Origin of the sequence: Xanthomonas sp. NCPPB 4467 (genome assembly GCF_041475665.2) — a bacterium.
Lineage (GTDB): Bacteria > Pseudomonadota > Gammaproteobacteria > Xanthomonadales > Xanthomonadaceae > Xanthomonas > Xanthomonas dyei.
This window is the reverse complement of sequence record NZ_CM191260.1, coordinates 516,523-747,208: the sequence shown is the minus strand read 5'-3', so window position 1 is coordinate 747,208 and position 230,686 is coordinate 516,523. Positions and strand designations below refer to the sequence as shown.

Genomic DNA, 230,686 nt, shown 5'->3' with positions numbered 1-230,686 from the left:
ACGGCGCTGTGCCGTGGCGTGCGATGCGGCCGCCTTCACTCAAAACGTAAACACATACTCCGCTGCCACTTCGCGGCCGATCGGGTTGAACAAGGTGGTGTTGTAGAACCCGTAGCCGTAGAAGCGCTCCTTGTTTTCGTAGCCCACTTCGTTGAACACGTTGTTGACGTAGAAATTGACCTTGGCGTGGTCGGTGATCTTGTAGCCGGTACTGAGGTTCCAGTAGATCGCCGGGCCCACGCGGCCGAAGTAACGCTTGCTGCTCTCGCCCAGATGCACGTTGGCGGTGTCGGTGACCAGGCATTGGTCCGATGCACTGGGTTGGTAGCCATCGTCGAAGCGCGCGCAGGTGCCCCAGTTGACCGCACGCATCGAGCCGAGCCGGCGGAAGTACACCGTCCAGTCCCAGGCGCCGCCGTTGTCCCAATGCACGCTGCCGCGCACCCGGCTGCGCACCCGTTCGTCGCGGCGGTTTTCGTCGCTGTCGGTGCGGTAGATCTGTTCGCGATAGGCGATCAGGGTGTTGTAATCCAGCGACAGCTGGAAGTTGCCCCAGCCCGCGGTGGCAAGGCGATATTTCAGCGATGCATCGATGCCGGAGGTTTCCATCTGCGCCAGGTTGATCGGGCCGCGCTCGATGCTGGCGATGGTGCCGTCGGCATTGCGCACCACCCGCGAGGTGATGGTGTCGCAATAGCCCGCACCGCCGGGATTGTTCCAGGCGCCGCCGCTGACGGTGGTGCCGGTGCGGCAGCCGGCTTCGGCCGACAGGATCTCGTCGCGGTCCAGATCCTTGATCATTTCCTCCAGCTGGATGCGGTAGTAATCCACGCTCAGCGACACCCCTTGCGCGATGTCCCACACCACGCCACCGGTGAACGAGCGGCCGGTTTCCGAGCGTAGATCCGGGGTGCCGCGCCGATTCACATCCACGGTGTAGTAGATATCGTTGTTTTCGTCGTTGCAGCCGCCGGTGAGGTAGGCGCCAGAGGAAATGCAGCGGTATTGATCGATCACGGTCTGGTTGGTGGAGCTGGGTTCGCCCAGCACGTAGTGCATGTCCGGCGCGCGGAAGCTGGTGGCCAGCGTGCTACGCAACAACAGGCTCTCGACCGGGCGCCATTCCAGCCCCGCACTCCAGGTGGTATCGCTTTGCGTGCCGACATCGGTGGCGATGGCGGCCGACGACCGGTAACTGCCATAGCGGTCGTAGCGACCGGCCACATTCGCGCTCAACGTGGACAGCAACGGGATCTGGAATTCCAGGCCGGCCGAGCTGCGCACGCGTTCGCCGCCGCCGCTATCGACCACATCCACCGGGTAGCACGCGTTGGCGCACGGGTCCGGCGACAGTTGATAGCCCTGCTTGGCCACTTCGGCCACGGTGGCGAAGCGGATCGGCCCGGCCCAGCCCTGCACCAGATCGCCGCTGAGGCTGAAACTGGCCTGATTCACCCAGGAATACGCAGCGTTGTGCGATTTGGCGACCAGGTCGTCGTACTGGTCCGACGACAGCGGTGCGTACAGGCGCGCTTCGTTGATTGCATAGATGGGCGAGCCATCGGCCGCGGTGCCGGTGGGGCTGCCCAGAAAGTACTCGGTGGCACGCGCGGTATCCACGGTGCGGATGTATTCGTCCACGGTGTAGCGCGAGCGGCCCACGCTCAACTCCCAATCGAAGCGGTCGGCCCAGACCCCGCGCAGGCCGGCGCTGAGATCCCACGACTGTTCCTTGTTGTAGTTGGCCAGCCGGTCCCAGCCGCCGGCTTCGCGCCGGGTGAGCTGACGGATCAGGTTCAACGAGCGCCCGGTGGCCGCGTCCTGGAATGGGCCCAGATACGCGTAGGGCGGGTCGTAGGTCCAGCGCCCGATGCTGCGGTTGGCCGACAGCGTGGCCCAGGCCTCGGTGGCCTCGCCGAACTTCCAGGTGCCGTAGAGATACGCCGAATAATCTTCGCTGCCGGTGACCAGGCCCCAGTCGCCGTAATCGCGCGCCACGCCGCAATAGTTGCCGGCATTGGTGAGCGCGCCGCTGTTCTGGTCGTAGCTCAGCCGCTGCGCATCGACGAACTCGCCGCCGAAGCGCGCGCAGGTGCCCGCAGGCGGGGCGAGACGCTGGTTGGTGTTGGCATCGACCAGGCTCAGGCCAGTGAATGGATTGAAGCCGTACAGGCGGTTCTGGCCGGTCCAGTTGGAATAGGACATGTCGTCCGAGTCGTCCATTTCGGGGCGATCGCGGCCGCTCAAGGGGTCGCGCCGCGTGGCCTGCAGGGCGTAGGTCACGCTCCAGTTTTCGCCGGTGCGCCCGCCCGCCCACGACACATCGAAACTGTCGCGCCCGCCTTCGGTGGCGGTGCCGCCACGCAGGCGCACCTGGTCGCCCTGGTAGTCGCGCTTGAGGATCACGTTGACCACGCCGGCCACCGCATCCGAGCCATAGATCGCCGAGGCGCCGCCGGTGAGGATCTCGATGCGCTCCACCGCCGCGGACGGGATATTGCTGTAGTTGGAAAAGTTGCTTTCGCCGCCGTAAGGCAGCGGGTAATCGGCGACGCGGTGGCCGTTGACCAGCAGCAGGGTGCGCCCCGGCCCCAGGTCGCGCAGATTGATCGGAGAGGCGTTGGGCGTGTGCGAGCCCCATTGCGTATCGGCTTCTACCGAGCCCTGCTGATTCATGCTGTTGAGCACGTCGTAGACGGTGGCGAAGCCTTCCTGCTGGATCTGCTGCGCGGAGATGGTGACCACCGGCTGCGCGCCTTCGACCTGCGCGCGCTTGATGCGCGAGCCGGTGACGCTGACCGCATCCAGGGTGGACGTGGCGCGCGGTGTGTCCGGCTCGGTTTGCTGGGCCATGAGCGGCGGCGCAGCGGCGGCCGTCAGTGCAAGGGACACGGAAATCGACAAGGCAAGACGGTGACTGCGGCAGTTCATAAGATCCCCGGGAGAAGCCGGACGCGGCCGGCGTGGCAGTGCGCTGCAACGACGTCTGCCAGCGATGCATGCACCGCCGCCCCTTGTCCGATGGCCCCCCGACCACGCGGCGCAAACGCCTGCCCAGCGACGCTAGAGCTGCGATGACATCGGTGTCAAGACCAGCCAAAATAATGTGATGCGCATCGTCATTTTGGCGACTTGGGCCGTCGTCGCGGCAGTTAACAAGGCGCGAGCGCACTCGACCGTGCGCTAGGGAACCTCTGAACAACTCGTGGCGTTGCGAGCGAACTCGGGATTTCGCCTGATCGCGGCGGTCGCTCATGCTGGAAATCAATGGATTGCGAGTGACGGAGACTGCCCCAGGTACTGATCGGAAGCTGGCGAAAGAGTTGTTCAGAGGTTCCCTAGTAGCAACATGCCGCGCGATCCTAAGTTGCCGTGGCCTTGTTCCAACGGTTCTTCCTTAAGTGCAGCATTTCGCATCGCGCTGCACAGGCCGGCATTCTTTTTTCGGATGATTCATGCGCGCCATAGATGGCGAGCTGACCATTTCCCCATCAAGGAAACCACCATGGAGATCAAGAAGCCGCCAGTTGCAGGACCCTTTTCTCTCGCTCCATCGCAAGACCTCCATACGGACTCCACACCCGTCGCAGACGGTGCCTCCCCCGCATCGCCGGTGCAGGCGCCGGTGAACCCCAACTTGTCGGCGCTCACTCCGCGCAGCCGTTCGAGCGCGTCCACCTCCAGCTCCATGCGCAGCTCTTCGCCGACTGGATCGCACGCCCCTGAAATGCAGCCGCATTCACCGGAACGCACCTCCGGCACATCCACTGCTGCAACACTGGCCGGACGCGCAAACGCTGCTTTGGCAAGCGGCGTTCGGCACGCCTCTGCTGCGGTATCTAGGGCCGCGTCTAATCTCTGGTCGCTCTCCGACCTGCGTACGATGCTGCAGATGCATGCGGGCGATCCGGCATTTCTGGCAGTTCTGAAAGGGGAGGATCCGGAACAACTGACGCCGCATACCTTGTCGTCCTGTCGCCAGCAAATCCAGGACCTCGGCGAACTCATCAACACTGCACAAGGGCTGAGTCCACATCAGCGCAAGCAGTTGCTGAGCGATATCAAGTCGGTGCAGAACGCATTGCAGCCGCTTGATCACGCCATGCCGGTCTCCTCGAGGGTGTTCAAATCGATCGCCAACCTGATCAATTTTTGGCCGATCGTGGTCCCTAGCCCCCTAATGGGCAAACAAGCAAAAACCTTCGCCTTCACGATGTCCACTGCCACCAAGGGTGTGCTGGCGATGTCGGCCTCGGCGTTGCGTCCCAGCGCCGACGGCCTGCCGTTTCCGTTCGCCGGCGGTCAACTAGGCCGCGACGCGAACGAAATGCATCTCTACAATGTACTGATAAATACGCTATTCCTCACCACCGAACTTCCGAAGAAATTCGGCAATCCAACGTTGCGCAAGGAAGCAGAAGCGGTCAGCCAAAACATAGGCTACGCCGCAGGCCTTTCGGTGAGCTTCACGGCGATAATGCTCACACCGTTCCTGTGGAGCAGTCTTAACAAACTCGGCAACAAGATGCTGGACAAAACGGCACGCCTGGGTGCGGCCGCAGCCGAGGCGGCGGGCCTGAACAACCAGGCGCAACAACTGCGTGCTCGCCTGACGCCTGCCAGCATCAATGACGCGCTGCGCGCTCAGCTGGAGGACATCCGGGGCCAACTGGACGCCTCCTGCGATTCCTTTCAGCAGGCGCGCTGCATCTTCGTCGGTCAGGACGGAGGGCGGGAACTCACCAGAACGGTGAATGCACAATGCACGCATCTGCTAGAAACGCTGGACACGTGCAGCAAACGGCTCGCCAGCGTGCTGCAGCTCGATGGCCACCAGCAGAGTGTGCCACGCGAAATGCGCAACCAAGATGTCGCCTCCAAGGTAGCATTGACGATATTGGCCACTGCGGTGACGGGCTCGACCATCTACCTGGTCCAACCGGATCGGTTAGGCACGATCAATCTGCTCAGCGACACATGCATCGTGACAGCGGTGATGGCGCAATCGACGTTGAACAAGCAGGCCACCCGGCAGGACGCGATGGACCGCTTCAAGGCCATGTGCGGCGGCAGTATGGTCATCGCTCTTGCACTGGGCGCAGAGAAATTGTCCAAGACGCTCACTGACAAGAGCCTGATCGAGTCCTCGCCCAACGCACAGTTCTATGCCGGTGCCATCATGTCGCTGATGGCGGTGACGATGCCGGGCCCGATCGCACGTGGCGCGGAGTTGGCGATGAACGTGGCTGGAAGCAGCCTGATGCGTCTATTCACCGGCCCCGACGGAACCGAGCTTGCGACACGGATGCCTTCCTCTTTTGAGGAAATGCAGGAGCAGATTCAGGCCACCGCCGAATATGTGGAAGGCCTCGACCCAGAGGATCTCGAAAGATACGCAGACATAGTCGGCGAGACCGTTGCGCAGGCGATTGACGCAGCCGCCACCCAAGCACATCCGCAGGTGCCTCGAAGAGGTGTGACCATCACCGAGATAGACGAAACTCCTGCCGCAGCGACGCATTAGCAGTCCTCGGTCGGTCAGCGACGCTGGCCGAGCGCGCTCCGATTAATTAAGTGCATCCAGGTTGCAGTCGATCCGTACCGCAGGCACGCAAGACGGCGTTGCAACGCAACATTTCACATCCGCAGCATGGGCCGACGGCGTGCATCCGGATCATGGTTCGCGCACCACGCGCTGTCTGCTCGCCCCTACATCGAGGACACCACGCTATGGAGATCAGAAACACCCCCGTCACCACACCGTCTTCCTCCGCCCCAGCCTCCGACCATCCCCCCAACGACGCAAACGACCCGGCAGCGCGCCCGTCCGCATCACCGGCAACCACCCCCATCGATCCAGCGCTGACTGCGCTGGCTCCGCTACAACGCACCAACACGCCGTCCCGCACCAGGCAGTCAGCGGCGCCCACCGACGCACCATCGCTGCGCGCGCGCGCGCAGTCGGCGCTGACCAGAGGCGCGCAGCAAGTGTCGGCAACGGCATCCAGCGCTGCGTCCAATCTCTGGTCGCTGGTAGACCTACGCAGCATGCTGCAGATACATGCCGACGATCCGGCCTTCTTGCGCGTGGTACGCAGCCTGGGTTCGGAGAGCGGCGGGCCCGCCAGCCTGGAGATGTGCCGCCAGTCCGTCTCGGAATTGCGCGACGTCGTGGCCGACCGCGAAAATGGACTGGAGAATCGTCTCCGACAGCAGTTACTCGGCGATATCAAGGCCGTGGAAGACGCGTTGCACCCGCTGGAACACGGCACACCTGCGCTCGGGCGCACGCTGAAGTCGCTGGCCAACCTGGTCAATCTGTGGCCATTGGCCGTACCGAGCCCGCTGCTCGGCAATCAGGCCAAGACCTTTGCCTACTCCATTGCCGCAGCGACCCGCGGTGTAATGACGCTGTCGGCATCGGCACTGCGGCCAACCGCCGATGGCTTGCCGTTTCCACTGATGGGAGGCCAGTTAGGGCGCGACGCCAACGAGATGCACCTGTACTCCATCCTGCTCAATGGCATGTTTCTCGGCACGGAACTGCCCAAGAAGTTCGGCAATCCGTCCACCCGGCATCAGGCCGAAGCGGTGGAAAATAACCTGGGATTTGCCGCAGCCGCATCGGCCGCCTGTGCCGCGCTGGTGCTCACGCCGTTCTTCTGGCACAGCATCAATGCGCTCGGCAATCGGCTGTATCAACGGGCCTCGCACATGGGGGCGAACCTGGCGCAACGCGCAGGCTTGCCAGCACACGCCGAGCGGATGCGTACCGCCCTGACCCCCGGCCAGATCACCACGCAGCTGCGTACGCAGCTCGACGAGATCGGCCAGGCGATACTGTCCGGCAGAGACGCATTCCAACAGGCGCGCCGCGATTTCAGTGGCGAGGAAGACGGCGGCGAACTCACCCGCACGCTCAATGCGCAGTGCACGCACCTGCTGGAAACGCTGGATCGATGCAGCAAGCGATTGAGTGCGGCACTGCATGCCGATCAGGACCAACCGGCAGCGATTCCCCGCCAGATCGACAATCACGATTTCTCGTCCAAACTGACCTTGGCACTGCTGGGCGGGGGCGTGACCGGGCTGACCGTCTATCTGATCCAACCGGACCGGATCGGCACGGTCGACCTCATCGCCGACTCGATCGTGGTGACGACGGCGATGTTGCAGTCGACGTTCAATGCGAACGCCAATCGCCAGGATGCGATGGAGCGTTTCAAGGCCATGTGTTCCAGCAGCATGGTCATGGCACTGGCGCTTGGCGCGGAGAAGCTATCCAAGACCTTCGCCGACAAGAGCTTGATCGAAGCATCGTCCGCATCGCCGTATTACGCCGGCGCCATCATGTCGTTGATGGCGGTGACCATGCCAGGCCCGATGGCACGCGGCTCGGAATTGGCGATGAACTGGGGTGGACGCCAGATCACGCGGGGACGCCAGCAGATCATGCGGATGTTCAAGGGGCCAGACGGCACGCCACTGGCCACCGGTCTTCCCGGCACGCAGCAGGAGCTGCAGGAAAGGACGCGCAGTACCTTGGCGTATTTCCTGAGTCTGAAGCAGGAGGATCAGCAGGCCTATGGGCAACTGGTCGCAGAGGCCGCGCTGCAGGCAGTTCAGGACGCCGGCGCCACAGCGCCGACCCGGCCAAGCAGCGTCGTCATCACCGAGATCGAGGAGGGCAGCGAGGGTGCCGAACCGCCGGTTGCGCCGACAACGGCCGACGGCACTGCCGGGCCGTCGACAATCCAGACCGCCACTACCGGCGTCAAAGGCGGGGTGGACGGCGCCACCGAGAGCGAGATCGACGACCACGCCGGTGGTTCCGCCACCCCCACGTCAACCGAGCACACGGTGGCGCCGGAGGCTGGGACCGACCCTCACGCCAGTGCCAGCAGTTCGTCTCCTGTGCACTGACCAGGCAAGATCGGCACGCGCCACCCATGCCACACCGCTGCTGCGATAACGCAAGAACCCCGCCTCACGGCGGGGTTCTTGTTCAAACGGGCAACCGATGGGACTGGATCAGAAATCCATGCAGCCGATGCTACCCATGCCAGCGCCGGCCGGCATTGCCAACTCGTCCTTCTTCGGCCTTAACCACGCGCCGTGCCATCTTCGATGGACGGAGTCACCCCACAGCTCTCACGCGCCACCACCAGAAGGCCTGACGGTGCGAGCGCCCACGTTCAACGACATAGACGTCCCCGGATCGGCTGCGTTGTCCGCCAAGCGAACGCTGTAGGTGCCTTCCGAAATCGCCCACCGACGCGCTGCGCTGTCGAACCTGGCGAAGAATCTTGGATCGATCGCAAGCTCCAACGTTTTGCTCTCGCCCGGCGCAAGCGCGACGCGCGCGAAGGCACCAAGCCGTTTTGGAAATTTAATCGCGCCCTCGCCCGCCACATACACCTGCGCCACATACGCTCCGGCACGGTCGCCGCAATTGCTGACAACAAAGCGAGCGACGAACCTGCCACCTTCGTCACTCACGTGAAAGTCATGGGTTTCAAAGCGCGTATACGACAACCCGTATCCGAACGGGAACAGCGGTGTTAGCGAGCGCGCGTCGAACCAGCGATACCCTACGTCCGCGCCCTCGACGTTGTAATCCATGCAGAAGATCTCGCCCTTGATCGGCTCCCCCGGATTGGACGTCGTGGTCGACGGATCTCGCTGCTCAGGATGCGGCAACTGTTCGACGCTCTGTGGGAACGTGATGGGCAGGCGCCCGGACGGGTTGACGCGGCCAAACAAGATGCCAGCGATGGCGTCTGCGCCGCCCAGGCCAGGATAGAACGCTGCGACCACGCCAACGACGTCGTCCAACCAGGGCATCGTGACCGGGCCACCTGAGATCAGCACGACCACGGTGTTTGCGTTGGCCTTGGCCACGGCAGTGATCAATGCATCCTGACCATCGGGCAAGGAGAGACCTTGGGCATCTTGACCTTCCGAACGCCATTCTTCGGCAACGACGATGACCGCATCGGCACCATGCGCCGCTGCGACGGCTGCGGCCGCGTCGTTCGCGCTCACATAAGCGACCTGCGCCGCGCAGGCTTCGGCCCTGATGGCGTTCAAGACCGAGCTGGGATGGTAGACCTTCTCCATCATCGTGCCCATGAACTCGAAGCCCGGCTTGGTCACGCTGCCGATCGGAGTGACGGCAGACGAGCCGCCCCCTGCCACGACGCCGATGTCCGCCTGCGTGCCGATGACGACGATGCGGTTAGCGCCCCTCGAAAGCGGCAGGACATCGGCCTGGTTCTTGAGCAATACGATGCCTTGCTCGGCAGACCGCTGCGCCAACAGGCGATGCGCGGCGTAGTCGATCGCGGCGCCTGGCTTGGGCGGATTATCGATAACGCCGACGGCAAACAGGCTACGCAGCTGACGATGCACCATGTCGTCGATACGCGATTGGGGGACCAAGCCCTTGCTGACGGCGGTTCGCAGCGGTTCGGCGAAATAAGGCTCAGGGTCCAGGTTCGCTCCGGATTGAACGTCCAGCCCGGCAAGTGCGGCCTTCTCCACCGAGTGTGTCGCCCCCCAGTCGGACATCACCCAACCCGGATAGCCCCATTCCCCCTTCAATACGGTGTTAATGAGGTAGGTATTTTCGCTGGCCCACTCTCCGTTGACCAGGTTGTAGCCGGGCATCACGGCGCCCGGTTCGCCAATCTCAATCGCGATTTTGAATGCGAGCAGATCCGACTCGTGGAGCGCCTGATCGGCGATGTGCGAGTTCACCACCACGCGCCCGGTTTCTTGCGGGTTGAGCGCAAAGTGTTTGACAGTCGAAACCACGCCTTGCGACTGAATACCAGCAACGGAGTTGCCAGCGATCACACCAGTGAGCAGCGGGTCTTCGGAGACATATTCGAAGTTGCGTCCACCACGTGGCTCACGTACCAGATTCGCCCCGCCCGCCAACTGCACATTGAACCCTTTGGCCCTGGCTTCCTGCCCAACCATCGCGCCCGTTTCGCGCGCCATGATTGGATTAAAGGTCGCCCCCAGCAACAACGACGACGGCAGCGCTGTGGCGTTGTCGCCAGGACGCACATTGGCCAGATTGCCTACACCCAGGCTTGCATCGGTTTGCTGTTGCGCAGGAATGCCCAAACGCGGCACTGCCGGGTAGTAGGCCGCTGATCCGAGCGCACCTTCCGGCTTGTCACTGCCTGCAATCGGAATTGCCATTGGCCCGGACAACCATGCAAATTTCTCGTCCTCGGTCATCGCCTGAACCACCAGCCACGCACGCACCTCTGCTGGCAGGCTTGCATCAGACCAAGGGAATTGCTGCGCGTCCGCAGCAGCCGATCGAGCATGGCCCTCACCGACAATGCGAGCGTTGTCCGTGTCTTTCGGCGTATCGCTGCGAGATGGGCTGTGCAAGACAGAACTCCTGAAAAGTTTCTGGAAAGATAAATGTTTGAAAGTGTCGAGGCGATGAAGCGCTGCGCTCGAATGGGTGCGTCGCGCGAGCAGCGGATCGCTTGTCACCGAGGCGAAGCTTTCGTGCTTGGCATTCAATGAAAGATCGATGACTCAGACATCGCATAACAGCGGATGGTGAAGATGATTGGCCACTCAGCGTCACGCCGGCTTGCCAGCAACCTCCTATCCAACGCCGCTGTGCGACCGGCTTTTTCGCCGATAGTAGTGTGTTCAAACAGCAGCATCAGTCGGTTGCAAGCCTGCCGCTTCTGTGAGGTCATCCCGACAGCGTCAGCTCGAGGTCTTTTCGAGCTGCGCATTCAAGAATCGCACTGAGCTTGCAAGTGCTTGGCGAGCCTCGGGAAGTGCGTTTGCAAAAAAGTGCCACGCATGGAACATGCCCGGCCAGACTTCAAGATCGACGCGGACACGGTTGTCGCCCAGATGCGTCGCCAGGCGCATCGCGTCGCTCAACATCAACTCGTTCTCGCCGATCTGAATCTGGATCGGTGGCAGGCCAGTGACATCGGCAAACACAGGAGATGCCATCGGATGATTCGGCAATGCATCGCCCAAGAAAGTGCGAGCCAAGAAGCGCAATCCCGCTCCGGTATTCAGCGGATCGAGTCCTTCGCGATTGGCGACCGATGCCCCGGTGTGCTCCAGATTTGCCCAAGGCGAAATCGCAGTGCCGGCTGCAGGAAGAGGCAAGCCTGCGTTGCGCGCTGCCACCATGACGGAAACCACCATCGCGCCACCAGCCGATTCGCCGGCGAACACGATTTTTTGCGCTGGGATGCCTAACGCAAGAAGTCCCTTGTAGGCCGCTAGCGTGTCGTCAATCGGCGTAGGAAAAGGATACTCGGGAGCAAGCCTGTAATCGGGAATGTAGACCCGTGCACCCAGCATCTGCGCGTAATTGCCGCCTATTCCGTGATATCCATCGGGCGCACCGACGATATAGGCCCCGCCGTGAATATAAAACAGGACGGCATCGGTGTTCTGCGTTGCCGGAGTCACCCGCGTGGCGGGCACGCCGTTCAGATCGATCTTCTCGAAACTCACGTCCGCTGGCGGCAGCTGCTTGGCCAGCATGGCGACGTAGCTGTCGCGAATGTCTTTCATCGTGAGTGTTTTATTTTCCCCGGTCACTACCGGGGCAAGCTCTGCCAGGCTCTGAGCCCACGCTTTGACGCTTGCCTTGACGTTCTTGTTCACAGAAGTTGCCTCAGTGGATCATTGGTTCTTGAAAACCGGTATGCCAAGATTAGGCGCACGATTGGGGAATGTGGTTCCCCACTGATCCGGTGATCAATCCCTAGAGGCCTCGATGGAACTCACGAACATCAACGACATTGTCGCGTTCGTTACGGTCGTTGACAGCGGCAATTACACGCTGGCCGCCAAACGTCTGGGGTTGACGCGCTCGGCCGTTGGCAAGCGCGTCGTTCGTCTGGAGGAAAGACTGGGGATGCGTCTGTTGAACCGGACGACCAGGAGCTTGAGCCTGACGGATGATGGGCACGTTCTGTATGCGAGAAGCGCTCTGATCCTTGAGGATCTGAAGGAAACAGAGACCGCGATGGCGCTGCGTTCGGAAGCTCCCTATGGCCGCCTCGCCATCAGTGTTCCTGTGACACTGGGAGTGAGGTATGTGCTTCCGCTAGTGGAGCAGTTCATCGACACCTGGCCAAACGTCGGCGCAGTTGTGCAGTATTCCGATCGCTTTGTGGATCTGATTGAAGATGGTATCGACATTGCAGTGCGCACCGGACCTGCACGCGAGGACTCTCGCATCTTCAGTCGAACCGTCACGCACCAACGCATGGTGGCGTGTGCATCGCCCAGTTACCTAGCGAAGCACAACGCGCCACAAACTCCATCCGACCTGGCTCAGCATCATTGCTGTTTCTTTCTAGACGAAGGACGCCCAAGACCATGGACGTTTCGAACTGAAAAAGGCGATGCATCCTTTTCGACTGCAAGCAGACTTGTCATGGACAGTGGGGAAGCCTTGCAACATGCAGCCTGCGCCGGGGTAGGCATTGCCCAACTTCCCGACTATCTCATCCGCGATGACCTCGCATTGGGAACATTGGTGAGGATCTTGGAAACATTCGAGCCCGCTCCGGAGCCCATCCGTGTCGTCTATCCGAGCAAGCGTCACCTGTCGCCCAAGATCCGTCGGTTTATCGACCTACTGAGCGACGCATGGAGCGCTGATCCACCGGGCGGAAACAGTCAGTGAGCGGCTGACCACGGCTCCTGCGCCTGGCGGTAGGTGCGCTGCTGAGAGCGCATCGTCATGCAAGCGCAATGACCGTCGCGGTGCACGCAAAAAAAGAGCCCCGCATCGCTGCGGGGCTCCTTCTGACTGCGGTGTTGCGTGTCGGCGTGAGCCGGCTGGATCAGAAATCCATGCCGCCCATGCCGCCCATGCCACCGCCGCCGGGCATTGCCGGCTCGTCCTTCTTCGGCGTATCGGCCACCATGGCTTCGGTGGTGATCATCAGGCCGGCGATCGAGGCTGCGTTCTGCAGCGCCGAACGGGTGACCTTGGTCGGGTCCAGGATGCCGAATTCGACCATGTCGCCGAACTCGCCGTTGGCGGCGTTGTAGCCGTAGTTGCCGGTACCTTCCTTGACCTTGTTCAGGATCACGGACGGCTCTTCGCCGGCATTGGCCACGATCTCGCGCAGCGGTGCTTCCATGGCGCGCAGGGCGATCTGGATACCGTGGGTCTGGTCTTCGTTGGCACCGGTCAGGTTACCGACGGCCACCAGCGCACGCACCAGGGCCACACCGCCGCCCGGGACCACGCCTTCTTCGACGGCTGCACGGGTAGCGTGCAGGGCGTCTTCGACGCGCGCCTTCTTTTCCTTCATTTCGATTTCGGTCGATGCGCCGACCTTGATCACTGCAACGCCACCGGCCAGCTTGGCCACGCGTTCCTGCAGCTTCTCACGGTCGTAATCGGACGAGGTGTCTTCGATCTGGGTCTTGATCTGGCCGACGCGCGACTCGATCGCGGCCGAATCGCCAGCGCCGTCGATGATGATGGTGTTCTCCTTGGAGACCTGCACCTTCTTCGCACGGCCCAGGTCCTTGATCGTGGCCTTCTCCAGCGCCAGACCCACTTCCTCGGAGATCACGGTACCGCCGGTCAGCACGGCCATGTCTTCCAGCATCGCCTTGCGACGGTCGCCGAAGCCCGGTGCCTTGACGGCCACGACCTTGACGATGCCGCGGATGGTGTTGACCACCAGGGTCGCCAGCGCTTCGCCTTCGACTTCTTCAGCGACGATCAGCAACGGCTTGCCGGCCTTGGCCACGCCTTCCAGCACGGGCAGCAGGTCGCGGACGTTGGAGATCTTCTTGTCGTGCAGCAGGATGAACGGGTCGTCCAGATCGGCCGACTGGCTCTGCTGGTTGTTGATGAAGTACGGGGAGAGGTAGCCGCGATCGAACTGCATGCCCTCGACCACGTCCAGCTCGTTTTCCAGGCCCGAGCCTTCTTCAACCGTGATCACGCCTTCCTTGCCGACCTTCTTCATCGCTTCGGCAATGATGTTGCCGATCGATTCGTCCGAGTTGGCCGAGATGGTGCCGACCTGGGCAATTGCCTTGTCGTCGGTGGTGGGCTTGGACAGGTTCTTCAGCTCGACGACCGCAGCCTTGACGGCCTGGTCGATACCGCGCTTGAGATCCATCGGGTTCATGCCGGCAGCCACGGCCTTGACGCCTTCGCGGATCAGGGCCTGAGCCAGCACGGTGGCGGTGGTGGTGCCGTCGCCCGCGTTGTCGTTGGTGCGCGAGGCGACTTCCTTCACCATCTGCGCGCCCATGTTCTCGAACTTGTCGGCCAGTTCGATTTCCTTGGCGACGGAGACGCCGTCCTTGGTGATGGTCGGGGCGCCGAAGCTCTTCTCGAGCACGACGTTGCGGCCCTTCGGGCCCAGGGTCGCCTTGACGGCATTGGCAAGAACGTTGACGCCACGCACCATGCGGTTGCGTGCATCTTCACCGAAACGAATGTCTTTAGCAGCCATTTGTATGTAACTCCGGAAATAGGAAATAGGGAATGGGGAATCGGTAGATCAACAGCGTGAATCGGGGCGGGGTGGGATGGCGAAGGGCGTTAGCCGCTTTGCCAATTCCCGATTCCCAACTCCCGATTCCCGGCGCATAGCGCCTGATCAGCCGATGACCGCCAGGATGTCGTCTTCGCGCAGCACCTTGTACTCGACGCCTTCGGACTTGTAGCTGCTGCCGGCGTACTGGCCGTAGATGACCTTGTCGCCGACCTTGACCACCGGCGCGCGCAGGCTGCCGTTGTCCAGGGGCTTGCCGGCGCCGATGGCGACGACTTCACCCTTGGTGGACTTTTCCTTGGCGGAGTCCGGGATCACGATGCCGCCGGCAGAAACTTCGTCGGCTTCGATCGGCTTGACTACAACGCGGTCGTGAAGCGGCTTGATGCTCATAGATAAGACCCTCTTAAGTGATTGATTGGTCTGGAAATTATCGGCGATGTTAGCACTCGTATGTGACGACTGCCAGCATAGCGCGCGGAAAAAACCCGACAGAGCGGGTGCGGGCCAGAGATTGTGCTGGGCGAGCGGGTTTCAAGGGCCGGGCGCAAAATTTTTTCGTCGGCCGGTCTCGTTCGGAGGCCGGGCAGCGACAACAAAACGCAGCGAACCGTCATCGGGTGGAGTGGGTGTGCGCAGAAAGCCGGACGCCGCGCGCGGTTGCCGTCGCTCGCTTCAGGCAACCGCCCACTTACCGCTTCGAAGTTCGAAAGTAGCCGCCCGCCCGGCCATGCGGGCCGTGTGCCAGCCGCTCTAAAAATGGAACCAGGTTCCATCGTTTGTCATGCGCAGGCTCTACAGTCCGGACAGCATTCCCCGATCACAAGGAGCTGTCGATGAGGTTGCCGTTCCGTCGTCTTCCACTGGCCTGCGCCATTGTCCTGGCCGTCCCCACCGCCCACGCCGCGGTGTTCATCAACGAACTGCATTACGACGACGCGGGCGCCTCCGGCGACACCGGCGAAGGCGTGGAAGTGGTGGCCACCGCCGGCGAATCGCTGAGCGGCTACCGGATCTATCTGTACAACGGCAGTGCGCCCAGCGCAGCGGTGAGCTACGCCAACACGGCGGTACCGGCCGGCAGCCTGGTCAGCTGCGGCAGCCAGGTGCGCATTGCCACCGTCAGCTACGCCAGCAACGGCGTGCAGAACGGGCCCAACGACGGCGTGGCATTGGTGGACCCCAGCGGCCAGCTGGTGCAGTTCCTCAGCTACGAAGGCGCCATCACCGGTAGCGGCGGCCCGGCAGCCGGCGTTACCAGCCAGAACCTGCCGGTCAGCGAGAGCAACAGCAGCGCAGTCGGCAGTTCGCTGCAACTCACCGGCACTGGCAGTGCGGCAGCCAACTTCAGCTGGGCGGGTTCGGCGGCGCAGACCTTCGGCGCCTGCAACCGCGGCCAGACCTTCAACGGCAGCGGCGGCGGTGGCGGCACCACTGGCGCACCGACGATCACCAGCACCACGCCGACCCAGGGCGCGAGCGGCTTCCCGGCGGCCGGCGATCTGGCGGTGGGCTTCAGCGAGGCGGTGACGCTCAGCAGCGGCGCCTTTGCGCTCAGTTGCGCCAGTTCCGGCACGGTGGCCTTGAGCTACCCGACCAGCGGCACCCGCTTCACCCTGTCCACCAACACAGCACTGGTCGGCGGCGAGCGCTGCACCCTGGCGATCACCGCCAGCGCCATCCGCGATGCCAGCGGGCTGAGCCCGGCGGCCAATCAGTCGATCGCCTTCACGGTGGCGACGGCCGGCGGCGGCGGCACCGGCTACTACTCGCGGGTCAACACCACCAGCCCCAGCCAGCTGCGCTGCTCGCTCAATGCCACCATTCGCGGCCACACGGTCTACCCCTACAGCGGGACCGGCACCAGCACCTGGACCATCCTGGAGATGGCCGACGAGGACCCCAACAACAGCGGCCGCATCCTGGACGCCTACCGCAACCGCAGCTACGCCAAGGTCAGCGACCGGGCCGGCACCGGCAGCGGCCTGACCTACAACCGCGAGCACACCTGGCCCAACTCGCTGGGTTTCGGCAGCGCCACCGGCGACCGCGGCCTGCCGTACGCGCCCTACACCGATACCCACATGCTGTATCTGACCGACACCACCTTCAACGCCGACCGTGGCAACAAGCCCTACGCCACCTGCACCAGCAGCTGCGGCGAGCGGGTGACCGAGGTCAACGACGGCAGTGGCGGCGGCAGCGGGCGCTATCCGGGCAATTCCAACTGGGTACGCACGCCCGACGGCAACGGCGGTACCTTCGAGGTGTGGGGCCGGCGCAAGGGCGACATGGCACGCGCAGTGATGTACATGGCGATCCGCTACGAAGGCGGCCTTGATGCGGCCACCGGCCAGTCCGAACCGGATCTGGAGCTCACCGACGACCGCAGCCGGATCGTGCAGACCTCGTCTTCGCCCGCCTACATGGGCCTGCTGTCCACGCTGCTGGCCTGGCACCAGGCCGACCCGCCGGACGATGCCGAACGTGCGCGCAACCAGGTGGTCTTCAGCTTCCAGGGCAACCGCAATCCGTTCGTCGACCATCCCGAATGGGCCACCGCCGGCCTGTTCAATTCGGCCAAGCCGGCCAGCTGCCAGCTGGCCAACTGAGAGCCATCGGGCCGGCGTGCGGTGGGTGCGGGACGCCAATGGCGGCGATAGCCGACCGGTGGCATGTCGCCAATCGCATTGCGGGGTGCCGCACTGCGTTGCGGGGTGGCAGATGGTGCGTGCGGCGGGAATACCGGCGTCGGCACCAGGCGGTCATGCACCCGCAAGCCCGACCCATCGCCATGCCGGGCGGGGGAAACGGGTCCCGCCGGCAGCGCCAATCCAGCGAAGTTGACGCCCTGTTGCGGAACGCGCAGTCGATCCCCCGCAGGTCAGGGGATTACACTGCCGGGTCGAATGAACGCCTCTTCCCTCCATTTGTTGTTCAGCACCTGCCCGGATGCCGACAGCGCCGACCGCATCGCGCATGCCTTGCTCGACGAACGGCTGGCCGCCTGCGTCACCCAGCTGCCCGGCGCGCAATCGCTGTATCGCTGGAACGGGGAGATCGCGCGCAGCACCGAGGTGCAGTTGCTGATCAAGACCTGGGAAGACCGCCTGCCCGACGCCATCGCGCGGCTGCGGGCGCTGCATCCGTATGAACTGCCGGAGGCGGTCGCTGTCCAAGCCAGCGCCGGGTTGCCGGCATATCTCGATTGGGTCCGGGCCGACACCCGCAAGGAATCCTGACGTCCATGAAGTTTTTGTCCCGCTGGATCGCCCGCTGCGCACTGTTGTCCGCCCCGGTCATCGCCGCCTCGCTCGCACTGGTGGCACCGGCCGCGCAGGCGGTCAGCGAGGCCGACCTGCTGCCGGTGGACCAGGCCTTCGTGCTCAGTGCCCAGGCCGAGGGCCGCGACAGCATCGGCCTGACCTGGAAGATCGCGCCGGGCTATTACCTGTACCGGCACCGCATCAGCGTCAAATCCGGGCAGGGCTTTTCTGCCGGCGACCTGGCGCTGCCGGAGGGCGAGAGCAAGCACGACGAGTTCTTCGGCCAGGTGCAGACCTACCGCAAGCAACTGCAGGCCACCCTGGCCGGCAAGGCCGATCCGGCGCTGCAAACCGCGGTATTGCAGGTGCAATACCAGGGCTGCGCCGACGCCGGGGTGTGCTACCCGCCACAGCGGCGCGAGATCCGCGTGGCCCTGCCCGGCGCGCAAGCGGCTGGTGCAGCTACGCCCACGCCCACGCCGCAACGCGAGAATCTGGGCGCACTGGTGCCACGCACCGCGCCCGGCCCGCGCCTGTTCGGGGCGCCCGGCCAGACCGCCGGCGTGGATGCGCTGCCGCTGCCGGCCGAGCAGGCCTTTACCTTCGAAGCCATCGTCGGCGACGGCAACAGCCTGCTGCTGCGCTTCACTCCGGCACCCGGCTATTACCTCTACCGCGACCGCACCTCGCTGGCGGTGGAAGGCAGCGGCGGCGTGCGCACCGGGCTGCCGCGCTGGCCGCAGGGCAAGACCCATCGCGATGAACATTTCGGCGATGTGGTGGTGTATTTCGACCAGGCCGAAGTCACCTTGCCGTTGCTGCGCGAGCATCCCGACCCGGCGCGCGTGACCCTGGTGGCCACCTTCCAGGGCTGCCAGACCGATGGCATCTGCTACCCGCCGATGACCCGCCGCGTGACGCTGGACCTGCCGGCCGGCACGGTATCGCCGCAGAACCAGGCGCAAGCCGCCCCGCTGATGATCTCGCCGCTGGCCGCCGGGCAGGCGCCGCCCGAGGCACCTGCAACGGCACCGGACAGCACAACGCAGCCCGCCCCGACGGCGGCAGCCGACAACTCGCAGCGCACCCAGCCGCCGCACACCGACAAGGGCCTGCTGGCGATGCTGGCGCTGGCGCTGCTCGGCGGGCTGGTGCTGAACCTGATGCCGTGCGTGCTGCCGATCCTGTCGCTGAAGGTGCTGGGCCTGGCGCATAGCGGCGAGAGCCGCAGCCACGCGCGCAGCCATGCCATCTGGTATTCGCTGGGCGTGCTGGTGTCCTTCGCCGCCATCGGCGGGCTGGTGATCGCCCTGCGTGCGGCCGGCCAGGCGGCCGGTTGGGGCTTCCAGCTGCAGCAGCCGTGGTTTGTGGCGGCGCTGGCGTATCTGATGTTTGCGGTGGGCCTGAGCCTGTCGGGCGTGTTCACGCTGGGCAGCAATCTGGGCGGCATCGGCCAGTCGCTGGCCGCGCGTAATGGCCCGTTGGGCGACTTTTTCACCGGCGTGCTGGCCTGCGTGGTCGCCAGCCCCTGTATCGCCCCGTTCATGGGCACCGCGCTGGCCTATGCCTTCACTGCGCCTGCGCCGCTGGCGATGCTGGTGTTTCTGGCGCTGGGCCTGGGCCTGGCGCTGCCGTTCCTGCTGATCGGCTTCATCCCGTCGCTGGCGCGGCGCCTGCCCACGCCCGGCGCGTGGATGGAAACGCTCAAGCAGGTGCTGGCGTTCCCGATGTATCTCACCGCGATCTGGCTGCTGTGGGTGTTGGGCAAGCAACGCGGTGTGGATGCGTTGGCGCTGATGTTGGTCGGCGCCACCCTGCTGGCGTTGGGCCTGTGGTGTTTCGAGCGCAGCCGCTGGAACAGCAACCGCACGGGCATGCGCCTGGCCGCAGTGATGCTGGTGCTGGCCATCGTGCCGGTGGTGGGCGTCACCCGCCTGCGCCTGCCGGCCGCCACCGCCGCCAGCGAAGGGGCGGTCGCATTTTCGCCGCAACTGCTGGATCGCCTGCGCGCCGACAACCGCGTGGTGTTCGTCAACATGACCGCCGACTGGTGCGTGACCTGCAAGGCCAACGAAAAGAACGTGCTGGGCGGCGCCGAATTCCGCGACGCGCTGCGCCGCGTCGATGCGGTCTACATGAAGGGCGACTGGACCAATGTCGACCCAGCCATCAGCACCTTCCTCGACCAGCACCAGGCGGTCGGCGTGCCGCTCTACGTGGTCTACGGCCCCGGCGCCCCGCCGGCGATCCTGCCCACGGTGCTGACCAATGCGATCACCGAGGATGCGTTGTTGCGCGCGGCGCGGTGAGTCGCGTTTCGAGAAGCGGGCAAGGATGTGGTGGTCTACGAAAGCATCCAGGGCGGCACACCAATCCCGGCAACGACTCCCAGGCTGCGCAGAGCGCTGCACTGACATAGGCTGAGAGGCCATTACGGAGCGCAAGCAGATCCGGCGACCGACGGCGAGCATCCGCTTGCCGTTGGTGGTCCCGCAGACATGCCAGCAGCGACCAGCGGCCTTGCTGGCGGTGGGACTTTCGACACCCCACCCAGCCCACTGCCGCAGCATGCCGCCCTGACGATCGACCATCGCGGGAGGCAGCGCGCGCAGACCCGAACCACGAATTGCTGCCGCCGGCACAGAACCCTGACGCGCGGCCATGGAGGATGCAGGCATGCAGACCGGCAGAGCTGCAGTCTTGGCCACATCGTCCAATTGCCGCACACCAGCGCGTCGCGCCTGAATACCTGACGATGCGCAGCGACTGCACACAGGGCAGGCGGCAGATCTTCGAACCGGACCTGTTCGGCCCGGATGCCCGCCAGCACTCGCACTGGCCGCAACCACCGGGCACTTTCAATCAATCGTTTAAAACACGCATAACTTCTGCTATCTGGACAGCATCGCCCACATCGCGCAGACTTCTGGCCTTTCCGCTCTGCTGGATCTCATGGCCCACCTGCTGCTGCTGCATGGCCCCAACCTCAACCTGCTCGGTACCCGCGAGCCGGAGGTCTACGGGCGCACCACGCTGGCGCAGATCGATGCGGCCCTGGTGGACCGCGCGCAGGCGGCCGGACACACGTTGGCCTGCCTGCAGTCCAACGCCGAGCATGTGCTGGTGGAGCGGATTCACGCCGCCCGCGAGGACGGCACCGCCTACATCCTGATCAACCCGGCCGCCTTCACCCACACCTCGGTGGCGCTGCGCGACGCGCTGCTTGGCGTGGGCCTGCCGTTCGTGGAGATCCATCTGTCCAATCCGCATGCGCGCGAGCCGTTTCGCCACCACAGCTATCTCAGCGACAAGGCCGACGGCGTGATCTGCGGCTTCGGCGCAGACAGCTACCGGCTGGCGCTGGAAGCAGCGATCGCGCGCCTGGAGCGCGACGTATGACACCTGCAGCAACGACCACGGCGCCCACGCCGACGGTCTGACTCCATTCCGCCGGCACCCCGCCGACACTCTCCACCGATTCACCTCAAGAGGCCCTTATGGATCTCCGCAAAATCAAGAAACTGATCGACCTGCTCGAAGAATCCAATCTCGCCGAAATCGAGATCAAGGAAGGCGAAGAAAGCGTGCGTCTGGCGCGTGTGCCCAAGGGCACCCAGGTGGTGAGCGCGCCGATGCAGCAGTACGCACCGGCCCCCGCCGCGCCGCCGCAAGCGGCCTCCATGCCGATGCAATCGCCCACCGAAGCCTCCACCGGCGGCGCAAAGCAGGTTGCCGCGTTGCCGGAAGGCCATGTGCTGCGCGCGCCGATGGTCGGCACGTTCTACACCTCGCCCTCCCCCGACAAACCGGCCTTCGTCACCGTGGGCCAGGCGGTCAAGGCCGGCGACACCCTGGCGATCATCGAGGCGATGAAGATGTTCAACCCGATCGAAGCCGACGTCTCCGGCACCATCGTCGCCATCCTCGGCGAAACCGGTCAGCCGGTGGAATTCGATCAGCCGCTGTTTGTGATTGGCTGAGCGGCCGGGAATCGGGAGTGGAGAATCGGGAATCGGCAAAGCGGCCTCACGAACGTCTTGAGGCGTGGCGCGATTCCATGGAGCTTGTCGAAATGATCCATCGGTTCACCGAGTTCTTTCCCGAGCAGGAACGCTACGGCCTGATAGCGCAATTGCGCCGTGCGGCCGTCAGCGTTCCGTCGAATATCGCCGAAGGTGCGGCGAGACGCTCCACCCCCGATTACGCGCGGTTTCTCTCGATTGCGCGCGGCTCGCTCTCCGAACTGGATACACAGGTCCAGATCGCCGGACGACTGGGCTATAGCAACATCGAAGACGAAGACATCGTCAGCCAGCAGGTCGACCAGGTCTTCGCCAAGCTCACCGCATTGATGAATGCCTTACGCAGACGTGGAGCCGCACCATGATGCCCGCATCTACCCATTCCCCATTCCCGACTCCCTATTCCCATGCTAGATAAAGTCGTCATTGCCAACCGAGGCGAAATCGCGCTGCGCATCCTGCGCGCGTGCCATACGCTCGGCATCCGCACGGTCGCGGTGCATTCCACGGTCGACCGCAACCTCAAGCACGTGGCCATGGCCGATGAGTCGGTGTGCATCGGCCCGGCCGCGTCCAGCGACAGTTACCTCAATATCCCGGCGTTGATCGCTGCGGCCGAGGTCACCGATGCGCAGGCCATCCATCCCGGCTACGGCTTCCTGTCGGAAAACGCCGATTTTGCCGAGCGCGTAGAAGAATCCGGTTTCATCTTCATCGGCCCCAGGGCCGACACCATTCGCCTGATGGGCGACAAGGTGGAAGCGATCCGTGCGATGAAGGCCGCCGGCGTGCCGTGCGTGCCTGGCTCGGGCGGCCCGCTGGGCGATGACATCGTGGCCAACACCAAGGTGGCGCGCGAGATCGGCTACCCGGTGATCATCAAAGCTGCCGGTGGCGGCGGTGGGCGCGGCATGCGCGTGGTGCATTCGGAAGCGGCGTTGAAGGCGGCGATCGAAACCACCAAGTCCGAAGCCAAGGCCGCTTTCAGCAACGATCAGGTCTACATGGAGAAGTTCCTGGAAAATCCGCGTCACGTGGAAATCCAGGTGCTCGCCGATGGCCAGGGCGGTGCGATCCATCTGGGCGAACGCGATTGTTCGATGCAGCGCCGCCATCAAAAAGTGGTGGAAGAAGCGCCGGCACCGGGCATCACCGAAGAACTGCGCGCTGAAATCGGCAAGGTCTGCGTGGATGCCTGCATCCGCATCGGTTATCGCGGCGCGGGCACCTTCGAATTCCTGTTCGAAGGTGGGCGTTTCTACTTCATCGAAATGAACACCCGTATCCAGGTGGAGCACCCGGTCACCGAGCGCATCACCGGTATCGATCTGGTGTGCGAGCAGCTGCGCATCGCCGCCGGCCACAAGCTCAGCATCAAGCAGAGCGACATCGTGCTGCGCGGGCATGCGATCGAGTGCCGCATCAATGCCGAAGACCCGGAAACCTTCATGCCCAACCCGGGCCTGATCACCGCCTTCCATCCGCCAGGTGGCCCGGGTGTGCGCGTGGATACGCACATCTATGCCGGCTACAAGGTGCCGCCGAACTACGACTCGATGATCGGCAAGTTGATCGTGCACGGGCCCGACCGCGAAACCGCGATCGCGCGCATGCGCGTGGCGCTGAGCGAGATGGTGGTGGACGGCATCAAGACCAACATCCCGTTGCAGCAGCGCATCATGCGCGACAAGGGCTTCCAGGCCGGTGGGCAGAACATCCACTACCTGGAAAAACGCCTGGCCGAGCGCAAGAACAAGTCGATTGCGCTGACCTGATCGCAAGCGTCATCGATGGCAATAAAAAAGCCCGGGAAACCGGGCTTTTTTGCTATGTCTGCACGATCGCTGCATTAGCGGTGTTGCGACAGTGCTGTGTAGACCAAGACGTGATTGGAAGCGTGTGTGGCATGCGCTGCCTGCAAGCGGAGCTGTTTGGCGTTGGCATGCCACGCAAACGCACGGGCATCGGCAGAGTCAGCGTCGTGGAAAACCGATCATCCCCAGCGATGCGCGCGGTGCCGCCACGATAACGCAGCGATCGAACCACCGTGCTGTCGGCAACACCATTCAACGCGGCGGCGCAGGCGCCTGCTGGCTGCCCGGCACCGGCACGATGCCGCTGGACGATGACGGATCCACCACCATCATGGTTTCGGTAGAGCCATCCGGCCAGACCACTTGAAACGTCGAGCCCGCCGACAAGGTGGAGAACGGCATCGCGCTGCTGGCGCGATATACCGCGGCCACCTGGCTGGCGCCATGCCGTCGCTGCTGCTCGTCGGCACCGACCGTGGTCGATTTGATCGACAGCGACTGGTAGCGGTGATCGGCGGTATCGATCATCACGATGCCCACCGCCGCGGCCGAATACGCCACGAACAATGCCACCCAGAACCAGAACTTGGCGCCATGCGCCAACCGACGGTAATTCATGACTGCGCTCCCGGATCGGACACCAATCGATCGACCATCTCATCCACGCTGTCTGCTCCCTGCCGCGATACCGCGGCGTCGAATACGAACGACACAAAATCCTGCGCGCCCTCGCGCGAGCAGATGCCCGCATTGGCGCAATAACTGGTGACCAACGTGCTATCGGCACTGCAGTCCAGGCCCAGGCGGCATGCGGCCACCTGCCAGGCGAGTTCGGCGAACTGATCGCCGGCCACATACCCTTGCAGACTGTCATCGCCGATGGCACGCGCACCCATCGCCGGCGCCAGGGCCAGATAGGCCTCCGGGTCGCGCGAGGCCAGCACACGGCGCACCAGCGCGCGCTTGTAGGTGGGCGTTGCCTGCAACGGTTCGCCCAGGGCCAGCAACGCGGCTTCGGCGGCCAGGCTACCGCCGCGCGCCGCGCTCAGCCGCTGCTGCGCAACCAGGCGCGGACCCAGCCCATCGCCGGGGGCAAAGCCGACGCAGCGCTGCGCCACCCGGTCGCGCGCGGCATGCATCGCCGCCACGCCCGGGGTCTGGTGCGCGGCGATCCACTCGCTATCGGCGGCGTAACCGGCCGGGCTGGACGCATACGGCGCGCAGTAATCGTAGACGCGGCTCAACCGCCAGCCGGCCTGCGCATCGCCGGCACGCACCTGTTGCTGCAACTGCTGTGCGTAGCGATACAGATCCCGCTGCGCATCCACCGCATCGCGATACGGCAGCTGCAGCGCGTTGCCGCGTTCGGAAGAGGCGTGGCGCACTGGCGTTGCAACAGCCACGCGCGCGGAAGTGGCGCTGACGGCAGGCACGGCAGTGGCGAGCGCCGTCGGTTGCGCGCGCAGCTGCCACCAGGCTCCCGCCGCGAGCGCGACGGGAGCGAGCAACAGCCAGAGATGGCGGGCACGGACAAGCGGCATGACGGCGGCAACCCAGCTGCGGAAGACGCCCGCAGCGACGGCGCGGAGTCTAGCACCCGGCTGTGCAGGCAGCGGCTGGCGAGCGAGCGCGGCCGGTGCGTGCGGTACCGACAGGCAATGCCAGCAGTGATGGCGAGCGCGACCGATAAAAACGACTACGGGACCACCAAACGGGCGCGACCAGTGCTGGTGCGGCAGGCACAACGCGTACACGCCGGTGTCTGCGCGGCGCCCAGATCCGCCTGTCAGCCGCTCGCTGCGCTTCTTGGCGCTCTTCGTGCAATGCGCCTGTTGCGTGCGCGCTGCGGATGTCTGGCCGCATCGCGATTCTGGTCCTGGTCCTGGTCCTGGTCCTGGTCCTGGTCGTGGTGGGTGTGCGTGTGCGTGTGCAGCGTACGTATTGCATGTGGACACGTCGCGATGGCGCCGCACTCGCGGGTTTCTACCTGACAAACCGAATGCGTGGCAGCCGGTGCGCGAGCGCGCTCAGTGCGATGTGTCTGCTGCTCGCGCTGAGTGCATCTGGTCGCATCGCGATCCGGATGCCGCATCCAGCACGCGTCTCGCCTGTGGATACATCACGATACCGGCGCGCTCGCGGGTTTCTACCTGATACATGGACCGCCACCTTCCACCAAACCGTGCGCCCCGCCTGGGGCACCGTGTCAGCCCGCCGGCACGAATCGTCTACGATGCACGCCTTGACGATTGCCGACTGCCACGATGCCGTTCCTTGAACTGACCCTGCCCTGCTCCGATACCACCCAGCCCCGCTTCCAGACCGCGCTGGAGGAGGTCGGCGCACTGGCGGTGACCCTGCTCGATGCCGATGCCGATACCAGCAACGAGCGCGCCATCCTGGAGCCCGGCGTGGGCGAGATGCCGCTCTGGAATGCGCTGGTGCTCACCGCGCTGTTCGATGGCGAGAGCGACGCGCTGGAGGTGCTTGCGGCGCTGGACGCGTTCGACCCGGAGCTGGACTGGAGCCAGGTGGCGCTGCGCATGGTCGAGGACAGCGACTGGGAACGTGCCTGGATGGATCTGTTCAAGCCGATGCAGTTCGGTGCGCGCACCTTCATCGTGCCGTGGAATCACGACCTGCCCGAGGAGGCCAACATGCCGGAGGCCGCCGTGGTGCGGCTGGATCCGGGCCTGGCGTTCGGGTCGGGCACGCACCAGACCACCGCGCTGTGCCTGCGCTGGCTGGACAGCCTGGCCGGCAGCGGCGAGCTGCAAGGCCGCAGCGTGCTCGACTTCGGCTGCGGTTCGGGCATTTTGGCGGTCGCCGCGCTGAAACTGGGCGCGGCCAGCGCCGTCGGGGTGGACCACGACCCGCAGGCGCTGTTGGCAACGGCCGACAATGCCGAGCGCAATGCCGTGGCCACGCAGCTGGCGGTGTATCTACCGCAGGACGAACCGGTGCAGAGCTACCCGGTGGTGGTCGCGAACATCCTTGCCTCGGCGCTGGATGCGCTGGCCGACACCCTGGCCGCGCGCGTGGCGCCGGGCGGCCGCATTGCCCTGTCGGGCATCCTGCACGGCCAGGAAGACGACCTACTGCAGCGCTACGCGCCCTGGTTCGATCAACTGCGTTGCGAACGCGACGAAGACTGGATGCGCATCGAGGGCGTTCGCCGCAGCTGATCGTGGTTTGCTCACCGCTGCGGGCGACCGGCGCGGATCTGCGCAGTGGTCACCGCATCGGCCACGCTGATCGCACGCAGGCGGGTCACCGCCTGCCAGCCGGCACGCTGTAACGCCGCATTACGCCAGCGCCCGGCCTGCCGGGCCGCACCCACGCGCAACCCCAACTCGGCCAGCAACAGCGCCATCCAGGCGCCCGCCGACCACGTGTGCGCGCCGGCCAACGCCACGCCTGCGGCAACACCAGCGAGCGTCGCCCCCACCCCCAGCAACGGCCAGTGCCGATAACGCAACGCCCAGACCCGCGGCGCCAGCGCGGCCGACCAGTGCACGCCTTCGACGATGGCGACCCAGTCCTGCTCGCGTCGCCAGACCTGATAGCAGGGCGCTCCGCGAAACCGCGCGACCGCCGGATCCAGCGGCGAATGGGCGGGCCACGGCGCGCGCGGCGGCGGTGTGTGGCCACGATGGCCAGGTTTTGGAGTGACAGGCTCGACCATGAACATCCTCCTTGAGTTCGCTGCGATCACATCCTCGACGTCGTTGCGACAGTATCGCAAACATATGCCGATATGAAAGACATACGAACTATCTCCAAGCGCTGCTAGGGCTATATCTCCCGGCCCTGCCTGCCTCCCATCCGGTGCCGTGTGAGCAAGCTGTACGAACGAGTACGCGAAGCCCGCAGCTTCACCAAGCTGACCCAGGAAGCTCTGGCCGGCGAGTTGGGCGTTACCCGCAGCGCGGTGGCGCAGTGGGAAATGGCCGAAGGCACCGCCCCGTCGGTGGAGAACCTGATCGGCCTGGCCAAGCGCAGCGGCATGGCGTTCGAATACCTGGCCACCGGCCGTGGCGAGCGCGTGTTCGGCCCGCCGGTGTCGGCCATTGCCGAGGAACCGGCCCAGTACCGCCGCCTGGACGACCAGCAACGCGTACTGCTGGCCCGCTTCGACACCCTGGCACCGCGTCAGCGCAGCGGGTTGCTGGATCTGTTGCTGGCCGAGGGCAAGACGCGGCGCAGGCGGTGAGGCTGGGAATCGGGAGTGGGGAATCGGGAATCGCAACAGCGGGTTTGCTGCGCTGTGACGTGAGCTGCGGTGGTGTTGGCGCTTCGCTTGGGCGTACGGCCACTTCCGTGGATCTAGTCCTCGGTAACGTCGCCGCATCGTTGCCAAGGCGCTGCGCCAGTGAGTACGCGTCGCACTTCCCCGTCCGGACATTCGCCCATCGCTGCGCACGTGGTTGAATAGCGGTCTTCCCGCTGCACGCCTGCCGATGTCAGAGACTCCGCCACCGCGCCGCCCCCTTGCCACCTTTCTGCGGGCCACGCCGCCTGCACCGACGTTGATTCAAGCGCCGGTGCTGCCGGCTACCGCGCCTGCAGAGCCGGTAGTGCCGATGCCCGCGGCTGAAACGCCAGCTGCGCCCGTGCTGCACCCGGTGCCGGCGCCGTCTGCGCCCGAGGTCGCTGCACCGAGCGCGCCGGTCGTGGTCGCACCGCACGCCGCGCTGCCGCAGACGACGCCACTGACCAGCGAACATGGCAGAGCTGCTGCAGACGACGCAGAGCTGCAGGAAACCGCGCCCGATGAACGCGAGGCGCCGCAGCTGCCGGTGGAGCGGCAGGCGGCAGACGAGGCGTCATACGCGTCCGCTGCCAACACCGCATCAGACATCGAACGCGACGCCGCAGACCGGCAGGACAGTGAGGCGCTCGATACCGGCGGCAACGCCACGTCCGCTACCGACATCGCAGCCCACGCGCAGCGCCACACCGCCGCCAGCGAGGCGCGCGCCCACGCCGCGCAATTGCATCCCTTGCCCGTGCCCGCGGTGGCAGCGCCTGCCTTCGCGCGCCGCGGGCTCAGCCGCCCGCGGCTGCGCGCCAGCGGGCGGCAGTGGGCGCTGTTGTTCGGGCTGGCCGGGTTGCTGGGTCTGCAGATCGTCATCGCCGACCGTGCGCATCTGGCCGGCGACGCACGCTGGCGGCCGCTGGTGGCCAGCGCCTGTGCGGTGGTGCGCTGCACGCTGCCGGCGTGGCGCGAACCGGCCGCGCTGACCCTGCTCAATCGCGATGTGCGCCCGCTGCCGGGCGTGTCCGGCGTGCTGCAGATCCAGGCCAGCTTCCGCAACGATGCGCCCTGGGCGCAGGCCTGGCCCTGGTTGCAGCTGTCGCTGTCCGATGCCGATGGGCGGGTGATCGGCACCCGGGTGCTGTCGCCGCAGGAGTATCTGGGCCAGGCGCCAGCCGAGCACGACACGCTGGCGCCGGGTCAGGCCGTGCAGGTGGCGTTTCGGGTACGCGAACCGGCTGCCAGTACCGCTGCCTTCAGTTTCGACTTCCGCTAAGCGGACACAACCTCGTCCGATAGCCACGTGGGCGTGGCGAGCGGTGAGGTCACGCGCTAGACTCACTCCCCCTCGCCGGCCCGCGCCCCGGCCTCGTGACACTGGGAACTTTCTTTGAACGCAGCCCCCTCTCGTCCTGACACCAGTCGTGGCGCCCCGAAGTCGCCGCTGCGCGAACACGTGGCCCAGTCCGTTCGCCGTTACCTACGCGATCTGGACGGCAGCGACGCGGACGATGTGTACGAAATCGTGCTGCGCGAAATGGAGATCCCGTTGTTCGTCGAAGTGCTCAATCACTGCGAAGGCAACCAGAGCCGCGCCGCGGCGATGCTGGGCATCCACCGGGCTACCTTGCGCAAGAAGCTGAAAGAGTACGGGCTGACGTAGATCGGCAATCGGGATTGGGGAATCGCAAGAACGGTGCAGCGTCGCTGACCTGCGACATGAGCCATGTCTTTGGGCAGCGTTATGCCCAGCCGTAGCGGATCAGATGGAAGAACACCGGTGCGGCAAAGCACACCGAGTCCAGCCGATCCAGCACGCCGCCGTGGCCTTCGATCATGTGGCCCCAGTCCTTGATGCCGCGATCGCGTTTGATCGCCGACATCACCAGGCCGCCAAAGAACCCCATCAGATTGGCCACCAGCGCCAGCGCGAACGCGTGCCACGGCGCGAACGGGGTGATCCACCACAGCGCCATGCCGAGCAGGCTGGCCGACAGCACGCCGCCAATGAAGCCTTCCACCGTTTTGGACGGCGACAATTTCGGCGCGATCAGATGGCGGCCGGCCAACTTGCCCCAGACGTACTGCAACACGTCCGACGACTGCACCACGATCACCAGGAACGCGATCAACAACAGATTGCGCCCGGCATATCCGGGGATTTCCAGATTCAGCAATGCGGGCACGTGCGAGATACAGAACACGCTGATCATCAAGCCCCACTGCACCTTGGCAGTGCGTTCCAGATAGCGCGTGGTATCGCCGCCGATGGTGGCCAGGATCGGCAACACCAAGAATGCGTAGACCGGAATCAGCAGCGTGTACATGCCGTACCAGCCGGTCCACACCAGCCCGTATTGCCACGGCAGCACGATGTAGAACGCGGCCAACAACGCGTAGTAATCGCCGCGCCGCGTCGGTGTCAGGGTGATGAACTCGCGCAGCGCGAACAACGACACCAGTGCGAACAAGCCGATGACACCGGCGCGCCCGAACACGAACGCGATGCCGACCACCCCCGCCATGACCCACCACGCACGGATCCGCGCCACCAGGTTGTCCAGCACCGCGCTCGGGCGTTCGCGCGCACGCCAACGCAGCGTTTCGGAAATCAGCGTGGCGATGATCAGCACCAGTGCGATACCGCTGAATAACCACAGCGTCTGCTGATGCATCGAGGACTGCTGCAACTGCCCGCTGAAGGCATACGGATTCATGCGCGCGCCTCCAGTTGGTCCGGCGACAACGCCAGCAGCGCCGCGCGTGCGCGCGCCAGGAACGCGTCCTTGTCTTCATCGGCATCCAGCCGCAACGGTGCGCCAAACGTGGTGGTGCACAACAACGGCAGCGGCAACCACTTGCCCTTGGGCATCACGCGTTTGAGGTTGTCGATCCACACCGGCACGAACTCCAGTTCCGGGCGTTGCCGCGCCAGGTGATACAGCCCGCTCTTGAACGGCAGCAGGCCTTCGTCCGGGTTACGCGTGCCTTCGGGAAACAGGATCAGCGAATCGCCGGCATCCACCGCGTCGCACAGGCATTGGATCGGGTCGCGGGTGCGTTGCGCCGGGTTGCGTTCGACCAGCACGCCATTGAACACCGCATGGATCAGATAGCGCCGCAACGCGGTGCGTTGCCAGTAATCGGCCGCGGCCACCGGGCGCACTTCGTGGCGCAGGCTGGCCGGCAACGAGGACCAGATCAGCACGAAATCGCCATGGCTGGCGTGGTTGCCGTAATACACGCGGCGCTCATTGGACGGTGCACAGCCGCGCCACAAGGCGCGCGCGCCGGTCAAGGTACGGATGGCGCCGCTGCAGGCGCGCGCGATCAAACGGGCAATCATGTCCACTCCAATGTGCGCACGATCATGCGCAGCCGCAGCACCACCGTCAGCACCGCACCGGCGATCAACACCGCCAGCGCGCCGATCAACACCCAGGCCGCGCTGCGCGGCTGGCCCATCCACTGCAGCGGCATCGCCAGCACGGTCATCAGCGACAACCAGTGCATGCGCTGCACGCGCGCCATCGGCCCCTGCCGTGGCTCGGCGGTGCCACAGGCCAGGCCGAGCATGCGCACGTAGGCGGTGGCCACACAGCACACTGCCGCCGCCCAGCCCAGTTGCGCGGCCCACGGCACGCTGGCCTGCAAGCCGTAGCCCAGCCCGACGCAGACCAGCACATCCGACAGCCGGTCCGGCGCATCGTTGTAGACCTCGCCGGCGCGCGACACCAGCCGCGCCTGTCGCGCCAGCACGCCATCCAGGCGGTTGCACCACAGCCGCCCCTGCAGGCCGAGCAAGGCCAGCAGCAGGGGGGCGGCGCCTTCGCGCGCCGGTGCGCTCAAGGCGATGTAGAACATCACCGCGGCCAGCGCGGCGAAGGCGATGCCGGCCCACGACACGCCATTGGGTGTGGCGCCGCGTCCGCGCAAGGCGCGTGCCCAGCGCTGGCGTCGTTGCAACAGGGTCTGCTTGCGTTGCATCAGTCGCCTCCTCCACCGCAACCACCACATCCACCGCCACCGTCTCCCCCACTATCGCCGCCACCGCCGCAACTGCTGCCGCTGCTGTCGGTGGTGCTGGTCGTTGGCGCGCGCAGCGTGTGGTAGCTCACCCAGGGCGTGCCAACCAAGGCGACGGTGCCGTACAACGCCACCGCTTCGCCGGGGTCGTTGCCAGTGCGCGCCGCATCGGGCCGGACTTTCGACCTGCGCTCGCGCAGGCGAGCGTCGCCGGCCCCGCTGCGGCGCACCGGCACCAGTAAAAACCCCAGCAGCACCATGCTGACCAGCACCATCAACGCCAGCAGATAGCCCACCGGATACCCCCCTTGCAGCCCGATCACCAGCTTGCACGCGCCCAGGGTCCACAGTGCGGCCACCGGCACGGCGCTTATCCCGCGCACCAGCAGCGCCATACGCCGATCCAGCAGCAAGCCCTTGTCGATCAGCCGCTGCTGCACCGGTGCGGCCAGCGTGCGTAGCGTCTGCCATGCCAGCACCGGATCCTCTCCATCGCGCACGCACTGCAGTGCCGGTTGCAGCGCCGCCGGCACTGCAACGGTGGGGTCGCAATGCAGCCACTTGCGCGCCTGCGCATCTTCATCGCGCTGCAGATGCACCGCATCGCAGGCCAGCAAGCGGGCAAACAGCAGATCGGCCACACGCCCGGCGCCACCGCTCAGGCAGGCCAGTTCCATCGTATCGACCGCGTGCACCGGCGAGGTGCGTCCGATGCTGCGCAACTGGCGGCGCAACCACGCCGAAGCCGACCAGGCCAGGCCGATGCCCACCACAAACACCGCCAGAAAACTGCTGCCGCGCCAGTGCAGCGGCGAGGCAGCCTCCCCGTTGCCGGCAACCACGCCAATCACCAGCGTCGCCACGGCCCACACCAGCAGCGTGCCGAGGCCGGCACCGCGCCGCGCGCGCATCGGCTCGCCGCGCAGGGCGCGCAAGCTGGCTTCGGCATCGTGCTGCTGCGCCGGCGTGGCTGCAGGCTGCGGCGGTGGCCAGACCTGCGTCGGCGGCGCGCCGAAGTGCGTGCTGTACCGCTCCAGGGTCTGCCAATACTGCGTCTGGAAACGCGCAGCGTCATCGCTGTCGCCACGTCCGGGCTGATGATGCAGCGTGGTCTGCAACACCTGCGGGCAGAACTGCTGCCAGTACTCGCGGGTGTCGGTGAGATGGGTGTGCCAGACCTGATCGACCAAGGGGCTGGGCGTGACATCGTGGGTGTCGCTGCAGGCCAGAAAACAGAACCGTCGGTATTCGTCCACCGCCAGCTGCGCCTGCGCCACGCTGCAGTGGGCCTGCTTGGCGACACGCCGCACGAACGCCGGCAACGCATCGGCATCGCTGCCGAAACGATACGCCTGCAAGCGCTGCCACAGCGCCAACTGCGCCGCGGTGGCCTGCATCGGTTCGGGCTGACCGGAGGCGTGCGCGTTGCTCATCCGAACACCCGCAGTGCCAGTGCTGCGACCATCCACAGCAACTGCGCCGCCACGCTCACCAGTTGCCAGCGCAGCAAGCGGCGCATGCCGCTCCAGCGCGCCGACCAATCGCGGGTGGGCGGCAGCGTCGCGCGCAGGCCGATGGCATGCAGGGCCGTGTCGAGTTGTTGCGCAGCCTGTGTCTCGTCGTTGCCGCGTGCGATCTGCGCGATCACGGCTTCCAGCAGGTCGACATCCAGGCCGACGCGGAATGCCCAATAGCGTTGCATCAGCCCGGCCGCTGCACTGAGCGCAAAGCTCAGTTGTATCGATGGCGGCGCTTCGGCAACACCCAGCAAGGCAATCGCGGCGGCCAGCAGCAGCAACGAGAACCGGTCCAGTGCCGCGCCCTGGCGCAACACCGCGCGCATGGCTGCCAAGGTCATCGGGGAGGTATTCATTGGAGGCTCCGCATGGCCACGCCGTCGTTCTCTAGCTGACCCGTGCACGCCGCCACAATGGCAGCGCGATGCTGTGCGCCCAGCACGATCGAAGCGCGCGCGGTACGCAGTTGCGCGATGGCCGCGTCCACATCGTTACTGCGGCCACTGCGCACCAACCAGGTCGCAACGCTGGCGGCGCTGCGCGAGTAGCCCAGTGCGCAGCACACCAGCAGCGGGCCATGCACGCGCGCGGCCTCGATCGCGTCGGCGGCGGCGCGTAGCTGCGCGGGCGTGGGCGCCACCAGATCCAGCATCGGCAGCGTGCGGTCGTGCGCACACGCTGCGTACAAGGACAACTCCGCACTGACGTCCACCACTACGGCGAATGCAGCGCGCTGGCCGGGCAGCGGAATGCGGCCCAGCCACACGCCATCGCAGACCACGCGCGGCAGCGGGTCGCGGCGCGTCCATCGCCGCGAGTTGCACCAGGCCGCCAGCAGATACGGCGCATACAACCAACGCGCGGCCAGGCTCAAGCCACCATCGGCGCGTTTCTGAAAGCCGAGCGCACCAAGCAGTGCATAGTTCAGCGCGACTAGGCCCAGCGACAGGCTCACCCACAGCATCCACAACCCGACGCCGCCGATGTACACCGCCGCCACGGCGCTGGCGACTGCACCGACCAGGTACAACGCGGCCAAACGCCAACGCCGCGGATCGCGCGCCAGGTGCGCCTGCGCAAACGGTGCGGCGATCCGCTCCGGCCACAGCCACACGCACAGCCAACCCGCGGCAAGGCCGGTGGGAATATCCAGAAAATGGTGTTGATAGGTGGTCAACACCGACACGCCGATCAAGCCGAACCAACCGTGCAACAGCCAGCGCCACACACCGGACAGATGCTGCGCGTAACGCACCCACAGCACCACCAGCAACACGATGTGCAGCGACGGCGCCTGATTGAACGGCTTATCGAAGCCCAGCAGCACGGCGAACAACCAGCCGAACACACCGTCCGTGTCCGGGCGCACGAAGCTATACCGCAACGGCCACAGCACAAAACAGGCCACGCACAGCACTTGCGCGCTGAGCAAACGCAGCGCATGCGTATCCAGTTCGCGGCGGGTCCGGCAGACGAAGAACGAGGCGGCGTAGAACAGATCGATCGTCCAATACGGCACGATGGTCCACGGCCAGAACGGCATACCGTGTTCCCAGCCGAACACCACCGACGGCACCTGTACCGCACGCCCGGCCAGCGTATTGGCCAGGCCATAACTGAGGAAGAAAAACGGCCCCAGGAGCGCCAACCACAGCGCGGCACGACCGCTCGGACGCGCGCCGTGCGTCATGCGTCGATCCGCTGCGCCATCGATACGGTGAAGATGCCGAATGCATCGATCCGCTGCGCCACCTTGCGAAAGCCTGCCGCCTCCACCAGCGCATCCATCTCCTGCTGGCTGCGTCGGCGCATCACCCAGGCCACGCCATCGCGGTGACTGGTGAGCGCGCGCGCGATGAATTCCAGCTGCGGATGCCACGGCTGGCCGGTGTAGAGCAGATAGCCGCCTGGCAGCACCGCAGCGGCCAGGCCGGCCAGCGAGCGCGCCACCTGGTCGTTGTCGGCAAACAGTTCGTACAACCCCGACACCACCGCCAGGGTGGGCGCCGGCTGCACCGCGGCCAAGGCGGCCGGGTCGAACGCATCGCCTTGTTCGAAGCGGGCAATGTCGCCGGCGCCGAGCGTGCCAATCAGCGCACCGCCCTGGGTGATGTTGAGCGGGCTGAAATCGCGCAGCACGATGGCATCGGCACGTTGCGTACCGCTGCCCAGTGCTTCCAGCACGTAACGGCCATGGCCCGCGGCCACATCGAGCACGCGCACCGGCAGGCCGGCCTGGCGCAAGCGGCCTGCCGCATCGCGCAGCAGTTCGCCCAGATGCGCGCCACGGATGCGGATGCCACGCCAGCCGATCGCATCGAGATAATTGCGGTCGATCATGCGCCCCAGCGGGCCACGTCCACGCGCCTGGTTACGGTAGATGTAATCCAGCGTGCTACCGGAATCGAAGCCGGTCTGCAGGCCCAAGGCAATGCCCTCGGACAACGTGCCGCCCAGACGCAACCCGGCACGCACGCCGCGCCAGCGCAGGTCCTGCAGGCTGTTGCGTTGCGGCGGCCAGGCCAGCCGTTCGGCTTCTTCGAAGCTGGGTCCGGCGCGATGCGCATCGCGCAAGTCCGCACGCACTGGCGGCTGTGCGAAACGCGCTTCGATAAAGCTGCGAATGGGCGCGATGGCCAGCGCGCGGTCGCGCTCGCCCAGGGTGTCGTGGAAGAAACCGGGCAGCCAATGCCGCTGCTTGATCGGCGAGCGCAGGTTCTCGTAAAACCGATCCTGCGGGCCGCGATGCACCACAAAGTCCGAGCCGGACACCAGCAGTTGCGTCGGCACGGTGATCGCCTGCGCATCGGCCACCACACGGTCGGCTGCTGCATACAGACCCAGCAGCACGCGCACCGAGATCGGACGGGTGATCAGCGGGTCGGTGCGGTAGCTTTCCACGCGTTGCGCATCGTGGGTGAGCCACTGCGGCTTGACGTAGCTGTTGACGAAGAAATTGCCGCGCAACGCATGCATCAGCGCCAGCCCGGCCCGTGCGAACGGCACGTACAACTTGACCTTGAACGCCGGCGAGGCCAGCACCAACGCGCGCAGCGGCGGGGCGTAATCGTGCACCCAGGTGGCCGCAACCACCGCGCCCACGCTCTGCGCGATCACCGCGATGTCCTGCACCGCGATGCCGTGCGTGGTGCCCAGATGCGCGATGAAGCTGTCCAGATCGCGCACCAGTGCATCGAAGCCCGTTGCATCGCCGCGCACGCCCGGCGAGCGGCCATTGCCGCGCGCGTCCCAGGCAAAGAATTGCGCATCGGGCAGATTCAATTCTTCGGCCAGATGCATCACCCGGCCGGAGTGCTCATGCCCGCGATGCAGCAGCACCACCGCCTTGGGTGCAGCACCTGCCAGCTGCGCCGGCCAGTGCCGATAAAACAGCTGCGCACCGTCGAAACTGGCGAATTCGCGCTCTACGACATCACGCATCGGATCATCCTGAAATCAGTGAGAAAAAGTGAAGGCCGTGCAGCGCCAATGAGACGCGGCAGCGCACGGCGCGTCGCGATGTCGGTCAGCGCGCCGCTGCCTCGGCCAGCCCGGCGCGCACCCGCCGCCACACCGTGGCACTGCAGGCAAGACTCAAGGCAATGGCGACCCAGGTGACGCCGCGCGCGCCCAGCAGCCCGCAGGCCAGGCCGACCCCCACCACGCCGATCACGAAGGCGCGGTCGCTCTTGCCCATCGGCCCGTCGTAACGGCGACTGGCACCGACCATCAGCCCGAGCACGCCGGTGTATTCGGTCAGCGCAGCCAGCAGCGCAAAGATCCATAGCCAGTGCGCGCCCACGCCGGGCACGCCGAGCAGACTCAAGTACAGCGCCGCATCGGCCACCACATCGCACAGCTCGTTGAGGTAGGCGCCCAGGCGCGACTGCTGGCCGAACTCGCGCGCCAACATGCCATCCACTGCATTGAGCGCCATGCGCAGCAGCATCCACAGCGGCAGCAACAGATACAGCAGCGGCCAGCTGGCGCCGGCGCGGTAGACCACCGCGGCCACCATCACCGACACCGCTGCGGCGATGAGCGTCACCTGGTTGGCGCTGATGCCGCGGCGGTACAGCGCGCCGACCATGGGCCGCAGCAGGTCCTGGAAGCGTCCTTTCAGAGCATAGATCGAGGCCATACCAGTGGTTGAGTCCATTCGAGCGCTGGCGCAGCCTACAATATCGGCTGCCCCGCAACGACTGTTCCCTCACTCATGGCCTCCGATTTCCTGCCCGTGCGCCGGGCCCTGCTCTCCGTTTCCGACAAGACCGGCCTGGTCGACCTGGCCCGCGCGCTGGTGGCGCGCAAGGTCGAGCTGCTGTCCACCGGCGGCACCGCCAAGGCGATCCGCGACGCCGGCCTGCCGGTCAAGGACGTCGCCGACCTGACCGGTTTCCCGGAAATGATGGACGGCCGCGTCAAGACCCTGCATCCGCTGGTGCATGGCGGCCTGCTCGGCCGCGCCGGCATCGATGAGGCGGTGATGGCCGAACACGGCATCGCGCCGATCGATCTACTGGTGCTCAACCTGTATCCGTTCGAGTCGGTCACCGCCAAGGCCGATTGCACACTGGCCGACGCGGTGGAAAACATCGACATCGGCGGGCCGGCGATGCTGCGCAGCGCAGCCAAGAATTTCGCCCGCGTGGCGGTGGCCTCCGACCCGGCGCAATACGCCGAGCTGCTCGCCGAGCTGGAGGCCAACGACGGCCAGCTGTCGGCCGCCAAGCGCTTTGCGCTGTCGGTGGCTGCGTTCAACCGCGTGGCGCAATACGACGCGGCGATCAGCAACTATCTGTCGGCAGTGGCCGACAGTGCGGACAACATCCCCACACGCAGCCCGTTCCCGGCGCAGATCAATTCCAACTTCATCAAGGTCATGGACCTGCGCTACGGCGAAAACCCGCACCAGTCCGGTGCGTTTTACCGCGATCTGTATCCGGTGCCGGGCACCTTGGCCACCTTCCAGCAGTTGCAGGGCAAGGAGCTGAGCTACAACAACCTGGCCGATGCCGATGCGGCGTGGGAATGCGTGCGTCAGTTCGATGCGCCGGCTTGCGTGATCGTCAAGCACGCCAACCCCTGCGGCGTGGCCGTAGGCGTGGCCTGCGGCGATGCCTATGAGCTGGCCTACGCTACCGACCCGACCAGCGCGTTCGGCGGCATCCTGGCCTTCAACAAGACCCTGGATGCGGCGACCGCCAAGGCCATTTTGGATCGCCAGTTCGTCGAGGTGCTGATCGCCCCCGACTACGAGGCCGGCGCGCTCGAATACGCCACCAAAAAGGCCAATGTGCGCGTGCTCAAGATTCCGCACGGCGCCGGCCTCAACAACTACGATACCAAGCGGATCGGCTCTGGCCTGCTGATGCAGTCGGCCGACAACCGCGGCATGTCGCTGGGTGAATTGAGCGTGGTCACCCAGCGCGCGCCCAGCGATGCGGAGCTGGGCGATCTGCTGTTCGCCTGGCGCGTGGCCAAGTACGTCAAATCCAACGCGATTGTCTATGCCAAGGACAGCCGCACCATTGGTGTGGGCGCCGGGCAGATGAGCCGCGTGGTCAGCGCCAAGATCGCCGCGCTCAAGGCCGAGGAAGCCAAGCTGGAAGTGGCCGGCTCGGTGATGGCATCGGATGCGTTCTTTCCGTTCCGCGACGGCATCGACGCCGCCGCGGCTGCCGGCATCAAGGCGGTGATCCAGCCGGGCGGTTCGATGCGCGATGGCGAAGTGATCGCTGCCGCCGACGAACACGGCATCGCAATGGTGTTTACCGGCGTACGCCATTTCCGTCACTGAGCCGAACGACAAGGACAGGTCCATGGACCGATTACGCGCTCTCGCCGCCCTGGTGGCTGCTGCCGGCTTGCTCGGTGGATGCAAGCAGGATCCCGCGCCTGCAGCGGCGCCCGCCGCCGCAGCGCCCACGCCTGCTGCGGCCACCACCACGCAGCTGAGCCGCACCGAGCGCCTGGACGGGTTTTTGCGCACGCGCTATGGCGTCAAGGCCGGCCTGGCTACGCAATGGAGCGGCGAGGCCGATGGCTTCAAGGCCGACAGCCAGGTCTGCGCCGAGCAGCCGGTGGTGGTCGGCGAGCAGGTACAGCAGCTGCTGGCGGTGTGCCACAGCCTCAGCGATGGCGGCCACGGCAATCCCGGGCTGATCGACTTCTTCGTGCTGCGCAGCGACGGCGACACGTTCAAGGTGGTGGCCGAAAAACTGTCCGACACCTTCGGCAGCGATGGCAATCCCGGCAGCGTGGACGTGCTGCGGCTGGGCAGCGATTTTTACGGTTTCATCGTGCACAGTTTCTGGATGGGCCAGGGCCTGATGCTGGAATCGCAGGATCTGGTGGTGCCCGGCCCCAAGGGGCTGGTCGGCGCCGGCTCGCTGCGCGCGCATATCGACAACAGCGGCGCGCTGGCCTGCGACGACGACGCCCGCGAGCCGGATCAAACCCAGGCGCAATGCATGGCCGAAGCGTTCGATGTGGACTTCACCCTGGACGTGGACAGCAGCAACGCACAGGCACGCATCTGGCCGCTGCGCATCCACGAACACGGCAGCGATTGCGGGCAGACGCTGGACACCACGCATGTATTCGCACTCGACCCCAAGACCTGGACCTACCCCTTCCCCAACGCTCTGCAGCGCGAAGGCTGCAAGTAGCGCGCCCTTTCCCCCGTCCTAGCGAGCAGCTCTCTTGAAAATCCTTGTCATCGGCTCCGGCGGCCGCGAACACGCCCTGGCCTGGAAGATCGCGCAATCGGCGCGCGTGAGCGAGGTGCTTGTGGCGCCAGGCAATGCCGGCACCGCCACCGAGGCCAAGTGCCGCAATGTCGCGATCAAGGTCGACGACCTCGATGGCCTGCTCGCACTGGCGCAGCGCGAAGCCGTCGCGCTCACCGTGGTCGGCCCGGAAGTGCCGTTGGTACTCGGCGTGGTCGACCGCTTCCACGCCGCTGGCTTGCGCATCTTCGGGCCCACCGCCAAGGCCGCGCAGCTGGAAGGCAGCAAGGCCTTCGCCAAGGATTTCCTGGCCCGCCACGGCATCCCCACCGCGTACTACGCCGTGCATACCGAGGTGGACGCCGCACTCGCCTACGTGCGCGAGAAAGGCGCGCCGATCGTGGTCAAGGCCGATGGTCTGGCCGCCGGCAAGGGCGTGATCGTGGCGATGACGCTGAGCGAGGCCGAAGACGCGGTGCGCGACATGCTCTCGGGCAATGCGTTCGGCGATGCCGGCGCGCGCGTGGTGATCGAAGAATTCCTCGATGGCGAAGAGGCCAGCTTCATCTCCATGGTCGACGGCACCCACGCCTTGCCGATGGCTACCAGCCAGGACCACAAGCGCGTCGGCGATGGCGACACCGGCCCCAACACCGGCGGCATGGGCGCGTACTCGCCGGCCCCGGTGGTGACGCCCGAGGTGCATGCGCGGGTGATGCGCGAAGTGGTCGAGCCGACCGTGCAGGGCATGATCGCCGACGGCGTACCGTTCACCGGCTTTCTGTATGCCGGGCTGATGATCGACGCGCACGGCGCGCCGAAGGTGATCGAATTCAACGTGCGCTTCGGCGACCCGGAAACCCAACCGGTGATGCTGCGGCTGCAGTCGGATCTGGTGGAGCTGCTCGAAGCGGCCATCGATGGCGAACTCGCCACCGCGCAGGCGCAGTGGGACCCGCGCCCCGCGCTGGGTGTGGTGATCGCCGCCAAGCCCTATCCGGAAACCCCGGTCACCGGCGAGGTCATCACCGGCCTGGACCAGGTACCGGCCAGCGCCAAGGTCTTCCATGCCGGCACCGCATTGAATGCCGCAGGGCAGGTGATCAGCGCCGGTGGCCGCGTGCTGTGCGTTGCCGCATTGGGCGACAGCGTGCTGGATGCGCAGCGCACCGCGTATGCCGGCCTGCAGCCGATCCACTGGCCCAATGCCTTCCAGCGCAGCGATATCGGCTGGCGTGCGATCGCCCGCGAGCGGCAGGCGCAGGGCTAAGCCGCGTCCTTCCCCCGCCGGCGGGGGAAGGTGCCCGAAGGGCGGATGGGGGCAAGCATGGACATCCGCTGGTTGTCGGCCGAACAGAGCAACAGCTCGCTGGTGGTCGCCGACAAGGCGGTGTTCAAACTCGCAACCACAGGTTGCAAGGTCGCCAAGCGCGGTAGACGGCCGTGCAGCGGGGGCGGCGGCGCAATCGCGCACTCCGCTCCAGTCCGCACACATGCCGGCTACTGACAAAGAACTAGCCGTTCTCCACACCGGTGGCGCGTGCCTGCGGCAATAATGCCCGGGCACGCTTGCCCATCAGAGACCGTGGCCACCACTTCTTTCGAATCCCGCCTCAGCCGCCTGTGGGCCCATGAAAAGGCCAGTTACGGCCTACGTGTGTTCATCGCGCTGGCGGTCGCCATGGGCGTGTGCTGGTACTGGCAGCAACTCACGGCGGTACCGGCGTTGTTCCTGGGCGCGATTGCCAGCGCCATCGCCGAGACCGACGATAACTGGCTGGGCCGCATCAAGTCGGTGCTGCTCTCCTTGCAGTGTTTTGCCGCAGCGGCGGCGGCAGTGACGCTACTGTTTGCGTACCCGCTGGCGTTCGTGATCGGCATGGCGGTGGCCACCTTTTCGCTGACCTTGCTGGGCGCACTGGGCGAGCGCTACGCCTCCATCGCGCAGGCCACGGTGGCGTTGTCGATCTACGCCATGATCGGCATGGACCAGCACGGCAGCCACGATCCGCTGGTGGCCTGGCATGGCGCGGCGTTGCTGTTGATCGGCGCCACCTGGTACGGCGTGCTGTCGATCCTGTGGACCATCCTGTTCGCCAATCGCCCGGTACGCGAGCGGCTGTCGCGCTTGTTCTTCGAGCTGGGCCTCTATCTCAAGCGCAAGGCCGACCTGTTCGAACCGGTACGGCAAAGCGACCTGCATGCGCGCCGGCTGGCGCTGGCCGAACAGAACGCCAAGGTCGTCGGCGCACTCAATGCCGCCAAGACCGCGATCATCAGCCGCTTCGGGCGCTCGGGGCGGCCGGGCGTGCAATCGGGCCTGTATTTCCGGCTGTATTACATGGCGCAGGAATTCCACGAACGCGCCAGTTCGTCGCACTATCCCTACGAAGCGCTGACCGATGCGTTCTTCCACAGCGATGTGCTGTACCGCTGCCAGCGCCTGCTCGCACTGCAGGGCAAGGCCTGCGCTGCGTTGGGCGAGGCGATCCGGCTGCGGCAGCCGTTCGACTATGGCGACAACAGTCGCCTGGCCACCGAAGACCTGCGCCAGTCGCTGCATTATCTGCATGCGCGCGCCGACCCCGCACTGGCCCGCCTGCTCGGCGCGCTGGAACTGCTGGTCACCAATCTGCAGACCATCGAACGCAAGCTCTCCGAAGCGGCGCAATCCGATTCCACCAGCGACAACCTCGACACCCGCCTGCGCGATTCCTCGCCGCACACCTTGCGCGAAATGGCCGCGCGGCTCGGCCAGCAACTCACGCCCGGCTCGGTGCTGTTCCGGCATGGCCTGCGCATGGCCATCGCGCTGGTGGCCGGCTATGCGGTGATGCAATCCATCCATGCCGATAACGGCTACTGGATCCTGCTCACCACCGCGTTCGTGTGCCGGCCCAACTACGGTGCCACCCGCCTGCGGCTGGTGCAGCGTATCGCCGGCACCTTGATCGGCCTGGTCGCCACCTGGGCACTGATGCAGCTATTCCCCGGCACCGAGGTGCAGCTGCTGCTGGCCTTGGTCGCCGCGCTGGTGTTCTTCATTACCCGCACCGATCGCTACATGCTGGCCACCGCCGGCATCACGGTCATGGCGCTGTTCTGCTTCAACCTGCTCGGCGATGGTTTCGTGTTGATCTGGCCGCGCCTGATCGACACCGTGATCGGCTGCGTCATCGCCGCGGCGGCCTCGTTCCTGATCCTGCCCGACTGGCAGGGCCGTCGCCTCAACCAGGTGATGGCCACGGTGCTGGCCAGCTGCGCGCGCTATCTCACCCAGGTGCTGGAGCAATATGCGAGCGGCATGCGCGACGATCTGCCCTACCGTATCGCACGCCGCGACATGCACAACGCCGATGCGGCGTTGTCGGTGGCACTGTCCAACATGCTGCGCGAGCCGGGCCGCTTTCGACGCAATCTGGATGCGGGTTTCCGCTTCCTGGCGCTGTCCAACACCTTGCTGGGCTACCTGTCGGCGCTAGGCGCGCACCGCGCCGCGCTCGATAGCGAACACGACCCCACCATCGCCCGGGCCGGCGACTATCTGCAGCGCGCGCTTGGCGACATCGCTACCGCATTGAGCCAACGCCAGCCACTGCCGGCGCATGACGAAACCGAAGAGTTGGCCATGGCCGATGCGCTGGAACAGCACGCCGTGCAGTTGCCGCCCAAGCAGCGTCTGGTGCGCGACCAACTCGCACTCACCTTGCGCCTGCTGCCCAAGCTGCGCGCCGCTGCGGTGGCGGTGACCGATGCGCCAGCCGAGGGTGCGGCGCGTCTGGCGGTAAGCAAACACTAGCGGCGCTTGAGGACAGTGCGGGCTGCGGCCGGTCATCGACCACGCCGCGCAGCCCGGCGGCGTTGGCGCAACACTTGTGCGCAACACCGCAAAAGCCAAGCGCTTCAGATGCGCGCATCCGTGCAGCGTGCGGGGACGCCTCACCGCGTGTCGGCAGCGCGTGGAGCGGCTAACACACCGTCGCGAGCCGCCGTCAGGTGCGTGCGGACGACGCACGCAGAACCGGAATCTACGGGTGGTACCTACCGCACCGAGCCCCGGCGACGCCCGCCTGACGGTGGGCGCAGTCGTTGTGTTAGCCGCTGCTACTTCCAGGTGTTGCGCGACACGCTCCAGCCCACCCAGCCCAATGCCGCCACCGCCAGCAGCGCACCGCCGATCACCACACCGCTCCAGCCGGCCTGCGCGTAGGCCGCCGTGCTCAAGGTCGACCCCAGCGCGCCGCCGATGAAGTAGCAGGTGATGTAGGCCGAGGTGATGCGGTTGCGCGCCTGCGGATTGCGTTGATAGATCACGCTCTGATTGGCGATGTGCACGCCCTGCACTGCGATATCCAGCAGCAGCACGCCCACGATCAGCAACGCCATCGAGTGCGGCGCAAACGCCAGCAGCCCCCACGACACCAGCAACATCAGCAGCCCACCCCAACTCACGCGGTCGCCGTGGCCGTGGTCGGACCAATGCCCGGAACGATTGGCCGCCAACGCACCGGCCGCACCGATCAAGCCAAACAGCCCGATCACCGCGGTGCCATAACCATAATTCGGACCGGACAACAGAAACGCCAGCGTGGTCCAGAACATGCTGAAGCCGGCAAAGATCAACCCACCCAGCACCGAGCGCGCGCGCAGCACCGCATCGTCGCGCAGCAGCGTCACCACCGACCCCACCAACTGCGGATACGACAACTGCGCATTACCCGGATGCCGCGGCAGCCCGCGCCATAGCAGCGCGGCGGTGATCAGCAGCAAGCCGGCAGCAATCCAGTACACCGTGTGCCAGCCGCCCACGCCGGCCAGCAGCCCGGCGGCGGTGCGCGCCAGCAGGATGCCCAGCAGCAAGCCGCTCATCACTGTGCCGATCACCCGGCCCCGCTCGTGCGGTGCCGCCAGCGTGGCCGCGAATGGCACCAGGATCTGCGCCGCCACCGAACTGGCGCCAGTGACAATGGTGCCGACCAGCAACATCGCAAAGCTGTGCGAGCTGGCACTGATCAGCAGGCCCAGTGCGCTGAGCACGAACAGGCCCACGATCAGGCTGCGCCGCTCCAGCCGATCGCCCAATGGCACCAGCAACAGCACGCCGGCCGCGTACGCCAGCTGCGCCGCGGTCACCACCGCCCCGGCGCTGCGCACCTGGATGCCGAAGGTCTGCGCCAGCGTTTCCAGCAGCGGCTGGGCGTAGTAGTTGCTTGCCACCGCCAACCCGGTAGCGGCGGCCATCAACAGCACCAGGCGGCGCGGCAAGGGCGGATGGGCGGCGGGGTCGACGGTCATGGCAGAGGCCTGTGGAAGGAATGGAAGCAGTGTGGGCGGCGGCAATGCATCTTTCCAATGTATTGTTTTCACTGTGTCCATCTTGTTTCGAGATCGCATGCTCACCCTGCGCCAGCTGGAATTTGCCGTGGCCGTAGCCGACGAAGGCGGCTTCACCGCGGCCGCACGCCGCTGCAACACGGTGCAATCGGCGCTCAGCCATCAGGTGGCCAAGATCGAAGAGACGCTTGGCGCGCGGCTGTTCGAGCGCGGCACCCGCCGGGTACGCCCCACCGCGGCCGGCGAAGTCTTCCTACACAACGCCCGCGAAACCCTGCGCGCGGCCGAACGCCTGCACGAAGAAATGGCCCAGGCACTGGGCACCGTGCGCGGCCGGCTCACGCTGGGGCAGATCTCCTCGCTGAGCACGGTGCAGGTGCCGCAGCTCCTGCGCCAGTTCCGCACCGCACATGCGCGGGTAGACGTGCATCTGCGCACCGCCATGAGCGAGGCCTTGCTGCACGATCTGGGCGAAGGCCGGCTGGATGTGGCCCTGGTCGGCGTCGGCCCGCAGGTCGCGGTACCGGAGCAGCGCCTGCTCCTGCACGAAGAATCGCTCGCCTTGATCGTCGCCCCCGGCCATCGCTTTGCCGCGCGCAAGCGGGTGGCCCTGGCCGAGCTGGAGGACGAACCGATGGCCGGGCTGATCCCCGGTGCCGGGGTACGCGGCATCATCGATGCGGCCTTCGAGCAGGCCGGGCTACGGCAGCGCCAGCAATACGAAGTCACCCACGCCGACCTGATGCGCGAACTGGTCGCCGCCGACCTGGGCGTGGGCATCGTGCCGCACACCATGGCCAGCGCCATGCGCGAGGTGGCGACGGTCGCGCTCAAGGAGCGCTTCCGCTTTTTGACCTACGCGGTGTGGCGGCCGGACCCCACCCCGGCCGCACGCGCGTTCGTGGCGCTGCTGCGTGACCAGGCGGCGCAGCGTGCACCATCGACTGGCCGGTCGCGCTAAGCGCACCGGCCCTCCACCAGCACCGTAGAAGCCTGCTAGGCTGCGCGCGTTCGCAAAGGAAACTGCATGTCCGGTCACAGTCAGTTCGCCCTGCTCAGGCAGCGCCGCTTCTTGCCGTTCTTCGCTGTCCAGGCGCTGGGCGCGTTCAACGACAACGTCTATCGGCAGGCCATCATCGGCTTGCTGTTTTATCTCGGCATCGATGCGGCGCAGCGCACGCTCTACACCAATCTGGCGCCGGCGCTGTTCATCCTGCCGTACTTCCTGTTCTCCGCGCTGGCCGGCCAGATCGCCGAAAAAATGGAGAAGCAGAAGCTCATCGTGATCACCACCACGATGGAGATCGCCATCATGTCGCTGGCCGCGGTGGGCTTCATCACCGAGAACATGGTGATCCTGCTGATCGCGCTGTTCTGCACCGGCCTGCAATCCACGCTGTTCGGGCCGGTGAAGTATTCGATCCTGCCCTCGGTGCTCAAACCCGAAGAACTCACCGGCGGCAACGGCCTGGTCGAGATGGGCACCTCGATCTCGATCCTGTGCGGCATGATCTTCGGCGGGCTGATCTTCCAGATCGCCGGCAGCCATGGCCCGGTCGCCGCAGCCACCGCGGTGATCGCCATCGCCGTCACCGGCAACCTGGTGGCGCGGCTGGTGCCCAAGGTCGATGCCGGCGCGCCGGAGCTGAAGATCAACTGGAACCCCATCCCCGAATCGCGCGCCATCATGCGCCTGACCCGGCGCACACCGGCCGTGCGCAACTCGGTGCTGGGCGTGTCGTGGTTCTGGTTCGTCGGCACCGTGCTCACCGCGCAGTTGCCCACCTACGCGCAGCTCAATCTCGGCGGCCAGCAAGACCTGTACGTGTTTGCGCTGGCGCTGTTTTCGATCGGCACCGGCGTGGGCTCGCTGCTGTGCGAACGACTGTCCGGGCGCACGGTGGAAATCGGCCTGGTGCCGCTGGGTGCGTTCGGCATCAGCGCGTTCCTGCTGGACCTGTATTTCACCCGCCCCGGTGCCGCGCCGGTGAGCGATCTGTCGATCGGCCAGTTCGTGCGGCAGGCCGGCAGCGTGCGGCTGATCATCGACCTGGTCGGCATCGGCCTGTTCACCGGTCTGTTCGTGGTGCCGTTGTTCGCGCTGATCCAGAGCCGCACGCCCAAGGCCGAACTCTCGCGCGTCATCGCCGGGCTCAACATCCAGAATTCGCTCTTCATCGTGGCCGCCGCCGTCATCGGCATTGCGCTGCAACTGCAGCAGGTGGTGCTGTTCGGCATGCGCATTCCGATGCCGGGGCTGAGCATTCCGCAGATGTTTCTGGCGCTGGCCATCGCCAACACGCTGGTGGCGCTGTGGATCTTCACCCTGGTGCCCGAGTTCCTAATGCGCTTTCTCAGCTGGGTGCTGGTGAGCGTGTTGTACCGGCTGCGCGCACGCGACATCGACACCCACGTGCCCGACGATGGCGCCGCCTTGCTGGTGTGCAACCACGTCAGCTACATGGACGCGCTGATCCTGTCGGCGGTAATTCCGCGCCCGGTGCGTTTTGTCATGTACTACAAGATCTTCCGCATCCCGGTGATGCGCTGGATCTTCCGCACCGCCAAGGCCATTCCGATCGCCGGCGCGCGCGAAGACCCTGCGCTGATGCAGCAGGCGTTCGACCGCATCGATGCCGCGCTGGCCGATGGCGAGCTGGTGTGCATCTTCCCGGAGGGTGCGTTGACCAAGGACGGTGAGATTGCCGCGTTCAAGTCCGGTGTCGAAAAGATTCTGGAGCGCCGCACCGTGCCGGTGATTCCGATGGCGCTGCGTGGCATGTGGTCGAGCATGTGGAGCCGCCGCGATACCCGCCTGGGTCGCATGCGCGTGCCGCGCCGGATGCGGGCGCAGATCGAAGTGGTCGCCGGCCCCGTCGTTGCCGGCGACCGGGCCAGCGCCGCATTGCTCGAACAGCAGGTCCGCGCACTGCGCCAGCACCAACCGTGAGCAGCCTTGGTGCGGGCTTTGCGTCCGTCGCGCACCGCGAGTAGCCTGTGCGCCACTGCACGCTTTGGCGCCGCGTTCGCCAAGCGGGCGCGGCAGGTCGTACCGGGGGACGTCGTCGTGCGCAATCTCGTGTCTGAGGCATCTGCCGCAACCGGCAGCCGTCGCGCCTGTCGGCGACCTGCGGTTGCAGTACTGCACCGCGGCCCTGCGGGCACGACGCACGCTGCCATCCGTCGCGCTGCGACCGTCATCACCCTCCCCATGCACCCGATCCGTTTGTTGTCGTTTACCACCCAAGGAGCTTCACCATGAGTGCCATCCCACCGCCGATCCATCCCTCGTCCAGCGCGGCCCCCGGCCCGGTGCCCAATCACCTGATCTGGGCGATCGTCTCCACCGTGCTCGGCTTCTGCCTGTGCTGCCCGGCCCTGATCAGCGGCATCGTGGCGATCGTGTTCTCCAGCAAGGTCAACGGCCTGCTCAACCAGGGCGATATCGACGGCGCGCGTCGCGCCTCCAACACCGCCAAGACCTGGTGCATCGTGACCAGCGTGCTGGCCGCGATCGGCTTGCTGATCAATATCGGCATGGTCGCCACCGGCGGCATGCAGGGCTACATGGATTACATGCAGCAGCTGCAGCACATGCAGTAATGGAACTGCGTCCACGCCATTGGCTTGGACTGGGGGCAGCCACCAGCGTGGCCGCCTTTGGCGTATCGCTGCTCTATCGCTTCGATCCGAACGCGAGCAACAGCCCGTTCCCGCCCTGCATTTTTAGCGCCGTCACCGGCTGCTACTGCCCCGGTTGCGGCATGACCCGCGCGTTGTATGCGCTGGTACATTTCGATCTTCCTGGCGCCTTCGCCATGAATCCGGCCGCCGTGCTCGGCCTGTTCACCCTGCCCGGCCTGATCGCCTGGAAAGCCGGCTGGCGCGCGCGCTGGTTCGCACCGGTGGTGAGCGTGATGTCCGAACCGAAATTCTGGTTATGGGCACTCCCCACATACTGGATTGCGCGAAATCTGCCGTGGTACCCGTTTACGCTGCTGGCGCCGGGTTAGGAAACAGCAAACATTCCGTAGCGTAAGAAATCCAACGATTTCACCGAATTCATATCCGCAACTTACAAGGCCAGCATGGACTTCAGGGTCGGTATTGAATTCCAAGTGATTGGGATAGGAATTATCGTCCTGTTCTTCTTCGTAACCGGAGCTGTGAATTATCTTGCCGTCAGAATGGCGAATGACCCTTCGAGCAAAAGCAGAAACATGGGAGTGGTCTTTGCATGCGTCGGAATGATACTGATGGACCTGGTGTTGTCCTGGCCTTTAATCAGCTTTCTCTATTCCTTCACTGACCCTCTATCCGGCGTGGCGAATCTGCCACCGTCTTCAATGACTTGCGGAATGTTTTGCACATTGGGATCCGCCTCCATGCTTATCGTTTCTGCATTCAAAAAGAAGCAATGAGGCTTAACGATCGCTCAATCCAAACTCACCTCAAAAAATCTATAAGTAGCTAGCCTCAGTAATGAGCAACTGGCCGCCGCGTGACCACAGGTCGGCTGATGAAATTAGACGTCAAGCGACAAAGCCACGTTCGAAGATGTCATTTCTACCCAAAATTGCACCTTAAAGGCATGCCCAAGCATCCGCATTGCCCAGTATCACCGCACCCAACCCGCAATCACCAGCAACGCCAGCACCACCATCCACAGCAGCAGCACGCGCCACACCAGGCTCATTGCATCGCGCACTTCCGGCAGCCGGCGCCAGATCGGCACCAGGCCCGAATCGGTGTAGTCGTGCGCTTCTTCGCGCAGCTCGGCACTGACACTGGCACGCGCGACGGCACCGAGAAAATGCGGCTCCAGCGACCAGCGGTTGCCATGCGCTTGCCGCCACGCGCGGAACACCGTGTCGAAGTTGCCGACCAATGCCATCGACACCGTGATCAGCTGCGCTACCGGCCATTCCAGCACCGCCAGCAGCCAGCGCGCGCCGGCAAGATTGCGCGGCGGCAGCAGCACCGCCAGCGGGCTTTCCACCGCCAGCGCCGTCAGGCGATACAACACCGCGCCGAATGGCCCCAGCAACAGAAACCACCACAGCACCGCAAACCAGCGCCGCAGGCCATTGACCACCACCGCCTCGACCAGCGACGGCGCATCCTCGTGCACGCTGCCGCCGGCGGCCTGCAACTGCGAGATCGCATCGCGCCGCGCGCTCGGTTCGTCGGCATCGATCACCGCCTCGACATCGCGATCCAGATCGCGCGGCCCCCAGGTCCAGGCCAGCACCGCCACGCCGAACAGCAGCGACAGGAACCCGTGCCAGACATCGTCCAGCAGCCACTGCAGCACGAGCACTTTAAACAGGGCCGGAAATAGCGCCAGCAGCACCCCATAGCGGCCCTGCCAGGCGCCACGTCCGGCGGCATAACTGTCCAGCCGGCGCAGCCAATGACCAAACCATTCAAAACGCCGCAGCCTGGCCACCTGCGCCGGCACCAGATGGCCCAGCGTGAGTGCGACGACGACGGCAACCAGGGTGGTGAACATGGGTATCCCTCTTCAGCCGAGTCTAGCCGAGCGGGCACAACCGCCCTGTAACGCGTTTCGCGTGCCGATACAGTGCTTACCGGAAAGGGGCGCAAGCGCACTTGCCAGCTGCGAGCACTTGCAGTCGGCGCCCTCAGCCATGCGTGCGATACCACTGCTCGATCAGCGCGCGCGCAATCGAAATGGCAGGCGGCAGCCCAATCCCTTCCTCGCCGCCTTGCCCGGCCAGCGCGGCGCCGACCTCGGCATGACTCACCCAGCGCGCGTCTTCCAGCTCACCGGTCACCTGCGGCACTTCGCTCGCCGCCGCATGCGCAGTAAAGCCCAGCATCAGCGCACCCGGGAATGGCCACGGCTGCGCGCCGGCATAGCTGCAGTGCGCGATCCGCACCCGGGTCTCTTCGTGCACCTCGCGCGCCACCGTCTGTTCCAGCGACTCGCCCGGCTCCACGAATCCGGCGATCACCGAATAACGCCGCGGCGCCCAGCTGGCCTGGCGGCCCAACAGCAAACGTTGCCCGTCGCTGACCGCGACAATGATCGCCGGGTCCACGCGCGGATAGTGCTCGGTCTGGCACTGCGTGCACTGCGCGATGAAGCCGGCACGGCGCAACACGATCGCCCCGCCGCAAACGCCGCAAAAGCGCGTGCGCGATTGCCAGTGCAGCATGGCCCGCGCATACGACACCGCGGTGGCGATCTCCACCGGCCACTCGGCCGCGGCCTGGCGCAGATCGACGCGCTGTGGCGCCTTGATGTCCAGCGGGTCGGCCGACAGGCAGAACCAGCCTTGGCCATCGCGCACGCCCAGAAAGATTGCCGCCTCCGGCCCATCGGCAAGCGCGGAGCCCTGCAGCAGCAACGGTTGCCCCTGCGCATCGGCCAGCGCGGTGCCCTTGGCATCGATCAGCAGCACGTTGCCTTGCGGCCACAGGTGCGCCAACGCAGCGGGATCGTCACGCAACGCATCGCCACGATCGAGCGGCGCGTGGGTGAAGGCAAAACCGGACAACGGAAAAGTAGATTCTGGCATCGGCGCAAGCCTGCCGATAATTGGCGACACCCGCAACCAGCAGTGCATGACGATCGACACGGTGCAGGCGCGCGTAGTGGGCTGACACTCATGGCAGGGCCGCTGAAGATGACAACCAGTCGACGATGCTGGTGCGCTGCCCACGCAGCGGGGGCCTATCGCAGCGCGTTTGCGCCATCTGTATCGATCATCGCAGCGATGCTCGCGCGCTGCGCTCGATCAGGCCACGTCGGCTGGCCCGTGCTGCACGACACCCGTCAGCGCAGCCAATGCCCCCATCAAACGATCACGACAGCGCAACCGAAGCCCACCGAGCAGGCTCAGACGCTGAAGCTGCTACCGCACCCGCAAGTGGTCTTGGCATTAGGGTTACGGATCACGAACTGCGCACCGGTCAGGCTTTCGGTGTAATCCACCTCGGCGCCCATCAGGTATTGCAAGCTCAGCGGGTCGACCAACAGCGTCACCCCATCGGTGGCCACGGCCAGATCGTCTTCGGCGCGGTTCTCGTCGAACTCGAAACCGTACTGGAAGCCGGAACACCCGCCTCCCTGGATATACACGCGCAACGCCAGCTCGGCGTTGCCCTCTTCCTGGATCAGCTCGCGCACCTTGGCGGCGGCAGCTCCAGAAAAGTTCAGCGGCCGGTCGATGGACTGGTAGTCCGGGGCCGGGGCGGCAGTGGGAAGCGAAACGAGCGTACTCATGGCGTCAGCATGGGGGCCAAGCGGCCCCACTTCAAGTTGATCGTGCCCGCAAGGCGCCCGCGCTTCAGCCGCGTGCCCGCTCAGGCCTCGGCGGTTTCGGCCCGCAGGGCCTTGACCGGCTCGGTACGGCTGCCTTCCGGGGCCGGCAGTGTGGCGGTCGCACCCGCCGTGGCGGCATGGATCAACCGCCCGGTGAGCTGCGCACCGGCGCTCATTTCCACCACTTGATAGTGCACGTTGCCCTGTACCCGCGCATTGGCGGCCAGCTCGACCCGCTCGGCCGCATGCACGTCGCCGGTCAGCTGACCATTGATGATCACCACCGGCGCACGCACTTCGCCCTCGATGCTGCCCTGCTCGGCCACGGTCAGGATCGCGCTGGCGCCGTCTTCGGCAATCACCTTGCCCAGGATGCGGCCTTCCACATAAAGGCCACCGCTGAAGGTCAGGTCGCCGCGGATCACCACCTGCGGCCCGATCAAGGTATCGACCACGGTCTGCGCACCACGGTTGGACTTGTTTCCGAACATGAGCTACTCCCCCGCGCCATTGCCGGCGACTTTCCAATCGAATGTCTGATTGACCGGCGCCCCGTCGCCGCTCAGGGAGATTTTGACACGTTGCGGAGTGAAATCCTTCGGCAGGATCACGCTGCCGTCCAACTGCTGGAAATAGCGGAACGAATACGGCTGCGCGGCGGCATCGGGCTTCTGGTGCAGCTCGTTCCAGCTCACCGTCACCAGCTTGCCGGCGCGCACGCCTTCCACCGCAAAGCGCAGCTGGCCCTGGCTGATCGCGCCACGGTTGAGGTTCTGGGTCAGCACCACGCTGTAATTCCAGGTCCCGCCGGCTTCGGCGGTGAACTGCACCGAATGCGCATTGAGCCCCTTGCGCTGCGCGGTGGAGCCCACCAGCCGCTCGTAGAAGGCCACATCGGCGCGCAGCGCGGCGATCTGCTCGTCGCGCTCGGCCAGCGAGGCCTGCACTTCGGTATTGGCGGCGCGGCTGATCTTGTCGGACATCGCCAGATTGACCTGGCGCTGCTGCAATTGTTCGATCAGCCGGAGCTGCTGGGCCTGGCTACGCTGGGCCTGCTGCAAGGCCGCCTCGGCCTCGACCAGGCGTGGCGCCGCGGTGCGACTGGCCATCCACCACACAGCGCCCAGCGAGGCCAGCCAGAGCAGGACGACCACGATCCACAGCCAGCGGCCGCTGGAAGGGCCAGCGCCCGACTCCCGTTGGACGATGTGAACGCGTGCGGCTGGTCTCATGGGCATCGGGTCCGGACAGGCCGGCGCTGTGGCGGCGGCGTAGTGTGCCAGAGCCTCGCCGGCCGTCGCGCTGGCGCTGAGCCGCCCGTTATCCGATAGTTCCGCATTGTTCGCAGGAAGCAACGCCATGAGCGAAGCCCATCTGTTCGTGATCGGCATCCTGCTGGCCTGGCTGGCCGGCATCCGCGTCTACCTCACCGTATTCGGCGTCGGCCTGGCCGGCCTGCTCGGCTGGATCGAGCTGCCGCCGGCCTTGCATCCGGCGCAATCGTGGTGGGTGCTGGGCACTTCCGGCGCGCTGGCGGTGGCCGAATTCTTTGCCGACAAGATCCCCGGCGTGGATTCGGGCTGGGATCTGCTGCAAACCCTGGCGCGGGTGCCGGCCGGCGCGTTTCTGGCCGCCGCCACGCTGTCGCCGGATGGCGACCTGGGCGCGGGCGCGCTGGCAGCCGGCGCTGGCGTGGCGTTGACCAGCCACACGCTCAAGGCCGGTACCCGTGCACTGCTCAATACTTCGCCGGAACCGGCCAGCAATTGGGTCGCGTCGCTGGCCGAAGACACCATCGCCACCACTGCGCTGGCCCTGGCCTTGGCGCATCCGTGGTTGGCATTGAGTCTGGCAGTGGGGTCCAGCGTGTTGGTCGCACTAGTGGTGTGGTGGGTGTGGCGATTGTTGTGGCGTGGTATGCGCCGGCTGGCCGCGCCAATGCGCGCTTCGAGCACGCCGGCTGCACGCCGCTCCCCGCTATCGTGAAGTTCATCGCATAATCATCGCGACTGCAGGGAGTATCGATGGCCGCCCGAGATCCGGTTCCTTTCACCACCCGTGACGACACCGCCACGCGTAATCGCCCGCTGCGCGCCGAGACGCCGCCGGCCGACTATTGGCGTCGCTGGGCCGACGAGGCTGCCAGCGCGGCCGACGACAGCGCGCCGGTGAGTGCGGCCATCATTCCCGCGCCCGCCGCGGCCAATCTTCCCAGCCATGCGGCATCCATTGCACCGGCGCGTGCTACGGCCAATGCCGGCGCCACGCGTGTTGCGACGGCGCCTTCCTCCGCGGCGCCCGCAGTCAACACCGATGGCGGCGACACTGTCGCGGCCGATGCGCCGTATCGGGTCTTGATCGTCGAAGACGACCGCTCGCAGGCCTTGTTCGCACAGAGCGTGCTGCATGGCGCCGGCATGCACGCGCAGGTCGAAATGACCGCCGCCAGCGTGCCGCAGGCGATCCAGGACTATCACCCGGATCTGATCCTGATGGACCTGCACATGCCCGAGCTGGACGGCATCCGCCTGACCACCTTGATCCGCCAGCAGCCGGGTCAGCAGCTGCTGCCGATCGTGTTCCTCACCGGCGACCCCGACCCGGAGCGTCAGTTCGAAGTGCTCGACAGCGGCGCCGACGATTTCCTCACCAAACCGATCCGCCCGCGCCACCTGATCGCCGCGGTGTCCAACCGCATCCGCCGCGCGCGCCAACAGGCGCTGCAGCTGGCCGGCGAGCAGGTCAGCGTGCGCAGCAACCCGGAAACCGGTTTGCCCACGCGCGGCCATGTGATGGAACTGCTCGCCGATGCGCTGGAGCGCAAACAATCCGGCGGCCTGTTCTTCATCGAGATCGCCAGCGCACTCGGCCTGCGCGAACGCTACGGCTACGCCGCCTACGAACGCCTGATGACCCAAGCCGGGCATCGTCTGGCCAGTGCCGCCCAGCCGTATCCGCTGGCGCGCTTGAACGACAACAGCTTCCTGCTGCTGGCCGTGGAGATGGACGAGGCCAGTCTGGAACAACGCGCGCTGGACATCCGCGAGCGGCTTTCGGCCAACGCCTTCCCGGTGCGCGAAGAAGAATCGGTGCATGTGCGCTGCGCCATCGGCGCCGCGCCGCTGGGGCTGGGCTTCGACGACACCGGCAGCGCGCTGGAAGCGGTCGAGCGCACCGCGCTGCAGGCACGCCTGCGCAGCGACGGCGTGCAGACCTACCTGGCGCCCAGCCAGGCCGAGCAACAGGAGCAACTGCGCCTGGTCGAAGGCCAGCTCGAATTGGCTTATCAGCCCATCGTGGCAGTGGCCGGCGGCGACACCGCGCAATACCAGGTGCTGCTGCGGCTGCGCCAGGCCGACGGCACGCTGCTGTCGGCCGGCCAGGTGATCCCTGCCGCCGAAGCAGCCGGACGCATCGCCGACCTGGATCAGCAGGTCATGGATCATGCGCTGGGTCTGCTGCATCTGTACCAGCACGCCAGCCCGCCGCTGCGCCTGTTCGTTTCGCAATCGCCGCGCACGCTGGCGCGCGATGCGTTTGCCGACTGGTTGCTCGAGGCATTGGTCGAACGCGGCGTGGCCGGGCAATCGCTGATCGTGGACCTGCGGCTGGACGACGCCCTGATCCACGCGGTCACCGTGCAGCAGTTCTGCGCCAAGCTGATGCCGGCCGGCGTGCAGTTTTGCCTGAGCCAGTTCGAACCCGGCGACGAAGCCAACGCGCTGCTTAGCCAGTTGCCGCTGAGTTTCGTGCGCATGGCCAACCGCTTTGCCGATGCGCATGGCAATGCCGCAGTGCGCGACGAACTGCGCAGCGTCATCGATATCGCCCATCAGCGTGGCCTGTTGATCATCGGCCAGCGCATCGAAGACCCGCAGGCGGCCGCTGCGATGTGGATGAGCGGCGTGGATTTCATCCAGGGCAACCTGGTGCAGACCGTCGGCAAGGAACTGGATTTCGACTTCACGAACGCGGTGCTCTAAATGACGGCGCAGGCAGGAGGCCTTCGCGCCTGGAGCGCTTTGGCCACGGTGACCGCACTCACCGCAGCGGTGGGCGCAGGCCTGCAGTGGAGCGACATCCAGGGGCCGTGGCGCGCGCTCACCGCCATCGCTGCGGCACTGGCCGTGGTGTCTGCCCTGTGCGCGGCAGTCGCCGCCCAACGCAGCGCCCGCGCCCAGCAAGGCCTGGCGCAGCGCCTGGACGAGGCGGAAGTTGCCCGCGAACGCCTGCAACAGGAACTGCAACGCCACGGCGAACTCGAACAGGAGCTGCTGCGCGCCAAACAGGCAGCCGAAGCCGCGACCTTGGCCAAGGGCGAATTTCTGGCCACCATGAGCCACGAGATCCGCACCCCGCTCAACGGCATCATTCCGATGCTGGAGCTCATCTCCAGCGGCCAGCTCAGCCTGGACCAGCGCGACATGCTGCAGACCGCCACCGGCAGTTCGCTGCAGCTGCTGCGCATCGTCGACGACATCCTCGACTACTCCAAGCTCGAAGCGAACAAGCTCGAACTGGAGATCACCACCTTCAACCTGCGCGAGTTGCTCGACGGTGTGGTGCAGCTGCTGCAACGCACCGCCGAAAGCCGCCAACTGCGCCTGGGCCTGGACATCGAACCGTCGGTGCGCCTGCTGGTGCGCGGCGACCCGATCCGCCTGCGCCAGGTGCTGGGCAACCTGATCGGTAATGCGATCAAGTTCACCGAGCGTGGCAGCATCGATATCCAGCTGCGCCGCCTGGGCGAAACCCGCGCCCAGCACCTGCTGCGGTTCCAGGTGCGCGACACCGGCATCGGCATCGCACCGGATCAGCAGGCCCGTCTGTTCCGCTCCTTCGCCCAGGCCGACGCCTCCACCACTCGCCTGTACGGCGGCACCGGGCTGGGCCTGGCGATCTGCAAGCGCATCATCGATCTGATGGGCGGGCGCATCGGCGTGGAATCCGAACCCGGGCGCGGTGCCACGTTCTGGTTCGAGATCCCGCTGCTCAAGGTCATCGGCGACCTGCAGCAGAGCACCGGCGCCGATGCGGCACGGGTGATGGTGATCAGCTCCGACGCACGACTGTCGCAGCGGCTCAAGCGCCTGCTCGACAGCTGGGGCGTATCGCACGTGCTGATGGAAACCACCCAGGAAGCGCTGGAACGCGTGCGCCGCCACAGCGATGGGGAAGGCTTCCGCTGCGTCATCGCCGACCACGACACGCTGCGCTACAGCGCGCGCGCCGTGCATCGCGCGCTGGCCCACCCGGAGGATGCCAGCGGCTCCAAGCTGATCTGGCTCTACGGCGACGAACCGGTGCCGTCCGAACTGCAGGACAACGCCACCCTGGTGCCGCGTCAGAGCCCGGACGAGGTACTGCGGACGCTGGTGCTGCCGCCCGATGCCAAGCCCGTGCATGCGCTGGCCGCAGCGATGATCCCCGAACCGCTGCCGGCCCCGATGGCCAATGCGCGCGAGGTACGCATCCTGCTGGTCGAGGACAACCCGGTGAACCTGCTGGTCGCGCAGAAGCTGCTGGCGGTGCTGGGCTTCGAGGCCGACACCGCCACCGACGGCGAGGCCGCGCTGAGCAGCATGGAATCCACCCGCTACGACATGGTCTTCATGGATTGCCAGATGCCGGTGCTGGACGGTTATGCCGCCACCCGCCGCTGGCGCGCGATGGAAACCGAAAGCGGCGGCCGCCCGATCCCGATCGTGGCGATGACCGCCAACGCCATGGCCGGCGACCGCGAACGCTGCCTGGCCGCCGGCATGGACGACTACCTCTCCAAGCCAGTCGCCCGCGAACAGCTCGATGCCTGCCTGCAGCGCTGGCTGCCGCGTCAGCCGCTATTGCCCGGCCCGACCAGCGGCGCAGCCCCGGTCGATCCCGAAAGCGCCAGCGCAGTCGCCCATGCACGCGCCCTGCCGATCCTGGACAGCAGCGTGATCGACGAGTTGTACGAAGTGGCCGGCGCCGACACCATCACCATCCTGCAGCTGTTCCTGGACGATGCCCCTGGCATCATCGAGCGACTCGAAGCAGCGGCCGCCAACCGCGACAGCATGCAGCTGCGCGACCTGGCCCACACGCTCAAATCGTCCAGCGCCAACGTCGGCGCCCAGGCCGTGTCCAACGCTGCGCGGCGCATCGAACTGGCCGCCCGCACCGGCACCATCGAACGCCCCTCGGTGATGGTGGCCCTGGTCATCGCCGAATACGCCCGCGCGCGCCTGGCCCTGCTAGGCCAGGTCGCCCGCCTGCAAGCGGCAACCCGCGCAGCCGGCTGAGCCGAGCAAGCCAAGCCCCGGCGACAAGAACCGACTAGGCAATGCAGTCAAAGAAATCCCGCACCGGAAGAAAAATCTGGCCCCTCTCGGGCCTGGAGAGGGGTTGGGGTGCGGGTACGCGCGAAGCCATATGCAGCCAAGCAGCTGCAGCACAACACGCACCCATCGCCCGCCGCGCTTGCATGCTCACCAGCATTGCATGCGCTAGCTAACCCACCATCTGCGCTGTTCCCGACACAACGCCGACCAGCACCGCGCCGAGCGCGATCAGTCGTCTAGCTTGGTCAGCAGGTAATTGGGCTCGCCGATACGCGCCACCAGATCCAGCTGGGTTTCCAACCAGTCGATGTGCTCTTCTTCCGACTCCAGGATGTCCACCAGCAACTGGCGGCTGACGTAGTCGTTGACGGTTTCCGTATACGCCACCGCTTCGCGCAACACCGCGACCGCTTCGCGCTCCAGCGTCAGGTCGCAGCGGAACATCTCGGTCGGGTTTTCGCCGATACGCAGCTTGCCCAGCGCCTGAAAATTGGGCAGCCCTTCGAGAAAAAGAATGCGGTCGGACAACTTGTCCGCATGCTTCATCTCGTCGATGGATTCTTTGTACTCATGCTCGGCCAGTTCTTTCAGGCCCCAGTTCTTCAGCATCTTGGCGTGCAGAAAATACTGGTTGATCGCAGTGAGTTCGTTGTAGAGCACCTTGTTGAGGTACTCGATGACTTTGGTATCGCCCTTCATGCGATGTCTCCGAGACAGTGAGCCGGCCGCACTCTAACGCGTTGGCGCGGCGCATGAAGGAACGCGAATCGTGATCAGTTGCGTGCTGCCGCCGGGGCATGCGGCAAAGCCGCACATGCCGTATCGCGGGTGACTGAGAGGTGCGGGACGAGCCAGGGCACTGCTCGACGCAACACTTGCGTCCCAACAGTGGCTCAAGCCACCAGCGCACTCAGAGACGCATTACCTGTTGGAGGCGCGCAAGGCGCACCCCCACCAATCAAGCGGCGCTTGCCAGACCCAGCAACGGCAGCTGCAACGCACGGGTTGCGTGCGCCTTGCTCAGCAGGTCGCCGGCCATCTCAAGGCATGAGCCGCAGTTGGAGCCACAGCCCGTGCGCATGGTCAGCTCGGCCAAACTGGCGCAGCCGTTTTCGGCCGCTTCGCGGATCTGGTGGTCGGTGACCCCATTACAGATGCAGACGTACACGGTATCGGTCGGGTGCTGGCGATCCGGAGAGGACCGGTGCTGATTGCACCGCAAACGAGAATAGGTGTCAATTCCAAACGTTAATCATTATTAATCCGCACGTGCGAAGGCCCGCCGCGCTTGCGTGGACGCTTGCGCGGACTGTCGTGGCCGGCCGCACTGCTACCCGGCAGCCACGCTTCCAGCGCACGCTCGGGCATCGCACCGACCGCCGCAGGGCCTGCCAGATTCTGCGCAAGCGGCGCCAGATGCCGCAGCGCCCGCGCATAGACACCACGCTTGAAGATCACCACGTGCTCGACCGGATACCAGAAATCCACCCAGCGCCAATGGTCGAACTCGGGGGTATCGGTGTGGTCGAGCTTGAGATGAGACTCGTCGCCAGTGAACTGCAGCAGAAACCACACCTGCTTCTGGCCGATACACACCTGCCGCTCATTGCGGCGGACCGCCCGGCTCGGCAGGCGATAGCGTAGCCATCCAGGTGTGGCGCCGAGCAATTCCACATGCTCGGGCAACAACCCGGTTTCTTCGCGCAACTCGCGGTACATGGCTTCGACGGGCGTCTCATCGGTGTTCATGCCACCTTGCGGGAACTGCCAGCCGTCCCTGCGCACACGTCGTGCCCAGAACACCTGACCGTCCTTCCGCATCAGCACAATGCCAACGTTTGGCCGGAAGCCGTCCGGATCGATCACGATGCGGACTCCTGAAAATCTACTGTCACCGACTCTGCCACGGCGACGCCCGGCTCACAAGCTGAAAACGAAATACTTGACAACACCCAGGCGCATCGCGAGAATTGCCGGCTCCCTAGGCTATGTAGCTCAGCCGGTTAGAGCACAGCACTCATAATGCTGGGGTCGGTGGTTCGAGTCCACCCATAGCCACCACGGTATTCAGGCCTGCACAGGCATGCGATACTCTGGGACAACACGTTTTTATTGCCCCGTCGCCAAGCGGTAAGGCACCTGACTCTGACTCAGGCATTCGGTGGTTCGAATCCATCCGGGGCAGCCAAACACGAAAGGTCCGATCGAAAGATCGGGCCTTTTTTGTTGCCTGCGCCATATGCAGATGATCCGAATCTCGACACAGCATTTGGCTCACACGCAGATGCCGCGCGCTGTATTCGGCCATTGCCTACCGGGGAATGCACAACTCCTAAAGCCCTTGTCACCTGAGTGACATCGGGCACGGTCGCGCATCGGAGCCTACGATGGACGTAACGGGCCGGGATGGAATCTTCGTCATCGGCGCGCACGCGCGTGAATGCACATCACCTGCCAGGCACCGCCCACGACCCCGGCGCACCGAACCACCGAGACCCGTGCCATCCAATGACCCCGGCGGACCGGGACCAACATCAAAGCAGTCGCCTCGCTGCCTTCAAACAGTCCAATCGACACACGCCAAAACGACAAAAGCCCGGCAATGCCGGGCTTTTGAAGCAGTCGTCCCAGCAAGCCGGGACGCAGCAAACGCAATGAATTAGCGCTTGGAGAACTGGGTCGCGCGACGGGCCTTGTGCAGACCGACCTTCTTACGCTCGACTTCACGGGCGTCGCGAGTCATGAATCCAGCCTTGCGCAGCTCGGACTTCAGGGTTTCGTCGTACTCGACCAGCGCACGGGAAATGCCAAGACGAATCGCACCGGCCTGACCGGTGGTGCCGCCGCCGGAGGCGGTGACCAGAATGTCGAAGCTTTCGGTATTCTTGGTGAGCTCAAGCGGCTGACGCACGATCATGCGCGCCGTCTCACGGCCGAAGAACTCATCCAGCGGACGGTCGTTGACGGTGATCTTGCCGGTACCCTTGCGCAGGAACACGCGAGCGGTGGAGGACTTGCGGCGGCCAGTGCCGTAGTTTTGCGTGATAGCCATGATTAGATATCCAGAACTTGCGGCTGCTGGGCGGCGTGCGGATGCTCGGCACCCGAATACACCTTGAGCTTGCGGTACATGGTGCGGCCCAGGGGGCCCTTCGGCAACATGCCCTTGACGGCGATTTCGATCACGCGCTCCGGGTGGCGCTGCAGCGCCTGCTCCAGGCTCTCGGTCTTCAAATTACCGATGTAGCCGGTGAAGCGGTGATACTTCTTGTCTTTCAGCTTGTTGCCCGTGACCACGATCTTTTCGGCATTGATCACCACGAGGTAATCGCCAGTATCGACGTGAGGGGTATAGATCGGCTTGTGCTTACCGCGCAGGCGGCTAGCCAGTTCGGTGCAGAGACGGCCAAGCGTCTTGCCGGCGGCGTCAACGAGATACCAGTCGCGCTGGACGGTCTCGGACTTGGCGGTGAACGTAGTCATGAGGAAGCTCTTGAGTAGTCGGGCGGATTGCAGCGGCGATGACCGCTGGAACTTTGCCACGCGTTGTGAAGGCGAAACATAAGAGCCGGGATTGTACGCGTCAGCCCGCAGCGGCGCAAGTCGCGCGCCTGTCGGGGTCAAGCCGGTTGGCAGCGGATCGGCCGGGCGCCAGAATCGCGCCATGACCAAGACCTCCCCTACCCGACTGCACAGCCCGCTCGATCGACTCTTGGTCGAAGCCCAGCGCGCGCTGGAGACCGTCTTCGGCAACCCGCCCGCCGAGCGCCCCAACCCCGCTGCCGACACCTCCGATGTCGCGCTGCAACCGGAGCAGCGCCGCCATGCTGCCGGGCTGATGCGCATCAACCATGTCGGCGAGGTCTGCGCGCAAGGCCTGTACTTCGGCCAGGCGGCAGTCGCCCGCGACGCGCACACTCAGCATCACCTGCTGGAAGCCGCGCAGGAAGAAACCGACCATCTGGCCTGGTGCGCGGATCGCCTGCGTGAGCTGGACAGCCGCCCCAGCCTGCTCAACCCGGTCTGGTATACCGGCAGCTACGCGTTAGGCGCCCTGGCCGGGCTGCGCGGCGACGACTGGAGCCTGGGCTTCGTGGTCGAGACCGAGCGCCAGGTGGAAGCCCATCTGGACGAACACCTGGAGACCCTGCCGGAGATCGACCAACGCAGCCGCGCGATCCTGCGCGTAATGAAGATCGACGAAGCCCGCCACGCCGACCAGGCCGAACAAGCCGGCGCCCGCATCCTCCCGCCCCCCATCCCCACCGCCATGGCTTTGGCCTCCAAGCTGATGAAGACGGTTGCTTATCGGTTTTAGGAGATTTGGCATTCGCGGCTGGCGGCTGGCGGCTGGCGGCTGGCGGCTGGCGAGCAGGTTCCGGCCTGCAGTGACGCGCGCACCGTAGAGTGAGAAACACCGCTGCAACGCGAGCCGAAAGTCATCGCGAAATTAAGCCTGCGGTCCAAGCAACCTCTTCGAAAACAGCACCCACTCAGCACAACATGGCTGCGCCCAACCAGCAGCAAGAAGCAGCGACGGAGTCGAAATCCCTAGCAGCAATCGCAGCGAAAGCAGGCCATAAAGAGCAACACGAGACTCGTCGCCTGCTAAAACATCGCATCACGCCCCGCAGCACCCAACTGGGGCAAAGCCCCCTTTGTTAAGCGGCGCGCTGATAAGCGCGGGGATAGGCAGCCACGGAGTCGGGGCCTAAAGATTTGCGAAGCAACCTTGGGGGTCAGGCCCGCGAAGCGGGCATGGCCACGGCCGAGGGCGCGGGGATAGGTAGCAGCGAAGTCGGGGCCCAAGATTTGCGAAGCAAACCTTGGGGAGCAGGCCCGCGTAGCGGGGCTGACTAACCGAACAACTTCAATCCGACCACACCGGCGACGATCAGCCCGATGCAAGCCAGACGCGACCACGATGCGCTGTCGCCGAACAATGCGATGCCGGCAATGGTCACACCCAGTGCACCGATACCGGTCCAGATCGCGTAGCCGGTGCCGACCGGAATGGTCTTCAGCGCCTGGGTCAAGAACCACAGGCTGGTGCCGGCCAAGCCGATCGTCAGCACGGTTGGCCACAGCCGCGTGAAGCCGTCGCTGTATTTCAGACCCATGGCGAAGCCGATTTCGAACAGGCCGGCCAGTACGAGATAGATCCAGGGCATTGCAGTACTCCTCAACAGAAAAAACGGACAAAAAAAGCGACCCAGTGTCTGCACACTGGGCCGCCGTCGGCTGTGGAACGCGAGGTCATCGCGTGGCGGGCCGTCCCGCCTTGAGTCGTTGTCGCACCTGCGAACGGGCGCGCAACCGGTCGTTCTTGACGATTACTCGCTCAGGTTACGCCCGTGGAAAAGCTCTTCGATCTCGCGCTTGAGCAGCGTTTCGATCTTCATGCGCTCCTTGAACGAGAGGTTCTTGGCACGCTCTTCGAACAGGTACTGGTCCAGGTCGAAATCCTTCAGGTGCATCTTCGTGTGGAAGATATTTTCCTGATAGACGTTGACGTCGAACATCTCGTAGCGCGACTTCACGTTCTTGGCGAGGAAGTGCTGGATCGAGTTGATCTTGTGATCGATGTAGTGCTTTTTACCCTTCACATCGCGCGTGAAGCCGCGCACGCGGTAATCCATGATCACGATGTCCGATTCCAGACTCTCGATCAGGTAGTTCAGCGCCTTCAGCGGAGAGATGACGCCACAGGTGGCGACGTCGATGTCGGCGCGGAAGGTGGCGATACCTTCCTGCGGATGCGTCTCCGGATATGTATGGACAGTGATATGGCTCTTGTCCATATGGGCAACCACAGCGTCGGAGATGAGCTCCTTGCCGGCCTGCTTCTTGTCGATCACCGGCTCTTCCGAGATCAGGATCGTCACCGATGCGCCCTGTGGATCGTAGTCCTGACGTGCGATATTGAGGATGTTGGCGCCAATGATCTCGGCCACATCGGTCAGGATCTGCGTCAGACGATCGGCGTCGTACTGCTCATCGATATACTCGATGTAGCGCTGACGCTCCTCTTCGGTACGCGCATAACAGACGTCGTAGATGTTGAAGCTCAACGCCTTGGTGAGGTTGTTGAACCCCTGTAGCCTCAGGCGAGGCAACGGCTTGACCACGTCGGTCTGTCCTTATGGAAAGCGGGAAAGGAGTCAATTATGAGCCAAAGATCCCAGCAACGAAATGCCGATGTTAAGAATGGTTTACCTTGCATGACTCATGCCGTTAAGCTTCAGGAATTACACGCGGAACTACCATGAGCCCAGGAAACACGACGGTTGTCACCACGACGGTACGTAACGCTACCCCCTTACTGGCGCTGGACGCGGGCACCATTGAGCGTTTTTTGGCGCACAGCCACCGCAGGCGCTATCCGACCCGGACCGATGTGTTCAGGCCAGGAGACCCGGCCGGCACCCTCTACTACGTCATCAGCGGCTCGGTAAGCATCATTGCCGAGGAAGATGACGATCGTGAGTTGGTGCTGGGCTACTTCGGTAGCGGCGAGTTCGTCGGCGAGATGGGGTTGTTCATCGAGTCCGATACGCGCGAAGTGATCCTGCGCACCCGCACCCAGTGCGAGTTGGCAGAGATCAGCTACGAGCGCCTGCAGCAGCTGTTTCAGACCAGCTTGTCGCCGGATGCCCCCCGCATCCTGTACGCGCTGGGGGTTCAGCTTTCGAAACGACTGCTCGACACCACAAGGAAAGCCAGCCGCCTGGCGTTCCTGGATGTGACCGACCGCATCGTGCGCACCTTGCACGATCTGTCCAAGGAGCCGGAGGCGATGAGTCACCCGCAGGGCACGCAGCTGCGTGTGTCGCGGCAGGAGTTGGCGCGCCTGGTCGGTTGCTCGCGCGAGATGGCCGGACGTGTGCTCAAGAAGCTGCAGGCCGATGGCTTGCTGCATGCACGCGGCAAGACTGTCGTGTTGTACGGCACGCGCTAAGCACACGGTGCAGCCAGTGCCTGGTGCACTGGCTGCATGCCGAGACGGCAAAATCAGGGCAGTGCCTGATGTGCTTTTGCGCTCGCTTGGTATGTCGCAGCGATGCAGTTTTGCGCGATACCACTTATAAGACTGTTTTCAACCGATCAGGCCGCACGGTCTGCACCGCGACTGCATCACAGTCCTGACGATCCGTTGATTGCAGCGAGCTCATGTGCGTGCCGACTAATCACTTACGAGTCTGGTAGCCGGTAGCCGGTAGCCGGACTGGGCGCGATGTCTTTGCCGTTTGCACACAGTCCGCCACATAGAGGCTTGCGCCTGTCTCAGAGCGCCTTGCCACCACGGTCGCGGCAACCCCAGTTGAGGATCGGCGTGCCGGCGGGCAGCACCTGACGGAACAGGTCTTCGCGATTGGCCTTGGGATTGACCACCACAGGTGCGCGTGCGGCCTTCAACAACGGCAAGTCTGCGGTGCTGTCCGAATACGCGATGGCGATATCGGCATAGCCGCGTTCGCGCAACATGCGCATCTTTTCTTCGTTGTGGCAGTGACGCCGCGCAGTGACTGCGCCCAGCCGCGGCCCCACCAGGCTGCCGATCACCGGCACGTCCTGATGGGCGACGAATCCGAGAATCGCGCGCGCAAGCTCGGGCGGCGCGCCGGTGGCGACCACCACGCGATCGCCGGCAGCGCGATGGTCGGTGAAGACTTTCAAAGCATGCGGAAGCAGACGCTGCCGGATCTGCGCTTCGTGCTTGAGCACGTAAGCGTCGATGAAGCGATTGAACTCGCGCGCACGATGCAGGCCGAAGGTGGCGATCCAGACGTAGCCGGACACGCCGCGGCGGCGGGTGGGCAGCATCGCCACCATGGGTCCGAGAATCGGCGAGGCCAATACCGCGACCAGCAGCCGCAGCGGATTGCGCTTGATCAACCAGGCAAACAGATGGCTGCCGGAATCGCCGTCGTACAAGGTGTGGTCGAAATCGAAGACCACCAGCGGCGCATCGTCGCGCGGTGCGGGAAACGACTCAGTCATGCGCGAAGAATAGCTGACGCAGGGACTCGCCGGGTTCGGGTGCGCGCATGAAGGTCTCGCCGACCAGAAACGCGTTCACACCATGGCTGCGCATCAGCTGGACGTCGGCTTGGGTCACGATGCCGCTTTCGGTGACCAGGATGCGGTCGCGTGGCACCGCGGCGCGCATGTCCAGCGTGGTCTGCAGCGACACCTCGAAGGTGCGCAGATTGCGGTTGTTGATGCCGATCAGCGGCACCGGCACCTGCACCGCGCGCTCGAGCTCGTCGATGTCGTGCACTTCCACCAGCACGTCCAGCCCCAGCTGCATCGCCAACCCAGACAGATCGGCCAGCTGCGCGTCTTCCAGCGCCGAGACGATCAACAGAATGCAGTCGGCACCCAACACGCGCGCTTCGTAGACCTGATAGGGGTCGACGGTGAAATCCTTGCGCAAGACCGGCAGCGTGCAGGCGTCGCGCGCCTGGCGCAGGTAGGCATCGGCGCCCTGGAAGAAATCCACATCGGTCAGCACCGACAGGCAACTGGCACCGCCGAATTCATAGCTGACCGCGATGTCGGCTGGGTGAAAATCGGGGCGGATCACGCCCTTGGACGGGCTGGCCTTCTTCACTTCAGCGATCACGGCCGGGTCGCCGGCAGCGATGCTGGCCTGCATGGCCGCGGCGAAACCGCGCGTGAGCGGCAGGTCCGCACTGCGTGCGATCAGCTCGGCCAGCGGCACGCGCGCACTGCGCTCGGCGACTTCGTCGGCCTTGCGGGCGAGGATGGTGTTGAGGATATCGCTCATCGTATCGGGTCCTGGCGGGCGGGCATTATCGGTCAAGATGGCCACAACGGGCCGCAGCTGCACGCAAACGTGCGCAGCATGTCAGTAGAAGGGTGAGGATGCCGCCGCGTGATTGCCGCAACGTGGCGGGATGCCTGGTCAGTGCGATGCGCCGACCTGGCGCGTAAAGGCGACATACGCGTCCAGTCGGGCGCGCGCCGAGCCGTCGGCCAGCACGGCGCGGGCGCGCACAACGCCCTCGGCGATGCTGTCGGCAACGCCGGCGACGTACAGTGCAGCGCCAGCGTTGAGCGCAACGATATCCAGAGCCGGGCCGGGCACGTTCTCCAGCACCTGCAGCAGCATCGCGCGCGACTCGGCGGCATCGGCCACCTTGAGGTTGCGGCTGGCCGACATGGCAATGCCGAAATCTTCCGGATGCACTTCGTATTCGCGCACCTGGCCGTCGCGCAATTCGCCCACCAGGGTGCCGGCACCGAGCGAGAGTTCGTCCATGCCGTCGCGCCCCCACACAACCAAGGCGCGTTCGGCGCCCAACTCTTGCAACACGCGCGCCTGGATGCCGACCAGATCCGGATGGAACACGCCCATCAGGATGTTGGGCGAACCGGCCGGATTGGTGAGCGGGCCCAGGATGTTGAAGATGGTGCGCACGCCCATTTCGCGGCGCACCGGTGCCACCACCTTCATGGCCGGGTGATGCACCGGCGCGTACATGAAGCCGATGCCGGTCTGCGCCAGCGATGCGGCGACCTGCTCGGGCTGCAGTTCGATCACCGCGCCGAGGGCTTCCAGCGCGTCGGCGCTGCCGGATTTGGATGAGACGCTGCGGTTGCCGTGCTTGGCCACCCTGGCACCGCCGGCGGCGGCCACGAACATCGCGCAGGTGGAGATGTTGAACGTATGCGACCCATCGCCGCCGGTACCGACGATGTCGACCATGTGCTGGCGATCGCTCACCTCCACGCGGCGCGAGAACTCGCGCATCACGGTAGCGGCGCCGGCAATCTCGCCGATGGTTTCCTTCTTGACCCGCAGCCCGGTGAGGATGGCAGCGACCATCGTGTCGGAGACTTCGCCGCGCATGATCTGCCGCATCAGATCCACCATTTCATCGTGGAAGATTTCGCGGTGTTCGATGGTGCGTTGCAGGGCTTCTTGGGGCGTGATGGGCATGGGAACGGCCATAAACAGAAGAAAAACGGCTGCAAGCGGGGCCTGCAGTGTGTCGCGCCGTGATCACCGCGCAGGGCTGGCAGAGGCAGCCAGGTGCGCAGGACCGAATCGACGCGGTCAGCCGGTCATTGGCCGGGCCGACGCATGCGGAAGCGCGCCTGCGGCTGCACTTCGAAATAATCGGCCGGGCCACCGGCACGCAGAATGGTCTGCACCTTGGCCGGGTCGTAGACGCCGTCATCGAGCGCGGCATGCGCAAGATGCACGCCCACCACTTCGCCAAGCACCAGCCAGGTTTCCACGGCCTGACCGCTTGCACTGTGCAGCTGCAGCAGTTGACTCAACCGACATTCGAAACTGACCGGACTTGCCGCCACACGCGGCGCATCGATCAAACGCGACGGCGCCATCTGCAAGCCGGCAAGCGCGAACTCGTCGACCTCCGACGGCACCATCGCCGCGCTCGCGTTCATTGCTTCGGCGAGCGGACGCGTGGCCAGATTCCAGGTGAACTGACCGGTCGCTTCGATATTGCGCAAGCTGTCCTTGCGGCCGATGCTGGCAAAACCGACGATCGGCGGGGTGTAGTTGAAGGCGTTGAAGAAGCTATACGGCGCCAGATTGGCGATGCCCTCGGCGCTGCGCGAGCCAATCCAGCCGATCGGGCGCGGGCCGACGATGGCATTGAACGGGTCGTGCGGCAGCCCGTGGCCGTGCGCCGGTTCGTAGAAATGCATGCTGTCGTTGGACATGTTCATCATGAAGCGGCCTTGGGGAGTTGCGCAGCGTGCAGGCCTTGCTCAGCGCCGGCTTCGCTGTCTGTGTACTGCAGCGAAGCGGTCAGCGATCCACTCCGTATTGCGCCGTAGGCAAGCGTGCCGACGCGGGAGTGCCATGCGGATGCATCGCTGCCCAGACGAACTGCACCGCCAGCGGCAACACGCGTAGCGCCCATCGCGATCACCGCTCCAGAAAGTTTTTCAGCAGGGCATGACCGTGCTGGGTCAGGATCGACTCGGGATGGAATTGCACGCCTTCCACCGGAAACTGACGGTGGCGCAGGCCCATGATCTCTTCCACCGAGCCATCCGGGTTCTCGGTCCACGCGGTGACTTCCAGCGCATCCGGCAGGGTGGTCTTGTCCACCACCAGCGAGTGATAGCGCGTGGCCTGGTAACTGTCCGGCAGGCCGGCGAACACGCCCTTGCCCTCATGGCGGATCGGCGAGGTCTTGCCGTGCATGATGTTGCCGGCGCGGATCACATCGCCGCCATACACCTGGCCGATGCTCTGGTGACCCAGGCACACGCCGAGGATGGGCGTGGTCTGACCGAGCTGCTCGATCAATTGCAGCGAGATACCGGCCTCGTTGGGCGTACAAGGGCCAGGCGAGATCACGATGCGCTCGGGCTTGAGCGCGGCGATCTGATCGACGCGCATCGCATCGTTGCGCACCACCGTGACCTCGGCACCCAGCGCCTGCAGGTACTGCACAAGGTTGTAGGTGAAGCTGTCGTAGTTGTCGAGCATCAGCAGCATGGCAAGGGACTCATTGCGCGATCAGGAAGACCGCATAGATGTATTCGGTATAGGTGATGGTGCCGGTCAGCAGGCTTTCACCAAGACCTTGGGCACCCGCGCCTGGAGCAGGTGGCGGCGGAGGGGGCGGTGCCGGTGGCGAAGGCGGCGATACCACCGAGCCCGGCCTGGGCACTGCGGGGGAAGACCAGGTACCTGCTTCGACGCCATAGGCAAAACTGGGGGCGACATCGGAGATGCTGTAGATCCCGCCAAGTCGAACACCGTAGGCAGCGGCCAGACCCTGGGCAGATTCGCGTGACTGCGTGGCCGCTTCGCGCTTGAGTGCTGCACGCAATGCGGCCGCATCGGCGAACGCTGTCTGCATCGACAGCACCTGGACATTCTCGTTGGCATCCAGTCCGCCGAGGAAGGCACGCACATCCTTCAAGGATGTGAAGGTGCCGCGAATCTTGCGCTCCACCTGGGTTCCCTGGAAGGCCAGCTTGCCGTTCTCATAGCGAGATTGCGGAGAGATCGACAGTGCTGAGGCGTAGAGCGAATCCTTCATCACGTGATTGCGCTGAAGCCCCTGCAAGACCTGCTTGGCGCGCTCTTCGACGAACTGCCGTGCCAGATCCGGCTGCAGGTCGATTTTGCTGATCTTGAGATCGACGATGAAACGATCCGGATCGACGGTACGAAATGCCTGCCCCTTCACCAGCAAGTGCGGCTGCGAAGGCAGGGTGTTGATCTGTGCCGATGCCATCACGGGCAACATCAGGGCACCAGCGAGCATCCAACCTGCGAGTCTTTTCATCGTCATCATCCCTGTGTCCTAGGAACGGTCCTGAAATGTGGGATTTTGCAGAAGCGCAGCAACATCCGCACACAACCGATCGACTGCATCGGCCGTGGTGGCCCACGAGGTCACGAAGCGAATGACCAGCCGTCCATCGCCGCGCGTTTCCCAACGTTCGAAGTCGTAGCGCTGCGCGAGTTGTTCGGCCTGCTGCGCGGTGACGGCGATGAATTGCTGATTGGTTGGCGAGTCGCTGGTGAATTCCACGCCTGCTGCCAGCAGGCCGGCGCGCAGACGTTGCGCCATGGCGTTGGCGTGCGCGGCCAGCGCGAAGAACAAGCCATCTTCGAACAAGGTGGCGAACTGCGCGCCGAGCACCATGCCCTTGGCCAGCAACGCGCCGCGTTGCTTGATCAGATAGCGCAGATCGGCCTGCAAGGCAGGATGGATCACGACCAAGGCTTCGCCGAGCAGCGCACCGTTCTTGGTGCCGCCGATATAGAACGCATCGGTGAGCGCGGCAATCGTCGGCAGATCCAGATCGTTGCCGTTGGCGGTGAGTGCCGCCCCTAGCCGCGCGCCGTCGAGATACAGCAACAGATCGTGTGCGCGACAGAAGCGCGATAGCGCGTCGAGTTCGGCACGGGTATAGATGGTGCCGCTTTCGGTGCTATTGGAGATGTAGACCAGCCGCGGCTGCACCATGTGCTCGTTGCTGTTCACCTGCAGCACTGGCGCGATCAATGCCGGTGTCAGCTTGTCGTGTAGCGCCGGCGCCGTGAGCACCTTGTGCCCGGTCGCTTCGATGGCGCCGGTTTCGTGCGTGGCGATATGCCCCGCTTCGACCGCAATCACTGCCTGATGCGGGCGCAAAAACGCACTGATTGCGATCAGGTTGGTCTGCGTGCCGCCCACCAGCAACTGCACGGCAGCCTGCGGTTGCGCGATGGCAGTGCGAATCAATGCCGCAGCACGTTCGCTATGCCGATCGGTGCCATAGCCGCCGTTCTGCTCGGCACTGGCCTGCGCCAATGCCTGTAAGACGCGTGGATGCGCGCCTTCGCTGTAATCGTTGCGAAAGCTGATGCGCGCGGCGCTGCCCTGCCCGTCCATCACAGCCCCTTTGCGGCCTGGGCGACGGCGCGAAACAGCGCGCGCCCCTTGTTCATCGTCTCCTGCCATTCCAGGTCGGGGTCGGAGTCGTAGACCACGCCGCCGCCGGCCTGCACATACAAGTAGCCGTCCTGGATGACCGCGGTGCGGATGGCGATGGCGGTATCGGCATCGCCGTGCCAGCCGATGTAGCCGACTGCACCGGAGTAGACGTTGCGCTTGACCGGCTCCAGCTCGCGAATGATTTCCAGCGCGCGGATTTTCGGCGCGCCGCTGACGGTACCTGCGGGGAACGTGGCGCGCAGCACGTCGCTGTAATTGAGGCCGGCCTTGAGCGTGCCGGTGACCTCGCTGACGATGTGCATGACATGGCTATAGCGTTCGATCACGAACTGCTCGCCCACCTTGACCGTGCCCGGTTCGGCAACGCGGCCGACATCGTTACGCCCCAGATCGATCAGCATCACGTGCTCGGCGCGCTCTTTCGGGTCGGCCAGCAATTCTTCTTCCAGCGCTTTATCCAGCGCCGGCGTTGCGCCACGCGGACGGGTGCCGGCGATCGGGCGCACGGTGACCACGCCATCGCGCAGCCGCGCCAGGATTTCTGGCGACGAGCCAACGACTTGGGTGCCGCCGACATCCAGAAAGTACATGTACGGCGAGGGATTGAGCGCACGCAGCGCGCGATACACATCCACCGGGCGCGCACGGAACGGCACACGCAAGCGCTGCGATGGCACCACCTGGAAGATATCGCCGGCGCGCACGTATTCCTGCGCCTTGCGCACCACCGCGTGGTACTCCTCACGGGTGAACGAGGAATGGAAATCCGATTCGTCGATGGCATCGGAGATCTGTGCCTGCGGATACCCGGCGCCGCCCTGACGCAGGCGATGCGCCAGCTCGTCCAGTCGGCGGTTTGCGCGCACATACGCCTGCGGCTGACGCGGGTCGGCATGCACGATCAGATACAGCCGACCCTTGAGATTGTCGAACACCGCCAGCTCTTCGGAGAGCATCAGCAGGATGTCGGGCGTGCCCAGTTCGTCGGGTTTGTCGCCGCTGCCCAGGCGCGGCTCGATGTACTGGATGCATTCGAAGCCGAACCAGCCCACCAGCCCGCCGGTGAAGCCGGGCAGGCCATCGAGTTGCGGCACCGAATGCTCGGCACGCAGCGCGTCGACTTCGGCCAACGGGTCGGCGACGTCGCGGGTGTCGATGACTTCGCCGTGTTCGCTGACTTCCAGCGTGTGGCCGCGGAAGCTGTACACGCGCCGCGCCGGCAGGCCGATGATGGAATAGCGGCCGAAGCGCTCACCGCCTTCGACCGATTCGAACAGATAGGTGTAGGCGCCGTCGGCGAGCTTCAGATAGACCGAGAGCGGCGTGTCCAGGTCGGACAGCACTTCGCGGACAACGGGGATACGGGTGTGACCTTCAGCGGCTTGGCGCTGGAACTGCTCTGCAGTGATCAAGACGACTTTCCTTCCGGGACTCTGTGGCGGGGCGGACGACGGCAACGGGCCACCATCGCCACCAGCGGCGAGCGGAAGAGAAGGAGCGTGGGGTCGTCAGGCGGGACACGTGACTACTGTAGCGCAAGTGCCGCTTCAGGGCAGCAGGTGCGCGGGCGAATGCGGTGCGAATTGCGAAGGCGCTTTGGGTTGGTTTGGGTGTTGTCGGGCAGAGTCTGTCAACTCGGACTGGTATCTCTTCCGGGCAACGCGAGCCTATCGTTGCGCGCCCGGTTCGCTGTTGGCAGCCACTGCCCTAAGTCGTTTCAGGACGGGATGCTTCTAGTGTCGGCATGGGTGTTGGCGCAGGGACCCTCACCCCAACCCCGCTCCCGGGGGGAGAGGGGCTCTGAGCGGCGCGCACTGCAGGATCAGGTTTTCCAAATCCCACATTCGACTTCCCAATTCCCAATCCCGACTCCCCAATCCCCAATCCCCGCGCTCACGCGCTCAGCAACGGGCAATCCAGCGGCAAATGCATCCGCAGCCGCGCCGGGACGCAGTCGATATGGAAATGCAGCGAGGTTTCCGGTTCGCCATCCAGGTTCAGCGTGAGCGGCTGATGCGAGACGATTTCCAGCCAGGGCAGCCGCGCGCGCACGGCGACGCGTTCCAACGCCGCCTGCTTGCCGCTGGTGACCAGGGTGCCGAGGGTGGCGGCCACCTCGCCGTTGAGCGCGGGCACGATGGTGACGTCGATCAAGCCATCGTCGATCACCGCTTCCGGGCATAGCGCCTGACCGCCGCCGGCCTGGCGCCCGTTGCCTAAACCCAATGCGATGAACTCGCCCTCCCAGCTGAAATCCGGACCTGAAAAGCGGGCACTGATCGGGTCGATCCGGCCCAGCCGCGCCATGCCGGTGATCAGGTAGGCCAGGCCGCCGAGCATCTTTTTCAGGCCATCGTCGGTTTCCACCGTGACCTGGGTCCCAAAGCCGCCGCTGGCGACATTGGCGCACCAGTGGGGGCCGTGTGCGGTGTCGATGCGCAGCAGGTCGATCGCTTGCGCGGAGCGTTCGGCAATCAGGTTCAGCGCATCGAGCGGTTCGATCGGAATGTTGGCGGCCGTGGCGAAATCATTGGCGGTGCCCAACGGAACCAGGCCCAGCGACGGCAGGCTGGCGGCATCGGCCTCCTGGTGCGCAAGCGCGGCGGCCACTTCGCTCAAGGTGCCGTCGCCACCGGCAGCCACCACCGTATGCACACCATCGGCAACCGCTTCGGCGACATAACGCTCGGCGTCGCCCTCTTCCCAGGTGACGCGCACCTCGAGCTGCACGCCGCGGTTGCGCAACTCCCCCACCGCCTCACGCAGGTCCAGATTATCGGTGGACTTGCCGTTGAGGATCAGACGCCAGTGGGACGGGGCCATGCGCGCTGCCGGTGCTGTGAGTGTGGTGGGTGCAGGCTAGCAGTGCGCCAATGGGTGGATCGTGAATACGTAATGCCATCGGGCTGTCATTGGCATGTCATCGATGACCCGGAGAGTAGGAGTCCATAGCAGGGACGACGGGCGGAGGCAGGATCAGCCTCCATTAAATTATTTTAATTGATTGATTTTAAAGATATTTTTTCTTATCATTTCGATTAAATACCCCCATCAGCACCCCAATGTCGGCGATGCCTTGATAGCCTTGACATGACGAGCTGCAGCAAGCTCTGCTGCCTAGCTCCCGACTGAACATGCAGATGGAAGCGTGCTGTCACTGTTCTGGCATGAGCAAGTCGTTCGTCAACACGAACTCGCAGAAGCAGCAGAAGTGTTCAAGCTGATAGATGGCCTTATCTAGCCACCTCTCTGTCCACGGCAGAATATGATCCGGAAAACCACCGATCCTTTCGGTCAATTCGTGTTCTGCGAGCAGGGCATGTGCCACGTGATTACGGTCATCAACGACTGCCTGCAATCCCAAGGTGAAGTCTGGCCTTACACCCTTTTGCTCGAACAACACCCGCGCAGCGCCAAGGGTTCTTCTTTCGAGCGAATCGCTGTCTTGATCGAATTGAGACACTAGCACTGCTTTCAGGCGGATCTCTAGCAGCTGCACTGTTCCCATATACACCCCAAACCTTTCAAGCATGTTCAGCGCCTGGTATCTTTCAAGCCGCCGCGCAAACTCCTCCTTGACGGTCGATGGCATTTCGTCGCTCATAGCAACTCTCCGCTATTTGGCAGATCGATCAAACGCACTTGCAAGTCTTCAAGCATTAAAAAACTTGACCTACCAGGCGAACGCGTGCAATTTCCCACATCTCACAGGGTACTGGCAAGAAATCCAAGACCCCTAAACACGGCCGAAAAATTCTAAGTTATAGGTGTAATAAATGGAAGTTTACTGCAAAGGCCAAGCCGAAATCCGACACGCAAAAAGTCGTAAAATTTACAAAATTGATTGTACTGACCTCGATTGGGATCAAGTAGGCGCTGAAGAGAGAAGCATGGGCTCGGAAATACACTACGAAGCCATGCTTGAACATTCCGAGCTAGGCACTCTTGCATGGGGCATTTGGGAGTACCCTGTCGGCGTCGAAAACTATCAAAGCACTGACGTAGGCGACCATGAAGTCATGAAAGACTTCGATTATGGCCTTGAGCATACTCCTTCCGAAGCAGATGAATACGATTGGCTCAATCAAGATGCACCAAGCGATCCATACATTGTTTTTATAAATTCCCACCGTCAGGCCAGCGATTTACTTACCAAGCACGGGGAAACTCAAGGCACTAGCCTTCTGAATAGAATGATTTTCTCAAATCAGATAACAGCCCTTGAAGCCTACCTATGCGACACCTTGATAAACGAAGTCAAGATCAGTGACGGCTCATTGGAGCGATTGATCGCAAAGGCGAATGAGCTTGCAGATGCAAAATTCACGCTTTCAGAGATTTATAAGTCCCCAACACTTGTGTCAGACACTGCTATAGAGTATCTCCGCTCAGTCTTATATCACAACCTTGCTAAAGTTGACGTTCTTTATAAGATCGCTCTAGGGTTTAATATCCTCAGCCTTTCTGATGACATCAGCAGTCTATTTAAAGCTGTCAGCCTACGCCATGACTGCGTGCACAGGAACGGATTCAAGAAAGACGGCAACCAACACACTGCTTTTACAAAAACATATGTTGAAGCGACGGGCGATTTAATCTTTAAATTTGTAGAAAAAATTCAACGAAATTTACCGACAACTCTTGGCGGAACATCTCTTTAAATAAACCAACTACCTACCCGACAGGATCATGGATATTGCAGGTCTTGTCAAAAATTTGAGCATCCCGATTTGTCAAGCAAAGCCGTGAGGCCATAAGCATGGCTTGGCCCGCATGCTCTAGCGCGCGCAATCGTCGCCCCGCCACGCCTGCGCACTTCATACGGTGCTTTTCCTGCACCACCTGCACGCATAGAGACGCAACCGCAGCAACGCTGTGGACGGTACAGCAGGGGCGACAGTCTCCCTGCGGATCCCTGCACGACAGGGCACGCGGAACATCTGGTCTAGCTAACAAATGGAAGTCAGATGAGGCAACAGTGTGGCGGGGATAAAACACCAATCCGAGCGCGTCCAACAAGGAAAAAGCTTCGCTTCTTGCTGAGTTTGAGGAACGCCATGAATGCAGGATCGGTAGCACTATTGCGGTAACGCACGCTCAACGATCAGGCCGGCTGAGCTGTGGTGAAAATCATGGCTAGCCACTACTACACATGCCATCGCTGACGGCCCTCACCTCCTAGCAATGAGTCCTGTACCTGACACGCTGCTGTGCTGGTAACACAGGTAACGCCTGTAACCGGATGGCGGAAATCTTTTACTATCAAGGATCTACGCTGGTCACCCACGTCTAAACCTCCATGTAACTAGCTGTAACGTTGGTAACGAAGCGCCTAAGATGGAGGTGCATGGCGCCTAGCTGGTCCCCGGCTTCACAGACAGGCCGCCCGTTGCCATAGAATCGCGGGAAGCAAGGGAATCAGCTGCGATCTGCAGCGCAACCGTCCACGATGGAAATCAGCATGAACGATGAGGCAGGAATCCCCGTCACTGTCGCGAGCGACTCCCATTTAGGGGAGTTTTTTGTCCTCCGGCCGAGCTTCCGGGGAAATGGGAAGAGCGCGGGCTTGAAGATTGCCAACGAAGAACTGCTTCTGCCCCCTGGAATGAACACCATGGATCCCCCCAATGGTGATCCAAGCCAGTATCCGGTGAGGCCACACCTAGTGCAGGTGCCGGGACAGCAAGAAATGCCGCGTGATTTCGAGAAGCTCGCGGGCATCTGGACCGTTTCGGAAGCATTAAAACACGTGTTCGATGCCGTTGATCCGGAAGGCTTCGCCTTTGCGGCTTGCGACTTCACTCTTGCCGATGGCATGCAGGGTCCTCAGTACTACCTCTGCAGCGTGACGCGTTGGCTTGATGCGCTTGATGAGAGTGAGTCGCGGGTCCAGATCGAGGTCGAACACGACTACGAGACCGGAGAGGACCTCAACTTCTATAGCGTATCCGGGGGTGCAAGCCTTATCTTCAAGCAAGACGTCGTTGGTAACGCCCACATCTTCCGTCAATCACGCCTAGGAACCGAGGTCATTTGTGATCGCGTTCTGTTCAACGCCTTGAGCGCGGGCCAGCTTGACGGAATTTTGCTACGAGACGCCGCAGACTTCTAAATGACCCAGCGAAGCAATAAGCTTTTATTTTCCACATATCAGCACACGTGATGGAAGCCTACATGAATGAGCAAGCTGCAATTCCGGTCATCATTGCCGGCGATTCTCATAAAGGGGATTTTTTTGTCCTTGAGCCCAGTTTCTGGGGAAATGGGAAAATGCCTGGCGTAAAAATCGACAATGAAAAAAAGCTCAGGCTTCCTGGGAGCTTTATCGTTGAGCCGCCCAATGGCGATCCAGGGCAGTATTCTGAAAAACCCCATTTAGTCCAGCTGCCTGAATTGGGCGGCATGCCACGCGATTTTGAAAATCTATTTGGCATGTGGATTGTCTCTGAAACATTGAAACGTGTTTTCGAATCAGTTGATCCAGAGGGCTTTGCGTTTGCGGCTTGTGACTTCACGCTCGCCGATGGCACGTCTGGGCCTCAGTACTACTTGTGCGAAGTGGTGCGTTCGCTAGATGCACTGGATGAGGATTTGTCCCAAGTAAAGATTGAGTTCGAACGAGATCATCAAACAGGAGAAGATCTAAAGTTCTACAGCGTTTCCGGTGGAGCCAGCCTTGTTTTCAAGAAAGAAGTCGTAGGGAGTGCCCATATTTTCCGACAGCCCAGACTCGGTATCAACGCCATTTGCGACCGTGTTCTAGCTGAAGCACTCAATACTGCGAATCTGGACGGCATCGAACTAACCGACGCGTCGGAGTTTTGATTCGTAAAACCTAGCTCATGCATTATTGCGCGGGAATATTGAAATGGCAGACACTCCGGTCTTTCAAGGTCATCATGTCATCGAACAAGCTGCCTATGGCCGCAGCAAATTATTAAACACCTTGTCAGAGCGCGGCCTATTCAATATTGATGGTCCCAGCAGCATGCTCAACCTACCAGCTGACAAGGCTTTAGCGGCTAAGATGGGATTGTCGCCTCATCCAGGCGGACCACTTGGTGCTTATAACAAAGAACTCGTAATTAAGCTGCAGCGCTTGGAGATATCACCTGACGGCCAGGCGATGCTCCGTGGTGACGAAGCCGCTACGCAGCGCATCGTGGCTAGGGTCAATAATCTGACCGCCACGCTCAAGGCGGGATTGGTCAACGGCGACCTTGTGACTAACGCGCCTCAAGGCATGACGCCGGAGCAAGCCAACGCAAAAATTAGAACATTCTTCGGCGACATCGAGGGCTACCAGCGGAACCATGCCACTCAGATTGCCGAACTCGGCAAGATGTCAGCAGCAGAGGCGCGATGGGCCGCCGTTACGCAGTCAGAAGGCAACATCAAACTGGCACTGGATGCGATCGATCAGCCCGGTGTCTCTGCCGTAAGTGATCGCTGGGGCGGCCGGCAGTCTCTCGGCACCGCAATCGCCGATGCCAATCAAGCCGGCCGCTTGCCGCTCACCGAACCAGTGGGAGCGCGTCTGCGCCTCGCCTTTGCTCAGGAGATGCCCCCGGTTCTCACACGGCCACCGGCTGGGCCGCGGATTCCCGGCGCCCCAGGTGAAGGCGGTATTGTGCCCGGCGAAGGGCTTGCAGCGGAGGCTGCCGGAGCACGCGGGCTTTCTGGTGCTCGTGTCGCTGGTGCTGCCGGCATTGCGTTGATGGCCTATGACTTCGCTGTGACCGGCCATCGCGTTGTCCAGCTAAACACGCAAGGCAACGATGCCGGCGCCGCGTCGGCAGCCACCCACTTCGTCGGCCGCAATGCAGGCGGCATCGTGGGCGGCTTCTTGGTTGGTGCAGGCTACGGCGTCGCCACAGGCTCGTGGACGGGGCCGGGCGCGCTGGCGACTGGCTTGGTCGGCGGAGTGGCCGGCGTCTACCTTGGCGAACGCTGGGCCGAGAAGCAAGACATCAACCGGATCTACACACAGCCAGATCGCAGTGGCAACGAGTGGACGCGCAACCCGGAGGATCCCCAAGGCACCTGGACGCGCACAGTGAGCGCACCGATGCCAAACGGCGGTTTTCAGGAAACGCGGCTGGTTGCTGCTGGCCGTCTTGCCGATGAACTGAATTACCGAGCGGCTAACGACTCGTATTCACTCGGGCTGGCAAATCCACCAAAGCCGCAGGATCCATACCGCCTGGATGCCAAGAACGAAACGCATCCGCCGCGCGAGCCGTTTGAAACTGGCCGCGACTATGTGCGCAATGAACAGACCGCGCAGTGGCAGCTTGAAATCCGAGAGAACATCGACGGCAAGATACCAGTCACACGCAATGTCCCGATCAGCACCGAGCGTGCGACTGCGTTGGAGAGTCAGTCGCAGACCATCATCGCGCAAAACGCTGCCAACACTCCGGAAGCAACAGCTGCCCGCTACCAGATCGCCTACAACCAGTTCGGCTGGAATGAGTTCGCCAATCGCGAACCGGTGCCCCAGGCCATCACGAACGCACGCACGCAACCGCAGCCATTACAGGCGTCAGACGGTAATTCCTACACCCGCGAAGCGAACGGCGAATGGAGCACGCCCGGCACGCTCTATGGCACCAATGCGGCCACCGGCAACACGCGTGAGGAATTGAACCGCACGTGGCAGAGCCAACAGGCCGGGCTTCAAGACATGGCGTCAATGGCGGAGGTCGCCCGAAGCAATCCAACGCCGACGCAGAGCGACTTGCACAGCCAAGTGGCCGGGATGTACGCCCGCGCCGGCATTGCACGCACTGATGCGCAGATCGATGCCGCCACGGCGGCAGTTGCACAAGACCATGCGCGCGATACGGGCAAGCAGATGCCCTTCTTCCTGCAGCTGCAGAAAGATGGCTCGATCGCCACGGTGGTTGGCCAGAACGACGACCGCATGGAGATCAGGGCGACCACGACGGCGGAAGAGATATCGCAAGCAGAGAGGCAGCAGGCAATGCCTGCAAACGCCCCCCAAGCCAATCCCCCTGGGCAGTCGCCTCAGACGCAACAGCCTGCAGCACCGCCCACGCAAGCCCCCGTACCCAGCGGGTCGTCGTCGCAGACAGCGCCGGGACGTTCATCTGCGCTGGATGACGACCACGTGCAAGGGCGTGCAGCGTCCACGAGCACGACCACAGCACAGGTCAGCGCGCCGGGAATGCAGATGGGTGCGCGCTCTGTTGCATCGCACGATCCTCGTGAGGACGAGCAGCCATCTGTGAATCGTCAGAGCGCCGTTGGCCCGAAGCCGCAGGATGCTGCATTGGTGGAGCAACTACGCTCGTCCATTGCCAAGCTCGATGAGAGCGCCAACAAACCATGGGATGAGCGCAGCGATCGCATGGTTGCGAGCGCCTACAAAATGGCTGTGGAGGCGGGATTCAAGCCCGGCGACAAGGTCGACGTCGCACTGAACGTACCGACCGACAAGCTACCAGGCGGGGTGACGATGTTCGTGATGCGCTCAGGCCCGGGCGCGTCCCCGGATCCGTATGCCAACCGCGCGCACATGCCAACCAGCGAGGCATTGGCGGCGGCTCCCGAACAACAGTATCTGGCGGCGAACCAGGCACGCGACACGCAAGAGCAAACGCGACTGCAAGAACTCGCACAGGCGCGTGACCACACCCAGGACGACCCGAGCAGGACAGGACCGAGAATGTCATAGCAGGGTTGATCTTATGATTGGAAGAAATGCGAGGCTGTGGTGATGACGCCACTCACCCGCCATCTGAAACGCCGTTTAGCTGTGGGCATTGCCACTAATTGGATTGGACAGCGGCTGCGGCCAGGTGGAAGCGAAGCCGGTTTGGAAGCAGTACCTGTGAGTGGTCGCCGGTCGTAGACGTCCAAGTGCGAACGTTGGCTAACCTACAAATTAAGCCGAGGCGCAGAGTCGCTTCCGCCCGAGGAGCGTAGGCGGAGCGTTAAACAACCCGAACGTGTAGTACAGGCATTGCCAAGCCAAAACGCCACGCATGCTATGTTCGGGCTAGATACTGGGAAACTACTTCGATGGCAAAGCCTGCTAAGCGTGTATTCGTCGACGCCAACACTTGGATCTCCTGGGGATATAAGTTCGGCAGAGCTGAAGCATCCACACTCCAAGACCTGGTTGAACACGGCCTGGTCCGCGTGCTGGTCACCGATCTGACCATCACGGAAATCGCGAAGCGATTCACGAAAATCGAGTTCGACAAAGTGGAGCCACTCACTAAGGCGGAGCTTCGTACTGCAGCGAAGCGATATTTAGAGATCGAAGTTCCTGAGATGGATCGAGACACGTTGAGGCGTTCAATCTTCAATCACCAGCTGGAAGCGGTAACCGACGCATTAAAAGAGCGCTTCAGGGTTGATGTTAGGGGCATCGACACAGTCAAGCCTTCAACGGTGCTGAACGATTACACACATGGCATTGGTTTGTTTGGGCCTTCAGCAAAGAAGGATCAGTTCCCTGACGCCTTCATCTTCGCGGCCATTGCAGCCACGGCTTCGATAGATGTTCCAGTGATCGTTCTGTCACAAGATGGTGACTTCACCGAGGCCTGCATCAAGCACGAGCACATCACTCGGGTCAGCACCATGCCCGGTCTGCTCGAGGTACTTGGCCTGCAGCCTGAGGACAAAGCATTGATGGCCGTGGTGGAGGCGGAAGTGGAGCTGTTCGAAGAATCGATGACCGACGCACTCGCTGACCACACGCTTGATGCAGACGACGTCGAAGATGCGGAGGTCGAACTTCTGGAACTTCTGCGCATCGAAGACTTGGAAGTGCGATCACTCTACCGAATCATTGAGGGTGAAAACACTTACATCGGGTTCGGGCACTGCTCAACAGAGTTGGAGGTCAGTTACTCGCATCCAGACTGGGACAATGCAATCTGGGATAGTGAGGACAAGCGCCTTATCCCCATCGATACTGTGGAAGGGAAGACGAGCGCATCGACCAGAAATTTTGCCTTCAGCTTCTTAGTCGACATGGAAGATGGAAAGCCAGTTAGCGTATACGACTGCGAGGTGCGCGAAACCTGGGGTGTCTATCTGAGCATTCAGCCCTATGACCCATATCAGTAGCGTCAGCTTCCTCGTTGCGGTTGCTAGCAAGCATTGCTCTGCCGCAAGTGGCCCGAAAGTGTCACGTTGAATGCCTCTTGGCGTTCAATCCATGGCATCGGCTACCGAAACTGCTAGATGTGGGCCAGCATACTAATCCTAAGGCAATGCAACACAAGTTACAGCGCGTTACAGGCCCGCCTAGGCCTTCGGAGCACGAACTAAGCGATTGAAAAAATTCAATTAATTGACCAACGTTACGCGCGTTACAGCTGTTACGCCAAAAAAGGAGTCAGAAAGAAATGAGAAATGAAAGGAAGCAAGAGGTCTAGGCGGAGGCCCTAAGAGGGTCCAGATGGTCGGCCCATGCCTGCATCATGCGTCGGCGTTCTGGGAGATATTCGGCTAGGTTGTAAACGCCGCGAACGCCCTTATGACGATGAGCCAGTTGGCGTTCAATCGCGTCAGCCCCCCAGCCCTGCTCATTGAGCAGCGTTGAAGCCATATGGCGGAAACCATGACCGACGATTTCGTTCTTGCCGAAGCCTAGGCGACGCAGCGCAATGTTCACGCTGCACTCGCCCATGGGCCGCTTCAAACTTCGGATGCTTGGAAGCAAAAACTCGCTGCCGCTTGTCATTGGTATCAGCCGTTCAATTACTGCCATTGCCTGTGTCGAGAGAGGAACAACGTGACCAGCGTTGTACGTGTCCAGCTTCTCCGCATAGCGCAATTTCAGCCGGGCGGCAGGTATCCGCCACTCCGACGCTTCCAGATTGATCTCTTCCCACCGCGCACCCCGCAGCTCCCCAGGCCGAACAAAAAGTAATGGGAGCAGCTGCAGGGCGGCGCGCACAACCAGGTTCCCCTCATATGAATCGATAGCGCGGAGCAGCACGCTAATCTTGGATGGGTCAGTTGTGGTCGCATATCGACGCGCGATTGCGGGCCTCAGTGCACCACGTAGATCACCAGCGGGATCACGCTCCGCTCTCCCGGTAGCGATGGCATATCGAAAGACGAGGCTCATGCACTGACGTATACGATGCGCGGTGGCTTGCGCGCCGCGCTTCTCTACTCTGACGAGGATTGGCAGCAGATCCTGTGGCTTTAAATCGGCGATGGGCACACGACCCAACCAAGGGTAGACGTCGTTTTCTAATCGCATCTTCACCATGCGGGTGTGCTAATGAGCCCAGTTAGGGGAGAAGCGTTCTATCCATTCCATCGCCACCGATTGGAACGTCGTCGCCATTTCGATACCGCGCGTGAGCTTTTCCTGCCGCCGCAGTGCGGCTGGGTCAACTCCCTTGTCCAAGAGCGCCTTCACTTCGCCGCGGCGTACACGTGCCTGAGCACTGGTCACGTCGGGATAGCTGCCGATGGACATTAGCTGCTCTTTCCCCGCAAAGCGGTACTTCAGACGCCAGAGCCTTGCCCCACTGGGCCGCAGCTCCAAATACAAACCGTCACCGTCAAAAAGCCGGTTGCCTTTTCCGTCAGGGTTGTAGCGACTTTTGCGGAAAACTAGCTCTGCGAGAGGGGTGGTGCGTTTGGCCATTGGGCATTCAATCGTCTTGTACGGCGCAAACTCAGCCATCAACACCAGCTGCAGCCTAACGGCCGAGGTATTGCGGCTTCTGCACCTGGGGGTATCAGGGCAACTAGGATACCCCCAAACATCATCAGATTGAATCGGACCGCTTAGGACGGATAAGTACAAATCCCTTAGTGATCATATAGATGCAATCGCTTGATTAGGTCACTGTAAGACACTATGGGACGACTATACCCAGGCAGGATCAGCCTCCAATTTTCTTGAAGGCCGCTCCGGGTGGAGCGGCCTTCTTTTTGTCTGCGGTTTGTCTGCGATGCGGCGCTTGGAGCGATCAACAATGACCGCACGCAGCATCAGGCGAACATGGCATTGCTCGAAACGGCATGAGCCAAGCGCACATTCCGGCTCCAAGCACCCCGGCCGCATCCAGCTGTCGACTGCTCGCGACGGTCTATCAGCTCTTAACCGCCCGTGGCAAATGCGGCCAGGCGCTCGCCATCGAGCCGGTACACCGTCCAGCCGTCCATCGGGCGGGCGCCGACGGCTTGGTAGAAGTCGATGGCCGGTTGATTCCAGTCCAGCACCGACCATTCGACGCGCCCGCAGCCGCGCTGCACCGCCAACTGCGCCAGATGACGCAGCAGCGCCAGACCGGCGCCCTTGCCGCGCGCTTCCGGGCGCACGAACAGGTCTTCCAGATACAGGCCGTTGCGGCCCAGCCAGGTCGAGTAGTTGAAGAAATACACCGCAAAGCCCAATGCCTGGCCATCGTGCTCGCAGATCAGCGCATGCGCGGTGGCGCCCTCGCCGAACAGGCTGGCACGCAGATCGTCGGGGCTGGCCTTGACCGCATCGGGCTCGCGCTCGTACACCGCCAGCGCGGTGATCAACGCATGCAGCAGCGGCACGTCATCGGGCGTGGCGCTGCGGATCTGCAATGCCTGCGCGCTCATCGCACCGCATCCACCGCTGCGCGCATCTGCGCGATCACCTGCGCATAGTCGGGCGCATTGAAGATCGCCGAGCCGGCCACGAAGGTATCGGCGCCGGCGGCGGCAATTGCGCCGATGTTGTCGGCCTTGACCCCGCCATCGATCTCCAGGCGGATCGGCTTGCCCAGCGCGTCGATCTTGCTGCGGATGGCACGCAATTTATCCAGTGCCGACGGAATGAACGCCTGCCCGCCGAAGCCGGGATTGACCGACATCACCAGCACCAGATCCAGCTCCGGCAGCACCCAATCGAGAATATCCACCGGGGTGGCCGGATTGAGCACCAGCCCGGCCTGGCAGCCGTGCGATTTGATCAGCTGGATGGTGCGGTGCACGTGGCGACTGGCTTCGGGATGGAAGCTGATCGTGGTGGCGCCAGCTTGCGCGAAGTCCGGCACGATGCGGTCCACCGGCTCCACCATCAGGTGCACGTCGATCGGCGCGGTGATGCCGTGCTTGCGTAGCGCCTGGCACACCATCGGGCCGATGGTCAGATTGGGCACGTAATGGTTATCCATCACGTCGAAGTGCACCCAGTCGGCGCCAGCGGTGAGGACGTTGTTCACTTCTTCGCCAAGACGGGCGAAATCGGCGGACAGGATGGACGGGGCGATCGCCGTCGATTGCATGAGCAGCTCGTAGGAAGACGGAAACCCCATTGTCGCAACCCCTGCCCGACGAGGAAAGGCGTGCATCCGTGGTGGACCCAGCTGCGTATGCACTTGACCGGCGTACTGCGCCCGACTTGAGGAGATTCCATGAAAACCACCCCGCTCGCCTCCGCCGCCATGGTGTTGCTGGCCCTCGCTCCCTCCGCCTGGGCACAAACCGGCCCGGCCGACTGGTCCGGTTTCTCCATTGGCGCCAATGTGGGCGGTGCCGATCCTGCCGGCGTGTCCGGCGGCCGTTTCGGCTTCGATACCAACCTGGATGGCCGCGACGGCGACCAGGTCAGCACTACCACCGGCGCCAATGCGTTTTCGCCGGGCTTTTGCGGTGGCGCGGCCGCCGGGCGCACGCCGGCCAGCGGCTGCAGCAAGGACAAGGGCGGCGCCGAATACGGAGCGCGGCTGGGCTACGACTGGCAGGCCGGCAACTGGGTCTATGGCGTGGTGGCCGAGTACACCCGCAACGATATCCGCGACAGCGTCAGCGCCTTCAGCACCACGCCTGCGCTGTACACCTTCACCCGCCAGCTCAACCGTACCGCTGCGCTGCGCGGCCGGATCGGCTATGCGTTCGGTGCGCAGGGCGATTACCTGGCGTACTTCACCGCCGGCGTGGCGCGCGGCGAGTTCGACCACAGCTTTACCAGCAGCAACACCGCCAACAGTTTCACAGGCAGCGGCGGCGACAGCGCCGACGGCTACCAGGCCGGCGTCGGGCTACAGCGTCGCTTGAGCGACCATGTCTCGGTGGGCGTGGAATATCTGTTCACCCGCCTGCAGGACGAAGACACCCGCGTGCGCGTCGGGCCGGGCACCGCGCCGGCCACCAACCCCTTCTTGCTGGTCAATCCAGCCGGTACCGACCTGCGTCGCACCGACACCGACTTTTCGACCAATGCAGTGCGGCTGACGGCGACGTATCGCTTCTGATACAGGGCTAACGGCAGCGCCACCTGGGCTCGGCCTGGGTGGCGCTGTTTCTGTTTGGGATGGGCAGCGGCCCTGCTTACTGCGACCTGCTGAACGCGCAATGCGTTCACCTCATCCACTCAGCGCTTGCGCAGCCGCTGGATCCGGTCGTACGCGGCGTTGATCTGGCTGGCCTTTTTCTCTGCCTGACGGCGCGCTTCCGGCTCGGCGTTGGCCACCTTGTCCGGGTGGTAGCGCGACATCAGCCGGCGATAGGCCAGATCGATCTCGGCCGTGGTGGCGTCCGGCTCCAGCCCCAAGGCTTCATAGGGGTTTTCCTCGCGCCGCTTGAACCAGCCGGCATCCACTGCATGCCCGATGGCCAGGCCGATCATCAGCCCCACAAATGGCGCGCCGCGGAACAGCAAGGCGCCGGCCAATGCGCCGAGCAGTTTTCCGTACCAGGACATGAGCAATGGGGGGCGGCAAGGCGGGCTGGCGATCTTACCCGAACGCCCGCCCGGCTTGGCTGACGCGCCCTCCACAGCCTGTGCACGGCGGTGCCCAATAAATCCAGCGGGCCGCGCCGAAGCGCCGTACACTACGCGGCCCGCTGCCCACCCGCGGGCCCGCCGGGTCCCGGGGACAGCGTCATAGCGACGTCCTTAGGAGTGCCTGTGTCGACCACGCTGTTGCAATCCGATCTGCCCGGCCTGCCGTTGCGTCATCGTGGCAAGGTCCGCGATGTCTTCGATATTCCCCGCGACCGCCTGCCCGCCAACGCACCGCCCGGCGACTATCTGTTGATAGTGGCCACCGACCGCCTGTCCGCGTTCGATGTGGTGTTGCCGGACCCGATTCCCGGCAAGGGCGAGATGCTGTGCCAGGTCTCCAATTTCTGGTTCCACAAGACCGAACACCTGATGCCCAACCACCTGGTCAACATCGCGGTGGAGCAGGTGCTGCCCGAGGGTGTGGACCCGGCGCTGTACGCCAAACGTGCGGTGGTCACGCGCAAGCTCAAGCCGGTACCGGTGGAAGCGATCGCGCGTGGCTATCTGATCGGCAGCGGCTGGAAGGACTATCAGCGCACCGGCAAGGTCAGCGGCATCGAATTGCCCGACGGCCTGCGTCAGGCCGAGAAACTGCCCGAGCCGATCTTTACCCCGTCGACCAAGGCCGCCGTGGGCGACCATGACGAAAACATCGACTTCGATGCGATGGTCAAAACCGTGGGCGCCGAACTGGCCGAACGCGTGCGCGATGCCACCTTGCGCATCTACCGCTTCGCTGCGGATTTTGCCGCCGAACGCGGCATTTTGCTGGCCGACACCAAGTTCGAATTCGGCACCGACGCCGATGGCCGCCTGTACATCATGGACGAGATGCTGACCCCGGATTCGTCGCGCTACTGGCCGGCCGATCAGTACGAAGTGGGCACCAGCCCGCCAAGCTACGACAAGCAGTTTGTGCGCGATTATCTGGAGACGCTGGACTGGGGCAAGACCGTACCGGGCCCGAGCCTGCCGGCCGATGTCATCGACCGCACACGTGCCAAATATGCCGAAGCGCTACAGCGGCTGGCGGGTATTTCAGTCGATTGATGCGTTGAAGCCCCGAGTGCGGGGCTTTGGTTTTTTGCGGTCGTCGATTATCGGAGTCGGCGCTGGAGAGACCGGTAATGCATCGATCGGTAATGCGCGCTTGAAACACGACATGGCGCGCGTTTGATGATGTGTGAGAGTTCTCCCAGCGGCCTGTTGCAATAGTGATCACATCCAGCAGCCAGGTTTTGACGATGCCGCATCCCTCGAACAACCGACTCACGCCATTGCCTTGCGTCATGCTGCCTGCGCTGTTGTTCGCAGCGATGGCATGCAGCGCTGACGAGCCGATTGCTACGCAGGCCGCAGCACGCGCCTTACCCGCAGCACCTGCAGCGGTGACTGCTGTCGGTCAGCCATTCGCAGCGATGATCAAGGCAAGCGGCGTAACGTGTGCCAATCCACTCTCCGGCACGGCTGCACGGCAGGCAATATCGATGCAGGCGATTTTTATGATGTGGAGCTGTTACCGGACTGCGGTGACATAGGATTCTTCGCAGGCGTCGCACTTGCAACGGGCGCAGACATACTTGATACCGTTCCAGCCATGGGCAGCACCGCAACCGCCACTGCCCGCCTGACGCAAGGTCAACTCGTCTGCGTCCAGGGCATCGCCCGCACCGGGCAGAATCTGCGCTATTACTATGTGATCGCGATCCCGGCGAGCAGTGTCGCTGCGTGCAAGAACGCGACGCTGTGTGACACGTATGGCGACAGGCCGATCAAACGTTTGAAGCCAACGGGCGGCGCGGCCTGTCGACCCGCTGCGCAGGGCCGCTATGTCGGCGACTGTGCACAGGGCTGGGTCGATGCAGATGCGCTGGACGTTTTTTCGAACGGGATTTAGGGCGGTTTATGAAACGTAGCGCGTCGTCGTCAGGCGGGTGTGGACGGCGCGCCCAACACCGGAATAGCCGCGTGGTACACGCTGCACCGAGCAGCGGCCGCGCTCGCCTGGTGGTAAGCACAGGAGGTTTGTCAGCCGCTCTAAGTTACGTTCCGCACATCGGGGATGCTGAGAGAACCGCAATGCGCACGTGCGCCGACAGATGGTCCCGGTGACGCACTGGTTCGATCAGCGGAGCCTGCGCGCCGTGTCGGAACGGCCGCATCCCTTGAAACCACGCCTGCGTGCTCGCGGCGTTGCGCAGCCTCTTCACTGGCGCCGATGCTCCGACTGCAGGATTTTCACACACGACAACCGCGCCGCCGATAGACTCTCGCCGCGCGCATGCTGCCCCGACACGATCAGGAGGATCCCATTGGCTAGTGACCGTACTACCCTGACCGCTCTGGTAGTGAGCTTGGCGCTTGCGGCCTGCTCCGCACAGGCGCCGCCGGCGGCCTCAGGCTCGCCACCAGCCGCCGCGCCCGCGACCACCGTCGCAGCCACCGCGCCGGCGCCGGCAGCGAGTTGCCCGGAGGCCGACTTCTCCGCGTTCTTGAAGCGCTTCAGTGCGGAGATCGCTGTGCAGGAGAAGGCCACCGCCGATCCGCTCAGCATGGTCCAGCTAGACCCGGAGGCGCAGCCCGAGCCGGCACCGGTGACGCGCGAGGTCCCGCTCGCAAAGGTCGAGTGGCCGGTCATCCCCAACCTGGACGCTGTCCGCAACGGCGGCCGCGAAGTCGTCGTGTCCGAGGACGCTGGCGGTCGCCAGGTGATGGTTCGCACCCCGAACACCGACGATCAGCAGGTCTACCATTTCGCGCAGCGCCCGTGCTGGACGCTGGTCAAGGTGGACGACCAGTCGCTGTAACTCGGCAGGCCGGTAGAACCCACGCGGCGGACGTCACAGACGGACGCGTTGACGCGACTTCCGACGCGACGTCAACCGCCGGCAGGCGTTCCGATGGAATGGGCACAGGGGCGAGATACTTTGATGAGACCTCCAAGGAGGCCAACCGATGCGACGTGACATGTTTCTGTTCCCTGTGCTGGCTGCGACGCTGTGCCTGTCCGCCTGCGGCGACAAACCGATGTCCGCAACGAGTGCCCCAAGCGCGCCAGCGGCGGCGTCGCCCACTCCCCAACCTGCTGTTTCAGCGGACGCGGTCCGACCAGGACAAAACGACATGATCAAGGAATGCCGAGGCATGCGTCTGCAATTGACCGCACTGCCTTCACAAGACGCAACGTCCACCAAGACACGGGTGGACATGGAACGCGAGGGCCAACGCCAGACCTTGGCGGTACCTGCGGAGATGGCGGAATACACGCCGGTCGGGATCGGCTGTGCGGAAGATGGCAAGGGAACCGCCTACGCTGTCGTCCAGTATGGCGAGCTGCCCTATGGTTGCGAATTCTGCGAGTGGTTCTTCCTCTACGACGCCACAGGGAAACTGCTCAATCACGCCACCCCGCCGCTTCTCGAACAGGACGGCCAGCAGAGTCCGAACAACGACGAGTACGAACACATGCTTGAACAGCTGGGGCTGAAGCACCCCGAGCTATTACCGTTCCAGTCTTGATTGGAGCAACCGATGCGCATGCACCGTCACGGATGTGGTGCATCGCCAATGAAGTACGCAGTACATGGAGCAACACCCCCGACACGGAAGAATCTGTCTCATAGAAAGGAACGCACATCATGACCGACGATACGATCTACACCGATATGGTCCAGCCCCGCGGCGCTGGATACAGCAGCGACAGAATCAAAGCCTGGAGCCATTATCGCGAGCCCATCGACAGCACCGATGGCCGGCTGCACGGCGAGTCCCGGCGCTGGGGCGATGCCAGTCCACAGACCCAATCCAGAGTGATCGACAGCCTGATCGATTCCTCGCGGGATGCCGGGCTTTCCGCGCGCGAGACCGCTTACGTGCTTGCCATCGCCCGCGTTGAATCAGGCTTCAATCCGGATGCCGCTGCGGGCACGACCTCTGCCTCGGGCCTGGGTCAGTTCATTGACCGCACTGGCGCGCATTATGGCGTCAACGCGTCCAACCGCTTCGACGTGCAAACGCAGTCGCAGGCATTGGTGCAACATTTCGTCGATAACCGCGACCTTGCGCGCAGCCGCGGCCAGGGTGAGGATTACATCTACAAATATCACCACGATGGTCCCAGCAAGGATTATGGTGGCCTTGCGCTGTCGCGGCGCGAGATTGCCCCGCATCTGGACAACTACACCCAGTTTGTCGAACAGCGCCTTGCCCAGACGCAGGGCAATGCGGTGGACCGGCCGGCACCGGCACCAGCGATGCACCAGGCCGAACCCAGCCATGGCGCCCGCAGCAATTTTCAGCAAACGATGGAGCGCATGCTGCCTGGTCAAGGCCGTACCGATCCGCATATCACTGGTCATTATGGCGAGCACCGCGGCAGCCACGGGCCGCACGGCGGGACCGACTTCAACTACCAGGGTGGCCAGACAGGCCGCAATTTGCAGCATCCGACCGTGCATGCGCCGGTCTCCGGGACCGTCACCTTCGCAGGCGGCAACTACGGCACCGTCAAGATTCGCGATGCGCAGGGTAACTCGCACGAGATCCTGCATCTGGACGCACTCAAGGTGAAAGAAGGTCAGACGCTGTCCGCGGGCGATGCCATCGGCACGATGGGTGGACGCGGCCCGAACGGTAACAGCCAGTACGCGCAGCATGTGCATTACCAACTGCGCGATGCCAACGGCAAGCTGACCAGTCCTGAGACGTTCTGGAATCAGGGCCATCAGCAGGAGTCCGGCGCTCGTCAATCCCAGCCAGCCACACCGGCCGGCAATGGCACGCTGCGTCACGGCGAGCAGGGTGGCGATGTCGGCAAGCTGCAGCAGGATCTCAACCGCCTTGGCGTACGCGATGCGCAGGGTAATCGGCTTGCCGAGGATGGTCGCTTTGGCGACAACACGCGCGAGGCGGTGATGGCATTCCAGAAGCAGCATGGGCTGCAGCAGGACGGTGTCGTCGGCCGCGATACGCGGGCTGCGTTGTCGGTGCCTGCGGCGCAGATTGCGGCCAAAGCGGCTGAAGCTCCAGTTGCAGCGCCGAAAGGTCCGTCGCTCAACGATGCATCGCATCCGGACCATGCGTTGCACAACGCGATTCGCAGCAAGCTGCCGAGCATGATCTCCAACGAGACCGCGGCCAACGTCACCTTGCAGGCCAAGCAGAACGGCATCGACAGCGCAGACAAACTGCAAAGCGTGACGGTGCAGGACGGCAAAGCGTTCGTGATGGGGACCACGCCAGGGTTCCGTGCAGCGGTGGATCTGAACCAGCCTGCCCCGCCGTTGGAGCAGACCAGCGCGCAGTTGCTGTCCGGGCAGTCGCAGCAGCAACAGGCGCACGAAGAGCAGCAGAAGGTTGCCATCGGCGGCCGCTGAGTTCGCGCTGCACGAAAAAGCCGGCCGGCCTGTATGGCCGGCTTTTTTTGTATCTGCCTTCTACCTGCACAACGGTTTATGCACTCGGGTAGAAGTGAGATCTCATGCCTTTGACTGCTGACTTCATGCGGTCGCGTCATTCACCGTGATTGTCTGCCGCACAACCCGCATGTCGGCGCATCAATCCACGGAATCTGCTGAGCACGACAGAGAGATTGCGCGGACGCAAGGCTGCGGGAGCTCTGCGTGCAATGGGCCAAGCACATCTCTGCGATGCGGGCCGCAGCGCAAAGTGGCCGGGCGCACAAAACGCAATACATCCGTAATTTTTACTACTGTCCAATTCGAGACTGTGCAAGCGTAGCTGCCGGCACCCAAGGTGCCATCGGCGACCGGCTGTCGGGGGGGGGGTGCCGCCGGTCTTTGCATTGCACGTTTTCTGGAGAGAGTCGTCATGCAATTCCATGTACTGGGCGCGGCAATCTGCTGCGCGCTATCGTTTTCTGCTGTCGCTAGGGCTGCGGATTTATCAACTACTGCGGCGGTATCGCGCGCGCAGTCCCTGCTGGGGAACAACGCCGCAGCGCTGGCCAATCGTGCACCGGCCGATGCCTTTATCGCGCGCGACAGCATCGTCGATGCCGATGGCACCGAGCATGTGCGCTTCGATCGCACCTATCAGGGCTTGCCGATCATCGGCGGCGATGTGGTGGTGCATTCGCGGCGCGGCGTGATGCGGCAGTTGAGCCAAACCATGGACACCAACCTACGTCCGAGCCTGCTGCCGGGCATCGATGCGGCCACCGCATTGCGCGTGGCAGGTGTGCAGTTCGATGTGCCGCCAGTTGCCGCGCCACACGCCAGCCTTGCGCTGTACGCGCGGCAAGGCGCACCGCGATTGGTGTATGAGGTGATCTACAGCGGCATCAAACCCGATCAGACGCCCACCGAAATGCATTACATCGTCGATGCGGCCGATCAACGCATCCTCGAATCCTGGGACACGGTGCATACCGCATGCGCAGGCGGCACCAGTGCGGCCGGCACCGGGCGCTCGCTGTATGCGGGCAGCGTTGCTTTGTCGACCACACGCTGCAGCAGCGGGTATGAGCTGACCGATCTGAGCCGCGGTGGTGGTGCGACTTACAATCTACGCAACAGCACCTCCGGCAACGGCACGCTGGTCACCGATGCCGACAACGCCTGGGGCAGCGGCGCCAGCAGCGATACAGTGACGGCAGCGGTGGATGCGCATTACGGCGTGGCGTTGACCTGGGACTACTTCCGCACCACGCATGCGCGTAGCGGCATCGCCAACGATGGCGCAGGTGCGCGCAGCCGTGTGCACTACGGGAGTCGTTTCAACAACGCGTTCTGGCAGGACAGCTGCTTCTGCATGACCTTCGGCGATGGCGACGGCAGCACATTCACGCCACTGGTGTCGGTGGATGTGGCCGGCCACGAGATGACCCATGGCGTGACCAGCCGCTCGGCACGGCTGGTGTATTCGGGCGAATCCGGTGGCTTGAACGAAGCCACCTCCGACATCATGGGCAGCATGGTGGAGTACTACGCCAACAACCCGGCCGAGCCTGGCAATTACCTGATCGGCGAGAAGATCATCCCCGGCAACAGCAGCGGCACACTGGCATTGCGCTATATGTTCAAGCCGAGCCTGGATGGCGATTCGCCGGACTGCTACCGCAGCGGCATCGGCTCGCTCAACGTGCATTACAGCTCCGGTGTGGCCAACCACTTCTACTATCTGTTGGCGGAAGGCGCAGTAGTGCCGAGTGGTTTCGGCGCAGGCACCAGCTACAACGTGACCCCGACCGGGCTGGTCTGCAACGGCAATACCGCATTGACGGCGATCGGCCGGGCCGCGGCCAGCCGTATCTGGTATCGCGCGCTCACGGTCTACATGACCTCCTCCAGCAACTATGCGGCCGCACGTCGGGCGACGTTGAGTGCGGCCACCGATCTGTATGGCGGCACCTCCACCCAGTACCGCGCGGTGGCCGCCGCCTGGAGTGCGGTGTCGGTCAACTGATGCTGTCCGTGCCTCCCCACGCCATTGGGGCGTGGTGGGGTCCGGTGACCGGCGTAGTGCCACTGCGGCCGTTCGCACGCGTATGCTTGGGTCATTCCTGGGAGGGAACATGACCGAACGCACCACGACCGCGCGACCGATCGAGCGCTATTTCGCCAGCTATTCCGACGATCACCGCAACGACACCAATCAGCTGATCCACGTGGTCGCGGTACCGGCAATCCTGTGGTCGGTGGTGGGCCTGCTGTGGTGCATTCCGGTGGGCGGCACCTGGTTCAGCAGTGGCGTATGGGCGGCGCTGTCGATGTTTGCGGCGTGGTCGTATTACAACCGCCTGTCGCGCCCGCTCGGGCTGGGCATGCTGGGCATCTTCTTTTTCTTCGGCTGCCTGTGCCGGTTGATCGAAGGCCGGGTCGGGCTGAGCGGATTGTTCGCCATCGCATTGTCGGTGTTCGTGCTGGCATGGATCGGGCAATTTGTGGGCCACAAGATCGAAGGCCGCAAGCCGAGTTTTCTGACCGACCTGACCTATTTGCTGATCGGGCCGATCTGGGTGTTGGCCAAGGTGTATCGGCAGTTGGGGTGGCGCTACTGAGTGCGGCGACGGCTCGCTTTGCGAATCTCAGGTGCACCTAGGGGTCTGATGTAGGCGCACACATTTAGGCGTGCACATCCAGCCCTGCTGCGCCCTGCCCCGACGCGCACACGCACGCCCTGCCTTACTCGCCGATACCGAGCTCTTCCGGCAACGGGCGAAACGCACGCGGGGCGTATCCAAAATCGCGACGTGCCGGCTCCAGGTCGAATACCAGATCGTCGCGCATGCGTTGCAGCGCCGCGGCGTTCATGCCACGCAGGCGGCCCAGGCGCTGCGCTGCGGTGAGCGCCAACCCGAACAGACTCGGTGGCACCTGATACAGCCGCGCCGGCCGTGGCAGCGCCTCCAGCACCCGTTCCACCATCTGCGTGTAGGCCAGCACTTCGCCACCGCCCACTGCGTAGCTGCGTTGCTGGGTCGCCGCTTGGCCGACCACCGCCAGCGCCGCGCTGGCCAGATCGTCCACATGCACCGGCTGACGCAAACCAGTGGCATTGGCGGGCAGCACGAAGGCGCCGGTGCGCTGCGCCAGGCCGGCAATCTGGGTGAGTGTCTTGTCGCGTCCGGCACCGTAGACCAGGGTCGGGCGCAGCACGGTGGCGGTAGCGCCACGCGCCATGGCTGCAGAAAACAGCGCCTGTTCGGCATGCGCCAGCCGCTGCGCCACGTCGCGCTCGGCCGCATCGATCGAATGCTCCTTGACCTCCACGCTGGTGGAGCCGAACGCCACGATGCACGGTGCGGCCACCGGGTTTTCGGCATACCAGCGGGCGAAGTGGTCCAGCGGTCCACAGCTGAAGATCACCTCGAACGCCTCGCCCGCGGCTGCCGGCACGGCCAGATCGCCTTGCCGCCAGATCAACCCGGAGCGCGCCGCGCGCGGCTGCCGCGACCATGCCGTCACCTGCCAGCCGCGGCTCAACAGCCGGGTCAACAGGCGCTCGCCAATCTGCCCGCTGCCGCCAAAAACCAGGGCGCGCGGCGCAGAGACAGCGGTGGATGGAGCGGGATGGGCGGCAGTCACGGGGCAACGACCTGGATGTAGATGACCGCAGCATACCCAGTCCCTCACACCGATGCCCGCGCCGTTTGGCCCGGGCTTGCTTGCCTGCGCAGTCCCGGCGTTGACACGGGCGTCAGTCAACGTTTTGTTAAACTCTCGGGCCTGCTCGCGAATCTTGTGTTCCCTGCATGCCTTTTCCGTTGGAAATTCTGCTGGCGCTGCCGTTCCTGATGGCCGCCGCCGCTGCGCTGTTCGCGCATGCGCCACGTTCGATCACTGCGTGGTTGGCCGCGGCCGCGCCGTTGGCCGGCTTGCTGGTGCTTGCCACGTTGACGCCGGCAGTGCTGCGCGGCGAGGTGATCCGTAGCGAACATGCGTGGTTGCCGCAGATCGGGTTGGTGTTCTCGCTGCGGCTCGATGGGCTGGCCTGGATGTTCGCGCTGCTGGTGCTGGGCATCGGCGCGCTGGTGGTGATGTATGCGCATTACTACCTGAGCGCACGCGACAGCGCGTCACGCTTCTTCGCGTATCTGTTGCTGTTTATGGGCGCGATGCTCGGCATGGTGCTGTCGGGCAATCTGCTGTTGCTGATGGTGTTCTGGGAACTCACCAGCATCAGTTCGTTCCTGCTGATCGGGTTCTGGTCGCACCGCAAGGATGCGCGCGAAGGCGCGCGCATGGCGTTTGTGCTGACCGCCGGCGGTGGACTCGCACTGCTGGGCGGCGTGCTGCTGCTCGGGCGCATCGTCGGCAGTTTTCAGCTGGATGCGGTGCTGGCCGCAGGCGACGTGATCCGCGCCAGCCCGCTGTATCCGTACGCATTGGGATTGGTACTGCTGGGTATCTTTACCAAGAGCGCGCAGTTTCCGTTCCACTTCTGGTTGCCGCAGGCGATGGCCGCGCCCACGCCGGTGTCGGCGTACCTGCACTCGGCCACGATGGTGAAGGCCGGGGTGTTTTTGCTGGCGCGCCTGCATCCGGCACTGGCCGGCACAGATCTGTTTTTTTACACCGTCACCAGCATCGGTGCGATCACGTTGTTGCTGGGTGCGTGGTACGCGATCTTCCAGCACGACCTCAAGGGCGTGCTGGCCTACTCCACCATCTCGCACCTTGGTCTGATCACGATGCTGTTCGGCCTGTCGACACCGATGGCCGTGGTGGCGGGCGTGTTCCACATCCTCAACCACGCGGTGTTCAAGGCGTCGTTGTTCATGGCCGCGGGCATCATCGACCACGAGACCGGCACGCGCGACATGCGCCGGCTGGGCAATCTGCGCCGCTTGATGCCGTTCACCAGTACGTTGGCAATCATCGCATCGCTGGCGATGGCAGGCATTCCGCTGCTCAACGGCTTCCTGTCCAAGGAAATGTTCTTTGCGGTAGCGCTGGACACGCAAGCGCCGCAGCTGATGCGCATACTGGCGAGTATTGCGGCCTTGCTGGCCGGCCTGCTCGGCGTGGCCTATAGCCTGCGGTTTGTGCACGACACCTTCTTCGGCGACGGCCCGCGCGCGCTGGAGACCATGCCGCACGAGCCGCCGCGCTGGATGAAGATCCCGGTGGACGTGCTGGTGCTGATCTGCCTGGCGGTCGGCATCGTGCCGGCATGGACGGTGGCGCCAGTGCTGCGCGCCGGTGCCAGCGCGATTCTTGGCGACCGCGTGCCCGATTACAGTCTGGCGCTGTGGCACGGCTTCAACTGGCCGCTGGCCATGAGCGTCGCCGGCATGATCGGCGGCACGCTGCTGTACATGGCGATCCGCCGCATGCTGGATCTGTATGCGGTGCAGAACCGCTCGCCCGGCAAGGCCGTGTTCCACTGGAATCTGCGTGCGCTGTTTGCCGCCACCACGCACATGACCGACGCGATCACCAACGGCAGCCTGCAACGCATGCTGATGTTGCTGGTGCTGAGTGCGGTGGTGGTGGCGCTGGTGCCGTTCCTGCAGGGCGGCGCGCTGCCGGCCTGGCCGGCGCCCACGCCGATGCCGTTGCTGGGCTGGATGGTCTGGCTGCTGTTGATCGCCTGTGCGCTGGGCAGCCTGTTCTTGTACCGGCAGCGCCTGCTGGCTGTGCTGGTGCTCGGCGGCACCGGGCTGGCGGTCAGCCTGACCTTCGTGTTCCTGTCTGCGCCGGATCTGGCACTGACGCAACTGCTGGTGGAGATGGTGACGCTGGTGCTGATGCTGCTGGCGATGAATTACCTGCCCGAACAGTCGCTCCCCGAGCGCGCGCGGCTGCGCAAGATCCGCGATACCTGCATTGCGGTCGTGGGCGGCGCCGGCTTGGCCGCGGTGTCGTACACCCTGCTGACGCAATCCAGCCACACCGTTGCCGGCGAACTGCTGCAGCGCGCCTTGCCCGAGGCGTATGGCCGCAACGTGGTCAACGTGATCCTGGTGGATTTCCGCGGTTTCGACACCTTTGGCGAGATCACCGTGTTCGCCATCGCCGGGCTGGTGGTGCATGCGCTGTTGCGGCGCGCGCGTATGGCGCCGGAGCGCCGCATGCCCGGGCCGGCGATCCGCTTGCCGGTGCCGGCGGATCTGGCGCAGATCATGTTTCCGCTGACCTTGACGGTGTCGCTGTTCCTGTTCCTGCGCGGGCACAACGCACCCGGCGGCGGCTTCATCGCCGGGTTGGTGCTGGCGGTGCCGTTGCTGATGCAGTACGTGATCCAGGGCGCCGCATCGGTGGAGTCGCGCTTCGGCTTCGACTACATCCGGTTGATCGGCATCGGCCTGGTGTGCGCGCTGCTCAGCGGTGCCGGCTCGCTGGTCTTCGGGTTGCCGTTCTTGAGCAGCGGCCATGTCAACATCCCGTTGCCGTTGCTGGGCGAACTGGAACTTGCCAGCGCGCTGGGCTTCGATATCGGGGTGTACCTGGTGGTGTTCGGTGCGGCGATGTTGATGCTGTCGATGATGGGCACGATCAAACCGTCGCGCACGCGCAGTTCGCAGCGCGGCGAGATCGACCCCACCCAACGTTCGACACGCACTGCGGAGCAGCATTGATGGAATTGGCAGTGGCAAGCGCAATCGGCGTCCTCACCGCATTGGCGATCTATCTGCTGCTGCGTGCGCGCAGCTTCGATGTGATCCTGGGGATGACCTTCCTGTCGTATGCGACCAACCTGCTGATCTTCGCCGGTGGGCGGCTGCGCAGCGGCCAGCCACCGGTGCTGCGCGACGGCGTGCCGGTGGACCTGCAGCACTACACCGATCCGTTGCCGCAAGCGCTGGTGCTGACCGCCATCGTGATTGCCTTTGCGATGACGGCGGTGAGCCTGGTGCTGGCGATCCGCAGCCGCAGCGATAACGGTAGCGATCACGTGGATGCGCATGAAGATGCCGCCACCGGTGTGGATACGCGGCAGGCGCGGCGATGAATCATCTGTTGATCCTGCCGATTCTGATCCCGATGCTGGGGGCGTGCGCATCGCTGTTCGTCGAGCACCGCCGCTACGGGCCGCGCGTACGACGCAGCGTGGCGTGGGTAAGCATGGCCGTGCTGGCGGCCGCGGTGATTGCATTGTTCGCACGTGCCGCCGATGGCGGCGTGCTGGTGTATCTGCTCGGCGACTGGCCGGCGCGGTTCGGCATCGTGCTGATGGGCGACCGGCTCTGCGCATGGATGTTGTTGACCACCTTGATCCTGGCCTCGGCCTGCCTGCTGCATGCCTGCGCCGGCTGGGACCGGCGCGCGCCGCACTTCCATGCCCTGTTCCAGTTCCAGCTGATGGGGTTGAACGGCGCGTTTTTGACCGGCGATATCTTCAACCTGTTCGTGTTCTTCGAAGTGATGCTGATCGCCTCCTACGGGCTGCTGCTCAGTGGCGGGCGCGGTTTGCAGATGCGCATCGGCCTGCATTACGTGGTGTTCAACGTGTGTGCGTCGACGCTGTTTTTGATTGCGCTGGGCCTGCTGTTTGGCGTGTTCGGCACGCTCAACATGGCCGAGCTGTCGCAGCGCATTGCCGAGCTACCGGCGCAGGACGTGCCACTGGCCAAGGCCGCGTTGGGCCTGTTGCTGTTGGTGTTCTGCAGCAAGGCCGCATTGCTGCCGCTGTACCTGTGGCTGCCGGAAACCTACTCGCGTGCGCCGGCCGCGGTGGCTGCGCTGTTCGCGATCATGACCAAGGTCGGGCTGTACGCAACCTTGCGCGTGTCGTCGCTGTGGTTTGGCGCCGGTGCCGGCGCGCTGCATGGCTTTGGCCGGCATGCGCTGCTGTGGCTGGGCATTGCGACGCTGCTGATGGCCGCCTTCGGAGTGATGGCCGCATCGCGGCTGCGGGTGATGGTGTCGTATCTGGTGGTGTTTTCGGCAGCGACCTTGTTCATCGCCTTCTCGCTCGATGATGCGGGCGCGTTGGGCGCGGGTCTGTACTACCTGCCGCACAGCAGCTTTGTGGCCGCGGCCTTGTTCCTGGTGTCGGACCTGATCCGGCGTCGTCGTGGTACCGCCAGCGACCGCAAGGAAGTGGTGGCGCCGCTGCCGGGGCGGGCGATCCCCGGCGCGATGTTCCTGATCGCTGCAATTGCAGTGGCTGGCCTGCCGCCGTTGTCCGGATTTCTCGCCAAGGCCGCCTTGTTGCAGCATGTGCCCGCGGGACTGGTCGGGCCGGTCTGGGGCGCGATTCTCGGCAGCAGCCTGCTGGTGGTGATCGGCTTGACCCGCGCCGGCGTGCGGCTGTTCTGGCGCGTGCCGGAGGCGGTGGAAGACACCCCCGCGCTGCAACCGCAGCGCCGCGGCCGCATGCGGCCGGTGGAGACCGCCGCCACGGTCCTGCTGCTGACCGGGCTGGTGGCTATGACGGTCGGTGCCGACCCGCTGATGCGCTACACCGATGCCGCCGCCGCGCAGCTGCGCGATCCCGGTGCCTACGTGGATCAGGTGCGCGCGACCACGCCGCAGCGGAGGCAGCCATGACCGCACAAGTTTCGTGGCAACGCCGGCTGTTTCCATCGGCGCCGCTGAGCGTGATGGTCTTCGTGTTCTGGCTGCTGCTCAGCGACAGCTTCGGGCCGCAGCAGTGGGTGCTGGGCGCGCTGTTGGGCGTGGTGGTGCCGATCTTCGCTGCACGGCTGGACCGCGAATTCGCCCGCATCGGCTCGTTGCGCTCGGTACCGCGCATGTTGCTGGTGGTGGCCGCCGACATCGTGCGTTCCAACATCAAGGTGGCCATCCAGGTGCTGGGCCCGGAATCGCGCATCCATCCCGGGTTTATCTGGGTGCCGCTGGATATCGCCAATATCCATGGCATTGCCGCGCTGACCAGCATGATCACGCTCACGCCGGGCACGGTGTCGGCGGCGTTGTCGGACGACCGCAAATACCTGCTGGTGCACGTGCTGCATCTGGACGACCCGGACGCGTTGATCGCCGAGATCAAGACCCGCTACGAAAAGCCTCTGATGGAGATCTTTCCATGACCGGTCATATGTTCATCGAATCGACCATCGTCATCTGCATGCACACGGTGGGCCTGGCCATCCTGATGGCGCTATGGCGGCTGCTACGCGGGCCGACGGTGCCCGACCGCATTTTGGCGCTGGACACGCTGTCCATCACCGCCATCGCCGAACTGATGCTGCTGGGCATGTATCTGGATTCGCCGATCTATTTCGAGGCGGCGCTGGTGATTGCGATGCTGGGCTTCGGTAGCACCGTGGTGCTGAGCAAGTACGTGCTGCGTCGGGATATCGTCGAATGATCGCACTCACCGAATATCTGCTGAGCGCGCTGCTGCTGGTCGGTACCTTCTTCATCCTGATCGGTGCGTTCGGGCTGGTCAAACTGTCGGACTTCTTCAAACGGCTGCATGCGCCGACCAAGGCCAGCACGCTGGGCGTGGGCTGTGTGCTGCTGGGCTCGGTGGGGTATCACCTGTTCCTGGGCGTGGACCCGCAACCGCGCGAGCTGCTGATCACCGTGTTTCTGTTCATCACCGCGCCGATCAGCGCGCACATGATGGCCAAGGCTGCGTTGTCGTTGATGATGGAAGACCGCCCGGAAGTACCCAATCACGGCGATATGGAAAAAGAAGGCCTGCCAACGCCGGCCACCGAAGGTGATGTAGGCGGGAACGCAGAGACCGCCAAGCAACATGAGCGGCCTGCATCTAAGCGGTGATCTCGCGCGGCACCGGTGACGCGAGTGCGCGATTTTGCTCAGTACGCAATACGCAATCTGACAGTGACGCTGCGGCAGCCGCGATAGATGCAACGCTACTTCAGGGGTTGCGATACAGCGTCTGTGCGGAGCGCAGAAAACCGTGCGTTGAGTGTGTGTTGATAGCGCTCCGGTAAACCTCGACCACGGTCCCCTTTACATCGTTCATCCGCGGCGCCCGTCGGCGGTTGAACCAGCAGGGCACGGCCGATCCATGGTCAGTAGCGCTGCTGGCGCCAGCAGCACCCATCTACCCCAGCGTGATATTCCGCCGTGGCTGCAGCGGCTGCATCTGCAGCGACACGCACACACCGGCATACGATGTGGCGCGCAGCTCAGCCGCAGCCTTCCACATAATCGACTTGCGGTGCCTGCCCAACCCGCCAGCTGCTGACCGTACCCTCGGCATCGGTCTCGAAGACCAACGCAGACTGCGTCGCAGCATCGGCATGGCGCAGCGTCTGCGCACCGGGCAGGTATTTGTGCGGCTGTGCGTCCAAGCCATCGGGATACAGCGCGCGCAGCTGCGCCACCGTCATGCCGACCTTGCCGCCGCCGGGCGCGATTTCCTTCGGCTCGTTGGTTTGGTAACGCACCAGGTGATCGCCTTCGAACATGAAACCGAATCGACGCGCGTCATCGGCCCACTGCGGGCGTAGGAAGTAACACCCTCCGTCGGTGGCGGCATCGCCGCGCAATTCGCCACCCCAGGCCGCGCGCGCCTGCGCAGCGTCCATGCCTAACCGCAGGTCGCCATAGCCATCCAGCCGCGCAAGCGTGGTGGGTTCCTGGCGCAGATGCGGCGGAAACGTGCCGGGCGGAGCGGTTGCCGGCGGCACCGCGTCTGCGGGCTGATCGTTGGCAGACACGACCGCTGCATGCGCGGTATCGGCCGGCGCTTGCGCAGCAGGCACATCGTCGCCGCGATGACAGCCGGCCACCACCAGCACCACACCTATCCAACCAAGCAGTCTGCGTGTCATCAATGCGCTCCATTAGGCCTTGTCCCAGCCTACACAGCCGGCATCGCGGCGATGTGCAGGCCGCAGCTACCTGCCGTCGCACCGATGTCATCGGCGCTTCATTGGCAGCGGTCACGCTGTCGGCTTCGCAGGACTGCCGCCATGACCCCACGCAAGACCGAACTCGCCCTGACGGCACTGCAATCGCACCGCAGCCCACTAACGTTACTGCAGCGCCGTGCGTTGATCCTGGCCGATGGGCAGCGCAATCTGGCGACACTGGCGCTGTTGCTGGGCGATAACGCAGCCGCATTGGTGCAGACACTTTGCGCGATGGGATATCTGACCCACGTTGAAGATGCGCCAGCCAGTGCATCGCGCTCGACCGCTCCGATGGTTGCGGTGATGCCGATTGCCGCAGTGTCTGCGGCGGTCCAGGCGCCGCCAGTCACTACGCCCACCGAAGAAGACCTGCAACGCCTGCGCCGTCGCGCTGCCACCAACGCGCGCCTGTACCTGCTCGACATCCTGCAGTTGCAGCGCAACCCGGTCGCGGTGGTTTTGCACCGGCAGTTGCAGGCCGCACGCGCGGAACCGGAGATCGGCATCGCCATCAATACGGCGCTGCGTGAACTTCCGCAATTCACCTCGGCTTCGTATACGCAACGCGTGCGCGCCCGGATCGAAGAGCTACTGCCGGATGCGTTGCAGGCTGCGTGATGCCGGCCGGCACGCGGATGCGATTTTGGAGCGCAGCACGCGAATGTCGGCGATGAACTCCAAGCACTCGGTCATTTCCTGGCGATCGCCGAGACCAACGCTGCCTGGTATTGTCGCAGTCCGTCGCAGTCCGTCGCAGCGGCGATGCGAAGCCAATGGCGAAGAGCACGCCAGCACCTGCGTTGCGCTGAATGTACGTGAGCGTGCAATGGGTGCCGGTGAGGCGACGGCACGGCAGTGTCCGCGTTGGAAACGTTGGCCCCGATTGCACGCCATTGGAGGCGGCGCAAACCGGTTTGATCGGCGCGCTTAGAGCGGCTATGGAGACTTAGCGAGCAGTCGTCGGGCCTGTGTGGAAGGCGCACTCAGAACCAGAGTGCACGCGTGGTCCATGCCGCACCGAGCACCGGCCGCGCCCGCTTGGCGGTGAGCGCAGCCGTTTTGCTAGCCGCGCTTAGTCCACCGAGCCAGATGTCGGTGCCTTGAACCCTGCACGCAAGCCGGACCAGCATTGCTGGTAGTCGCCTTGTCGATGGGAGGCCAGTAGCGCCTGCTGGGTAGGGCGTAATACCGCGCGGGTTTCGAACATGAAGGCCATGGTCTCGGCGATGACGTCCGGGCGCGACAGATCCGCCTGCGAGGCCTTGTCGAAGGTTGCCGCATCCGGGCCGTGCCCGCTCATGCAGTTGTGCAGCGACGCGCCGCCGGGTGCGAAGCCCTCGGCCTTGGCGTCGTACACGCCATGCACCAATCCCATGAACTCGCTGGCCACATTGCGGTGGAACCACGGTGGGCGGAAGGTGTGCTGCGCCACCAGCCAGCGCGGCGGGAAGATCGCAAAATCCATATTGGCCGTGCCGTGCGTGTCGCTGGGCGAGGTCAGCACGGTGAAGATGCTGGGGTCGGGGTGATCGAAACTGATCGAGCCGATGGTGTTGAAGCGGCGCAGATCGTAGCGATACGGCGCGTAATTGCCGTGCCAGGCCACCACATCCAAGGGCGAATGCCCGATGTCCGCACGCCATAGATGGCCCTGAAATTTAGCCACCAGCTCGAACGCGCCTTCGCGCTGCTCGAAGGCGGCGTGCGGGGTCTGGAAGTCGCGCGGATTGGCCAGGCCGTTCGCACCGATCGGGCCCAGGTCGGGCAGGCGCAACAAGCCACCGAAGTTTTCGCAGACATAGCCGCGCGCGGTGTCGTCGCGCAGCTCGACACGGAAGCGCACGCCACGCGGAATCACCCCGATCTGCTGCGGCTCCAGCTCCAGCACGCCAAGCTCGGTGTGCACCCGTAGCCGGCCCAGCTGCGGCACCAGCAGCAACTCGCCATCGGCGTTATAGAAAAAGCGATCGTGCATGGAGGCGTTGGCCGCATACAGGTGCACGGCCACCCCGGTCATCGCCTCGGGGCCGCCATTGCCGGCCATGGTGTAGAGGCCATCGATGAAATCTGTGGGCGCGGTCGGCAGCGGCAACGGACTCCAGCGTAGTTGATCCGGCGGCACCGGCCCGCTGCCGAACGCGTTGTGGAGCTGCGACTGCTCGATCAGGGAGAAGCTGCCATGCACGGCCGCCGGGCGAATGCGGTACAGCCAACTGCGCCGGTTCTCGCCGCGCGGTGCGGTGAACGCGGTGCCCGACAACTGCTCCGCATACAGCCCGTGCGCCACGCGCTGCGGCGAGTTCTGCCCGACCGGCAGGCTGCCCGGCACCGCTTCGGTAGCGAACTCGTTGCCGAAGCCGGTCATGTAATGCTGCTGGTTGTGCATGGTGGCGCGTCCGGATGTTGCCCCTCCTCCTCGACCGCAGAAGGCTGGGCTTGGGGTGAATCAAGACCCTCTCCCGTCGGGAGAGGGGTTGGGGTGAGGGTACGGTGCAGCGGCCATCTTGAAGATCGTCTCCACCACCGCATCCAGCGAAAGCAACACATCGTTGTTCCAGAAGCGCAGCACTGTCCATCCCTTGGACTGCAACCACCGCGTCCTTGCCTGATCGCTGAATGCTGGGTGCTGCGATCCATCCAGTTCAACAATCAACATTAGTTCGATGCAACAAAAATCTGCGATGTAAGGCGGAATCGGATGCTGACGCCTGAATTTGCAACCTTGTAGCTGATTGCTGCGGAGACAGCGCCAAAGCGCATGCTCTGCTTCTGTCATCCCTGCCCGTAACGCACGCGCGTTGGTGAGCGCAACGGTGGGTAATGGCGGTTTGATTTTCATCGCTCCACCGTACCCTCACCCCAACCCCTCTCCCGCAGGGAGAGGGGCTTTAACCACGCGCGTCTTCGTTGCCCTGTGTTGTCAGAAAAACACCTTGCCTGGGCGTACTCGATTGCGGCCACTTGCCTAACGCTTCGTCTCATAAGCACCGGAACTACATTCGACCTGACGGGCAGACAGGCGCGACACCGCAACAATCAGCACCACTTCAAACCCGCGCCGACGCAGCTAATGGCACCGACCACAAATCCCGAACGGCGAATCACCAATCCCCGCCCTCAAAGCACCCCGCGCTTGATCTGGTCGCGCTCGATGCTCTCGAACAGCGCCTGGAAATTGCCTTCGCCAAAGCCTTCATTGCCCTTGCGCTGGATGATCTCGAAGAAGATCGGGCCGATGCTGTTGGTGGTGAAGATCTGCAGCAATTTGCGCTGCTTGGTGTCCACGTCCGCATCGATCAGGATCTTGTTGCGGCGCAGACGCGCGACGTCTTCGCCGTGATCGGGGATGCGCAGGTCCACCACGTCGAAATAGGTGTCCGGCGTATCCAGAAAGCTCACGCCGGCGGCGCGCATCTTTTCCACGCTGGCGTAGATGTCGTCGGTGAAGCAGGCGATGTGCTGGATGCCTTCGCCCTGATAGGCGTCCAGATATTCGTTGATCTGGCTCTTGGGGTCGGACGATTCGTTGAGCGGAATGCGCACGATGCCATCGGGCGCGGTCATCGCTTTGGACACCAGGCCGGTCTTGGCGCCCTTGATGTCGAAGTAGCGGATTTCGCGGAAGTTGAACAAGCGTTCGTAGTAATCCGACCAACGCTGCATGTTGCCGAAATACAGGTTGTGGGTGAGGTGGTCGATGAAGGTCAGGCCGAAGCCGGCCGGGTGTTGGTCGGCGCCTTCGATGGGCTCGAAGTCGGCGTCGTAGATGCTGCCGGCATCGCCATAGCGGTCCACCAGATACAGCATGCAATCGCCGATGCCCTTGACCACCGGTGCCGGCACCGCGCGCGTCTGGGGCTTGTTCTGCACCGCTTCGCCGCCGTTGCCCAGCACCGTCTGCAGCACGGTGTCGGCCGGGGTGCGGAAGCGGATGGCAAAGCCGCAGGCGCAGGGGCCGTGGGCGGCCGCAAAATCGGCGGCAAACGCGTCGGGGTCTTCGTTGAGCAGGAAATTGACCCCGCCCTGGCGATAGACGGTAATGGCGCGGCTACGGTGGCGCAGCACCGCGCTGAAGCCCATCTTGCGGAAATACTCGTGCAGTTGTGCGGCCTGGCCGGCGGGTGCGGCGAATTCGACGAATTCGAACCCGTCGATTCCCATCGGATTGTCGAAGGTGGTGACCTGCATCCCCGGATCGGGGCGGGCTACAGTGGTGTTCGGTTGTGCGCTCATCGTCGTTTCTCCACGCTAGGCGGCCCGCGGGGCTATGCGGGGTGGCAGAAGACCCGCGAGAATGCGCAGGCCACCCCTCGTTTGTAGTTGCAAATGAAACCAAAATCAAGACACAGTGCAACATGAGCGATCACGACATCTCCAACCCGCCGCAACATCCCGTGCTGCTCAACCTTGAGCAGTTCCTGCCGTATCGCCTCAGCGTGCTGTCCAACCGCATCAGCGCCAACATCGCCAAGGTCTACGGCGACCGCTACGGCATGGCCATTCCCGAGTGGCGGGTGATCACCATCCTGGCGCTGTATCCGGGCTCGTCGGCCAGCGAGGTCTCCGACCGCACCGCGATGGACAAAGTTGCCGTGAGTCGCGCGGTGGCGCGGCTGCTGGAACGGGGCTTCATCCGCCGCGAGACCCACGGCGACGACCGCCGCCGCTCGATGCTGGCGCTGTCGCCGGCCGGGCGCCAGGTGTACGAAACCGTCGCACCGCTGGTCAACGAAATGGAACAACGGCTGATGTCGGTGTTCAGTGATGAAGAACAGCAAACGCTGGAACGGCTGATCGACCGGCTGGCCAAGGATGGGCTACCGCGCATGGCCGGCAAGGACTGAGCTTCGCTTTGCAGGACGGCAGCTGGCGTTCGTGCAGCGCTGCGTTGATCGGGTTGGGCGCGGGTACGCCGCGCTGCAAGGCACGCGGCTGACGCCGACGTCGCCGAGTGTGTTGCGCGATCGCTGCGGGCACTGCGTTATTGCAGGCGGCGATGCCCAACCCGCTCGCGTCAGCGGGCATCGCATGCAAAGGTCCATGCACATCTGCGTGGTCTTCGGACACCGCGCCTGGACAGATATCCACAAAAAACCCCGCAGCAGTGCGGGGTTTTTGTATGACGCATTCGCAGGAGATCAGGCTTCCGGCGGCGCCCACTGCTTGAGGAAGTCGAACAGCTTCTTGCGATCGAAGCCCTCGCCCTTGCGCAGCTCCGGGCTGGTCTGCGTGGTCAGCAGCTTGCCGTCGTTGTCCAACACCAACAGCGACGGGTAGTCGTTGAGTTGAGCAAACTGCGACAGGAACGCGGCGTTTTCGTTGGCCGCATCGCGATTGACCTTGACCACCACAAAATGCGCATCGCGGAAGCTGCGCAGCTCTGCATCGCCGCCCATCAGCTCGTCCAGCGTCTTGCACGGCTCGCAGGCGGCGTTGCCCACGTTGAGTACGATGCGCTTGCCGCCGCGCTTGGCCTCGACCTTGGCCGTTTCCAGATCGGCAGCCGGATCGCGCGACGGGTCGTACTGCGCATTGAGCGCGGCCGCCGCCGCGATGTCGGCTGCGGTGGGCGTATTGCCCGAGGACACCGGCTGGCTGGGGTCGGCACTGGGTGGCTTCTGCATCGACGTATCCAGCGGCCGTGGCGCCTCCTGTTGCTCGGCGTGCTGCCCGCAGGCACTCAACAGACCGGCCAGCAGCAGGCCACAGACAATGGGTTTGATCGGCATCGCTTTTCTCCTCACTTCACACCATGCATCAGCTTGTTGACCAATGGGGCAATCAGCAGCAGCAACACCCCCGCAGCGATCAACGACCAGAAGCCAAAAGTGTAGCCCTTCAATGCAGACGCGACGGTCATGCCGGTCTCGCCGCTTACCGCGGAAGCGAAGATTCCGGAGAGATTGTTACCAATCGCGGTCGACAGGAACCAGCCTCCCATGGCCAAACCGACCACTTTGGCCGGCGCCAGCTTGGTTGTCATCGACAAGCCGATCGGAGACAAGCACAGCTCGCCGACGGTCTGGATGACATAGACCATGAACAACGTCCAGAAGGGAATCTTGCCGGCATCGTCGACCAGGGCCGACAAGGCGTACATCAGCAGTGCAAAGGCCAGACCGTTGAAGATCAGACCCAAGCCGAACTTGCGCGGGATTGACGGGTTGGCCGATTTCAGCGCGACCCACAGCCACACGAACACCGGGCCAAGCACCAGAATTGCCAACGTATTGACCGATTGGAACCAACCCACCGGGAACATCCAGCCGCCCAGGTCGCGCTCGACGATGTTCTGGGCAAGGAAATTGAACGAACTGCCCGCCTGCTCGAAGAACATGAAGAACATCACGTTGAACACGAAGACGATCAGCATGGCGACAGCGCGATCGCGTTGTACCTTGCCTTCACGGATGCCTTCGAACAGGATCAGTCCGCACAGGGCAAGGAACAGAATGGTCAGGATCCAACCAAGGATGCTGGCATCGATCAGCAGCAGCCCGTAGGCGACCGGAATGGCAACAATCGTGCCCACCAGGACCGCCAGCGTTCGGCCCATGCCTTCTCCGCCAACCGGCGGCAAACCGACCGGTCCGAGTTGGCGACGCCCCATCCAGAACCAGACCAGACTGATCAACATGCCCACGCCGGAGGCGATGAACACGTACTTGTAAGCCGGCATCGCTTCAGTGCCGAACAGCTTGTCGGCAAGCAGGCCGGTCAGGATCGGCGCAACGAAGCCGCCCGCATTGATGCCCATGTAGAAAATCGTGAATCCCGAATCCCGACGTGGGTCATTGAGCGGATACAGCTTACCGACCATGGTCGAGACATTCGGCTTGAACAGGCCGTTGCCGGCGATGATGGTCGCCAGGCCGATCTTGAACACTTGGTCGTTCGGCACCGCGATCAGGAACAGACCGACCGACATGACGACTGCACCGATCAACAGTGAGCGTTGGTAGCCGATCAATCGATCCGCGACGAAGCCCCCAAACAGTGCCGAGGCGTAGACCAGCGCCAGATAGGCGCCGTAGAGCCGGTTGGCCGGCGCCTCGCCGACGCCAGACCCGTTGTAGAACTCGGCCACGATATAGAGCGTCAGCGCCCAGCGAATGCCGTAGAACGCAAAGCGTTCCCAGAACTCGGTCATGAACAGCATCCACAGCGGCCGGGGGTGGCCAAGCAGTGTGGGGAACTCGGGAGGCGCAGGCGGCTGCGGCGGGGTGGAAGCGGATGTCGGCGCAGTTGCGTCAACGCTCATGTGGTGTCCCTTGCGTATTCAGTAATGGCTGGGTGCCCCAGGGCGGAACCCTGGGCGACGCGCGAGGATCACTTAGACGTCATGTACGCGTCAAATTCGCCGGAGTCGGCGACCTGATGGCGGTGGGCGGGACGTGCGGGACTCGGCCTTGGCGACCTGCTCGGCGTTTCGCCTTGATCAGCCCTTGGCAGCGTCCGCACCCCCCTGCGGCGCCCGGCTTTGCACACCCACCGAGGTGCGGACGTCGAACAGTTCCGGGAAGAACGTCAGCGCCAGTGCCTGCTGTAAAAATCCCACGCCGCTGGAGCCGCCGGTGCCGCGCTTGAAGCCGATCACCCGCATCACGGTGCGCATGTGGCGAAAGCGCCAGAGCTGGAATTGGGTTTCCACATCCACCAGGTCCTCGCACAGCGCGTATTCGCGCCAGTAGCGGTCGGTGTTTTCGTAGATGCGCTCGAACACCGGGCGCAGGGCGTCGTCGGCAACATGCGCGGCGGTCCAGTCGCGGGCTTGATACTGCTGCGGGATCGCATGGCCGAAGCGAGCCAGGTAACGCAGGAATTCTTCGTACAGGCTGGGCGCTTCGAGCACCTCGCGCAGGCGCTCCTGGCCCTGTCGGTCATAAGCGAACACCTGCAGCATCTGCGGGTTTTTGTTGCCCAGCAGAAACTCGATATAGCGGTATTGCAGCGACTGGAACCCCGACGAGGGGCCGAGCACATCGCGAAAACCCATGTACTCGCTGGGGGTCAGCGTCTCCAGCACCGACCATTGCTCGGTGAGCTGGCGCAACACCTGCTTGCTGCGCGCCAGCACCTTGCGGCACTGCCAGACCTCGTTGCGCTGCAGGTGCACGATCGCCGCACGCAACTCGTGCGCCAGCAGCTTCAGCCAGAGCTCGGAGGTCTGGTGCTGAATGATGAACAGCATCTCGTCGTGGTGCGCCGGCTCGGACAGCGGCTGCTGCGCGGACAACAGCTGATCCAGCCGCAGATAGCCGCCGTAGGTCAGCCGCCCCTCCAGGTCGGTGTGGATGCCGGGTTCCAGGTCACGCAGGTTCTTGTCGACGGGCATGGCAGTGCAGATGGATCGGGCCGGTCAGGGTAGCTCAGCGGCGGGGATTGGGTTTGGCGGTTTGCGGTTGAGTCATGCCGCGCAGACCCGGCGACTCATCGAGCGCCACACGTCCAGGCGTGCTCGACGCCGGGACTTATTTCGCTTCTGAACCACCCGGCCAGCCGCCAGTGCAGTCTCAGCCAGTGCACCGCTGTCACAGTATCGTCAACCAAGGTCTGCAAATTCATGCAGAATCGAACGGCGCTGCCGGCCAGGGACGTGGCCGGACCAGGGGAGCGTTTCACGTCTCAAGGATCAGGGGACTCTCATCTCATGCATGTGTTGCAGTGTCGTGCAGCCGTATTTCTCTGTGCGCTGGCCGTTGCCGGCCACGCCAATGCCCAGGTCGTCATCAGCCAGGTCTATGGCGGTGGCGGCAATAGCGGCGCCACCCTCCGCAGCGATTTCATCGAGCTGCACAACATCGGCAGTACCGCGGTCAGCCTCGACGGCTGGTCGGTGCAGTACGCCTCGGCCGCCGGCAGCAGCTGGCAGGCCACCCCGTTGGCAGGCAGCGTGCCGGCCGGCGGCTATTACCTGGTCAAGCAGGCCGATGGCAGCGGCGGCAGCGTTGCGCTGCCCACGCCCGATGCCACCGGCACCCTGGCCCTGAGCGGTACCGCCGGCAAGGTGGCGCTGAGCACCACCGCGTCCGCACTGAACGGCGCCTGCCCCACCGGCAACGCCGATCTGGTCGGCTATGGCAGCAATGCCAGCTGCGCCGAAGGCAATGCGCCCACGCCGGCCCCCAGCAACACGCTGGCGGTGCTGCGCGGTGGCGATGGCTGCAGCGATACCGACAACAACGCGGCCGATTTCGCCACCGGCGCACCCATGCCGCGCAATAGCGCCAGCGCTGCGCGCCTATGCAGCGGCGGCGGCCAGCCGATCGCCACGTTGGACGATGTCAGCCAGGCCGAAGGCAATAGCGGCAGCCGCAGCGTCGTGTTCACGCTGAGCCTGAGCCAGCCAGCCGGTGCCGGCGGGGTGAGCTTCACCGCCGCCACGCGCGATGGCACGGCCACCGCCGGCAGCGACTACATCGCCCTGCCCGCGACCACCGTGCGCATTGCCGCAGGCGACCGCACGGCCACCATTTCGGTGGATGTGCTCGGCGACACCCTCTCCGAGCCGGACGAGCGTTTCAGCCTGCAGATCAGCGGCCTCACCGGCGCGCTGCCGGCCACGCTCAGTGCCACCGGCACCATCGTCAACGACGACTTCAATCTGTTGCCAATCCACAGCATCCAGGGCAAGGGCGCACGCTCGCCGCTGGACGGCCAGGTGGTGGCCACCTCCGGTATCGTGACCGCACGCCGCAGCGCCGGCTTCTTCCTGCAGGCACCGGATACCGAGGGCGACGGCGACCCGGCCACCTCCGAAGGCGTCTACGTCTACACCGGCAGCGCCCCGCCGGAAGCGGCCGCCATCGGCAACCGTGTGCGCGTGCAGGGCACGGTGATCGAATACGTGCCCACCGCCGACCCGACCCAGCCGCCACTGACCGAAATCGGCGGCAGCGTCACCGTGCTGGCCGATTCCACCGGCAACCCGCTGCCGTCGCCGGTGCTGTTGCGCCCGGACTTCCCCAGCCCCACCGGCGCCTTCGATCAGCTCGAAGCGCTGGAAGGCATGCGCGTGAACGCGCCCAGCCTCACCGTCAATGCGCCCACCGGCGGCAGCGTCAACGAGACCAACGCCACGGCCACCAGCAATGGCGTGTTCCATGCGGTGGTCACCGGCGTGCCGCGCGCCTTCCGCGAACCCGGCGTGCAGTTGCCCGACCCGCTGCCGGCCGCCGCGCCTGTCGGCGTGCCGCGCTGGAACACCAACCCGGAAGTGATCGCCGTCGGCAGTGCCGGCGTCGGCGCCGAGCGGCTGGATCTGGCCGCTGGTTGCCAGGTGCTCAATGTGGTCGGCCCGCTGGATTACAGCTTCCGCCGCTACACGCTGTACCCCGAGCGCACCCCGCAGGTGAGTTGCAACGATGCGGATAAACCGCGTCCGGCACCGATGCCGCAGGCCGACGATGTGTCCGTGGTCACCTACAACATGGAACGTTTCTTCGACGACCAGAATGACCCGGCCATCGGCGAACCGGTGCTCACCCCGGCCGCGTTCCAGGCGCGCCTCAACAAGGCTTCGCTGGCGATCCGCCGTTATCTGCATCTGCCCGACATCCTGGGTACGGTGGAAGTGGAAAACCTCAGCGTGTTGCAGGCATTGGCGGCACGCATCAATGCCGATACGGCAGGCTCCGGCCAACCGAATCCGCAATACGTGGCCTACCTGCAGGAAGGCAACGACGTGGGCGGTATCGACGTCGGCTTCCTGGTCAAGACCGCCGACGTTGCCGCCGGTGTGCCACGCGTGGAAGTGCTTTCCATCGCGCAGGAAGGCAAGACCACCACCTGGACGGAGCCGGCCGGCGCTGTCAGCCTGCTCAACGATCGCCCACCGCTGGTGCTCACGGCCAACGTGCATCAGGCCGACGGCCGCGTACTGCCGCTGACCGCCATCGTGGTGCATCAGCGCTCGCTCAACGGCGCCGAGACCGACGATGCGGCCGGTACCCGCATCCGCGCCAAGCGCCAGGCCCAGGCCGAGTATCTGGCGCGCCTGCTGCAGACGCGTCAGCAACTCAATCCGGCGGAAAACGTGCTGGTAATGGGCGACTTCAACGCCTTCGAGTTCAACGACGGCTATGTGGATGCGATGGGCACCGTCACCGGCAAACCGGCGCCGGATGTGCAGACCGTGGTCGGCGGCGATGGCGTGGATCTGGTCGACCCGGACTACACCGATCTGACCTGGTTCAACACGCCCGACCAGAGCTACTCGTACGCCTTCGATGGCAACGTGCAGTCGCTGGATCACATCCTGGCCAACGCGGCGCTGATGCGCGCACCCAACATCGCCTCGCTGTCGGTGGGCCATGCCCGCATCAATGCCGATTTCCCCGGCACCGCGCGCAACGATGCCAACACGCCCACCCGTCTTTCGGATCACGATCCCACCGTGGTGCTGTTGCGCATGACTCCGCAAGTCAACGCGGACCTGGGCGTGGCAGTCAGTGCCGCACAGGCGCAGGTCACCGAAGGCGAGCGCATCGACTTCCGTGTGGATGTGGAAAACCGTGGACCCGACAGTGCAGCGTTTGCAGCAGTGGCATTTGCCTTCGATGCAGCGGTCAGCCCACGGCTAACTGCGGCACCGGGTTGGAGCTGCCTACCGCCGGAAACCGGCACCCAGACTGTGGTCACCTGCACCATCGCCTCGCTGGCATCCGGCAACGCACAAAGCTTCGCCGCGCAGGTCGAAGCTAGCTCGCAACTGGCCGGACGCACCCTCACCCTGGCCGCCTCGGTGGCCTCGCAATCGCCCGACCCGCAGCCGGACAACAACACCGACACCGCGGCAGTCGTGGTGCAGGCACGGCCGCAGCCGCGTAGCGACCTGGCGGTGCGGTTCGATGGCCCGGCCAGTCTGCCGACCACCGCGTTCAACGCCAGCTACCGCGTGCTGCTGGACAACGTCGGTGCCGCGCCGGCGCAGCGTCCTAGCCTGGTGATCGAAGGCAATACGGTGTCTGCGTTGTCGCAGCTGGTGCCGCCGCAGGGCTGGCGCTGCGACAAGCAGGTGCAGTCGCTGCGCAGTGCCCGCTTCGTGTGCAGCAGTGCGGGCGTCGTGCTGCCGGGCGCGCAGCTGGCCTTCCAGCTGACCGTGGCGGCCAAGCCGATCCCGGTCGACGGTGCCATCCGCGTGCAGGCAAGTGCCACGTCGGCATCGCCGGATGCCAACCCGGCCAACGATTCGGCGCTGATCGTCACCCCGATCGGCGGAGGCGCCGGCCGCCGCTGATCGCAGTGCACCACGTCGCAGTTTCTTACTGCGACAAAGGGCGCGGCCTGGTCCGCGCCCTTTTTTTTGTGCATGCCAGCATCATTATGTGTTGCGGTGCAGGACAGCGTTTTGCTTCGCCGTCCTTAACATGGCAACTCATATCATTTGAAACTTCTTGATGAAGGTGTCGCCGCAATGAGCGTAGCCGCGCAGTTCCAGATCGACTATCTGCAATACATGGACGCGGACGGCAACTTCGTCCGCGACGACCTGCCGGCCGACGCCGCCAACCCGCAAACCCTGCTCGCCCTGTTCAAGCGCATGCTGTTCGTGCGTACCTTCGACAGCAAGTCGGTGGCCCTGCAGCGCACCGGCAAGCTCGGCACCTACGCTGCCAGCCTGGGCCACGAAGCCACGCATGTGGGCATCGGTGCATCGATGCGCAGCGGCGATGTGTTCGCGCCCAGCTACCGCGAGTACGGCACCATGTTCGAGCGCGGCGTACGTCCGCGCGATGTGCTGCTGTACTGGGGCGGCGACGAGCGCGGCAGCGATTATCCGCGCGATGCCGATGCGGCCATCGACTTCCCGATCTGCGTGCCGATTTCCACCCAATGCCTGCATGCGGCCGGCGCGGCGCTGTCGTTCAAACTGCAGAACAAGCCGCAGGTGGCGGTGGCCTGCTGCGGCGATGGCGGCAGCTCCAAGACCGACTTCTATGCCGCACTCAATTCGGCCGGCGCCTACAAGCTGCCGCTGATCCTGTGCGTGATCAACAACGGCTGGGCGATCTCGGTGCCGCGTTCGGCGCAAACCGGTGCGCAGACGCTGGCGCAAAAGGGCTTGGCCGGCGGCCTGCATTGCCTGCAGGTGGACGGCAACGACCTGATCGCGGTGCTCGAGGCGATGCGTCAGGCACGCGTGCGTGCGCTGGCCGGCGACGGCGGCACGGTGATCGAGTTCATGACCTATCGCCTTACCGACCACACCACCGCCGACGATGCGCGCCGCTATCGCGGCGAAGACGAGGTCAAACAGGCATGGACGCGCGAACCGCTGCTGCGTCTGCGGACCTATCTCACCGCGCAAGGTCTGTGGGACCAGGCGCAGGAAGACGCCTGGAAGACCGAATGCGGCGCGCGTATCGACGAAGAGGTCAACGCCTACCTCAATACCCCGGTGCAGCCGGTGGAGGCCATGTTCGATTACCTCTATGGCGACCCGCCGGCGCAGTTGCTGGCGCAGCGTGCCGAAGTGATGGCCCTGGAGGCACGTCATGGATGAGCTCAAGCAGGTGCACGCGGAAACCTCGCACCACGCCAGTGCCCCCTACAACGCCGCAGCCACGCGCGGAGACAGTGCCATGAGTTCGCCCATCACCTTGATCGAAGCCATCACCCAGGCGCTGGCCTGGGAGCTGGAGCACGACCCCGCAGTGCTGGTGCTGGGCGAGGACGTGGGCGTCAACGGCGGCGTGTTCCGCGCCACCGCCGGCCTGCAGCAGCGCTTCGGCAGCGAGCGCGTGCTCGATACCCCGCTGGATGAAACCACCATCGCCGGCCTCAGCGTCGGCCTGGCCGCACAAGGCATGAAGCCAGTGGCCGAAGCGCAGTTCGACGGCTTCGTGTATCCCATGGTCGATCACCTGATCTGCCACGCCGCACGCCTGCGCAACCGCACCCGTGGCCGCCTGCATTGCCCGATGGTGCTGCGCGTGCCGTGGGGCGGCGGCATCCGTGCGCCGGAACATCACAGCGAAGCCAACGAAGCCATCTTCACCAACGTGCCTGGTTTGCGCGTGGTGCTGCCGTCCTCGCCGCAGCGCGCGTACGGCCTGTTGCTGGCCGCGATCCGCGACCCGGATCCGGTGATCTACATGGAGCCCAAGCGCATCTATCGGCAGTACAAGGAAGTGGTCGCCAACGATGGCGAAGCCTTGCCGCTGGATGTGTGCTTCGTGCTGCGCGACGGCACCGACGTCACCCTGGTCACCTGGGGCGCGCAGGTCAAAGAAGCGCTGGAAGCGGCCGACAAACTCGCTGGCGAAGGCATCAGCGCCGAAGTCATCGACGTGGCCACGCTGCGCCCGCTGGACTTCGACACCATTGCCGAATCGGTGGCCAAGACCGGCCGCTGCGTGATCGTGCAGGAGGCACCGCGCACCGCCGGCTTCGGTGCCGAGATCGCCGCACAGCTCGCCGAAAAATCGATGTACGACCTGCTTGCGCCGGTTGAACGCGTCACCGGTTACGACACGCATATCCCGCTGTTCCGGCTGGAAATGAAGTATCTGCCGAGCGTGGAGCGGATCGTCACGGCAGCGCGCCGTGCGGTGGCTGCGGGCTGACATGCGCGCCCGTCTGCTTTGCGCACATCGCGCCGCCTACGCCAACCCGGTCCGCTTTGAGGCGGGCCGGCAGGTGAGCGTGGGCGTACGCGATGAAGAATGGCCAGCGTTTGCCTGGGTCACCACCGACGACGGCCGCGCCGGCTGGGCGCCGCTGGCCTGGCTGCGTCCGCTCGGTGACGGCCTGGCCGAAGCCCTGCGCGATTACGACGCGCGCGAACTCGATGCCCGTCAGGGCGAGGACGTGTTGCTGCACTACGAACACGGTGGTTGGTGGTGGTCCGAGCGTGCCGATGGCGCGCAGGGCTGGCTGCCGGCGGCCGACCTGGAACTCCTCGACGACACCACGCCGCAGCTGTCTGCGGTGCAAGAGAATCTGCCATGAGCGAAGCGAAGAATTTTCATCTACCCGATCTGGGCGAAGGCCTGCCCGATGCCACCATCGTCGAGTGGTTCGTCAAGGAGGGCGACACGGTGCGCCTGGACGACCCGCTGGTGTCGATGGAAACCGCCAAGGCGGTGGTCGAGGTGCCGTCGCCGTTTTCCGGCACCGTGGTCAAGCTGGCCGGTGCGGCCGGCGATGTGATCGTGACCGGCTCCATGCTGGCGCAGTTCGCACTGGATGCCTCGCAGCCACAACGCGCCGATGGCCAGGATACCGGTCATGGGCATGGTCACGGCGGCAGCGCGCAGGCGGCCACGCAGAGCACCGGACAGAGCGCGGCGGGCCCCACCGAACGCGTGGTCGCCTCCGACAACGGTGGCGAAATCGCCGATGCCGACGCACATGCAGCTTCCGATGCGGCAGGCGAGCGCGATGACGCCGGCACCGTGGTCGGTGCGATGCAGAGCTCCAACACCGTGCAAAGCGAACAGGCTATTGCGGTCGGCGGCGTCCGCGCCATGCCGGTGGTGCGCGCGCTCGCGCGCAAGCTGCGCGTGGATCTGACGCAGGTGCGTGCCACCGGCCCGGACGGCACGGTAACGCTGGCCGACGTGAAGCAGGCTGCCGCGGCCGGGACCGCGCAGCCCTCACCCGGCACGCAGGGCGCGCCGACCTCTCCCGCCAGCGGGAGAGGGGGTTCGTTCGCTGGTGGTCCGATCGCTGAAGGTGGCAGAGCCAATGGGATCGCTGCCGACGGCAGCGATCGACCGGCAACGGCGACCCTTCTGCCGTCTGCGGGAGAAGGTGCCCGCAGGGCGGATGAGGGCCAGCACCGCTCCGCACTCTCCACCAGCGGCAAACCCATGCGCACCCAGCCGCCGGGCGTGGTCGTCAAAGGCCAGCCCGAACAGCTCAAGGGCGTGCGACGCAACATGGCGCGCGTGATGGCCGATGCGCACAGCAAGGTGGTGCCGACCACCCTCAACGACGACGCCGACCTGCACGCCTGGCAGCCCGGCAACGATGTCACCGTGCGGCTGGTGCGCGCCATCGTGCGTGCCTGCCAGGCCGTGCCCGCGCTCAACGCCTGGTTCGACGGCGATGCGCTTAGCCGCACCCTGCACAATCAGGTCGATATCGGCATTGCGGTGGATACCGAAGAAGGCCTGTTCGTGCCGGCGCTGCGCAATGCCGACATGCTGGATGCGTACGGCATCCGCGAGGGCGTGAATCGGCTGCGCCAGCAGGTGGAAACCCGCAGCATCGCCGCCTCCGAATTGAGCGGCTACACCATCTCGCTGTCCAACTTCGGCATGTTCGCCGGCCGCTACGCCACCCCGGTGGTGGTGCCGCCGTGCGTGGCCATCGTCGCTGCCGGGCGCGCGCGCTACCAGCTCACCCCGGTGATGGGCGGGGTGGAAACGCACAAGGTGATGCCGCTGTCGCTGACCTTCGATCACCGCGCCGCCACCGGCGGTGAAGCCGCACGCTTCCTGCGCGCCATGCTGGACGATCTGGCACTGGCGCAGTAATCGCCCTGGCCCATCCACCGGCGGCGTTGCGCCTGCAACGCTGCCGGTGAAGCGAAAGCCGCCGTGGGCACGCACTGGCTGCACGGTACGCAACGCCGCCCGAGATGGGCGGCTTTTTTGTGGTCATGCAGGTGGACTGACGCCATCATGTTGGCGCCACGTCCGCATCAACATGACGAGGGTCTGCGGCGTTGCAGTGAAGCAGCATGGCACGCGTTTGTTTTGTGCACAGCACTTCCGAGAGCGCTGCGTGCAGCGTCTTCACGCAACACGGGTTGGTTTGCCGATTGGCCGCGATGCCGATCCACCCCCATCCGACCCACAGTACCCAGTGCGCACGCGCCATCGCCAATCCTGGATAATCGGCGGCATGTCATTTGCTCATCTCTCGCTGTCGCCGCAGCTGCAGCCGTTCTTCGACACCGCGCTGAGCAAGGCCGGTCATCGCACGCCCACACCGATCCAGCAGCAGGCGATCCCGCCGATGCTGGCCGGGCGCGACCTGATTGCGATGGCGCAGACCGGCTCGGGCAAGACGCTGGCCTATGCGTTGCCGCTGCTGCAGCAGCGCTGCCTGGCCCCGGACACAGCGCCGCGCGTGCTCGGTGCGCTGGTGTTGGTGCCCACGCGCGAACTCGCCGCACAGGTGGACGACACGCTACGTCAGCTGGCCGCGCATCTGCCGCGCTGCTTGAAGACGGTGGTCGCCACCGGCGGCAGTTCGATCAACCCGCAGCTGTTGGCGCTGCGCGGCGGTGCCGACATCGTGGTGGCCACACCTGGCCGGTTGCTGGATCTGGTCGAGCACAACGCACTGCACCTGGGCGAGGTGACTACGCTGGTGCTGGACGAAGCCGACCGCCTGCTGGAGCTGGGCTTCGGCGCCGAGCTCGATCGCATCCTGGCGTTGCTGCCGGCGCAACGGCAGAGCGTACTGTTTTCTGCCACATACCCGCCGGCCATCGCCGCGCTGGCCAAACGCCGGCTGCGCGACCCACTGCGCATCACCATCGAAGCCACGCCCGAGCAGGCCCCGGCGATCGAACAGCGCGCCATCGCGGTGGATGCCGGCCAACGCACGCAACTGCTGCGGCACCTGCTGACCGAGCACGGCTGGTCGCATGTGCTGGTGTTCGTCGCCAGCCGCCACACCGCCGACAAGGTCGCCGAAAAACTCACCAAGACCGGCATCAACGCCCAGCCGCTGCACGGCGAGTTGAGTCAGGGCCGCCGCGAGCGCACCTTGCACGCATTCAAGCAGCACGCGGTGCAAGTGCTGGTGGCCACCGATCTGGCCGGGCGCGGCATCGATATCGATGCCTTGCCGGCAGTGGTCAACTACGACTTGCCCCGCTCCACCGTGGACTACACCCACCGCATCGGCCGCACCGCGCGCGCCGGCACCAGCGGGCTGGCGATCAGCTTCATCACTGCCGACAACGCACCGCAATGGCGCCTGATCGAAAAACGTCAGGGCCTGCGCGTACCGACCAGCGTGATCGAAGGCTTCGAGCCGACCCCGGTCGAGGCCGCCGCACAAAACACGCCATCCGCTGACGCGCGCGCAGCGGACGATAACGGCGGCATCAAAGGCAAGCGGCCGAGCAAAAAAGACAAGCTCCGGGCCGTGGCACAGGCGCAGTTCGACACGCCGGGCTGAGAGCGGCCGACACGCCGCAGCGAGCAGTTGTGACCTGATCTGCATAGCCACTCGAATGGCTAAGAGTGGCAAACAAAACGTAGCGAGCAGTCGTCAGCTGGGTCTGAACGGCGCGCTCAGAACCGTAGTGTACGCGTCCGATTCCTAGCACCAGCCGCGCCCGCTTGGCGGTCGCACAGTCGTTTTGTTAGCCGCTCTCAACGCGAGCGGCAGATGCCGCTACTTATCACCAGCAGGAGGCAATCGTCCATCAGCCACCCGAAAGCGCTCGCTGGAGCACTGCAACCTTCGTGTGAGCCGTGCCGATTGGCATCCGGAAGACGGTACGCGGAATGCATTCGATCCGGCGCCGGTCACAACGCGACAGGGATTGGTCGTCCCGCAGCGGTGCGCCGCCACGGGAGGAGAGCGAAGACCTCAGTCCTGCTCGAAATCCAGCTCGCCACCGGTCAGCGCATCGCCATCGGCACGCGGAACGCGCTTGCCCGGCTTGCGCAGGATCTCAACGAAATATTGGTCGCCGCCTTCGCCGGTCAGCGCATTGATCGCGCGGATCAACTCGGCTGGCGGCAGCGGCGCGGCGCTGGACTCGTCCACCCCGAAGCGCATGTCGAAGTCCCAATAGTCCGCACCTTCGGGCAGGTCCTTGCGGCGCTCGCGGCGGATGTACTTGCGGATATCGTTCTTGCTGGCTTCCAGCAGACGGTCGCGGTTCTTGCCTTCGAGGTTGAGCTGGTAGGTCTTGCGCATGGGGACATCGTTCCGGAACTGGCCGCCTATTGTGAGGCCACGCGAGCGTTGTGGGTGAATCGCCGGCCTCCGCGCCTGCTACGCGACCGATCCATGCCCCTGCGGCGCGCAGGCGACCGCGCCGCCATCGCCGATGCGGCGCTGACCCGCATCGATCTCGCCCAAAAACCTGAGCCGTCAGCGCAGCCGAACGCTGCCGTTGTCCCGGCGCGCTGCCCTGCCAGCCTGAACTAGATCCGATCACTGCATGGCTGCTCGCCAGATTGCGTGCCGGCGCAGCCTCTGCAGGAACCTGGGTTGGTTCGAGTCGCTTTTCGGCTGCAAGCACTTCGTCGGCGTGATCCGGGCACCAATACAGCAATGCAAGCAGCGGTGCTTACAGGGTATCGCCCAACGCGGTTCGCTGATGGTGCCAGCCCACTGGCGAGGATGAAATCACTTACCTGCTAGTGCAACCCAAGTTGCTTGCGCAGGCTCGAATCCACCGCACCGGCCGGCATGAAGCGCCGCAACTTGCTCAACAGCGATGCCTTCCCCGCTGGCGTGCGACGCATGCGCCATGCCCCCAGCGCGGCTTCCACGACCGTGCTGGCCACACTGTCAGCGGAAGGCGCGGTATCGATGCTCTGCATCACTGCACGCGTGACCAGACCGCGCTCGCGCTCGTAATCGCCGATCGCGGTCTGGGTCAGCGGCGAATTGCTGCCCAGGCCGGTCCTGGTATACGACGGCTGCACCAGGCTCACGCGTACACCAAACTGGCGCAGCTCATGGTCCAGCGTTTCCGACAGGCCTTCCACCGCATGCTTGGACGCGGCATATACGCCCATGTACGGCGCCGGCAAAAATCCCAGCACGGAGCTGACGTTGACGATGCGTCCCTTGCGCCTGGCACGCATGAAGGGGGCCACTGCACGAATGGTACGCAGGATGCCGAGCACATTGGTATCGAACAACGCGGCAGCTTCCTCGGTAGTGGTTTCTTCCACTGCACCCACCAGGTTGGCCCCGGCGTTGTTGACCAGCACGTCGATATAGCCTTCCGTTTCGATGATGCCGGCCACGGCGCGGTTCACCGAGTCGGCGCTGCGCACATCCATCTCGACCAGTTGCACACCGGCCAGCGGCGTGGCGGTGGCCAGCGTGCGAACGCTGCCGTACACCGCGCAACCGCGTGCGGCAAAACCCGCCGCTGCGGCGCGGCCGATACCTGAGGACACACCGGTGATGAGGACCACTGTCTGCTGTTGCATTGCATTTCCTTCAAAAGAGGGGAGATAAGCGGGTGTGGCGTTGCGGCCGACAGGCGCCCTGTCTCGACCGCGCGCTCAGCGGGTGTGCGTCTGTGGTGAACGCAACGACGGTAGCCGTGCCGTCGTGCGGTGGGTCAGGCCGCCGCCGTTGGGGTGCGGTCGGTGTCGGGGCGGATCTTGAACCAGATCGAATACATCGCCGGCAGGAACACCAAGGTCAGGATGGTGCCGGCCAGGGTGCCGCCGATCAGCGTGTATGCCAGCGTGCCCCAGAACACCGAATGGGTGAGCGGGATGAAGGCCAGAATCGCGGCCAGTGCGGTCAGGATCACCGGACGCGCACGTTGCACGGTGGCTTCCACCAGCGCGTGGAACGGACCGAGCCCTTCGACTTCGTTCTGATGGATCTGCCCGATCAGGATCAGCGTGTTACGCATCAGGATGCCCGACAACGCAATCAACCCCACCAGCGCATTGATGCCGAATGGTTGCTGGAACACGATCAACGTAGGCACCACGCCGATCAAGCCGAGCGGGCTGGTCAGAAACACCATCACCATCGCCGAGATCGACCGCACCTGCAGGACGATGATCAACAAGGTGGCGGCCAGCATGATCGGGAACAATGGCAGCATCGCAGCGGTGGCCTTGCCGGATTCTTCGATGGAACCGGCCTCGATGATGCGATAGCCGCTGGGCAGTTGTTCGATGATCGGCTGCAACTGTTTGGTGATCGCGGCCGAGACATCCGGCGGCTGCAGTTTGTCGTCGACATCGCCGCCCACGGTGATCGTCGGCACGCGATCGCGGCGGCGCATGATCGGCTCTTCCATGCGCACATCCACCTTGCCCACCTGCGACAGCGGCACGCGCTGGCCGTTGGCGCCTGCCAGGGTGAAGTCGGCAATGCGTGCCGGATCAAAGCGCGTGTCGCCGGCCGAACGGGCCACCACCTGCACGCTGCGGATATCCTCGCGCACCAGCGTGATCGGCACGCCACTGAGCAGGAACTGCAACTGTTGTGCGACGGCGGTGGAAGTCAGCCCCACTGCCTGCAGACGGTCCTGATCCAGGCTGAAATGCAGCGTGGGCGTGCGCGTGCCCCAATCGGTGTTGACGGTCCGCATCATCGGGCTGTTCTGCATGACCTGCTTGACCTGCGCGGCGATGCCACGCAGCACCTGCGGGTCGGCACCGCTGACCCGGTAGGCCGCCGGAAATTGCGAGTACGGGCCGAAAGTGAGTTGGGTCACGCGCACACGCGCTTCCGGCGCCAGACCTTCGGCAACGGCCTGACGCAAGCGCAGCTTCAATGCATCGCGCTGCTTCTGGTCGTCGGTGCGGATCACGATCTTGGCGAAGGACGGGTCCGGCAGTTCCGGGCCCATCGCCAGGTAGAAGCGCGGCGCGCCCTGGCCGATATACGCGGTGACGATCTTCGCCTCGTCCTGCTTGGCCAGCCAGGCTTCCACTTTGGCCGCAGCGGCGCTGGTCTGGTTGATCGAGGTGCCGTACGGCAGCTGCACTTCGACCAACACCTCGGGACGATCGGAGATCGGGAAAAACTGCTTCTTGACGATGCCCATGCCCAGGATCGCCACCACGAACAGCCCCACCACCGCGCCGGCCACCAGCCACTTGCGCGCAATCACGCGCGACAGCGCCGCACGGAAGCGGTTGTAGCGCGGTGTGTCGTACATCGCGGCGTGGCCGCCTTCGACCTTCTTCAGGTCCGGCAGCATCTTGACGCCCAGGTAAGGCGTAAACACCACCGCCACCACCCACGACACGATCAACGCGATGCCCACGATCCAGAACATGTTGCTGGTGTATTCGCCGGCGCTGGAAGCGGCAAACCCGTTCGGCATGAAGCCGACTGCGGTGACCAGGGTGCCGGACAACATCGGCGCGGCGGTGTGGCTCCATGCATACGCCGAGGCGGCGACGCGGCTATAGCCTTCCTCCATTTTCACCACCATCATTTCGATGGCGATAATAGCGTCGTCCACCAACAACCCCAGCGCCAGGATCAACGAGCCCAGCGTGATGCGGTCGAAGTTCTTGCCGGTGGCCAGCATCACCACGAACACCGCTGCCAGCGTCAGCGGCACTGCTGCCGCCACCACGATGCCCACGCGCCAGCCCATGCTGACGAAGCACACCAGCATCACCACCAGCAGTGCGACGAAGAACTTGGTCATGAATTCGCCGACCGACGCGTCGATGTTGACCGCCTGGTCGGTGACCTTGCTCAGGCGCATGCCCAGCGGCAACTCGGCATTGATTGCGCCCACTTCGCTGTCCAGCGATTTGCCCAGATCCAGACCGTTCCAGCCGTCGCGCATGATGATGCCGAGCAGCAACGCTTGCTCGCCGCCGCTGCGGATCATGAAGGTGGACGGATCTTCGTAACCGCGTTTGACCGTGGCGATATCCGATAACTTCAGCGTGCGGCCCTGCACCACCAACGGGGTATCGCGAATCTTCTGCAGGTTATCCAGCGCGCCATCCAGGCGGATGAATACCTGCGGGCCGCGCGTTTCCACCGAGCCGGCCGCATTCAACGCATTTTGCGTATTGAGCGCGGCAAACACGTCCTGCGGGCTCACGCCCAAGGTGGCCAGACGTTCGTGCGAGAACTCGACGAAGATGCGTTCGGGCTGCTCGCCGAGGATGTTGACCTTCTTGACGCCCGGCACGTGCAGGATGCGCTGGCGCAGCGTTTCTGCATCGCGCGCAAGCAGGCGTTGCGGCTCGCCACGAGCCTTGAGCGCGAACAGCGCAAAGGTGACGTCGGCATATTCGTCGTTTATCATCGGCCCGATCACCCCGGCCGGCAGATTGCCCACTTCATCGCCGGCTTTCTTGCGTGCCTGATAGAACTGCTCCTGCACCTGGTCGGGCGGTGTGCTATCCAGCAAGGTCAAGGTGGTGAATGCAAGACCGGGGCGCGTGTAGGTTTCGGTGCGGTCGTACCAGCGCAGTTCCTGCATGCGCTTTTCGAGTTTTTCGGCAACCTGGTCCTGCATTTCCTGCGGCGTGGCGCCGGGCCAGGCGGTGATGATCGTCATCACCTTGACCGTGAATGCCGGGTCTTCCGCACGGCCGAGTTTGAGAAACGCGACCAGGCCGGCCAGCGAAATCAGCACGAGCAAAAACAGCGTGATCGAGCGTTCGCGGACGGCGAGTGCGGAGAGGTTGAATCGACCCTCGCTCACGGCTGCGCTCCTGCCGCGGTGGCGGTCTTGGACGCGGTCGTCGCGGTGGTGCCGGCAGCTTTGGCGCCGGCAATGCGTACCTGCTCGCCTTCGCGCAACAAGTGCGCGCCCAGCGCCACGATGCGCTCGCCGCGTGCCAGCGTGCCGGCGACGTTGGCGTGGTCGTCGTCCAGCCCCAGCACCGTCACCGGCCGCCAGCTCACCTTGGCCGGTTGACCGGCAATCACCCACACGCCCGGCCCCTTTCCGGCATCGAACACTGCGGCTAGCGGCACCTGCAGGCCGGTTTGCGTGCCGGTGGCCGTGCCATCGGCAATGCGGATGCTCACTGTGGTGCCCAACGGCGCCTGCGCAAGCGCACCGTCGAGCACGTAACGCGCCTCGAAGGTGCGGGTGAGCCGGTCGGCGCTTTCGGACAGCTGACGCAAGGTGGCGGGAACGCTCACGGCGGCATTGCCGAACAAGGTGGCCTGCGCGATGGAACCGACCTGCGGGCGCAACGTTTCCGGCAACTGGATCACCGCCTCGCGCGGGCCGGCATGCGCCAGACGCACCACCGGCTGCCCGGCGGCGACCACCTGGCCGGGCTCGACCAGCGTCTCCATCACCACGCCGTCGGCATCGGCCAGCAGATCGGTGTAGCGGTTGGCGTTGCGCGCCACATTGGCCTGGGCCTGGGCAGCGCTCAGCTGCGCCTTGGCCGCGTCGGCGGCGGCCTTGATCTGGTCGTAGGCAGAGGCCGAGATGGCGCCGGTGCCGCGCAGATCGCGGTAACGCGCTTCATCGTCGGCGGTCTGCTGGGCACGGGCCCTGGCGGCGGCCACCGCGTCCTGCTGCGCCTTTGCAGCCAGTTGTAGGTCGATCGGGTCGATCCGCAGCAGCGGTTGCCCGCGCTTGACGCGCTGGCCGGCATCGACCAGCCGCTCGGACACCTTGCCGGCGACCCGGAAGCCCAGATCGCTCTGGACCCGGGCCGCGACGGTGCCGGAGAAACTGCGTGCCGCGCTGCTGGCGTCGGCCACCGTGGCGGCCCGCACCAGCGGCGTGGCGGTGCGTGGATCGGGCTGCGCCTTGCCGCCGCAGGCAATCAGTGCCAGCGGCAGGACACACAGGACGGTGGAGGTGACAAGGCGGCGCCGAAGCATGGGAATCCCGAAGCAAGCTGATGAAGGCTCGCATCTTGGGACTTGTGACCATATCAGTCAATGGTCACGAACAAATTTTATGGAGCCAGGCTCCTGAGCACCAGCCCCGACAGCAACGCCGGCACTTCGCCGACGTGCTCCAGGCTGTGCTGCAGCAGCAACGGATTGATATAGGGCCGCATCACCAGATAGACCGCCTGCACCATCTCGTCCAGCGGCGTCTTGCGCTCGAAATCCCCGTTTTGCCGCCCCTGCAGCAGGATGTCCTGCAGCAGCGCCTGGACGTGCGTTTCATAGGCGATCACCGGCGGCCAGCGCTCGGTCGCCGCGGAGGTGGCAATCTCATACAACTTGCGATCACGCGAGTACAACCGCAGGCTGGCCTCGATAATCACCTTGAAAAGACTGCGTAATTTCTCCGGTGGCGCCGCAGCGGCAGCTACCGCCGCCAGTACTTCGGCCTCGATCTCGCGCAGGCAGTGGCTGCAGATCATCTCGCCGATGGCCTGCTTGGACTCGAAGAACTTGTAGATATACGCCTTGGAAAAGCCGACGGCCTTGGCCAGGTCGGACACGGCGGTCTTCTCGTAGCCGTAGCGGCTGAAATGCTCGGTGGCGGCGATCACGATCTGGTCGCGCACCTCGTGATCGGCCGGCCCGCGGCCCGAAACAGGGTAACTGGATGCTTGGTTCATTCCGACAGCTTAGCGCCGTCGCCCACGACTTACAAAAGTGACTATTTCGTATTATAGTCACTCACCGTCTCGCCACTCCGGTCCCGTCATGCCCTCACTGCGCCTCCTTGCCGTGCTCATTGCCACCAGTCTTGCCGCAGGTTGCGCGGTAGGCCCCAACTACGCCCGTCCGGATGCACCGTTGCCCGACCACTACCTGGGTCAGGCCGCGCTGGCTGATCGCCACGCCACCACGCAGGCGGAGCTGGCCAACTGGTGGGCGGGCTTCAACGACCCGGACCTGAGCCGCTACGTCGGCGCCGCGCTGGCGCAGAACCTGGATCTGGCCCAGGCCACCGCGCGGGTCACCCAGGCCCGCGCCGGGCTGACCGCCGCCACCGCTGCGCTGCTGCCGTCCGGCAACCTCAGCGGCAGCGCCACCCGCGCCTACCAATCGCTGGAGACTCCGCTGGGACAGGTCCTCAACAGCACCCCCGACTTCGACCGCTACGCCAGCGTCTACGAGGCCAATCTGGGCGCCAGCTGGGAGCTGGATCTGTTCGGCGGGCTGCGCCGTGGGCGCCAGGCCGCCGTAGCTGACTACCAGGCCACCGAGGCCGGCGCCGCGGCCACCCGGCTGGCGGTGGCCGCGCAGACCGCCGACATCTACATCAGCATCCGCGGCCTGCAGGCGCGGCTGGACGTGGCACAGCGCCAGGTCGCGGCCCAGCAAGGGCTGGTGGCGATGGTGACGCTATTACACGACAAGGGCCTGGCCGCCGAACTGCAAGTGCAGCAGGCCCAGGGCGCGCTGTCCCAGGCACAGGCGACCGTCCCCGGCCTGGAAGCGGGCCTGGTCGCGGCAATGAACGCGCTGGACGTGATGCTGGGCGTGTCGCCCGGCACCCACCGCGCCGAGCTGGCCGCCAGCAAACCCATCCCGCTGGCGCCGCAGATCGCCGACAGCGACTCGCCGGCCGACCTGTTGCGGCGCCGGCCCGACCTGATCGCCGCCGAGCGCCGGCTGGCTGCCTCCAATGCACGCATCGGCGTGGCAATGGCCGAGTACTACCCCAAGTTCTCGCTGAGCGGCCTGCTGGGTAGCGCCACCGCCCTCTCCGGCGCCAACCTGTTTACCGGCGATGCCGCACAGGCGTCCGGCGTGCTGGGGCTGCGCTGGCGGCTATTCGACTTCGGCCGCATCAATGCGCAGATCGCGCAGGCCAAGGGGCAGGAGGCCGAGCAGTTGGCCGCCTACCGCCTGGCAGTCTTGCGCGCCACCGAAGATGTCGAAAACGCCTTCACCGCGCTGGTCAAACGCGAGCAACAAGCTGCCGTGCTGACGCAAGGTGTGGACGCGTTGGGCAAGGCGCGTGGCGCATCGGCGCTGGCGTATGAAAAAGGCACCGTCAGCCTGATCGAAGTGCTCAATGCCGACGACAGCCTGCTGCGTGCCTCCGATGCACAGGTGCAGGCGCGCACCGAAGCGGCACGCAGCGCGGTTGCCGCCTTCAAGGCGTTGGGCGGCGGCTGCCAACGCGGCGATACCGCAGTCGCGGTGCAGCAGCGGTAGACCCAGGGGAGCACTGCTGCACCCGGAGCTGCAGTTGATCTGCAGCGACCTGGATCAGACGCCGCTTCCACAGCTGACGGGTGGTCGCGCCGGAGTCTGCTCGGCGCGTGTTGCAATGAGGCTATGGCCTGGCTTGGCAGTTCGATTCGGCATCCGATGCCCTGCAAGGATCCGCTCGATGCCACCCTCCGCGTGGCATCGTGCCCTGCAAGCAACGCCTTGTAGAGCGGCTAATAAACTTAACAAGCAGGTGTCAGGTGGGTGTGGACGGCGCGCTCAGAACTGGAGTGTACGAGGTGATACATGCGCCGCACCGAGTACCTGCCGCGCGCGCTTGGCGGTGAGCACAGTCGTTTTGTTAGCAGCTCTTAATCGGCGTGGAAACGGATGCCCTGGTCGAGCGTGCATTGATACGCCAGCAGGGGGCCGCGCTGCTGCAGGCTCGGCAACTCGTACATAGACGTGGTCAGCCGCACGCGATTGTCCGGAGCCACCTGGTAACGCTGAAATTGCTGAAACGGCCGGCCATCGCTGCTGGCGGCAATGAACTGCGTGTCGGAAAACGACAGCGTTCCATCGTCGGTCAGACGGTAGGCACCGATACGCACACCGCCGCGGCTGCGGCTGGCCGTGGTGCCGGCCTCCGGCGCGCAACGCGACAGGTCGACCGATACCGCAACCTCATGACCGGACTCCAGCGTGGCGATCAGATCTGCAGACGAAGAGATGCGTTGCTTGGCCAATGCCGGTGAGATCGTCGCGCAAACGGCGACAGCAACCACTGCAAGACGGCAGCTCAACATGACGATTTTCCTGGTGATGCGCGCACGCCTGAAGGAGCAGGTATATGCGCGCCGGGTGATTGTTGGCGGTGCGTCCGACGCATGCGGTGCAGACTCCGCATGACTGGCACACCGGTAGTGCACGGATGCAGCCGCATGGCCGTGGTGTTGTACAGCTCCCGCGCTGGCCCGGCGTTACATCGCACCGGTCAGCGGGGATTACGCAATCGCTTTGTCGGTGGCTCTCAATCGGCGTGGAAGCGGATGCCCTGATTGATCGTGCACACATACCCTAGCATCGGCCCGCGCTGTTGCAGCGACGGCAGGTCGTACATGTAGGTGGTGAACCGCACGCTGCCATCCGGACGCAGCTGATACCGCATGAACTGCTGGATCGGCTTGCCATCGTTGGCGACAGTGAAATGCGACCCCGCAAATGCGACGGTGCCGTCTTCGGTGATGCGATAGGCATCGATATGGCGACCACCGCGGGTCCGAGTGGTCGGTGTGCCTTCTTCGGGTGTGCAGAGACTGAGATCGGTGGACAGACTGACGTCGTAACCGGCATCCAGCGCGGCGATGACATCGGCACGCGTATTGAGCGTTTCGCTGGCGACGGCAGGTAGCGCGGACGCGCACAGCGCAGCGGCTAGAGCAATGGGAGCAAGACGGGGCATGGGGAACTCCAGGCAGGCAAGGGGGATGTAGCGACCTGGACTTTAGATAGCCCAGGACGCACAACATGACCCACTCCTGTCCGCATGCGTGCACTGCGCTACGCATCACGCTGCATGTTTGCGCTGTGTGGCGCAGCGGTGCGCATGCGCACAGTTTTTGGCTATGCCTGCGCGCGCAGAGATCGGTAAAAACGCGATAGACGCATCGTCACGTCGCGATCAAACAAGCGCAGCAGCGCTGGCACGACGCAACGACCCACGCGATGCGCAAACGCCAGATTCCCGCAGTTCCAACAAAGGCAGCACGCGATCAGCCACAGAGCCCCTCTTCCACCGGAAGGGGGTTGGGGCGAGGGTGCGAAGCAAAGCGACGCATTCGACTCAAACGAACGCCGCAAGCACCTGCGCTCCGCACACCATCTCGTTCCCGAGCAAACACATCAAGCACCTCATGCAAACAGCGCATCAACTACCCACATCTACCGCCCATTGACCTCGCGCGACACCGGCCCCCGCTCCGGCTGTGACGCCGGCGTCGCACCCAGCAGGAGGCGCTCTGCCAACGCACGGGTCGCCACGCGCAGTTCCGGCACGGCGGTAATCTCCCAGTACCGCCCGCGTAGCAGCGGCCCAACGCAATAAAGCCCCTGCACGATCTGCCCGGCGCCGTCGCGCACGCGCAGTTGCGCATCGGTGTCCACACCCAGGCCCAATGGATCGGCGCGCAACAGGCCGGCTTCGCGCATGCCGGCAATCAATGGGTCGCTGGTGCGGTCGATATCGGTATCCAGGCCGGTGGCGCGGATCACCGCATCGAAGCGATGCGTCTGCGCATCGGCAGCGGCACGCGGGCGGATCACCGCTTCCACACCATCGGGCACCCAACGCGCACGCAGCAGCCGCGCCGCAACGATCTGCAACTGGCCGGATGCCTGCAACTGCTGCAAGTGCTCCGCCGCACCCGGCGCGACGCGATGCCGCGCCACTTCCCAGTAGGGGCGCAGATGCCGCAGGAAACGCGCACGCTGGGCCAGCGTGAGGCGCTGCCACAGCGGCTGCAGATGCGGGCGCAATGCATCCACCACGCGGCGCCAATCGTCCACCACCGCACTGAGCTGACGTACACCGCGCAGCAGCCCGCGCAGATCGGCATCCTTGAGCGCACGTTGCAGATGCGGCGGCAGGTCCAGTGGCGCACCGGGCTGACGCAGATGCGCCTGCGGGGCCAATCCGCGCCGCGAGATCGCCAGCATGCGGCCGCGGTGCCCGCGTGCGTGCAGGGTCAATGCCACATCCACCATGGTCAGCCCGGTGCCCACGATCAGCACGTCATCGTCGGGCGCCAGCCGCGACAACGCATCGCCCTGCCACGGCCAGCCGATGTAGCGCGCATGCACGCTCAACCGCGGGCCGATGCCGGCCAACGCCTGCGGCTGCAGCGCACCGACCGCCAGCACCACGCGGTCGCTGTGGAAGGCATCGCCATTGGCAAGAAACACCCGGAAACCGCGACGCGCGCGCTCCACCGCCACCGCCTCCTGCGACAGCCGCATCACCGATGCCTGCGCACCACTGACCGCCGCATCCAGCTCGCTACGCAAGTAATCGCCGTAGGCCAGCCGCGGCAGGAATTCCAGCCGCCCGCTCTCGCCCAGATGCAAGGTATCGGCGAAGGCGCCGGGCGCCTGCGCATCGATGCCCAGATCCTTGGCGCGCACGTTGAGCAGATGCTCCGGTCGCGCCGCGCCATACGCGATGCCGCTGCCAAACGTGTCGGCAACACCGACCAGGGTGATGCGCACCTGCGCATCGGCCGTCTGCGCCAGCGCACGGACCAGCGCGGTGCCGCAGAAGCCGGCACCGATGACGGTGATATGGGTTTCCATGTACAACTCCCACTGAATGACCCGCACGTTGTGCCCGCAGCGCCGCGCGGTTGTGTAAACAAATGGTTAGCGGCGAGCAACCGGAAAGGCATGAGCTGATCGCCAGCCGTGATGAGGCTTACGGCGCAGGCTGCGCGTGCTGCAGATGGCAGTGAGATGACAGCGGCCGCCGCTGCAATCAGTGCTGCCGATGCGGGGTGCAGATGATGGGTTTGGCCTGTGCTGCGCAATGCACGCCGGGTCGCCTACGGGCTGGCGAAGTGCCTTGTCGAGGTGCAGCTGCGTGGAGGTTTGAGGTTTGAGGTTTGAGGTTTGAGGTTTGAGGTTTGAGGTTTGAGGTTTGAGGTTTGGTGTTGGTTTTGGTTTTGGTTTTGGTTTTGGTGTTGGTGCTGGGTGTTGGGTGTTGGGTGTTGGGAGCTGGTACTGGGAGCTGGTGCTGGGTGCTGGGTGCTGGGTGCTGGGTGCTGGGTGCTGGGTGCTGGTGTGATCGTGGAGATGGTGGCGACTCTGTGCCAGCGCTGATGTCGCGCCGGCGACCGTGTTTTATGTCAGGGCGTCTGTATCCGAACCAAGAGCGGCTGACAAAACGTAGCGAGCAGTCGTCAGGTGAGTGCGGAAAGCGCACAAGAACCGAAGTAGACGAGTGGTACATGCCGCACCGGGCACCGGGCACCGGGCACCGAGCACCGGCTGCGCCCGCCTGACGGCTGCGCAGTCCTCCTGTTAGCTGCTCTAAGCGCAGTATCAGGTGTTGTCGAACGACTTCAATCGACGTGGGCAGCGCTGTGCAGACTGTTGCAGCGCTTTATGCGATGACGCCTTACACCTGGACAGCACAATGGCCAGCGCACGCAGCGGCCATGTCGGCACCAAGCTGTTCGATAATGCGGGTTTTCCGCAATGAGTAACGCCATGCCTCTTTCTGCACACCGTGCGCAACGCGTGCTGATCGCCGGGGGTAGCCGCGGCATCGGCCTGGCGATCGCCGAGGCGTTCGTGCGCAGCGGCGCTCACGTATCGATCTGCGCGCGCAGTGCAGACGGCCTGACCCAGGCGGCGCAGACACTGGAAGCCTACGGCACGCCGGTACATACCCTGCCCTGCGATCTTGCCGACGCAGCGCAGATCGAGGCGTATGTGCAGGCCGCAGCGCAGGCGCTGGGCGGCCTGGACGTGGTGATCAACAACGCCTCCGGCTACGGGCATGGCAACGACGACGCCAGTTGGCAGGCAGGGCTGGACGTCGACCTGATGGCGGCCGTGCGCTGCAACCGCGCCGCGCTGCCGCATCTGCGCACCAGCGCCGCAGCGGTGATCCTCAACATCAGCTCGATCAACGCGCAGCGCCCCACACCGCGCGCGATCGCCTATTCCACCGCCAAGGCCGCGCTCAATTACTACACCACCACACTGGCCGCCGAACTTGCGCGCGACCGCATCCGCGTCAATGCGATCGCACCGGGCTCCATCGAGTTCCCGGATGGACTCTGGGACAAGCGGCGTCGCGACGAACCGGAACTCTACGCACGCATCCGCGACAGCATTCCATTCGGCGGCTTCGGGCAGGTGCAGCACATCGCCGATGCCGCACTGTTCCTCGCATCGCCGCAGGCGCGCTGGATCACCGGGCAGATGCTGGCGGTGGATGGCGGGCAGTCGTTGGGGGTGTGATCAGCGCAGGCTTGGTGCAGGAATGCCAGTGCGCAACGCTTGGCGGGAGCGCGCTGTTGCGCGATGAGGCCATCTCGGTAATGCCGCGTCGCGCACAGGCACGCTCCTACAAACGCAGTCGTTGCGCTCTGCATTCGCAGCAACCTGTCTCCATTCGCTGCCACCGCCTGGCACCGCTGCATGGCGGTGGCAACGCTCAGCCAGCCAACTCCGCCGCCTCGACACTATGCTCGCCACGTGCCGGTGCTAGCGCAGCGGCGACCATCGCGGCGGCAATGCGCTCGGCTGGATTGATGCGGAAGCGCCGTGGCAGGATCGGGCCGAGTGCGCCCAGCACCACGCTGCCGAGGTGTTCGCCGGTGCGGCGTTCTTCGCGCTCACCGCCGATCAGCCCGGGGCGTACGAAGGTCAGCGAGGGAAAGCCGATCGTGCGTAGATCGCGCTCCAGTTCGCCCTTGACGCGGTTGTAGAAGATGCGCGATTGCGCGTCTGCGCCGGCCGCCGAGTTCAGCACGAACACCGAGGTGCCCTGCGCGCAGGCAGCGCGCGCCAGAGCCAGCGGGTAGTCGTGGTCGATGCGGTAGAAGGCCTCGCGCGAACCGGCCTGTTTCATGGTGCTGCCCAGCGCACAGATGGCCGCTTCCATGCGCGGCGCGGTCCAGTGGTCCAGGCGCTCGAAGTCGATCACCTGGTTGCGCAGTTTGGGATGAATCTGCGTCAACGGGCGACGCGTCAGCGCCACCACACCCGTGCAGCGCGCATCGGCGAGCAACTGCTGCAACACCTGTTTGCCGACCAGACCGGTCGCCCCTGCCAACAACACATCCATCAGGCCACTCCGCTCATCAACGCCCACCTTCGGAGACGATGCGCGCACTGCTGATCACGCGGTCGCGCTCCACTGCCAGCAAGGTGAGCGAATGCGCGGGCGCCTTCCACTCGCTGCCGCCGGCCACCACGCGGCCGCCGTGACGTGCGGTATCGACCAGCACGCGCCAGTGTTCGTCGTGCATGGCCGGCAGCGTGAACGACACAGTGGTGGAGGCGGCATTGATCAGCATCAGCAAGGTGACGTTGGCGGCGATCTCGCGCAAGCCGGTGGTCGGCGAGCGGCCGTCCAGGCGCAGCATCAATGCGCGCGCTTCCGGGTCGTGCCAGCCGGCTTCGTCCATCTCGGTGCCGTTGGGCGCCAGCCAGGTGAGATCCCGCAAGCCCAGCGCTTCGTCGAACTTGCCGTCGAAAAAGCGTGCGCGATGCAGCAATGGGTAACGCTGACGGATGCGAATCAAGCGGCGCACGAACGCGGCCTGATCGGCAGCGGCAGCCTTGGTGGCGGCCGTCCAGTCGATCCAGCTGAGCTCGTTGTCCTGGCAATAGGCGTTGTTGTTGCCGTTCTGGCTATGGCCGAATTCATCGCCGGCCAGCAGCATCGGTGTGCCTTGCGACAGCAGCAAGGTGGCGAGCAGGTTGCGCATCTGCTGACGGCGCAGCTGCTTGATCGCCGGGTCGTTGGTGTCGCCTTCGACACCGTAATTGGCGGAGATATTGTGATCGCTGCCGTCCCTGCCGTCTTCGCCGTTGGCGAGGTTGTGCTTGCCCTCGTAACTGACCAGATCGCGCAAGGTAAACCCATCGTGCGCGGTGACGAAGTTGACCGACGCAGTCGGGCGGCGGCCGCTGTGATCGAACAGATCGGCAGAGCCGGTCAGGCGCGTAGCCAGCTCGGCCAGTTGCCCGCCATCGCCGCGCCAGAACGCACGCACGTTGTCGCGGAACTTGTCGTTCCACTCCACCCAACCCGGCGGGAAATTACCGACCTGGTAACCACCAGGGCCGATATCCCAGGGCTCGGCGATCAACTTGGTCTGGCTCAGCACCGGGTCCTGCCGCACCGCATCCAGAAAGCTGCCCGACGGATCGAAGCCATAACGCTCGCGGCCGAGGATGCTGGCCAGATCGAAGCGGAAGCCGTCCACGTGCATTTCCTGCACCCAATAGCGCAGCGAATCCATCACCATGCGCAGCGCGCCGACGTTGGTCAGGTCGAAGGTGTTGCCGGTGCCGGTGTCGTTGATATAAAAGCGGCGATCGTCGGCCAGGCGGTAGTAACTGGCGTTGTCGATGCCCTTGAACGACAGCGTCGGCCCCAGCTCGTTGCCTTCGGCGGTGTGGTTGTAGACCACGTCCAGCAGCACTTCCAGGCCGGCGTGGTGCAGCCGCGCCACCATCTGCTTGAACTCGGCCACGGTACGCGTGGACATGTAGCGGCCCTGCGGCGCAAAGAACCCGAGCGTGTTGTAGCCCCAGTAATTGCGCAGGCCTTTTTCCAGCAGGTATTGGTCGTCGACGAAGGCGTGAACGGGGAGCAGTTCCACCGCAGTGACGCCGAGCGAGCTGATATGGTCGATCAGTTCGTCTGTCTTCAAGGCCGAGAAGGTGCCGCGTTCTTCCGGCGGTACCGCCGGGTGCAGCATGCTCAACCCGCGCACGTGCGCTTCGTAGATCACCGTGCGGTTCCAGGGCGTCTGCGGCGGGCGGTCCTGGCCCCAGGTAAAGGCCGGGTCGATGACCGCGGATTTGGGCATGAAGGCCGCGCTGTCGCGGCGATCGAAGCTCAGGTCCTTGTCGCGATGCCCGATGGTGTAGCCGAACAGGTGCGGCGCCCATTTGAGTTCGCCGACGATCTGCTTGGCATACGGATCCAGCAGCAGCTTGTTGTGGTTGAAGCGATGACCGGCCTCGGGGGCATAGGGCCCATGCACGCGGTAGCCGTACAGCTGGCCCGGGCGGGCATCGGGCAGATAGCCGTGCCAGACTTCGTCGGTGTATTCGGGCAGCGCCAAGCGCTCCTGCTCGCGGCCGCGCTCGTCGAACAGGCACAACTCCACGCGCGTGGCGTTACGCGAATACAGCGCAAAGTTGACGCCCAGACCATCCCAGGTGGCGCCGAGGGGGTTGGGACGGCCTTCGCGGATGCGCGAGCGCTGAGTGAACTTGCGAGTGGCCATCGGTAACTCCTTAGAACGGTGAACTCAAGACAGTGCGCGGTGTGCGGCTGCGGCGGGCTGTGCGCGCGCATATGAGCACGCAGCACAACCCGTGCAAGGTGGCAGACACCGCGTTACTGGCGCGCAGTGATCGGCGTGGCCGCGTGCTCGGCGGCCTGCTCGGCCGCGCGTTCTTCGGCATCCACCAGCCGCTCGGCCATGGCCCAGTGGCGGTCCGCATGCCCGTCCGGGCGGCCTTCGGCCTCCCAGATCTCCTGTGCCAACTGGCGAAGCCGCGCTTGCCGTTCCGTGTCATTCATTGCGTACAGTTGCCTCAAGGTCGATTACGGGGTCAACAACACTGCCACTGGCGCACGTGCAAACACCGTGGATAGCGCCACGCGGCCGCGCTGCGGCTGCAGCGTGCTGCCGTCGAGCACATTACGGTATGTGGCGTCCGGCAATGCCAACGACGCCTGACCCCAATTGGCCGGCGGCACCAGCAACGGCAGATCGCCGTCGCTGTGGGCGCCTGCGCCCAGCCGGGTGACCGCCACCACCAACGACTGGCCGCGATACTGACGACGGAACGCCAGCACCTGCGCAGCGCCGCTGACAGCAACGTTCACTGGCTGGTAGTCGCCCTTCGCAAATAGCGCCGGATGTTCGCGACGTAGTTGTAGCAACAAAGCGGTGAGGCGCGCCTTGGCTGCGCCATCGCGCCAGCTGCGCAGCAAGGTATTGAAGTCGCGCGCCTGCTGCAGCCACTGCTGCCGCTGTGTGTAATCCACCGGGCGGCGGTTGTCCGGGTCCACCAGCGACAGATCCCAGCCTTCGGTGCCCTGATACAGGTCGGGCACACCGGGCACGGTCAGGCGCAAGGTGGTTTGCACCAGCGAATTACGCGCACCGGCGGCGGCGATATGGTTGCTGGCGCGTAGCAGCGCGCGGCGCAGCGGCAGCCCGGCGCGGCTGATCAGCACCTGCTCCACCGTCGCCTGCACGGCCTGTTCGTAGTCGGCAGAGCCGTCGGTCCAGCTGGTATGCAACTTGGCTTCGCGCACCGCCTTGAGCAGCCACTGCGCCACGCGCTCGGCATAGGCGGCGAGCGGCTCGGCCTGATCGGCGCCCAGCCCGATGGGCCAGGCCGCCACCAGCGTCTGCCACAGCATTTGCTGGTCGCCACCGGCCAGCGCCGGCGAATCCAGCGTTTCGGCCAGGGCGTCGAACTGGGCGCTCTGCTCGACCCACCACTTCGGCTGCTCGGACAGCACCGCCAACCGCATGCGCAGGTCTTCGCCGCGCTTGTGATCGTGGGTGGCAGTGGCCAGCAGCGCGCGCGGATAGTGCTTGGCGCGCTGCTGATTCTGCGCGTGGAACTCGGCGGCCTCGTTGGCGAAGTGGGTCGGATGGCTGCCGACCTCGTTGCGCGACAACAGCACGCCGTGCCGGTAGAACGCGGTGTCTTCCACGGCCTTGGCATTGAGCGGTGCGGACAGCTGCTCCACGCGGCGGCGCAGGATGCGCCGCAAGGCGATCTGCGCGCGGTCGGCACCGGCATCGTCCAGCAACCAGCGCTCGATGGCGTCGACCGCTGCAACGATCGACTCCGGCATGCCCTCGCGAGCACGCGCAGCGGTGGTGCGCAGCCGCTCTGCCTCGCTGCCGGTAACGCCCTTGGCACTTGCATAGGTGCGGTACACCGGGAACCAGCGCAGCAGCACGCACAGACCGCGTGCCAGCATCTGCGGGCTGAACTCGCGCGTGGGCGGGTCCAGGCGTGCCAGCGCCGACAACGCACCCACGGTGCGATTGAATTCGGTCTGCAGCGGACCACGCAGGATTTCATCGCGGGCCGCGCGTTCTTCCTGCGCGAAGTCGCCACTGCGTCCGCTCACGCGTTGCCAGGCACGCGCCAATGGTTTGAAGCCGGCCGCGTCGTGCAACACGCCGCCGACCTGGTCCATGAAGTCGTAACCGGTGGTGCCATCGCAGGGCCAGTCGGCCGGTAGATGCTCGCCGGGGGCGAGGATCTTTTCCAGATACAGGCCCAGCGTGCCGGGCTTGAGCCCGCGCGTGCGCCCGGCTGCATCGAGCCGGCTGCGCAGCTTGCGCACGTAGCCGGTGGGGTCGGTGAGCCCGTCCACATGGTCGATGCGCAGGCCGTCCAGGTGCCCTTCGGCCACCAACCGCAGCGGCAGCGCATGCACCGCATCGAACACTGCCGGCAGCTCGACCCGCAACGCCACCAGCGAGGTGATGTCGAAGAAACGGCGGTAATTGAGCATGTCGTTGCCCACCCGCCACCAGTTCAATCGATACGGCTGGCGTTCGATCACCTTGTGCAAGCGGCCATCGCCACGTTTGGCACCGTCGTTGTAGTCGCGCAGCCACTGCGCCCGTGCGGATGGTTCCGGGATCTCCAGCGTCTGCGGACGGATCGGGTAACGTTGGTCGTAATGCGCCAGCGCGGCACTGCCGTCGTCCTGGATCACCAGCGTGATCAAGCCGTCGGCCAGCGCGGTGGCGTACGGGCGGTCCAGCACTGCCAGCCACACCTTTCCATCGCGGCCCGGCGCACGCCAATCGATATCGAACCAGTCGGCATGCTTGGCGCTGCGGCCGTTGCGCAACACATCCCACCACCAGGCGTTTTGCGCGTGGGTGGCCATGTGGTTGGGCACGATGTCGGCGATCAGACCCATGCCGTGTTCGCGCGCCGCCTGCGACAACGCGATCAACGCCGCTTCGCCACCGAGTTCCGGGTTGACCACGGACGGGTCGATATTGTCGTAGCCGTGCGTGGAGCCCGGCACCGCGGTACCGATCGGCGACAGGTACAGATGGCTGATGCCAAGGCCGGCGTAGTACGGCACTTGCGCAAGCGCATCGTGCAAGGTGAAGCCGGCATGCAGCTGCAGGCGGGCGGTGGCGCGAAGATCGATCATGACTGTGGTTCCGAAACGGCCGCGACGCGACGCGCCTCGGCAAAGCCCTGCAGCGCCGTGGTCAGGCGCGCATGCGGCAAGGGATCGGGCAGGCGTCGACGCCAGTTGGGATGGACTTCGACGGTGCCCGGCAGATTGGGTTGTTCGTCCAGCGCCAGTGCGTCTTCGGCCGGCAGCAAGGCCAGCGGCGACACGCTGCTGGCGGTAAACCTCAGCGCACCCAGCAGCGCATCGTCGCTGGACAGGCCGACGTGCTCCACCGCTGCATCCAGCCGCGCGACATCCTTGGTGCGGTGGTTTGCGTCGTCGCTGGCTTGCTCAGGCTTGATCAGCGCGAGCTTGCGTCGCCAGTCGATATCGCGGCCAGCGCGCCAGCCGGTGAGCGTGGGCAGATCGTGCGTGGTGGTGGTGGCCACCGCATCCGGGCGCCACAAGCCGGGCGCAATGAATGCACCATCTTCGTCGCGGGTGAACATCAGCACATCGATGCCCATCACGCCGCGGCGCGAGAGTTCTTCGCGGATGCCCGGCGGCACCACGCCCAGATCTTCGCCGATCACAATGGCGCGATGGCGCCACGATTCCAGCGCCAGCAGATTGAGCAGATCGTGCAGCGGGTATGCCAGATACGCGCCTTCGTTGGAGCCGGCACCCTCGGGCACCACCCACAACCGCAACAGGCCAAGAATGTGATCGATGCGGATGCCGCCGCGATCGCGCAGCACCGCGCGTAGCAGCGCGATGTACGGCGCAAACCCGCTGCGTCGCAAGGCGGTGGGCGAATACGCACCGATGCCCCAGTGCTGGCCATCGGCATTGAAGGCATCCGGCGGCGCGCCCAGCACCAGGCCACGCAACACCGTCTCGGCGGCGGCAGCGGCTTCGGCACCGTTGGGGTCGAAGCCCACCGCCAGATCGGCGATCAGTCCGATCTTCATGCCGCGCTCGTGCGCTTCGCGCTGCGCATCGGACCAACTGCGCGCTGCCAGCCATTGGGTGAACACATGCAGCTGCGGATCGTTGTCGCCGTAATCCTGCGCGGCGAAGCGTGCGAATCCGTCCAGCGCTGCACCGCCCGCGTTACGGAAGGCGAGCAGATCGGCATGACCCGGCGCCACGCGCGCGTGCAGATGGCGCAACAGCTCCCACTTGGCCTGCGCCGAGGCGGGCCAGTCGATCAATGCATTGGTGTGCAGCGTATCGAAGCGCTGGCGCAGGCCTGCGATCTCGTCGATCGCCTCCAGCGCCAGTTCGCCCAACACGCGGACCGGTGCGGCATGCAAGGGATCGAAAAAGCGTCGGTCACTGGGCGAATACGGGCTGTAACCACCGGTGATCGGGCGCGAGGCATGCACCGGGCTCAGTGCCAGCGCATCGGCCCCAGCCAGCGCTGCGTACCGTAGCCACTCGACAGCGCCGGCAGCATCGCCGATGCCGCCATCATCGAGACTGCAGGCCGAATACACCTGCAGCGCCATGCCCCAGGCACGCGGCGACGGCTGGCCGCAGGCATCGGCCACGCTGAAACAGCGTTGCGGCGCGACTGCCACCTGCTGGGTCAGAGTACCGATCTGCAGCGTCCAATAACCAAAACGCTGCGGTGCAAGCAATTGCCCCTGCGCATCCGCACGTGCTTCTTCGTTGCTGCCGCTGTCATCGGTCCAGCGGCCACTCGCATTGGCGGCAACGCGCAACGGCAACGGCGCGCCCACCTGCACGGTGAGCAGCACTGCCGGCTCATCTGCCTGCGCCTTGCAGCGGCGCAGGCTGTCTTCGCGTTGTGCGGCAGTGGCCGATGGCAATTCGAGAGCGGTCAATACCGCCTGCACCGACTGCTCAGACACCTGTCGCGGTTGGTCGCTGGCGTCCACCCACTCCACCATCACCCCGGCCGCGGCGGCCAGGGTGTGCAAGGTGTTCGTGCTCATGTGCGGTCCTCATGCCAGGCGATGAAACTGTCGACCGGCAACTGCTGCGCGGACGTCTCCACTTTTTCGGCAAATGCGACGCGTCCACGCAGCGGCGGCAACGGCACGGCCGCGCGGCCGACGTTGAAGGCGATATGCCACAGCCCGCCCGGCAGCTCCCAGGTGGCGGTGAGCGCGCCATCGGCCAGCACGCTGGCGCTTACCGCACGCGCGTCGGCAAGACCGGGCACCAACCACTGGCGACGCACGGCGAGCAGCGCAGTGAACCACGCTGCCCACTGCGCACCGTCGCCGTGCGCCGCATCGCCGATCGGCGAGCGCGAGGCGGCGAAGGTGGCATGGCTGTTGGGGTCGGGAATGGTGGCGCGCTGCGCCTCGTCGGCGAACGCGGCAAAGTGCGCGAACTCGCGACGGCGCCCTTCGCGCACCGCCTCATCCAGCGGCGGACCGAAGTCGGTGAAGAACAGGAACGGTTGCGTCGCACCCCAGGGCTCGCCCATGAAAAACAGCGGAATCATCGGCGTCAAGGCGGTCAACGCCAACGCTGCGCGCAAGCGCGGTTGCGATACCAGCACGGTCAGCCGCTCGCCACGCGCACGGTTGCCGATTTGGTCGTGATTCTGCGCAAACACCACAAACTTGTAAGGCGGCAACGCACCACTGGGCTCGCCACGCACGTGACCACGCGGGTCCGGCTCGCCCTGATATGCAAAGCCTTCGCCGAGCACACGCGCCAGATGCTCGGTGGGCTTGTCGGCGAAGGCGGCGTAATAGCCTTCGGCCTCGCCGGTCAGCAACACATGCAGTGCGTTGTGGAAATCGTCGTCCCACTGCGCGGTATAGCCGCGTTGCAGTTGCGAAGCCTGGTTGGCCTCGTTTTCCAGCACCAGATGCACGTGGCGGCCAGACGGCAGGCTGGTCTCCACGGTCTGGCGCAAAGTGTCCAGAAACGCATTGGGCGTGATCGCATGCACCGCATCAAGGCGCAAGCCATCGAAACGGTATTCGTGCAACCACATCAATGCGTTATCGAGAAAATAGCGCTGCACCGGCGGCTTGTGGAAGTCGATCGCCGCGCCCCACGGAGTGGGCTTGTCTGCATTGAAGAACGCGCCGGCATAGCTGTGCAGGTAATTGCCGTCCGGGCCGAAGTGGTTGTAGACCACGTCCAGCAACACCATCAGGCTGTGGCCGTGCGCGGCATCGATCAACGCCTTGAGGTCGTCCGGTGTGCCATAGGCGTCGGCCGGCGCATACGGCAGCACGCCGTCGTAGCCCCAGTTGTGCGCACCGGGGAAGGCGCTCAACGGCATCAGCTCGATGGCGGTGATGCCCATCGCGGCCAGCTGCGGCAACTGTGCCTGCACGCCGGCATAGCCGCCGCAGGTGCCCACGTGCAGCTCGTAGATCACCGCCTCGTCCCACGGACGGCCCTGCCACTGGGTGTTGCGCCAGCGGTAGCCGTCGGTGGGCTGCACGGCGCTGGGGCCGTGCACGCCATCGGGCTGCCAGCGCGAGGCCGGGTCCGGCACCGGCGCGCCGCCATCGACGCTGTAGCGATAGCGCGCAGTTGCCGCGCAGGCCAGGGTGGCGGTGAAGAACCCGTCCTGCCCGGCCTGCAGCGCGCTGCGCGTACCGTCGTCGAAGACCACTTCCACGCGCGTTGCGTCCGGTGCCCAGAGCGCGAAGCGCACCTGTCCCTCACCCGCTGGCCATGCGCCCCAGGCCGGGATGATGTCGTTGCGCTGGTTCATTGTTATTTCTCCGCTTGCAGGTAGATCGTGGCCAGCGGCGGCAGGGTCAGGCGCAGACGTTGCGTATGCCCATGCATGCCCATCGGCTCGGTCGCAAGAGGACCGCTGTTGCCGAGGTTGCTGCCGCCGTAGTGGGCACTGTCGGTATTGAGGATTTCGCGCCAGATGCCGGCACGCGGCACTCCCACGCGGTAGTCGTGCTGCGGTTGCGGGGTGAGGTTGCTCACCGCCAGCAACGGCGGCGCACCGCCTTCGGGATCGTGACGAATGAAGGCCAGCACGCTGTTGCGTGCGTCGTCGGCCACGCTCCAATCGAACCCCTCGGCGCGATGCGTGCCGCGATACAGCGCCGGCACGCGGCGCAAGGTGGCATTGAGATCGCCCACCAGTTGCTGCACGCCGCGATGCGGCGCGCCGTCGAGCAGATGCCAGTCCAACGACTGGTCGTGATTCCAGTCGCGCCACTGGCCGAATTCGGCGCCCATGAAAAGCAGTTTGTCGCCCGGATGCGCCCACATCAGCGCCAGGTAGGCGCGCAGGTTGGCGAAGCGGCGCCAGTCGTCGCCCGGCATCTGCCCAAGCAGGCCGCCGGTGCGATGCACCACTTCGTCGTGCGAGAGCGGCAGCACGAAGCGTTCGGAGAACGCGTACACCAGGCCGAAGGTGAGCTGGCTGTGGTGCTGCGCACGCTCGGCCGGATCGCGCTGCATGTAGCTCAGCGTGTCGTGCATCCAGCCCATGTTCCATTTGTGGGTAAAGCCCAGACCGCCATCGCTGATCGGCGCGGTCACGCCAGGCCAGGCGGTGGATTCTTCGGCAATGGTCAGCACGCCCGGATGGCGCGCGGCAATCTCACGGTTGAGCTGGCGCAGGAACGCCACCGCCTCCAGATTCTCGCGGCCGCCGTGCGCGTTGGGCACCCACTCGCCTTCGGCACGGCCGTAATCGCGGTAGAGCATCGAGGCCACCGCATCCACGCGCAGGCCGTCGAGGTGGTAATGGTCGATCCACTCCAGCGCGCTGCCCAACAGGTAGGCGGTCACTTCCGGGCGGCCGTAGTTGTAGATCAGCGTATTCCAGTCGCGATGCATGCCTTCGCGCGGGTCGGCATGCTCGTACAGCGCGGCGCCATCGAACTGCGCCAGGCCGTGCGCATCGTCGGGGAAGTGCGCGCTGACCCAATCCAGGATCACGCCGATGCCGGCACGGTGGCAGGCATCGACGAACTGCGCAAAGCCATCCGGGCTGCCGTGCCGCGCAGTCGGCGCATACAGGCCCAGCGGCTGGTAGCCCCACGATCCGCCAAACGGGTGCTCGGTGATCGGCAGCAACTCGAGATGGGTGAAGCCCAGTTCCTGCACGTAGGGGATCAGCTGCTCGGCCAGGGTGGTCCAGTCCAGCGGCTGGTTGTGGCCATCGCGGCGCCACGAGGCGGCGTGCACCTCGTAGATGGACATCGGCGCCGGCAATGCCTGCACCGCACGCTTGCCCATCCACTCTGCATCGGTCCACGCAAACGCAGCGCCGCCGGGCACCACCGAGGCGGTGGCCGGCGGCAGCTCGCTCTGGCGTGCGACCGGATCGGCCTTGAGCAGCACACGGCCGTCGTCGGCGGTGATCGCGTATTTGTAGCGGGCGCCCGCTTCCACGCGCGGCAGGAACAGCTCCCAGAAGCCGCCCAGACGCTGACGCATGGGATGCCGCCGCGCCTCCCAGCCATTGAAGTCGCCCACCACCGCCACGCGCTGGGCGTGTGGCGCCCAGACCGCAAAGCGCACGCCCGGCACATCGCCGCAGCGCAGATGCTGTGCGCCCAGCGCGCTGCGCAACGCCTGCCCGTCGCCGGCGGCGATCTGCAGCAGCAGCGACTCGTCCAGGGTGGGGGCGAACGCGTACGGGTCTTCGATCTCCTGCACCACGTCCGGCCAGACGATGCGCAGCCGATACGGGCCATCGACCGCCAGCTCGCCTTCGAATACGCCATCGACCGCGCCGGCCTGCATGCGCGCCAGCAACTTGCCGCGTGGATCGATCAGGCCCATCGCCTCGGCGCCAGGTGCCAGCACCCGAACACGGCGGCGGCCATCGGCCTGCAGATGCGGGCCCAGCACCGCGAACGCGTCGGTGGGCGCTCCGTCGGCCAGCGCCTGCAAGGCAAGCGCGCTATCAGACACTCCTTCCGTGGTCACAGCCTCGCCTTCCGTTCCCTGCCCTTGCACGCCCAACCGTTCGCTCATGACACCGTCGCAAGCGCAGGTGCGGTTGCGGCGGTGCGTTCGTAAAGGGACAGATACTTCTTGCCGGCCACATCCCAGCCGCTGGGCCGCAGCATGGCCGCGCGGCGCATCGCCGACAGCAGGCTGGGCAAGCGGAACGTGCGGAACGCGCGTTCCAGGCAGCGGCGCAGGGCCTCCACGCTGGCGTGCTGGAACAGGAAGCCGGTCACGCCGTCGTCCACGGTGTCGATCAGCCCGCCGGTGGCGTGTGCGATCGGCAGGCAGCCGAAGCGCTGCGCGTACATCTGGCTCAGCCCGCAAGGCTCGAAGCGCGACGGCATCAGCAGGAAGTCCGCACCGGCGAACATGCGCCGCGCCAGGCCTTCCTGGAAGCCGATGAAGGCACCGACCTGGCCGGGATACCGGCGGGTCAGCTCGGCCACCTGTTGTTCGATCTCCGGCTCGCCACCGCCGATCACGGCGATCTGGCCGCCGGCCGCCACGATCTGCGGGGCCACCTCGCAGATCAGGTCCAGGCCCTTCTGATGCACCAGCCGCGACACCACCGCAAACAACGGCCCGGTGCTGTCGCGCAGCCCGAAGGCCTTGCGCACCTGGGCGGCATTGGCCTGCCGGCCCTGCCACTGGTTCACGCTGAAGTGCGCATCCAGGTGGGCGTCGGTGCGCGGGTCCCAGCTGGCGTCGATGCCGTTGACGATGCCGGTCAGCGCGCCCTTGGCGGCGCGGCCGGCCAGCAGCCGGTCCAGCCCGCAGCCTTGCGCCGGGCCGGTGATCTGCTTGGCATAGCTGATGCTGACGGTGTTGACGTGGTCGGCATTGACGATGCCGCCACGCAGGAACGACATCTGCCCGTAGAACTCCAGCTCGGCCACCCGCTCGGCCGGGATGCCCAGTGCCGAGGCCATCGAATACGGCACCAGGCCCTGGTAGGCCAGGTTGTGGATGGTCAACAGGCACGGGGTGGTGCCGCCGGACCAGCGCACGTAGCCGGCTGCCAGCGCGCACGGCCAGTCGTTGAGATGCAGCAGGCGCGGCTTCCAGCCCAGGCCGGCATGACCGGCGGCAATCTGCGCGGCGGCATGCGACAAGGTGGCGAAGCGGATCGCGTTGTCTTCGAACTCCGAACCGCTGGTGCTCACATACGGCGAGCCGTCGCGCTCGAACAGTTCCTTGGACAGCAGGATGTAGATCGGCAGGCCATCGGACTGCACGATGCGGCCAATGTCGCAGGCCGGCAGCGCGGCATGCGCCAACACGCGGCCCACGATCTCCACCTTGCCGGCGCGCTCGAGCACCGCCCGATACCCGGGGATCAACACACGCACGTCGTAGCGGTGGCGCAGCGCGCGCGGCAATGCCGCCGCGACATCGCCCAGACCGCCGGCCTTGATGAAGTCGGCCATCTCCGACACCACGAACAATGCACCGCGCGTATCGGCCAGCGACACCGGCAATCGCTCGTGATGGCGAATGAACCGCCCGCGTGCATCACGCGGCCGCCCGCTCTTCTTCAGCGTGGGGATCATCGTGCTGCGCTCTAGGCGTGCAGTGTTGGCGTGAAGCGGCATCGTGGCAACCATCTAAACGTCCGTCGTAAAGTGGGTGGAGACGGAAAACGGCGAAGCGAAAACCATCGTCTGCCGATGTGGCCAGACGACATGCTGCGAATGAGGAGCTAGAACGACGCGCGTACTCCACGTCGTCCTTGGTGATGAATCTACACCCCGTACAAATAAAATATGCGTGAACATGTCCTGACTTTTCTGCGACAGCCCACATTCCTTTACGCACAATTGCGCATGTCTACAGGCATAAGCGATGCATTGCAGTGCGATGACATCCCCGCATCGGTGCATTGGCACTGAGATGCACCGAATGCGGGAGAGTGCGGCTGCGTTCGTTGTCATCTGTGTAACTTGTTCATGACAGCATTCGTGTGCTGTCGCGCAGCGTGACGGCGCGATTGGATGCATGCTGTGGAGTGCGCCATACGGTCCGGTCTGCTCAAGCGACCCGTGCGCGCGCCGATAACCAGCGATAGCACGTCGACCTTTCGAGACCTGGCATGACCGACCAGCCTGACCTTCCAAGCCGCCCGCGTGGCGGGCTGCGCCGTCTGTTGCCCTGGGGCGGCACGGACACCGCGCGCCCGGTCGCTGCGCTGCCGAGCGTGCGCGGCAGTGCGCATGCCGCGCCGGGGCTGGCGGCACATCAGCTGGTTCCCGCCAAGACCAAGTCCGGCGCGCACGATCCGGCGGCCGCCACCGCGCTGCTCATTCGCTTGTTTTCGCATGCCGCGCATCCCGAAGCGCTGTTGCTGGCGTTCGCCGAAGGCATCGCCAGCCTGCATGGCGAGCTCGGCGACATGGGCGTGCGCCTGAGCGCGGCCTACGCGGCCGGCGACTGGCCAGGCTACGGCCGCACCCTGCGCCAGCTGATCGACAAATACATCCGCACCATCGATATCGGCGACTCGATCGCCGAAGGCCGCACCGAAGCCGAACAGTTACGCGACCTGCTGCGGCATTCGCTGGGCAACGCCCTGGCCACCTTGCTGCAACGCAGCCCCGAACTGGCTGAAGAAGCCCAGACCCTGGCATCGGCACTGCGCCACTGGCGCCCCGGGCATGAGCTGATCACGCTGGAGCAGCGGCTGCGCGAGCTCAGCCATCAGATCGGTCTGCGCGCCGACGATGCCAGCGAACAACAGAACCTGTTGCTGGGTTTGTTCGACCTATTACTGGAGAACGTCGGCGAACTCCTGGACGATCGCAGCTGGTTGCAGGGCCAGATCTCGGTGGTACGGCAGCTGTTGGCCGGGCCGCTGGACGTGGAATCGATCGAACAGGCGCGCGGCACCCTGCGCGAGGTGATCTACAAGCAGGGCCTGCTCAAGCAGGGCATTGCCGATTCCAAAAGCGCCATGCGCGAAATGATGGTGTCCTTCGTCGACCGGCTCGACGGCATGGCCACCAGCACCGGCGAATACCACGACCGCGTTGCCGGCTATTCGCAGGCGATCGGCGAGGCTCGCAGCATTCCCGACCTCAATCGCCTGCTGCAGGACGTGCTGCAGGACACCGCCGGGGTCCAGGCCCAGGCGCTGGCCGCGCGCGACGAACTGCTGTCCGCACGCCGCCAGGTCGAAGACGCCGAACAACGCATCGCCTCGCTCGAACAGGAACTCAACGCAGTCGCCGGACTGGTGCGCGAAGACCAGCTGACCGGCGCGCTCAACCGACGCGGCTTCGAAGAACTGTTCCAGCGCGAAGCGGTGCGCACCCAACGCAGCGGCCAGCCGCTGTGCGTGGCAATGCTGGACCTGGACGACTTCCGTCGCCTCAACGAGGAGCACGGCCACGCCGGCGGCGACGCCGCGCTGCGCCACACCGTCGAGGTGGCCAAGGCGGTGTTGCGCACCACCGATGCCATTGCCCGCTTCGGCGGCGAGGAATTCGTGCTGCTGCTGCCGGACTCAACCATCTTCGAAGCCAGCGCGGCGGTCATCCGACTGCAACGCGCCCTGGCGCAGCGCTCCTTGCTGCACGAGGACGTACGGATCTTCATCAGCTTCAGCGCAGGCGTGGCGCTGCGCCATACCGACGAAACCCAGGACGAGCTGGTCCGCCGCGCCGACCGCGCTATGTACGACGCCAAGGCCGCGGGCAAGAATCGGGTGGTCAGCGCCGATTAGAGCCGCTGACAGAACGCCCGTGCTCACCGCCAGCTCAGTGCGAGCATGGTCCACGCGTAGACGCCGGTTCTGAGCGCGACGTCCACACCCGGCCGACAACTGCTCGCTACGTTTTGTGGGCCGCTCTTAGCCCCCTTGCCACCGCAGCTTCAGGTAATCCACGACCTGCGCGGTCTGGGGCATGGCAAGGAATCCGTGGCGAAACAGCATGCATCCGCGTATCTGCGGCAAGGCAGCGTTGAGGTCCAACTGGCGGGCGATCTCAGGGACACCGCCTGCAACGGCCCAGTCCGGCTCCAATGCATTGGCGAGACCCACCTTGTATAACGCCATGCCGATGTAGAGCTGCACACGCCCGTTGCCCACGGTGTCGGCCCACCACCGCGCAATGGTGTCGTAACGCACGATTTGCCGTGCAAACGGCCAATAGATCTGCGGCACGATGTAATCGACGAGTTCTTCGCGCACCCAGCGTCGGGTATCGGCGTAAGCGACATCGAACGAGGGCGCGCCTGCCTGCGTGTCCGAGCCCAGCGGATCGTCCTGCCGATTGCGCCACACGCCTGCCGGGCTGACCCCGAAGGCCACGCGCGGCCGGATCGCACGAATGGTCCTGCCCACATCGCGCATCAATCGATAGGTGTTGTTGCGCCGCCAATCGCCCTTGTCTGCGAAGCCTGCTCCATGGCGCGCGTAGGTCTGTGCGTCGTCCAGTGGCGACTGGGCGGTTTCGCTGTAGAAATAATCGTCGAACTGCACACCATCCACGTCGTAACGGACAATCAGTTCCGCAACAACGGCACAGATCCAGCGGCGGACGGCGGGAATGCCTGGATCAAGCACCAGCCGGTTGGCGGCCACGCCCACCCACTCGGGACGATGCGCATACACGCTGGGCGGGGAATCGCCCGATGGAGTGGTCAACATCTCCAGTGTGGCCTGACTGATGTCGGTCGACACCCGGTAAGGATTGAGCCAGGCATGGACCTGGATGCCACGTGCGTGTGCGTGGTGGAGCAGGAACGCCAATGGATCGAAACCGGGGTCTTTCCCGAGCACGCCCGTCAGCACCGGCGACCACGGCAGAATCGCCGATCGGTAAAGCGCATCGGCACATGGCTTGACCTGGAAGACCAGCGTATTGAGATGCAGCGCTTCGGCTTGGTCGAGAATCGTCAGCAATTCCTGCTGCTGGACCATGACACGCGCAACCGGATCAGTCATCCGGGAGGACGCCGCACTTGGCCAATCGAGATTGAGCACACTCGCCACCCAGGTGGCCCGCATCGGCCCGCGTGTGGGCAGCGCGGCGTGCACCGGTGCGCCGGCCATGCTCGCCGCGATTGCCGCAGCTCCCAACCCCAGGAAGCGTCTGCGCCCGATTGCCGAGCACGCGCTGATTGATGCAACGTGCGCGTAGTCGTCCACCTGCACTGCGTCTACCTGCGTGGCTGCGGGCGAAGAACCGCCTGCACTGCCGAGACCCTCGATCATCTTCTGCATGCTGCGCTCCCACCTGATGTCTGCCAGTACGCGCCGGCCAGGCCGGCCAGGCTGCCGTCAGTGCCACCGCAGGCAGCGACGCAACCTGCACCTCGCACCCACGGCGTTCAAGCAGGTTAGCAAGCGTCACGCGCCAGGCGCAGGCGTGTGATCGCCAGCGTGCACGCCAGTTCGCTTGTCGCCTCAGCGACCAAGAGCGGCTAACAAAACCACTGTGCTCACCGCCCGGTGGATGCGGCCGGTACTCGGTGCGGCATGGTCCACGCGTACCCTCCGGTTCTGAGCACGCCGTCCACACCCACCTGACGATTGCTCGCTACGGTTTGTTCGCCGCTCCAGGGCAAGATCAGTGCGCGGCCTTGTTCCCGCGCAGCTTCTGGAACCCGGTGACCGCTCCCAGCACCACCGCACCGGCGACCACGCCGACCACCATGTTGCCCAGCGCGTCGACCAGCCAGCCCAGGCTCCAGCTCGTCCAGCCTTCGGTTCCTTCGCTGATCAACAGCCTGCGACGGTTGTATTGGTAGGTGTTGACCACCGTCTTGCCGCCACCGTCGGTAGTGGTGGTCTCGATCTGGGCGGGCAGGCCGTCGGGCGTGTAGGTCCAGCGCTGATCGCCGTTCTTGTCGGGAAGGACAGCCAGGACAAGCGGTTGCGCGCATCGTAGGTCCGCAGCACCACACGTCCGGAGGCCACTGCCTCTTCGCGGTTGCAGGCCTGCGCATCCGGCAACGGCTACCTGCTGGCAGTACAGAGTAGTCCAGAATTTTCATTCCTCACAACTTTGTGAGTGCCGTCTTATTACTCATATACCATTTCCTTTCGCCACATCCAATCCTTCAACTTTATCTACTATAAAAACAACACCTCCACCCTGGGCTCGATGATCAACCAAAACCCCAGATACATTAGCCCTTATCTCAACATTACTTCCCGGGGGCCACTGCCTGTATCCCGATTCGACCAAATTTTTTCCATTTTCTGAGTCACGGACTTTTTCTGGAATTTCAACGGAAAGCATTTCCGCCGAATCATCACAGTCATAAAGTGAAATACCATGCCTATCACTTCCAATACAAGCATCAAAAAAATCCGTCTTCCCATACTGCGATCTGGATTTTTTTTCACGTTGGCCACCCGACTAGTTCGCCCTAGATTGTCGCAACCAGAAATCAGAATAGTGGCCATAATTAAACTTGCTTGGATAGACTTTAAATTCATGGCACACATCTCCCCGAAGCACAGGTTGCATTTACTGACTGCATCGTCTGATTTTCAATTTCAGCATCATTAGTTCCGCCACTTATAGACCATAGGCCACACGGGGAATTAGCACTTAAGTAATTATAAAATGCATCGCTATTCACATCTTATACCCATAACTACAGAGTTTATGTAACGATCACGGATTGTCTGCTGACTTTGGACTAGGGCGAGTAATTCAGCCACCTCACTGACCGCCTGCTTCCCGGCAGTGGAGGCATATATAAACATAGCTGGCTCATAATATCTCAATTTACGGCGCATCAGCCCATAACACTCTTCAATATCGAATTTTTCACCCAATTCGGCCCACGCAATGTACTTCGCCCAAAATTGAAATTCCGGCTCATCATAAAAATTTGACAATGAGCCATTCAACATCTCTGCCAGCCTATTTCCTGCAACACGCACAAAATCCGGTGACAATCCATTTGAGGAGGAAAAACCATAGTCAGTTGACTGCCAGTACAGGACTAAAAGATTAATGTATGCATTTAAATTTCCCGAACACTCTTTCAGGATTATCTCATAGGAATCAGCAGCCTTGACAACCTCATTGGCACGCTCAAACTCCATCACTTCATTAAGCGTCATTTTACTGCTCCTGCTGCGTTAACACCCGCGCTCATGATTTCACCGTTACGAACGGTGACCCATATTTGCCGCCCACTTCGAGCACTGAATGTGTATGCTGAAACACCAGCATCAGCAGCCTGCTGAGTTATTATACCTGCTTGGACAGCATCGACTCGAAGGTAACTGGGATTTGAAGATACCGCTCTGAAAATTTGAGAAAATCTCCCTGAGACGAGATGGTCGTAGGGTTAACATGCCCGGCTGCAAATCTAAAAATATGCCCTGCTCGGGCCCAGTTGAAAGCAGCGCCTGCAGGAACAGGTAAAAACTTTAATCCTGCTGCAAAAGCTCCGCCTTGAGGAGAATTAAGAAGAGGAATACCTATATCATGAGCAATAGCCCTAAAGTCGGTAACACTACCTGCACCTGAGGTTTCCCCACATTTCTTCCTGCGAGATCAAGTACTTGCTGGATCAGGATGTGGAAGAAGGTGCGCGCATGGTGCACGCTTCAAGGTGACTAAGCCAGAGAAGAGTGCCGACCATGCGCGCCAGCGAAGTATTGCAGAAGTGCCTGTCTCACTCACTCTCTGGCATGCATGCATTACGTCGACGCGCCTTGCTTGGCGCGGTTGAGGCGCTGTTGCACGGAGGCCGGCTGACCTTGATCGACATTGCACGCGCATGGCCAGGCGCGAGGCGGGTACGTGCGCCCCTCAAGGCATGCGACCGCCTGCTGCGCAATCGCACGTTGCAGGGCGAACGATCCGTGATCGAGCGGGACATGGCGCATTGGCTGCTGCGCGGCGCGCAGCCGGTGATCGTCATCGACTGGAGCGATCTAAAGCCGGACAAGTCATGGTGTCTGCTGCGCGCAGCCGTGCCGATCGGTGGGCGCACGCTCACGTTGCTGGACATGGTGGTTGCTGGGAAACAGCAAGGCTCGCCTGGTGCGGAGAAGCGTTTTCTGCAACACCTCAAGGAACTGATTCCAGACGATGTGCGTCCAATCCTGGTCACGGATGCCGGATTCCGCACGCCGTGGTTTCGCGCGGTCTCGGCGATGGGCTGGGATTGGGTCGGGCGTCTGCGCGGACGCACGCAGGTCAAGCCGCAAGACGTGCCCGATGATGCAGCGCAATGGATCGATAGCCGACGCTTGCATGGGCTGGCGTCCAACCGTGCACACGCATTGCCACCGATGCAGGCCAATCGCAGCGATCCACTCGATTGCCGTCTGGTGCTCTATGCCAAGACACCGCAGGGACGTCAGCAACGCAATCGACGCTCACCTGCCAAGGTCTCGCGCGCATCATCAAGTTTGAAAGCAGCAGCGCGTGAGCGCGAGCCGTGGCTGATCGTCGCCTCCCCACAACTGCAAGCGCCCAGCGCAAAGCAGTTGGTCAACCTGTACGCACGAAGGATGCAGATCGAGCTGGCATTTCGGGATCTGAAGTCGCATCGCTACGGTCAGGCGATGGAAGACAGCCTGACCCGTCGCGGTGAGCGCTTGCAGATCCTGTTGTTGCTCAATACGCTGGCCACCTTCGCCAGCTGGCTGGCAGGACTGGGCTGCGAAGCCACCGGCATCGCGCACTGGCTGTCGCCCCGCAACAGTCAGCGCAAGCTCTACTCGACACTGCGTGTCGGCCGCGAGGCGTTGATCCGACGTTGGCCCATGGAACCTGTCTCACGCTGGCTAGAACGCTTGCGCTCACTGCCCGACGCAGTGCGCGAGCAGATGACCCTGGTACCTTAAAAACGTGGGGATACCTAAGTACCTGCACCCGTAAACCAATTTCTTTCACCAACATTCCGATCAAACCACGTTCTTTCGCTAACTTGATTGGGAGCCGACGCTGCGGCCCCGTACGAGGTGCTTGGCGCAGCTGGAACAGCGGGTGAACGCGCTGACGTCGACTTAGTTGTCAGCCCGCCTGTACTTTTACATGTCCCTTCACTACCTGCTATACGCGAGCCGGTGCACCGTCCATCGGGATCAAAAAATCGGCAAGGATTATTTGCAGCGTACATGTATCGTTTAAACAACGCACCATTGTCCATGTCCGCATCTACCGGATCAACGCTCAGGAATCTTCCGGCATTTGCATCATAATACCGCTGCTGCATATAAATCAGCCCGGTCCCGCCATCCATCGCATGACCGGTGTAACCCATGCCATCCACGGTCTTACCGATCGCCACGCCGTAGGGTTCGTACTGGGTGCGCTCGACGACCTGGCCTGCCGCGTTGGTCATTGCCACCGGACTGCCCAGCGCATCGGTGTGCTGGTAGGTCACCGTCTCGACGCCGCCCGCGGCCTGGCGGGCGCGCAAGGCCACAACGCCGCCGGCCAGGTAGATGTAGTCGGTGTTGATGCCTTTCCTAGCGTCTTGCGTGTAGATTAGCACTCGTTCGAAAAGGGCCGGCGGCGTCTTCCGGTCTCGGTGCTGCCGATAGCGGCCGCATCGAAGAAGCGCGGGCCACAGAAGAAGCTGCGCAAGCCGCTTGAACGAATCGAAGCGCTACCGCTCGCCAGGCAACGCGCTATCACCCAAGTGCTCGACTAGGTAATGACCGGACATAAGTTAGCCGGGTTTGTCTAGTTGAAAATCATGGGATGAAATCTGGCAATGACGGTGCCGCCGCGGAACAAGCCGTAATAGTATTGATCGCCCACCTTGTTTGATCCCAGGCAATTGACCAAGCGAATCTGATCGCCAGGCCGGATTGCGGTGGCCATTGCCATCCATTCATTGTTTTCTTCGGGATTGGGATTGCCACTCAGCTTCGAGTTTTCAACCACTTCAGCCCGGCTTAGAGGTACCGAGATGGTACAGCCTGCGTACCCTAGGCGAGCAGCAACTCCTCCGGGCTCAGACTTCAATCCGGCGGGAGCAGACGCGCAGCTAACCACCGCAAAACAGAGCGCGGCGAAGGAAATCCCTCGGAATGCCTGAGAGCCCCGGCGCTTATCACTATTTGATGTCATTGGATGCCTGGTCAAAAGGTGCTTGGTGCTGTAGTTGGAAATTTGGATTAGCCCATCCGCGATTTGGTAAAGAAGCGCCCGAGTAGATCGTATGAAGGATTTCATGCCCGAACGTCTGGCCTACATCGGTCCCACTACCGTCGCTCCAGAATCTCATCGGACCATTAGAGGGGGAACCATCAGCGGTCGCAGGCACTCCGCCAACCACCGTATAGCCTGGCTCGGAATCAGGGGACGCACTTTCAGAAGCGATGACCTTGATCGATTGCATGCGACCAACGAGAGCCGCGCCACCTACTTTTTGATCAGGTATGCCAAGCCCTTCGTTTCCTTTGATCGTGACGTCGCCACCCTTGGCAGCTATCGCTTTCGCAGCGGAATACTTCGTCGTCATAGCAGCTTCGGCACGAAGGATTCGACCTCCCCGGCCAAAGACTTGGGATACCTTCCCCCCCAGTGCCGCTTCTCTGGTGACCTCTTTCCCCTTCCTGTCTCTAAGAGCCGCTAACAAAACTACTATGCAGCCGCCAGGCGGGCGCGGCCGGTGCTCGGAATCCTCATCTACCACCCGTACACTCCGGTTCCTCCGCGCCGTCCACACTCACCTGACGACTGCTCGCTACGTTTTGTTAGCCGCTCTAAATTCATCAAACGTACAACTGTCCTTCCCGTCCGCTGTTGCGCACTTCCGACCATCGGGGTCTTTGAACCGGCACGGGTTCGTGTTTGCGTACCAATAGCGATTGAAATTCGCTCCGGTACCGTTGTTCGCTGTCACCGGGTCCACGCTCAGGAACCGCCCGATCGCCGGATCATAATACCGCTGCTGCATATAAATCAGCCCGGTCCCGCCATCCATCGCATGGCCGGTATAGCCCACGCCATCCACGGTCTTACCGATCGCCGCGCCGTAGGGTTCGTACTGGGTGCGCTCGACGACCTGGCCTGCCGCGTTGGTCGTTGCCACCGGGCTACCCAGCGCATCGGTGTGCTGGTAGGTCACGGTCTCGGCGCCGCCCGCGGCCGGGCGGGCGCGTAGGGCCACCACGCTGCCGGCCAGGTAGATATAGTCGGTGCTGATGCCTTTTCTGGCGCCTTGTGAGTAGAGCAGCTGGCCCAGCTGGCTGTACAGCTGATAGTTGCAGGCCGCGCTGCCGCAGGCGATCACCCGTCGGCCGTAGGCGTACCAGTCCTTATCCATCAGATTGGTCAGGTGTTTGGCGCAGAAGCACTATTTAGACGCGGGAATGGCTTTTTGATGCCTTTCGAGGCGCCGGAAGGTCTTGATCTGCTTGCCCAGATCGGGATCGTCTCGCAACTCAAGCAGCGTCATCTTTGCCTTGGGCGATTTGGACCGGATTAGGGCGATTAAAAGCGGCGCGCGATCCATTCCGAGACTCTTGTCGCCGAGCAACCGAATCACATCGTCCAGCACCGTATCGTCCGCCGCACCACTCAAGGCAAGCGCTGCCACATACCTGATCTTCGGGGATAAATTAAGGCTGTTCTTTTCGAATATCTCTAAGAGCTGGCCCCAATCGTTGCGCGCGTGGGGCGTTGCCAATTTCCGGAGCATCTCCTCTTTGATACTGTCTGAATAATCGTGCGCCAATTGTTCGATCAATACCGGAATTGCTTTTTTGTCGAATTTACCGTCTTCCCCCAGTTCCCATATCGCATTTACTTCGACACCCGCCAAATTAAGCGCAGCCACGACAGGAGCAGACTCTTTAGCGTAGTCCTCTATCAGTTTCTTATGAGCCTCATCCTTAGCTGCCCTCATTGCAAGATAATCCTCCCACTTACCATCAGCCTTAAGTTGCGCATGATGTTCCTCGAGAGTCATCCACCCGTTTTTATTTTTATTCATGGAATTCTCCTAATTACAACATCACCTGCTACCTCTGCCTCCAGAAGCGGCTTCGAAAGATTAGCTCCAGGCCTAACATAAAGATTAAACTGGAGCCCCTGCGACTTGGCAAAGTCAACGTAGTCACGCAATTGTCTAGTATAGCTTAAAGATTGCGTATTTTTCACTTCACTTAGAGTTTTCAGGCCTCTATTTAAACCATCAGCTATTCTAAGCCTACCGTTTACAAAGAAAAACTCTTTTCCTTCAATATTATAGGAAGCACGAACCGCATCTTCGCCCATCCTACCAAGTCTGATTGCCATCAGCCCGCTTCCCGCCAACTTAAATCCGGCTCCTTCTGGCATGTCCAGCAAGGGGTACATGACGTCATGTGCGATGGCGCCGAAGTCCGTGATACTTCCGTCACCAGTCAGCCAGTTCCTGTCGGAAAAAGCAGAAACAAATCCGTTACCAGATGAAGAGGCTGCGGATGATTCGCTGCTCAAGGCATTGTTTGCATTAACAGCTCTTTTGCTCCCAATTGGAACACCTCGAATGGCCGGCCCCAGGGACCCGCCACCAGCACAGATGTTTGACCCAGTAGTCTTTTCACATCGGCCATCCGGGTCGATAAACTTGTAGGGATTGTTGGCTGCATACCAATACCGATTGATGTTCCCTCCGGTGGCCGTATCGACTGCGATCGGGTCAACGGACAAGAATCGCGGGATCGTCGGATCATAATACCGCTGCTGCATATAAATCAGCCCGGTCCCGCCATCCATCGCATGGCCGGTGTAACCCACGCCATCCACGGTCTTGCCGATCGCCGCGCCGTAGGGTTCGTACTGGGTGCGCTCGACGACCTGGCCTGCGGCGTTGGTCGTTGCCACCGGGCTACCCAGCGCATCGGTGTGCTGGTAGGTCACGGTCTCGGCGCCGCCCGCGGCCGGGCGGGCGCGCAAGGCCACGACGCTGCCGGCCAGGTAGATGTAGTCGGTGTTGATGCCTTTCCTGGCGTCTTGCGTGTAGAGCAGCTGGCCCAGCTGGCTGTACAGCTGATAGTTGCAGGCCGCACTGCCGCAGGCGATCACCCGTCGGCCGTAGCCGTCGTAGGCGTACCACTCCTTGTTCGCCACCGAGCGCAGCCGGTTGCCCTGCGAGAACGTGTAGGCCTGGCCGTTCTTGTTGGACAGGTTGCCCTGCACGTCGTAGCTCAGCCCCACTACACTGGCGCCGGTGGCGACGTTCATCAGATTGGTCAGGCGGTTGGCACCGTCGTAGTAGTACTCGTAGCTGGTATCCCCGGTGACGTGCGTGCGTAGATTGTCCTGCGCGTCGTAGGTGTAGCGATGCGCACCGGTGCCGCCGAAACTGGCCGACGCCGCCACCCGCAACCGGTCGCGTGCGTCGTACTCCATGGTGCGGCTATAACCATCGCCACGGGTCTGGTCCAGGATGGCGCTGACGTTGCCGTTGGGATCGTATTGGTACTGATACTGCTGCGCACCCGAGTCCACAACCATCGCCGGCAGCTGCCGCGCGTTCATGGCCATGCTGTGTACGACCCCGTTGCCATAAGTGAAGCGCGCAATCGCGCCATTGGGGTGATAGCCGACTCCAGTGGCATAGCCACCGACCCGCGTCGGCTGCCCGAGCGCATTCGGGGCGTAGTCCACCGATAAGCCACTTGGATACACCTGGCTGGCCAAGGCGCCGTTGGCGTCGTAGCCATAGCCCACGCTCCAGCTCGTCCAGCCTTCGGTTCCTTCGCTGATCAACAGCCTGCGACGGTTGTACTGGTAGGTGTTGACCACCGTCTTGCCGCCACCGTCGGTGGTGGTGGTCTCGATCCTGGCGGGCAGGCCGTCGGGCGTGTAGGTCCAGCGCTGATCGCCGTTCTTGTCGGGGAAGGACAGCCAGGACAAGCGATTGCGCGCATCGTAGGTGCGCAGCACCACGCGCCCGGAAGCCAAGGCCTCTTCGCGGTTGCAGGTCTGCGCATCCTGTAGCGATAGGCCGCTGGCGGTCCAGCTAATGTTGCCGGCAGCGTCGTAGTCGACCACCGTGGCGCCTGTCTCAGGTTCGATGGTCTTGCACAGCCGCTGGTACTCGTCATACACGTAGCGCCGCGCGATCGACACGGGAGGCGGCACGCGGAACGCGCCGGAATTGGCGATCAGGTTGTTTGCCGCACCGACGGGCGAAATTCCGTGGATGTAGATCAATTGGTTGGCGTAGCGCTGGCGTGCTGCCGCATCCAGCGGAATCGAAAAACGGTACGCGCCACCTTGTGCGCGGCATGCGCTGGCGACTCCGGCTTCACTCGCTTGGTTAGCAGACACAGCTGCAAAGAAAGTACCGCTGCCCGCCGGACCGCCGAGGTAGGCATGCACATCGATCGAGGCGTTGCGTCCGGTCGAGCACGCCCAGCCCATGATGGTGTAGGTATTGCCTTGACCTGCCCCCACCCCATCGATATTGCCGGTGACGACAGATTGTTCGACGTTGACCGTCAATGGCGCGGAGGTAGTCTGCTTGCCGTTGTTGTCGGTCGCACGCGCGATGATGCTGTGGTTTCCTACCGGCGCCCCTGTCCATGCGATTGCGTAAGGCGCAGTACCACTGCTTCCGATGGCAGCGCCATTGGCGAAGTAGTCGACCTGGGTAACATTGCCATCGCTATCGGAGGCATTGGCGGAAAGACCGACTGTGGCCGGCGCGAAAAACGGTGCGCCGGTCGCGGCATTCAAGGCGATGCTCGGTGGTTTCTCTCCCGCAGGCACCACGGTAACCGCAGTGGTGGGGCTTGTTTGAGCACCGCCAAGATTACTGGTTGCACGCGCGGAGAACTGGTGTGTCCCGGCCTGCACTCCGTTGACGACAAACGAAATTGCTTCCTGGTTATTCACGCGCGCGATGACAACGCCATTTTGGTAAAGCGTGATGCTGGAAACGCTTACGCCATCATCGATGGTACCGGCGGAGGCACTGACCGCAATACTGGCCGGCGCCGTCAGCATCATGCCTGGCGCTGGAGCATTCAATTGCACCCAGACGTAGGGATTTGCTTTTTGCGCATACACGGCCGAGGACAGCAGCATCCCGCCGCACCACATAATGAGAAAACGCAACATTCGGCTCGCCTTCAAAGTTTGGCTAACGCGTGCCGTAACGCCTCTCAAGGCCTAACGGCATCCTGATTCACGATTTCGCTCGGCTAACGGCCAGGCCCAGAGCGCACCAGCTCCAGCGGCTTACCGAAGACATCGCGGCTGATCGTGGTCGAAACGCCTTCCGGCTCGTCGATCCCTACAGGCGCTGCGTAGCTGGGCTGATCGAAGACCTGGAAGCGCTCGGTCGTCGCGTAGCCGCGAGGATTGATGGTTCTGCGCTGAAATCCGGTCAGGTACGCGGTGGTACTTGCCAGCACACCGCCCTCGGCGTCGTACTCAACACGCATGGCCCGCCCCAATGCGTCGTATTGGGTTCGCGTTCCAGGGACGGACTGGTTGTACGCAGAGATCCCACGTTGCGGATAGGACTGAAATGCCAGGCGCCCTGCTCGGTCGTAACGCTTGATGACCTGCACCACCGTCCCACCCGGATCGGCCTGATCGACTGTTTCTTCCAGTACCGGGCGCCAAAGCGCATCGAGATGACTGGTGACCCGCTTGTTTCCCTGGGTCGTGATGACACGCCAGTGCCCGGCAGGAAGGCCAACCTCAGCGCTGTTGACGATGCGAAAGTCAGAGACCGCTGGATTCCAGGCGATGCTATCGCCTGCGGGATAGCCCAGACGCGTCAGCCGCCCCATCGCGTCATAGCCATATGAGGCCGAATAGCCATTTTCATCGCTGGTGGCGTTGATCCAGCCCATGTCGTCGACCACCGCTGATTCAACAGCACCGTCGGCGTAGCGAATGGACTCGGGGATACCGCGTTTCCACGATGGAATCGCCGTGGTGTTGCCTGCACCGTCGGCCACGCTCGCGACCATGCCGTTGGCATGGTAAGTAAGTGTCTGCTGGAGCTTGCCGAAGGCATACTGTCGCAGCGGGAGCGCGGTGGCAGCATCGTACTCCGTATTACTAACGACCCTTCCGGTGGTGTTGTTGAGCTGGCGTAGCTCTTGCCCCATCACCCAAAGCGCCGGCTGGTCATGATAGGTCACTATGTCCTGGCGACTGAATCCCAGGCTGCTCCATTTGGTCGTCGTCAGCGGGCGAGCCATGGCATCGAACGCATCCACCCTGCGATTGAAGACGACGCCATCCAGAGAAACGCTGGTTGCACTTTCAGGTCGCAGGTACTCGGACGAAAAGCCGTCGCCCCGGTCCTGCTGCGTGCTGCCGATCTTGGCAGCGAATGGCTGGCCGTCGAACGGCCACAGGTAGTTGGTGGTCTCGACCTGCTGGATGGCAGCGGGACCCGAGCCGCGCTCCACCTTGAGAAGTTTTCCTTCGTTGTAGCGGTAGCTATTGCCGAAGGTGTAGCGGACCCAGATGCCTTCAGGCTCGGTGACTTCAGTCACCTGGGTGCCTGAACAGCTCTCGGACTTGCACACCACCGCCGCACAATCGCCACTTGTACAGGTGGGACCAGTACCCGGGGCAAACGAGGCGACACCGCCATAGGCATAGTTCCATTCCGCCGGATCGATACCAGGGCCGGACAGGCGCTTTCGGGTAAGCGCGAAACTGTCGTAGGTCATCGCGTAGCGCGAGATGTCGTCGTTGGGATTATTGTTCGGGGTGGTGTAGTTGTTGCAGACACGCGGAACGTTCGAACGCCCCCGACCAATCACAGACACCGTGAACTCGCCCACCGCCCCGGAGGGATGAGTGATCGACCCGCTTGCATTTTGGGGGGCTGACGATGAAACCAGGGTAGCCGCACGTACGGACAATATCTTCTGGCGACACCGCCTGTTCATAGACGATTGCTGCCGCCCCCAATGCAGCCAGATCAAACGACCAGCGACTGCCATCGGGCAGATCGACTGCGGTCAGATAGCCAAGTTGGGTTGAGGGGTAGGTGTAGCTGTAAGTCCATGTCTGTGTCCCGCTGGTGATGCGGGAGATATGTCCACGCTGATTGTAGGTCAGCGCAACGGATCGGCCATCGCTACTGGAAATGGAATTGAGCCGCGCGGGTGCAGTTGCGGCATTGCTGTAGCTGTAAGTGATCCAGTTTCCGAAACGGTCTTCGACACGGGTCGCGTAAAGAACGGCCTGGCGCCGCCCCAGATCGCTGGTGCCACCGCTTGTGGGACGCTGGAGCGTAGGCTCCATGTATTGCGCCTGCCAGTCGAACCAATACTTCACACCGTCCGGACTGATCGCCAGGAATCCTTCGCCAGATGCGTTTTTCTGCTTGGGAATACAGGAAAAATATGTGAAATCGGGAGTGACCCAGGTGTAAGGACCGCCGCTCGTCGGCTTGGGCAGACTGGCGTTGTTGGCAACAAGCATGTCTTGGCGCCCGCGGCCAGGGATGATGAGCTGATTGCCATGCCAATACTCGCTGGCCAGGAACATTGCCCCTCTTGCCGATGGAGCATTGGGAGGCTGACCATTCCCATTGTGCGTGCAGGCACTGGCCCAACCAGTAGTACTGGCAAACACGCCAGACAGGCGTGGCACTTCCAGGTCCCAATCGGCGAAGGAAAGATCGGTGAGAATATAGCCCTGCCGGTTGGTAACCGTCAGGCTACGGCCTACGCTTATCGCTAGCGCATTGCCTGGGACATTCACATCGACATTCGAAAAACTCAACGCACCGCTGTAAAGATCAACCTGGTCACCAAATAGCGTTGGCCCCAGCGCCGTCAATGCCTGTCGGTTGTGAATTAGGGAAGGTCTGAACAATGAGGCCTGAGAGTGCGGAATGTCCGCATCGTTCCGGAGAATCGCGTTTGGATCTTCGGAGTTTCGCCATTTCTGGCGCTTTCCGTGGGAATTCCACGGATCACAGGCGCACGCCCCCCATCGCAGGCAGTAACTGCTTTCGCTTCATCCACAGGTTTGACAGCGCAAACAAGGTCAGCACGTGTGCCGTGTTCTTGGCCAGGCCGCGATAGCGGACCTTGGTGTAGCCGAACTGGCGCTTGATCACCCGGAATGGATGCTCCACCTTCGCGCGCACGCTGGCCTTGACGTGTTCCCAACGCTGTGCCCGAGCACGCTCGCGCTTGTTGCCGATGGCGTGGATCGTCCAGGGCCTGGCGGCGATGAAGAATGCAGCGTCGCACGCCTGCAGTTCGTCGCGTTTGTCCGCGCCGGTGTAGCCGCTGTCGCCGAACACGCTGTCTTCCTTGCCATGCAGCAACGTGTGCATCACCGTGACATCGGCGACATTGGCCGCTGTGCAATGGACGTGGTGCACCAGCCCGGAAAACTCATCCACGCCGATGTGCGCCTTCATCCCGAAATACCACTGATTGCCCTTCCTGGTCTGATGCATCTCAGGGTCGCGCGCATGGTCGGCATTCTTGGTCGAGCTGGGTGCAGCGATCAGCGTCGCATCGACGATCGTGCCGGAGCGCAAGCTCTGGCCCTTGCGCGCCAGATGTGCGTTGACCGCTTCCAGCATCCGTGCGGCAAGGCCATGGGTCTCCAGCAGGCGCCGAAAGTTGAGAATCGTGGTCTCATCCGGAATGTCGTCCAACCCACCGAGCTGGGCAAAGCGCCGCAAGGTCGGAATCTCGTGCAGCGCTTCTTCCATCGCCGGATCGCTCAACGCATACCACTGCTGCAGCAGATGAATCCGCAACATCGTCGCCAGTGCGTACGGCTGCCGACCTGGCCGTCCCGACACCGGGTAGTGTGCAGCGATCAGACCGAGCAATTGCTGCCACGGAACGACCTGCTCCATCTCGGCCAGAAAGATCTCGCGCCGGGTCTGCTTGCGCTTGCCCAGGCCCTCAGCGTCGCCGAACGTCAGTTGCATGGATGACTCCTCAACACGAGGCGGGTAGTGTCGCGCATCTGCCGTGCTTTGTTCAGAGGTTCCTTAGCTTGTCGTACTCCTCCCAAGGCGCTTTGACATTGGATTGAGCGCTTGCCAAGCCACAAAAAAATAGTCCTACGAACAGCGCAATCCCTGCACGGCAGATGCTCATTGCATGCCTCTGAGGCGTCCTTGATTTTGCGATCATTCAAGTAGATCGTGACGCTTGTCAAGGATTATCACGCGTCCTTACCCCCTAAAATGCACGCTTGTCAAAGCCGTGCAATTCCAGGTGGCACGTTTCGGCTTTTAGTGCGCGGCCGCGTTCCCGCGCAGCTTCTGGAACCCGGTGACCGCTCCCAGCACCACCGCACCGGCAACCACGCCGACCACCATGTTGCCCAGCGCGTCGACCAGCCAGCCCATGGCGCCGGCCGACTTGGTCAGATCCTGCACGATGTGATGCAACGCGGGGATGTTGTGGACCAGGATGCCGCCGCCGACCAGGAACATCGCCAGCGTGCCGGCTACCGACAGGAACTTCATCAGCCACGGCGCGGCCACCAGGATGCCGCGGCCGAGCGCCGCCAGCGACGCACCCTTCCGGGTCAGGTACAGGCCCAGATCGTCCAGCTTCACGATCGCCGCGACCAGGCCGTACACGCCAACGGTCATCGCCAACGCAATCGCCACCAGCACCGTCACCTGCTGCCCGAACGACACGCCTGCGACCACGCCCAGCGACAGCACGATGATCTCCGCCGACAGGATGAAGTCGGTGCGGATCGCGCCCTTGACCTTGTCCTTTTCCAGCGCCACCACATCGACCTGTTCGTCGGCCAGCGCGCGGGTGCGCTCGGCATGCCGCTGCGCTTCTGCGTCGGCGTCGTGCAGGAACTTGTGCGCCAGCTTCTCTACGCCTTCGAAGCACAGGTAAGCGCCGCCGATCATCATCAGCGGCATCACCAACGGCACGTTGTAGCCGCGTCCGCGCAACCAGGCTTCCAGCGCGCTGATCGCCAACGCTGCCGGCACCAGGATCACCTTGTTGACCAACGAGCCCTTGGCCACCGCCCACACCACCGGTAACTCGCGGTCGGCGCTGACACCGGTCACCTGCTGCGCGTTGAGCGCCAGATCGTCGCCCAGCACGCCGGCGGTCTTCTTGGCCGCAACCTTGGTCAGGATGGAAACGTCGTCCAGCAGGGTGGCGATGTCGTCGAGCAGGGTGAACAGGCTGGCACCGGCCATGCGGAGGTCCTTCGAGGGTGGTCGTGCGTGAGTGAGCGTGAATTCTCGCCGATCCCGCGCCCGGATTGGGTGATGGCAGGCCATTGCGCGGTCGTTGCGTGCCGTTGTCGGGCGATTGCCGGTATTGCCCACCCCTGGCCAGACACGCGCCAGCGCAGGCACCGGCAGCGCCCGCAACGCTGCCACGGCGCACCCGGATTCACCGGCTGACGACCCCGCGCTGGCCACACTCGCTGCTCGCATGACGCCCCGGAGATGGCCTTGAGTCCGAATGACCCGCACCGCGCACCGGCCCCGGCGACGCACTCGGCCGACCAGGCCGTGGTGGGCGGCATGAGCCGGCGTACGCAGATCCTGCGCCTGCTGCTGCGGTACCGCGGGTCGGGGGTGTTTGCCGGCATGAACCTGGACCCGGCCGCCATCAACGCGTACGAGGTACCGGCAGAAGGCACCCCGGACCAGTTCGTCTCCGACCTGGAATCGCTAGGCCCCACCTTCGTCAAACTCGGCCAGATGTTGTCCACCCGCCCGGACATCGTGCCGCCGGAGTTCGCCTCCGCGCTGGAGCGCATGCAGGAAAACACCAGCTCGGTGCCGGTGGAACGCATCCGCCAGATCATCGAAGAAGAACTCGGCGTGTCGGTCAATAAGGCGTTCTCGTTCTTCGACCCAGTGCCGCTGGGCTGCGCCTCGCTGGCGCAGGTACATCGGGCCGCGTTGCGCGACGGCACACCGGTGGCGATCAAGGTGCAAAAGCCCGAAGTCGCCGCACAAGTGCGCTCGGACCTGGATGTCCTCAAGAGCTTTGCCACCGCCGCCGACCGGCTCACCGGCATCGGCCGCCGCGTGCGCTTTGCCGACTGGCTGGGCGAATTCGGCAAGACCCTGCGCGCCGAGCTCAATTACGAAGACGAAGCCGAAACCCTGGTGCGCTTCGGCAAGCATCTCAAGCCGTTTCCGTTGTTGTGGATACCGCAACCGATCTGGGACCTGAGCAGCCGCAAGGTACTGACCATGCAGCTGGCCGAAGGCGTGCGCGTGGACAAGATCTCCGGCCTGCGTCGCACCGAGCAGCCGATGGATAATTTGGCGGCGGAGCTGGTCAAGGGCTATCTGGATCAGATGTTCGTGCATGGCGAAATCCATGCCGACCCGCATCCGGGCAACCTGCGTGTGTTGCAGGACGGGCGGCTGGCCATCTTCGACCTGGGCATGGTGGCGCACGTACCGCCTCGTCTGCGCGAGCGGCTGCTCAAGCTGCTGTTTGCCGCCGTCGACGGGCGCGGCGAAGAAGTGGCCGAGGAGACCATCGCGCTCAGCACGCGCCTTGAGGATTACGACGAAGACCGCTACCAGCGCGAAACCGGGCAGATGATCGCGCGCTATGCCGCGCACGACACCACCTCCGAAGGCCGCGTGGTACTGGATCTGGTGCGTATCGCCACCGCGAACGGACTGCGCACGCCACCGGAACTGAGCCTGCTCGGCAAGACCCTGCTGAATCTGGAAGGCGTGTGCCGCGCGTTGTCGCCCACCCTGGACACGCGCCGCATCGTCGAACGCCACCTGCAGCATGTGATGCGCGCGCGGCTGAAAAAATCGCTGTCCGCCGCCAACCTGGCCAGCGAGGCGATGGAACTGCAGCATCTGGTGCGCGAAGGTCCGCGCCGCATGTCCGAGATCCTGTCGCTGGCCGCGGAAAACCGCCTGCAGATGCGCGTCACCGGGCTGGAAGAATCGCATCTGATGGAAAGCCTGCAGAAGATCGCCAACCGCGTTGCGGCAGGCATCGTCACCGCGGCGCTGATCATGGCCTCGGCGCAGATGATGCGCATCGAAACCGGCCTGAAACTGTGGGGCTATCCGGCCATTGCGATGGTGCTGTTTCTGCTCGGCGTCGTGCTGGGCCTTGGCATCGTGCTCAGCGCACTGCTATTCGACCGCCGCGTACGCGCACGCGAAGAGCGCGGGCACAGATAGCGGCCGCCGAGTCAGCGCGCTCCTATTCGACAAAGCCCCTCTCCCACCGGGAGAGGGGTTGGGGTGAGTGTACGTGGCGAAGCCGCTCATCGAGCTCACGCATCAAGCCTCGACGGCGTGACGCAAACCCCGCATCGCCCTCAACGACGCACTGACGCAAACAGACGCAAACGCTGCCGCTAACGGTATGACCGATTGCATCGATCAGTGAAGACCGAATCCGGCGTAATCGCCCGATCTCGATCACCCGCCGCCAGTCGTGGCCACGCACAGCAGATATGTCACGCACAGCGCATTGCCAAATTATCTTGCCAGCACCCACTGCGACTGCCGTGAATCAACACCGCACGCACCGCCCCATAGCACACCCAAACAACACTCCATGCGGATGCACACACCCGCATCGAACAACGCATTAAGAGCGGCTAACAAAACCACTGTACTCACCACCAGGCGGGCGCGGCCTGCGCTCGGTGCGGCAACTATTCCTGTGCGCCGTCCACACCCACCTGACGACTGCTCGCGACGTATTGTTTGCCGCTCTAAACCCACACCCCAAACGCAACAAACATTTCAGTCAGCTTGAGCGCGGCATAGTCCGTCACCCGGGTGTCACATTGCAGGTGGCGCACAGGACATGGCGAGCAAGGCGTCCGGAACGCGCTCGCATCATTCCCCCACGGACGTTGCGCATGCATTGGATGTTGGTGTTCTCGTTGTTGCTATTGCTGTGGCTGTTGGTCGCCTCACCGCGTCTGGCGTGGCTCAAGGCAGGCCTACTTTCGCTATTGTTGCTGCTGCTCAGCGCCTGGGGTTTGATCGACCGGCTCAGCGGCGACGGCATCAATGCGGCCACGCTGTATCACTTGCGCGCAGACATGGATGGCGCCGGGGTCAGCGACTTTTCCGGCTATATCGCCGTGTTCATCGGCATGCTGCTGCTGTCGTTAAGCCCGCACATCCTGGTCAGGGTGCGCCGTTTCCGCCGCCCGCGCGGCGGCGGTGTGGTGTTCGGATCGTTCGTGGCCATGTTGTTGGTCAGCATCGTGGTGAGCCCGCTGTATCGCGATGGCAAACGCCTGTACTACCAGTTGCGCCCGGTCGATTACGCCACGGTGGTGCCGGAATATCAGCTGCCGCAGCAACCGCTGCAAAAGCGCAAGAACATCGTCTGGATCTACGGCGAGAGCCTGGAGCGCACCTACTTCGATGAGTCGGTGTTTCCGGGCCTGATGCCCAACCTGCGCGCGCTGGCCACCGAAGCGGTGGACGTACGCAATCTCAGTTCCACCGAAGGCAGCGGGTGGACCATCGCCGGCATGGTGGCCTCGATGTGCGGCGTGCCGCTGACCACCGCGCCGGGCGATGAAAACAGCATGGATCGCATGGGCATGTTCCTGCCCGAAGCGCGCTGTCTGGGCGACTATCTCAAGGATCAGGGCTACCGCAATCACTACGTGGGCGGTGCCGATGCCAGCTTTGCCGGCAAGGGCCGTTTCCTGTCCAGCCATGGCTTCGACGTGGTGGATGACGTGCAGCATTTCCGCGATAAAGGCGTGGCGCCCAAGCACTTTTCCGCATGGGGCGTGCACGACGACGTGTTGCTGGACGATGCCTGGGACAGCTTCCAGACCCTGTCGCGCGCCGGCCAACCGTTCATGCTGACCACGCTGACCATGGACACCCATCACCCGGCCGGCCACCTGCCGCTGGCGTGCAAGGGCCAGCGCTACGACAGCGCGCTGGGCGACATCGGTCTGTTGCATGCGATCAAGTGCAGCGACCGCCTGATCGGCGAGCTGGTGGCGCGTATCCGCAACAGCCGCTACGGCAACAACACCATCATTGTGATCGCCTCCGATCATCTGGCCATGCCGAACGATCTGAGCGATGTGCTGGCCAAACAGAAGCGCGAAAACCTGCTGTTGTTTCTCGGCAAGGGCATCGCGCCGCAACAGGTGCTCACGCGCGCAGGCAGCACGCTCGATTCCGGTGCCACGCTACTGCAATTGCTGGAGCCGGGCATGCGCAGCCTGGGCTTTGGGCGCTCGCTGCTTGCCAGCGATGCACCGCCCAGCGCCAGCGTCGCCGCCAGTCGCGACAGCGGCAAGGACTACCCGCGCTATCTCGCCTTTGCACGCACGCTGTGGACCGGGCAACGCACCCGCATGCTGCGCGTCAACGGCAATGGCGATGTGGTGGTGGGCGTGCAACAGGTGCGCCCGCCGGTGCTGCTCGAATACGACGAAGACACCCATCTGAAAACCGTGTACCTGGAAAACACCTCGCGCCAGTTCGACCGCACCCACAGCAAGGGCACGCTGGCCTATGTGGACCGCTGCACCGCATTCGAGGACGGCTCGGCCGACGGCGACTGGTGCGCGCTGGTCGTCGATCATCGGCAACGCATGAAGCTCTACCGCGACCCGGACCTGACCCGCGGCATCGCCGTCGACGCGCCACTGGATGCCACACCGCAAGGCCCGCGCCCGCGCGTGCGTCAGCCGATCATGCTCACCCAGTCCGCGCGCAAGACTGCTGCAGGCCGCTACATGCTCGAGCTCTACGCCAAGCGTCGCCCCACCCGCGCGTTCTGGGTGGAAGCGGTGTCGTCCGAACGCAAGCTGGTGCTGGCCCAGCAATGGGTAGTGCCCGATGCCGCCGGACGCATCCGCATGCCGGTGGGCCTGGAGCATGCGGTGGAGGATCTGGAAATTCGCGCCTGGCTCGACTACACCGAAGAGGTCAGCGTCGACGACCTGGCACTGGTCAAGGACACCCCGGTGGCCGACCGTTCGTAAGCCAGCATTGCTGCCAAACGCGTTGGCCTCGCAGGAGCGCGCTGGCATGCGCTGCAGGCTTACCGGCGATATCCAACACGCGCCGGCGCACTCCTACGTCACGCACGTTAGGCGGGGCGCACACGCCGTATCACTGCTGCTCTGACAACGCGTCCTCGCCACTGTCGCGCGCCACCGCCACCCCGGCACGACTGAAACGGATTTCCTGCGGCGACTGCAGCGCGACGCCTGCACGCTCCATCCGCTGCAGCAACGCAAAGAACAACTCGCTGCGCACGCCATACGAATCGCGCGGACTGCTGACATAGGCGAACGAATTGAAGTTGACGTGCCCACCGGCCAGCGAGTCGATGAACACCGATGGCGCCGGTTCCGCCAACACCTTGGCATGCTCGGCAAACAAGCCCAGCAACATGTCGCGCACCTTCGCCACATCGGTTTCCAACGGCACCGAGAACTGCAGCTGCACCCGCCCCATCGGATTGGACAGCGTCATGTTGCGCACGCTCTTGGTGATCAACTCCGAATTGGGCACGATCAGGGTCGAACGGTCGCCCACCTGGATTTCGGTCGCACGTACGCTGATCTTGCGCACGTCGCCCTCCTGATCGCCGATACGCACCCAGTCGCCGATCTTGACCGGCCGCTCGGCCAGCAGGATCAACCCGGACACGAAGTTCTGCGTGATCGCCTGCAGACCGAAACCGATACCCACCGACAACGCGCTCAACACCAGCGCCAAGCGCTTCAGGTCCAGACCCAGCGCGGTCAGCCCCCACACCACCACCACCAACCAACCCAGATACCGCGCCACCGTGCTGATCGAGTTGCGCGCGCCGGCATCGAGCTCGGTCTTGGGCAGATAGGTGTTGAGCAGCCACTGCTGCACCACCTGCACCACGCCCAGACCCAGGACGAACACCAGCAACGCGCGCAAGGCCGCCGCCGGTGTGATGGTGAGCTCGTCGCTGAGATAGATACCGTGCGAGACATTCTCGGCCCAGCCGGTGACCGCCGAGAGATTGGCGCCATACGGCGTGATCAGCGCCGCGATTCCCAGCAGGATCAACACGACACGTACTACCGCGGACAGCAGCAGGCCCAACTGCACCAGCCGTCCGCTGCCCATGCCCGAGGCATGCGACAACGCGCGACTGAAGCGCCCTTCCGGATTGAAAACCCATGTGAGCAGGTCGTCGGCAAACACCACCAGCAAGCCGAGCAGACTGCAGATCAGCGTGATCCAGATGATCTGGCGCGCGATGAACAGCGACAGATTGAGATAGCCGAACAGTGCCGCCAGCAGCGACACGAGCACCGCCACATGCCCCAGCAGGCGGATCAGTACGATGACGCCGCCGCCACGCGAGACCACCGGTGGCGGCTCGCTGCTATCGGCGCTGGCGGCGCCGGCGCTGGCGGCGCGCGCGCGCAACGACAGGCTCAGGCCGGCCAGTGCCGAGAGGATCAGGCCGGCATACAACAATGCGGCCACCGCGTCGGTGGCGGTGGCGGCGGCGGCACTGGTGCGCGCCACCTCGTTGAGCTTCATCGCCATGCCGCTGAACCAGCTCACCGCGGCGGTGGCCAGGCAATGCACGCGCAGCCGATCGACGGTGGCATCGTCCAGCGGGAACAACCGCCAGGTGGGTTGGTGCTTCATCAGCAGACTGGCGCTGAGCGAGCCGACGAAGGCCGCGATGAAGCTGATGAAGACAAACGCACCCAGCAACTCGTCCAGATCGGCCGGCACCTGGGCAATCGCACGCACGCTTTCGGCCAGCACCCATGCGGCCATGCCCAGACTGAGCGTGCCGACCAGCAGAAACCACAGCGCCAGACCGGACCGTCGCAACCGCCCGCCCGGGGCACGCGACGCTGCGTAGCGCCGCCCCAGATGGCGCAGAAAGATGCGCAACGGGAAGGCCAGCAGCAGCGCGATCGCCACACCCGTCACCAGGCCGCCAACGCCGTTGGCAGCCGTGCCGGCACGCACCGCCTGGTCTGTATCGTCGTACACGCCGCGCAGACGGGTACGGTCATCCGGCCATTGCTGCGCGATCTGCGCCCACAGTGCCGGCGACAGCGGTGAGGCAGCGCGCGTGGACAGCTGCACGCTGAAGAGCTGCGCGCGTTTTTGTTCCAGGCGGTCGGCAAGCTCGCGGGCTTGGGAATCGAGGAGATTGGCGCGTTTGAATTCTGCATCCAACGCGTTTTTTTCTTTCTTTAACGCTTCGCGCTGTTTTTTAAGGTCGGGCGCTTCGCCGTTCTGCACATCACCCAGACCGGCCAGCTGCGAACTGATTTGCTTGAGCGGTGGATCCAGCTGACGTGCAATCTCCTGCGCCTGCCGTTGGACGCCGACCACTGAGTCGGTCAGCTTGCGTAGACGGTCGGTATCGGCCTTTTCCAGCCCGGCCTCGCCCTGGTCAAGCACCTTCTGCGCGGTGTCCAGCTGCGTCTGGGCGCTCTTCAGCAATGTGTCCTGGTCCTGGGCGAACACGCCCCCGGCCAAGGCCAGCCACAACGCATAGCACAGCAGCAGGCGCAACAACACGCTGGAACGGGCAGACGGCACAAAACGCAATCGGGACACAGGCAGGCATCGGACAGGCGCAGAACCGCGCGGTGCCGGCATCTTAAGCCACCGCCCCCACCGTGCCGCCCGCCGCCGGGCCGGCAATTCATGCGGACGCAAGCGTAGCGTCCGGGAGGGTGCGACCACCCAGCCGACCAGTGCATGAACATCTGGCGGCTTGTCACCTTGCGGCAACACCGGGCTGTCGCAGAATCGGGTCACCGCTGCGGCAGACGCAGCGGATGACCGCGAAGGAGAACTCCATGCAGATTCAGATCCAGACCGACAAGCACGTGCCGCATGACCCGTCCGTCGTGCAACATGTCGAGAAAACCTGCACCGCCCAGCTGGCGCATTTTGCCAACGACATTACCCGCGTCGAAGTGCATTTGCGCGACGAGAACGGCCAACGCGGCGGCGCAGCGGATCGAACCTGCAGTATCGAAGCGCATGTCGCAGGTCTGCCGCCGATCGCCGCCACCAACAGCGCCGAAACCACTGCCTCTGCCGTCACCGGCGCCGCCCGCAAGCTGCGCACCGCCATCGAGCACGCGCGCGGCAAGCAGCACGCCAGGGCCACTGCGCCGGCACCGGACAGCCTCTGACCGCTTCCTGGGCAGGGCGACGCGCCCTGCCCTTGAGCGAGTCCAGCGTCGAGGCCTGTTCGGCACACCACGTTCCTCGATACCGATGACGTGGGAGCGACTCGCCACAGGCTTGAGCGCAGTCCGCAACGGACGCGCCGCGTGGCGCACTGGCGCAATCAGTGCGGGCTGTCAGCGCTCGCACCCCATGATATGACGGACACCGGCGCTGCGGCATCGACGCCCGGCTCCAACGCAGTGCATCAGCGTTGCCGGCATCGAACGACGCGGACATTCGACACCAGCGCTGGCGGGCATGCAGCGCCAGCGGCGACGCAGAGGCACCATCGGGATCAGCGCTAAGGCCAGGCAATCAGCGCGCCTCCAGGGTGAGGTGCCACCGTAGTTTGTGGCTTCTGGCAGGATCTCGCGCCGCTCCCCTGTCCCCAGAAGAGACAATGGCCTGGCATGATCCGAGCGACCTCAGCGTTTCCAAGCTGGCGCGGCGGCGAGAGATGCGGATCACTCGCGTGTGCTTCTTTTTAGCCGCAACGCGCTGCCGAGGCGCCGTTGACGAGTGGTCTGGCAGCGCCAAGTCGAGCAACGTCCAACCTACAAGCGCTGCGGTGCAGTTTCTTGAAGAGTCGCTGCTGCGGCTCCCACGTCCAACCAGCGGTAATGGCCAAAGTTGCTGCGGCAAGCGCGCTATGCAGTGAGGTCACCACGCAGTTGAGGACTGGTGCCCTCCCCTGCGCAGCCCACGGCAACGCTCCGTTGTCTCGTGGGCGCACCCAGGGGCAAGCCTGTCTTACCTCGACGGCAGCTCGAACGCTTTCCGACTGCGCGCATTTTCTTGCGCTTTTTTCGCCAAAATAGTTCATCCGCGCATGCATCCCGTAGCGAGAGTGGCAACATTTGTGCTCGCCGCATGAGACATGCCGTGTGATCGTATGAGCATGTACTCATATGCAGCCGCTCTGTCCTGCTTTGTCACTGCGAGGCCGCATATATGTCGCTCAACACGCTTTCGACCGGGAGTAACGCCGGTCCGCTTCCACCGCCAACGGATGACACGTCGTGCCCGGAGTTGCTCGGATCCGAGTCGGGCATGAACGACTCCGATCTGTTGCTTGCGATCGACAACATGTTCTTGCAGCAGATTTACCGGCTGATTGCCGCCACCTACCGCAATGCCCCAATCAATGGGCCAGACTGCGAGATTCCGGGCAGTCAGCCAGATAGCGGCGGCATTCCGGAGTCCACGCCTTCAGCTGACGACATGCAAGCCAGCCAGCCGATCGAAAAACGCACCTCCTGGCCAACGCTATCGACCGCGTTCGATGCCAAGGACATCAAGGGATCCAAGCTGCCGCCTGCGGTAGAGGGATCGTCGGTGACCTGGGACGGCGGCACGCTCACCCCATCGGAACTTCAGATTGTTTCCACACTCAATCAGCACAAGGACAAGATGCCGATTGAGTTCAAAAAACTCGACGACAAGATCAATGATCCATCCACGCCTCCCGATCTGAAGAGCGCGCTGCAAGGCTTGCAGAAAGACCCGCGTCTGTTCTTCGCCATCGGCTCGCAGGGAGACGGCAAATGCGGCGGCAAGATCAAGGCAGATGATTTGTGGGATTTTGCGGACCATCATCAACAGGTGACCGACCTGGGCGGGAAGAATGCCGAATTCAATCCCAAGAATATGAAGGGATCCACGCCGCCTCCTGCCGCAGAAGGTTCATCGGTGACCTGGGACGGCGGCACGCTCACCCAGTCCCAGCTCGATATCGTCTCCACGCTCAATGCGCATCGCGACATGACGCCGATCGAGTTCGCCAAGCTCGATGAAAAGATCAACGACCCGGCCACCCCGCCGGACCTGAAGAAAGCGCTGCAAGGCCTGCAGCAGGACCCTGGCCTGTTCTTCGCGCTGGCATCGCAGGGACACGGCAAACACCACAAAGACGATCAGGGCAAGTGCAACGGCAAGCTTATTGCCGCCAACCTCTACGACTTTGCCGACCGCCATCCGCAGGTGACGGAGCTGGGTGGAAAGAACGCGACCTATAATCCCGAAAAAATGAAGGGAAGCGAACTGCCACCTGCGGTGGACGGCTCGTCGGTCACATGGAAAGACGGGACGCTTACGCAGAACGAATTGGAGATCGTCACTACGCTCGATCGCCACAAGGACCAATTGCCGGTCGCGTGGGCCGATCTCGATGCGAAGATCAACGATCCCGCGACCCCGCCGGATCTGAAGAAGGCCTTGACGGAACTGCAGAAAGACCCGCGGCTGTTCTTTGCCATCGGCTCGCAGGGCGATGGCAAGTGTGGCGGCAAGATCAAGGCCGGCGATCTCAGCAAGTTCTCGGCCGGCCACGCGCAGGTAGCGGAGTACGCCACCAAGCAAGCAAAGGGCTACACGCAAAACTATGTAGCGTCGGACAGCCCGGATAAGACCCAGGCGACGGTCATGACCGAAAGCGATGCGATGCGCGAGTTCTATCGCTACTCGGACTATCTACCGAAGGATCTGAACCAGGACGCGTTCAAGCAATTGGTCGAAGGCGACAGCAACACCAAGAAGTCCCCACCGCAGGTCATTGCCGCCGCACAGTACTTCCGCGAGCACCCCGATCAGTGGAAGACCTTGGCGGGAGACTCTGGTTCGATGAGTACACCGGATTTCCTGCAGAAATCCGCATCGCAGATGCACCTGACCGCACCCGAACTCAACACGCTGGACACCATCAACAGCCACCAGGACGCGTTCTTCGGCGATGGCAAAGAGGTGACCCGCGACAAGCTCGATACGATCATCAAAGACGATAAAGCGGACCCCGCAGTTCGCGACGCCGCCAAGCAGCTATCGGAGGACCCGCTACTATTTGCCCTGTTGAACAACTCGATCACCGGCTACAAGAAGCCCCACAGCTTCTTTGGTGGCGGCCACACCGTCGACTCAGGCAAGATCAGCCAGAAGGACTTTCACCAGTTCTACGATCATATGAGTGCGGACAACAAGACCGTGGAGACATCGCCTACGCACGAAGCCACATCGCCGGAACAGAAAAAGGCTGTCGATGACATGTTGATGGGCAAGGCCGATCAACCCGATATCAAGAAGAAGAAAAAGGATATCGGCACCGTTGGTAAGGGATTACACGAGTTCCTCAAGTGGGACAGCAAGATCATGGACTGGGCCTCTGTCGGGCTAAGTGCACTGAACGGCATCCCCATCATCGGTGAGGTGGCCGACGCAGCCGCGCTGGCATTGGAGAGCGAAGCGCAGGCAGCGCAGGTGATCGACACCGCAATGCAAGGTGGCAACATGTCGCTCGCGTGGAAACTCGCCGGCATCAACATGGCTGGGGCGGTAGTGGGCGCTGTCGGTGGGCCCACGGCCAGGCTCGCGGCCAAGGGGGTAGCCAAAGGGGTTACCGAGGGCGCAGCCAAGGTGGCAAGCGAGAGCGCGACCAAGGGGGCAACTAAGGGGGCAACCGAGGGCGCGACCGAGGGCGCAACAAAGGGTGTCACTAAGGGTGCAACCGAAGGTGCGACCAAGGGGACAACCAAGGGCTCGACCGAGGGTGCAACCGAAGGTGCGACCAAGGGGGCAACCAAGGGCTCGACCGGGGGTGTAACCAAGGGAGGAGGCAAGGGGGCAGCAGAGCGGCAAAAGCCCATTGATGGAGTCAAAGGTTATTTAGTAGGTAGCAGTATTAGTAAATCGGTTGAAATGCTGAAAATTCCTGTTTTGGCAGGCTTGCATTATGAAGAGATCCAACTGGATAAACAGAGGAAAGATGGCGACATCCGCCAGAATCTCGAAAATGCAGGCGGAGTACCGTTAGGAAAACAGAATATTCCAAGGGGAATCGCCGACAACTTCGAGGCGGATACCAAGGAAAATCTCAAGGGCTTGAGGGGTGGGCGCCGTCGATAGTGGTCGCTCTCGGACGATGACGGTGCGCCAGTAACTTACAATCGCGAGGATCGTTCGATTCGCCAAGTAGGTGTTGCCAGAGAACTTTTCCACCTTTGGCACGACTCACAGAACGTGGCAAGTAGTTGTCATCGGAGGTATGTACGGCGCATTCGGAACCTGCGGTACATGCCCCGCCGAGCATCGGCTGCGCCCGCCTGGCGGTGAGCGCAGTCGGCTTGTCTGCTGCTGTAGGGCAACGCTAGTCACGTCGCCAGGTCGTTGTGAATGACTGGTCTGGAACAGTGGCGTCGTTTTGCGCGCGTAATCGCGATATTAGCGGCGCCCGTTCGGTGAGTTTATGGTCGACTTTTGAGACTTCGGCGTCGTGCGGCTGTCTTTATGCCGGCAGTCGACCGCACTCCAGAGACAGGTGTCGCCCCCCAGCGCCACGAAGCTGCTGCGGTTGGCATCCTCTCCCATTCCCGGGTGAAGCGGCGCACAACAGGACTGCGTTCTGCGTCAGGCGGGCGCGGCCCTTGCTCGGGTTCTGAGCGCCCCGTCCATACCCACCTGACGACTGCTCGCCAGGTTTTTTAGCCGCTCCTGGCACGCTCGCGTAGCAATCCCTCCATGCAATGATGGAAGACACTTAGAGCCGCTAACAAAACTACTGTGCAGCCGCCAGGCGGGCGCGGCCGGTGCTCGGAATCCTCATGTACCACCCGTACACTCCGGTTCCTCCGCGCCGTCCACACCCACCTGACGACTGCTCGCTACGTTTTGTTAGCCGCTCTTAATTATCGACCCTTCCGCTAATTTTGGCTGTCTCCCGACGTCGGATATTTCTCAACCAAAAGCCTTGGCGTGTCGATGAATGCCTTTGCGTCATGCCGTATATCGCCTTGGACGGCTTCATATACCACCTTAACTACTGGCTCTCCACCGACAAGACGCTTGATAATATTCTGTAGCCGTCTTGCAGTCTCTTCTTGCGCTAGATTCATGGCAGTCTCGAAGCCAGCCCGCATGTTCGAAGCGAGCGCCGCCTCAGATTTGCTTATCGATGGCGTCGCGGCGTTCAACGGTGATGCGGAAGGTGGCGTCGGGCGCGGTGACCGGGCGGGACGATGCCTGAGCACGTGCCGCGTGGATTGGTCCAGCGTGGGTGTGCGTGGCAATCGATCGTTGCGGCGGCGTCTGCGGTGCATGCATCTGCGCCTGCTCAGCGTGTGGCGTAGATGTGCGAGGAGCGCCTGGCCACCCCGCGAAAAGATGCGCATCATCAAAGCGCCAGAACGATAGAAAATAATAAATGGAGCAGACGGCATTTTGGCACTCTGCCAGGGTAGGCGATTGGTTAATGCACTAGCGGAAGGAGCGACGCCTGCGCCCAAGCGACGGTCGCCTTGCCACAAAATTGCCTGCCGTTTTCGATACAGGTCACCCGGACACTGGCTACTACTACTGCGCACCAGCCCGGCCAGCACGCGCCTCATACTTCGGCCCAAGATCGGAAGCCTGGATTAACTGACTGTCGTTGGCCTGCGGGCCCATGCAGACCACTGGCACGCACATTCTGTTACGACTGCTTCTAGGGCCAACCATTTACGTTGGCGCCTAGGTGCAGGAGGTATGACACAGGTCTCGGTTGCGCTCTTTCCAGCCGGCCAACTTCGTGTGCAGCGCGATTGGTTCGCTGCACCTTGCTCGGGTGTTTATCCGGAGAAAGACACTGTTTGCTAATGAAGTGACGCATTGGCAACGCAGTCCATTTTCTACCGGAGTTTTTCAGATGACGTTGGAATCAGACAGTCACCACAGCGCGAACACCGCGTTCTTCATCGGTCTTGGCGCCCATCTCGGATTGCCCGGCGAGCTTGCGCAGCGACTCGGTGAAGGCGAAACCATCCTTGGGCCCGCAGGCATGCTGTGCCGCGTTCATACGCAGATGCAGCAGGGCGAGCTGACGGCGTTTCCGGAAGTGATCCTGCCACTGGCCGCACGCGAACTCGATCGCGATGAGGTGGTAACCCTGTTGGCGCTGCAGGAACAACTGCTGACGCACTACGGCTGGCGGCTCACGCTCTCCGATCTTGGTCTGCTATGTGTCTGTCCGTTGCTGCTCGAGCGCACGCCCGACGCTGTGGCCGCCGCGCTGGACCGCGGGCAAGTGGTCGCCCGCGTGGTGCTGGACGCACTGGTGTCACAGACCGGCAGTGCGGCCGAGGTGGCCTCATGAAGCTCACGCGCGATAGCACCGCTTCAGATGTCCGCCAGGCGTCTGCCGCTCACGCACATCAACCGCACGTAGAAGAACCCACCGTATCGCAACAGGCACGGTTGCCATCGGGGCCGCTGGAAGGCCTGTCCTCGCCAGGCGCTGGGCTACGCGGCCGTCGCGCTGCGCTTTCCCGTCGCACGCCGGCCGACACAATCCGCACCGAGACGTCCCTTGACGCGTCACAGCGCTCGGACATCTCTGATGCCACGTTCTATAGCGCTCGCATGACGCTGGCCTCGCTCGACGACGCGTCATCGGTCACGTCCGCTGCCGATGCGACCTACGCCGAGCGCAGCGCACTGGCGGTCGACCGTATAAAGACACAGATACGTATGCGCCTGGGTGCACTGCCGTTTGCAGATCCCTCCCAGGAGCAGGAAACCCTGGAGGCCGCATATCTTGAATGGGCTGATGCACGCGTGCAGGAACGCGTCGCTGCGTTCGGCCCGGATAGCGGCTACCAGGTCGTCGGCGATATGAAGGCGGCAGGCGCAGAGGCATCGCTGCCGATCGCTTACGAATGCCTCAAGGCCTTCATCGTGGGCGCGATGCGCAGCCCGGTCGGTCTCGCGGCAGGCGCGGTCTATGACGGCACGCGTGCGCCTGGATCGGAGACGCTGAGCAATGCGACCCTTTCCGGTGCGGTGGCGGGTCTGGCGTCCTACACCAGCGATACGCTACTGATCCCGGCAATGGATCGGCGCGCACGCGTCGCCAACTTGCCGCGTTTCCAGGCAATCGATCCCAAGATCCTGGTGCCCGATCCGCCGCCGGTCTTGCTGGAAATCACCGCCGAAGGCAAGCGGTTCACGCGCCCCGGCGAGGGCAACACCGCAACGCTCCCCGAGCTCAAGGCGCACACCTACGACCTGCGTGCCGGCGTCACCCAATGGCAATCGACCCTGGACGACAAGTCCCTGGACACCTTGTTGCTCAAGCCCACGATCAACGCCGGATTCAATGCAGCGCGACGGACCTCCGACGACCCGGGCACACGCACCCCGGCCGGCCAACTGGGGTTGAGCATGCTTGCCGTTGGCGGGGCCGGGGTCGTGCAGAAGGCGATGCTCGAAACCGGCAAGGCCGTTGCGCGTACCGGGCAGATGAGCGTGCCCGACTTGCTTGGCGGACAGCAGCGGTTGAACCTGTTTGCGCTGGCATTGCCGGACAACGAGCGTCGGCCTGCGCAATGGTCCAGCGCCGTGCGTTTCCCCAACTATTTGCTGGAGACCGCAGTGGAAGGCCTGGCGTTGGCCAAACAGGCCTTGAGCACCACGAACGCGATGACCACTGCGGTACGCGATCTGTTGAGCCGCCATATGCTCAGTAACGTGATGGGCAATATTGCCTCGCTTGGCGCCAGCCGCCTGATCGCTGCACCCTTGCGTGGTGGAAACGAAAGCGGGGCGGTTGCCGGCGAAGCCGCCAACTCCAACGCAACGGTCTTGCAACAGGCGGCGCAGACCCTGTTCAACGATACGGTCTGGAATGCGCTGAAGGCCAAGAACGGTGCCAACACCACCCAGGCGACACGACTGGATCAGGAACGTGCCGTCGCAGCAACCAAGTATCGACGCACCATCGCACGCACGCTTCAGGCGCTGGCCGAACCCATTGATGAAGCGATCACGATGTTTTCAGGGCCGACACCGGCAGCAATTACGCGCGCCATGGAGGAAGGGGAGCAGCTTGCGCTTGCATCAGGGCCGCTGGCCCAGAGCGTGTTGCGTGACGCCTTGGAGATATTGCGCACGGAGATCCAGACGCAGTCCATCTCGACGGCGACCATCGACACCGTGCTCGATCACCTGCACGCTGGGCAGGCGGCGATGCTCGGCGGCGTGCCGCGCAACGACCTGACCCGCACACTGGAGACCGAGTTAAAGACGCTCAGGCGCGCATTGCACGAGAGCGAGGAACTTCGCCAATGGGAAAGCGGCCGGCCGTGAGCGATGGGGCTGGTAGTTGATCGACTGGCGCATGGCGCGCCGCAACGACAGACGCAGACGCCGCTGCGTCTGTCGCTTGCTGGCGCTCCCCGTGCGCGCCAGGCGCCCGCTGCAGCCGGTGATGTGTTTGCGTGGTCGCGCGTTACAGGTCGATGTCATCGTGCAAAGGAACGCGCACGATCAGCATGATGACCACCGCATCGTCCAATCCGAGTTGCGCCTGGTCCTGCGCGTACACCGACAGATTGGGCTCGCGCAACAGCCGAAGAACCATCAAGCTCGGTCCGGTAGCAGCAACGTCGTAGCAGATGCGCAGGTGGATTGTGTCTTCTTCCAGCGCCTGCGGTGCGTCGCGGCCGGTCTGGGCTTGGGGCACGAGCAGATAGGCTTCACCCAGCACGGCTCAGCTGAGCACCGCCTGCGCACCCGGTAGGTTCAATGATTCGCACATCTGCCGGGCGATCATTTCGGATCGGGTGTTGCTTATCTGCCGTGCAACACGCGCAGGGCGATGGACTTACCCTGCATCATGTCAAAGGCAGTTACTGACCGACCAGGCATTTTGCGTTGTCGCCGGCCTTGCCGATGAACTTGTTGAGCGATACGTTGAAATCGAGGTCGTTCTTGAGCATGGTGATCCTGTTGTTCATGCGCTTCTGATCCGCATCGGAGGTGCCGAGATCGCCGAGCAACGAATCGAGCTGCTGGTGTGCCACATGCGTTGCAGCGGCACCGGGAAATCGCCCATGGTCGTTGATCTGCTGCAGCGCATGTTGCTCCACAGAGGGGTATTCTCCAATTCGCAGCGTCTCATCTTGCTCCACGAATGGAAATTCGCCCATTGACGAGGTCTGATATTGCTCCACAGTTGGATATTCGCCCATCCGCAACGGCTGATGCTGCAGAGATGGGTCTCCGTCTGGTTGCACCATCTCATACCGATCGAAAAATGAATCTCCGCCTCTTTGCAGGATCTCGTGGTCTCCAACGGATGGATCGCCGCCCCTGTTTCGAGGCCTGCCGGGACGCGCCCCCAAGGATGCCCTCAGCCCTGATAGCTCCGGCGATTGCGGCATGGCCATGCTTGCAAAGCTGGGCGCAGTGGAAGGTTCAGATGACTGGCCTCTGTCATGTATGTCACCTGATTCAGACGCGGCAGGTTGCGTCGGCCCGGATAATTCGGAGAGGGGAATTCTCATGTCTATTCACCTGCCGTCCAAAATACGCAGTGTGGCCAGCGTAAAAAAAAGGGAGGTTATCCACCCCACCCGCTTACTTTTCACCCGCTTACCGCTAGTGATGATGCGGATCTGGAAGATTTCGACATTCATCCGAAGCAATATAGTGGTACCGCGATCTGCTGGCCGGAAGGAATTGAAGCGAACTCGCCGGCCGGAAGCAGGCCGTGAAAATTCTTTGCTCACAGCACGTTGGCTTGCTTGGGTTTTGTCCCCAGTCCCTGTCGACTCCCGACCTGGGTGCACTTTTGACAGGACTGCGAACAGGCTAGCGAAAAGCGGGCTAGCGAACATTTGTTGGGTTACGGCGCACGGCACAAGCCAGTCGGCGGATGCTGCAATCAAACACAGCATCCGCCGGGCAAACGACGCGCAGCGCGGGTAACTCCGGCGTCAGCCGCTGTAGGCCTTATGGCCAATACGTGTCGCTCCGATGGCCTGGGACGCGTTGGGGGCAATCACCTCGTCGGGCGCATCGGTCTTCAGGTTTGCCAGCGTCACCGTCGCGCCGGGCGCGTCGGTACGGAACACCGCCTCCTTGACCTGATTGAACTCGCAATTCTCGACCTGAAGATGCGAGTCGATATCGGTATGCCCACCATTGGTACGGAACACCTTGCCGGCGCCGTTGACGGTGTCGCCCGACATCACCACGTCGGCAGCGCCGTTGTCCTGCACGACCTTGTCGGCGGCATTGTTGAACGTGCAATTGATGATCTCGACTTTCGGACGTCCGTTGACCTCCGGGCTGCAACCGGCGATGCCCGCATCATGCGCACGGTTGCCCTGCCCATCGATGGTGACCGCATCTTCGCTGACATCTTCGTTGACGCAATTGACCATCTTGCCGCTGCCCAAGAAATGCACGCCGTCGCCACCGCCTTTCATGCGGACATTGCACAGGCTGCCACCGTCCTCGACGATGAACTGCGGTTTCTGGTGCTCGTCTTGATTACCCTTGCCCATGCAGGGCCCACCGATGTAAGTCTGGCCCTTGCCGTCGAATACCTCGCCCTTGTGCACTACGATGGTGTCGTTCTGCACTCCGGCTGGCGCAGTGACGACCTTGCCGGGAGGAAGTGGCGCCTGCGGACCGGTTGGCCCGGGCGTCACCGGCTGGCCGTCGGTAGGCGAGGTTCCCGGTTGACTCGGCTTTGTGGTGGGCGATGCACCGTTGCCCACTCCCGTGCCGGAGGTGCCGCCGTTGCCTGTGTTATTGCCGCCGCTGCCATTGCCAGTACCGCTGCCGTGTTGTTGTCCGCCGGCATTGGTCGAAGAGGGCGGATTCGATGGCGGCATCGATGGTGTTGGAGTGGGGTTGCCCTGTGGCTGACCGTCATTGGACGGCTGATCCTGTGGCTGCATCATGTCCATGAACATGCGTTGCATGCAGTACGCCAGCATGCTCATGATGACCGCGGTCAAGACCTGCTGTTGCGACAGGGAGAATGAGGACGGTTGTAAGCTTGCAGTGGTATGTGAGGGGATGGCGAGACTCATTGGCAAGTGTCCTTGCGAGAGATGAATGGCGGACGAAGAACTGCGATGGGCAATCACGGCGCATCCGTTGCGATGTACTATCGCGCAACGGATGCGCAAGGCTTCAACACCGTACTGCGCAGTAGTGCATTTCTCTGAGTCGGCATGCATGCAAGGCCGATCACCTCACGCACGTAGCCAAAGATAATTTCCCGTCGCGATTCCTTCGAACATTTCGTCGTGTGCAATGAAGATGTTGTTGTTCCAATACCGGCCATGCTCGGCATAGTGGGCGAGCAGATCGCAGATCCATGCACCGTCGACATCGTCGTCCAGGGGAACCCGCACCACCAGAACGATCACGCCGGCGTCGTTCAATCCCAGTTGCGCCTGGTCCTGTGCGTACACCGATAAATTGGCTTCCAGCAACAGCCTGAAGACCGTCAAGGTCCGTCCCGCAGGAGCAAGGCCGTAGGAGATGCGCAGGTACAATGCTTCTTCTTCCGGCACTTGCTGTGCGTCATCGTCGGCCGGCGCGGCAGGCGTGTGCAGATAGACTTCAAACCCTTCTACCCAGAGCACACGACTGCTCAGCACCGCCTGCACATCCGGCAGGTCCAGTGCTTCGCACATCTGGTGAACGATCCCTTCGAATCGGGTGCTGCTCATCTGTCGTACGACATGCGCAGGGCCATCCACCGGCCCTGCGTCATGTCAGGGCCTATTAATTGCCAACCAGCTGCTTCGCGTTGTCGCCTGCCTTGCCGATGAATTTATTGAGCGCCACGTTGAAGTCAAGTTCGTTCTTCTTCGCGGTCAGATAGTTGTTCATGCGCTCCTGTGCTGCCGCTGAACTGCCAACGCCACCCATCAGACTATCCATCTGATTTTCCGAAGTCTGGGTGGTGGCGTGATTGTCCCACCGGCTTGAGAGGTCTGATTTAAACAGATCCCCGCCCTGGCCAAGTCGCGGCCCTATCGATTGTAAATCAGTCGTCATGTAAATACTCCTTAGCTAAAGAGAAGTAACGTGGAGCGCCTGCAGGCGCGTTTTACCTGGTCGGAACGACCAAGAAATCGATGGTCAAGGCATTCCCGCAACGTGCGCGACGATCTCGCGCGCGGCATTGATGCCGTCGTGCAAGACGGTGAAATCGTTGCGCGTGGCCTGATCGCTCGCTGCGGACCAGTGCACACGCAGTTGTTGCGCTGTCGTGTGCAGCGCTGCCTCGATGTCGCGTAGTCGCTCACCGGAGACATCCAGCGCCTTTGTCTGCAGGAGCTTGTTCATATCCTGGGTGACCGTATCGGTCATGGCATCGAACATGGTGCGGTTCTCATGGCGCCGCTTGCTGCGGCAGGGAAGTCAGGTGCTTGGTGCCGTCCGGTGTCTCCACGTAATTCAGGCCTTCGACCAACAGGGCGGCGTCGTAGTTCGAAGGCGGTTTTACCGACGGGTCCTGCTGGGTGATGTCCACATGCAGCTTGCGGATCTCCGGGCCCAGATCGCTACGCAGGTCGGCGATCCTGCCGATTGCGCGCTCCGCGTTGTCGCTGCTGCCGGCGATAGAAAACACCCCTTGCCCGTCGTAGCGCACGCTCAGATCGCGGTCGGCCAAGGTGTCGCGCAAGGTCGCCAGCACCTCATCCACCACCACCACATCGACCGTGGCCGCATGTTGGTAGCGGTGCAGCTGTGCGCGCAGGCGTGCCGCATCTGCGCTGCTCGGCACCAGCCCCTCGACGCGCACGTGCGTGCCGACCTGCTCTACACGGGCTTCACGCAGGCCCAGCCGTTTCAGCACGGAGGCGACCTGGTGGAGCTGGTTGTCCTGGCTGGGCGTGGGAGCGGCATGGGAGAGAAACGCCGGCAGCAGGGACGGCAGCAACGCTGCGGCGGCCAGCGCTAGCATGGCGCCCACCACTGCGCGCATCGCAGTGCGCCTGGACTTGCGGGCCGGAGGCGCGTCAGGCGCGGCGACGGGGGACAGCAACCTCTCCAGCAGCGCGACGTCGTCCGGCCACTCGGCCGCAGCGTCGCCGATGCAGAGCACCAGCGGACCAAAACGTACTGGATGCAACCCAACAAACGGAGCCGTTGGCAACGCGTCACTGCGATAATGAGCTTGACCATCTGCATCCACCTCGATGATAAGCGAGCAACCAGGCCAGTCTTCTATCCGGATCTCGGCTTGGGAATCGGCGCCTAACGTATAGCTGCCTGGCTGCAAATCTAATCGTGCGCCGGCGTGTATTCCCGTCAGTATGCGAAGTTGCATGGTCATGCGCGAATCCCCTGGGCAGTTCCATCGTGGTGTTCCATCAGCAGCGCGTTCAAACATGTGATGCCGCGTGCGCAATCAGCGGGTTTGCGCGGTTTTCCAGCGCTGATCAGCATGAGCGGCAGCAGCAAATAATAGCTACGCAGCGCCGGTGCGCATTCGGGTTGCGCGCGCACCATGTCCACCAGGCGTTTGCGCAATGTTTCCATGCCTTCGGCCAAGGTATCGGTCCGGCCCGCTTGCAGGTGCTCGCGCATCAACATCCAGACCATGGTGGTCAGCGGTGCGGCGGCCGGATGGGCAGCGCCGATTTCGCCCAACTCCACGAACGCAGCGGTGAGGGCGTGTTGTCTAACCGTCTGGTCGGCGGCGCGCGTTGCCGCATACCGATCGATGACTGCCTGGACATCCGCACGCACAGTGTCGTCCACGCGTACCGGCGAGGCGCTTGCCCGTGGCATCGCGTGCGGATCGCCGGCATAGGCGTGACCGCCATCGCCGTGCTGATTGTCCTGGCTTTGCCCCTGGCCTTGCGACTGCGGGACGGCGATGCTGACGCGGCCGCGCAGCGCCGAGATGCGTGCCGCTTCGGCTTCTTCCAGCTCGGTGGCGTCGAGTTCGTCGTCCTGCCCTTCCAGCGCCCGCATGCCCCGCCGCCGCCGGCGTGGCGGAGCCGCGCGCAGACGCGGTGCATGCGGTGCCGCATCCGCCAGCGGCTGCACGGCAGTGCCAGCGTGCGACCCATCGGCGTGGTGGTGCGATGCGCCGTGCGCGGTGGGCAACGACGGCGGCACAGCGCCTGACGAGATGCGCCGGATCATGGGAACGCCGCCTGCATCAGCGCCTGGCCGAACTGCATGATTGCCGACGCGCCCCAGGGCGCGGTGACCGCAATGGCGGCCACCACCACCACCAGCTTGAGCGCGAACGAAATCGACGCATCCTGCAGCGACATCACTGCCTGGATGAAGGCGATCAGCAGCCCAGCCAGCGCAGCGACACCGACCACCGGCAACGACACCTTGAGGCAGAGCAGCAAGGCTTCGGAAGTGAATCGCACCAGATCGTCATGGTCCATGGCGTCACCGATAACTCAAGACCAGCCCGTGGATCAGCATGGACCAACCATCCAGCGCCACGAACAACAACAGTTTGAACGGAATGGCCACATTGGTCGGCGTCACCTGCGACAGACCCATTGCCATCAACGCATTGGCCACCACCAGATCGATCACGATGAACACCAGATACAGCAGAAATCCGATACGGAATGCCTCGGTCAGCTCACTGAGCGTGAATGCCGGCGCCAGCACGAGAAGATCGTCGGGCTTGAGCGTATCGGCCTTGTCCTTGGGCCAGATCTGCTGCGCCGAGCGAATGAAAAACGCCTTCTCGCGCTCGCGCGTGTGCTTGAGCAGGAACTGCCGAAACGGTTCTCGGCAGGCGTCGAGCAACACCACCACGCGGCTGTTGTCGGCACCGGGACTGTAGTTCTGCGCAGCCTTGAACGCCTCCATGCCCACCGGCGCCATCACGAAGCACGACACCAGCAACGCGACACCGTTGAGGACCATGTTCGGCGGCACCTGCTGCACACCGATGGCATTGCGCAGCAAGCCGAGCACGACCACGATCTTGGTGTAGGAGGTGACCACCATCGCTGCGAAGGGCAGCAGCCCCAGCATGATGACCACCAGCAGCAGCGAGCCGACATCAGGCATCTGCATTTGGAGTCTCCGACATGCTGAGGATCTGCACGCCGAGATGTTCGCCCACCGCCAGCAGCCTGCCGATGCCGATGGTCTGGCCGTAGACGACCAGACGGATGTCGGCCTGGTCCACCGGCACCGACAGTTCGAGGATCTGGCCAGGCTGCAAGCCCGACAGGACCGACAGGGACAGCGCAAGTTGATCCACTTCCAGTTGGACGGGTAGTTCCAGTGCCGCCACATCGGTGGTGGACGCGGAGGTATCGGACTCGGACGTATCGTGCTGCATGGTGGGGGCGGTCTCCAGAATCATCTGTTGCAGGTTCAGGCGTACCGGCGCGCGCAACACCGCACCTCCCGGCATGCCCCACCGCAGCTCGCCGCTGCGGACGGGAGCCGGGGCAAGCGCATGCAGCAGCACATCGCCGGGGCGCAGCGATTGCAGCAGCGTCGCCGTTACCGTGCGTTGGCCGATGCGCAGGCGCGTACTCAGCCGCAATGCGCTCAGCCAGGCCGGCAGTGGCGATGGTGTCGCCAGCGCAGCGGTCGCGGTTTGCAGCGCGGCAAGCAAGAGCGGGCTGGCGGTCTGCGCGATCGCGTCGATGCCGCCCAGCGTGATGCCGATCTCCAAGCAATCGGCTACCTGCGCACAGCGTTCGAAGGCGACGACCTCGGCAGTCCCCAGTCCGAGCGCTGCGAAGGCATGCAGCGTATCGCCCAACAGCACACCGGCGATCGCAGCACGCAGGGCGTCGTCGGCTTCGTTCAACAGCTGCGCCAGGCCGTCGCGTGCGGCGATCCGCAACTCCAGGCTGCCGCACTCGAACTGCAGCTGTAGCCGCGCGGCTTCCGCAGCCCGGATGCCGCGACGTTGCGTGGTGAAGCCGCAATGCCGGGCAGTACGCGGGTCGCACAGCAGTCTGCTGAGCTGCGCGCGCGCGGCAGGCACGTGGGTCAACGCTTGCGACAAGTCGCGTGCCGTTGGCGTAGGGCTCGGCTCGGTTGACAAAGCGGGTTACCTCGATATGGCTGTTCTACCGCCTGTGGGGCGCTAAACGACCTCGATGCTGATCTGGAGCGTGTCGCTAAGCGCAGTTTTCAATGCGGTATCCAAGCGTTTTCTTCCATTGCAAAGTACCTCGCGCGTCTCGGGCGAGCCGCTGTCAAAGCGAAGCGATAGCTGGTCTGGCGAAAGCCGCAAGGACAACGTTGTCTACGGCAGGATGGCGCAATTGACTCCAGAGATGCTTCCCAGCTCCCTGAGCCGCGCACAGGCGTGGCATTTGTGCGGCGTGGGCGGCGCTAAACGACCTCGATGCTGATCTGGAGCGTGTCGCTAAGCGCAGTCTTCAATGCGGTATCCAAGCGTTTTCTTCCATTGCAAAGTACCTCGCGCGTCTCGGGCGAGCCGCTGTCAAAGCGAAGCGATAGCTGGTCTGGCGAAAGCCGCAAGAACAAGGTGGTCTGCGGCAGAATGTCGTGATTGATCTCCAGCCACGCCTCCCAGATCCCTGCCCCGCGCACCGGCGTGGCATTGCAAAACTCGGCCACCCGCAGCGCGATGTGATGGATGGCCATCTGCGCGCGTTGGGTGCGGATCCACTCGGTGGCGATCTGCCGGCCCAATGCATCGCTGTCATCACCTCGAGCGATCTGTCGACGATTGCCGTCATCCGGGCGGAGTTGTGCGCTTGGCAGCGGCGCGGGGTCTGGCCTGTCGCTTGCGGCATCCTCCGCTTCGGGCATCGGCAGATCGTCGTCGCCATCCTCCGGCGAGACCATGTCCGGCAATCCGGGCAGCACGCTGCTCAGGCGTCGGCGCAGTTGTACAAAGCTGACACGCTGCGCCGTACGCACCGGTGTGGGCGCTGCATGCGGCTGCAGCGGTACACCGGCGATCGGCAGGATACGCACGTGGCGGACCGGTGGCTTGCGCATCATCAGGCCACCACTCTACCGATCGGCTGCAGCTGCACGTCTGCGCCCAGTTCCTGGAACGAATAGACCTCCAGCCAGTTCAGCCGGGCCTCGATCATGCGACGGACATAACGCCGCACATCCATCGATGCGACCACTGCCAATGGATGCCGCGCCTGATCTTCGACGATGCGTTCCACCTGCTCGACCAGCTGATTGGCCTGCTCCGGTGGCAGGGCCAGAAAATTGCCTGCCGGAGTGGCGCGAATCGACTGCCGGATCAACTGTTCCACCGCGTGGTCGAGCATCACCGCAGGCAGCTGCCCGGTGCCTGCGGTCGCGGTGTGCGCCAGATAGCGGCCAAGATCGCAGCGCACGTATTCGGTCAACATCAGCAGATCCTTCTCCTTCGGTCCCCACACCACCAGGCTCTCCAGGATGCTCTTGATGTTGCGCACCGGGATGCGCTCTTCCAGCAGCCGTCGCAATACGTCGGCGATGCGCTGGGCGGGCATGGCCTTGTTGACCTCTGCAACCAGCCCGGGATAGTCCGCGCTCACCTGTTCCAGCATCCACTGAGTCTCCTGGATGCCGACGAATAGGTGCGCACGTGCGTGCAGCGGCGCGATGGCCTGCTGGGCCAGCGCTTTCTGCAGGTCCGCGGTGTCGCTCAACGCGCTGCGGGTTTCCGGCACGTCGTGGATCAAGACTTCGTACTGCAGGTCCTGCAGGGATTCGCTCTGCCAGATCGCAATGCCCGGAAACGGCAGGCCCAGCAGTTCCACCAGCTGCCGGCGCTCGCTCTCGATCGCCTGATCCAGCAGCGCCGGGTCCAGCCGCGCAGCCAGTTGCGGCGACAGGCGCATCGACAACGGCGAGGCGAAATCCGGCGCGCTCTTGCGGATGTGCGGTGCATCGCCCTTGGCGCCCTTGCGGCTGGTCGATGGCAGCTTGGGCCGGTCGGTGCCGCTGACGTCGCGTTGCTTGCGCCAGATCGTATAGCCGCCGGCGCCCACCGCAGCCGACAGCAGCAGGAACAGCACCGCCGGGAATCCCGGGACAAACGCAAAACAGGCCAGCAACACGCTGGCCGCCATCAAGGCGCGCGCGTTGCTGGTGAGCTGACGGCCGATGTCGAGCCCCAGCGAACTGATCTTGGTCTCGTTCTCGTTGGCGACGCGGGTGATCATGACGCCGGCCGCCACCGAGATCAGCAGCGAGGCGATCTGCGACACCATCGCATCGCCGACCGACAGGATCGCAAAGCGGTTTGCCGCCTCGCCTGCGCTCATGCCGTGGTAGGTCACGCCCACCACGATGCCGGCCAGGATGTTCACCATGGTGATCACCAGGCCGGCGATGGCGTCGCCCTTGACGAACTTCATGGCGCCATCCATGCCGCCGTGCAGTTGACTCTCGATGGCCAGCCGCGCGCGTTTGCTGCGTGCTTCGTCTGCGCTCAGATTGCCGCCGCGCAGGTCGGCATCGATGCTCATCTGCTTGCCGGGCATCGCATCCAGCGTGAAACGCGCGCCAACTTCGGCAACGCGCTCGGAGCCCTTGGCGATCACGATGAACTGCACCGTGGTGATGATCAGGAACACCACCAGGCCCACCACCAGGTTGCCGCCGACCACCAGCTCGCCGAAGCTCTCGATGATGTGGCCCGCCTCGGCATGCAGCAGGATCGATTTTGTCGAGGCGATGTTCAACGACAGCCGCAGCAGCGTGGTGAACAGCAGCAACGAGGGAAACGACGACAGCGAGATCGAGTCGGGCACATACATCGTGACCATCAGCAACACCACGCTCAGGGTGATGTTGATGCCCAGCAGCGTGTCGATGAGCGGGGTGGGCAGCGGCAGGATCATCAAGCCGATCACCGCCACCACCAAGGCGGCGATCGCCACTTCACCGGTGTACGCGAAATACCGTGTCAGGCGCATGCGATCTCCTAGCATGGCAGCGGACCGCTGCCGTCATCGTTGTCGCGGCCCAGCTCGTCGACCCAGCGCAGCACCACTGCCACCGTTTCGAACAGCGATTCGGGCACCGCGTCGCCCAGTTCGACCGCGTGCAGCGCACGCGCCAACGGCGGATTGGCCACGATCGGAATGCCCTGGTTGTGCGCGTAGGCACGCAGTTCCAGCGCACCATCGTCCACGCCCTTGGCAACCACTTGCGGCAGACCGAAACCGTCCGCTTCGTAGGCCAGCGCGACGGCGTAATGGGTCGGGTTGACCACCAGTACCTTGGCCTTGGCGACGCGCTCGCGCGGGTCGCCGAAAACCAGTTCCTTGGCGATTTCCTTGCGCTTTCCCTTCAATTCCGGATCGCCTTCGCTTTCCTTGTGTTCGCGCTTCTGCTCATCCTTGCTCTGGCGTTTGTCGCGAATGAACAGCCAGTGCTGCACGCTCCAGTCCGCTGCACCGATCAGCATGAACACCAGTACCGCCAAGGCGCACAAAATGCCCAGCGCCCGCCAGCCGATCTGGGCGATGTCAGGCGTCGGCTGGTAGGCGAGCCCGATGATCGCCGGCATCAGTGCACGCAAGCCGTACCACAGCACCACACCGATCAAAAGGGCCTTGACGCCGAGCTTGAGCAGGTTGATGAGACTTCGTAACGAAAAGAGTTTCTTGACGCCGTTCACAGGATTGAGCGAATCGAACTTGGGCGCCACCGGTTTGAGCGAGGCATTCATACCCGTCTGCAGAAAGGTGCCGAGCAATCCGGCGGCCAGGCACGCCACCAGGAAAGGCAGCGTCAGCAACACAGCCTGGATGCCGATGCGACCGAGCGCCCGGTGCATGGCCGTTGCATCGCGCGTATTGGCGTTGAAATCGAAACCGATCGACATCAATGCCTGCATGTGTTCCACGAAATAGCTGCCTGCCAGTTTGATCACCAACAGCGCGGCCAACAGCACTGCGGCGGCAGTGACGTCCGGGCTGATCGGGATTTCCCCATCCCTGCGCGCATCCTTCAGTTTCTTTTCGGTCGGCTTCTCGGTCTTCTCATCCGACATGGCGATCTCCGGCCGCTGGTGCTGCAGGCCAATTCTGGTTGAGGCGTCGCCAGCCGATCCGCTTCCAAGGCGAACGTGTGCATGGGTGCACGAAGCCGAGTGTGTTTGTTCGCGATGGCATTCCGATGTTCGCTTCTGAAAAGTTTTGATCGGCACGCACGCGTAGCGTTACCCACGCATGCTGTCCACAGCCATTGAATGACGAGGTGCGGTATGGAAAAGATTGAATGTCCCGGTCCGGTCGTGAGTGGGCTGATCGAACTGATCACGGTGGGGCTGACCCACGAAAAACTCGAAGAGGCCACAGCGGTGCTGGCCGCAGTGCGGGTGTTGCGGCCGGAGCTGAAGGCGCTGGATACCTTCGATGCCTGGATTGCGATCAAGCGCGGTAGTTATATGGAGGGTGCGCGCCTGCTGCGTGAGCTTGAGGCCGATGCCGGCTCCAAGCCGTTGTGCAAGGCCTTGTATGCGTGCTGCCTGTTTGCGGTGGGCGACCCGTCATGGCATGGCATTGCAGACGGTCTGATCGAAGAGGACGCCGATGCCGACGCCGTTGGCCTGGTCAAGGCGCTGTCAGGGCGCTACACCCCGGCACCCACGCAATCGGAATCGACGACCGAATCCGCCGCGCCAATGGAAGTTCCCAACGCGCAGTATCTGCGCGCCTGACCCAGCTGTTGCCCCGCCTGAGGAACATGTCATGACGCTCATTCCTCCTGTTGCACCGATCACTGCCAGTACCGGCCTATCCACGCCCGCGGTATCGCCGACGGCGGCACCGAGCCAGGCACTCGTCAACCGCTTCCAGGCGTTGATGCAGTCCTCCAGCCCGCTGCCGCCAGCCATGCAGCGCGTGGGAGAGCCGAGCATGATGAGCCGGATGGTCGACGTGCAGAACGATGGCGTGCGAACCATCACCGAGCATATTGATGCCTTCAGCATGCAGGCGCCGACCATGGGTCTGCAGGAAATGGCGTCGCAACAAATGAAGCTGATGCACGAGCTGACGATGGTCGGCTTCAACCTCAATGTCAGCGTCGGCGTGGCGCAATCGGGCAAGAACGCCGTGCAGACACTGTTCAAGAACCAATAGCATGCGAAAGCTCAGATATCTGGTGGTGTTGCTGCTTGCACTGCTGCTGTCTGGCTGCGACCAGCAGCTCTATTCCGGGCTGACCGAGAACGACGCCAACGAAATGCTCGCCGTGCTGCTCACCGCCGGTGTGGATGCGGACAAGGTCACGCCCGATAACGGCAAGACCTGGGCGATCAACGCGCCGCACGATCAGGTGTCGTATTCGTTGCAAGTGCTGCGCGCGCATGGCATGCCGCACGAGCGGCATGCCAATCTCGGCGAGATGTTCAAGAAGGACGGCTTGATCTCCACACCCACCGAAGAACGCGTGCGTTTCATCTACGGGGTGTCGCAGCAGTTGTCGCAGACCTTGTCGAATATCGATGGCGTGATCGCCGCCGATGTGGAGATCGTGCTTCCCAACAACGACCCGCTGGCCGCCTCGGTCAAACCCTCCAGCGCTGCGGTATTCATCAAGTTTCGCATCGGTAGCGATCTGACCAGCCTGGTGCCCAGCATCAAGACGCTGGTGATGCACAGCGTAGAAGGGCTGACCTACGAAAACGTCAGCGTCACGCTGGTGCCAGGTGGGGCGGACAGCGATACCCAGCTCTCGGACTTGGCGCCTCCGCATGCCCGGGCGTGGCCATGGCTGGCCGGATGCGCGCTGGCCTTGTGCGTAGCGCTCGGTGCGGCAGCGCTGTACTGGTGGCCGAACGCCAATGCCCGCCGCTGGGGTGGCTGGCAGCGCCTGCGCGAGTTATCCAGAAAACACGCTGGGTGAGGGCGGCCTATGGACCACGCACGCATCGACAACGCGGCACTGTGGCTGCAACGATGGACAGCGGCCATGTCCGCCCTGGCGCAATCGCTGGATGCGGACCGGGTGGCCCACTGGCTGGGTCCGGTCGCTGCGGCCGGCTGGGCAGGCGCACCTGCGCAGCGTCGTGTGCGCGTGATCCAGGCTTGGTCGGGATGCTCGCGCATGCAGCTCTGTGCGCTGGATCCGCTGGCCAATCGGCTGGTCGCACTCGCGCCCGATCTGCTCGCCAAGGTGCTGATGAGCCGCGCGTTGTTTTCGCGCGCGGTGGCGCTGCGCCGCTGCATCGAGCGCGAGCGCCTGATCTGGTTCGAGCAGCGGGTAGGCCCAGCGGTGCTTGACGCTGTGCGCCATCGCGCAGGCACCGGCACGACAGCGCCGCTGTTGCCCCGCGACGCCGACCAGGCGGCATGGGTCGGCGATGGCTGGCGGCGCATGCAGGCAGATGGTGTGTGGCCCGACCCCTGCATCGCCAACGTGATGGCGCTGTCCTTGCCGTTGGACGCGGCGCACGTGGCGCCCATCGCTGCAGATGGCGCGAGCGCTGCGTTCCTGCAGGCGCTTCCCACCTTGTTGCCGGAGCTGCCATGCGTCTATGGCTGAGGTCTACACCGGAGGCGGTGGGCCTGGACTGCGACGTCATCCCCCGCGAAGCACTGGCCTGCGTGCTTGAGCTGGACGCGGCGGCTGCGCAGGTGCACGCGCGTTGCGCACAGACACTGGGCGACGCCCGGACGCAGGCGCAGGCGCTGATCAACGATGCCCAACAGCAGGCCGAGGCGATCCTCCAGGACGCCCAGGAGAAAGCCGAGCGCAGCGCACGCTTGGGCTATGCCGCCGGGCTGCGCCGTCAGCTCGACGCGTGGAACGAACGCGGCCTGCGGCATGCCTTCGCAGCAGAGGACGCCGCACAGCGCGCACGCGCCCGCCTGGCAGAGATCGTCGCGCACGCCTGCGCACAGGTCCTGTACGGGCACGACCCCGCTGCGCTGTACGCGCGCGCCGCACAGGCGCTGGACGGCGCCCTGGACGAGGCCAAGGCCTTGCGGGTGAGCGTGCATCCGGATGCGGTGGACGACGCCCGACGCGCCTTCGATGCGGCCGCGGCCGCCGCAGGCTGGAGCATGCCGGTGGACCTGTGCGGCGACGCGGATCTGGCCTTGGGTGCCTGCGTGTGCGAATGGGATACCGGCGTGTTCGAGACCGATCTGCGCGATCAGCTACGCAGCATCCAGCGGGTGATCCGCCGCGTCCTGGCCGCGCCGCAGGCGGTGTTGGATGACCACTGAGCTACCGATGTTGGAAACAACGCTCGAGCGCGAATTGGCTGCGCTGGCCTTCGGTCGTCGCTACGGCAAGGTGGTCGAGGTGATCGGCACCATGCTCAAGGTCGCCGGGGTGCAGGTCAGCCTGGGCGAGGTGTGCGAGTTGCGCCAGCGCGATGGCTCGCTGTTGCAGCGCGCCGAGGTGGTGGGCTTCAGCCGCCATCTCGCCTTGCTGGCGCCATTCGGCGAACTGGTCGGGTTGTCGCGCGAGACGCGCGTGGTCGGATCCGGGCGCGCACTGGCGGTGCCGGTCGGCCCGGCGCTGCTGGGACGTGTGCTCGATGGCCTGGGCGAGCCAGCCGACGGCCAGGGGCCGGTCGCAGGCGTGGACTGGGTGCAGATCCAGGCGCAGGCGCCGGACCCGATGCGCCGACGCCTGATCGAACAGCCGATGCCGACCGGTGTGCGCATCGTCGATGGCCTGATGACGCTGGGCGAAGGCCAGCGCATGGGCATCTTCGCCGCTGCCGGCGTCGGCAAGAGCACCTTGATGGGGATGTTCGCGCGCGGTACGCAGTGCGACGTCAACGTGATCGTGCTGATCGGCGAGCGCGGACGTGAAGTGCGCGAGTTCATCGAACTGATTCTTGGCGAAGACGGCCTGGCGCGCAGCGTGGTGGTGTGTGCGACCTCCGACCGCTCCTCCATCGAGCGTGCCAAGGCCGCCTATGTCGGTACCGCCATCGCCGAATATTTTCGCGATCGCGGCATGCGCGTTTTGCTGATGATGGACTCGCTGACGCGCTTTGCCCGCGCGCAACGCGAGATCGGCCTGGCCGCCGGCGAGCCCCCTACACGTCGCGGCTTCCCGCCGTCGGTGTTTGCCGAGCTACCGCGCCTGCTCGAACGTGCCGGCATGGGCGAGACGGGTTCGATCACCGCGTTCTACACCGTGCTGGCCGAGGACGACACCGGCAGCGATCCGATCGCCGAAGAAGTGCGCGGCATCCTGGATGGCCATCTGATTCTTTCGCGCGAGATCGCCGCCAAAAACCAGTACCCGGCCATCGATGTGCTGGGAAGCCTGAGCCGGGTGATGAGCCAGATCGTGTCTGCCGAGCAACGCCAGTACGCCGGCCAGCTACGGCGTCTGCTGGCCAAACACAACGAGGTGGAAACCTTGCTGCAGGTCGGTGAATACCGCCAGGGCAGCGACGCGGTCGCCGACGAGGCGATCGCCAGGATCGATGCGATTCGCGACTTCCTCAGCCAACCCACCGATGAGCTCAGCGACTATGACACTACCCTGGAACAGCTTGCCGGCGTGATCGACGATGCGTGAGCGTGCGAGCACCTGGGCGACGTTGCAGCAGCTGAAGACGCGCCGTCACGAGCGAATGCAGGACCGCCTGAACGACTGCAGGCGTGCGCTGGAACAGTGCGACCGCGAGCGTGCCAGTTGCAGTCAGGAGGCGAACGCCTGCACCACGCGTCTGGCCGCGTTCGATGCCACGCTGACCGACAGGGCCGGCGCGGGCGAGTCGATCGGCATCGACGCGATCCTGCAGCATCAGCGCTTCCGTGCAGTACTGGAAGAGCGCTGCCGCGCCGCACAGCAGGCGCTGGTCGCAGCGACGCAGGCAGTGCAGAGCGCACGCGACGAAGTCGCAACGGTGCAACAGACGGTGAGCAGGCTGCAGGCACAGGCGCAGGTGTATGCGGAAAAGGCCGCCAGCGCGCAACGCGCCTGGCAAGCCCAACGCGAAACCGCCGAGGAAGAAGATGCGATCGAAGCCTTGATCGGGCTGCGTCTGCATCGTGCCGCGCGTGGAGTGCAGCCATGAGCGACATCGCAAATGCATTGCTGGCGCTTTCATCCCAGGGCGTCTCGCTGCTGGCCTTGCTGGCGCTGTGCGGGGTGCGCGTGTTCGTGATGTTCTTCGTGCTGCCGGCCACGGCGCAGGACAGTCTCCCCGGAATCGCGCGCAATGGCGTGATCTATGTGCTGAGCTCGTTCATCGCCTACGGACAACCGGCCGATGCGCTGGCCAGGATCGAAGCGACCGGCCTGGTGGGGCTGGTGTTCAAGGAAGCCTTCATCGGCCTGCTGATCGGGTTTGCCGCCTCCACGGTGTTCTGGGTTGCCGAGAGCGTGGGCCTGCTGATCGACGATGTGTCCGGCTACAACAACGTCCAGATGACCAACCCGCTGAGCGGCGAGCAGAGCACGCCGGTGTCCACGGTATTGATGCAGTTGGCGATCGTGTCCTTCTACGCGCTGGGCGGCATGCTGATGCTGCTCGGTGCGCTGTTCGAATCGTTTCGTTGGTGGCCGCTGAGCCAGCTCACCCCGGACATGGGCGCGGTCGCCGAGTCCTTCGTCATCCAGCAGACCGACGACATGATGACCGCAATCGTCAAACTGTCCGCGCCGCTGATGCTGGTACTGGTGCTGGTGGATCTGGCCATCGGCTTTGTGGCGCGCGCCGCGGACAAGCTGGAACCTTCGAATCTGAGTCAACCGATCCGCGGCGTACTGGCGCTGCTGCTGCTCGCGCTGTTAACCAGCGTGTTCATTACGCAATCCGGTGACGCACTCGGCTTCCTCCATTTCCAGCAGCAGTTGCACGATGCCGCGAACATCGGCGGCAAAGGAGGTGCATCGCATTGATCATTGTTGAGACATCGACTGCCGTGCGCTCCCTACACTGACCGCACGCGCCTGCGATGTGCTGCCCGACGCCGTGTCCGCAGCCCGGCTGCACGCGGCACGCATCCCCCGGCCGACGCCTGCGTGCCAGGCGCCGGCCTATCGACTTCTTTCACTTGCCTCGCAGAGGGAACGCCATGGCATACGCCTGTCCTCCAGTTCACCGCCATCGACGTGCACCGCTGGTCGCCGCGTTGCTGCTCGGCCTGCTGCCGCTGTTGCCGCCGCAAGCCGCTGCCACCCAGGTGCCGTGGCATTCGCGCAGCTTCAAATACGTCGCCGACCACAAGGATCTCAAGGAGGTACTGCGCGACCTGTCCGCCAGCCAATCCATCACCACCTGGATTTCGCCGGAAGTGACTGGCACGCTCAGCGGCAAGTTCGAGGCCAGCCCGCAAAAATTTCTCGACGATTTGTCTGCGACGTTCGGCTTCGTCTGGTATTACGACGGTGCCGTGCTCAGAATCTGGGGCGCCAACGAAACCAAGAATGCGACCTTGAATCTGGGCGCCGCGTCGACGCGTGCGCTGCGCGATGCGCTTGCCCGCATGCGGCTGGACGATCCGCGCTTCCCCGTCCGTTACGACGAGGCCGCGCACGTGGCGGTGGTGTCCGGCCCGCCGGGATACGTGGATACCGTGGCCGCGATCGCCAAGCAGGTCGAGCAAGGCGCACGCCAGCGCGATGCCACTGAAGTGCAGGTGTTTCAGCTGCATTATGCGCAGGCGGCCGATCACAGCACCCGCATCGGTGGGCAGGACGTGCAGGTCCCCGGCATGGCCAGCCTGTTGCGCGGCATGTACGGCGCACGTGGCGCGCCCGCTGCCGCGCTGCCCGGGCCAGGCGCCAATTTCGGGCGGCTGCAGCCGATCGGCGGTGGCTCGTCCAATACCTTCGGCAATGCCGCGCAAGGCCAGGCTGGCGGCAGCGGCACCAGCAATACCGGCATCCTCGGCTTGCCTGCGTCATGGTTCGGCGGTGGCTCGCCGTCCGACCGGGCGCCGCTCAGCCCGCCCTTGCCGGGCAGTGGCGCCAACGCACCGGCCAATGTCTGGCCGGAAATGAGCCAGGCCCGCCGCGATGCGCCGCTGTCGATGGATGCCGGCAGCGGCGGCGAGCTGGCGTCCGACGCACCGGTGATCGAAGCCGACCCACGCACCAACGCCATTCTCATTCGCGACCGCCCGGAGCGGATGGCTGCCTATGGCACCTTGATCCAGCAGCTCGACAATCGCCCCAAGCTGCTGCAGATCGATGCCACCATCATCGAGATCCGCGACGGCGCCATGCAGGATCTTGGCGTGGACTGGCGCTTCCACAGCCGGCGCGTCGATGTGCAGACCGGCGACGGGCGTGGCGGTCAGCTTGGCTACGATGGCGCATTGAGCGGTGCGGCGGCGGCAGGCGCCAGCACTCCGTTGGGCGGCACCCTGACGGCGGTGCTGGGTGATGCGGGACGTTACCTGATGACGCGCGTATCGGCGCTGGAGCAGACCAACAAGGCCAAGATCGTCTCCACCCCGCAGGTGGCGACGCTGGACAATGTGGAAGCGGTGATGGATCACAAGCAGCAGGCATTCGTACGTGTCAGCGGCTATGCCTCCGCAGACCTCTACAACCTGTCCGCGGGGGTGTCGCTCCGCGTGTTGCCGAGTGTGGTGCCCGGTTCGCCCAACGGGCAGATGCGCCTGGATGTGCGGATCGAAGACGGGCAGTTGGGCGCCAATACCGTCGATGGCATTCCCGTCATCACCTCCAGCGAGATCACCACCCAGGCGTTCGTCAACGAAGGCCAGAGCCTGCTGATCGCCGGTTATGCGTCCGACAGCGATCAGACCGATCTGAACAAGGTGCCCGGGTTGTCCAAGATTCCACTGGTCGGCAACCTGTTCAAGCATCGCCAGCAAAGTGGCTCGCGGCTGCAGCGGTTGTTCTTGCTGACCCCGCATATCGTCTCGCCCTGAGCAGCGCATCGGCGTGCAGCCGATGCGCTGACACCGTACAGGCTGCCGCGTAGACCGGCAGCCTGTACGCATTGCGCATCAGGCTTGGGCGGTGATGGGCGACAGCTTGACATTGAAACCCCGCCCAAGCCGGTGCCGAACGAAGCCCTACTGCCCATGCCGGCGCCGCCCCGGTTCTGCATCAGCCGGTCGGGGCCAAGAAGGCCGTCGCCGGCAGACATACTGCGCGCGGCCGGCCAGCGTGCCGCCAGTAGTTTCCTACTTGGAGTCGCAGTTGACCGGCTAGTTGCGTGTATTCGCGTGGCGGTCCCGTCGCAGCTGCATGAGCCTGTCGAGCATCTGCTGCTGATGGTCGTGCGCAGCGCCCAAGTTAGCGGTGAACTCGGCTGTCTGCCGCCTCAAACTTTCCACGGCATCGGCGCCTGCGTTCGCGTAAGGCACACCAGTGTCCCATGTTTGATGACGTGGCGCGGAGCCTTGCCACCTGCTACCGGTGCCTGGATGTTGGACGTTGCCCGGATACGGGCGCATCTGCGGTGTGCCGGTCTGCGCTGGAAAGACGGGCGCGTTTTGCATGTTCTGCTGATAGTGGCTTGCCGCACCGATTTGATTGAGAAAGTCGTTTGTCTGTTGCATAAAAGCCCCCACCGCATCGGCGCCTGCGTTTGAGTAGGGACGTTCGCCATACGGGCGTGTCTGCGAGGTTCCGGTCTGCGGACCGTGGAAAGCCTCGTTGCGCATGCGCAGGCGCCGCTCCTGTTCGCGGCCCGGGTCGAAGTTAGCCATCATTCGGTCCAGATGGTTCTGCGGGGCTGCGGGGGCGTGCACATTCGAGCTGGAATGAAAATGCCCGTGCGAGCGATGTGGTGACGTGCCGGGCAATCCACCACCACCTCTCGATTGATACTCGGAGTTGCGCGGGTAATTGCTCGACTGGGTGCCCCGCCGCTGCTGCGCCAACCTGGCTGCAGCAAGCGCGTGCCGCGTATTTTCAGACACTGCTTGGAGATCGCCAAGAAATCCATTCATCTGCTGCTGCGCGTTATGAACGGCCTCGGCGTTGGCGTCCTCGCTCGGGGGACGACGGTCGTGGTGGTCCGGATCTATACCGTAGTGAGGATCGTAAAAAGGACTGTCTGGACGTATTTGCATGATCGCAACGCTCCTTGAAGTAATGAGAGACGCAAGGGTGCGCCTGGCGAGTGGATTGACCTTGTCAAAACGACTAGGAAAGTGCTTGACTCGCCGATGCCGCCGCGATGACGCAACAAAGTTGCGTGCGGTCTGTTCGGCCACCGCGCCACCACCCACCAAACCACCCAATGGTGACAGGCATTGCCACGCGGACATGATGCAACCGAGTTGCCTAGCAACGATCGCACTGCGGGCGAACTTGCAGTGTCATTAGCGAGCTGGACAAAACGTGGGTTCGGATGCGTGATGGAGTGCAGGATTCGGCCCGCTGGCGACGTTTACCCATTGCGCAGCAGATGCGACGAGGTCATCGCGCAAGACCGCCTTACCGCGATCGCAAACACGCCAAGCTCGGTCGCGGATCGGGCGCGCGCCATCGTCTTTTCCCCAAGCTCACCCACCTGCTGCCGCGCGCGGGACGCAGTGTATCCATCGCCGGACAGCGCAGCTGCTGTCATGTGCGTGGGGAGTTACGCAATGGCACCGCACTGGGCGGCGTCAAGAATTCAAATGAAACACCTGCAAACATCAAATGCTGGCGCGACACTTGGAAGTGCAAGCTCGTCTGTCTTGACTGAAGTGACGTTACGTCAGCAAGCGCCTTGACAGAAACGCGGGTTCGAAGTGAAAGAGTGTTGCACTTGGAGCGCGAGTCGACCCAGCGTCTCGGCAGCAAGATCGCCTGCATGGCCGTACCATCTCCGGTCGCTGTCGCAGCGTGCAGGCTGCCGTGGTACCTGGCAACCTGCACGCATTGCCCATCAGGCTTGGCCGGTGAAGCTCGACATGTTGGGATTGAAGCCGCCACCCGTGTTGTCGGCAACCTTGCTGTCGCCAAAAGAACCGCCACCGCCCATGCCGCCGCCACCCTGGCTCTGCATCAGCTGCATCACGATCTGCATCAGCATCTGCGTCAACGAACTCATGCCGCCCTGCTGGTCGTTCTGCGGTTGTTCGTCTCCGCAGCCCTGATTGGCATCGCTGCCCTGGCTCTGCTGGCTCTGCTGGAGCATCATCATGATGAACATGGCGAGCAGCTGATCCAGCTGCTGCTCGGAGGCAGCCGGCGACGAGCTCTGACCGGACTGCTGAGTTTGCTGGGGCCCGATGCCCATTGTCTGAAAGTTACTGAAGTTGGTGGGGTTATTTCCGATAGAGGCCATGGTGATTCCCGTCTTATGTGGTTGACTGGGTACATCGCGGATTGCCGGAAAGCTGCAACGGCAATATCACAAGGGGGACGCTGCACCGCCCCCGTCAGTAAGGTAGAAGAGCCGACCGCAGTACATTTACCAGGACGCGAAAGCGCGCCTTTGCTTGCGAACATGAGAACAGAAAAAACCACGAACGCGCCAAAAAACCGTGCATTGCAACGATACATGTATGGTTTCGCTTATGTGGTAGATGCTTCGTCCAGTATGTGCCTGCGTGTGCACAGCGCCGTTATGGTGACCTGATCGAGCGGAGCGTCGGATCAACCGGGGATGCGTATCCACTCCGCTGCGTTGCTGAAATCAACGACGATCAGGTGACAGACATGACAGAGACCGATACGCCGATCACGTGTGCGTCTGCGCACGGCACAAGCATATGGCGCCCACAGCATTGGGCTGCGCTCTCCAGGAACATGCCGGCGGATGCGCAGTGGTACGGGCTCCAGCCCAGGCGTGATGGCTCGTCTCGGCGGCGCCTGTGGATTGCGGCGGCGTTGCTGTGCGCCGCACCGCTCGCACGCGCAGATTGTTTTGAAGAAGCCGCCGGCTATCAGCATGTCAATCCGTGGGTGCTACGCGCCATTGCGTGGCAGGAATCCCGCGGCCGTGCCGACGCGATCCACCGCAACAATAACGGCACCATCGACTACGGAAAAATGCAGATCAATTCGATCCACCTGCGTCGCCTTTCCAGTTACGGCATCTCCAGGGACGCATTGATGCAGCCGTGCGTCAGCGTGTATGTGGCGGCCTGGCGGCTGCGCGAGATGACCAATAAGTACGGAAATACCTGGGCCGCTGTGGGGGCTTATCATTCCGAAACGCCGATGGAGCGCGACAAGTATGCGCATGCCATCCATTCCATCCTGATCAGGCGCGGCGTGGTTGCGGAGTAACGCTGCTGCGGCCGCAGCAGCGCGCAGGGTGCGGCACTTGGTCTGTCAAACGTTTCGGCAGGACGCGTAGTCGCTGCGCTAACGCCGGCTGCACCATGCGCAGCAGCTGAAGCGATCGGTGCGTGCGCATGCGTCACCGCATAGACGGCGCTTGAAGTGGTGGATCGTCTCGCCAGCAGTCGTGCGTAATGCCGACCGCGTGCATGAAGGAATCGCTCCGCTGCAGTGCAAAGAGATGCCGGCTGACCCGCACTACCTGTCCACGTTGCTTGTACTTACCGGGCAAAAGCCGCGCCTGCCGGTTGTCGAGCACGGCGGTTTGATCGCTGCGTACAAGAGCAGCTAACAAAACGACTGTGTTCGCCGCCAGGCGGGCGCGTCTGTTGTCCTGAGACGAAATGTAACGTCGATAAACGTCGGTTCTAAGTGCGCCAATCGCACCTGCGTGACGCCCCCCGCGATGTTTGCAGGCCGCTCTCTTACTCAGCCTGCGAACGAAGCGCCTCAGCCTCGCGAACGGCCGCCTCTGCCTGCCAGGTCGCACCGATGGTCTTGTACTGCATGCCGGCGGCAACCCCGGATACCGTATTGGAGAGCAACGCGCTGCGTGTAGGCGATAACCCGACCCAAGCGCCGATCATATTGATGGCGGTGCCGAGTGCGATATTGGAGTTGATTGCAGCGGTGCGTGTGATCGACTGGTCCATGACACGCGCGTAGTCCTCGCGCTTGCCCTTGAGTGCGGGGTCCAGGAATTGCTGTGTGCCGGCCTCATCGGCTTCATGCTGGGTCACATTGAGCCAATCCAGCGTTTCCATGGCGAGATTCAATGCTGCCGATACTGCGGATTGACGCACGATCACATTGGTCGCCCGGCCCTTGTTGAAAGGCGAATTCAGGCCTGCCCAGCGTTGCCGTGCGGTTGCAAGGTCTGGCGAAGACAGTTCGTTGGCCGTCAGATTGGTCAGCACGTTGGCCATGCCGTAGAACCTTCCGGCACTGGTGATATGCGGATCGCTGATGCCACCGTTGGTGGGGCCGCGCATTCCCACCATGCGGAATGTTGCCTGGATCGTATCGCGCGCTGCGGCATACGCGGCAATCTTCACGTCGCTGGCCAGCAGTCTGGCAGCCATCTCCGGCTGGCCGGCCGACTTGCCGGCCGCACCCACTGCGATGTTGCTCAGGATGCCGCCCAATGCCAGACGGGTGACCAGCTCCGAGTAATGCTTTTGCTCAGCTCTCTTGTTGGCCTGTTCGTCGCTGGATAAGGCATTCCACTGTTCCAGACTGAGATTGTGGAAACCTCGCGCAGCCGCGTCTGGATTGCGGTTCTCGCGGTTGGCTCGCAGCGTATGCAGCGCCATCTGCAGCGTGCCCGACACCGCCTGCAGCGCAACGACCGCTTCGGGTGGGAGTTGACGGAAGGCGGCGAACAATCCTTCGCCCAGCAATTCGCGCGCGAAGGTGGTCGTTCCAACGGACGTCGCCTGATGCACCAGATGCCCCATCGCAGCGCCCAGGTACTGTTTGTCGAAATTGATCAGGTGTACGCCACGTGCAGCGGACGCCACTGCCGCTGCGGTCGGTCCAAGTGCGGTGCGCACGCCACGCACCGCTCCGGTTCCGACCGATGCGGCCAGCGCGGCCAGACGCTCGGCAGTTGTGGTTGCACCGGTTGCTGCCGCAGGTGCAATGGTCGTCGCGGGCGGGTGCAACGCCACGACGGGCGGGTCGGCTTGTTCGTGAGAGACAGGGCGTGTTTCCGATGGTTCCGGGAACTCTCTGGCGCTGTGGAAGATCTCGATTTCCTCCTCTTCGCTATGCAAGATCGACCCGGCCGTGTGATGGAGCAGGGGGCTTTGGCCGGAGTGCTTGTCTGTGTCGACGGCGCTGCCAGACCCATTGCCGCCTTCCGAGGTGTTGCGTCTTCCGGGGGGCCTGCGAACCAAGCCAGACAGTGCAGGGTTCGCTGAGAATGACTGCGTCTGGTTGGGCTGCTGCGGCGGCGGCATTTCGATCACCACGTCTGAGCGGTTTACTTGCACTGGCTGGGAAGCGCTGGTTGAAGTGGTCTTCGTCACGGCATGTCCTCGCTGTGGTGGGAAGAGCGGCGTGCTGCCGCCCGGGCTTGCGGGCTGCTGACGTGCGGCAGTGGCAGCCGGCACATCATTTGACGGACGCATGACGGTACCAACCTCGCTTGCAGCGTCGGAGTCGCTGTTGGCCGTGTGACGCGCGATTGAGGCGACACCACGGCCGACGTGCGGCAGACAGACACGGTCTGGCGCACGTGCCCCCATCAACGATCCGGGCAATGACGGAGCGAACTTATCAGCGTGCAAGCGAGGTGCTTGGATGCACCCAGAGGCATCCACGTTCGCCTTTCGGCATACATCATCGTCGTCAGTGACTCGAAAATGACATCAAGCCCGAGATCTGCGATGCATCAATTGCGAAATGATTATTCCGTAACGGAATATCGCATTCTGTGTAGCGATGAAATGTGCCTGCCGTCGACCGTGTCTTCGCCTCCCCGTCCACACCGTCGCGCTTGCAGCGACAATCACCGTCGATATACCGACGTTTTGATCCGATTGGCGTACCCACGTCGGATCCAGCATCCAGGCAATGACAACGACATTGTCGTCGTGCGACAGCAAACCGGGATGGCGCTGGGCGAGCTGCGCCACGATGGCGCCGGTTTCGAACAACGCCAACCCGTCCTGCTCGACGGTGGAGATCTGGAAGAACCGGTGGTTGACCAGCTGCGCGGGATCCTGAAATCGCCCGCAGCGGCAGCGGGCGCACCGCCTAAGGTTGGTCCATCTCCTTCAGCACCCAACGCGCACAGGTGTCACGCAGCAGCCCCTTGCCGCCATCGGGCAAACGATCGAACGCGATGAGGACGATCGTCTTGGTCGAAAGACGCTGCGTGGTCGCCGGCTGGTGGCAGAGCGCCCAGCCGGGTGGTGCGGCGGCATGCCGGCAACGTACTTGGCGCAGCAGCGCTTGGCCAATCTCACTGCTCGGGTTCGATCTGTTCGGCCTGCGCGTTGAGATAGTGGCTCACCGGTGCGCCGCGATACTGCGCGTTCAGTCGCCCCAGCGATTCGGCGCGGGCATCGACCGCGCGCCGTGCGGCGGGATCGTGCTGGAGTTCTACGCTACGGTCCAGGACGCGACCTTCGCGCACTGCCGCCACCAGGGCCGGGTCGGCCGGCTTGGATGCGGCGCGGAATTCGCTGCTGCGCTGCTGCACGATCTGCGCATCGCGCGCGCTGTCGATGGGGGTCTCCGGCGGCAGATCCAGTTCCATGCCGGTATGGCCACGCGCCAGCGTGCGGTTTTCCAGCAGGGCCAGGAGTTCTTCTTCCGGCTGGTCGGTCAGCAGGCTCTCGCCGGCATCGCGAAAGGCACCGGCCGTGGTGCGCTGGATCCCGAAGGCTTCGTTGCTGAGCTTCTGCATCTCGCCGAAATTGCGCCAGACGTAGTAATCCTTTTCGTGGTTGGCGCGCGGCAGGGAGAAATCCTCGTAACGGTAGCCGGACGAAAATGCCGCTTGCGCGTAAGCCGAGTCGGGCTGGCGCAGGCGTGTGCGTGTCAATTCCATGGCCTTGCCCGCATCGGTGTCCGCATTGGTGGCCACCGCCTCCACGATGACCGGGCGCATCCTGTTCCAGCTTTCCAGCCATTGCACTGCCGTGTCGGCCAACCCTTCCGGCCCGGTGTCCTTGCCGGGGAAGAAATCGCGCAGCTGCTGGTCGGCCAGCATGCCCTGGCTGAAGACCGGCAACACATTGATCTTGGACAGCAGGCGATCGAGCGCGGCACGACGTGGCGCATCCTGCGAGTGCAGCGGATTGATCTGGTAGTGCGTGTACAGATTGGCCACAAATTGATCGAAACCGCCGGTGTAGTACTTGGCATACAGCTTGATCGCCGCGGCCTTGCGCAGCTCCGGCCGACGCATCAGCAGCATCGCTACCGGCTCGGCGGTGTCTTCCTTGCAATCGAGTGCGACCGACATGGCCTCGGGCTTTTGCAACACGTGCTCCAGCGCCTGCTCCACGGCAGCAATGGTTTGGTCGGTCTTGACGAAGTTGCCATCGACCGGGTTGCGGATCACCAGCGGCATCTGACGCAATTGCGCGAACGGCACCTGCGATACCAGCCGGTTCTGCGGGTCGTCGGTCATGCGGCCGATGCTGAAGTCGTGCATCAGCACCGGCACGCCGTCGGCGCTGACTTCGACATCCAGCTCCAGATTGCGATAACCCTGTTCGTAGGCGCGATCGATGGCGGCAAGCGAGTTCTCCGGAATGCCGGCATGGTTGTCGAACAAGCCCCGGTGCACCATCACGTCCTTGCCCAGCGCGCGCGTGCTGGGCGCCTGGAAATAGTTCTCGTGGATCAGCTCCTTGCGGTGCTTGTGCAGCAACGCCTGCTTACCGGCCACCAGATGATGGTCGTTGGCTTTGAAGAAGGCCGCGCCGCCATCCTGCGCCGGCACCTCGTGGCCGTGGTACTGCGCGGCCTGCTGCAACTTGCGACGCGGCGGTGCGGATGATCCCGGCTGTAGCCAGTCCGGCGTGGCCAGTCCAAGACCAGGCAGATCCAGCGCCTTGCGCAATGCGCTGAGCGCTGGATCGCTGAAGTTGTCGCCAGTGGTAAACGCGCGCTTCAGATCGAAGATGATGCGCCCGTGCTCCGCATCCACCAGCACCGGGCCTGCCGCTGCGCGTGCGCGCCCGGACAGGCCGCGCGCCATGGCAGTGAACGCGGCGCTATCCAGGTAGACCGGCTGCAGCGTTCCGGCGGCAAAGCGTTCCGCGATGCTGTCCCGGTTCCGGGCCGTGCCCGCCTGCGCGAGATACTTGGAAAGCGTGCTTTGCGCGGCCTGCACGGTGATCTGCCTGGCCTGCACTTCGACCAGGCGCTGCTCGGAAAACTCCCCATCGATCGCCACCAGCGCCTGCGCGCCGGTCATCGCGCTGTCGGGCAAGGGCACCAGCGGCGGCACGTTGGCGCCGCGGCGACGCGGGCGCGTCCCCGGCGGCTGGTTGCCGCCGGGCAGGTGCGGCACGTTCGCTGGCGTGCTTGGAGTGGCGTGCGTGGGCGTTGCCAACGCGGCGGCGGGCGGGACGGACAGTTGCGAAGGACTAATACGCATGATGCGCTCCGGAGCACTGGTGGCGGCCAGTAGACCGAATGCCATATGACAATGCCCGACCGGGGCGAAATCTGCCATCGCAATGCGAAACGATGCCGCACGCCCAACGCTGTCGTCCCTGCAGGCAAGCGGCATCGTCTGCGCTAGAACAGGGTTTCCTTGAACGGCAACATGGCCGCGCCCAGCACCGTGGCCTGTGCCTGCACCTGCCCCACCAGCAAGGATGGATACGGCGATGCAACGCCACGCCGCGGCGCCGATTCGAAGGCGATGCGGGCGATCAGCCGCTGCGCCAGATCGGCCGGCAGGCGCGCGCCGAAGACGACCGTCGGCGGGTCGATCAACGCGATGATGGCGGCCACCGCCAGGGTCACGGTCGGTTGCACCAGATCCAGCCAGGCGTCGATCTGCGGCCACCCAGCATCGTAGTGCTGCAGCATGGCGTGCAGGTCCGGCAGCACATGGCCGTCGGCGACCAGCGCCTGACGCAGGCTTTCCAGGGTGGGCCGCGGCATGCCGGTGATGGCGGAGATGCGGCCGAGTTCGCCCGCATTCGCATGCGCCCCGCGGCGCACGCTGCCCGCCGCGATCACGCCCGCGGCAAAGCCATCGGCGATGTACAGATAGACCAGATCCGGCGATTGCCGCCCTACCCCGTACACCGCTTCGGCCAGCGCGGCGCAGTGGGCATCGTTGTCCATCCAGACCGGCAGCTGCAGGCAGTCGGCGACCAACCGGTCCAGCTCGACCTGCATCCATTCCGCTGCCAGCGACAGCGGCGGATTGACCCGGGTTCCATCGCCGATCCGCGGCCCGGTCATGCTCAGACCGACGCCGAACACACGCTGCCGGTCCACGCCGGCCGCCTGCAGCACCGCCTCCACCAGCACAGGCAAGTGCGCGCGCACCACCTCCAGGGTCAGCGGGAAGGCGGTGTACTGGTGTTGGCCACGCAGCTGCCCGGCGAAGTCGATCAACACCACCGCGATGCCATCGACCATCAACGACACCCCGATGCTGTACGCATAGCCGGGCACCAGACTCACCTGCGCGCTGGGCTGGCCGCGGCCACGCCGCAGCGACGGCCCCAGCTGCAGCAGGCCATGGGCCACCAGCGGGTCGATGATGCCCTTGGTGCCGGGCACGCTGAGCCCGCTGGCACGCGGCAGATCGGCGCGCGCTACCTGGCCGTCACGGCGAATCAGGTCCAGCAGCAGGCGCTCGCTGGCGCCAGCGGCATGGCCATCGCCACGGCGACGGTAATGCGCACGGATGGCCGCGTTTGCGAAGAAGGAAGGCATGCGCGGCGAAAGCTCCGTCGTTGTCATAATCGTTTTAATTAAGAAGCTTAATTTAATCCGCCTGCGGCGCCACCTCGGGGCCGCCCGACGTCGGATCGTGCCATGCGCCCGTTGCAACCTCATTCCCACCCCCATTGCTCCCCACCGCCTTGCCCGCAGCCCCGGCATGCGTTGTCGCTGGCGTTGGGGCTGGCCTTGATCGGCTGGCTTCCCGGGCCGGCCAGCGCAGCCCAGACGCCGGTCGAGGCCGACGCGCCAGTCCTGGATGACGCGCACACCCTGGATACGGTGCAGGTCCGTACCTCGTTCCAGTCGCAAAACACCCGTGCCATCGCCACCAAGCAGGCCGCGCCGACCATCGTGGATTCGGTGGCCGCCGACAGCATCGGGCAATTGCCGGATTTCAACGTCGGCGACGCGTTGCGCCGCGTCACCGGCGTGAGCACCGTGGAATACCAGGGCGAACCGCGCTACGTGACCGTGCGCGGCCTCAACGGCAACTACAACAGCATGCTGATCGACGGCTTTGCGTTCGCCAGCAACGACATCGGCAGCCGCCAGGCCATGATGGATGTGCTGCCGGCCAACTTCGTCGACCGCATCGATGTGGTGAAGTCGCTGCTGCCGGAAAACGACGGCGGCGCGATCGGCGGGGTCACCAACCTGGTCACCGCCACCGGCTTCGGCCGCCCGGACGGCCTGCTGACCGGCTCGGCCAAGGGCGGCGCCAACCTGATGGGGCAACGCTATGGCGGCCGCACCCCGGTGGGCGAAGGCGAGCTCAAATGGGGCAAGCGCTTCGGCCGCGACGATGCGTTTGCGTTTCTGGGGGCGGTCAGCCTCTGGCGCCGGGTGATCTCCGTTCCACAGCAGGAAAACGGGGGCGCCTTGAACTGGTACAACGCCGACGGCACGCGCGCTCCGGTGCCCTATGGCGGAGTCGGCGACGCGGTGCCCAGCGAACGGCGCTGGTACAACTACGACAACACCCGCGAGCGCCGCAGCGTGAGCATGCGCGTGGATTGGCAGCCCGACGGCCCACTCAGCGGCCATGTGTCCGGGTATGCGTTCCGCCAGCGCGAGGCCTCCGACCGCGCCACCCAGGCCGCGCAGGTACAAAGCAGCGCGCGCCTGACCCGCACCGGCCCGCAAAGCGGCACGCTGGACAACCTCAACCAGCTCGTCGAGCTGGGGCAGTTGCGTTGGAAGCGCGGCCTGACCGGCGTCAACGGCGAACTGCTGGCCGAGCTGCCGGCGCAGTGGCGCGGCGCGCTGCGCGCAAGCACCTCGCGCGCCACGGTGGACAACCCGCAGACCTGGGATCGCTTCCAGCAAAACCGCCTGGCCTATGCCTTCGACTGGAGCGGCGAACTGTCCGCATTCGCGCCCCTGAACCCCGCGCTGGCCGACGACCCGACCCGCTACACCAACCTCAACCACCAGCAGGAGCGCACGAGCTACGCCGAGCGAGTGAGCGACCTGCAACTGGAGTTCCGTCGCAACATGGACGAAGACAGCCAGGGACTGGGCCTGGCCTGGGGCCTGCGACAGGTCCGCACGCATATGCAGACCGCGTTCCAGCGCACCACCTGGAGCGGGTTGCCGTATTCGCTGGCCGATGTGCTGGGCAGCCCCACCTGCGCGCTGGGCTGCAACATGCCGATGCTCACCATCGCCCCGGCGCTGGCCGACGCACGCTGGGATGCGGTTGCCGGTCAGGCGCGTGGGGTGGTGGACACCACCGCACAGAACAGCGGCAGTTACACCGTCGACGAGCAGGTGCGCGCCGGCTTCGCCCAGGCGCAGTGGCGCGGCGAACGCTGGCGCCTGGCCGGTGGCGTGCGCCTGGAACAGACCCGCTTCGGCAGCACCGGCCAGCAACTGAGCGGTAACGTGTGGACCGCGGTCGGCGCGCAACGGACCTACCGCAACTGGCTGCCGTCGCTGGCCGGCCAGTGGCAGACCAGCGCCAACGGCACCTTGCGCGTTGGCGCCTCGCGCTCGATCGGGCGGCCGCGGCTGGACCAGATGGCGCTCAACGGCGGCGTGCTCACGTTGGGCAGCACCCCGCCGACGCTCAACCAGGGCAACCCGGACCTGCAACCGCGCCGCTCGCAGAATCTGGACCTTGGCCACGACTGGACCTTCGACGACGGCGGCAGCCTGCTGTCGATCGCCCTGTTCCGCAAGACCATCGACAACGAGATCTTCCGCTACGGCCAGCTGCAGGACATCGACGGCCAGCAGGTGCTGGTCACCCAGCCGCGCAACACCGACCGCCCGGTGCGCATGCGCGGTGCCGAACTCGGCGCGATCAAGGAACTCGGCCCGTGGCTACCCGCGCTTGCCGGGCTGTCGGTCGGCGCCAATGTGACGTTCCTGCACGTGGACTACCCGGTGGTGCTCGGCGATGGCACCCGCACCACGCTGGACGTGCTGCCGCAGCAGCCCAGGCAGTTGTGGAACCTGACCCTGAATTACGCCCGCGGGCCGCTGCGCAGCACGCTGGCCTGGAGCCGCACCGGCGAGCTGTGGGACGACCGCTACCCCAACTACAGCAGCCAGCAGGAGTTCTATCGCAACCGCTACCAGCAGCCGCTGGACCGTCTGGACCTGAAACTGGCCTGGGACGTGTCGCCCACGCTGGCGGTGAGCCTGGACGTGCTCAATCTGGCCGGCCAGGGCTATCAGTACCGCATCGGCCGCGATCAGGAATACGTGCAATCGGCCTGGAAGATGGCCCCCACCGTGATGCTCGGCGTCAACGTCAAACTCTGAGGAGCTCCCCATGTCGTCGTTTCTGGACACCCCCATCAGCCGCCGCCATCTGATGGCCGCCGCAGCCGGCGCCACGCTGCTGACCAGCGGCCTGCCCGCGCTGGCCAGCACACCGCCGCCGGATGTGGGGCGCAAGTTCCTGCGCTCACGTCGGCCGATGGCATTTGCCGGCAATACCTTCGTGGGCCACCTCGAACAACAGGGCGAGAGCTACGACAGCTTCGACCGCGTGCTGGACATCTACCGCGAACTGCCCGAGCACCGCTTCGCGAGCAAGTTCGCGCTGCTGCCACCCAGCAGTTATCACGTGACCCTGCTGGGCGGGGTCAACGAGATCGACCGCGCCAGCGGGCCATGGCCAAGCGATCTGACGCGCGATGTGGCGTTGAACGAGATCAATGCCGATTTTCTTTCGCGGCTGGCGCAACGCACGGCCGCGCCGTTGGGTGCGTGCAGCTTTGTGGTGAATCCGTCTGCGGCAAAGACCGGCAGCAACGACAATCTGCTCATCCCGCTGCAACCTGCCGATGCACAGACCGCGCAGCGCCTGGAAGCCGCGCGTCAGGCACTGATGACGCTGACCCGCCTGCAGCGCCCGGACTACATCAACTTCCAGTTTCATATCTCGCTGGCCTACCTGTGCGAAACGCTCGATCGCGCAGAACAGGCTGCCTATCGCGCCGCAGTGGGCGGCTGGCTCAAGCGGCTTGCGGCAGCGGGCCCCATCACGATCCCGCGTTTTCACTTTTGCACGTTTGCCGATATGGATGCGTTCCGGACGGTGCGCGAGGTGTGAGGTGGAGATTTGGGACTGGAGTAAGGTGTGCGATCTCGCCACTCCTCCGCAGGCGATACCTAAATAGCGACTGAGATACCTAACTAGCGGCTGATAAAACGTAGCGAGCAGTCGTCAGGTGGGTGTGCACGGCGCGCTTGGAACTGGGTGTGCGGCCGGTACATTCCGCACCGAGCACCGGCCGGCTGACGGTGAGCATCGTCGTTTTGTTAGCGGCTCTTGGCGACATGGGGCATCCGTACTCGTATTGGGAGGCTGCTGCTGCCCCCATCCATGCCCCGCCGATCAGCCTGGATGGCAACCGATCACGATGGATCCAGGAGGACCTGCGGGCAATAAAAACCCCCGATTTCTCGGGGGTTTTGGACTTTCTTGGATGTCCCTGAAGGGAGTCATCTGGTGCGCCCGGAGGGATTCGAACCCCCGACCAATGGCTTCGGAAGCCACTACTCTATCCGGCTGAGCTACGAGCGCCTGGCCGCGCATTATGCCAGAACCTGCGCCAGCCGCGTGATGCCTTGGGCCGCTGGCGTCCGTCGGCCGTCTGGCGGGAGATGTCCAATGTGCTCCGCACACTCCCTCATGCGGAGCGCGCGCGCTCGCCGGAGCAGCCGACACCCGGCCCGGCCACCGAGCCCCACGCACGCGTTGCTTCGCCAAGTTCCGACCGCAGACGCATATCCGCGTGTCGACCGGAGTTCTTGCAGCCAGCACGTGCATGGCCGCACCCGGATGGCCGCATCCAGGGCGCGCTGCTACCCTTTGCAGCATGAGCAAGCATGGTTTCGAACAGGCACCCGCAGCGCCCGCGCTGACGTGGTCCGAGCGGCTGGGGCAATACTGGAAGTTAGTGCGTGGCGACCGCCCGATCGGCAGCTTGCTGCTGCTCTGGCCCACCTGGTGGGCACTGTGGCTGGCCGCCGACGGCATGCCACCGCTATGGACGCTGTTCGTGTTCACCGCAGGGGTCTGGCTGACCCGCTCGGCCGGTTGCGTGATCAACGACTACGCCGACCGCTGGCTGGACCCGCATGTAGAGCGCACCAAGTCGCGCCCGCTCGCCACCGGCGCGGTGTCCGGGCGCGAAGCGCTGTGGGTATTCGTGGTGCTGATGCTGGTGGCGTTCGCATTGGTGCTCAGCCTCAACTGGCTCACCGTGGCACTGAGCGTGCCCGGCGTGTTCCTGGCCGCGAGCTACCCGTATTTGAAGCGTCACACTCACCTGCCGCAGGTCTATCTGGGCATGGCGTTCGGCTGGGGCATCCCGATGGGCTTTGCGGCCGTGCAAGGCAGCGTGCCGTTGCTGGGCTGGTTGTTGTATGCGGCCAATATCCTGTGGGCGACCGCGTACGACACCTGGTACGCCATGGTCGATCGCGACGACGACATCCGCATGGGCAGCAAGTCCACCGCCATCCTGTTCGGCAAGTACGACCTGCTGGCGCAAGGCGCGCTCTACGCGGCGATGTTTGCGACCCTGGCAGCCGTCGGACTGCGCGCCGGCCTGGATGCAGCCTACTGGGCGGGCCTGAGCGTGGCGGCAGCGCTGGTGCTCTACGAATTCCGCATCGCCCGCCACCGCGAACGCGGACCCTGCTTTCGCGCCTTCCTGCATAACAATTGGGTGGGTTTGGCGATCTTTGTCGGGATCGCGGTGGCAGTGCGTTAGGAGCGGGGATTGGGGATTCGTAGTTTGGGATTCGGGGTGTGGGAGACGCTAAAGGCTGTGCGCCAGGCTTTCCGAGCAGATGATCTCTTTCCACAACCGCGCTGATAGAACCCGCACCGACCTCTCCAGATAACGCCCAGAGTGCTGAGGGCCAATCCGCAGGCGACAAGCCCCTCTCCTGCGGGAGAGGGGTTGGGGTGAGGGGACGGGCCGATGCAACAAGCCCGCACTCGCATCAGCATCTGCTTTTAGCCTCGGCGCACTTCGCCCCTGTTTTAAGCGTTTTAAGCGTCTTAAGCACGACAGCAGCCCACCGACACTCGCGTCTTCGCCTGTGATCGCGCTCACCGAGTGACAAGACCGCCTGCCTGCTACCCGAGAACCCGGGGCAGCGTCGCGATAAACGAACAGCACCCACCTGACCACCAAACCCGAGCCGAAGCGAGAAACGCGTAACGCGCTGATCAGCCGCACAGAGCGGCAAAGCCCCGCCGGCCCGACCCCGTCGTTGACCTAGCTTGCCATCACTTACGGCAGCCTTGCCTCAGCCCCGGCCATCTCAACCACAGACCGCTCCCACCCACACCATCACGGTACCCGCGCGCACACCCAGGCATCGACCCGTTGCACGCCAGCGCGTCGCAAGGCCTGCGCTGCCGCGTGCAGCGTGGCACCGGTGGTCATCACGTCGTCCACCAGCGCCACATGGGCGGGCAAGGCGCCGCGTGCGATGAACGCATCGCGCAGATTGCGTTGGCGCTCGACGGCATCCAGCTCGGATTGCGGCGCCGTCGCACGAACGCGGCGCAGCAACGGCAAACACGGCAACCGCAGCGCGCGGCCCAGCGGTCTGGCCAGCTCAAGCGCCTGGTCGTAACCGCGCTGGCGCAAGCGCTGCCGGTGCAGGCTCACCGGCACCAGGGCCTGCGGCCGCGGCAACCGTGCGCAGCGCCTGGCCATCAATTCGCTGAGCAGGCGCCCTGCCGCCAGGTCCTGATGGAACTTGAAGCGCCGCAGCAATCCGTCCACCGGCCAACGATAGGTGAAGCACGCATGCACGCGCTGCAGGGGCGGGGTCTGCTGCAGGCACTGCCCGCACAATGCCACCCCATCGGAGGCGAACAGCTGGGTGGCGCAGCACAGGCACGCATGGCCGTGCTCCGGCAGCGTGGCCCGGCACGACGGGCACAGATCGCAATCGGCCATGCCCGCTTCCGCGCAGACCAGGCACAGGCTCGGCAACAGCAGGCGCAACACCCGTTGCGGCCATCTGTAAACCGACCCCACCTCTTCAAAGTTGACAGCCTCTTCCATGCTCACCAGACTGCCTGGCTTCCAAGCCGCTGACTGTCAGGAAACTCCGATGTCTGTTGTCGTACGCCATGACTGGGATCGCAAAGAGCTGCAGGCGTTGTTCGATCTGCCGTTCCCCGAGTTGCTGCATCACGCGGCCAGCGTGCACCGCGCACAGTTCGATCCGGCGCAGGTGCAGGTCTCCACGCTGCTGTCGGTCAAGACCGGCGGTTGCCCGGAAGATTGCGCGTACTGCCCGCAAGCGCAGCGCTACGACACCGGCGTAGCCGCGCAAAAGCTCATGGAAACCGAAGAAGTGGTCGCCAAGGCGCGCCAGGCCAAGGCCGCCGGCGCCTCGCGGTTCTGCATGGGCGCGGCGTGGCGCTCGCCGAAGGAGCGCGACATCCCCAAGGTGGCCGCGATGATCCGCGAGGTCAAAGCCATGGGCCTGGAAACCTGCGCCACGCTCGGCATGCTCGACGCCGGCCAGGCGCGCGCGCTCAAGGACGCCGGGCTGGACTACTACAACCACAATCTGGACACCGCGCCGGATTACTACGATTCCATCATCCACACCCGCCAGTACCAGGACCGCCTGAACACCCTGGAGCACGTGCGCGATGTGGGCCTGAAGACCTGCTGCGGCGGCATCGTCGGCATGGGCGAGACCCGCGAGCACCGCATTGGCCTGCTGCTGGCGCTGGCCACCTTGCCGGCGCATCCGGACTCGGTGCCGATCAATCAGCTGGTGCAGGTCCCCGGCACGCCGCTGCACGGCACCCAGCAACTGGATCCGTTCGAGTTTGTGCGCATGATCGCGGTGGCCCGCATCGTCATGCCCAAGTCGATGGTGCGCCTGTCCGCCGGCCGCGAGGCGATGAGCGACGAGCTGCAGGCGCTGTGCTTCCTGGCCGGCGCCAACTCGATCTTCTACGGCGAAAAACTGCTGACCACCGGTAACCCGGACACCGAGCGCGACCAGGCCCTGTTCCAACGCCTGGGCCTGCGCCCGATGCAGATCACCGTCGACGCCGCCGACCACGACCACCCCGGCACGGTGCATGCGGACATCACCCGCGGCGCGGCCTGCGAGCACGCAGCGTGACGACGGCGCACGCCATCCAAGGATGAGCCTGCACTGCGCCCGGCCCTGCTGACCGCAGTAGGGCCAGGCGCGGCAGTAAACCGTTATGACTGGCAGCCCAAGCTCACCGGGCAGCCAACCCGCCCCACCGGCCGTCGGTGCCGGCTGGGCGATGTGGCCGCGGCACGCTACGCTAGCGGCCCTTATCCGTTGTCGAACTCCCTCATGGCTCGCCCCGATCTGCACGAACGGATTTCGTCGCTGCGCAAGTTGCGCGTCGCCCAGGAACGGGTGCGGGTGCGCCGCCAGGTCGGCCGCCGCGATGGCGTGCGGCTGGAGATCGACGGCCGCTGGCTGACCGGTTTCTGTTCCAACGACTATCTGGGCCTGTCGCAACAGTTCGAAGTGGTTGCCGCCCTGCAGGACGCCGCCGCGCGCGATGGCGCCGGTGCGACCGCCTCGCATCTGATCTGCGGCCACCACACCGCACACGAAACGCTCGAGCGCGAAATCGCCGAGTGGTTGGGCTACCCGTCGGCGCTGCTGTTCGGAAGCGGCTTCATCGCCAATCTGGCCGTGCAGCAAGCCTTGCTCAGCGAAGAGGACGATGTCTGCGTGCAGGACCGGCTCAATCACGCCAGCCTGCTCGACGCCACGCGTCTGGCCGGCTGCCGGCTGCGGCGGTATCCACATCTGGATGTGGAAGGCGCGATGCGCCAGCTCAAGGGCGCCCCCGAGGGCGCGGCGATGCTGGCCAGCGACGGCGTTTTCAGCATGGATGGCGATGTGGCGCCGCTGCGTGCATTGAGCCTGGTGGCGCGCATGCAGGAAGCCTTGTTCTATGTCGACGATGCGCACGGCGTGGGCGTGGTCGGCCCGCAGGGGCGCGGCTGCGTCGCCGATGCTGGCCTGGGCGTTGCCGAAGTGCCGCTGCAGTTGGTGACGCTGGGCAAGGCGCTCGGCGGCTACGGCGCGGTCGTGGTCGGCGAAGAAGCGCTGATCCGCCATCTGGCCGAAACCGCACGCCCGTACATCTACACCACCGCCCTGCCGCCGGCGCAGGTAGCCGCCACCCTGGCCGCGGTGCGGCTGGCGCGCCGCGACGATTGGCGGCGTGCGCGCCTGGTCGAACTGATCGGCAGCTTCCGCGATGGCGCGCGCCGGCATGGGTTCGAGCTGATGGCCTCCGACACGCCGATCCAGCCGCTGCTATGCGGCGAAGAAGCAACGGTGATGGCGATGTCGGCCGCACTCGAACAGGCCGGTTTCATGGTTGGCGCGATCCGGCCGCCCAGCGTGCCCGAAGGCAAGGCGCGCCTGCGCGTGACCTTGTCGGCGCTGCATACGCCGCAGCAGGTGCAGGCATTGATCGAGGCGATCGTGCAGGCACGTGACGTGGTCAGCCGGCAGCCGCTGCGCGCGTCCGCTTAAGAGCGGCCAACACAACGTCGCGAGCAGTCGTCAGGTCGGTGTGGGCGGCGCAGAGGAACCGGAGTGTACGCGTGGTACATGCCGCATCGAGCACCGCCCACGCCCGCCTGGCGGTGAGCACAGTCGTTGTGTTCGCTGTTCTAAACCGTTGCCGGCAGCGCGCTCGTGCACAACGCCGGACCGGCGCGGCCGGCGCCCGGACGCTCGATGTATCGCGCGAATGGTTCGATGCGTGCGCACCGTCCAAGCGCACCTGCCGACTGCATGCAAACCTGCGTTGGCGGCATTGGGCGCACGTCACATCACCGCCCCCCGTCATGCGCGAACAAAACAACCGCACGCCCGATCAACCCACTGCGGCAGCGCTTCCGCTCGAACGCAGTCACCCGAGCGTCGGCAGCTCCTCGCCGATACCGCAGCATCCACGCCGGCAGTCACTGGGAACAGGTCCGCTGACATGGCAATGACCGCGCCCGAGACGCCAACCGCCACGGCTGCGCAACGCCGCGTCTGGGAGGCGCTGTCGCTGCTGTATCTGGATAGCGCGTGCGATGGCGACCACGCGCATATTGCCCGGATCCTGGCTGCATCGCCGTTTACGTTGCCGCAACTGCGCACGATGCTGCTGCACGAGGTGCACCCGGTGCTGATCGGCAATCTGCGCAGCGTGGCCGGCGTGTGGGAGGGCTTCGATCACGACTGGCTAGCGGCGGCGATCGCCACACAGCGCGCGCGTCGCTGGCGTTGGCCGGACCGTTGGTGCTGGCGCCGGTATGCACGCCAGCAATGGGCAGTGCTGGCGCCTGCGATCAGCGCAGTGCGCACACACGCTGCACGCTGAGCGCGCGCCAATCGGCGACAATCCACGCATGCATATCGATGTCATCGGCCACGGGCCCGCGCTGGTTCTTCTGCACGGTTGGGCGTTGCATGGCGGCGTGTTTGCGCCGCTGGTGGAGCGGCTGTCGTCGCACTACCAACTGCATCTGGTCGATCTGCCCGGGCACGGTTTCAGTCGCGACGACACCACGCCGTTGGCCTTGCCGTACGTGGTCGCCGCGATTGCCGCGGCCACGCCGCCGGCAGTGTGGGTGGGCTGGTCGCTGGGCGGCCTGTTTGCCTTACATGCCGCCGCCACCCAACCGCAGGTGCGTGGGCTGGCGATGATCGCGGCAACGCCGCGCTTTGTGCGGGGTGCCGACTGGGCCGATGCGGTCGAGCGCGACGTGTTCGTGCAATTTGGCCAAGACCTGGCGCGCGATTACCGCGGCACCCTGGAGCGGTTTCTGGCGTTGGATACCCTGGGCTCGGCGCATGCGCGCGCCGAGCTGCGCAGCCTGCGCGAAACGCTCACCGTACGCGGCGAGCCGGCGGCCGACGCCCTGCAACACGGCTTGCGCCTGCTCGAACGTACCGACCTGCGCCGCGCATTGCCGCAGCTGGCGCGCCCCAGCCTGTGGATTGCCGGGCAACGCGATCGGCTGGTGCCGGCCGCCGGCATGCACGCCGCCGCCGCGCTTGCGCCACACGCGCAGGCACTCACCATCGCCGGCGGCGGCCACGCACCGTTTCTCGGCCATGCCGATCAGGTGGCCGAGGCGTTGCAACGCTTCGTTGCGTCCGTGCCGTGAGCAGATCGCCGATCATGCGACTTCGCTGATCGGGGACACATCGCATGGATCTGGGAATCGCCGGGCGCTGGGCATTGGTCTGCGCTGCCAGCAAAGGGTTGGGCCTGGGCTGCGCCCGCGCGTTGGCGCGCGAAGGCGTCAACGTGGTGATCGCCGCACGCGGCCGCGCTGCACTGGACGCGGCCGCCGATGCATTGCGCGCACTGCCCGGCGCCGGAGACGTGCGCAGTGTCGTGGCCGATATCGCGACACCGGAAGGACGCGCCGCCGCGCTCGCGGCCTGCCCGCAGGTCGACATCCTGATCAATAACGCAGGCGGCCCGCCGCCGGGCGATTTCCGGCAGTGGGAACGCGCAGACTGGCTGCGCGCGCTGGACGCCAACATGCTGGCGCCGATCGAACTGATCCGCGCCACCGTCGATGCCATGCGTGCGCGTCGCTTCGGCCGCATCGTCAACATCACCTCCAGCGCGGTGAAGGCACCGATCGACATCCTGGGCCTGTCCAACGGCGCACGTGCCGGCCTCACCGGCTTCGTTGCCGGGCTGGCGCGCAGCACCGTGGCCGACAACGTCACGCTCAACAATCTGCTGCCCGGCCAGTTCGCCACCGACCGCCTGCGCGGCAACTTCGCCGCCGTCGCGCAACAGCAAGGCAGCACCGCCGAAGCGGTCGCCGCGCGCAAGCAGGCCGCCATCCCGGCCGGGCGCTTCGGCGAGCCGGACGAATTCGGCGCGGCCTGCGCGTTTCTGTGCAGCGCGCAGGCCGGCTATATCACCGGGCAAAACCTGTTGATCGACGGCGGCAGTTATCCGGGCACGTTCTAGAGCGCGTCGGCCATGCGGAGGTTGTGGCAACCGCGGACGACGTCGCGGTTGTTTTCGGCAACGACTCGGCTTGTCGAAACACATTGCTAGTTCATTGCGGTCGCCACGCAGTCGCTGGCAGAGCGACCGCTCGCAGAGTTCTCCAGGCCGATTGCCACGCCACACCACGCATCGATTCCCTCCGCCGCGCCCACGGGCGACAATAGCGTCGCAATGAACAGCACTTTCGATCCCCGCCACGTCCGCCGCGCCTTTGCGCGGGCCGCCAACAGTTATGCCGCCGCCGCCGCGTTGCAGCGCGAAGTGGAAACGCGCCTGCTCGAATCGCTCGATTACCTGGGCGAGCAAGTGCCCAAGGTGGTGCTGGATGTCGGCGCCGGCCCCGGCCACGCCAGCGGCGCGATCAAGAAGCGCTGGCCCAAGGCGCAGGTGATCGCGCTCGACCAGGCCATGCCGATGCTGCGCCAGGCGCGTAAGGCCGCCGGTTGGTGGAAGCCGTTCGCACAGGTCTGCGCCGATGCGCGCGCGCTGCCGGTGGCCGACGGCAGCGTGGATGTGATCTTCAGCAATCTGTGCCTGCAGTGGGTGGAAGACCTGCCGGCGGTATTCGCCGGGTTCCGCCGCGCGCTGCGGCCGGGCGGGCTGCTGCTGTGCTCCACCTTCGGGCCGGAAACCCTGATCGAGTTGCGCGACGCCTTCGCCCAGGCCGACACCGCCCCGCACGTCAGCCGCTTCCCGCCGATCGCGCAATTCGGCGATGCGCTGCTGATGTCCGGCTTCCGCGACCCGGTGCTGGACCGCGATCTGTTCACGCTCACCTACAACGATCTGCCCGCGTTGATGCGCGAGTTGCGTGCGATGGGCGCCACCAATGCGCTCAGCAACCGCCGCGCCACGCTGACCGGCCGTGGCCGCTTTGCCGCCGCCAGCGCCGCCTACGAACCGCTACGGCGGCCGGACGGCACCCTGCCCAGCTCCTGGGAAGTGATCTATGCGCACGCCTGGGCGCCGGCGCCGGGCGCGCCCATTCGCGAGCGCGGTCAGGACGTGGCCAGCGTGCCGGTGTCCTCCATCCCGATCCGCCGCCGTATCGACTGACCCCGCAGCGGCGCACATCGGCCGCCCCGGCGCGCTCGTGCCGGTGATACACAGCATTGCGCCGGCACCGATGCCGCGCCGTCAGGTGTGGCAGCGACTGCCGGTAGAATTCACTTATAACGCGCCGCGATCCTGTCCCGGCGCACCGCTTCGGGTTTGTGCCCCCAGCGGCCCTGCCCCCAAACGGTTTCCCCCATGTTGAAGTGGCTTCTCATCGCGCTGTTCATCGCATCGGCGCTGTATATCCATTACCGCGGTCGCGTGCGCCACCGGCTCAGCCGGCAGCTGCTCGACCATTCCACCTTCATGGCGCCGATCAACACGCTGATGTATCTGTGTTCGCGCGTGCCGACCACACCGTTTATCGATCCGGGCAAGGAATTCCCCGAGCTGGCGCCGCTACGCGCCAACTGGCCGGTGATCCGCGATGAAGCGGTGGCGTTGCAGCAGATGCAGAAGATCCGCGCCGCCGACGGCTATACCGATATCGGCTTCAACTCGTTTTTCCGGCGTGGCTGGAAGCGCTTCTATCTGAAGTGGTACGGCACCGCGCACCCGTCTGCGGCCGAGTTGTGCCCGCAGACCACCGCGTTGCTCAAATCCATCCCCACGGTGAAGGCAGCGATGTTTGCCGAACTGCCGCCGGGGAGCGAGCTGCGCCCGCACCGCGACCCGTTCGCCGGGTCCATGCGCCTGCACCTGGGCCTGGCCACGCCCAACGACGACCGCTGCTTCATCGATGTCGACGGCCAGCGCCATAGCTGGCGCGACGGCGAGTGGACCATGTTCGACGAGACCTATATCCACCACGCGCGCAACGACACCGACCAGGACCGCATCATCCTGTTCTGCGATATCGAACGCCCGATGCGCTGGCGCTGGGCGGCGGCGCTGAATCGCTTCGTCGGCCGCAGCCTGCTGTCGGCCGGCGCCTCGCCCAATCAGGAAGGCGACAAGACCGGTGGCATCAACCGCGTGTTCCGTTACTTCTACGCGGCGCGCCTGAAGGCCAAGGCGCTGAAAGAGCGCAACAACCCGCTGTACCAGGTGCTCAAGTGGAGCATCTTCGTGCTGGTGGTGGTCGGCATCGTGCGGCTGTAACACCCCGACCACCTCCGTAGGAGCGCACCCGGGCGCGACGGGGCATTCACGGTAACGCTTCATGGCGCCCTGGTGCGCTCCTTACACAGGTCTAGCGCATGCCGATCGACGCACTCAGCGCGAGACCTGCGCGATCCATTCCTGCAGGTTGTAGTAGTTGGTGACGCGGGTAATCGTGCCGGCATGCACATCGAAGAACGCACCGCCCGGCAGCACATAGGTCTGCCCGTTGGCTTCCGGCAGGCCTTCGTCGGTGGTGTGGTAGACCCCGTGCACCACGTACTCGGCACCCACGCGCGTGCCGTCGTCGTTGGCGGTGATCACGATGTCGCGTAACTGCTCGCGGTAGCTGTCATTCATGCGCTGCAGAAAGGCCGCGAAGTCCGCACGGCCGATCTCGCGCGCACCTTGATTGAGGTCGTGCGCCACATCGTCGGCCAGGAACGCCAGCATGGCGTCCCAATCGCCGCGATTGAAGGCGTCGTAATAGGCCTGGACCAGGCCGATGGCGCGTTGCCGATTGCTCTCGCTCATGCTCGAACCTGCCGCTTGGAAAGCCGCATCATAGAGCGGGTTTGGCACGCGTGCTGGGACGCAGTCAGCGTCCACTCCCTCGCACGCGTTTCCCATCCTCGACGGGCCACGCCGTTGTGCAGTGCACACACTCACATCACTGCGGCCAGAGATCGATCCGTCGGTGCGAGGCGCCCGAGCACCTCCACATGCCTATGCACATGCCACCTGGCCCTGCCGGCTCGATGCACCCAGCTACCACGGCAGCCGTTTCAGCTCCCCTGCACCACCAGATCGCGGTGGAAGAAGTAAACCTCCTGCAGCAGGAAGCGCCAGCTGGTGTGGAAGCTGCGAAAGCGCGTACTGGGCGTGGATGAGGCCAGCGCATCCACGCCCAGTTCCTGGCACAGCCGCAGCGCGCGCGCCATGTGCAACGGGTCGCTGACGATGATCGCCCGGTGCATGCCGTGCCGCTCCATCAGCGCCCGCGCCTGCAGCAGGTTCTGGCGGGTGGTGCGCGAGCTGGTCTCGATCACGATCGCTTCCGGCGGCACGCCATGGCGCAGCGCGTAGCGCCGTGCCACCTGCGACTCGGCAAAGCGCGCGCCATTGCCGAAGCCGCCAGTGAACAACAACCGCGGCGCATAGCCTTGGTCGTACAGATCAAGCGCATGCCGGATCCGTTCTTCGAACACCGGCGACGGGCGCGCGTCGTAAGCGGCCGCGCCCAGCACGATGATCACGTCCGCCGGCGCGGCCTGATCGCGGTCGCCCACCCAGACGATCCAGCCGGCCACCGCCACCAGCCAGATCAGCGCCAGCATGCATAACCGCCAGCCCCAGCCCCACAGACCGAGCCCGCGCCCACGCCTGCTCACGCGGCGGCCCACGGCAGTGCATCCAGATCGACATTGCCGCCGGACAGGATCAGCCCGACCCTGCGCCCGGCAAACCGCGCCGGCTCGGCCAGCACCGCCGCCAGCGTGATCGCCGAAGACGGCTCCACTACCTGCTTGAGCACCTGCCAGATCAGCCGCATCGCCTGCACCACGGCCGCGTCGTCCACCGTGATCACCTGCGCGCCGCCGGCTTGCAGCAGCGTAAAGTTCGGCGCGCCCAGGGTGCCGCGCAGACCATCGCAGACGGTATCGGGCACGAAGTCGACCAAGCGCTGCCCGGCCGCCAGCGAGCGCGCGGTGTCGGCCGCCCCGCTCGGCTCGGCCAGCACCAGCGCACAGCCCGTCGCAGACCGCAGCGCCAACGCCGCACCGGCCGCCAACCCGCCGCCGCCGACCGGTGCCAGCAGGACATCCAGCCCGCCAGTTTGATGCAGCAACTCCAAGGTGGCCGTGCCCTGGCCGGCGATCACGGCCGGATCGGTGTACGGATGCACCAGGTTCGCGCCACTGGTGGCCTGGACCTGGGCACACAGCTGCTCGCGTGCCGCGATGGTCGGCGCACAGCGCCACAGCGTGGCGCCATGCCGGGAGATATTGGCAAGCTTGGCCGCCACGGCGCCTTCGGGCACCACCACATGGCAACCGATCCCGCGCGTGCGGGCGGCCAGCGCCAACGCCGCACCATGGTTACCGGACGAGTGGGTGACCACGCCGCGCGGCGCCAGCTCATCAGGCAACGACCACACCGCATTGCAGGCGCCACGAAACTTGAACGCGCCGCTGCGCTGCAGGTGCTCGGCCTTGAAGAACAGCTGCGCGCCGCACAGCGCATCCAACTGGTGTGAGGTCAGCAACGGTGTCGTCGCGCAGTGCGGCGCAATGCGCGCGGCGGCCTGCAGGACATCTGAATGGGCAAGAGGGACCGTGTCGATCATGCCTGCAAGATTAACGTATCGCCCCACTCTTCACGGCTCGCACCCACAGTGCCTGCGCATGCTGAATCGATGAAAAAACGCCACATTGCCGCACAGTTAAGGACCGATTCAATGCAACGGTTCGAAAGTGAGATCATGGTTGCAGGAGGGCACCATCCATGAAATTCCGTCTGATCTTCGCCGCCGGGCTCCTGGCCCTGAGCGGCTGCGCAACCTACGACTACACCGGAGGTCGATCGGGCGGCTATTACCGCGGCGCCCCTGCCGTGCAGTATCGCTATCCACCGGGATACTCGCCTTACTACTACGGCAGCCCTTACGGTGCCCCGTACGGCGCCGGTGCGATCGGGCTGTACGACTACCCGGTGTATCCGGTCTATCGCGGCGGTGGCTACTACTACCGGCCGTACGATCGCCGCCCGCAGTACCGCCCGCCGCGTCCGAACGGATCGTTCAACAACGGCCCGCGCCCGAATGGCCCACGTCCGCAGCGACCGAATTCGCCACCGGCCACGGGCGCGCCACCGGCGCGGCCACCGGCACGGATCGGCGCACCGCCGCGCGTGATTCGCGAAATCCAGCGTCAGACCGCGCCACGCAACACCCGTGAGCAAATTCCATGACAAGCTGACTGCGACGGCCCCCACAAATGGCAACATTGGGGGCTTGCGTTCAGCCGGCACTTGGTCGCAAGCTAGGTGCTCTGTGTGACCCGCCACGTCATGTTATGACCCGGCCCGCCTCACTGACAGACTTATGTCGATGTCCGACAGGGAAATCTGGATCCCCCCTGTTCCGGCCCTGTCGGATATCGGCGCCTCCAATGCATAAAGCCCCGGCATGCCGGGGCTTTATGCATTGGTAGATCGAGGATCGCAGGAGCATCAGGACATATAGCGCCTGCAGCCGCGCAATGATCGAGAAAGCATGCAGGC

192 protein-coding genes, 3 tRNA genes, 13 other RNA genes and 3 pseudogenes are annotated in these 230,686 nt (G+C 64.3%); 95 read left to right on the top strand and 116 right to left on the bottom strand.

Going from position 1 to position 230,686, the window contains the following annotated elements; genetic code table 11:
- Window positions 1-39: 39 nt before the first annotated feature.
- Window positions 40-2,853 carry a TonB-dependent receptor plug domain-containing protein gene (locus ACCQ06_RS03220; protein ID WP_228323008.1) on the bottom strand — a complete coding sequence of 938 codons (2,814 nt, stop codon included), beginning with the start codon at window positions 2,851-2,853 and terminating at the stop codon, window positions 40-42.
- A gap of 652 nt (window positions 2,854-3,505) precedes the next feature.
- Here ACCQ06_RS03220 and xopX (ACCQ06_RS03215) point away from each other — a divergent pair.
- A complete protein-coding gene (gene xopX, locus ACCQ06_RS03215) occupies window positions 3,506-5,524 on the top strand; it encodes a XopX family type III secretion system effector (protein WP_316690146.1) in 2,019 nt (672 codons plus the stop codon).
- Between the two features lie 206 nt (window positions 5,525-5,730).
- A complete protein-coding gene (xopX, locus tag ACCQ06_RS03210) occupies window positions 5,731-7,923 on the top strand; it encodes a XopX family type III secretion system effector (RefSeq protein ID WP_372365019.1) in 2,193 nt (730 codons plus the stop codon).
- Window positions 7,924-8,151: 228 nt separating this feature from the next.
- On the opposite strand, the gene ACCQ06_RS03205 is transcribed toward xopX (ACCQ06_RS03210), so the two are convergent.
- Window positions 8,152-10,548 (bottom strand): beta-glucosidase, encoded by a 2,397-nt coding sequence (locus tag ACCQ06_RS03205; RefSeq protein ID WP_316690144.1) that lies wholly within the window; start codon window positions 10,546-10,548, stop codon window positions 8,152-8,154.
- A 195-nt stretch (window positions 10,549-10,743) separates the two neighbouring features.
- A complete protein-coding gene (locus ACCQ06_RS03200; RefSeq protein WP_316690142.1) occupies window positions 10,744-11,670 on the bottom strand; it encodes an alpha/beta hydrolase in 927 nt (308 codons plus the stop codon).
- Between the two features lie 112 nt (window positions 11,671-11,782).
- Between ACCQ06_RS03200 and ACCQ06_RS03195 the strand changes: the two genes are divergently transcribed.
- Complete coding sequence (locus ACCQ06_RS03195; RefSeq protein ID WP_104614403.1) at window positions 11,783-12,700, top strand: LysR family transcriptional regulator; 918 nt, start codon at window positions 11,783-11,785, stop codon at window positions 12,698-12,700.
- Between the two features lie 160 nt (window positions 12,701-12,860).
- On the opposite strand, the gene groL is transcribed toward ACCQ06_RS03195, so the two are convergent.
- The gene (gene groL / locus ACCQ06_RS03190; RefSeq protein ID WP_228322967.1) at window positions 12,861-14,501 is read right to left on the bottom strand and encodes a chaperonin GroEL; all 1,641 of its coding nucleotides are present in this window, start codon (window positions 14,499-14,501) and stop codon (window positions 12,861-12,863) included.
- 147 nt (window positions 14,502-14,648) lie between these two features.
- Window positions 14,649-14,936 carry a co-chaperone GroES gene (locus tag ACCQ06_RS03185; RefSeq protein WP_003483210.1) on the bottom strand — a complete coding sequence of 96 codons (288 nt, stop codon included), beginning with the start codon at window positions 14,934-14,936 and terminating at the stop codon, window positions 14,649-14,651.
- Window positions 14,937-15,379: 443 nt separating this feature from the next.
- Between ACCQ06_RS03185 and ACCQ06_RS03180 the strand changes: the two genes are divergently transcribed.
- The 7 genes from ACCQ06_RS03180 (at window position 15,380) to accC (ending at window position 23,606) form a co-directional block, all read left to right on the top strand.
- A complete protein-coding gene (locus ACCQ06_RS03180) occupies window positions 15,380-17,155 on the top strand; it encodes an endonuclease (RefSeq protein ID WP_316690121.1) in 1,776 nt (591 codons plus the stop codon).
- A 297-nt stretch (window positions 17,156-17,452) separates the two neighbouring features.
- Entirely contained in the window at window positions 17,453-17,785 is a 333-nt protein-coding gene (cutA, locus tag ACCQ06_RS03175; protein WP_104614400.1) for a divalent-cation tolerance protein CutA, read from the top strand.
- A 5-nt stretch (window positions 17,786-17,790) separates the two neighbouring features.
- Window positions 17,791-20,118, top strand: a complete 2,328-nt coding sequence (locus ACCQ06_RS03170) for a protein-disulfide reductase DsbD family protein (RefSeq protein ID WP_316690120.1) — start codon at window positions 17,791-17,793, stop codon at window positions 20,116-20,118.
- Between the two features lie 643 nt (window positions 20,119-20,761).
- The gene (aroQ, locus tag ACCQ06_RS03165; protein ID WP_104614398.1) at window positions 20,762-21,208 is read left to right on the top strand and encodes a type II 3-dehydroquinate dehydratase; all 447 of its coding nucleotides are present in this window, start codon (window positions 20,762-20,764) and stop codon (window positions 21,206-21,208) included.
- A 98-nt stretch (window positions 21,209-21,306) separates the two neighbouring features.
- The gene (gene accB, locus ACCQ06_RS03160; RefSeq protein ID WP_104614397.1) at window positions 21,307-21,789 is read left to right on the top strand and encodes an acetyl-CoA carboxylase biotin carboxyl carrier protein; all 483 of its coding nucleotides are present in this window, start codon (window positions 21,307-21,309) and stop codon (window positions 21,787-21,789) included.
- A 77-nt stretch (window positions 21,790-21,866) separates the two neighbouring features.
- Entirely contained in the window at window positions 21,867-22,196 is a 330-nt protein-coding gene (locus tag ACCQ06_RS03155; RefSeq protein ID WP_316690119.1) for a four helix bundle protein, read from the top strand.
- A 42-nt stretch (window positions 22,197-22,238) separates the two neighbouring features.
- Entirely contained in the window at window positions 22,239-23,606 is a 1,368-nt protein-coding gene (accC, locus tag ACCQ06_RS03150; RefSeq protein WP_055853158.1) for an acetyl-CoA carboxylase biotin carboxylase subunit, read from the top strand.
- Between the two features lie 291 nt (window positions 23,607-23,897).
- Here accC and ACCQ06_RS03145 read toward each other — a convergent pair whose 3' ends face one another.
- Window positions 23,898-24,263, bottom strand: coding sequence for a hypothetical protein (locus ACCQ06_RS03145; protein ID WP_316690118.1), 366 nt, complete (start codon window positions 24,261-24,263; stop codon window positions 23,898-23,900).
- A complete protein-coding gene (locus ACCQ06_RS03140) occupies window positions 24,260-25,186 on the bottom strand; it encodes a hypothetical protein (protein WP_228322964.1) in 927 nt (308 codons plus the stop codon). The genes ACCQ06_RS03145 and ACCQ06_RS03140 overlap by 4 nt, the downstream gene beginning before the upstream one ends.
- Before the next feature lie 723 nt (window positions 25,187-25,909).
- On the opposite strand from ACCQ06_RS03140, the gene prmA reads away from it, so the two are divergent.
- Entirely contained in the window at window positions 25,910-26,830 is a 921-nt protein-coding gene (gene prmA, locus ACCQ06_RS03135) for a 50S ribosomal protein L11 methyltransferase (protein ID WP_228322963.1), read from the top strand.
- An 11-nt stretch (window positions 26,831-26,841) separates the two neighbouring features.
- On the opposite strand, the gene ACCQ06_RS03130 is transcribed toward prmA, so the two are convergent.
- Window positions 26,842-27,336, bottom strand: coding sequence for a hypothetical protein (locus ACCQ06_RS03130; protein ID WP_104614392.1), 495 nt, complete (start codon window positions 27,334-27,336; stop codon window positions 26,842-26,844).
- Window positions 27,337-27,480: 144 nt separating this feature from the next.
- Between ACCQ06_RS03130 and ACCQ06_RS03125 the strand changes: the two genes are divergently transcribed.
- The 3 genes from ACCQ06_RS03125 (at window position 27,481) to fis (ending at window position 29,566) form a co-directional block, all read left to right on the top strand.
- Window positions 27,481-27,858 (top strand): helix-turn-helix transcriptional regulator, encoded by a 378-nt coding sequence (locus ACCQ06_RS03125; protein ID WP_005997552.1) that lies wholly within the window; start codon window positions 27,481-27,483, stop codon window positions 27,856-27,858.
- Between the two features lie 247 nt (window positions 27,859-28,105).
- Window positions 28,106-29,179, top strand: coding sequence for a DUF3426 domain-containing protein (locus ACCQ06_RS03120; RefSeq protein WP_316690117.1), 1,074 nt, complete (start codon window positions 28,106-28,108; stop codon window positions 29,177-29,179).
- 114 nt (window positions 29,180-29,293) lie between these two features.
- Window positions 29,294-29,566 (top strand): DNA-binding transcriptional regulator Fis, encoded by a 273-nt coding sequence (gene fis, locus ACCQ06_RS03115; RefSeq protein WP_002804983.1) that lies wholly within the window; start codon window positions 29,294-29,296, stop codon window positions 29,564-29,566.
- A gap of 79 nt (window positions 29,567-29,645) precedes the next feature.
- Here fis and ACCQ06_RS03110 read toward each other — a convergent pair whose 3' ends face one another.
- From ACCQ06_RS03110 to ACCQ06_RS03075, 8 genes are all read right to left on the bottom strand, one after another.
- Window positions 29,646-30,620 carry a phosphatidate cytidylyltransferase gene (locus ACCQ06_RS03110; RefSeq protein ID WP_316690110.1) on the bottom strand — a complete coding sequence of 325 codons (975 nt, stop codon included), beginning with the start codon at window positions 30,618-30,620 and terminating at the stop codon, window positions 29,646-29,648.
- Complete coding sequence (locus ACCQ06_RS03105) at window positions 30,617-31,249, bottom strand: lysophospholipid acyltransferase family protein (protein ID WP_228322959.1); 633 nt, start codon at window positions 31,247-31,249, stop codon at window positions 30,617-30,619. The genes ACCQ06_RS03110 and ACCQ06_RS03105 overlap by 4 nt, the downstream gene beginning before the upstream one ends.
- The gene (locus ACCQ06_RS03100; RefSeq protein WP_228322958.1) at window positions 31,246-31,890 is read right to left on the bottom strand and encodes a CDP-alcohol phosphatidyltransferase family protein; all 645 of its coding nucleotides are present in this window, start codon (window positions 31,888-31,890) and stop codon (window positions 31,246-31,248) included. Before ACCQ06_RS03100 ends, ACCQ06_RS03105 begins: the two co-directional genes overlap by 4 nt.
- Window positions 31,890-33,362, bottom strand: a complete 1,473-nt coding sequence (locus tag ACCQ06_RS03095; protein WP_316690109.1) for a TIGR04222 domain-containing membrane protein — start codon at window positions 33,360-33,362, stop codon at window positions 31,890-31,892. Before ACCQ06_RS03095 ends, ACCQ06_RS03100 begins: the two co-directional genes overlap by 1 nt.
- Window positions 33,359-33,802, bottom strand: coding sequence for a hypothetical protein (locus ACCQ06_RS03090; protein ID WP_316690108.1), 444 nt, complete (start codon window positions 33,800-33,802; stop codon window positions 33,359-33,361). Before ACCQ06_RS03090 ends, ACCQ06_RS03095 begins: the two co-directional genes overlap by 4 nt.
- On the bottom strand, window positions 33,799-35,136 hold the full coding sequence (locus ACCQ06_RS03085; RefSeq protein ID WP_316690107.1) for a phosphatase PAP2/dual specificity phosphatase family protein: 1,338 nt from the start codon (window positions 35,134-35,136) through the stop codon (window positions 33,799-33,801). Before ACCQ06_RS03085 ends, ACCQ06_RS03090 begins: the two co-directional genes overlap by 4 nt.
- Complete coding sequence (locus ACCQ06_RS03080; protein ID WP_316690106.1) at window positions 35,133-36,887, bottom strand: bifunctional alpha/beta hydrolase/class I SAM-dependent methyltransferase; 1,755 nt, start codon at window positions 36,885-36,887, stop codon at window positions 35,133-35,135. The genes ACCQ06_RS03085 and ACCQ06_RS03080 overlap by 4 nt, the downstream gene beginning before the upstream one ends.
- An 85-nt stretch (window positions 36,888-36,972) precedes the next feature.
- Window positions 36,973-37,587 carry a CDP-alcohol phosphatidyltransferase family protein gene (locus tag ACCQ06_RS03075; protein ID WP_228322953.1) on the bottom strand — a complete coding sequence of 205 codons (615 nt, stop codon included), beginning with the start codon at window positions 37,585-37,587 and terminating at the stop codon, window positions 36,973-36,975.
- Window positions 37,588-37,662: 75 nt separating this feature from the next.
- Between ACCQ06_RS03075 and purH the strand changes: the two genes are divergently transcribed.
- From purH to yccS, 4 genes are all read left to right on the top strand, one after another.
- Window positions 37,663-39,246, top strand: a complete 1,584-nt coding sequence (purH, locus tag ACCQ06_RS03070; RefSeq protein WP_316690105.1) for a bifunctional phosphoribosylaminoimidazolecarboxamide formyltransferase/IMP cyclohydrolase — start codon at window positions 37,663-37,665, stop codon at window positions 39,244-39,246.
- A 22-nt stretch (window positions 39,247-39,268) separates the two neighbouring features.
- Window positions 39,269-40,117: a hypothetical protein gene (locus ACCQ06_RS03065; protein WP_228322951.1), complete on the top strand. Its 849-nt coding sequence runs from the start codon at window positions 39,269-39,271 to the stop codon at window positions 40,115-40,117.
- 34 nt (window positions 40,118-40,151) lie between these two features.
- Window positions 40,152-41,447 (top strand): phosphoribosylamine--glycine ligase, encoded by a 1,296-nt coding sequence (gene purD / locus ACCQ06_RS03060; RefSeq protein ID WP_228322950.1) that lies wholly within the window; start codon window positions 40,152-40,154, stop codon window positions 41,445-41,447.
- A 315-nt stretch (window positions 41,448-41,762) separates the two neighbouring features.
- Window positions 41,763-43,976, top strand: a complete 2,214-nt coding sequence (yccS, locus tag ACCQ06_RS03055; RefSeq protein ID WP_316690104.1) for a YccS family putative transporter — start codon at window positions 41,763-41,765, stop codon at window positions 43,974-43,976.
- Between the two features lie 167 nt (window positions 43,977-44,143).
- Here yccS and ACCQ06_RS03050 read toward each other — a convergent pair.
- Together ACCQ06_RS03050 and ACCQ06_RS03045 are read right to left on the bottom strand one after the other, a co-directional pair.
- A non-coding RNA gene (locus tag ACCQ06_RS03050) (sX9 sRNA) lies at window positions 44,144-44,220 on the bottom strand.
- A gap of 61 nt (window positions 44,221-44,281) precedes the next feature.
- Window positions 44,282-45,472 carry an MFS transporter gene (locus ACCQ06_RS03045; RefSeq protein WP_316690103.1) on the bottom strand — a complete coding sequence of 397 codons (1,191 nt, stop codon included), beginning with the start codon at window positions 45,470-45,472 and terminating at the stop codon, window positions 44,282-44,284.
- A 97-nt stretch (window positions 45,473-45,569) separates the two neighbouring features.
- On the opposite strand from ACCQ06_RS03045, the gene ACCQ06_RS03040 reads away from it, so the two are divergent.
- The 5 genes from ACCQ06_RS03040 (at window position 45,570) to ACCQ06_RS03020 (ending at window position 49,932) form a co-directional block, all read left to right on the top strand.
- On the top strand, window positions 45,570-46,472 hold the full coding sequence (locus ACCQ06_RS03040; RefSeq protein ID WP_316690102.1) for a LysR family transcriptional regulator: 903 nt from the start codon (window positions 45,570-45,572) through the stop codon (window positions 46,470-46,472).
- Window positions 46,473-46,538: 66 nt separating this feature from the next.
- Entirely contained in the window at window positions 46,539-48,461 is a 1,923-nt protein-coding gene (locus tag ACCQ06_RS03035; protein WP_316690101.1) for an MFS transporter, read from the top strand.
- A 308-nt stretch (window positions 48,462-48,769) separates the two neighbouring features.
- Window positions 48,770-49,114, top strand: a complete 345-nt coding sequence (locus ACCQ06_RS03030) for a CD225/dispanin family protein (protein WP_039408067.1) — start codon at window positions 48,770-48,772, stop codon at window positions 49,112-49,114.
- Entirely contained in the window at window positions 49,114-49,524 is a 411-nt protein-coding gene (locus tag ACCQ06_RS03025) for a DUF2752 domain-containing protein (protein ID WP_316690100.1), read from the top strand. The genes ACCQ06_RS03030 and ACCQ06_RS03025 overlap by 1 nt, the downstream gene beginning before the upstream one ends.
- A 75-nt stretch (window positions 49,525-49,599) precedes the next feature.
- Complete coding sequence (locus ACCQ06_RS03020) at window positions 49,600-49,932, top strand: hypothetical protein (protein ID WP_316690099.1); 333 nt, start codon at window positions 49,600-49,602, stop codon at window positions 49,930-49,932.
- 197 nt (window positions 49,933-50,129) lie between these two features.
- Here ACCQ06_RS03020 and ACCQ06_RS03015 read toward each other — a convergent pair whose 3' ends face one another.
- From ACCQ06_RS03015 to ACCQ06_RS02995, 5 genes are all read right to left on the bottom strand, one after another.
- Window positions 50,130-51,023 carry a cobalamin biosynthesis protein gene (locus ACCQ06_RS03015; RefSeq protein WP_316690098.1) on the bottom strand — a complete coding sequence of 298 codons (894 nt, stop codon included), beginning with the start codon at window positions 51,021-51,023 and terminating at the stop codon, window positions 50,130-50,132.
- A gap of 133 nt (window positions 51,024-51,156) precedes the next feature.
- Window positions 51,157-52,056, bottom strand: a complete 900-nt coding sequence (nudC, locus tag ACCQ06_RS03010; RefSeq protein ID WP_316690097.1) for an NAD(+) diphosphatase — start codon at window positions 52,054-52,056, stop codon at window positions 51,157-51,159.
- A 320-nt stretch (window positions 52,057-52,376) separates the two neighbouring features.
- Window positions 52,377-52,763 (bottom strand): iron-sulfur cluster insertion protein ErpA, encoded by a 387-nt coding sequence (erpA, locus tag ACCQ06_RS03005; RefSeq protein WP_055853212.1) that lies wholly within the window; start codon window positions 52,761-52,763, stop codon window positions 52,377-52,379.
- A gap of 80 nt (window positions 52,764-52,843) precedes the next feature.
- Complete coding sequence (locus ACCQ06_RS03000; protein ID WP_228322942.1) at window positions 52,844-53,293, bottom strand: bactofilin family protein; 450 nt, start codon at window positions 53,291-53,293, stop codon at window positions 52,844-52,846.
- A gap of 3 nt (window positions 53,294-53,296) precedes the next feature.
- A complete protein-coding gene (locus tag ACCQ06_RS02995) occupies window positions 53,297-54,034 on the bottom strand; it encodes a DUF6776 family protein (RefSeq protein WP_228322941.1) in 738 nt (245 codons plus the stop codon).
- A 127-nt stretch (window positions 54,035-54,161) separates the two neighbouring features.
- Between ACCQ06_RS02995 and ACCQ06_RS02990 the strand changes: the two genes are divergently transcribed.
- From ACCQ06_RS02990 to ACCQ06_RS02980, 3 genes are read left to right on the top strand one after another with little or no spacing between them, the layout of a single operon-like run.
- Window positions 54,162-54,788, top strand: coding sequence for a DUF4126 domain-containing protein (locus ACCQ06_RS02990; protein ID WP_316690096.1), 627 nt, complete (start codon window positions 54,162-54,164; stop codon window positions 54,786-54,788).
- Between the two features lie 38 nt (window positions 54,789-54,826).
- Entirely contained in the window at window positions 54,827-56,785 is a 1,959-nt protein-coding gene (locus ACCQ06_RS02985; RefSeq protein ID WP_316690095.1) for an EAL domain-containing protein, read from the top strand.
- Window positions 56,786-56,824: 39 nt separating this feature from the next.
- A complete protein-coding gene (locus ACCQ06_RS02980) occupies window positions 56,825-59,083 on the top strand; it encodes an ATP-binding protein (RefSeq protein WP_316692485.1) in 2,259 nt (752 codons plus the stop codon).
- Window positions 59,084-59,350: 267 nt separating this feature from the next.
- Here ACCQ06_RS02980 and bfr read toward each other — a convergent pair whose 3' ends face one another.
- The 3 genes from bfr to ACCQ06_RS02965 form a co-directional block, all read right to left on the bottom strand.
- Window positions 59,351-59,821, bottom strand: a complete 471-nt coding sequence (gene bfr / locus ACCQ06_RS02975; RefSeq protein WP_228322938.1) for a bacterioferritin — start codon at window positions 59,819-59,821, stop codon at window positions 59,351-59,353.
- A 259-nt stretch (window positions 59,822-60,080) separates the two neighbouring features.
- On the bottom strand, window positions 60,081-60,290 hold the full coding sequence (locus ACCQ06_RS02970) for a (2Fe-2S)-binding protein (protein WP_316690094.1): 210 nt from the start codon (window positions 60,288-60,290) through the stop codon (window positions 60,081-60,083).
- Between the two features lie 80 nt (window positions 60,291-60,370).
- Complete coding sequence (locus ACCQ06_RS02965) at window positions 60,371-60,988, bottom strand: RNA pyrophosphohydrolase (protein WP_316690093.1); 618 nt, start codon at window positions 60,986-60,988, stop codon at window positions 60,371-60,373.
- 118 nt (window positions 60,989-61,106) lie between these two features.
- On the opposite strand from ACCQ06_RS02965, the gene ACCQ06_RS02960 reads away from it, so the two are divergent.
- Together ACCQ06_RS02960 and ACCQ06_RS02955 are read left to right on the top strand one after the other, a co-directional pair.
- A tRNA-Met gene (locus ACCQ06_RS02960) sits at window positions 61,107-61,183 on the top strand.
- Between the two features lie 52 nt (window positions 61,184-61,235).
- A tRNA-Gln gene (locus tag ACCQ06_RS02955) sits at window positions 61,236-61,310 on the top strand.
- 471 nt (window positions 61,311-61,781) lie between these two features.
- Here the strand turns inward: ACCQ06_RS02955 and rpsI are convergent.
- Complete coding sequence (gene rpsI / locus ACCQ06_RS02950) at window positions 61,782-62,174, bottom strand: 30S ribosomal protein S9 (protein ID WP_055853228.1); 393 nt, start codon at window positions 62,172-62,174, stop codon at window positions 61,782-61,784.
- 2 nt (window positions 62,175-62,176) lie between these two features.
- Window positions 62,177-62,605 carry a 50S ribosomal protein L13 gene (gene rplM / locus ACCQ06_RS02945; RefSeq protein WP_006451009.1) on the bottom strand — a complete coding sequence of 143 codons (429 nt, stop codon included), beginning with the start codon at window positions 62,603-62,605 and terminating at the stop codon, window positions 62,177-62,179.
- A gap of 181 nt (window positions 62,606-62,786) precedes the next feature.
- Between rplM and coq7 the strand changes: the two genes are divergently transcribed.
- Entirely contained in the window at window positions 62,787-63,440 is a 654-nt protein-coding gene (gene coq7 / locus ACCQ06_RS02940) for a 2-polyprenyl-3-methyl-6-methoxy-1,4-benzoquinone monooxygenase (protein WP_316690092.1), read from the top strand.
- Between the two features lie 538 nt (window positions 63,441-63,978).
- On the opposite strand, the gene ACCQ06_RS02935 is transcribed toward coq7, so the two are convergent.
- Together ACCQ06_RS02935 and speD are read right to left on the bottom strand one after the other, a co-directional pair.
- Window positions 63,979-64,293 carry a DMT family transporter gene (locus ACCQ06_RS02935; RefSeq protein ID WP_104614367.1) on the bottom strand — a complete coding sequence of 105 codons (315 nt, stop codon included), beginning with the start codon at window positions 64,291-64,293 and terminating at the stop codon, window positions 63,979-63,981.
- A 162-nt stretch (window positions 64,294-64,455) separates the two neighbouring features.
- Window positions 64,456-65,250 (bottom strand): adenosylmethionine decarboxylase, encoded by a 795-nt coding sequence (gene speD / locus ACCQ06_RS02930; protein ID WP_005990692.1) that lies wholly within the window; start codon window positions 65,248-65,250, stop codon window positions 64,456-64,458.
- A gap of 137 nt (window positions 65,251-65,387) precedes the next feature.
- Between speD and crp the strand changes: the two genes are divergently transcribed.
- Window positions 65,388-66,080, top strand: a complete 693-nt coding sequence (gene crp / locus ACCQ06_RS02925) for a cAMP-activated global transcriptional regulator CRP (protein WP_104614366.1) — start codon at window positions 65,388-65,390, stop codon at window positions 66,078-66,080.
- A 326-nt stretch (window positions 66,081-66,406) separates the two neighbouring features.
- Here the strand turns inward: crp and ACCQ06_RS02920 are convergent, their stop codons facing one another.
- The 10 genes from ACCQ06_RS02920 to ACCQ06_RS02875 form a co-directional block, all read right to left on the bottom strand.
- The gene (locus tag ACCQ06_RS02920; RefSeq protein ID WP_104614365.1) at window positions 66,407-67,123 is read right to left on the bottom strand and encodes a haloacid dehalogenase-like hydrolase; all 717 of its coding nucleotides are present in this window, start codon (window positions 67,121-67,123) and stop codon (window positions 66,407-66,409) included.
- Window positions 67,116-67,913: an indole-3-glycerol phosphate synthase TrpC gene (gene trpC, locus ACCQ06_RS02915; RefSeq protein WP_316690089.1), complete on the bottom strand. Its 798-nt coding sequence runs from the start codon at window positions 67,911-67,913 to the stop codon at window positions 67,116-67,118. The genes ACCQ06_RS02920 and trpC overlap by 8 nt, the downstream gene beginning before the upstream one ends.
- 138 nt (window positions 67,914-68,051) lie before the next feature.
- Window positions 68,052-69,089 (bottom strand): anthranilate phosphoribosyltransferase, encoded by a 1,038-nt coding sequence (gene trpD, locus ACCQ06_RS02910; protein WP_228322936.1) that lies wholly within the window; start codon window positions 69,087-69,089, stop codon window positions 68,052-68,054.
- Window positions 69,090-69,214: 125 nt separating this feature from the next.
- Window positions 69,215-69,847: a flavin reductase family protein gene (locus tag ACCQ06_RS02905; RefSeq protein WP_316692484.1), complete on the bottom strand. Its 633-nt coding sequence runs from the start codon at window positions 69,845-69,847 to the stop codon at window positions 69,215-69,217.
- 202 nt (window positions 69,848-70,049) lie between these two features.
- Window positions 70,050-70,628 carry an anthranilate synthase component II gene (locus tag ACCQ06_RS02900; protein ID WP_104614362.1) on the bottom strand — a complete coding sequence of 193 codons (579 nt, stop codon included), beginning with the start codon at window positions 70,626-70,628 and terminating at the stop codon, window positions 70,050-70,052.
- Between the two features lie 10 nt (window positions 70,629-70,638).
- Entirely contained in the window at window positions 70,639-71,427 is a 789-nt protein-coding gene (locus tag ACCQ06_RS02895) for an SIMPL domain-containing protein (protein WP_104614361.1), read from the bottom strand.
- 18 nt (window positions 71,428-71,445) lie between these two features.
- The gene (locus ACCQ06_RS02890; protein WP_316690088.1) at window positions 71,446-72,522 is read right to left on the bottom strand and encodes a threonine aldolase family protein; all 1,077 of its coding nucleotides are present in this window, start codon (window positions 72,520-72,522) and stop codon (window positions 71,446-71,448) included.
- Window positions 72,522-73,997, bottom strand: a complete 1,476-nt coding sequence (gene trpE / locus ACCQ06_RS02885) for an anthranilate synthase component I (RefSeq protein ID WP_104614359.1) — start codon at window positions 73,995-73,997, stop codon at window positions 72,522-72,524. The genes ACCQ06_RS02890 and trpE overlap by 1 nt, the downstream gene beginning before the upstream one ends.
- 481 nt (window positions 73,998-74,478) lie before the next feature.
- On the bottom strand, window positions 74,479-75,408 hold the full coding sequence (gene yegS / locus ACCQ06_RS02880) for a lipid kinase YegS (protein ID WP_316690087.1): 930 nt from the start codon (window positions 75,406-75,408) through the stop codon (window positions 74,479-74,481).
- Between the two features lie 331 nt (window positions 75,409-75,739).
- Window positions 75,740-76,189, bottom strand: a complete 450-nt coding sequence (locus ACCQ06_RS02875; protein ID WP_316690086.1) for a hypothetical protein — start codon at window positions 76,187-76,189, stop codon at window positions 75,740-75,742.
- A gap of 172 nt (window positions 76,190-76,361) precedes the next feature.
- Between ACCQ06_RS02875 and ACCQ06_RS02870 the strand changes: the two genes are divergently transcribed.
- The 5 genes from ACCQ06_RS02870 to ACCQ06_RS02850 all read left to right on the top strand — a co-directional run bounded on the left by ACCQ06_RS02870 (window position 76,362) and on the right by ACCQ06_RS02850 (window position 83,691).
- Complete coding sequence (locus ACCQ06_RS02870; protein WP_316690085.1) at window positions 76,362-77,246, top strand: hypothetical protein; 885 nt, start codon at window positions 76,362-76,364, stop codon at window positions 77,244-77,246.
- A 788-nt stretch (window positions 77,247-78,034) separates the two neighbouring features.
- Window positions 78,035-78,697, top strand: coding sequence for an imm11 family protein (locus ACCQ06_RS02865; RefSeq protein ID WP_316690084.1), 663 nt, complete (start codon window positions 78,035-78,037; stop codon window positions 78,695-78,697).
- 50 nt (window positions 78,698-78,747) lie between these two features.
- Window positions 78,748-79,410 (top strand): imm11 family protein, encoded by a 663-nt coding sequence (locus ACCQ06_RS02860; RefSeq protein WP_316690083.1) that lies wholly within the window; start codon window positions 78,748-78,750, stop codon window positions 79,408-79,410.
- Window positions 79,411-80,302: 892 nt separating this feature from the next.
- A complete protein-coding gene (locus tag ACCQ06_RS02855) occupies window positions 80,303-82,285 on the top strand; it encodes an XVIPCD domain-containing protein (protein WP_372365742.1) in 1,983 nt (660 codons plus the stop codon).
- A 347-nt stretch (window positions 82,286-82,632) separates the two neighbouring features.
- Window positions 82,633-83,691 carry a PIN domain-containing protein gene (locus ACCQ06_RS02850; RefSeq protein ID WP_316690081.1) on the top strand — a complete coding sequence of 353 codons (1,059 nt, stop codon included), beginning with the start codon at window positions 82,633-82,635 and terminating at the stop codon, window positions 83,689-83,691.
- 307 nt (window positions 83,692-83,998) lie between these two features.
- Here ACCQ06_RS02850 and ACCQ06_RS02845 read toward each other — a convergent pair whose 3' ends face one another.
- Both ACCQ06_RS02845 and ACCQ06_RS02840 read right to left on the bottom strand, forming a co-directional pair.
- A complete protein-coding gene (locus ACCQ06_RS02845; RefSeq protein WP_316690080.1) occupies window positions 83,999-84,847 on the bottom strand; it encodes a tyrosine-type recombinase/integrase in 849 nt (282 codons plus the stop codon).
- Between the two features lie 9 nt (window positions 84,848-84,856).
- A complete protein-coding gene (locus ACCQ06_RS02840) occupies window positions 84,857-85,270 on the bottom strand; it encodes an Arm DNA-binding domain-containing protein (protein WP_316690079.1) in 414 nt (137 codons plus the stop codon).
- A gap of 341 nt (window positions 85,271-85,611) precedes the next feature.
- Between ACCQ06_RS02840 and ACCQ06_RS02835 the strand changes: the two genes are divergently transcribed.
- A non-coding RNA gene (locus tag ACCQ06_RS02835) (sX9 sRNA) lies at window positions 85,612-85,688 on the top strand.
- Window position 85,689: 1 nt separating this feature from the next.
- Here ACCQ06_RS02835 and ACCQ06_RS02830 read toward each other — a convergent pair.
- A complete protein-coding gene (locus ACCQ06_RS02830; RefSeq protein ID WP_316690078.1) occupies window positions 85,690-86,181 on the bottom strand; it encodes a GNAT family N-acetyltransferase in 492 nt (163 codons plus the stop codon).
- Window positions 86,178-86,849, bottom strand: a complete 672-nt coding sequence (rpe, locus tag ACCQ06_RS02825) for a ribulose-phosphate 3-epimerase (RefSeq protein WP_316690077.1) — start codon at window positions 86,847-86,849, stop codon at window positions 86,178-86,180. Before rpe ends, ACCQ06_RS02830 begins: the two co-directional genes overlap by 4 nt.
- Window positions 86,850-86,978: 129 nt before the next feature.
- Between rpe and ACCQ06_RS02820 the strand changes: the two genes are divergently transcribed.
- Window positions 86,979-87,818, top strand: coding sequence for an outer membrane protein (locus tag ACCQ06_RS02820; protein WP_316690076.1), 840 nt, complete (start codon window positions 86,979-86,981; stop codon window positions 87,816-87,818).
- 119 nt (window positions 87,819-87,937) lie between these two features.
- On the opposite strand, the gene ACCQ06_RS02815 is transcribed toward ACCQ06_RS02820, so the two are convergent.
- Window positions 87,938-88,267 carry a J domain-containing protein gene (locus ACCQ06_RS02815; protein ID WP_316690075.1) on the bottom strand — a complete coding sequence of 110 codons (330 nt, stop codon included), beginning with the start codon at window positions 88,265-88,267 and terminating at the stop codon, window positions 87,938-87,940.
- A 207-nt stretch (window positions 88,268-88,474) separates the two neighbouring features.
- Between ACCQ06_RS02815 and ACCQ06_RS02810 the strand changes: the two genes are divergently transcribed.
- The 7 genes from ACCQ06_RS02810 to ACCQ06_RS02780 all read left to right on the top strand — a co-directional run bounded on the left by ACCQ06_RS02810 (window position 88,475) and on the right by ACCQ06_RS02780 (window position 96,371).
- Window positions 88,475-89,401 carry a phosphoribosylaminoimidazolesuccinocarboxamide synthase gene (locus ACCQ06_RS02810; RefSeq protein ID WP_316690074.1) on the top strand — a complete coding sequence of 309 codons (927 nt, stop codon included), beginning with the start codon at window positions 88,475-88,477 and terminating at the stop codon, window positions 89,399-89,401.
- A 547-nt stretch (window positions 89,402-89,948) separates the two neighbouring features.
- Window positions 89,949-90,248: a hypothetical protein gene (locus ACCQ06_RS02805; protein ID WP_323706873.1), complete on the top strand. Its 300-nt coding sequence runs from the start codon at window positions 89,949-89,951 to the stop codon at window positions 90,246-90,248.
- Window positions 90,249-90,663: 415 nt separating this feature from the next.
- Window positions 90,664-91,158 carry a hypothetical protein gene (locus ACCQ06_RS02800; RefSeq protein WP_316690072.1) on the top strand — a complete coding sequence of 165 codons (495 nt, stop codon included), beginning with the start codon at window positions 90,664-90,666 and terminating at the stop codon, window positions 91,156-91,158.
- 160 nt (window positions 91,159-91,318) lie between these two features.
- Entirely contained in the window at window positions 91,319-91,870 is a 552-nt protein-coding gene (locus ACCQ06_RS02795) for a hypothetical protein (RefSeq protein ID WP_316690071.1), read from the top strand.
- A 119-nt stretch (window positions 91,871-91,989) separates the two neighbouring features.
- A complete protein-coding gene (locus ACCQ06_RS02790) occupies window positions 91,990-93,726 on the top strand; it encodes a peptidoglycan-binding protein (RefSeq protein ID WP_316690070.1) in 1,737 nt (578 codons plus the stop codon).
- 454 nt (window positions 93,727-94,180) lie between these two features.
- Window positions 94,181-95,776: a M4 family metallopeptidase gene (locus ACCQ06_RS02785; RefSeq protein WP_316690069.1), complete on the top strand. Its 1,596-nt coding sequence runs from the start codon at window positions 94,181-94,183 to the stop codon at window positions 95,774-95,776.
- Window positions 95,777-95,885: 109 nt separating this feature from the next.
- Window positions 95,886-96,371, top strand: coding sequence for an Mpo1 family 2-hydroxy fatty acid dioxygenase (locus ACCQ06_RS02780; protein WP_316690068.1), 486 nt, complete (start codon window positions 95,886-95,888; stop codon window positions 96,369-96,371).
- A gap of 124 nt (window positions 96,372-96,495) precedes the next feature.
- Here the strand turns inward: ACCQ06_RS02780 and ACCQ06_RS02775 are convergent, their stop codons facing one another.
- Window positions 96,496-97,398 (bottom strand): NAD-dependent epimerase/dehydratase family protein, encoded by a 903-nt coding sequence (locus ACCQ06_RS02775; protein ID WP_316690067.1) that lies wholly within the window; start codon window positions 97,396-97,398, stop codon window positions 96,496-96,498.
- Between the two features lie 167 nt (window positions 97,399-97,565).
- On the opposite strand from ACCQ06_RS02775, the gene ACCQ06_RS02770 reads away from it, so the two are divergent.
- From ACCQ06_RS02770 to ACCQ06_RS02745, 6 genes are read left to right on the top strand one after another with little or no spacing between them, the layout of a single operon-like run.
- Window positions 97,566-100,394, top strand: coding sequence for a monovalent cation/H+ antiporter subunit A (locus tag ACCQ06_RS02770; RefSeq protein ID WP_316690066.1), 2,829 nt, complete (start codon window positions 97,566-97,568; stop codon window positions 100,392-100,394).
- A complete protein-coding gene (locus ACCQ06_RS02765) occupies window positions 100,394-100,768 on the top strand; it encodes a Na+/H+ antiporter subunit C (RefSeq protein WP_316690065.1) in 375 nt (124 codons plus the stop codon). Before ACCQ06_RS02770 ends, ACCQ06_RS02765 begins: the two co-directional genes overlap by 1 nt.
- The gene (locus ACCQ06_RS02760; protein ID WP_316690064.1) at window positions 100,765-102,309 is read left to right on the top strand and encodes a monovalent cation/H+ antiporter subunit D; all 1,545 of its coding nucleotides are present in this window, start codon (window positions 100,765-100,767) and stop codon (window positions 102,307-102,309) included. The genes ACCQ06_RS02765 and ACCQ06_RS02760 overlap by 4 nt, the downstream gene beginning before the upstream one ends.
- Window positions 102,306-102,812, top strand: coding sequence for a Na+/H+ antiporter subunit E (locus tag ACCQ06_RS02755; protein ID WP_228322922.1), 507 nt, complete (start codon window positions 102,306-102,308; stop codon window positions 102,810-102,812). The genes ACCQ06_RS02760 and ACCQ06_RS02755 overlap by 4 nt, the downstream gene beginning before the upstream one ends.
- Window positions 102,809-103,093, top strand: a complete 285-nt coding sequence (locus tag ACCQ06_RS02750; RefSeq protein WP_055853273.1) for a K+/H+ antiporter subunit F — start codon at window positions 102,809-102,811, stop codon at window positions 103,091-103,093. The genes ACCQ06_RS02755 and ACCQ06_RS02750 overlap by 4 nt, the downstream gene beginning before the upstream one ends.
- Window positions 103,090-103,512, top strand: coding sequence for a Na+/H+ antiporter subunit G (locus tag ACCQ06_RS02745; protein WP_104614342.1), 423 nt, complete (start codon window positions 103,090-103,092; stop codon window positions 103,510-103,512). The genes ACCQ06_RS02750 and ACCQ06_RS02745 overlap by 4 nt, the downstream gene beginning before the upstream one ends.
- 374 nt (window positions 103,513-103,886) lie before the next feature.
- Here ACCQ06_RS02745 and ACCQ06_RS02740 read toward each other — a convergent pair whose 3' ends face one another.
- The gene (locus tag ACCQ06_RS02740) at window positions 103,887-104,534 is read right to left on the bottom strand and encodes a lectin (RefSeq protein ID WP_372364981.1); all 648 of its coding nucleotides are present in this window, start codon (window positions 104,532-104,534) and stop codon (window positions 103,887-103,889) included.
- A gap of 141 nt (window positions 104,535-104,675) precedes the next feature.
- Here ACCQ06_RS02740 and ACCQ06_RS02735 point away from each other — a divergent pair, with 141 nt between their 5' ends.
- Window positions 104,676-105,233: a hypothetical protein gene (locus ACCQ06_RS02735; RefSeq protein WP_316690063.1), complete on the top strand. Its 558-nt coding sequence runs from the start codon at window positions 104,676-104,678 to the stop codon at window positions 105,231-105,233.
- A 316-nt stretch (window positions 105,234-105,549) separates the two neighbouring features.
- Here ACCQ06_RS02735 and ACCQ06_RS02730 read toward each other — a convergent pair.
- The 4 genes from ACCQ06_RS02730 to hppD form a co-directional block, all read right to left on the bottom strand.
- Window positions 105,550-105,626: non-coding RNA, sX9 sRNA (locus ACCQ06_RS02730), on the bottom strand.
- A 61-nt stretch (window positions 105,627-105,687) separates the two neighbouring features.
- Window positions 105,688-107,001, bottom strand: a complete 1,314-nt coding sequence (gene hmgA, locus ACCQ06_RS02725; RefSeq protein ID WP_316690062.1) for a homogentisate 1,2-dioxygenase — start codon at window positions 106,999-107,001, stop codon at window positions 105,688-105,690.
- Window positions 107,002-107,061: 60 nt separating this feature from the next.
- Window positions 107,062-107,454 (bottom strand): endonuclease domain-containing protein, encoded by a 393-nt coding sequence (locus ACCQ06_RS02720; protein WP_316690061.1) that lies wholly within the window; start codon window positions 107,452-107,454, stop codon window positions 107,062-107,064.
- 278 nt (window positions 107,455-107,732) lie between these two features.
- Complete coding sequence (gene hppD / locus ACCQ06_RS02715) at window positions 107,733-108,848, bottom strand: 4-hydroxyphenylpyruvate dioxygenase (protein ID WP_211287633.1); 1,116 nt, start codon at window positions 108,846-108,848, stop codon at window positions 107,733-107,735.
- A gap of 122 nt (window positions 108,849-108,970) precedes the next feature.
- Here hppD and ACCQ06_RS02710 point away from each other — a divergent pair, with 122 nt between their 5' ends.
- A complete protein-coding gene (locus ACCQ06_RS02710) occupies window positions 108,971-109,459 on the top strand; it encodes a MarR family winged helix-turn-helix transcriptional regulator (protein ID WP_104614335.1) in 489 nt (162 codons plus the stop codon).
- A 294-nt stretch (window positions 109,460-109,753) separates the two neighbouring features.
- Here ACCQ06_RS02710 and ACCQ06_RS02705 read toward each other — a convergent pair whose 3' ends face one another.
- The 3 genes from ACCQ06_RS02705 to ACCQ06_RS02695 form a co-directional block, all read right to left on the bottom strand.
- The gene (locus ACCQ06_RS02705) at window positions 109,754-110,344 is read right to left on the bottom strand and encodes a thioredoxin family protein (RefSeq protein WP_104614334.1); all 591 of its coding nucleotides are present in this window, start codon (window positions 110,342-110,344) and stop codon (window positions 109,754-109,756) included.
- An 11-nt stretch (window positions 110,345-110,355) separates the two neighbouring features.
- Window positions 110,356-111,876, bottom strand: coding sequence for a peptide MFS transporter (locus ACCQ06_RS02700; protein WP_228322916.1), 1,521 nt, complete (start codon window positions 111,874-111,876; stop codon window positions 110,356-110,358).
- Between the two features lie 177 nt (window positions 111,877-112,053).
- Entirely contained in the window at window positions 112,054-112,950 is an 897-nt protein-coding gene (locus tag ACCQ06_RS02695) for a tryptophan 2,3-dioxygenase (RefSeq protein ID WP_228322915.1), read from the bottom strand.
- Window positions 112,951-113,265: 315 nt separating this feature from the next.
- Between ACCQ06_RS02695 and ACCQ06_RS02690 the strand changes: the two genes are divergently transcribed.
- From ACCQ06_RS02690 to ACCQ06_RS02665, 6 genes are all read left to right on the top strand, one after another.
- Complete coding sequence (locus ACCQ06_RS02690) at window positions 113,266-116,853, top strand: lamin tail domain-containing protein (protein ID WP_316690060.1); 3,588 nt, start codon at window positions 113,266-113,268, stop codon at window positions 116,851-116,853.
- A gap of 177 nt (window positions 116,854-117,030) precedes the next feature.
- A complete protein-coding gene (gene pdhA, locus ACCQ06_RS02685; protein WP_228322913.1) occupies window positions 117,031-118,119 on the top strand; it encodes a pyruvate dehydrogenase (acetyl-transferring) E1 component subunit alpha in 1,089 nt (362 codons plus the stop codon).
- Window positions 118,112-119,182: an alpha-ketoacid dehydrogenase subunit beta gene (locus ACCQ06_RS02680; RefSeq protein ID WP_055853297.1), complete on the top strand. Its 1,071-nt coding sequence runs from the start codon at window positions 118,112-118,114 to the stop codon at window positions 119,180-119,182. Before pdhA ends, ACCQ06_RS02680 begins: the two co-directional genes overlap by 8 nt.
- Before the next feature lies 1 nt (window position 119,183).
- Entirely contained in the window at window positions 119,184-119,567 is a 384-nt protein-coding gene (locus ACCQ06_RS02675; RefSeq protein ID WP_104614329.1) for an SH3 domain-containing protein, read from the top strand.
- Entirely contained in the window at window positions 119,564-121,099 is a 1,536-nt protein-coding gene (locus tag ACCQ06_RS02670) for a dihydrolipoamide acetyltransferase family protein (RefSeq protein WP_316690059.1), read from the top strand. The genes ACCQ06_RS02675 and ACCQ06_RS02670 overlap by 4 nt, the downstream gene beginning before the upstream one ends.
- A gap of 370 nt (window positions 121,100-121,469) precedes the next feature.
- Entirely contained in the window at window positions 121,470-122,759 is a 1,290-nt protein-coding gene (locus ACCQ06_RS02665; protein ID WP_316690058.1) for a DEAD/DEAH box helicase, read from the top strand.
- Between the two features lie 67 nt (window positions 122,760-122,826).
- Here the strand turns inward: ACCQ06_RS02665 and ACCQ06_RS02660 are convergent.
- From ACCQ06_RS02660 to ACCQ06_RS02635, 6 genes are all read right to left on the bottom strand, one after another.
- Window positions 122,827-122,905, bottom strand: a non-coding RNA gene (locus tag ACCQ06_RS02660) — sX9 sRNA.
- Window positions 122,906-123,176: 271 nt separating this feature from the next.
- A complete protein-coding gene (locus ACCQ06_RS02655) occupies window positions 123,177-123,509 on the bottom strand; it encodes a DUF6172 family protein (protein ID WP_104614326.1) in 333 nt (110 codons plus the stop codon).
- Window positions 123,510-123,955: 446 nt separating this feature from the next.
- Complete coding sequence (locus ACCQ06_RS02650) at window positions 123,956-124,762, bottom strand: oxidoreductase (RefSeq protein ID WP_228322909.1); 807 nt, start codon at window positions 124,760-124,762, stop codon at window positions 123,956-123,958.
- Between the two features lie 134 nt (window positions 124,763-124,896).
- The gene (locus tag ACCQ06_RS02645; protein ID WP_316690057.1) at window positions 124,897-127,980 is read right to left on the bottom strand and encodes an efflux RND transporter permease subunit; all 3,084 of its coding nucleotides are present in this window, start codon (window positions 127,978-127,980) and stop codon (window positions 124,897-124,899) included.
- Window positions 127,977-129,125 (bottom strand): efflux RND transporter periplasmic adaptor subunit, encoded by a 1,149-nt coding sequence (locus ACCQ06_RS02640; protein ID WP_316690056.1) that lies wholly within the window; start codon window positions 129,123-129,125, stop codon window positions 127,977-127,979. The genes ACCQ06_RS02645 and ACCQ06_RS02640 overlap by 4 nt, the downstream gene beginning before the upstream one ends.
- A gap of 77 nt (window positions 129,126-129,202) precedes the next feature.
- Window positions 129,203-129,820 (bottom strand): TetR/AcrR family transcriptional regulator, encoded by a 618-nt coding sequence (locus ACCQ06_RS02635; protein ID WP_228322907.1) that lies wholly within the window; start codon window positions 129,818-129,820, stop codon window positions 129,203-129,205.
- A gap of 88 nt (window positions 129,821-129,908) precedes the next feature.
- Between ACCQ06_RS02635 and ACCQ06_RS02630 the strand changes: the two genes are divergently transcribed.
- Entirely contained in the window at window positions 129,909-131,372 is a 1,464-nt protein-coding gene (locus tag ACCQ06_RS02630; protein ID WP_316690055.1) for an efflux transporter outer membrane subunit, read from the top strand.
- Window positions 131,373-131,600: 228 nt separating this feature from the next.
- On the opposite strand, the gene ACCQ06_RS02625 is transcribed toward ACCQ06_RS02630, so the two are convergent.
- Both ACCQ06_RS02625 and ACCQ06_RS02620 read right to left on the bottom strand, forming a co-directional pair.
- Window positions 131,601-131,677, bottom strand: a non-coding RNA gene (locus tag ACCQ06_RS02625) — sX9 sRNA.
- Window positions 131,678-131,740: 63 nt separating this feature from the next.
- Window positions 131,741-132,175, bottom strand: a complete 435-nt coding sequence (locus tag ACCQ06_RS02620) for a VirK family protein (protein ID WP_228322905.1) — start codon at window positions 132,173-132,175, stop codon at window positions 131,741-131,743.
- Between ACCQ06_RS02620 and ACCQ06_RS02615 the strand changes: the two genes are divergently transcribed.
- Window positions 132,108-132,278 carry a hypothetical protein gene (locus ACCQ06_RS02615; RefSeq protein ID WP_228323010.1) on the top strand — a complete coding sequence of 57 codons (171 nt, stop codon included), beginning with the start codon at window positions 132,108-132,110 and terminating at the stop codon, window positions 132,276-132,278. The two genes, ACCQ06_RS02620 and ACCQ06_RS02615, sit on opposite strands and share 68 nt — an antisense overlap.
- Window positions 132,279-132,399: 121 nt before the next feature.
- Here the strand turns inward: ACCQ06_RS02615 and ACCQ06_RS02610 are convergent, their stop codons facing one another.
- From ACCQ06_RS02610 to ACCQ06_RS02600, 3 genes are all read right to left on the bottom strand, one after another.
- Window positions 132,400-132,831, bottom strand: coding sequence for a VirK family protein (locus ACCQ06_RS02610; RefSeq protein ID WP_104614319.1), 432 nt, complete (start codon window positions 132,829-132,831; stop codon window positions 132,400-132,402).
- A gap of 479 nt (window positions 132,832-133,310) precedes the next feature.
- On the bottom strand, window positions 133,311-134,717 hold the full coding sequence (locus ACCQ06_RS02605; protein ID WP_316690054.1) for an FAD/NAD(P)-binding protein: 1,407 nt from the start codon (window positions 134,715-134,717) through the stop codon (window positions 133,311-133,313).
- 576 nt (window positions 134,718-135,293) lie between these two features.
- A non-coding RNA gene (locus ACCQ06_RS02600) (sX9 sRNA) lies at window positions 135,294-135,369 on the bottom strand.
- Window positions 135,370-135,629: 260 nt separating this feature from the next.
- Here ACCQ06_RS02600 and ACCQ06_RS02595 point away from each other — a divergent pair.
- The gene (locus ACCQ06_RS02595) at window positions 135,630-136,388 is read left to right on the top strand and encodes an SDR family NAD(P)-dependent oxidoreductase (RefSeq protein ID WP_316690053.1); all 759 of its coding nucleotides are present in this window, start codon (window positions 135,630-135,632) and stop codon (window positions 136,386-136,388) included.
- A 196-nt stretch (window positions 136,389-136,584) separates the two neighbouring features.
- Here the strand turns inward: ACCQ06_RS02595 and ACCQ06_RS02590 are convergent, their stop codons facing one another.
- From ACCQ06_RS02590 to glgA, 8 genes are all read right to left on the bottom strand, one after another.
- On the bottom strand, window positions 136,585-137,217 hold the full coding sequence (locus ACCQ06_RS02590) for an NAD(P)H-binding protein (protein WP_316690051.1): 633 nt from the start codon (window positions 137,215-137,217) through the stop codon (window positions 136,585-136,587).
- Window positions 137,218-137,233: 16 nt separating this feature from the next.
- Window positions 137,234-139,396 carry a glycogen debranching protein GlgX gene (glgX, locus tag ACCQ06_RS02585; protein WP_104614315.1) on the bottom strand — a complete coding sequence of 721 codons (2,163 nt, stop codon included), beginning with the start codon at window positions 139,394-139,396 and terminating at the stop codon, window positions 137,234-137,236.
- Between the two features lie 113 nt (window positions 139,397-139,509).
- Window positions 139,510-139,695 carry a DUF2934 domain-containing protein gene (locus ACCQ06_RS02580; RefSeq protein ID WP_039424237.1) on the bottom strand — a complete coding sequence of 62 codons (186 nt, stop codon included), beginning with the start codon at window positions 139,693-139,695 and terminating at the stop codon, window positions 139,510-139,512.
- A 24-nt stretch (window positions 139,696-139,719) separates the two neighbouring features.
- Window positions 139,720-142,323, bottom strand: a complete 2,604-nt coding sequence (treY, locus tag ACCQ06_RS02575) for a malto-oligosyltrehalose synthase (protein ID WP_316690048.1) — start codon at window positions 142,321-142,323, stop codon at window positions 139,720-139,722.
- Window positions 142,320-144,251 (bottom strand): 4-alpha-glucanotransferase, encoded by a 1,932-nt coding sequence (locus ACCQ06_RS02570; RefSeq protein WP_316690047.1) that lies wholly within the window; start codon window positions 144,249-144,251, stop codon window positions 142,320-142,322. Before ACCQ06_RS02570 ends, treY begins: the two co-directional genes overlap by 4 nt.
- Window positions 144,248-146,005 carry a malto-oligosyltrehalose trehalohydrolase gene (gene treZ / locus ACCQ06_RS02565; protein WP_316690046.1) on the bottom strand — a complete coding sequence of 586 codons (1,758 nt, stop codon included), beginning with the start codon at window positions 146,003-146,005 and terminating at the stop codon, window positions 144,248-144,250. The genes ACCQ06_RS02570 and treZ overlap by 4 nt, the downstream gene beginning before the upstream one ends.
- Before the next feature lie 2 nt (window positions 146,006-146,007).
- A complete protein-coding gene (locus ACCQ06_RS02560; protein ID WP_316690045.1) occupies window positions 146,008-148,242 on the bottom strand; it encodes a 1,4-alpha-glucan branching enzyme in 2,235 nt (744 codons plus the stop codon).
- Window positions 148,239-149,822, bottom strand: coding sequence for a glycogen synthase GlgA (gene glgA, locus ACCQ06_RS02555; protein WP_316690044.1), 1,584 nt, complete (start codon window positions 149,820-149,822; stop codon window positions 148,239-148,241). The genes ACCQ06_RS02560 and glgA overlap by 4 nt, the downstream gene beginning before the upstream one ends.
- Before the next feature lie 485 nt (window positions 149,823-150,307).
- On the opposite strand from glgA, the gene ACCQ06_RS02550 reads away from it, so the two are divergent.
- Together ACCQ06_RS02550 and ACCQ06_RS02545 are read left to right on the top strand one after the other, a co-directional pair.
- Entirely contained in the window at window positions 150,308-151,936 is a 1,629-nt protein-coding gene (locus tag ACCQ06_RS02550; protein WP_316690043.1) for a diguanylate cyclase, read from the top strand.
- A gap of 45 nt (window positions 151,937-151,981) precedes the next feature.
- Window positions 151,982-152,058, top strand: a non-coding RNA gene (locus ACCQ06_RS02545) — sX9 sRNA.
- 4 nt (window positions 152,059-152,062) lie between these two features.
- Here ACCQ06_RS02545 and ACCQ06_RS02540 read toward each other — a convergent pair.
- A complete protein-coding gene (locus ACCQ06_RS02540; RefSeq protein ID WP_228322897.1) occupies window positions 152,063-153,439 on the bottom strand; it encodes a glycoside hydrolase family 10-like protein in 1,377 nt (458 codons plus the stop codon).
- Window positions 153,440-153,694: 255 nt separating this feature from the next.
- Between ACCQ06_RS02540 and ACCQ06_RS02535 the strand changes: the two genes are divergently transcribed.
- A non-coding RNA gene (locus ACCQ06_RS02535) (sX9 sRNA) lies at window positions 153,695-153,771 on the top strand.
- A gap of 14 nt (window positions 153,772-153,785) precedes the next feature.
- Here ACCQ06_RS02535 and ACCQ06_RS02530 read toward each other — a convergent pair.
- The 3 genes and pseudogenes from ACCQ06_RS02530 to ACCQ06_RS02520 all read right to left on the bottom strand — a co-directional run.
- Window positions 153,786-153,914, bottom strand: a pseudogene (locus ACCQ06_RS02530) (DUF808 domain-containing protein); the annotation flags it as partial.
- A 330-nt stretch (window positions 153,915-154,244) separates the two neighbouring features.
- On the bottom strand, window positions 154,245-154,460 hold the full coding sequence (locus tag ACCQ06_RS02525; protein WP_316690042.1) for a hypothetical protein: 216 nt from the start codon (window positions 154,458-154,460) through the stop codon (window positions 154,245-154,247).
- A gap of 338 nt (window positions 154,461-154,798) precedes the next feature.
- A complete protein-coding gene (locus ACCQ06_RS02520) occupies window positions 154,799-155,296 on the bottom strand; it encodes a hypothetical protein (protein WP_316690041.1) in 498 nt (165 codons plus the stop codon).
- A gap of 525 nt (window positions 155,297-155,821) precedes the next feature.
- Here ACCQ06_RS02520 and ACCQ06_RS02515 point away from each other — a divergent pair.
- Window positions 155,822-157,036 carry an IS4 family transposase gene (locus ACCQ06_RS02515; protein ID WP_316686182.1) on the top strand — a complete coding sequence of 405 codons (1,215 nt, stop codon included), beginning with the start codon at window positions 155,822-155,824 and terminating at the stop codon, window positions 157,034-157,036.
- Between the two features lie 14 nt (window positions 157,037-157,050).
- Here ACCQ06_RS02515 and ACCQ06_RS02510 read toward each other — a convergent pair whose 3' ends face one another.
- Together ACCQ06_RS02510 and ACCQ06_RS02505 are read right to left on the bottom strand one after the other, a co-directional pair.
- Window positions 157,051-157,689, bottom strand: coding sequence for an RHS repeat-associated core domain-containing protein (locus tag ACCQ06_RS02510; RefSeq protein WP_316690040.1), 639 nt, complete (start codon window positions 157,687-157,689; stop codon window positions 157,051-157,053).
- A 567-nt stretch (window positions 157,690-158,256) separates the two neighbouring features.
- Complete coding sequence (locus tag ACCQ06_RS02505; RefSeq protein WP_316690037.1) at window positions 158,257-158,664, bottom strand: hypothetical protein; 408 nt, start codon at window positions 158,662-158,664, stop codon at window positions 158,257-158,259.
- Window positions 158,665-158,829: 165 nt separating this feature from the next.
- On the opposite strand from ACCQ06_RS02505, the gene ACCQ06_RS02500 reads away from it, so the two are divergent.
- Window positions 158,830-158,905, top strand: a non-coding RNA gene (locus tag ACCQ06_RS02500) — sX9 sRNA.
- 116 nt (window positions 158,906-159,021) lie between these two features.
- On the opposite strand, the pseudogene ACCQ06_RS02495 reads toward ACCQ06_RS02500, so the two are convergent.
- From ACCQ06_RS02495 to ACCQ06_RS02465, 7 genes and pseudogenes are all read right to left on the bottom strand, one after another.
- Window positions 159,022-159,471, bottom strand: a pseudogene (locus ACCQ06_RS02495) (RHS repeat-associated core domain-containing protein); the annotation flags it as partial.
- A gap of 30 nt (window positions 159,472-159,501) precedes the next feature.
- Window positions 159,502-160,140, bottom strand: a complete 639-nt coding sequence (locus ACCQ06_RS02490) for a HEAT repeat domain-containing protein (RefSeq protein ID WP_316690036.1) — start codon at window positions 160,138-160,140, stop codon at window positions 159,502-159,504.
- A complete protein-coding gene (locus tag ACCQ06_RS02485) occupies window positions 160,137-163,259 on the bottom strand; it encodes an RHS repeat-associated core domain-containing protein (protein ID WP_316690035.1) in 3,123 nt (1,040 codons plus the stop codon). The genes ACCQ06_RS02490 and ACCQ06_RS02485 overlap by 4 nt, the downstream gene beginning before the upstream one ends.
- A gap of 83 nt (window positions 163,260-163,342) precedes the next feature.
- Window positions 163,343-164,935 (bottom strand): RHS repeat domain-containing protein, encoded by a 1,593-nt coding sequence (locus tag ACCQ06_RS02480; RefSeq protein WP_316690034.1) that lies wholly within the window; start codon window positions 164,933-164,935, stop codon window positions 163,343-163,345.
- The gene (locus ACCQ06_RS02475) at window positions 164,865-165,956 is read right to left on the bottom strand and encodes a hypothetical protein (RefSeq protein WP_316690033.1); all 1,092 of its coding nucleotides are present in this window, start codon (window positions 165,954-165,956) and stop codon (window positions 164,865-164,867) included. The genes ACCQ06_RS02480 and ACCQ06_RS02475 overlap by 71 nt, the downstream gene beginning before the upstream one ends.
- Before the next feature lie 136 nt (window positions 165,957-166,092).
- Entirely contained in the window at window positions 166,093-167,073 is a 981-nt protein-coding gene (locus ACCQ06_RS02470; protein ID WP_316690032.1) for an IS5 family transposase, read from the bottom strand.
- A 309-nt stretch (window positions 167,074-167,382) separates the two neighbouring features.
- Window positions 167,383-168,324, bottom strand: a complete 942-nt coding sequence (locus ACCQ06_RS02465; protein WP_316690031.1) for a DUF808 domain-containing protein — start codon at window positions 168,322-168,324, stop codon at window positions 167,383-167,385.
- Window positions 168,325-168,579: 255 nt separating this feature from the next.
- Here ACCQ06_RS02465 and ACCQ06_RS02460 point away from each other — a divergent pair, with 255 nt between their 5' ends.
- The 3 genes from ACCQ06_RS02460 (at window position 168,580) to ACCQ06_RS02450 (ending at window position 173,105) form a co-directional block, all read left to right on the top strand.
- Complete coding sequence (locus ACCQ06_RS02460; protein WP_316690030.1) at window positions 168,580-170,304, top strand: ABC1 kinase family protein; 1,725 nt, start codon at window positions 168,580-168,582, stop codon at window positions 170,302-170,304.
- 459 nt (window positions 170,305-170,763) lie between these two features.
- Window positions 170,764-170,843, top strand: a non-coding RNA gene (locus ACCQ06_RS02455) — sX9 sRNA.
- Window positions 170,844-170,996: 153 nt separating this feature from the next.
- Window positions 170,997-173,105 carry a phosphoglycerol transferase I gene (locus ACCQ06_RS02450; RefSeq protein WP_316690029.1) on the top strand — a complete coding sequence of 703 codons (2,109 nt, stop codon included), beginning with the start codon at window positions 170,997-170,999 and terminating at the stop codon, window positions 173,103-173,105.
- Window positions 173,106-173,235: 130 nt separating this feature from the next.
- Here the strand turns inward: ACCQ06_RS02450 and ACCQ06_RS02445 are convergent, their stop codons facing one another.
- Entirely contained in the window at window positions 173,236-175,659 is a 2,424-nt protein-coding gene (locus ACCQ06_RS02445; RefSeq protein WP_316692482.1) for a DUF3772 domain-containing protein, read from the bottom strand.
- A 287-nt stretch (window positions 175,660-175,946) separates the two neighbouring features.
- Between ACCQ06_RS02445 and ACCQ06_RS02440 the strand changes: the two genes are divergently transcribed.
- The 3 genes from ACCQ06_RS02440 (at window position 175,947) to ACCQ06_RS02430 (ending at window position 180,990) form a co-directional block, all read left to right on the top strand.
- Window positions 175,947-176,288 carry an HPF/RaiA family ribosome-associated protein gene (locus ACCQ06_RS02440; RefSeq protein WP_055853941.1) on the top strand — a complete coding sequence of 114 codons (342 nt, stop codon included), beginning with the start codon at window positions 175,947-175,949 and terminating at the stop codon, window positions 176,286-176,288.
- A gap of 988 nt (window positions 176,289-177,276) precedes the next feature.
- Entirely contained in the window at window positions 177,277-180,219 is a 2,943-nt protein-coding gene (locus tag ACCQ06_RS02435; RefSeq protein WP_316690028.1) for an HrpF/NolX family T3SS translocon protein, read from the top strand.
- A gap of 695 nt (window positions 180,220-180,914) precedes the next feature.
- Window positions 180,915-180,990, top strand: a non-coding RNA gene (locus ACCQ06_RS02430) — sX9 sRNA.
- Window positions 180,991-181,248: 258 nt separating this feature from the next.
- On the opposite strand, the gene ACCQ06_RS02425 is transcribed toward ACCQ06_RS02430, so the two are convergent.
- Entirely contained in the window at window positions 181,249-181,413 is a 165-nt protein-coding gene (locus tag ACCQ06_RS02425; RefSeq protein ID WP_316690027.1) for a hypothetical protein, read from the bottom strand.
- Window positions 181,414-181,993: 580 nt separating this feature from the next.
- On the opposite strand from ACCQ06_RS02425, the gene hap3 reads away from it, so the two are divergent.
- Both hap3 and xopF1 read left to right on the top strand, forming a co-directional pair.
- Window positions 181,994-182,440: an Hpa3 family type III secretion system protein gene (gene hap3 / locus ACCQ06_RS02420; protein WP_104614303.1), complete on the top strand. Its 447-nt coding sequence runs from the start codon at window positions 181,994-181,996 to the stop codon at window positions 182,438-182,440.
- Entirely contained in the window at window positions 182,437-184,431 is a 1,995-nt protein-coding gene (xopF1, locus tag ACCQ06_RS02415; RefSeq protein ID WP_316690026.1) for a type III secretion system effector XopF1, read from the top strand. The genes hap3 and xopF1 overlap by 4 nt, the downstream gene beginning before the upstream one ends.
- 142 nt (window positions 184,432-184,573) lie before the next feature.
- On the opposite strand, the gene ACCQ06_RS02410 is transcribed toward xopF1, so the two are convergent.
- The 15 genes and pseudogenes from ACCQ06_RS02410 to sctU form a co-directional block, all read right to left on the bottom strand.
- Window positions 184,574-184,831 (bottom strand): hypothetical protein, encoded by a 258-nt coding sequence (locus ACCQ06_RS02410; RefSeq protein ID WP_104614301.1) that lies wholly within the window; start codon window positions 184,829-184,831, stop codon window positions 184,574-184,576.
- A 142-nt stretch (window positions 184,832-184,973) separates the two neighbouring features.
- A complete protein-coding gene (gene hrpE, locus ACCQ06_RS02405; protein ID WP_228323003.1) occupies window positions 184,974-185,189 on the bottom strand; it encodes an HrpE family protein in 216 nt (71 codons plus the stop codon).
- A gap of 873 nt (window positions 185,190-186,062) precedes the next feature.
- A complete protein-coding gene (locus ACCQ06_RS02400) occupies window positions 186,063-187,169 on the bottom strand; it encodes a pectate lyase (protein WP_316692481.1) in 1,107 nt (368 codons plus the stop codon).
- Window positions 187,170-187,334: 165 nt separating this feature from the next.
- On the bottom strand, window positions 187,335-187,817 hold the full coding sequence (locus ACCQ06_RS02395) for a CesT family type III secretion system chaperone (RefSeq protein WP_316690025.1): 483 nt from the start codon (window positions 187,815-187,817) through the stop codon (window positions 187,335-187,337).
- Window positions 187,818-187,872: 55 nt separating this feature from the next.
- Window positions 187,873-188,148: an HrpE family protein gene (hrpE, locus tag ACCQ06_RS02390; protein ID WP_228322890.1), complete on the bottom strand. Its 276-nt coding sequence runs from the start codon at window positions 188,146-188,148 to the stop codon at window positions 187,873-187,875.
- An 84-nt stretch (window positions 188,149-188,232) separates the two neighbouring features.
- On the bottom strand, window positions 188,233-188,475 hold the full coding sequence (gene hrpD6 / locus ACCQ06_RS02385; RefSeq protein WP_228322889.1) for an Hrp regulator HrpD6: 243 nt from the start codon (window positions 188,473-188,475) through the stop codon (window positions 188,233-188,235).
- A gap of 10 nt (window positions 188,476-188,485) precedes the next feature.
- Window positions 188,486-189,433 (bottom strand): HrpD5 family protein, encoded by a 948-nt coding sequence (gene hrpD5, locus ACCQ06_RS02380; RefSeq protein WP_316692480.1) that lies wholly within the window; start codon window positions 189,431-189,433, stop codon window positions 188,486-188,488.
- The gene (locus ACCQ06_RS02375; protein WP_316690024.1) at window positions 189,430-190,251 is read right to left on the bottom strand and encodes a 4-hydroxyphenylacetate catabolism regulator HpaA; all 822 of its coding nucleotides are present in this window, start codon (window positions 190,249-190,251) and stop codon (window positions 189,430-189,432) included. Before ACCQ06_RS02375 ends, hrpD5 begins: the two co-directional genes overlap by 4 nt.
- Window positions 190,248-190,508, bottom strand: coding sequence for a type III secretion system export apparatus subunit SctS (gene sctS / locus ACCQ06_RS02370; RefSeq protein WP_002802878.1), 261 nt, complete (start codon window positions 190,506-190,508; stop codon window positions 190,248-190,250). Before sctS ends, ACCQ06_RS02375 begins: the two co-directional genes overlap by 4 nt.
- 4 nt (window positions 190,509-190,512) lie before the next feature.
- Entirely contained in the window at window positions 190,513-191,157 is a 645-nt protein-coding gene (gene sctR / locus ACCQ06_RS02365; RefSeq protein WP_006451038.1) for a type III secretion system export apparatus subunit SctR, read from the bottom strand.
- Window positions 191,144-192,097: a type III secretion system cytoplasmic ring protein SctQ gene (gene sctQ, locus ACCQ06_RS02360; protein WP_316692479.1), complete on the bottom strand. Its 954-nt coding sequence runs from the start codon at window positions 192,095-192,097 to the stop codon at window positions 191,144-191,146. Before sctQ ends, sctR begins: the two co-directional genes overlap by 14 nt.
- Window positions 192,098-192,190: 93 nt before the next feature.
- Window positions 192,191-192,423 (bottom strand): annotated as a pseudogene (gene sctP, locus ACCQ06_RS02355) (type III secretion system protein SctP); the annotation flags it as partial.
- Between the two features lie 18 nt (window positions 192,424-192,441).
- Window positions 192,442-193,077, bottom strand: coding sequence for a type III secretion system protein SctP (gene sctP, locus ACCQ06_RS02350; protein ID WP_170068472.1), 636 nt, complete (start codon window positions 193,075-193,077; stop codon window positions 192,442-192,444).
- Window positions 193,078-193,079: 2 nt separating this feature from the next.
- Complete coding sequence (locus ACCQ06_RS02345) at window positions 193,080-195,002, bottom strand: FHIPEP family type III secretion protein (RefSeq protein WP_316690018.1); 1,923 nt, start codon at window positions 195,000-195,002, stop codon at window positions 193,080-193,082.
- 8 nt (window positions 195,003-195,010) lie between these two features.
- A complete protein-coding gene (gene sctU / locus ACCQ06_RS02340; RefSeq protein WP_104614294.1) occupies window positions 195,011-196,084 on the bottom strand; it encodes a type III secretion system export apparatus subunit SctU in 1,074 nt (357 codons plus the stop codon).
- A 213-nt stretch (window positions 196,085-196,297) separates the two neighbouring features.
- On the opposite strand from sctU, the gene ACCQ06_RS02335 reads away from it, so the two are divergent.
- The 9 genes from ACCQ06_RS02335 to sctC all read left to right on the top strand — a co-directional run bounded on the left by ACCQ06_RS02335 (window position 196,298) and on the right by sctC (window position 203,918).
- Window positions 196,298-196,753 carry an HrpB1 family type III secretion system apparatus protein gene (locus ACCQ06_RS02335; protein ID WP_104614293.1) on the top strand — a complete coding sequence of 152 codons (456 nt, stop codon included), beginning with the start codon at window positions 196,298-196,300 and terminating at the stop codon, window positions 196,751-196,753.
- A 31-nt stretch (window positions 196,754-196,784) separates the two neighbouring features.
- Entirely contained in the window at window positions 196,785-197,177 is a 393-nt protein-coding gene (locus ACCQ06_RS02330; protein WP_104614292.1) for a type III secretion protein HrpB2, read from the top strand.
- A 1-nt stretch (window position 197,178) separates the two neighbouring features.
- Window positions 197,179-197,943, top strand: a complete 765-nt coding sequence (gene sctJ / locus ACCQ06_RS02325) for a type III secretion system inner membrane ring lipoprotein SctJ (RefSeq protein ID WP_316690017.1) — start codon at window positions 197,179-197,181, stop codon at window positions 197,941-197,943.
- A 9-nt stretch (window positions 197,944-197,952) separates the two neighbouring features.
- Entirely contained in the window at window positions 197,953-198,582 is a 630-nt protein-coding gene (locus ACCQ06_RS02320) for a type III secretion protein HrpB4 (RefSeq protein WP_316690016.1), read from the top strand.
- Complete coding sequence (sctL, locus tag ACCQ06_RS02315) at window positions 198,567-199,268, top strand: type III secretion system stator protein SctL (protein WP_104614289.1); 702 nt, start codon at window positions 198,567-198,569, stop codon at window positions 199,266-199,268. The genes ACCQ06_RS02320 and sctL overlap by 16 nt, the downstream gene beginning before the upstream one ends.
- Complete coding sequence (gene sctN, locus ACCQ06_RS02310) at window positions 199,258-200,586, top strand: type III secretion system ATPase SctN (protein ID WP_104614288.1); 1,329 nt, start codon at window positions 199,258-199,260, stop codon at window positions 200,584-200,586. Before sctL ends, sctN begins: the two co-directional genes overlap by 11 nt.
- On the top strand, window positions 200,579-201,088 hold the full coding sequence (locus ACCQ06_RS02305; protein WP_316690014.1) for a type III secretion protein HrpB7: 510 nt from the start codon (window positions 200,579-200,581) through the stop codon (window positions 201,086-201,088). Before sctN ends, ACCQ06_RS02305 begins: the two co-directional genes overlap by 8 nt.
- A complete protein-coding gene (sctT, locus tag ACCQ06_RS02300) occupies window positions 201,085-201,915 on the top strand; it encodes a type III secretion system export apparatus subunit SctT (protein WP_316690013.1) in 831 nt (276 codons plus the stop codon). The genes ACCQ06_RS02305 and sctT overlap by 4 nt, the downstream gene beginning before the upstream one ends.
- A gap of 176 nt (window positions 201,916-202,091) precedes the next feature.
- Entirely contained in the window at window positions 202,092-203,918 is a 1,827-nt protein-coding gene (sctC, locus tag ACCQ06_RS02295) for a type III secretion system outer membrane ring subunit SctC (protein ID WP_228322883.1), read from the top strand.
- 282 nt (window positions 203,919-204,200) lie between these two features.
- Here the strand turns inward: sctC and ACCQ06_RS02290 are convergent, their stop codons facing one another.
- Together ACCQ06_RS02290 and xopA are read right to left on the bottom strand one after the other, a co-directional pair.
- Window positions 204,201-205,268 (bottom strand): hypothetical protein, encoded by a 1,068-nt coding sequence (locus ACCQ06_RS02290; protein WP_316690012.1) that lies wholly within the window; start codon window positions 205,266-205,268, stop codon window positions 204,201-204,203.
- Between the two features lie 605 nt (window positions 205,269-205,873).
- The gene (gene xopA / locus ACCQ06_RS02285; protein WP_228322881.1) at window positions 205,874-206,275 is read right to left on the bottom strand and encodes a XopA/Hpa1 family type III secretion system protein; all 402 of its coding nucleotides are present in this window, start codon (window positions 206,273-206,275) and stop codon (window positions 205,874-205,876) included.
- A gap of 464 nt (window positions 206,276-206,739) precedes the next feature.
- Between xopA and ACCQ06_RS02280 the strand changes: the two genes are divergently transcribed.
- Window positions 206,740-207,222 carry a lytic transglycosylase domain-containing protein gene (locus tag ACCQ06_RS02280; RefSeq protein ID WP_228322999.1) on the top strand — a complete coding sequence of 161 codons (483 nt, stop codon included), beginning with the start codon at window positions 206,740-206,742 and terminating at the stop codon, window positions 207,220-207,222.
- Between the two features lie 479 nt (window positions 207,223-207,701).
- On the opposite strand, the gene ACCQ06_RS02275 is transcribed toward ACCQ06_RS02280, so the two are convergent.
- From ACCQ06_RS02275 to ACCQ06_RS02260, 4 genes are all read right to left on the bottom strand, one after another.
- The gene (locus tag ACCQ06_RS02275) at window positions 207,702-209,306 is read right to left on the bottom strand and encodes a hypothetical protein (RefSeq protein ID WP_372364943.1); all 1,605 of its coding nucleotides are present in this window, start codon (window positions 209,304-209,306) and stop codon (window positions 207,702-207,704) included.
- A gap of 342 nt (window positions 209,307-209,648) precedes the next feature.
- Window positions 209,649-209,942, bottom strand: coding sequence for a hypothetical protein (locus tag ACCQ06_RS02270; RefSeq protein ID WP_228322879.1), 294 nt, complete (start codon window positions 209,940-209,942; stop codon window positions 209,649-209,651).
- Between the two features lie 302 nt (window positions 209,943-210,244).
- Complete coding sequence (gene avrBs2, locus ACCQ06_RS02265) at window positions 210,245-212,395, bottom strand: type III secretion system effector avirulence protein AvrBs2 (protein ID WP_316690011.1); 2,151 nt, start codon at window positions 212,393-212,395, stop codon at window positions 210,245-210,247.
- 143 nt (window positions 212,396-212,538) lie between these two features.
- Window positions 212,539-213,696 (bottom strand): ROK family protein, encoded by a 1,158-nt coding sequence (locus tag ACCQ06_RS02260; protein ID WP_104614278.1) that lies wholly within the window; start codon window positions 213,694-213,696, stop codon window positions 212,539-212,541.
- A gap of 102 nt (window positions 213,697-213,798) precedes the next feature.
- Between ACCQ06_RS02260 and ACCQ06_RS02255 the strand changes: the two genes are divergently transcribed.
- Both ACCQ06_RS02255 and ACCQ06_RS02250 read left to right on the top strand, forming a co-directional pair.
- On the top strand, window positions 213,799-216,474 hold the full coding sequence (locus tag ACCQ06_RS02255; protein WP_316690010.1) for a TonB-dependent receptor: 2,676 nt from the start codon (window positions 213,799-213,801) through the stop codon (window positions 216,472-216,474).
- A 10-nt stretch (window positions 216,475-216,484) separates the two neighbouring features.
- Window positions 216,485-217,270 (top strand): DUF1868 domain-containing protein, encoded by a 786-nt coding sequence (locus ACCQ06_RS02250; protein WP_316690009.1) that lies wholly within the window; start codon window positions 216,485-216,487, stop codon window positions 217,268-217,270.
- Between the two features lie 88 nt (window positions 217,271-217,358).
- On the opposite strand, the gene ACCQ06_RS02245 is transcribed toward ACCQ06_RS02250, so the two are convergent.
- Window positions 217,359-217,434: non-coding RNA, sX9 sRNA (locus ACCQ06_RS02245), on the bottom strand.
- Between the two features lie 233 nt (window positions 217,435-217,667).
- Window positions 217,668-217,744, bottom strand: a tRNA-Arg gene (locus ACCQ06_RS02240).
- Window positions 217,745-218,039: 295 nt separating this feature from the next.
- Here ACCQ06_RS02240 and ubiA point away from each other — a divergent pair.
- Window positions 218,040-218,939, top strand: coding sequence for a 4-hydroxybenzoate octaprenyltransferase (gene ubiA, locus ACCQ06_RS02235; RefSeq protein ID WP_316690008.1), 900 nt, complete (start codon window positions 218,040-218,042; stop codon window positions 218,937-218,939).
- Between the two features lie 588 nt (window positions 218,940-219,527).
- Here ubiA and ACCQ06_RS02230 read toward each other — a convergent pair.
- A complete protein-coding gene (locus ACCQ06_RS02230) occupies window positions 219,528-220,253 on the bottom strand; it encodes a ComF family protein (RefSeq protein WP_316690007.1) in 726 nt (241 codons plus the stop codon).
- 49 nt (window positions 220,254-220,302) lie between these two features.
- On the opposite strand from ACCQ06_RS02230, the gene bioB reads away from it, so the two are divergent.
- The gene (gene bioB / locus ACCQ06_RS02225) at window positions 220,303-221,337 is read left to right on the top strand and encodes a biotin synthase BioB (RefSeq protein WP_316690006.1); all 1,035 of its coding nucleotides are present in this window, start codon (window positions 220,303-220,305) and stop codon (window positions 221,335-221,337) included.
- A 204-nt stretch (window positions 221,338-221,541) separates the two neighbouring features.
- Window positions 221,542-222,747 (top strand): 8-amino-7-oxononanoate synthase, encoded by a 1,206-nt coding sequence (bioF, locus tag ACCQ06_RS02220; protein ID WP_228322873.1) that lies wholly within the window; start codon window positions 221,542-221,544, stop codon window positions 222,745-222,747.
- Window positions 222,748-222,751: 4 nt separating this feature from the next.
- On the opposite strand, the gene ACCQ06_RS02215 is transcribed toward bioF, so the two are convergent.
- A non-coding RNA gene (locus ACCQ06_RS02215) (sX9 sRNA) lies at window positions 222,752-222,827 on the bottom strand.
- A 377-nt stretch (window positions 222,828-223,204) separates the two neighbouring features.
- Between ACCQ06_RS02215 and ACCQ06_RS02210 the strand changes: the two genes are divergently transcribed.
- From ACCQ06_RS02210 to lpxO, 5 genes are all read left to right on the top strand, one after another.
- Entirely contained in the window at window positions 223,205-223,588 is a 384-nt protein-coding gene (locus ACCQ06_RS02210; RefSeq protein WP_228322872.1) for a DUF7079 family protein, read from the top strand.
- 28 nt (window positions 223,589-223,616) lie between these two features.
- On the top strand, window positions 223,617-224,378 hold the full coding sequence (gene bioH, locus ACCQ06_RS02205; protein WP_104614270.1) for a pimeloyl-ACP methyl ester esterase BioH: 762 nt from the start codon (window positions 223,617-223,619) through the stop codon (window positions 224,376-224,378).
- A 44-nt stretch (window positions 224,379-224,422) separates the two neighbouring features.
- Window positions 224,423-225,205, top strand: coding sequence for an SDR family oxidoreductase (locus ACCQ06_RS02200; RefSeq protein WP_316690004.1), 783 nt, complete (start codon window positions 224,423-224,425; stop codon window positions 225,203-225,205).
- 213 nt (window positions 225,206-225,418) lie between these two features.
- Window positions 225,419-226,303: a malonyl-ACP O-methyltransferase BioC gene (gene bioC / locus ACCQ06_RS02195; RefSeq protein ID WP_104614268.1), complete on the top strand. Its 885-nt coding sequence runs from the start codon at window positions 225,419-225,421 to the stop codon at window positions 226,301-226,303.
- Between the two features lie 195 nt (window positions 226,304-226,498).
- Window positions 226,499-227,404, top strand: a complete 906-nt coding sequence (lpxO, locus tag ACCQ06_RS02190; RefSeq protein ID WP_104614267.1) for a lipid A hydroxylase LpxO — start codon at window positions 226,499-226,501, stop codon at window positions 227,402-227,404.
- Window positions 227,405-227,518: 114 nt separating this feature from the next.
- On the opposite strand, the gene ACCQ06_RS02185 is transcribed toward lpxO, so the two are convergent.
- The 3 genes from ACCQ06_RS02185 to ACCQ06_RS02175 all read right to left on the bottom strand — a co-directional run bounded on the left by ACCQ06_RS02185 (window position 227,519) and on the right by ACCQ06_RS02175 (window position 229,751).
- Window positions 227,519-227,938 carry a nuclear transport factor 2 family protein gene (locus ACCQ06_RS02185; RefSeq protein WP_104614266.1) on the bottom strand — a complete coding sequence of 140 codons (420 nt, stop codon included), beginning with the start codon at window positions 227,936-227,938 and terminating at the stop codon, window positions 227,519-227,521.
- A gap of 251 nt (window positions 227,939-228,189) precedes the next feature.
- On the bottom strand, window positions 228,190-228,807 hold the full coding sequence (locus tag ACCQ06_RS02180; protein WP_104614265.1) for a YdcF family protein: 618 nt from the start codon (window positions 228,805-228,807) through the stop codon (window positions 228,190-228,192).
- On the bottom strand, window positions 228,792-229,751 hold the full coding sequence (locus tag ACCQ06_RS02175) for a pyridoxal-phosphate dependent enzyme (protein WP_316690003.1): 960 nt from the start codon (window positions 229,749-229,751) through the stop codon (window positions 228,792-228,794). The genes ACCQ06_RS02180 and ACCQ06_RS02175 overlap by 16 nt, the downstream gene beginning before the upstream one ends.
- Window positions 229,752-229,909: 158 nt before the next feature.
- Here ACCQ06_RS02175 and ACCQ06_RS02170 point away from each other — a divergent pair, with 158 nt between their 5' ends.
- Window positions 229,910-230,374: a hypothetical protein gene (locus ACCQ06_RS02170; protein WP_104614263.1), complete on the top strand. Its 465-nt coding sequence runs from the start codon at window positions 229,910-229,912 to the stop codon at window positions 230,372-230,374.
- The last annotated feature ends 312 nt before the right edge of the window (window positions 230,375-230,686 follow it).

Excerpts from the sequence above, each read along its gene's own strand:
- ACCQ06_RS03020 (WP_316690099.1), top strand. The coding sequence starts at position 49,600 with ATGGACTTCAGGGTCGGTATTGAATTCCAAGTGATTGGGATAGGAATT.
- ACCQ06_RS02675 (WP_104614329.1), top strand. The coding sequence starts at position 119,184 with ATGCGCGCCCGTCTGCTTTGCGCACATCGCGCCGCCTACGCCAACCCG.
- ACCQ06_RS02895 (WP_104614361.1), bottom strand. The coding sequence starts at position 71,427 with ATGAAAAGACTCGCAGGTTGGATGCTCGCTGGTGCCCTGATGTTGCCC.
- ACCQ06_RS02680 (WP_055853297.1), top strand. The coding sequence starts at position 118,112 with ATGGATGAGCTCAAGCAGGTGCACGCGGAAACCTCGCACCACGCCAGT.
- ACCQ06_RS02210 (WP_228322872.1), top strand. The coding sequence starts at position 223,205 with ATGGCAATGACCGCGCCCGAGACGCCAACCGCCACGGCTGCGCAACGC.
- lpxO (WP_104614267.1), top strand. The coding sequence starts at position 226,499 with ATGTTGAAGTGGCTTCTCATCGCGCTGTTCATCGCATCGGCGCTGTAT.
- ACCQ06_RS03075 (WP_228322953.1), bottom strand. The coding sequence starts at position 37,587 with ATGGCCTCGATCTATGCTCTGAAAGGACGCTTCCAGGACCTGCTGCGG.
- xopA (WP_228322881.1), bottom strand. The coding sequence starts at position 206,275 with ATGGCCTCTATCGGAAATAACCCCACCAACTTCAGTAACTTTCAGACA.
- bioF (WP_228322873.1), top strand. The coding sequence starts at position 221,542 with ATGGCTCGCCCCGATCTGCACGAACGGATTTCGTCGCTGCGCAAGTTG.
- ACCQ06_RS02805 (WP_323706873.1), top strand. The coding sequence starts at position 89,949 with ATGGGCAGCACCGCAACCGCCACTGCCCGCCTGACGCAAGGTCAACTC.
- ACCQ06_RS02820 (WP_316690076.1), top strand. The coding sequence starts at position 86,979 with ATGAAAACCACCCCGCTCGCCTCCGCCGCCATGGTGTTGCTGGCCCTC.
- ACCQ06_RS03000 (WP_228322942.1), bottom strand. The coding sequence starts at position 53,293 with ATGTTCGGAAACAAGTCCAACCGTGGTGCGCAGACCGTGGTCGATACC.
- ACCQ06_RS02935 (WP_104614367.1), bottom strand. The coding sequence starts at position 64,293 with ATGCCCTGGATCTATCTCGTACTGGCCGGCCTGTTCGAAATCGGCTTC.
- hrpE (WP_228322890.1), bottom strand. The coding sequence starts at position 188,148 with ATGACGACTGATTTACAATCGATAGGGCCGCGACTTGGCCAGGGCGGG.
- ACCQ06_RS02395 (WP_316690025.1), bottom strand. The coding sequence starts at position 187,817 with ATGAGCAGCACCCGATTCGAAGGGATCGTTCACCAGATGTGCGAAGCA.
- ACCQ06_RS02815 (WP_316690075.1), bottom strand. The coding sequence starts at position 88,267 with ATGTCCTGGTACGGAAAACTGCTCGGCGCATTGGCCGGCGCCTTGCTG.
- ACCQ06_RS03140 (WP_228322964.1), bottom strand. The coding sequence starts at position 25,186 with ATGCCGCTTGTCCGTGCCCGCCATCTCTGGCTGTTGCTCGCTCCCGTC.
- ACCQ06_RS02335 (WP_104614293.1), top strand. The coding sequence starts at position 196,298 with ATGGAAAAGATTGAATGTCCCGGTCCGGTCGTGAGTGGGCTGATCGAA.
- ACCQ06_RS03170 (WP_316690120.1), top strand. The coding sequence starts at position 17,791 with ATGAAGTTTTTGTCCCGCTGGATCGCCCGCTGCGCACTGTTGTCCGCC.
- ACCQ06_RS02305 (WP_316690014.1), top strand. The coding sequence starts at position 200,579 with ATGCGTGAGCGTGCGAGCACCTGGGCGACGTTGCAGCAGCTGAAGACG.
- ACCQ06_RS03080 (WP_316690106.1), bottom strand. The coding sequence starts at position 36,887 with ATGCGTGATGTCGTAGAGCGCGAATTCGCCAGTTTCGACGGTGCGCAG.
- bioH (WP_104614270.1), top strand. The coding sequence starts at position 223,617 with ATGCATATCGATGTCATCGGCCACGGGCCCGCGCTGGTTCTTCTGCAC.
- ACCQ06_RS02515 (WP_316686182.1), top strand. The coding sequence starts at position 155,822 with ATGCGCGCCAGCGAAGTATTGCAGAAGTGCCTGTCTCACTCACTCTCT.
- ACCQ06_RS02710 (WP_104614335.1), top strand. The coding sequence starts at position 108,971 with ATGAGCGATCACGACATCTCCAACCCGCCGCAACATCCCGTGCTGCTC.
- ACCQ06_RS02255 (WP_316690010.1), top strand. The coding sequence starts at position 213,799 with ATGCGCCCGTTGCAACCTCATTCCCACCCCCATTGCTCCCCACCGCCT.
- ACCQ06_RS02720 (WP_316690061.1), bottom strand. The coding sequence starts at position 107,454 with ATGAAAATCAAACCGCCATTACCCACCGTTGCGCTCACCAACGCGCGT.
- purH (WP_316690105.1), top strand. The coding sequence starts at position 37,663 with ATGGCCTCCGATTTCCTGCCCGTGCGCCGGGCCCTGCTCTCCGTTTCC.
- ACCQ06_RS02280 (WP_228322999.1), top strand. The coding sequence starts at position 206,740 with ATGCCGGCGGATGCGCAGTGGTACGGGCTCCAGCCCAGGCGTGATGGC.
- ACCQ06_RS02700 (WP_228322916.1), bottom strand. The coding sequence starts at position 111,876 with ATGAGCGTTGACGCAACTGCGCCGACATCCGCTTCCACCCCGCCGCAG.
- ACCQ06_RS02860 (WP_316690083.1), top strand. The coding sequence starts at position 78,748 with ATGGAAGCCTACATGAATGAGCAAGCTGCAATTCCGGTCATCATTGCC.
- ACCQ06_RS02795 (WP_316690071.1), top strand. The coding sequence starts at position 91,319 with ATGTTTCTGTTCCCTGTGCTGGCTGCGACGCTGTGCCTGTCCGCCTGC.
- groL (WP_228322967.1), bottom strand. The coding sequence starts at position 14,501 with ATGGCTGCTAAAGACATTCGTTTCGGTGAAGATGCACGCAACCGCATG.
- ACCQ06_RS02850 (WP_316690081.1), top strand. The coding sequence starts at position 82,633 with ATGGCAAAGCCTGCTAAGCGTGTATTCGTCGACGCCAACACTTGGATC.
- hmgA (WP_316690062.1), bottom strand. The coding sequence starts at position 107,001 with ATGCACAACCAGCAGCATTACATGACCGGCTTCGGCAACGAGTTCGCT.
- xopX (WP_372365019.1), top strand. The coding sequence starts at position 5,731 with ATGGAGATCAGAAACACCCCCGTCACCACACCGTCTTCCTCCGCCCCA.
- erpA (WP_055853212.1), bottom strand. The coding sequence starts at position 52,763 with ATGAGTACGCTCGTTTCGCTTCCCACTGCCGCCCCGGCCCCGGACTAC.
- ACCQ06_RS02185 (WP_104614266.1), bottom strand. The coding sequence starts at position 227,938 with ATGAGCGAGAGCAATCGGCAACGCGCCATCGGCCTGGTCCAGGCCTAT.
- ACCQ06_RS02375 (WP_316690024.1), bottom strand. The coding sequence starts at position 190,251 with ATGATCCGGCGCATCTCGTCAGGCGCTGTGCCGCCGTCGTTGCCCACC.
- ACCQ06_RS02465 (WP_316690031.1), bottom strand. The coding sequence starts at position 168,324 with ATGGCCGGTGCCAGCCTGTTCACCCTGCTCGACGACATCGCCACCCTG.
- ACCQ06_RS02630 (WP_316690055.1), top strand. The coding sequence starts at position 129,909 with ATGCCCTCACTGCGCCTCCTTGCCGTGCTCATTGCCACCAGTCTTGCC.
- ACCQ06_RS02890 (WP_316690088.1), bottom strand. The coding sequence starts at position 72,522 with ATGGACGGGCAGGGCAGCGCCGCGCGCATCAGCTTTCGCAACGATTAC.
- xopF1 (WP_316690026.1), top strand. The coding sequence starts at position 182,437 with ATGAAGCTCACGCGCGATAGCACCGCTTCAGATGTCCGCCAGGCGTCT.
- xopX (WP_316690146.1), top strand. The coding sequence starts at position 3,506 with ATGGAGATCAAGAAGCCGCCAGTTGCAGGACCCTTTTCTCTCGCTCCA.
- ACCQ06_RS02840 (WP_316690079.1), bottom strand. The coding sequence starts at position 85,270 with ATGGCTGAGTTTGCGCCGTACAAGACGATTGAATGCCCAATGGCCAAA.
- ACCQ06_RS02920 (WP_104614365.1), bottom strand. The coding sequence starts at position 67,123 with ATGACTGAGTCGTTTCCCGCACCGCGCGACGATGCGCCGCTGGTGGTC.
- ACCQ06_RS02735 (WP_316690063.1), top strand. The coding sequence starts at position 104,676 with ATGACCCCACGCAAGACCGAACTCGCCCTGACGGCACTGCAATCGCAC.
- ACCQ06_RS02750 (WP_055853273.1), top strand. The coding sequence starts at position 102,809 with ATGACCGGTCATATGTTCATCGAATCGACCATCGTCATCTGCATGCAC.
- sctJ (WP_316690017.1), top strand. The coding sequence starts at position 197,179 with ATGCGAAAGCTCAGATATCTGGTGGTGTTGCTGCTTGCACTGCTGCTG.
- ACCQ06_RS02470 (WP_316690032.1), bottom strand. The coding sequence starts at position 167,073 with ATGCAACTGACGTTCGGCGACGCTGAGGGCCTGGGCAAGCGCAAGCAG.
- ACCQ06_RS02770 (WP_316690066.1), top strand. The coding sequence starts at position 97,566 with ATGCCTTTTCCGTTGGAAATTCTGCTGGCGCTGCCGTTCCTGATGGCC.
- ACCQ06_RS02330 (WP_104614292.1), top strand. The coding sequence starts at position 196,785 with ATGACGCTCATTCCTCCTGTTGCACCGATCACTGCCAGTACCGGCCTA.
- ACCQ06_RS02845 (WP_316690080.1), bottom strand. The coding sequence starts at position 84,847 with ATGGTGAAGATGCGATTAGAAAACGACGTCTACCCTTGGTTGGGTCGT.
- ACCQ06_RS02635 (WP_228322907.1), bottom strand. The coding sequence starts at position 129,820 with ATGAACCAAGCATCCAGTTACCCTGTTTCGGGCCGCGGGCCGGCCGAT.
- ACCQ06_RS03130 (WP_104614392.1), bottom strand. The coding sequence starts at position 27,336 with ATGTTCATGGTCGAGCCTGTCACTCCAAAACCTGGCCATCGTGGCCAC.
- glgX (WP_104614315.1), bottom strand. The coding sequence starts at position 139,396 with ATGGCCACTCGCAAGTTCACTCAGCGCTCGCGCATCCGCGAAGGCCGT.
- sctS (WP_002802878.1), bottom strand. The coding sequence starts at position 190,508 with ATGGACCATGACGATCTGGTGCGATTCACTTCCGAAGCCTTGCTGCTC.
- ACCQ06_RS02755 (WP_228322922.1), top strand. The coding sequence starts at position 102,306 with ATGACCGCACAAGTTTCGTGGCAACGCCGGCTGTTTCCATCGGCGCCG.
- ubiA (WP_316690008.1), top strand. The coding sequence starts at position 218,040 with ATGAGCAAGCATGGTTTCGAACAGGCACCCGCAGCGCCCGCGCTGACG.
- rpe (WP_316690077.1), bottom strand. The coding sequence starts at position 86,849 with ATGCAATCGACGGCGATCGCCCCGTCCATCCTGTCCGCCGATTTCGCC.
- ACCQ06_RS03110 (WP_316690110.1), bottom strand. The coding sequence starts at position 30,620 with ATGAATCCGTATGCCTTCAGCGGGCAGTTGCAGCAGTCCTCGATGCAT.
- ACCQ06_RS02460 (WP_316690030.1), top strand. The coding sequence starts at position 168,580 with ATGGCCTTGAGTCCGAATGACCCGCACCGCGCACCGGCCCCGGCGACG.
- ACCQ06_RS02580 (WP_039424237.1), bottom strand. The coding sequence starts at position 139,695 with ATGAATGACACGGAACGGCAAGCGCGGCTTCGCCAGTTGGCACAGGAG.
- accB (WP_104614397.1), top strand. The coding sequence starts at position 21,307 with ATGGATCTCCGCAAAATCAAGAAACTGATCGACCTGCTCGAAGAATCC.
- ACCQ06_RS02905 (WP_316692484.1), bottom strand. The coding sequence starts at position 69,847 with ATGAACATGTCCAACGACAGCATGCATTTCTACGAACCGGCGCACGGC.
- ACCQ06_RS03195 (WP_104614403.1), top strand. The coding sequence starts at position 11,783 with ATGGAACTCACGAACATCAACGACATTGTCGCGTTCGTTACGGTCGTT.
- ACCQ06_RS03065 (WP_228322951.1), top strand. The coding sequence starts at position 39,269 with ATGGACCGATTACGCGCTCTCGCCGCCCTGGTGGCTGCTGCCGGCTTG.
- ACCQ06_RS03120 (WP_316690117.1), top strand. The coding sequence starts at position 28,106 with ATGTCAGAGACTCCGCCACCGCGCCGCCCCCTTGCCACCTTTCTGCGG.
- trpC (WP_316690089.1), bottom strand. The coding sequence starts at position 67,913 with ATGAGCGATATCCTCAACACCATCCTCGCCCGCAAGGCCGACGAAGTC.
- ACCQ06_RS02520 (WP_316690041.1), bottom strand. The coding sequence starts at position 155,296 with ATGACGCTTAATGAAGTGATGGAGTTTGAGCGTGCCAATGAGGTTGTC.
- ACCQ06_RS02695 (WP_228322915.1), bottom strand. The coding sequence starts at position 112,950 with ATGCCCGTCGACAAGAACCTGCGTGACCTGGAACCCGGCATCCACACC.
- ACCQ06_RS03045 (WP_316690103.1), bottom strand. The coding sequence starts at position 45,472 with ATGACCGTCGACCCCGCCGCCCATCCGCCCTTGCCGCGCCGCCTGGTG.
- nudC (WP_316690097.1), bottom strand. The coding sequence starts at position 52,056 with ATGCCAGAATCTACTTTTCCGTTGTCCGGTTTTGCCTTCACCCACGCG.
- ACCQ06_RS03095 (WP_316690109.1), bottom strand. The coding sequence starts at position 33,362 with ATGAGCAACGCGCACGCCTCCGGTCAGCCCGAACCGATGCAGGCCACC.
- prmA (WP_228322963.1), top strand. The coding sequence starts at position 25,910 with ATGCCGTTCCTTGAACTGACCCTGCCCTGCTCCGATACCACCCAGCCC.
- ACCQ06_RS02760 (WP_316690064.1), top strand. The coding sequence starts at position 100,765 with ATGAATCATCTGTTGATCCTGCCGATTCTGATCCCGATGCTGGGGGCG.
- bioB (WP_316690006.1), top strand. The coding sequence starts at position 220,303 with ATGTCTGTTGTCGTACGCCATGACTGGGATCGCAAAGAGCTGCAGGCG.
- ACCQ06_RS02505 (WP_316690037.1), bottom strand. The coding sequence starts at position 158,664 with ATGACGACGAAGTATTCCGCTGCGAAAGCGATAGCTGCCAAGGGTGGC.
- ACCQ06_RS02985 (WP_316690095.1), top strand. The coding sequence starts at position 54,827 with ATGGCCGCCCGAGATCCGGTTCCTTTCACCACCCGTGACGACACCGCC.
- ACCQ06_RS02875 (WP_316690086.1), bottom strand. The coding sequence starts at position 76,189 with ATGAGCGACGAAATGCCATCGACCGTCAAGGAGGAGTTTGCGCGGCGG.
- ACCQ06_RS02540 (WP_228322897.1), bottom strand. The coding sequence starts at position 153,439 with ATGCAGAAGATGATCGAGGGTCTCGGCAGTGCAGGCGGTTCTTCGCCC.
- rplM (WP_006451009.1), bottom strand. The coding sequence starts at position 62,605 with ATGACTACGTTCACCGCCAAGTCCGAGACCGTCCAGCGCGACTGGTAT.
- ACCQ06_RS03015 (WP_316690098.1), bottom strand. The coding sequence starts at position 51,023 with ATGTTCACCACCCTGGTTGCCGTCGTCGTCGCACTCACGCTGGGCCAT.
- ACCQ06_RS02705 (WP_104614334.1), bottom strand. The coding sequence starts at position 110,344 with ATGCCGATCAAACCCATTGTCTGTGGCCTGCTGCTGGCCGGTCTGTTG.
- hrpD5 (WP_316692480.1), bottom strand. The coding sequence starts at position 189,433 with ATGACCATGCAACTTCGCATACTGACGGGAATACACGCCGGCGCACGA.
- ACCQ06_RS03180 (WP_316690121.1), top strand. The coding sequence starts at position 15,380 with ATGAGGTTGCCGTTCCGTCGTCTTCCACTGGCCTGCGCCATTGTCCTG.
- bioC (WP_104614268.1), top strand. The coding sequence starts at position 225,419 with ATGAACAGCACTTTCGATCCCCGCCACGTCCGCCGCGCCTTTGCGCGG.
- ACCQ06_RS02525 (WP_316690042.1), bottom strand. The coding sequence starts at position 154,460 with ATGCTTTCCGTTGAAATTCCAGAAAAAGTCCGTGACTCAGAAAATGGA.
- rpsI (WP_055853228.1), bottom strand. The coding sequence starts at position 62,174 with ATGGCTATCACGCAAAACTACGGCACTGGCCGCCGCAAGTCCTCCACC.
- ACCQ06_RS03105 (WP_228322959.1), bottom strand. The coding sequence starts at position 31,249 with ATGATTGCCCGTTTGATCGCGCGCGCCTGCAGCGGCGCCATCCGTACC.
- coq7 (WP_316690092.1), top strand. The coding sequence starts at position 62,787 with ATGACCAAGACCTCCCCTACCCGACTGCACAGCCCGCTCGATCGACTC.
- ACCQ06_RS02200 (WP_316690004.1), top strand. The coding sequence starts at position 224,423 with ATGGATCTGGGAATCGCCGGGCGCTGGGCATTGGTCTGCGCTGCCAGC.
- ACCQ06_RS02290 (WP_316690012.1), bottom strand. The coding sequence starts at position 205,268 with ATGTCCGCGTGGCAATGCCTGTCACCATTGGGTGGTTTGGTGGGTGGT.
- sctR (WP_006451038.1), bottom strand. The coding sequence starts at position 191,157 with ATGCAGATGCCTGATGTCGGCTCGCTGCTGCTGGTGGTCATCATGCTG.
- ACCQ06_RS03030 (WP_039408067.1), top strand. The coding sequence starts at position 48,770 with ATGAGTGCCATCCCACCGCCGATCCATCCCTCGTCCAGCGCGGCCCCC.
- pdhA (WP_228322913.1), top strand. The coding sequence starts at position 117,031 with ATGAGCGTAGCCGCGCAGTTCCAGATCGACTATCTGCAATACATGGAC.
- ACCQ06_RS02830 (WP_316690078.1), bottom strand. The coding sequence starts at position 86,181 with ATGAGCGCGCAGGCATTGCAGATCCGCAGCGCCACGCCCGATGACGTG.
- ACCQ06_RS02640 (WP_316690056.1), bottom strand. The coding sequence starts at position 129,125 with ATGCTTCGGCGCCGCCTTGTCACCTCCACCGTCCTGTGTGTCCTGCCG.
- ACCQ06_RS02590 (WP_316690051.1), bottom strand. The coding sequence starts at position 137,217 with ATGGATGTGTTGTTGGCAGGGGCGACCGGTCTGGTCGGCAAACAGGTG.
- ACCQ06_RS02745 (WP_104614342.1), top strand. The coding sequence starts at position 103,090 with ATGATCGCACTCACCGAATATCTGCTGAGCGCGCTGCTGCTGGTCGGT.
- ACCQ06_RS02765 (WP_316690065.1), top strand. The coding sequence starts at position 100,394 with ATGGAATTGGCAGTGGCAAGCGCAATCGGCGTCCTCACCGCATTGGCG.
- ACCQ06_RS02670 (WP_316690059.1), top strand. The coding sequence starts at position 119,564 with ATGAGCGAAGCGAAGAATTTTCATCTACCCGATCTGGGCGAAGGCCTG.
- ACCQ06_RS02655 (WP_104614326.1), bottom strand. The coding sequence starts at position 123,509 with ATGCGCAAGACCTACCAGCTCAACCTCGAAGGCAAGAACCGCGACCGT.
- ACCQ06_RS02260 (WP_104614278.1), bottom strand. The coding sequence starts at position 213,696 with ATGCCTTCCTTCTTCGCAAACGCGGCCATCCGTGCGCATTACCGTCGC.
- ACCQ06_RS02995 (WP_228322941.1), bottom strand. The coding sequence starts at position 54,034 with ATGAGACCAGCCGCACGCGTTCACATCGTCCAACGGGAGTCGGGCGCT.
- sctU (WP_104614294.1), bottom strand. The coding sequence starts at position 196,084 with ATGTCGGATGAGAAGACCGAGAAGCCGACCGAAAAGAAACTGAAGGAT.
- ACCQ06_RS02400 (WP_316692481.1), bottom strand. The coding sequence starts at position 187,169 with ATGAGTCTCGCCATCCCCTCACATACCACTGCAAGCTTACAACCGTCC.
- ACCQ06_RS03090 (WP_316690108.1), bottom strand. The coding sequence starts at position 33,802 with ATGAATACCTCCCCGATGACCTTGGCAGCCATGCGCGCGGTGTTGCGC.
- treY (WP_316690048.1), bottom strand. The coding sequence starts at position 142,323 with ATGATCGATCTTCGCGCCACCGCCCGCCTGCAGCTGCATGCCGGCTTC.
- glgA (WP_316690044.1), bottom strand. The coding sequence starts at position 149,822 with ATGGTTGCCACGATGCCGCTTCACGCCAACACTGCACGCCTAGAGCGC.
- ACCQ06_RS02320 (WP_316690016.1), top strand. The coding sequence starts at position 197,953 with ATGGACCACGCACGCATCGACAACGCGGCACTGTGGCTGCAACGATGG.
- ACCQ06_RS02900 (WP_104614362.1), bottom strand. The coding sequence starts at position 70,628 with ATGCTGCTGATGCTCGACAACTACGACAGCTTCACCTACAACCTTGTG.
- ACCQ06_RS02490 (WP_316690036.1), bottom strand. The coding sequence starts at position 160,140 with ATGAATAAAAATAAAAACGGGTGGATGACTCTCGAGGAACATCATGCG.
- avrBs2 (WP_316690011.1), bottom strand. The coding sequence starts at position 212,395 with ATGCGTATTAGTCCTTCGCAACTGTCCGTCCCGCCCGCCGCCGCGTTG.
- ACCQ06_RS02440 (WP_055853941.1), top strand. The coding sequence starts at position 175,947 with ATGCAGATTCAGATCCAGACCGACAAGCACGTGCCGCATGACCCGTCC.
- ACCQ06_RS02790 (WP_316690070.1), top strand. The coding sequence starts at position 91,990 with ATGACCGACGATACGATCTACACCGATATGGTCCAGCCCCGCGGCGCT.
- ACCQ06_RS02610 (WP_104614319.1), bottom strand. The coding sequence starts at position 132,831 with ATGCCCCGTCTTGCTCCCATTGCTCTAGCCGCTGCGCTGTGCGCGTCC.
- sctT (WP_316690013.1), top strand. The coding sequence starts at position 201,085 with ATGAGCGACATCGCAAATGCATTGCTGGCGCTTTCATCCCAGGGCGTC.
- ACCQ06_RS02230 (WP_316690007.1), bottom strand. The coding sequence starts at position 220,253 with ATGGAAGAGGCTGTCAACTTTGAAGAGGTGGGGTCGGTTTACAGATGG.
- yegS (WP_316690087.1), bottom strand. The coding sequence starts at position 75,408 with ATGGCCCCGTCCCACTGGCGTCTGATCCTCAACGGCAAGTCCACCGAT.
- ACCQ06_RS02560 (WP_316690045.1), bottom strand. The coding sequence starts at position 148,242 with ATGAGCGAACGGTTGGGCGTGCAAGGGCAGGGAACGGAAGGCGAGGCT.
- ACCQ06_RS02450 (WP_316690029.1), top strand. The coding sequence starts at position 170,997 with ATGCATTGGATGTTGGTGTTCTCGTTGTTGCTATTGCTGTGGCTGTTG.
- aroQ (WP_104614398.1), top strand. The coding sequence starts at position 20,762 with ATGGCCCACCTGCTGCTGCTGCATGGCCCCAACCTCAACCTGCTCGGT.
- ACCQ06_RS02870 (WP_316690085.1), top strand. The coding sequence starts at position 76,362 with ATGGAAGTTTACTGCAAAGGCCAAGCCGAAATCCGACACGCAAAAAGT.
- ACCQ06_RS02620 (WP_228322905.1), bottom strand. The coding sequence starts at position 132,175 with ATGTTGAGCTGCCGTCTTGCAGTGGTTGCTGTCGCCGTTTGCGCGACG.
- ACCQ06_RS02865 (WP_316690084.1), top strand. The coding sequence starts at position 78,035 with ATGGAAATCAGCATGAACGATGAGGCAGGAATCCCCGTCACTGTCGCG.
- ACCQ06_RS02780 (WP_316690068.1), top strand. The coding sequence starts at position 95,886 with ATGACCGAACGCACCACGACCGCGCGACCGATCGAGCGCTATTTCGCC.
- trpD (WP_228322936.1), bottom strand. The coding sequence starts at position 69,089 with ATGCCCATCACGCCCCAAGAAGCCCTGCAACGCACCATCGAACACCGC.
- ACCQ06_RS02740 (WP_372364981.1), bottom strand. The coding sequence starts at position 104,534 with ATGACACGCAGACTGCTTGGTTGGATAGGTGTGGTGCTGGTGGTGGCC.
- sctL (WP_104614289.1), top strand. The coding sequence starts at position 198,567 with ATGCGTCTATGGCTGAGGTCTACACCGGAGGCGGTGGGCCTGGACTGC.
- ACCQ06_RS03100 (WP_228322958.1), bottom strand. The coding sequence starts at position 31,890 with ATGCAACGCAAGCAGACCCTGTTGCAACGACGCCAGCGCTGGGCACGC.
- ACCQ06_RS03145 (WP_316690118.1), bottom strand. The coding sequence starts at position 24,263 with ATGAATTACCGTCGGTTGGCGCATGGCGCCAAGTTCTGGTTCTGGGTG.
- ACCQ06_RS02665 (WP_316690058.1), top strand. The coding sequence starts at position 121,470 with ATGTCATTTGCTCATCTCTCGCTGTCGCCGCAGCTGCAGCCGTTCTTC.
- ACCQ06_RS02605 (WP_316690054.1), bottom strand. The coding sequence starts at position 134,717 with ATGGAAACCCATATCACCGTCATCGGTGCCGGCTTCTGCGGCACCGCG.
- hrpD6 (WP_228322889.1), bottom strand. The coding sequence starts at position 188,475 with ATGTTCGATGCCATGACCGATACGGTCACCCAGGATATGAACAAGCTC.
- hppD (WP_211287633.1), bottom strand. The coding sequence starts at position 108,848 with ATGAGCGCACAACCGAACACCACTGTAGCCCGCCCCGATCCGGGGATG.
- ACCQ06_RS03085 (WP_316690107.1), bottom strand. The coding sequence starts at position 35,136 with ATGACGCACGGCGCGCGTCCGAGCGGTCGTGCCGCGCTGTGGTTGGCG.
- ACCQ06_RS02175 (WP_316690003.1), bottom strand. The coding sequence starts at position 229,751 with ATGATCGACACGGTCCCTCTTGCCCATTCAGATGTCCTGCAGGCCGCC.
- ACCQ06_RS02250 (WP_316690009.1), top strand. The coding sequence starts at position 216,485 with ATGTCGTCGTTTCTGGACACCCCCATCAGCCGCCGCCATCTGATGGCC.
- ACCQ06_RS03155 (WP_316690119.1), top strand. The coding sequence starts at position 21,867 with ATGGAGCTTGTCGAAATGATCCATCGGTTCACCGAGTTCTTTCCCGAG.
- ACCQ06_RS02595 (WP_316690053.1), top strand. The coding sequence starts at position 135,630 with ATGCCTCTTTCTGCACACCGTGCGCAACGCGTGCTGATCGCCGGGGGT.
- ACCQ06_RS03185 (WP_003483210.1), bottom strand. The coding sequence starts at position 14,936 with ATGAGCATCAAGCCGCTTCACGACCGCGTTGTAGTCAAGCCGATCGAA.
- ACCQ06_RS02435 (WP_316690028.1), top strand. The coding sequence starts at position 177,277 with ATGTCGCTCAACACGCTTTCGACCGGGAGTAACGCCGGTCCGCTTCCA.
- ACCQ06_RS02485 (WP_316690035.1), bottom strand. The coding sequence starts at position 163,259 with ATGTTGCGTTTTCTCATTATGTGGTGCGGCGGGATGCTGCTGTCCTCG.
- cutA (WP_104614400.1), top strand. The coding sequence starts at position 17,453 with ATGAACGCCTCTTCCCTCCATTTGTTGTTCAGCACCTGCCCGGATGCC.
- sctP (WP_170068472.1), bottom strand. The coding sequence starts at position 193,077 with ATGCGCAAGCCACCGGTCCGCCACGTGCGTATCCTGCCGATCGCCGGT.
- ACCQ06_RS02650 (WP_228322909.1), bottom strand. The coding sequence starts at position 124,762 with ATGCAACAGCAGACAGTGGTCCTCATCACCGGTGTGTCCTCAGGTATC.
- ACCQ06_RS02785 (WP_316690069.1), top strand. The coding sequence starts at position 94,181 with ATGCAATTCCATGTACTGGGCGCGGCAATCTGCTGCGCGCTATCGTTT.
- ACCQ06_RS03040 (WP_316690102.1), top strand. The coding sequence starts at position 45,570 with ATGCTCACCCTGCGCCAGCTGGAATTTGCCGTGGCCGTAGCCGACGAA.
- crp (WP_104614366.1), top strand. The coding sequence starts at position 65,388 with ATGAGCCCAGGAAACACGACGGTTGTCACCACGACGGTACGTAACGCT.
- treZ (WP_316690046.1), bottom strand. The coding sequence starts at position 146,005 with ATGAACCAGCGCAACGACATCATCCCGGCCTGGGGCGCATGGCCAGCG.
- ACCQ06_RS02425 (WP_316690027.1), bottom strand. The coding sequence starts at position 181,413 with ATGCATGCACCGCAGACGCCGCCGCAACGATCGATTGCCACGCACACC.
- ACCQ06_RS02855 (WP_372365742.1), top strand. The coding sequence starts at position 80,303 with ATGGCCTATGACTTCGCTGTGACCGGCCATCGCGTTGTCCAGCTAAAC.
- bfr (WP_228322938.1), bottom strand. The coding sequence starts at position 59,821 with ATGAAGGGCGATACCAAAGTCATCGAGTACCTCAACAAGGTGCTCTAC.
- ACCQ06_RS03220 (WP_228323008.1), bottom strand. The coding sequence starts at position 2,853 with ATGGCCCAGCAAACCGAGCCGGACACACCGCGCGCCACGTCCACCCTG.
- ACCQ06_RS02170 (WP_104614263.1), top strand. The coding sequence starts at position 229,910 with ATGAAATTCCGTCTGATCTTCGCCGCCGGGCTCCTGGCCCTGAGCGGC.
- ACCQ06_RS03035 (WP_316690101.1), top strand. The coding sequence starts at position 46,539 with ATGTCCGGTCACAGTCAGTTCGCCCTGCTCAGGCAGCGCCGCTTCTTG.
- ACCQ06_RS02990 (WP_316690096.1), top strand. The coding sequence starts at position 54,162 with ATGAGCGAAGCCCATCTGTTCGTGATCGGCATCCTGCTGGCCTGGCTG.
- ACCQ06_RS02690 (WP_316690060.1), top strand. The coding sequence starts at position 113,266 with ATGCATGTGTTGCAGTGTCGTGCAGCCGTATTTCTCTGTGCGCTGGCC.
- sctN (WP_104614288.1), top strand. The coding sequence starts at position 199,258 with ATGACCACTGAGCTACCGATGTTGGAAACAACGCTCGAGCGCGAATTG.
- sctC (WP_228322883.1), top strand. The coding sequence starts at position 202,092 with ATGGCATACGCCTGTCCTCCAGTTCACCGCCATCGACGTGCACCGCTG.
- accC (WP_055853158.1), top strand. The coding sequence starts at position 22,239 with ATGCTAGATAAAGTCGTCATTGCCAACCGAGGCGAAATCGCGCTGCGC.
- hap3 (WP_104614303.1), top strand. The coding sequence starts at position 181,994 with ATGACGTTGGAATCAGACAGTCACCACAGCGCGAACACCGCGTTCTTC.
- ACCQ06_RS02345 (WP_316690018.1), bottom strand. The coding sequence starts at position 195,002 with ATGCGCCTGACACGGTATTTCGCGTACACCGGTGAAGTGGCGATCGCC.
- ACCQ06_RS02550 (WP_316690043.1), top strand. The coding sequence starts at position 150,308 with ATGACCGACCAGCCTGACCTTCCAAGCCGCCCGCGTGGCGGGCTGCGC.
- ACCQ06_RS03025 (WP_316690100.1), top strand. The coding sequence starts at position 49,114 with ATGGAACTGCGTCCACGCCATTGGCTTGGACTGGGGGCAGCCACCAGC.
- ACCQ06_RS02570 (WP_316690047.1), bottom strand. The coding sequence starts at position 144,251 with ATGAGCACGAACACCTTGCACACCCTGGCCGCCGCGGCCGGGGTGATG.